The following is a 228577-nucleotide window of genomic DNA, read 5'->3' as shown; positions in this document are numbered from 1 at the left end:
AGCGGCCTTCTGTCTTCCGGTCAACTCTTTAGCGCCGCGAGCCATACGATTCACTCCTTAATCTTCTGCTAGCCAGGTACGAAGCAGCACAACGAATTCATCCGGCTTGCTGCGCGCCAATTTTTCCAGCTGCTTCCTGACTACGACCTGATCGCCATCCTCTTGATAGATCAGATCAGGGATTTCCGAAGGTTGTACCTGCGAGAGCAACTCTGTTTCTTCCAGCTGCTGTTTCGCCTGGTTGCGTCTGCGCAGTACGAGGAAGGCAACTGCTGCGAGTGCCAAAACTGCAATGCCGCCGACTGTCCAAAGAACGGCTGGGCTAAGCGAACTGGAGTCTTCAGCCGCCACTTTACCAGAGAACGTACGCGGCAGTACCGAAATATGCTTGTCCAGTTCCTCCTGCGTCAGTTCGACTCCCTGGTTGCTCAAAGTCACGCGAACGACGTTGCGCAACACTTGCTTGATGCTTTCGACTGTCGCTTCGTCCAAAGTGCCGCCAGTTGGAGGTTCTACCCCGACGTTGATGGTCATATCCTCGATCTTGTACGGGCTGAGCGTCACATTTCTGGTAATGCGGTTCACTTCACGGTTGATCGTATCGTTCAGTTCTTCGTAGTTGCTGTTGCTTCCCTGGGGATTGCTCCCTGGATAGCTCGGGACGCTGCTGTCAGCGGTTCCGGCGATGCCACCAGGAGGAGAACCTTGTCCAGTGTATGTTTTTGACAACTTTTGAGATGAAATAATAAGTCCTTCGTTATTTTCTTTGTCCGGTGCTTCCACGAGATTTTCTACGCGGTTTTCCTTGTCAAAGTTCATTTTGATAAACGTATGGACGATTACCTTGTCTCTGCCCATGATCGTACCGAGCAGGTTGTACAGGTTTTGCTGTATACTTTTTTCAACTTCGGCCTTAATCTGCTCTTGTTGCTTGAAACTGCTCAGTGACCCTTCGTCCTCATTCGTATCGGAGCGCTCCAACGGATTGGAGTATTGGTCCGTAATGGTGATCGCATCCATCGGCAGCTTCGGAACACTGCGCGAAACGAGCAGATACAAGGAATTGATCTGTTTCTGGTCCAATGTCGTGCCAGGTTCTACGTCGACAATCACAGAAGCCGTCGCCGTATCTGGTGTTTCGGTTACCCAGTGGCTTTCCTCCGGCAGCGTGATCATGACCTGCGCGTTGCGTACGCCTTTCACTTTCTCCAAAAGCTTCCGCAGTTCTTGCTGCAAGGCTTCTTTCTTCATGACGTCAAACTGGCGGTCTGTCACGCCAAGCGTATTGGAAAAAATCTCAGAGTTGAACCCCGCTTCGCTCGGAATCCCCTTTGCTGCCAAGTCTACGATGACATCCTGCGCCATTTTTTCGGGGACTTCGATGCTTGTCCCGTTGCCCGTAATCCTGTAGGGGATTTTTTGGCTTTCCAGCTCTTGTTTGATTGTTCCGATTTCTTGCTCACTCAGCCTTTGATTGTATAACGGTGTGTACACTGGCTGGGCCGCGATGTATATGTATAAACCAAGCGAGATGAGCAGAAACAAGGTAATTCCTGCAATCATCCATTTCTGATTTTTGGAAAACTGGTTCCATTTTGACGTAAGCCTTTCTCTGATTACTGCTACACGCTCGTTCATGATTCACCTCTCACAGGATACCAACAACAAATCATATCGACATTCGCATGATTTCTTGATAGGACTCGATCACCTTGTTTCGTACCTGTAAGGTCATCTGCAACATATTCGTAGCTTTCAAATTTGCGACCATTACCTGGTCGATGCTGTCAATTTGCCCTGCTGCGAACTTGTCTCCCAGAATCGCCGACTCCACCTGCGCCTGATTGACTTCGTTCAACGCATCCGACAGATACGCTCCGAAGTCTTTCGTTACTTGCGCCGGTGTCGGTGCCTTACTCACCCCTGTCGTCTGAATGGGGCTAAACTGTGAAAGTGATTGAACATCCATCGATTATCGCCTCCCCTTTTATTTGATTTCCAAGGCTTTCATCATCATGCTTTTCGTTGCATTCAAAACAGTCACGTTCGCCTCGTAAGATCGGGAAGCGGAAATCATGTCCACCATTTCCTTCATCACGTCCACATTGGGCATCAGCACATATCCGTCCTTGTCTGCATCCGGATGGCTCGGATCGTATACCCGTTTGAACGGAGTCTCGTCTTCCTTGATGGCCGTTACACGCACCCCTTGGCCTCCGCTCTTGCCGGTAATGTTTCCTACTGCTGCTTGCAACAGATTGTCAAACGATTCGCCGGATTGGGGAGATAATTCTACCATTTTCCGCTTGTATGGTTGCCAGACTCCATTTACGAAGTTAGCTCTGGTCGTTTCTGCGTTTGCAATGTTGGAAGCGATTGTATCCAGACGCAGCCGATTGGCTGTGAGCGCTGAGGCACTCGTGTTGATCCCCTGAAAGAGACTCATACTCTATTTCCCTCCACCGTCAATAGCGCTACGGATTTTTTGGTAAGCTCCTGCCGTCAATTGCGTCAAGCCACTGTACCAAATCTGGTTTTTCGCGAGCTCGGTTTCTTCTGCCTCCAGATCGACATCGTTCCCGTTATTTTGCACATAGTTGTTCGGATTGGAGACGATCTGCGGCATTGCGATACTGCCGGAATTTGCAAACGGAATGTGCTTTGGATTGGTGCGATAGGCTTCCAGTTGCTGATTTCCTAGTACACCATTTAATTCCTGCTGCAAATATTGTTCAAAAACCACTTGCTGGCTCTTGAAATGTGGGGTATCTATGTTGGCCAAGTTGTTCGCAATCGTCCTGTGTCTAAGGTTTGCAGCGGCCATTGATCTCTCAAGGACCTGCATATGGTAGCTTCCCAGCATCTTCGTTCACCCCGTCATTTTTTTCCAAATACTTTCGCAAAGCACGATATTTCTTCCAGATTCGACATCTATGATACGTCCATCATAGCAAAACTGACATATCGAAAAAAGCCCCTTTTCATGATGATTTTCAAAATGATTCAATGGGACTAAATGGCTGGTCTTTCCTGTTTTTTTACTTGTTTTAACAATTTTTTATGGGAAAATGACATAAATTAGAAAGAATACAAGTCAATAATCATGCAGTGTATTTGACCATAGTGCGGAAAGCATCCCAAAAATTAGGCATTTAGTCCTACAACAAAAGGCGCAGCACTTAATCGTGCTACGCCTTTTGTTTAGCAATCTGCCCTTTTTTGCCGCGCAAGTTTAGGAGGTTTTCAATTTATCCAATTCTGGCAACAATTTTTCGTTCAATATTTTGATGAAGGTTCCTTTCATACCGAGTGAACGGGACTCGATAACCCCGGCACTTTCCAGTTTGCGCAGCGCGTTTACGATTACAGAGCGGGTAATCCCTACGCGGTCAGCAATTTTCGACGCGACAAGCAAACCTTCTTTGCCTTCGAGCTCTTCAAAGATGTGCTCCACTGCTTCCAACTCGCTGTACGACAGGGAGCCGATCGCCATCTGGACGACTGCCTTGCTGCGGGCTTCTTCTTCGATCGCTTCCGAACGCTCGCGCAAGATTTCCATGCCTACTACTGTCGCCCCTACCTCTGCCAGGATCAGATCGTCATCGACAAATTGGTTGTTGATGCGGCCCAGAATCAGCGTACCCAGGCGATCTCCGCCGCCCATGATCGGAACGAGCGTCGTCCAGCCAGTGCGGAATACTTCCTTCATTTCTACAGGGAAGATCGTATAAGGGCTGTCTACATCCAGGTTAGCCGAGGTTTCTTCCACTTTCAGCAGGCCTTGGCTGTATTCTTCCGGAAAACGGCGCTCTTCCAGCATTTTGCGGATGCGCTCATTGTCCATCTCCTGGTAAATGGCAAAGCCGAGCAGCTTGCCTTTGCGGCTGACTACGAATGTGTTCGCCTCAATCACGTCACTCAGCACTTGCGCCATTTCATTGAAATTGACGGCATGCCCTGCAGATTTTTGCAACATGCGGTTAATTCTTCTAGTTTTTGACAGTAGATCCATCTCGATTTCCTCCCAATGTATGCGTGATGCGATACGGTTCTTTACAAAATATATCGACTCAAATCTTTGTTACCCGCGATCGTCCCCAGTTTTTGCTGAACGTATTCGGGGGTGATTTGCACGACTTCCAGGTGGATATCCGGCGCCTCAAAGGACAAATCCTCCAGCAGCTTCTCCAAAATCGTGTGCAGACGTCGCGCACCGATATTGTCTGTGCTTTGGTTGACCTCTGCTGCCAGGCGGGCGATCTCCTGGATGGCATCCGGCGTAAATTCTACCCGGATTCCTTCCGTTTCCAAAAGCGCGATATACTGCTTCAGCAGAGCATTTTTCGGCTCTGTTAAAATGCGCACGAAATCTTCTACAAGAAGGCTGGTCAGTTCGACCCGGATCGGAAAGCGTCCCTGCAATTCCGGAATCAGATCGGACGGCTTCGCCATGTGAAAGGCACCGGCTGCTATAAACAGGACGTAATCCGTTTTCACTGGCCCGTACTTGGTCATTACCGTAGACCCTTCCACGATCGGCAAAATATCGCGTTGCACGCCTTCGCGGGACACATCCGGGCCGCGGCCATCCTTTCCGGCAATCTTGTCAATCTCGTCAATAAAGATAATGCCGTGATTCTCGGCGCGACGGATTGACTCCTGTGTCACTTCGTCCATATCCACCAGTTTTTGCGCTTCTTGCTGAGTTAATACCTTTCGCGCTTCTTTTATTCGCAATTTTCGCTTCTTCGTCCGCTTTGGCAACAGGCTGCCGAGCATATCCTGCATTTGCATCCCCATTTGTTCTGTACCCGGAACCTGGAACATGTCAAACATCGTCGGTGACTGATCTTCCACATCAATCTCGATCATCTGTTCTTCCAGCTGCCCGTTTGCCAGCTGCCATGCAACCTGCCTGCGCTTTTGCTCAATAGAGGCGTCTTCCGGATCGTTGGATGAGGAGTTCTGCTGCTGTCCGCCAAAGAGCATCTCCAGCGGGTTTTTGAACGAACTTTGCTGTTTCCGGCCTGGGACAAGCACGTTGACGATCGCTTCGTTGGCGAGCGTCTCTGCCTTTTCCTTGACCGCTTCCATCTTCTCCTGCTTGACGGTACGAATCGAAGCCTCGACCAGATCCCGAACCATGGACTCTACGTCCCTGCCTACGTAGCCCACTTCCGTAAATTTCGTAGCTTCTACCTTGATGAACGGCGCACCTGTCAGCTTCGCGATCCGACGGGCAATTTCCGTCTTGCCGACACCAGTAGGTCCAATCATCAATATATTTTTCGGTACGACTTCTTCGATCATGTGTTCCGGCAAACGGCTGCGGCGATAACGGTTGCGCAGGGCAACGGCGATGGCTTTCTTGGCTTGCGCTTGCCCGACGATGTATTTGTCCAGATGCTCTACAATCTTACGCGGGGTTAATTGCTCAAGATTCAACACGGAAACGTCCTCCCTTATGCTCAATTCAGTTCATCGACAACCAGGTTGGTGTTCGTGAATACGCATATTTCCGCAGCCGTAAGAAGAGATGCTTCGGCAATTTCTCGCGCGCTCAGATGCGGGGCATATTTTTTCAGCGCCCGTCCGGCAGCCAGCGCAAAACTGCCACCGGAACCGATGGCCAGTATCCCGTCATCCGGTTCGATAATTTCGCCGTTGCCAGATATAAGGAGCAGGTGGTCTTTGTTAAGCACAATCATCATCGCTTCGAGGCGACGTAAAACTTTATCCATGCGCCATTCTTTTGCCAGCTCGACAGCAGCCCTTTGCAAGTTGCCGTGATACTCCTCCAGCTTGCCCTCGAACTTCTCAAACAGCGTAATGGCATCCGCTACGGACCCGGCGAAGCCTGCCAGGACTTCTCCGCGATACAGCCGCCTTACTTTTTTTGCACCATGCTTCATGACCATGCTGTTGCCAAAGGTGACCTGACCATCACCTGCCATCGCTACAGCCCCGTTATGTTGTATGGCAAAGATCGTTGTGGCATGAAACTGTTCCATGACTGATTCCTCCCGTTTTACGTCCGATTGGTGGAACCGGTATCACGCGTGTGGGCACGCGGATGTGCGGTGTCGTATACATGGCGGAGCCTCTCCTTGGTCACGTGCGTGTACACTTGCGTCGTCGATATATTTACATGCCCGAGCAGTTCCTGGACGGTGCGCAGATCGGCCCCACCATTGAGCATATGGGTAGCAAATGTATGACGAAACGTGTGCGGCGACACGTGAAGGTGGAGAGCGTATGTCTCTACGTATTTGTCGATCACGCGGCGAACACTGCGATCGGTTAACGGTTCACCACGGTAATTGACTACTAGATATCCATGTTCTTCGTTACCAGCGAGCAGTTTGGGTCTGGCATACTCCAGGTATTGCTGAAGAACCTCGCATGCATAACTTCCTACGGGCACATAACGCTCCTTTGCCCCTTTTCCGAAAACGAGCGCGACACCCATACTCGGATTGACTGCATCTTTCGTGAGCGTGACCAACTCCGAGACACGAATGCCGCTTGCGTACAACAGTTCAAAAATCAGCCGATCCCTGATTCCAAGCGGAGTGGAGAGATCCGGCAGATCAAAAAATGATTGAACCTCTTGTGGATACAAAAAAGTAGGAAGTTTCTTCTCCATTTTTGGAGTCGAAACGAGTTGGAATGGATTTTGTTCTAGTCGGCCTTCGCGCATCAAAAAGCGGTACAGGCTGCGCAAGCTGGAGAGCTTGCGGGCGATGCTTCGCCTGGAGAGTCCTTTTTTCGCCAGTTGTGCGAGGAAGGAACGGCCATGCAAATAAGAAACAGCAGCAAATACGGTGATTTGGTGCTGTTCCATAAAAGCGACAAATTCGCGGATATCTGCCACATACTGCTTCACCGTGTGAGGAGAGGCGTTCTTTTCGACTTGCAAATATCGGGTAAACATCGCAATTTCCGCAGAGTTCTGTTGCGAAATGTCCATGTGGGATGCACTCTCCTCGAAGCATCTATATAGTACCACAGTAGAAATTCGGATTACAACGTTAATTGTGTCTTTCTTGTGTAAAATTCTGAATTGTATCTAGCGCTCGTTCAGCGAGTTTTTCGTTCTTCTCCCGCTTGTTGCGAATCCTCACAGGCAACTCCGGAACAAGTCCGAAGTTCGCATTCATCGGCTGAAAATGCTTCGGATCTGCTGTCGTAATATAGTTTGCCATACTTCCCATGACTGTCTCCGGAGGGAGGATCAGCAAATCTTCTCCTTTGACCAGCCGGGCTGCATTCAGACCCGCAAGCAATCCCGAGGCGGCCGACTCGACGTAGCCTTCGACACCGGTCATCTGTCCAGCAAAGAACAACGTCTCGCGTTCTTTATACTGATACGTCGGTTTCAGCAGTTTGGGCGAGTTGATAAACGTATTTCGGTGCATGACGCCGTATCGCACAATCTCGCAGTTTTCCAATCCAGGGATCAGGGAAAACACGCGTTTTTGCTCCGGCCATTTCAAATGAGTCTGAAAACCTACGATGTTGTACAAGGTTGCGGCACCATTGTCCTGGCGAAGCTGCACCACAGCATAAGGCTTTTTGCCTGTTCGCGGATCAATCAGACCTACCGGCTTCAATGGGCCAAACAACATGGTCTGGCGTCCCCGCTTGGCCATCACTTCAATCGGCATGCAGCCTTCAAAGAACACTTCTTTCTCAAATTCCTTGAGCGGGGCGGCTTCCGCTGCGATCAGCTCTTCGTAGAAGCGGTTGAATTCTTCTTCGGACATCGGGCAGTTCAGGTACGCCGCCTCTCCTTTGTCGTAACGCGACGCGACGAACACTTTCTCCATGTCGATGGAGTCCTTTTCCACGATGGGGGCAGCCGCGTCGTAAAAGTACAGGTACTCTTCTCCCGTCAGCTCCCGCAGTTTTTCAGACAGGGCCGGCGAAGTGAGAGGGCCAGTCGCGATGACAACGACCCCTTCCGGAATTTCCGTGATTTCTTCCGTGACGACTTCGACCAACGGATGGTTGCGCACCGCTTCTGTGACGTACTCCGAAAATTCGTGGCGATCCACCGCCAGCGCACCGCCCGCAGGAACGGCACAACGGTCAGCTGCACGGATGATGACCGAGTTCAACCGACGCATTTCCTCTTTTAATACTCCCACGGCGTTCGTCAGCGAATTGGCGCGCAATGAATTGCTGCACACCAGCTCGGCGAACTTGTCTGTATGGTGAGCCGGTGTCTGTGTTTTGGGGCGCATTTCGTATAGCTTCACGGGAACACCGGCCTGGGCGATTTGCCAGGCGGCTTCACTTCCTGCCAGCCCGGCGCCCACAACGGTGATCGTCTGTTGTGTCATGATGGTAGTCCTCCAAGCTTTGAAATCTGATCATGAATCTGCTTCTTCCTGGTAGTCGCATTTGGTACAAACGACACTCACGCCTTGCTTCTTGCGTTTCTTTTCTACCAGCATGCTGGAGCATTTCGGGCAAGGTCTGGCAATCGGTTTGTCCCACGAAACAAAATCGCACTCCGGATATCGGTTGCAACCGTAAAAAATACGGCTCTTCTTAGATTTACGTTCGATAATCTTTCCAGTTTCACATTGCGGGCATTCTACTCCCGTTTCTTTGACAATTGGCTTGGTATTGCGGCACTCGGGGAATCCGGAGCAGGCGAGAAACTTGCCGAAACGGCCAAGCTTGTAGACCATGACGCGGCCGCACAGCTCACAATTCTCGTCCGATTCCTCATCCTTCAGCTCGACCTCTTTCATTTCTTCTTCGGCGAAGGCTACCCGCTTGGCAAAGTCGGCGTAAAACGCATCCAGAACTTCTACCCAATTGGCGACACCTTCTTCGATACTGTCGAGGTCGCTTTCCATGTGGGCGGTAAATTCCACATCCAGAATCTCCGGAAAAAATTCTTCCATCAGCGTGATGACGATTTCACCCAGCTCGGTTGGCACGAAGCGTTTCTCTTCGAGTGCGACGTATCCGCGCTTCTGGACGGTTTCCAGTGTAGGTGCGTATGTAGAGGGCCGACCGATGCCCAGCTCTTCCAGCGTCTTCACCAGTCGCGCCTCGGAGTACCGCGGCGGCGGCTGCGTGAAATGCTGGGTCGGCTCGATCGCTTGCTGTTCCAAAACCTGCCCTTCCTCGATCGGGGGCAGGAAGCTCTCCTCTTCGGTTCCGTCATCGCTCCCTTCGATGTACACCTTCATAAATCCGGGGAACTTGACCTTGGAACCGGTCGCACGGAAGGTCGCCTCGCCCGCAGCAATGTCGACACTCATTGTATCGAGCACGGCGGAAGACATCTGGCTGGCGAGGAAACGCTCCCAAATCAGCCGGTAGAGACGCAGCTGGTCCCGAGACAAAAACTCTTTGATTTCATCCGGTGTACGCATGACCGCTGTCGGCCGGATTGCTTCGTGGGCGTCCTGCGCATTTTCATTTTTCGCTTGTGCGCGCGGCTCGGACAAGATGTACTCCTCGCCAAATTTTTCCCGTATGTATTCTTTGGCTTCCTCCTGAGCTGTCGCGGAAATGCGGGTCGAGTCGGTGCGCATGTATGTAATCAAACCGACCGCACCTTCCTTGCCGCCTACGTCAATCCCCTCATACAGCTCCTGGGCGATGCGCATAGTCTTGGCGGTGCGGAAGTTCAGCTTGCGAGCGGCTTCCTGCTGCAGCGAGCTGGTGGTGAACGGCGGCGCAGGATTGCGCTTTCGCTCGCGCTTGGTCACCTTTTGCACGACGTACGGCTGACCTGCCATCCGCTTGTATACTTCCTGAACGTCCGCCTCGGACTTCAGCTCCGCCTTCTCTTCCCCATAGCCGTAAAACTTCGCTTCAAATACTTTTCCGTTGCTGATCAGCTTACTTGAGATCGTCCAGTATTCTTCCGGAATGAACTGCTGAATTTCCCGTTCGCGGTCCATGATGAGCTTGACCGTGACCGATTGCACGCGGCCGGCACTCAATCCTTTGCGCACTTTTTTCCACAGGATCGGGCTGATGTTGTACCCTACCAATCGGTCCAGAATACGGCGCGCCTGCTGGGCGTTCACCAGATCCATGTTGATATGGCGCGGATGTTTGAAGGCTTCCTTGATGGCATCCTTCGTAATTTCATTAAAGACGACGCGCAGCGGCTGGTTCAAATCCAGCCCCAGGTACTGCGCCAGATGCCAGGCGATTGCTTCCCCTTCGCGATCCGGGTCGGCCGCCAGATAGACTTTCTTCACTTTTTTGGCGGCATCCTTCAGCGACTTCAGAATATCGCCCTTGCCGCGAATCGTTATGTATTTGGGTTCAAAGCCGCGTGAAACGTCTACACCCGTTTGGCTTTTCGGGAGATCGCGCACATGACCCATCGATGCTTTGACAATGTATTTGCTGCCCAGATATTTTCCGATGGTTTTCGCTTTCGCAGGGGATTCTACGATAACGAGCGTGTCAGCCATTTTTTTCCTCCCCTTCTCGTAATGAATCTTCCCTATTATTAAATATGCTTATCCGATTTGTCAAACACTCACAAGGAGTTAGGGAGAAGGAAGTAGCCTTACCGCTTTGCAAAATACCCACCAGGCAGGCAGACAATCTTTCCTTTTGCTTCCAGCTGCAAAAGACTTCGATGCAACATTGGCCTTGCCTCCGGAGAGAGTCGAACCGTCAATTCGTCCTGATGAGTACCCTCGGGAGTCACGGCTTCCAGAACGGCCCTTTCCCACTCATCGAGCGTTTCCTCCGCCACGTCAGCACGCGTGCATGCCGCTTCCCGGATCGGCAGCAGATGGCTCCATTCCTCAAGCACATCAGCACTTGATGTTACTAGCTTTGCACCTTGTTTGATCAAGTTATGCGGGCCTGCGCTCACAGATGAAAAAATCGAGCCAGGAACCGCAAAAACATCTCTCCCTTGCTCGAGGGCACAATCGGCCGTCACTAACGACCCGCTCTTTTCCGCTCCCTCCACCACTACGATCCCCAGACAAAGCCCGCTGATAATCCGGTTACGCTCCGGAAACAGCCCCGGCAAAGGCGGTGTGCCTGGCGGATATTCGGAAACAAGTAGGCCCAAAGACTCTATTTTCCGGTACAATGCGCGGTGACCCGCAGGATAGACTTGATCGATCCCGCATCCAAGGACCCCCACGGTCTTGCCTCCCGCCTGCAAAGCGCTCTGATGCGCTTCGCCGTCGATCCCTTGCGCCAGCCCGGATACGATCACTAGCCCGTGCTGCGCCAGTTCCTTGACCAGATGGGCACAGCATGCTCTACCGTACGGAGTAGGCTTGCGTGAGCCTACAACGCCGATGGAGGGTTGATGCAGCAAGGCAGTATCCCCCTTGCAGAAGAGGACGAGCGGAAAATCGGGGATGTGACGCAACTGGTCCGGGTAGTCGCTGTCAAAAAAGCAAAGATATTGGCAGCTGTTTTTCTCCCTTTGTTCGACAAGAATTCGCGCTTTTTCTTCCTTTATATGTTGGCAAATTTGCTCGGATACCTTCGCCGGAAGCTTCCACGCTCTTTCCAGCGACGGCCAGTCCTTTACAGCGTCCGCAAAAGATCCGTACCTTTCGTACAAGCTGCGAATCCGTTTCCTTCCCAATCCGGGGACCAGGCTCAACACGTACAGCCAGTCTCTTTCCTGCATGTCTTCCATCGCCTTCCTTTGCCGCCCATACACAGGCAGTTTCGAGAGCTATTGTAGCGAAAGACAGCAGGGCGTTCAAAAAGAAAAGGCAGACAAGTCGCAGCTTGTCCGCCTTTTCGTTCCAATCAGGCTTATTTGCTCATCACTTTGTCGAGCATGCCGCGTTCTTTCAGCACCTCAACGAGTGTTTCGCCAATCACAGCAGGTGTTTTCGCTACGCGCACACCGCATGCTTCGAGCTTCGCGATTTTTTCAGCAGCAGTACCTTTACCGCCGGAGATGATCGCACCAGCATGGCCCATGCGTTTTCCTGGAGGCGCAGTTTGTCCGCCGATGAAGCCTACTACCGGTTTTTTCATGTTTGCAGCGATCCATTCAGCTGCTTCTTCTTCAGCCGTACCGCCGATTTCACCGATCATGATAACAGCTTCGGTATCCGGGTCTTCGTTGAACATTTTCAGGACGTCGATGAATTCCATCCCTTTTACAGGGTCTCCACCGATACCGACAGCAGTGGATTGGCCAATGCCGCGAGTGGAAGTTTGGTGTACCGCTTCATAAGTCAAGGTACCGGAGCGGGATACGATACCCACTTTACCCGGGGTATGGATGTAGCCAGGCATGATACCGATTTTGCACTCGCCCGGAGTGATGACGCCAGGGCAGTTTGGACCGATCAGCTTGGTTTTCTTGCCTTCCATGTAGCGTTTTACTTTGACCATGTCCAGAACCGGGATACCTTCGGTGATGCAGATTACCAGATCCAGTTCAGCGTCTACCGCTTCCATGATCGCGTCAGCTGCGAAAGGAGGAGCTACGTAGATAACGGACGCATTCGCGCCAGTTTTTTCGACTGCTTCTGCTACCGTATTGAAAATCGGAATACCGTCAACTTCGGTGCCGCCTTTACCAGGTGTTACACCGCCCACCATTTGTGTACCGTATTCAACGGCTCCGCGAGTGTGGAACAGACCAGTTGCACCCGTAATCCCTTGTGTAATGACTTTTGTATTTTTATTAACGAGAATACTCATCGCGTATTTTTCCCACCTTTTTTTACGTATCTGACTGCCAGACTTACTTCACCAAAGATACGATTTTTTCAGCGCCGTCTGCCATGGATTCAGCAGCTACGATGTTCAAACCGGACTCGTTGAGGATTTTCTTGCCAAGGTCTACGTTCGTACCTTCGAGGCGAACGACCAGCGGTTTGTCCAGTTTGATTTGTTTTGCAGCGTTTACCACACCGTTTGCAATGACGTCACACTTCATGATGCCGCCGAAGATGTTGACGAAAATGCCTTTTACTTTTTCATCGCGCAGGATGATCTTGAACGCTTCGGTTACTTTCTCTTCGGTAGCACCGCCGCCAACATCGAGGAAGTTTGCCGGATCTCCGCCGTAGAATTTCACGATGTCCATCGTAGCCATCGCCAGACCAGCACCGTTTACCATGCAACCGATGTTGCCATCGAGTGCGATGTAGGACAGGTCGTATTTGGACGCTTCGATTTCTTTTTCGTCTTCTTCATCCAGGTCGCGCAGCGCCACGATCTCAGGGTGACGGTACAGCGCGTTGCTGTCGAAGTTCAGTTTGGCGTCGAGAGCCATGACTTCACCGTCGCCGCTTACAACCAGTGGGTTAATTTCCGCGATGGAGCAATCTTTTTCTACAAAAGCTTGGTACAAGCTCATCATGAACTTGGCTGCTTTGTTGATCAGCTCTTTTGGAATGTTGATCGCATATGCCAGGCGGCGAGCTTGGAAAGCGTTCAGGCCTGTCACAGGATCAATGACTTCCTTGAAGATTTTTTCCGGAGTTTTTGCTGCTACTTCTTCGATCTCCGTACCGCCCTCTTCGGACGCCATCATGACTACGCTTCCAGTTGCACGGTCTACAACCACGCCTACGTAGTATTCTTTTTTAATGTCGCAGCCTTGTTCAATCAGAAGGCGTTTTACTTCTTTGCCTTCTGGACCGGTCTGATGAGTAACCAGTACCTTGCCGAGAATTTCCTGGGCATATGTACGAACTTCATCCAGATTTTTTGCCACTTTCACGCCACCCGCTTTACCGCGGCCGCCAGCGTGAATTTGCGCTTTTACTACAACGACTTGTGTGCCAAGTTCTTTTGCCGCCTCTACAGCTTCATCCACTGTGAAAGCTACGCGACCTTCGGGAACTTTCACACCGTACTGCTTAAGTATCTCTTTACCTTGATACTCATGAATGTTCATTCTCCATCCTCCTATGGCAGATAAAGATCGGCAGGAATCATGACTGATTCATAAACAAATGACTGTTCCAGTCAACACCGCCACTTTCAGTGCAACAGTAACTATTCTACGACAAAATTTGCAAAAGTGGTAGTCATATTGTTCTCTTTATCGTGACCATAATGGATCAAGTTCATGAGACATTCCTTACTTTTGTGCAGAGGCAATCCATTTCCAAATCGTTTTTTGTAATTGATTATGGCTGTACCACTGATCATCGATTTGAAAATACAGAGAGTAGAAAGTGACCGTCCGCTCTTCTCCGCTTACCCGAAAATGCAGCTTGTACTGCACGAGCCCGCTCTGCTGCGGCGGTTGCGGGAGCGGTACGCCTGTCTTCAGCAGCCTGACAGTCTGATGGGCAAGCCCCTGCTCGACTGTGCTCTGGGTGACATCAAGATCAATATTGTCAACTGGCATCTGCCCGCTCGCATCGACGCGGATATTCGTTGCCTTGAAAAGTTTTTCGATCGGATCGCTTGTCATTTCGCGGGGGACCAAATATTCGGTCAAGCGAGAGAACAACGTGCCATCGACCTGAAAGTAATGCGTATCCCGGCCAAAGGGAACCGAAATGAGCGTGGGCGTGAGCACCGTCACCTCCATCGGTCTTTCGCCAGAGTTGATCCGCAGTCGATAGTGAGGATAGAGCGGCTGCTGGTCTTCATTCTTGTCGCTCTCCGGCACTGCTTCCCTAAGCACTTTCTGGATGTAGCCTGCCTCCTCCAGCGACAGTGTCCGCGATTCGGACAAGTCGTCGGCATTCAGCAAGATGCTGTCCTCCTGCAAGGCCATCAGCCCTTTGCCGGTCAGACGGTGAATCCATTGATAGAAGGTAATAGCTCCCGGTCCGCGATACGTGCTTTCGCCGAACTGACTGGCTTTCTCGCCTACCGAAACCACGAGCGGAGCAAGTTGCTTGCGATACAGGACAAGGGTGAATTTCACATCCTCTTGCTTCAGCGGCTCGTCGGACAACTGCAAGTCTTTTCCTTGCCCGTGAAGCTCGCTGAGAAACAAGCGCAAGTCCAGTGACACTTCCTGCCCATCTGTCGACATGACGCTGACCCGTTCCACCGTATCCAGCTCGGTTTCGATACGGTTCTTCATGTCTGCTTCCGTAATTTTGGTATTTTGCGCGCAACCAGTCACTACCATGCATGCCACCACGATGGTCAGCAGGCAGGCACGTAAAGACGATTTCATGCAGCAATCCTCCCTCATTGCGTGGAATCTGTCTGATGATGCTACAGAAGTCCCAATCGACGGCTGATTTCACTGCCAAGTTTTCGTTTCACGTATATTTCGCCGATTTGATGCGGGTCCTTGACGATAACAGAGCGATTGTTCGTGCGGATGACGACGTATTTTTCTCCATTCTTGTCCAAACCGCAAATCAGTTCGGATGCGACTTCCACGAAGATGGCGACGACGTATTGATCCCCTACTTTTTTCAGGGAGATCTTCGGGAATGGCGAGAGCAGCGGCGAAGTCTTGTCCTGAATGTACTGAGTGATCGCCAGAATGTATTTGTCCGGGTCGCCGTACTGTTCGATCTCGTGGTTGATTCCCGTGATGACCCCTTCATCCGTAATGCCTAGAAACAGATTTCCGTTGTTTGAATTGGCAAACGCCACAATCGTCTTGATAATCCCGCTTTTCGACAACAAAAAGTCGCGTTTGAATTCAATCATGTCATTTTCGCCCAACTGGGTAGCCACGACCGGATCATCGACTCGCCCCAAGTAACGGAATCGGCTGATCGCACCCAGCCGATAGACGTATTCTTCAAAGGTGTCGGCGGGCAGCGAAAGTTCTTCCAAAACGGCGTCTGTGTTCTGCCACAATTTATACGTCTGCGGGGCGAAACACATGTCAAACAAAACGGAACTCCCCAGTGAACGAATGTTCATCCCGATGGAAGCAGGCTGCACCTGGGCGGAGATATACGGTGGATCGCATTCTATCTCCATCACCCCCGAATGAAGTAAATAGTCAAAGTAGTGCCGAGGCAGAACCGCCTGGTGCTTGAGCAAATCCCGGTCGGCCTTCTCGCATCTCGTCTCCTGGTAAAAGTCAAAAACGACGGCTTGTTCTGTCCAATGTGTGACGACCGCTACTAATGAATATTGTTGGCGCATGTTTTCCCTCGTTCTTTTGATTTGGCAAACCGTAGTTCGTTGGTCATATTTTACAGGAATCCTTCACGTATTGCCTAGCTATTTCTGCAATGCACAGGTATTCAGTAACGTCTGCAACTGCGCACGTCTGCCTCTATTTTTTTACTGGAAGAAATAAGAAAAGCCGGAGTATCCGGCTCACTTCAATCTAACCGCTGTCCCTGTCGCAATGACCATCATCATGCCTTCGCGCAACGTCTCAAAATCGAGGTCCACGCCAACGACTGCGTTTGCACCGAGCGCTCTCGCCTTTTCTTTCATTTCACGCAGGGCGAGCTCGCGGCCTTCTGCCAGCTTGTTCTCGTACGCACCGCTTCTGCCCCCGATAATATCTGTAATACCAGCGAGAAAATCGCGGACCACGTTCGCTCCCATAATGACTTCGCCGCTCACGATGTCCAAATATGCCTCAATTTCTTTTCCTTGCAATGTATTGGTCGTTGTAACAATCATAGGGAAAGCCTCCTGTTTGTTAAATTCAATGCATAGCCTCTCTAGGTATTACGATTGAAGCGCTGACAAGTTCCGCCTTTTTTTCGAGGACAGTCAATTCTCATCAAACAGTTTATGCCGGGATGCACATAGCTATGCCAACGGCCCGTCCGCCACCGTATCCGTGCGCCTCGCTCGAGGAAGACTAACGCATTTTGGCTGAAGTGGACAACAGGCTGGCCTGGGCAATCAACTCCCGCAGGGGCTGCGCAAAGAAATTCGGCTCCCGGTAACCGTCAAGATGTCCAACGGCCGCTGATATTTGAACCTGGCCAATTTCCGCAGGCTTTTCCATCACATCCACGTACTGGCGCACCCGTTCATCACCAGCCGTCGTCAGCACGATGAATTCGTCGCCCGCATAGCGGCAGAGCTGGTCCGTCTGATCCTGGATCATGTTGGTGAGGACTCGGGCATACCAGCGGATGACATCGTCGCCGAACGGATGCCCGTATGTCTTGTTGATCTTGCCAAAATCGTTTATATCGATGAACAGCAAGTGAAAGGGCTGTTGCTCCTTGAGCCATTTTTCGCCGACGTATTCGATAAACGGCGCCCGGTACAGGCCCGTCAACGGGTCCATATATTCTGCAATCTTCAGTTGTACCGCGTCTCTGGACACGATGCCGACGAGCTCTTGTTCATTCATGACGAGCAGCACCTCATCGTCATGTTCGTGGAAAATGGAGTGCGCCTCCCAGACGTTCTGATCCGGACGAATGCGCCCCGGTTGCCCTTTCATGGCATCTGCCACAATGCGATTGGGATGTGCGGCCATAATCTGTCGAGATGTGACGACTCCCATCAGCTTCCCGTGGTCTACCACAATCAACCAATCTGTGCCACACTCGTGCATTCTATTCGCAGCATTGGAGACGCTTTTGTCCGAACTGATCGTACAGACCTGACCCGTCATCATACCGGAGACTTCCATAGCAAGTCGACCTCCCGCTGTACCGACATTACTATTTTCAATTCGGAGCGCAGAACCATCGACTCGCTGATCATTCGCTCCGCTTCTTCCATAATGATCGTCATCAGCAATTTTTCATCGATGATTTGCAGCAACGAGGTGCGCAGAAGCACCGCTTCGATTTTGGGATGATCCAGTTTGATGAGGGTGAACTGCTCTGGGGACAAGGCTTCCGCCATCCTCCGCACAGCTTCCGGCCCGATCGGTGCTTTCCTCCCAACGATGAGCAGATCCTGCATTGGCGGCACTTCAAATTCAGAAATTTTCAGGGATAAAGTGGCTTTTCGAGTCGCCACATTACTCTCACCAATCATATGTACTCCTCCATTCCATCCGGGCAGTTCTTACTCGCCCGTTAAACCTCCGGGCTTTCCGAACAAATACCCTTGCCCGATCGCAACCCCAAGGGAAGCAGCACAGGCAAAGTCTTCTTCACCCTCAATCCCTTCAAGAATCAACAGCGAGTCGTCCTGGCAAAACTCCACGAACAGTCTCACAACTTTTTGCTTCTTGCGAGATTCGGACAAGTTTTTGGAAAAAAATCGGTCCATTTTTATGTAATCCGGGGCAACCTCCAGTATTTTCCGAAAGGTCGTCGTTCCGTCGCCTACATCATCCAAGGCAATCATAAAGCCAAGTTCCCGCAAAAACTGTATTCTCTGAAGAAAGAGCGGCTCGTTCCATATTTCTCCTTCCATGACGGACTCGTTGATTTCCAGGACTATCTGCGACAACCGTTCAGCAAATTCGCGGGCAAGTTGCTCCATAAAGGTAGGAAACGCAGCCTCGACAATCGTCGAAGGGAAAATATTGACAAATAACAGTTCGCTCGCGGGCCGATCCGGTGATGAGAAAAACGCCAACAGAGCGTTATGCAAGGAATGTATATCCAGTATCGTCAATTCGCCTTTTTCCTGGGCCTGCCTGAACAAGGCTTCCGGATTCACATTCGCGCTGCTGCGAAGGAGGGCCTCATAACCAATTCGTGTTTTCTCCGGCAGCCTGCAAATCGGCTGAAATGCGTGATAATACTGCTTCTCTTCAAAAAGCTTCGCAATGCTTTCCATCAATTTTCCTTTCCCTCTCCCGCTTATGCCAAAGGTGCACACAACGAAAAAGCTACTCCCGCAAAAGAAGAGTAACGTCGGTTGGCTGCCCTTTTGAAAGTTGCGGGAAGTGATCAATATATGAAAAACCTGATTGCTGCGATTTCGTTATATTCGGCCTAAACGCCCTTGCTGTCTGTTTCCCGCCCAATTGATTAAGAAGAATTGAGCAGAAATCTTTTGTTTATCATTCGACATTTTATGTCTTTATCCCTATTCATTCGCCAAAATCAGGCAAATCCCTTTTTTTCACTCATTCTAAATACCCACAAAAATTGAGACTGCCCTGTTTTTTTTTCACGAATTTGTAAATTTGATGAAAATGAAAGATGTTCACCATCACGAAATAGCACCTATTGGCTGGCGGAACATAAACTGGGAGGGAAAGTAAAGCGATGCGAAAGGATGAAGCTTTTGTGGCAGACTCGACCACCCGTAGCATGCGTGTAACCTCCGGGCAGACGTTCACGCTCACAATGGACGCCAACCCGACTACCGGATACCAATGGTTTTTATCGAATCCGTTGGACGGACGGTTCTTGAAGCTGATCAGCAACGATTATCTTCCACCTGCGGCACCGCGGGCTGGTCAGGGTGGACATCAGGTGCTCACCTTCCACGCCCTACAACCAGGAATGACGTCTATTGCCTTGAAATATTGCCGTCCATGGGAAAATGCCGACTGCGTACATTTCCTATTTGCCATCGTCACCATCGAATAGCTGCGCTCCCGCTACAAAGAGACGCCCCTGTCCAACGTCCGATAGCGGATCGCTTCCGCAACATGAGTGGACCTGATCTGCTCGGAGCCTGCCAAATCCGCGATCGTTCTCGCTACCTTGACGATCCGGTCGTATGCCCTCGCGCTCAAGCCCAGCGTTTCAAAAGCCAGCTGGAGCAGCTCCTGGCTTTCCTTGTCCAACGCAGCAAAGCGGCGCAGCTCACTCCCGTTCATGGTGCTGTTGAAAGGACTTCCCTGCCGTTGCACATACCTGCTCTCCTGGATGGCTCTCGCTTGCTCCACCCTGCTGCGAATGTCGGCAGACGATTCTTCCGCCGCTCGCTGATTCAACAGCCGGACAGGCACCCGCGGCACCTCCAGATGCAGATCGATCCGATCGAGAAGCGGCCCGGACAGTTTGGAGCGGTATTTCATGATCTGCTGCTGCGTGCACGTGCATGACTGCTGCTCTCCGACACCGAAAAATCCGCACGGACACGGATTGCATGCAGCGATAAGCAAAAAGCGTGCGGGAAACGTAAATACCCGCTTCGCCCTGCCGATCGTCACCACTCCCGCCTCCAATGGCTGACGCAGCACTTCCAGGACATGCCGCGAAAACTCTGGCAACTCGTCAAGAAACAGAATGCCTCCATGGGAGAGGCTGCACTCTCCCGGGCGCGGGACTTGCGCTCCGCCGCCGATCAGGGCGGTCGCCGTAATCGTATGGTGGGGAGAGCGAAACGGCCTCTCCTGAATGAGCCCGCTCCTTTGCGTCAGCTGTCCCGCGATGCTGTATATCTTGGTCACCTCATATGACTCTTCCGTCGTCATCTTCGGCATGATGCCTGGCAGACAGGTCGCAAGCAACGTCTTTCCGGAGCCAGGAGGGCCGACGAGAAGGACGTTGTGAAAACCGGCGGCCGCGATCTCCAGGCCGCGTTTGACGAATTGCTGTCCGTATACATTGGCGAAGTCAGGTGTATTCTGGGATTGTTTCTTGGGTGGCAAAACGGCAGCAGCTGGCGGCTCGGAAATCTGCGGCGCTTCCAGGCCCTTTTGCCAGATGTGGACGGCAGCAGCCAAACTCACTGCCGGTAAGACGATCATATCGACAAGCCGCGCTTCTGCGGCATTTTGGGCTGGCAGGATTACGTGCGTGAACCCTGCTTTTTTGGCCTCCAGCAAGATCGGCAACACACCTGTAACGGGACGCAGGGAGCCGTCCAGCGCGAGCTCGCCCATGATGAGGATTCGCTCTGCACGCGGAGTAATCTGCCTCGAGGCGAGCAAGATGCCAAACGCGATCGCCAGGTCAAAGCCCGAGCCTTCCTTGCGCAAATCAGCAGGCGCCAGATTGACGGTAATCCTCTGCATCGGATAATCAAACCCGGCATTGCGCAGCGCGGCACGCACCCGGTCTCGCGCTTCCTTTACGGCGGAGCCGCCAAGGCCCACCAGATCAAACTGGGGCAGGCCGTTGGCAATATCCGTCTCCACCGAAACGACCATGCCGTCAATGCCAAAAACGGTACCGGAATAACTGCAAGCGTACATAGTGAAGTCCCCCCTCTGTCAGTAGCGTAGAAAAAGACAGCGGAGGGACGCAAATTTTTCGCCTCAGGCCATAAACGCTGGATTTGGGAGCTGTTCCCTGTCCAGATGCTCTTATTTTTCAAACAATTGCAGTCCAAGGAGAACAAGACCGACAGCGATTACAATCAGAATGATATTAGAGCCGACTGACAGCTCCGCGCTCGTCTGGATCAGACAGACCGCGCCGGCAGCTACGGACAGCATTCCCAGAGCTCTTCTCCACGTCATGGAACGTCCCTCCCCCTTTTCCTCTGTCCTTTTCATAAATGTATGGGGGAATTCGTGATTTAGACGTTGTCGCCGTCAGGGAACCATTCTGTTATTCCGCCTGCCCCATTTCTGTACGGCAAAGGAAATGAGCACATGGAGCAGCAACAGCACGATCCCCGCGTTGATCGCGTGGTCCGCCAGATTGAGGATGCCCTTTCCAGAGCGAGACACCAGAAAGTCCGTCACCTTTCCGAACAGGATGCGGTCGAGCGCATTCCCCGACGCCCCTCCTGCCAAAAACCCCAGGGCCACATTGACCAGTATGCTTTTGGGCGCTTCGTGCTTACGGTAGTAGAGAACGCCCGCCACAAACAAAATAGCCGCCACTGCAAACAGGCGGGCATACCCCTGGAACAGGCTGAACGCCATGCCGGCATTCTCATAATGGGTAAGCTGAAGTTTGTCCAGATAGACGGTCTCTCCGACCGCAAGCGAGGAGCGTACGATGTACTTCGTCAGCTGGTCAGCCAGCAACGTGAAGAGCGCGGGTATATAAAAGAACATGTCATCCCCCTCTTTCCTATGTCGAACCGATACAAATAACCCTCCCGGATCGCGCGATGAGAGGGTCTAATCAAAGAAAGCCCACGAATCTGGCAGTGCAGACTCTGATGGGCTTTCACAAATGTGCTGATCTATGATTTGACTGTCACTTTAATTTTCACGGATTCACCCTTGTACTCGGCGGTAATGGTTGCCGTTCCCTTCTTCTTGGCAGTCACGACCCCGTCCTTCACCGTAGCCACAGAAGAATCCGATGTTCTCCATGTCGCTTTGCTGCCTTTTACATCCTTGTCGTCGTAGAACAGTTCAATCGTTGCCGTCTTGCCTTTTTTGATGGTAATCGAAGTGTCGTCTGCTTCCAGCAGGTTGGAATCTTTGACGGTTACCTCGATCTCGACTGTCTCGCCTTTGTACTTGGCTTTGATGACCGCAGTGCCTTTCGCTTTTGCTGTCACCGTTCCGTTGCTGACCGTCGCGACGGACGATTTTGAGGTCGACCAGTCCGCGCTGGAGCCTGTCACACTCTTGCCGTCATACTTCAGTTTAATCGTTTCCTTTTCGCCTTTGCGCAGCGAAATTTCGTCATCGCTCGCTTCCAGCTTGCCGGAGCTTCCGCCTACCTTGACTTCGATTTCTACCTTATCGCCCTTGTATTCGGCGGTAATGGTAGCCGTCCCGGTTCCTTTCGCCGTTACCTCGCCGTCATCGACCGTTGCGACGGAAGATTTGGAAGTGGTCCAGGTCGCTTTTGAACCGGAAAGGGTCTTGTCATCGTACTTGAGTTTGATCGTTTTTTTGTCGCCCTTGTCCATTTTGATCGTCGTTTCGCTCGCTTCCAGCTTGCCGGACACATTTGAATCTACTGTCACATCGATGAGAACAAACAGTTCTTTATACGTCGCGGCGATTACGGCCGTCCCCTTCCCTTTGGCGGTAATGACGCCTTTGCTGACCGTGGCCACCGAGTCATTCGTGGAAGCCCAGTTCGCTTTCCTGGCATCCAACGTTTTGCCGTTGAAATAGAGAGAGATCGTCTGCTGATCTCCTTTGCTCAGGGTCGTTTTGTATACGTCGGCGGTAAGCGTATCCGGATCGTTAATGGTAAAACGGACCTTCACCGATTCTCCGTTGTAACTCGCCGTGATGATGACGGTTCCTGACCCTTTTGCGGTTACAACCCCTTTGCTCACTGTCGCTTTATCCGGATTGGACGTGGTCCAGGCAGCGCGGGAGGCATCGAGACTTTGACCGTTATATGTCAAGGTAACCGTTGCCGTTTTCCCTTTCGTTATGCTCGACGAGCTCGCGTTCGCCACCAGGCCGGATGTATTTGCCGCCTGTGCATTCACCGTCTGGGCAGCGTATGTACTTGCCGCCTGTGCATTCACCGTCTGGGCAGCGTATGTACTTGCCGCCTGTGCATTCACCGTCTGGGCAGCGTATGTACTTGCCGGCAGTCCCAGGTGTACCGCACACACCGTCGCCAAGGCTACCGCCAAGGTTTGAAAAAACTTGCTTCTCATTTGCTTCATCTATGTACCTCCTAGTTCTGTTCCTCTACCTTGATTGACGTACGATATGGAAAAATGTCACATAAAATCCCGCATTTTTTTTGAAAAACATTTGTAGGCATTGCCGTCGGGGAAATAACCGCTGCCGCAAGCCGGACGGCGGCCGCAATCTCCAGGCTAACGAGCAGCTTCGGACTGACGCGGTTTTTGTGAGCAAAAAAAATGCTCCCCGGCTGCATTGCCGGAGGGCTATGTTGATGCTTGGAGGAGTTTCATCGCGTCGAGTACAGTACCATAGTACGCTGGCTGGCAGGCGAATGATGTAGACATATCCCCAATCGTTCGGCATTTTGGAGCCCGTTTTTTTCATCGCGCGCTTCCAGCCGCCGTTGGTACGAGCGTCGGATTAAAAAGCATGCTCGATATGTTCGATGCTCGCATGTCTGCCTGACTCGTGCGACCGGCTGACATGAATGGCGATGACGTCGAAGCGAAAGGCAGGCACATAGCGGGACAGACCCTGCAAATATTCCATGGCAAGCTCCCGCAGCTTCTGCCGTTTCCGCCAGCTGACCGATTCGGCGGCGGTACCAAAGGCCAGGCTGGAGCGCGTCCGCACCTCAACAAAAACGAGCGAACCGCGATCAACAGCGATCAAGTCGATCTCTCCCCGCCGCGTGCGCACATTGCGCCCGACGATTTCGTATCCCTTTTGTATGAGATATGTCTCTGCCAGTTGCTCTCCCTGCTGCCCCAAAGCACGCCGCCGTTCGCTCATCCTCTGCCTGCCCCTCCTTTGTCCAGCCGGTAGACAAATGCGAGAATTTCCGCCACCACCTGGTACAGCTCCGGCGGGATTTGCTGGTTGAGATCCAGCTTGCCTAGCACCTCCACCAGCGAAGGGTCTTCCTGGACAGGAATGTCGTGCTCTTTCGCCGTCTTCAGGATGTTTTCCGCAACGTAGCCTTTTCCTTTCGCCACCACTTTCGGCGCTTCCATCGTCCCTGCCTGATATTTCAGAGCCACTGCCTGCTTTCGCTTGCTGTCGGATGGACTCATCTCGCTCATATCCGCAGATCCACTCCTTTGTAATCGGCGAAAATGGCGCCTTTGGCTCCTGGGGCGACAGAGTTCTTCGTCCGCTGCTCGGGAATGGATCGAACGCGCACAGCAGACAGATGGTAGCCGACCTCCTGCAACTGTCCGGCGAACCCTTCCTTCATCCCTTGGACGAGTCCTTCCACCCAGGGAGTGTTCGTAAAAATTTGCAAATTGATGATGCGATTGACAATGCTGACATCGATCATCGTCGTCCCCATTTTTTGCAGCTCAAGGTGGAAAAACAAGCGGCAATTTTCTGCGTCCACTTGTCCGCCGTCCTTTTTCTTCGACTCAATCTGCACATAGGCTGTTTCCTCGCCGCTGCCTGCGCGGATGGGAATCTGCATGACGACCTGCGAAAATACCTGGTTCGCCTGCGGCATCAGCATCAGCTGTTGGCCGGTGACGTGCTGCAAGAGCTGGTCAGCCGCCTCCCGCAATGCTGCGGGAAGATGCTGCGACTGCGATTGCGTAATCTGCAGCAGCAGCGACTTGACAGATTCCATCTGCTTGTGCAAGCCAGCCTCAGGTGCGCCCCCTGACAACGCCTGTCCCATCAGCTCCCGCTCGTGTGCGATTCCGAGCTGGCGAAGCAGTGTCTGGATGGGATGGCTGCCCGGGTTCGTGGCGGACTGCGTAGGGAAATTTGCCGGCGGAGCGGCCTGCGGTGCCTCCTCTGTGCCGTGCCGGAGCGTACCGGCGCTGGCTGGGGTCATAGCATCAGTCGTCTCGGCGCGTACTGGCGGCATGTCTGCCAGATGCTGACCGGACTTGCCTGCTCCAGCAGGGGTGGCCGACTGTTGCGGCATACCACCCTCTGCGCGCGCAACATCGGCAAATCCCGCTGTCCCCTGATTCGTCCCCGGGTTCGGCGTTGAAGCACTGCCTGCGGGCATGGGAGCGCTGTCTGCAATTCCTTTGCCTGCCGGAAGCTGCTGCTGATTCTGCTGCGTCACGGCGGAACCGACTGGTTGCCCTTCCACGCCCCCTGCAGGCGGCTTCCCGGCTGGCAATCCCGGCGCTGTCGGAACAGACGCACCTGAAGGCAGCTGACTTCCTGCGGGCGCATTCGCAACGTTCCCCCCGCGTGCCTCGACCTGCCCGTCTGCTGCTGCGACTGTTCGGCTCCCGTCTGCCTGATTGGCCGCCACAAGGGCTGCGGTCTGCCCGGCTTCTGCGGATGGCGCGAAGGTCAGCGGCAGAGCAGCCACTTTTTCCTGCAAGGCGGAAACAAGCTGGCGCAGTGCTCCGCCCGCTTGCCCCGGCTGACTTGTCACCACCGCTCCGTTCGCCTGTCCTGGTTGGTTGGTCGCCGCTCCTGCTCCGCTCGCCTGTGCTGGCTGGCTTGTCGCCGCTCCTGCTCCGCCCGCCTGTCCTGGCTGGCTTGTCACCACCGTAGCCCTTGCCTGGCCCTCCCCTTCCGCGTCCTGCGCCAAAAATTGCGCGGCTTGCTGCACAAAGTTTTGAATCGCCTGACTGATCGGCTTCTCGCCAAGAAACGCTTTGAGACCCGCAACCGTATCCGGTGTTAACGGCAAATTCCGCTTGACAGCCATCATGAATGCCTCCACCGTCGCGTCGTCCACACCGAGACGAGCGGCGACTGCCGCGAATGCTTGCACCGTCTCTTTGTTAATCGGCAAATTGGCATTCATCAAGGCACTGACAATGACTTTGCTCTCTTTCGTCTCTGCGAGCCCCAGCGAGCGGATCAGCCCTTCCAGGGAAGCCTCTTTTCCCGGCCCCTCCACCGGAGTATCCAGCACCTTCAGCGTCACGACGTCAGTTTGGGGCTGTACTTGCAGCCATGCTTTCTGTCCTTGTTCGAGCTTGGCCTCAAGCTTTGCCTGCACCTGCAATCCGCCAATCTGGACGAGAGCCATGTTATCCGGGAGTTGCTTGACGACTGTCCCTTTGAAAACTTGCCCTGGCGTCAGCTCTACCGGCTTCTGTGCTGGAACAGGCGCGCGCTGCACCAGCGATTGAATCAACTGTGACGGAGAAAACATGGTACCTTCACCTCCCGCAGTTCCATTTACTGTTAAAGCGATTACGCTTGTTCCTTCACTCCTGTAAACGTCTTCCGGTGAATCGGCGTCACACCGAAGCGGGCGATCGCAGCCAAATGCTCCGCAGTCCCGTAACCGGCATGTTTTTCAAAACCGTACTGCGGATATTCGCGCGCGTAATCGGCCATCAGCCGGTCCCTTGTCACTTTGGCGACGATCGATGCAGCCGCGATGGAAACGCTCTTCCCGTCACCGCCGATGATCGGCACTTGCTCGCAGGCAAGCCCTGTTAGCTGCACCGCATCAATCAGGCACACATCCGGCGCTGTTCCGGCATTATGGAGCGCCAGGAGCATGGCTTCCTTCGTGGCGTTCAAAATATTGATGGCGTCAATGCGGGCGGCATCCACGATCCCGATCCCGACGGCCAACGCATCGCGCATGATGACCTCGTAATAAGCCTCACGTGTGGCAACAGGTACTTTCTTGGAGTCGTTCAATCCCGGCAAGTAAAAGTCGGCAGCCAGGCAGACAGCAGCTGCCACCACCGGTCCTGCCAACGGTCCGCGCCCTACCTCGTCCACACCGAAAATGAACTGCCGTCCCTTTTCCCGCAGGCTGCGCTCGTACTGCGTCATGTCCGCCCACTGCTGCGCGAGCTTTTCCTGGCGGGCCAGCGCCGCTTCCTGCTTGCGAACGATCTGCTGCACGCCTGCTCGCTTGTCATTCTTTAACAATTGTAAAAAATCTTTGGGTATTTCCTCCAATTTTTCGAGCCAGTCCCGTATTTCCTTTATCGACATTTCCTCGACATTCATTGATGCATTTCTCCTTGTGTACGGAATAAAAAAACCGTCTACCGCAGTCGATAGACAGGTTTTCCGTTGCCTTTCGCGATCATTCGGCCAAGGAAAGCGGCTTGCCGATCGGCTCGTCCATTTCCCAGTCGATCGGACGTTCCAGCGATACCTGGCCCAGCTTGGCTGAACGCAGCTCCCGCAAAAACAGCTCTGCTGCCTTGTCGTAGTCGATGTTGCCGCCAGACACCAGACAGCCGCGCTTCTTCCCGATTTCCTCGAGCATTGTCACCCGGTCTGCAGGCAGCTCCTTCAGCTTGAACCGTTCCAATAGCCGCTCCGGATAGTAGTGCATCATGTAGCTGATGGCGTACAAGGCGACTTCCGTAAAATCGAGCAGTTCGTCTTTGATAGCGCCGCTCGCGGCGAGCCGCAAACCGACCATCTGATCTTCAAACTTCGGCCACAAAATCCCCGGCGTATCCAAAAGCTCCAGCGTGTCTCCCATTTTTACCCACTGCTGCGCTTTCGTCACGGCAGGTCGGTCTCCCGTCTGCGCCACTGAGCGTTTGGACAGGCGATTGATCAGGGAAGACTTGCCCACGTTTGGAATGCCGAGAATCATGATGCGGATCGCCCGCGCCTGCATCCCCCGCTCGGCTCTCTTGGCCAGCATGTCGCCAGCGAGTTCCTTGCACAGCTCGGGCAGCTTGCTCACGCCTTTGCCGCTAAGGGCGTCAATCGGAAGAGTCCGAATCCCCAGATTGCGGAAATAGGCAATCCATTGCTCGGTTACTTTTTCATCTGCCAGATCGGCTTTGTTCAGCAAGATCAGCCGCGGCTTCTCGCTGACAATTTCATCAATCATCGGGTTTCGGCTGGAGAGAGGAAGTCTCGCATCCAGCAATTCAATGACCACATCAATCTGTTTGAGCTTCTCCGTCACTTGACGGCGCGCTTTTGCCATGTGGCCCGGAAACCATTGGATTGTCATTTCTTCTCACCTACCTTGATGCGGTTCCTGCTTGTCTGCCATTTCTTTATCGCGCCATGCGGACATCTGCGAGCGGCCAGAACGTAAATTCGGCCCGCCCCACGACCGTGCTGACAGCGACCGGCCCGATCGCCCTGCTGTCGTGGCTGTTCAGCCGATTGTCTCCCATGACAAAAATGTGGTCCGCCGGTATTTTGACAGGGGGAAAGTCGTTCGTGAAAAAAGGTTCGCCCTGCCGTCTCGCTTCCGCCTTATGCTGCGCCAGATAAGGCTCTTCTACCAGCTTGCCGTTTACGTAGAGCTGGTCGTTTTTGACTTCTACCGTGTCTCCCGCAACGGCGATGACCCGCTTGATATAATCGCGCGTCTTCTCCGCATGGAAGACGATGATCTCGCCTGGCTTTGGCTCCCGCAAATAATAGACAGCCTTGTTGACGACCAGTTTCTCGTTGTTATGTAAGGTGGTTTCCATGGACTCGCCCTCTACGATAAAGGGGGCGAACAGAAAGGTCCGGATGAGAAACGCCAGGATAATGGCAATAACCAGCGCCCGGGTCCATTCCCACAACTCGTTCTTTTTGGCGCGGGTGGAGGTAACTTCTTCGCTCATGATCGAATCCTCCCATGTTAGCTCGTCCATCCTATTGTTGCCTTGACGATGCCCGAACACACGCAATATGTGCCGAAATGGAAAAAAGAGGCCTGGCTAGCAGACCAGTCCTCTTTCCTATGCGTTAGCAAACGCTTATCGACGGATTTCTTTGATACGAGCTGCTTTACCCACGCGGTCACGCAGATAGTACAGTTTCGCACGACGCACTTTACCATGGCGCACGATTTCGATCTTGTCGATCTTCGGCGTGTGCAATGGGAAGGTACGCTCAACACCTACGCCGTAAGAGATCTTACGAACGGTGAATGTTTCGCTGATACCAGTACCACGACGGCGAATGCAAACGCCTTCGAAGAGCTGAATACGCTCACGCTGACCCTCGATAACTTTTACGTGTACACGTACGGTGTCACCAGGTCGGAACGCAGGAATGTCCTGTTTCAATTGCTCTTTTTCCAATTCACGGATAACTTGGTTCATTTGAATTCCCTCCTTCCGATCAGACGTTCTTACTCGTCTACCAAATCGTTGGCCCAGCGCATTTGCCTGAGATACGAGTAGCGGACCGCCTTAGTCAGCGGGCAAAATTGCCACAAGAAGTATATTAACACATCAGGCGTCCGACTACAAGGGAGTTTCTACGGTTTGTCCCCCATTTTTTTCTCCGTTTCCAGTTCGGCCATCAGCTTTTTCATCTCCGGTGTCCATTCCAGCTTTTCCAAAAGGTCGGGCCTGCGCTCCTTCGTGCGGCGCAGCGACTCCTTCAGCCGCCATTTGACGATGTTGGCGTGGTGGCCGGACAAGAGGACATCCGGAACCTTCCAGCCGCGAAATTCGGCCGGTCTCGTGTAGTGCGGGTACTCCAGCAAGCCTGTGGAAAAGGAGTCCTCGACTGCTGATGTCTGGTTGCCGAGCGCCCCTGGCTGCAGGCGGACGACGCTGTCAATGACGACCATCGCAGCCAGCTCTCCGCCCGTGAGCACGTAGTCGCCAATGGAAATCTCGTCTGTGACCAGATGTTCGCGGATGCGCTCGTCGTACCCTTCGTAATGGCCGCAAATAAAGACGAGCTGCTCCTCCTGCGCCAGCTCCTCTGCGAGCTTTTGGTTGTACGGCACTCCCTGGGGACACATAAGAATGACGCGGGGCTTCTTGTCGCCCGCCAGCGATTCCACCGCACGGAACAGCGGCTCCGGCTTCAGCACCATCCCGCCGCCGCCGCCATACGGCGTATCATCTACCGTGCCGTGCTTGCTTTCCGAGAAATCGCGAAAATTCGTCACGTGAAATTCTACGAGTCCCTTTTCGCTCGCCTTTCCCAGGATGCTGCTGGACAAGACGCCTGCAAACATCTCGGGAAACAGGGTCAAAATGTCAATGCGCATGCGCCGAGCCCTCCTACAGCAAGCCTTCCATCAGATGGCAGACCACGCGTTTGTTTGCGACGTCCACGTGCTTGATGCAATCATCGATGTACGGCAGCAAAATCTCTCCGCGCCCGCCTTTGACGACCCAGACATCGTTGGCTCCAGGCTGCAGCACGTCGACGATTTTTCCCAGCTCCTCTCCTTCGTCCGTGACCACCTCGCAGCCGATCAGCTGGTGGATGTAAAACTCGTCCTCTTCCAGCTCCATCAAGGCCTCTTCCGGAATTTTCAGCTCGCCGCCCTTGTACTTTTCGATGTCGTTAATATTCGTATAGCCTTGAAAGCTCAATATTTCAAACCCTTTGTGCGAACGGCGGGTCGCGATTTTCAATTTCAACGGCTCCGGGAGAGTCGGGTGAAACAGAAACAGCTCACTCCCTTTGCGGAAACGTTGATCGGGAAAATCCGTGGTGGAAATGACCCGCACTTCCCCGCGCAAACCGTGGGTATTCACCAGCTTGCCCACTCCGTAATAACGCTTTTCCAATCCGTTCACTCCTCCTAAACTCACACCTGAGGTCCTTTTGTTCGTTGCCGAATCTCATGCACCTGACCATCTTTTATCAGGATTTCCGTTCCGGTCATGATTTCATCCCACACATCGCCGATTTGGACCGTCACGGGGCTTTGCACGGTCTGATAGTCCATTTCGCTGCCCACCGGCAACTGCTCCGCCAGCTGCAGCTGAAATTGGAGCATTTCCAGCTTTTCCTTGCGCTTCTGATCTTCCCGGGCAATTTTCTCCTGGACCAGTGCATATGTATCTGCTGACTTCTTTTTGGCGTCCGCAAGTAATTTTTTCGACTGAAATTGCCATTGCTCCCAAGCCTCGCGATGCTGGCGAATTTGTCCGGCATACTGCTCGACAAGCGCCGCGCGGGAGGCTTCTGTCATAATGATTTTGACCTGTACCGAACGAATCACCGTGAGCACTTCCAGCCACTCCCTTCGACGGCCGATCAGAACAGCCGTCCAGTATCGCTCATGCAAACTATCTGCCGAGGTTTGTCCATGGAAGAGCGCAAGCGTATTGCGGGCAAGTTTTCGCGCCTTCCGAAAACGTTAAGAAAAAAGACTGGGAATGCTCCCAGCCTTTTCACTCAAACAATTTCAACCGTGACGCGCTTGTCCGCTTCCACGGAGGCAGCCATCACGACCGTGCGCAGTGCTTTCGCGATTCGTCCCTGTTTGCCGATGATTTTGCCCATATCATCAGGATGCACCGACAATTCAAAGACGAGTGTGCGCTCTTTGTCCACTGCGTTGACACGAACCTCATTCGGATGATCGACGAGAGCCTTTGCGATCGTTTCGACCAGCGCTTTCATCATCAGACCTCCAGATGAACGGCTTATTTGCCGTATTTGGTTTCGTGTACTTTCGCGAGAACGCCTTCTTTGGACAGAAGGTTGCGAACGGTATCAGTTGGAGCTGCACCGTTCAGAATCCATTGTACCGCTTTTTCGGTATCAATTTTTACCACTGCCGGTTGAGCAACCGGATTGTAGTAACCGATTTCTTCGATGAAACGGCCATCACGTGGGGAACGGGAGTCAGCTACTACTACACGGTAGAAAGGAGCTTTCTTGGAACCCATGCGTTTCAGACGGATTTTAACTGCCATGTTGTGTCACCTCCTGTATGGATCAACGCGGTAAAGACATCGCGTTGCTGCTACTATATCTGAACCATCGCGACAGCTGAACGGGTCAGCCGCGCGAAGAGATCATGCAAACTCATTTGAACGGCGGTTTGAAGTTGAACGGGAAGTTCATGCCCCCCTGGTTTTTGCCGCCCTTGCCCATGAACGGGAGTCCGAGTCCGCCCCTTTTCTTGGACTTCTTCATCATCTTGTCTGCGGCGCCGGAGAACTGCTTCATCATCTTTTTCATTTCTTCAAACTGCTTGATGAACCGGTTCACTTCCTGAATGCTGGTCCCGCTCCCGCTCGCAATGCGCTTGCGGCGGCTTGCGTTGAGCAGTTCAGGATTGGCTCTTTCCGCTTTCGTCATGGACTTGACGATCGCCTCTACGCGGGCAATCTGCTTCTCATCGACGTTCATCTTGCCCTTCAACTTGTTCATTCCTGGCAGCATGCCGAGAATGTCTTCAAAAGGCCCCAGATTACGAAGCTGCTGCATGGAATCGAGGAACATGTCGAAGGTAAATTCCCCTTGACGCATCTGGCGTTCCATGTCGCGCGCCTTTTCTTCGTCAACGCTGGCCTGCGCCTTTTCAATCAGGCTGAGCACGTCCCCCATACCAAGGATACGGGATGCCATGCGATCCGGATGAAACGGCTCCAGTGCGTCCAGCTTTTCACCCGTCGCCGCGAACTTGATCGGCTTGCCGGTGACTGCCTTGACGGATAGTGCCGCGCCGCCGCGGGTATCGCCGTCGAGCTTGGTGAGAACCACACCGGTCAGCTCCAGCTGACTGTTGAAGCTCTCTGCCACGTTCACAGCGTCTTGTCCAGTCATCGCATCGACGACGAGCAGAATTTCATCGGGTTTCACTACCTCGCGAATCTGCTTCAGCTCATCCATCAGCGCTTCGTCGATGTGCAGGCGGCCTGCCGTATCGAGCAAAACGACATCGAAATGGTTCGCCTTGGCATGCTCAATGGCTTGCCGTGCGATTTCAACAGGACTGACCTGATCTCCGAGAGTGAAGACGGGAGCTCCCAGCTGCTCTCCCAAAACCTGCAGCTGCTTGATCGCAGCAGGACGGTATACGTCCGCCGCCACCAACAGCGGCTTGCGATTTTGCTTTTGCAAATACTTCGCCAGCTTGCCTGTCGTGGTCGTTTTCCCTGCCCCCTGCAAACCTGCCATCATGATGACAGTCGGCGGGCGGTGAGCCATCGTCAGTTGAGCGACACTGCCGCCCATCAGATCAATCAGCTCTTCGTGCACGATCTTGATGACCATCTGGCCCGGCGTCAGGCTTTTCATGACGTCCTGACCGACTGCGCGCTCCTTGACGCGCGCGACGAAGTCTTTTACTACTTTGAAGTTCACATCTGCTTCCAGCAGAGCGAGTCGTACTTCCCGCATCGCTTCATTGACCACGGTCTCGTCGATCTTGCCTCTGCCCCGCAGTTTGTCAAACGCGTTCTGCAGCCGATTGGCCAAGCTCTCAAACGCCATGCGAGCCCTCCTAATCCATCTCTGACAGTTGGTGCAGCAAAGTGTTCAGCTCGTCTCTCGCTTCGCTGTCAGCCAGCTCGCTCACAAGCTCTCTCATCTGGTTCAGCACATTCAGCCGCTTTTCATGACGTTCTGCCAGGCGGAGCTTCTGTTCATACTCGAACAGCTGCTTTTCCGCTCGCTTGATGTGGTCATACACGGCCTGACGGCTAACCTCATGCATTTCGGCAATTTCTGAAAGAGACAAGTCATCGAGATAGTACAGCTCCAGATATTCACGCTGCTTGCCTTTGAGAAGCGGAGCGTAAAAATCAAACAAGAGGTTCACCTGATTGGTTTTTTCCAGCATGGGAACCAATCCTTTGCTATGAGGTACTCGGTGCAAACTGTAAAGACATTTTCTTTACAGCACGTAGATTATAGTACCCAATTCCACACCCGGTGTCAAGGTTTTTTATTGACATCATTTTTCTTTGTTTGGTGAGGCGTGTTTACGCTTCCTTTTGCTCTTCGTCATGCACTTCCTGCTCGATGAGTCCCGCAAACAGGGCGTGCACAAACTGCTCTGGATCGAAGCGCTGCAGATCGTCCATCTTTTCGCCCAGGCCGACGTATTTCACCGGGATGTTCAGCTCGCTTCTGATCGCAATGACGATGCCGCCCTTTGCCGTGCCGTCGAGCTTGGTCAGCACGAGGCCGGTCACGCCCGCAGACTGGCCGAACGTCTTGGCCTGCGAAAGCGCGTTTTGCCCTGTCGTCGCGTCGAGCACGAGCAGCACTTCATGCGGCGCGCCCGGAAGCTCCCGCTGCAGGACGCGGTGCACCTTCGCCAGCTCTTCCATCAGATTGACCTTGTTTTGCAGACGGCCTGCAGTATCGCACAGCAGGACATCGACCTGACGGGATTTTGCCGCCTGGACTGCATCGTAGATGACTGCAGCCGGATCGGAGCCTTGCTGCTGCTTGATGACTTCAACGCCTACGCGCTCTCCCCACACTTCGAGCTGTTCGATCGCGGCAGCGCGGAACGTGTCGCCTGCGGCCAGCAACACTTTTTTCCCTTGTTGCTTGAACATGTGGGCCATTTTGCCGATCGTCGTCGTCTTGCCTACGCCGTTCACGCCCACGAACAAAATCACATTGACGCGTCCGTCCTGCACGTTGAGCGCAGTGTCGGAGGCTTCGTCGTTTTTCAGCAGGGCGACCAGTTTTTCCGAGAGGATCGGCTGCAATTCCATGGCGTTCTCGATCTTTTGCTTGCGGACTTCCGTGCGCAAATCGTCGATCAGCTCCATGACCGTGCTGACTCCCACGTCGGAGGTAATCAAAATCTCTTCCAGTTCATCGAAGAAATCGTCGTCGATCTTTTTGTAGCGGCGGACGAGATCCTCCACTTTTTCCACGAGCAGATCGCGCGTTTTGGCCAGTCCGTCCGTAAACTTGCGGGTAACTTCCTCTGATTTTTGTACAATCGCGTCCCGAAGGCGCTTGAAAAAGCTCATGTTCATCTTCCTTTGCGGATAGTAATGAAATCGGCCGCTGACGTCAGGAGGCAGATTCGATAAATTTGTCGCTGTCCTCCAGCTTCACCGATACCAGCTTGGAGACGCCGCCTTCCTGCATCGTAATTCCGTAGAGGACGTCTGCGCTCTCCATCGTTCCTTTGCGGTGCGTGACGCAAATAAACTGGGTCTGGCCGCTGAAGTGGCGCATGTATTCGGCAAACCGGTTGACGTTCGCCTCGTCCAGCGCCGCCTCGACCTCGTCCAGCACGCAGAACGGCACCGGCTTGACGCGCAAAATGGCAAATAGCAGAGCCATCGCCGTCAAGGCCCGCTCCCCGCCGGAGAGCAGCGCCAGGTTTTGCAGCTTTTTCCCCGGCGGCTGGGCGACGATGTCGATCCCCGTCTCCAGCAGATTGTCCGGATTGGAGAGCAACAGGTCGGCACGTCCTCCGCCGAACAGCTTTACGAACACGTCGCGGAACTGCTCGGAGATGGCATCGAACGTCTCCTTGAACCTGCGGGACATCTCGCTGTCCATCTCGGAAATGACCTGGTAGAGCATGGCTTTCGCTTCGTTCAGGTCGGCTTCCTGGGCGCTCAAAAACTGCTGGCGCTCCGACAGTCGTTCGTATTCCTCGATCGCTCCCAAATTCACAGTGCCCAGCGCCGCGATCTGTTTCTTCAGCTGTCCCACGATATGCACTTCTTCAGCTATTTCACCACGAGCCGGGTATTTTTGCTTCGCCAGATCGTAGCTCATTTCGTATTCTTCGGAGAGTTTGTTCAACAGGTGATCCAGTTCGACTTCGCTTCGGTTCACCTTGACTTCCTCCTGATGCAGCTTGTCTTCCTTCGCTTTGAGTTCTCTGCGCATTTCCTTGACTTGTTGCTCCACCTGCTCCTGCTTGTAGAACAGGGTGGCCCGCTCGCTGCGGCGCTCCTGGATCAGTCCTGCGACCCGATCCTTGTCCTGGCGCAGCTCTGCAATCTTTTCATCCAGGGCAGAGCCGGATGTTTCGTTTGTCCGCTCCAGCTCGTCGAGGGAGGCGAGCGCTGCATTTTGCTCTTCCCACTCTTTTTGCAGGGTGGCTTTTTGCTCGATCAGGCGCTCTGTCTGCTCGATGCGCGACTGATACTCCTGCATAACCTGCGCATTCAACACCTTTAGGCTGGTGATCTTCCTGTTCATCTCTTCCCTGGATTCGAGCTGCTCCTGCCGCTTGGCTTCGGCTTCCGCCACATGCGAGGCCAGCTCCTTTTCCTGTGCGTCCAGCGCGGCGAGAGACGATTGCAGCTCCTGCAGTCTGTGCTCGGCGTCTTCCATTTCCCGGCGATACGCGGCGATGTCCTGTTCGACAAGCCGGGCGCGCTCTTCCAGCGAGCGTCCTTCCGCTTCTGTCTGCTGAAGCAGGCCTTTGACTTCCTGTTCCTTCAAACGCAGCGTCTCGCCTTGGCTGCGCAACGACTCCTGTTCCTGCTCCATGCTCCGCAGTTCGCCGGTCAGTTGATCCATGCGCGTAGTATACCCAGAAATTTCCTGTTCGATTTCGCCCATTTGGCTTTCCAGTTCTTCCGCCTGGCGATTGCGGCCAAGCAGGTTGGTGCTGTTCTTTTTGAGCGCACCCCCGGTCATGGAGCCGCCAGCGTTGACGATGTCGCCTTCCAGGGTGACGACGCGGTAGCGATACTGCAACGCCCGCGCCACCTTGTTGGCTTGCTCCAGCGTCTGGGTCACGATCACGTTGCCGAGCAGCGATTCGAGAATCGGCCGGTACTTTTCCTCAAACGAGACCAGTTCGCTGGCGATGCCAACGACTCCCGCTACTTTGGCGAGAATACGCTTGTCCTCTGCCTGCAAATGGCGCGGCCGAATGACATCGAGCGGCAAAAAGGTCGCACGGCCGGCATTGTGCTTTTTCAAGTGGGCGATGGCGGCACGACCCGCCGCTTCGTTGTCTACGACCACGTTTTGCAGCGCTCCGCCAAGCGCGACCTCCAAAGCCGTCTCGTACTGCTGGGGCACGACGACCAGCTCGGCTACCGCGCCGTGAATACCGGCAAAGCCGCGTTCGCGGGCCTTCAAGATTTCCTTGACCCCTTGCTGGAAGCCCGTAAATTCCGACTGCATTTCCTTGAGCAAATCAAGGCGGGACTTGGCAGCCTCTTTCTTCTGCTCCAGCTGCCGCAATTCGCGGCGGGCTGTCTCCAATCGGGCCTGCCCTTCGCGGATGCGTTCCATCAGTTCTCTGTAGCCGTTGACGGTCTGCTGAATCTGCTCATCGATCGTCTCCAGCTGCTCCCGCAATTCTTCCAGCTTGGCCTGCCGCTTTTGCTCCTCGGAATCGAGCTGCTCCTTGCCGGATAGCTGGCGGTCCAGGCGCGCCTGGCTCGTCTGCAGCAGCTGCTGCTGGTGGCGCATCTCGTTGCGGAGATTGGCCATCTCATTGAGCTTCTCGAAATAATCCCCTTTCAGCCGCTCCACATCGTCTGTCAGCGACTGCACCATGGAGAAAAACTGCCCTTCCGCTTCCTGCAAGGATGAACTGGCCTCTGCCATCCGGCGCTTGGCCTCCTGCGCCCGCTCCTGCTCCTCGGCCAGCTCGGCCTCCAGCGCATGCTGCTTCTCGGTAATCCGGTGCATCTGTTCCATGGTTTGCTGGCGGTTCGCATTCAGGTTGCGCATGCGCTCGCGCAGCACTTCCCGTTGCCCCTCCACCTTTTCCGCCTCTTCGCTGACCGCCAGAAGCACCTGCTGCAGTTCCTCGATGGACTGGTCGATTTGGGTGACGTGAAAACGCGCCTGCTCCAGGTCTGCTTCCTGCCTCGCTGCCTCCGTCGACTGGGCGACCAACTGCTCCTTCAGCTCCTGGACGAGCTGTGTCGCCGCTTCCCACTTCGCATGTGCCGCTTCGATCTGCTGCACGTACAAGGCTACTTCGTGCTCGACCAGCCTGCGGTGCAGCTCCTTGTACGTCCGCGCTGTCTCGGCCTGCTCCTGCAAGGGACCGATCTGCTCGGTAATCTCGCTGACAATGTCGTGAATACGGACGAGATTTTGCTCGGTTTCATCGAGCTTCTTTTCCGCCTCGCGCTTCCGCGTCTTGTACTTGACGATCCCGGCGGCTTCTTCAAAAATGCCGCGCCTATCTTCGGACTTGGTGCTGAGGATCTCCTCGATCTTGCCCTGCCCGATGATCGAATACGCTTCTTTTCCCAATCCGGTATCCATGAACAACTCCATGATGTCTTTCAGGCGGCAGGCTCTGTTGTTGATGTAATACTCACTGTCGCCGGAGCGATACACCCTGCGCGTAATCGAGACCTCCGAATACTCGACGTCGAGCGATCGGTCCGAGTTGTCCAAGGTAAGGGTCACTTCCGCAAAATTGACCGGCTTGCGCGTGTCGCTGCCGGCAAAAATGATATCCTCCATCTTGGCTCCGCGCAGCGATTTGGCGCTCTGTTCCCCGAGCACCCAGCGGATCGAATCGGACACATTGCTCTTCCCGCTTCCGTTTGGTCCCACGACCGCTGTCACTCCCGGCACAAACTCCAGCTCTGTCCGGTCGGCAAAGGATTTGAATCCTGCCAGTTCCAGGCGCTTTAAATACATACTGACGGCCCTCCTTAACAGCCTCTGTCGACAACAATCCGGCAACCTTTCCCGGACTTCGGATGTCACTCGAAAAGAAGCCAGAAAGCCGCACCCCTATCGAGCAGGTGCAGCCTTTCTTTCCAGAACGTTTATTTTTCGCCCAGCTTGACCAGTGCCCGCGCAGCTGCCTGCTGTTCCGCTTCTTTCTTGGAGCGGCCTGAGCCGACGCCCAGCGAACGATTGTTTAGCAGCACTTCTGACACAAACTCCCGATTATGCGCTGGTCCTTTTTCTTCTACGATGCGATACTGGATGTCTCCCAGATTGTCTTGTTGAACAAATTCCTGCAGCTGGCTCTTGAAGTCGGTTACCTGGGCAAACTCTCCTTTATCTATCCGAGGATAGACGTATTTCTCCATAAAGGAAAAAACTGCATCCAAGCCTTGATCCAAATAAAGGGCGCCTACAAATGCTTCAAACACGTCTGCCAGCAAGGCCGGCCGCTGGCGTCCACCTGTCAGCTCTTCCCCTTTTCCAAGCAAAACGAGATCGCCGAAATTCAGCAGTTCAGCAAACTTCACCAGAGACGGTTCACAAACAATGGCTGCGCGCAGCTTCGTCATTTCCCCTTCGCTCATCTTGGGGAACGTCTTGTACAAAAACTGGGAAACGGTCAATTCGAGGACCGCATCTCCCAAAAATTCAAGCCGTTCATTGTCTTGAATCCGTTTCCCCCGTTGCTCGTTCACGTAGGAAGAATGGGTGAATGCCTGCCGCAGCACACTTTCGTCGTGAAAGCGCACACCTATTCTCTCTTGCAGCTGTGCGAAACTCATCACCTTCACCACCATTCCAGGAGACTTCCTACCTATTCTTTCCGTAGGACTCATTTATGCCTCGTATCGTTTCAAAATGACCGACGCGTTGTGTCCGCCGAATCCGAATGTGTTGGAAACAGCGACATTCACCTTCGCCTTGCGCGCTACGTTCGGCACGTAGTCGAGGTCGCATTCCGGGTCCGGATTTTCCAGATTGATGGTCGGCGGCAAAATTTGATCGCGCAGCGCGAATGTCGTGGCGATCACTTCTACCCCGCCTGTCGCACCGAGCAAGTGACCGGTCATCGACTTGGTCGAGCTGACAGCGAGCTTGTATGCGTGCTCGCCGAAAACGGATTTGATCGCTTGCGTCTCGGCAATGTCGCCTTGATCGGTGGAAGTGCCGTGCGCATTGATGTAATCGACCTCTGTCGGGTCGATGCCAGCGTCCTTGAGCGCATTGGCCATGCAACGGGCAGCCCCTTCTCCCCCCGGAGACGGAGCCGTAATGTGGTGGGCATCCGCGCTCATGCCATATCCGATCACTTCAGCAAGGATGGTGGCCCCGCGTCTTTTTGCATGCTCCAGCTCTTCCAAAATGACGACTCCCGCGCCTTCGCCCATGACGAAACCGTCGCGGCCGATGTCAAACGGACGGCTCGCTTTTTGCGGTTCGTCATTGCGCGTGGACATGGCCTTGGCAGAGCAAAATCCGGCAAAGGCCATCGGACGGATCGTAGCTTCCGCGCCGCCCGCGATCATGACATCTGCATGATCAAACTGAATCAGGCGCAGCGCATCCCCGATCGCATTCGTGCCTGTCGCGCATGCCGTGATCGCGCTGGAGGTCGGGCCTTTTGCTCCATACTGGATGGAGACAGCGCCAGATGCCATGTTAGCGATCATCATCGGGATAAAGAACGGACTGACGCGGCGCGGGCCTTTCTCCAGCAAGACGCTGTGCTGTTCCTCCCACGTGGTCAAACCGCCGATCCCGGACCCGATGTATACACCCACTCGTTCCGCGTTTTCAGCTGTAATTTCCAGCTTGGCATCTTCAATCGCCATTTTGGCTGCAGCTAAACCGAACTGAACGAATCGGTCTGTACGTCGAACTTCCTTTTTATCCATGTACAGTTCCGGGTTGAAATCTTTCACTTCCCCTGCGATCTGTGTTGGATAGTCCGAAACGTCAAAGGAAGTCACGCGATCAATGCCTGATTTTCCTTCCAGCAAGCTGTTCCAGAAAGTCTGTGCATCATTTCCCACCGGGGAGATGACTCCGACGCCGGTAATCACCACTCTTCGTTTCATTACGATCACCTCTATATGAAAATCAGCAATCCGCTTCTTTTTTACTCCATGTGAAAAGCTCGGTTCCTATGTACACTCGGGAATGAAGGAGAAGTCCCGTACGTTACGGGACTTCAAACTGATCGATCTACTTGTGAGATTCTATGTATTTGACAACCTCACCTACAGAAGTGATCTTTTCAGCATCTTCGTCAGAAATCTCCAAATCAAACTCATCCTCGAGTTCCATTACGAGTTCTACTACATCCAGGGAGTCGGCGCCCAGGTCTTCTTTGAAAGAAGCTTCCAAAGTAATCTTGGACTCATCTACACCCAGACGATCGACGATGATTTTCTTCACGCGCTCCAATGTATCTGCCATCTTGCTTCACCCCCTCTCCCGTATTATAGTGGATGGACTTCCAAAAAACCAGTTCAGAGATAACCCGCAAATTACATGTACATTCCGCCATCGACATGCAAGGTCTGGCCGGTCATGTAGTTGGCTGCGTCCGACGCCAGGAACAGCACCACTGAAGCGATGTCATCCGTCTGTCCGAGGCGGCCCAGTGGAATTTGCCCCAGCATGCCTGCCTTCACATCTTCAGGGAGGACGGCGGTCATCTCGGTGTCAATAAAGCCTGGCGCGACAGCGTTCACGGTGATTCCGCGGGATGCCAGCTCGCGCGCTGCCGTTTTGGTCAAGCCGATGACACCCGCTTTGGCTGCCACGTAGTTGGCCTGGCCCGGATTGCCAAGGACCCCGACGACGGAGGTGATGTTGATAATTTTGCCTGAGCGCTGCTTCATCATCGGACGAGTAGCGGCTTTCAGGCAGTTGAAGACGCCTTTGAGGTTGGTCGCGATTACATCGTCCCATTCCTCTTCCTTCATGCGCATCAGCAGATTGTCGCGAGTGATGCCCGCATTGTTCACGAGAATGTCAATCGCCCCGAAATGGTCAAGGGCAGCTTTGAACATTTCCCCTACTTCTTCAGACTGGGACACATTCGCGCGCACCAAGATGGCGTCGCGGCCCATTTCCTTGATTTGCGCCACCGTCTCTGCGGCAGCCGCCTCGCTGCCCGCGTAGTTGACCACGACGTTGGCCCCTGCTTCCGCCAGCTTCAGGGCGATCGCGCGGCCGATCCCGCGAGAGGCGCCTGTCACCAAAGCTGTTTTTCCTGCTAGCATAATAACCCTCCGTTCAAAAGCTCAGTCAGCGATTCCATGTCTTGTACCGAGATGATGGTCGTATCCGCTGGCGCGATTTTTTTCACCAAACCGGCCAGCACTTTGCCCGGGCCGATCTCCACGAAGGTCGTCACGCCTTGCTCGACCATCCACTGGACCGAATCTTCCCACAGAACGGGGGCGGATACTTGCTGCACGAGACTGTCCACAATCGGCTGCGCTGCGGACACTGGACGCGCCGTCACGTTGGCGACGACCGGAATGCTGGCATCGCGCACGGTGACGCCCGCCAGAACCGCGTGCAGCTTGTCTGCTGCCGGCTGCATCAGGCTGGAGTGGAACGGGCCGCTGACGTTGAGCGGGAGCACGCGTTTCGCCCCTGCGGCTTTGGCCTTTTCGCCTGCCAGCTTCACGCCTTCCGCAGACCCGGAGATGACGATCTGTCCCGGACAGTTCAGGTTAGCCAGCTGCACGGGATGCCCGGATGCCGTCACTTCTTCGCAAACGGTCTGCAAAACGGTGCGGTCCAGATTCAGGACAGCCGACATGGCCCCCTGCCCGGCAGGAACAGCCTCCTCCATGAACTGTCCCCGTGCGCGCACGGTCTTGACGGCATCCGCGAAGTCGAGCGCCCCCGCTGCGACCAGTGCGGAATATTCGCCCAGGCTGTGACCGGCTACGAAGTCCGGCTGAAAATCAGGCCGTTTTTCCCGCAAAGCAGCCAAAACGGCCACACTCGCCGTCAAAATCGCCGGCTGTGTATTGGCTGTCAGGCGCAGCTCTTCCTCCGGGCCTTGAAAGCACAGGGCCGACAAGGAAAAACCGAGCGCTTCGTCTGCCTGCTCAAAAACGTTGCGCGCCGCTTCCGATTGCTCGGAAAGCGTCTGGCCCATCCCGACAAACTGCGAGCCCTGGCCAGGAAAGACAAATGCTACTTTACCCATTATTGCTTGCTCCCTTCTGCAGGAGTTGTCGACCATTTCAGGAGTGTCGCCCCCCAGGTCAGGCCGCCGCCGAAGCCGACGAGTACGAGGTTGTCGCCTTCCTTGACACGGCCAGCCTCTACAGCCTCATCCAGCGCGACCGGAATGGACGCGGAGGACATGTTGCCGTAGCGGTCCAGGTTGACCACCACTTTTTCTTCGCTCAAGCCGAAGCGCTGCACGGCCGAGTCGATGATGCGCTTGTTCGCCTGATGCGGAACGAGCAGATCGATGTCGTCCTTGGTCAGGCCCGCCTTCGTCAGGACGGTCTCCGTCGCGGAATTCATCACGCGCACGGCGAATTTGAATACTTCTCCCCCCGCCATGGTCAGGTAGTGCAGGTTGTTTGCCACCGTCTCGCTGGTTGCCGGGGTGCGGGAGCCGCCAGCAGGCAAGCAAAGCAGCGGACCACCCGAACCGTCCGCTCCCAGCTCGAACGACTGGAATCCGTACCCTTCCTTGACTTCTCCGATGACAGCCGCTCCGGCACCGTCACCAAACAGCACGCACGTGTTGCGGTCCTGGTAGTTCGTAATTTTGGACAGGCTCTCTACGCCCACGACCAAAATGTATTTGAACAGCCCGTTGGCAATGTACTGGGTTGCCGTTGTAATGCCGTACAGAAAGCCTGTGCAAGCGGCGGACAAGTCCATCGCCGCTGCGCGTGTCGCTCCCAGCTTATCTTGCAGGATGCAGGCAGTGGATGGGAACATGGTGTCCGGCGTCACCGTCGCCACGATAATCATGTCCAGCTGCTCCGGGCTCAGCTTCGCTTTTGCCAAAGCCTTCTTCGCTGCCTCGTAAGCGAGGTCGGAGGAAGCCTGTTCAGGAGAGCTGATGCGGCGCTCGCGAATCCCTGTGCGCGTGACGATCCATTCATCGGACGTATCCACCATTTTTTCCAGATCAAAGTTGGTCAACACCCGCTCAGGGGTGTAAGAACCGGTTGCCAAAATGCCTACTGAACGTTTGTCATTCATCTGCCTCACTCGCTTTCTCCCGTACTGTTTTTCTGCAGCGCCTGCTGGATAATTTGATTGACATCCTGTTGCACAAAAGTAGCAGCGCTGGAAATCGCGTTCTTGATCGCCTTCTCATCAGATGAACCGTGCGCCTTGATGACAGGGCTTCTCAAACCGAGCAGCGGTGCCCCGCCGTATTCCGCGTAATCCATCCGTCTGCGGAAACGCATCAGCCCCGGTTTCAAAATGGCCGCTCCTACCTTATTAATCAGACTGGAAGTAAACTCCTGCCTCAGCTGCGAAAAGATTGTAGATGCTGCCCCTTCGACAGCTTTCAGCAAAACATTCCCGACAAATCCGTCACAGACGAGCACGTCGCACGCCCCCTGAAGGACGTCGCGTGCCTCTACATTCCCGACAAAATTCAGATCGGCTCCCGCCAGCAGCGGATAAACGACTTTGGTCAGCTCGTTGCCTTTTCCTTCTTCTGTCCCGACGTTGAGCAAACCGACGGAAGGCCGTTCAAAGCCCAGCACACGCTCCGCGTACAGGCTGCCCATGACAGCGTACTGCAGCAAGTGATGGGGCTTCGCGTCCATGTTGGCTCCGACGTCCAATAGCAGCGTGACCCGCCCTTTTACATTTGGAATAAATGCCGCCAATGCTGGACGTTCGATCCCGTCCATCCTTCCAGCAAGCAAAAGGCCGGCTGTCATGAGCGCGCCCGTATTTCCTGCCGAAATGGCGGCATCCACCAAATTTTCGCGTGCCATCTGAACGGCCACGACAAGGGAAGAGTTTTTCTTCCTGCGCACAGCCTTCACCGGCTCGTCATCCGGATCGATGACTTCAGATGTAGGTACAATCTCAATGTTTGCCGGAATTTCACCTGGAAGGTGGTTCCGAATGCCTTGTTCATCTCCCACCAGAACGACTGTAAGTGATGGGTTTTCCTTGACGGCAGCCAATGCTCCCTGTACCGTACTGCGCGGTGCGTTATCGCCGCCCATCGCATCCAATGCAATTCGCAACCGTGTCTCCTCCTTAGTTCTCAACCATGACGTTATGTGACAGACGGCATGCCGACGACGCGGAATGTTGCGGTAAAGACCAATTCTCCCTGAACCTTCGTCTCCACACGCACCTTGCACTCATCGCCGTTACGGCTCCGCACAATCGCTTTCGCTACCAGTTTCTCACCCAGTCGCACAGGCCGGACAAAGCGAATTCTCGCCGTAGCTGTCAGCGCCACATCAGCATTCATGACTGCCACGGCCAATGAGTTGGCCTGGGCAAATATGTAGTGTCCCCGAGCGATTTGCGTTCGGGTAAAGACGTGCTCTTCCTTGATTTCCAGCACGGAAATGGCCTGGGAATCAAGCTGCAGATCGATGATCTCGCCGATGACTTCGTCGATCCCGAGCGATTTGACCGGGTCCAGACTTTTTTCCGCCACCGATTTGATGCGTTCGCGCAGCTCGGGAATGCCCAGCTCCAAACGATCTAGGCGTATTGTTTGAATACTGACCTGAAATAACTCGGCCAGATCCTCGTCAGTCGCAAATGGATTTTCCTGCAATGACTGAACTAATCTGGTCTGGCGATCTTTTTTCGGCAAACGGGCGATGCTCAACACCCCCCAGCAAGTTTCACAATCACTTTTCTGTATTGCGATCAGTTTTTAATACCTGGTACCAAACAAAGTATAAGGGAGGTTGCCGGGAATTACAAGCAAACTTGCGGAAAATAGCCCGATAGTCTCGTCAATACAGGCGCTTGATGACTTCCTCGATCTCCGGTTCCTTCATGCGGATGTCGAGCGGCTCTCCCCATTTCCCCAGCTCCGCGAGCAGCTTCGGCGATGCGGTCTTGCCTTTGTCGTAGTAGAGGGTAAGCTCGCTTCCGCATACCTCCACCCGCTCCACGCCTTCGATCTCAGGCGGCAGCTTTGGCGCGGTGCGGTATTCGACCTGAATCACGCTGGAGAAGCCGATCTGGCTGCGCAGCCCCTCTACCGTCGTATCCAGCATCTTCGTGCCGTGGTTGATGAGAATGATCCTGCCGCACAGTTGTTCAATGTCATCCATATCGTGGGTGGTCAAGAGGATCGTCTTTTTCGCGGACTGGTTCACCTCGCGCAAAAAGGCGCGAATCCGCGTCTTGGCCAAAACGTCGAGGCCGATCGTCGGTTCGTCCAGAAACAGGACAGGCGGGTCGTGCAGCAGGGCCGCCGCCAGATCGGCCCGCATCCGTTGGCCCAGCGAAAGCTTGCGCACCGGCATGTCGATAAATTCGTGCAGGCCCAGCAGCTCATTGTACAGCTCCATCGCCCGCCGATACGCTGAACCGTCGATCTTGTACATCGCCTGCAAAATTTCAAAGGAATCCCGCACAGGCAAATCCCACCACAGCTGTGTCCGTTGCCCGAAGACAACGCCGATCCGGGCCGCTACCCTCTGGCGTTCCTTTTGCGGACTTACGCCCCCGACGCGAATTTCTCCCCGCGTCGGGTGAAGAATACCCGTGAGCATTTTGATCGTCGTCGACTTCCCTGCTCCATTCGGCCCAATGTAGCCGACAAATTCGCCTTCCCGGATCGTAAACGAAATGTCGTCTACTGCCCGGATTTCTTTCTGCTCACGGGAAAACAGCGTCCGCAGGGAAGCGAATGCCCCCTGCTTTGTCTGGGACTGATAAAACGACTTGCCGATATGTACCGCTTCGATCATGCATATCCTCCTCTCTAGCTTCCCGTACTGTGATAGCGGCGAATCCCCCGCCGCCAGATGCAGACTGCTGCAAACAGCGCCGCTCCCGCAACGAATGGCGCAAGCAACGGATCGTACCAGCTTCCTCCCTTCCCGAGCAGGGCGAGCATCGGCACGTAGTTGATGTACGCGATCGGGATGACGGAAAAGAACAGCCACTTCAGCCAGCCTGGATACAGCCCGACCGGGTAGTTGGATGCATTCGCCGGCGCGTACAGCGTGAACGTCTGCAAATCTTTGACCTGGTGCAGCCAAAAGGACGCAGCAGCAGTCGCGAGCCCGATGGAAAAGTAGACGACGCTGCCCGAAATAATCGCGACGGGAATGAACATCAGCAGCAGCCAGATACTCTCGCCCTGCAGGAACATGCCGGAGAGCGAAATCGCCAGGATGGCAAGCCCCTGCACCACGCCCCCAATGCGCGTCAGGTCGAGGTTGCGGGTGAGCAGCAGCACAAGGGGCGAAACGGGGCGAATCAGCAGCTGGTCCAGCTCTCCCTGGATGACGTACCGATCAAAGTCGTGAATTTCCGGCGCGAAAAGGCGGTAGAGAGAGACTGCGGCCGATGAAATGCCGTACAGGATGCCGACCTCGTACAAATTCCAGCCGGCAATATCGTGAAACCGGTAGAGGATGGCTGACAGGACGGCGAAATCGAGCACCATGATCAGGCCGCTCGTCACCGCGCTGGAGAGGAAGTTCAGCTTGTACTGCATCTGCGCGCGAATGCTGGACGCGATCAGTTTTCGATAAAGCGTAAACATGGTCAGCCCCCCTGAATTTCCAGCTTGCGCCTGGCGCATCTCGTCAAAAACAGGGCCGAGCCGGTCAGAGCGAGCGCCCAGGCTGCCTGTGTCCATATTTCGGACGTCGGCGCGAGCTCCAAATAAATCGTCACCGGGCGGGAAATGACGGCTGCAAACGGCAGACAGGAGGCGATCATGCCCATTACGCCAGGCATCAGATCAACCGGGATCATCTGTCCGCCAAGGCCGAACAGGAGGGTAATCAGGATGTAGTGGACCCAGCGAATTTCCGTCGTCCAAAAGGAGGAGATTCCCGCGTGGTAAAACAGCAGCAGGCCGATGTACGCCCCGAGCAACAATGACAAGGCCGCCCAGCCGTACGTCAACAGGCTCGCAGGATGGAAAAAGCCGACCGCAAGCCCAAGGATCAGGGCGACCGGCACACTGCGGTAGCATGCGTTGTAAGCGATTCGGCCCGCTTCCTGGCTGAGGACGTACCAAAGATAGTGGACGGGCTTCAGCAGGTCGAGGCTTACCGCGCCGCTTCTCACCCCCACCTGCACATTCAGGCCCGGAGACAGGAACGCCGTGATCCACAGCACGCTTTGGACCGCAGCGATGTAATGTGCCATCGTCTGGGCATCGTACGGCCCCGGCGCCTGCTTGCCTTTGAGCACACCCTCCCAGATGGCGATGAACACGAGTCCGAAGATCGAACTCGCCAGATTGTTTACAAAATGAGACAGACGATACTGAAGATTGCGACGATAGCTCTTGCAAATAATCCGCCAGTAGACCATGGCACCCTCCTTTTCTGAGCAGCGAGAATTATGATTATACAAGAATCTGGAAGAAGCAGCAAGATTGAAAAAAAACGGCTGCGCCAAGCTTTTGCAGCCATATAAGGCTGTGACATGTGCGGGCTGGCTAATTCGCTGGAGAGGAGTCTTTTTACTCTCGATCTGGACAAAAGATCTGGACAAAAAAGAAAGCCCTTCCGCAGAAGGACCTTCCTTGATAAATCCGCTTGCTGTCACGCTCCCGATCCCAATCACGCCAGCCAAGCGAAGTTTATCCGCTTATTCATGCTCCTCGTCCGCCACCAGCAGTTCCACCTCATGCGCCCGCAGAGCTTCACGCATCTCGGCTGGCGGTTGCTGGTCCGTCACGATCAGGTCCAGCTGCTCAAGCCCTGCCACCCGGTACAGCATCGACTTTCCGAATTTGGAGTGATCGGCCAGCACGATGACTTGATCGGCCCGCTTGATCATTTCCTTGATCAAATGGCCGGATTCCTCCGCTGGAGAGAACAGCCCGTTCGGCGTGAGGCCGCAAGCGCCGATGAACAGCTTGTCGACATGGTAGTCAGAAAGATTTTCAATCGTGCGCGATCCGTACGCATACTGGTCTTCGGGATGGACGTCACCGCCGAGCAGCTTCACCTGAAAGCCTTTTTTGCCTGCCAGGCTGGACGATGCCGCAAGCGAGCTGGTAATGACCACGTGGCCCGTCGTCTCCAGCGATTCCATCGCGAGCTGGACGGTCGTCGACGCATCGATCAGCAGGTAGTCGCCGCCTTTGACCAGACTGGCAGCGACGGCCGCGATCCGGCGCTTGCCTGCCAAGTCGAGCTGCATGCGCTCCCGGTAGGGGTAGCTCTGCTTGGAAAGCGTCGGCAAAATCGCCCCGCCCCGCGTCCGAACAATCTGCCCCTGCTCCTCCAGCTTCACCATATCCCGTCTGGCCGTGTCGCGGGAAACGCCGAATTGCTCGATCACATCCTGAACGGTAATCCGCTTATGATGCTGCAAAAACTGCAAGATCGCAGCGAGCCTTTCTTCTTGAAACATCCTGCTTCACTCCATCGAAGGCAACGAGATCTTTTTTCTCAAAATCATTGTAAGTCATTTGCGGATTTCAAGCAAGTTATTTCAAGCATTCACAAGTAATCACAAGCATTTTGCGTGCCTACCCAGAGGGCTTGCCTGATTGCCCGCGTCCGCTGCCATCCGCTTTCGGTGTTATCGAAAGAGCTGCGCCCGGCAACAGGCGCAGGTTTTGCGGGCGGTATGCAGGCCAGCAGAGGGCTCCATTCCCGATCGGCAAAACGGCATAAAAAAACAAGGTGATTTCTCACCTTGTTTTTTTGAGCAGCGAAGCTTACTTCGCTACTTTCACACCTTTGTAGTGACCGCAGCTTGGGCAAACGCGATGCGCAAGCTTGTATTCGCCGCAATTATCGCATTTGATCATGCCTGGAATCTCTAATTTGAAGTGCGTACGACGCATTCTTTTACGGGTTTTGGAAGTTCTCCGTTGAGGTACTGCCATCTTCCTTACACCTCCTTCAACTGACAAATGCTAAGATGCTCTATTTGGGTGGATAGTATAGGCGAAATGCTTATGCCATCCTTCAAAAATGAGACGTTCCAACCGGAAAGTCGGCGTCCCATCTTGAAAACAGTAGGAACGACTACTTGCTGCTGTCCTTGAACAGATCAGCCAACCCGGCCAGACGCGGGTCGATCCGCTCGTTCGTGCAGCTGCAAGCCTCTTCGTTGCGGTTGACACCGCAAGTGGGGCACAGGCCCTTGCAATCTTCCTCGCACAACGGGAAAGTCGGCATGGCGAGCAGAAAATCTTCCTGAAGCAACGAGTCCAGCTCGATCTCGTCACCCTCCAGCGGAAGAATGTCACTGTCCTCATCCTCTTGAAGAATCGGATCTTTTTCATGTGCAAAGGTTTCGGAAAACGGAACGGTCGCATGATGCGTAAAAGGTTTGAGACAGCGGGCACAGACAAAATTCACGTCCGCTTCCAACCGGCCTTTTACATAGTAGAGATTGCCCAACTGTACGGCCTCGCCTTCCGCTTCAACCGGAGTAATGCCCCTGATCTCGTCGTGGCGATTTTTCAGCTCGGACGCATCGAGCGTCAGCTGAAACGGCAACGGCTCTCCCTTTCGATGCTCTAACTCTGTCAACTTGATATTCATAGCGTTCACCTCATGCACAACAAGGATGATTATAGACCTTGCCCAAAACTTTGTCAACCATTTTCCCTTGACACCTTTGTTCGTCAGGACGGTTTCTTCGGTTGTTCATTCAGATAGGCAATCGCGTCCTTTACGTTTTTGACCGGGACGACGCGCATTTTGGTGCCGATGCGCTTGGCGGTAGCCAAAGCCTCCTCGTAGTTGGAGTCAGCCCCTGGCGTGTCCTGCGGCGCGAAGAAAATATCCGCCCCTGCCTTGTCCGCAGCCACGACCTTGTGGCTGATGCCGCCGATTCGCCCGACAGTTCCGTCCAGTGAGATCGTCCCCGTTCCGGCAATTTTGTAGCCCTTCGTCAAGTCGGTGTCCGTTTTTAACTGGTCGTAGATTTCCAGGGTCATCATCAACCCAGCCGACGGTCCGCCGATTCCCTGGGAGGCGATATTGACCTTTTTCGGGATCACGATATTTTGCTTGTCATCCGGGCGAACGCCGATTCCGACTGATTTGGATTCAGGCAGTGGTACCAAGGTTAACACCGTTTTGGCTTCTTGTCCATCTCGCAAATACGTAAGCGAGACCGTATCTCCCGCTTTTTTCGTGGAGAGCAGTTGCAAGAGATCCTTCGTTTCCGGCGTGGGCACCCCGTCCACCGAGGTGATGACGTCTCCGATTTTCAATTCTTTTTTGGCCGGGAATCCGTCAATGGTGCCCATCACCCATACGCCCTGCTTTTCCACCTTCACGTCGTAGCCGGCGAGCCTGAAGGCCACTGCTTCCGCAAGTTTTTGCGAATTGTCCATGACGGCTTGCTCGCGGCGCACGAAGTCTTCGTTGCTCTCGCCTTGGCTGACTACCAGCTCTTTTTCCATCAGCTCGGCATCCGGCGACACTTTGGCGTACACGTACCACGCCAGATTTGCCTCTCCCATGCGCACAGTGGTCAACATGAAGGAACCGGTTTCGTCCTTTTTCCCGCCTTCCACTTCAATCATCGGCGCCAGCTCGATTGCGGAGCCCGGTCTGGTGATGTAGTAATTCGTCGGTACAAAAAAGGAGAGGCCCAGCGCAACGGATGCCAGAGCAAGCACCCAGCTTGCGCCTTTGGCACTTCTCGCTTTTCTCTGCCTGGAGTTTAGCCGATCCTCACTCATTCTACTGCCTCCCAATTTTCGATCAATTCCTGGATACGCTGCGCGTGCTCCCTCCCGGCCTTCTCGCCCAGCTCGATGATTTCCTCGACGCCCGTGTATGCAATACTGCTATAATGTCCAACATCCGGCCGAATTACGTGATCGGCAGCCAGCATCCTGTGCCGCAAAATTTCCCGCTCCATGACATCAATCGTCTGTGCGATGACATCGAATATCGTCGCTACCTTCATCGGCGTGTCCACCTGCGCGACATCGACCGCGATCACGATATCCGCTCCCATCTCACGGACGACGGTCACCGGCACACGGTCGATCACTCCCCCGTCGACTAACAGGCGTCCGTCCACTTTCTCCGGGACGAAAATGCCGGGGATGGAAATGCTCGCCCGCACTGCCTGGTCGATCGGCCCGTCGCGAAAGACGACCCTCTCCCCCGTTTCGATGTCAGTCGCCACAATCGCGAGCGGCTTGCTCAATTGTTCGATCCGCTTGCCATGCGTGAGCAGCCGGATCAGTTGTTTGATCTTTTCCCCTGCCACGAAGCCAAGGCCGGGGACGGTCAAATCCAGCCAGTGCTTGCGTTTCAGGTTTTGTGCGAGCTTGCCCATCATCTGGGGCTCGATTCCGTTTGCATAGACGGCGGCAATGAGGCTGCCCATGCTGCTGCCTGCGAGCATATCCACTTCGATCCCGTGGGCCTCCAATGCTTTGAGGACGCCGATGTGCGCGAACCCTCTGGCTCCTCCCGAGCCAAGGGCAACTCCTACCACCGGCCTGCGTTTCGCTGCCATCATCACATTCCCCCTGTACCTTAGCGTATGTGGGGACTCGTCGATCCTTTCACATCTGGAGACAGATGTCCGAGCATAGTTTGTCGGCACGTGACGTAGACATGTACTATTCTTGTATTCCGCTCAGGAGGAATCCATGTCACGCCACTCTCCGACGCTTACCCTGTTGTTCGCCTTGTCGACTATCGCCCTCGTCCTTACGTTGGTCGCCCATTCGCAAATGTCTTTCGAAGCCGCCGTCCGCGGATTGAAAATTTGGTGGGAAGTGGTGTTTCCCTCTACCTTGCCATTTATCGTCCTCTCGGAAATTTTGATGGGCCTTGGCGTTGTCCACTTCGTCGGCGTTTTGCTGGAGCCGTTGATGCGTCCCCTGTTCAATGTGCCTGGCACCGGCGGCTTTATCCTCGCCATGGGGTTTTCATCCGGTTATCCCGTCGCTGCCAAATTGACGACCCGGCTGCGCGAGCAAGGCAGTGTGACACAAGCAGAAGGCGAGCGTCTCGTATCGTTTACGACCACGGGCGACCCGCTGTTCGTGATGGGAGCCGTAGCGATCGGTTTTTTCCACAGTGAGCAGATGGGGCTGATCCTCGCGCTGACCCATTACTGCTCCGCGCTCATCATCGGCTTCCTCTACCGCTTTCACGCGCCTTTCGCAACCGTCAGCAAGCCGCTGGAGAGGACCCGCCTGCCTCTGCCGCTGCGCGCGCTGCAAGCGATGCATCGGGCTCGCCTGCAGGATGCCCGGCCGTTCGGCAAGCTGATGGGCGACTCCGTCCAATCCGCGCTGAACACCCTGTTCATGATCGGCGGATTCATCATTGTGTTTTCCGTGTTCATTCAACTCTTTTCCGCCATCCAGCTCACGCACATCTTCAGCACGCTGCTGTCCATCTTTCTCGTTCCCTTCGGCTTTCCGCCCGCATTTTCCCAGGCGATCGTCGCCGGATTGTTCGAGGTGACCCTGGGCGCCCAAGCGGCCAGCGTCGTGCCAGATGGCGTATCGATGGTCTGGAAGGCCGCGATCGCGAGCGCTGTCCTGTCCTGGGGCGGACTTAGCGTCCACGCACAGGTCGCCAGCATTTTGAGCGAGACGGATATCCGCGTCGCGCCCTATTTGCTCGCTCGCGCCGCCCACGCCTTGCTCGCCGCCGTCCTGACCTTTATCGTCTGGGAGCCGCTTCGCACATCGGCATGGTTCTCGGGAAAAAGTCTCCCGGTCTTTCTGCCCTCCAGCTTGGGCATCCCCGTATTCGGGTGGTGGGAAGCGTTCTGGCACTCCAGCCTGCTCGCGCTGGGAGTCGCTGCCTTCTTGCTTCTGGCAAGCGGACTTGTCAACCGGCTGCGCAGAGGGCGTACCCGCTAGCCTTCGCCGTGCAGCTTGGCCATCAGCGCCTGCTCGACGACCAAAGGAACGAGGTCTTTCACGCTGGCCTTGTAGCTGGCCACTTCCTTCACGATGCTGGAACTCAAGTACGAATACTGATTGCTGGTCATCATGAAAAACGTTTCCACGTTCTCGTTCAGCTTTTTGTTAATCGACGCGACCTGCATCTCGTATTCAAAATCGGAAACGGCGCGCAGCCCCCGGATGATTACCTGGGCGTTGCGCTTTTTCATGTAATCGATGAGCAGGCCGTCGAACGAATCCACTTCCACGTTGTCCATTCCGGCTGTCACCTGCCGCAAAAGCTCCACGCGCTCTTCCACACTGAACAACGATTTCTTTTTGGCATTGATCAAGACGGCGACGATTACCTTGTCGAATACTTTCGCACCACGCGAAATAATATCGAGATGGCCGTATGTAACAGGGTCAAAACTTCCAGAACATACCGCAATGGTCATGTCACTTCATCCTTCCTCGGGCAGCGACCCTGCGTTTTCTTGCTCGAAATAATACAGGGATACTGCGGTATCTCCATATTTGGCAAAACGGTCTTTCACGCACCGGCCGATCTCTTCCGGCAGCTCGACCTCGGCATCGTGCTCCGCGACGATCCACGCGCCGTCCGCAAGCAGTCCCAACTCTTGAAACAACCGGATTTCTTCGGCAATTTTCTGATGAGCGTACGGCGGGTCGAGAAATACCAGATCAAACGCTTGCTTGCGCGCCGCAAGCGACCTGATCGCCCGGTCCGCCTCCATGCGCAGCAACTCCGCACTGCTCTCCAGCCTGCACAGGGAGACGTTTTGCCGGACGACGGCAAACGCCTTGGGGTCGCGCTCCACAAAAACGGCCCGCTCTGCCCCCCTGCTCAACGCCTCGATTCCCAGGCCACCCGTGCCGGCGTAAAGATCCAATGCCCATCCTCCGTCGAAATACGGTCCGATCATGTTAAAGATCGATTCCTTCACTTTGTCTGTCGTAGGCCGCGTCCCTTTTCCGGGTACAGCCGTAAGCCTACGCCCTTTGTGTTCACCTGCGATGACCCGCATTCTGATTCACCTGTCAATGATTGATGTACTCGTATGCAGAGAATGATTTCATACTATCACAACTGCCAAAGGGCGTAAAATTGCAAGTGGTAAAATTATGCTGGCAGGGATGTATAAGTGGCAAACAAATGGGAAATGACTATGGATAGCGACGCAACGGTGTCGCTGACAACCGCGGAGAAGACTTACGTTTCCCCATAAGCTCTTCCTCCGGTTTCTCCTCTCCCATAATTGAAAGGCGTTCACTTTGGCGCACGGCGTGTCTGATAGGAGCATTCCGTGCCATCTCTCCCCACGCGGGAGGAGTTGAACGGCTGCCTCGTCGCCCTTGGGCGATGGGGTATTTTTTTTGTCTTCGGGCAAAATAGGACACAGGGCTGCCGTGCAACTTGGCAGCCAGCCTGCAAGTGAACCTTCGCCCGAAAAGGAGTGTGCTGATCTTGGCCGAAAAGCAGCCGTCCAAACAGAAGCTGGAAGCATCGAAAGCCCAATCCATCGCAGACCGCACCGGTGAGGGCGCAGATCGAGCAAGGCAAATGCAGTCTGCCGCCGACCAGTCGGACATCGTCAAGCACGGACAGTAATCGCACCGAGCCAGCCTGCAACTGCGGCTGGCTGCACGCATTCCCATTCACAAGCTGGCGGATGCCTGCAATTCCCTTCCCTCTCCCGCGTCTTGCAGGCGAATACTACTTTCAGGAGACGCAGACGGGAGGTTTGAGATGCAAACGGTTTGGAAAGGCTCGATCAGCTTCGGACTGGTCAATATCCCTGTACGCATGTTCACGGCGACACAGGAGCGCGACATTCGGTTTCGTCAGCTGCACAAAGACTGTCATACCCCGATCAAATACGCCAAGATGTGTCCCCATTGCAACCGCGAAATCGATGCCAGCGAGATCGTCCGCGGGTACGAATACGAGAAAGGCCGCTTCGTCATCATCGACGACAGCGATCTGGAGGAGATCACGCCAGATACCCGGCGCGCCATCGAAATCCTCGAATTCGTCGACTTGAAAGATATTGACCCGATTTATTTTGACAAAAGCTATTTCCTCTCTCCGCACGAGACTGGCGACAAAGCGTACGCCCTGCTGCGCTCGGCCATGGAGCAAACAGGCAAAATCGCAGTGGCCAAGGTCACGATGCGCAACCGCCAGAGCCTGGCTGTCGTGCGCCTGTACGAGCATTGTATCATGCTGGAAACGATTTACTATCCGGATGAAGTCCGTCCGGTAAGCCAGGTGCCTGCCCTTCCCGAAGCGAATATCGCGCTCGCGGAAAATGAGCTAAAAATGGCGACCGAGCTGATCAACAACATGACAGTGCCTTTTGATCCGGGCAAATACACGGACGAGTACCGGTCCGAGCTGCAGGCATTGATCGAGAAAAAGCTGGAAGGACAGGAGATCGCCACATCGCCAGCAGCACCCAGGGCGAACGTGATCGACCTGATGCAGGCCTTGAAGGAAAGCCTCGCCGCAACGGCAGGCAGCAGCACGGGGCCAGTCAAGCTGGAAGCCGAGCCGACGCCAAAGCCAGAGCCAGCCAGGAAAAAGCCGGCCCGCAAACGATCAGTTGCGCCCGACAGCGCGAAAGAAACGGTCCCTGCAAGGCAGGAGGCAGGCGGCTCTGGCCACGGGACCACGACCAAGGCGCTGCGCCGCAAAAAAACGACAGGCTAAGCCAGGAAAGGCTGCCACTCGGGCGAGATGCATTGGAAATGCCTGCTTTCCCATACTGCGACAGAAAAAACCTGTCCATGCCCCGGACAGGTTTTTTGTTATCGCTGTATCGCTTTCTTGATCGGCTCAATGTGAATATGCACCGTATTGATTTTGTGTACCCTTTTCATCCGCTCTTCGATTTTCTCGGTGATGGTGTGGCTCTCGACGACGTTCAGCTCCGGATCGACGTGGATGACGACATCCACGAGCACGCTGCTGCCGTGGTAGCGGGCCTTGATGTCGCTGATTTCTTCCACCCCGGCGATCCCGGAGATGGTGCCGCGCAGCTGCTGCAGCAGGTCCTGGTCAAAGCCGTCCGTCAGCCGATGCGTCGACTCCCGGAATATATCCCAGGCGGTCTTCAGGATCATCAGCCCGACGACGAATGCCGCCAGCGGGTCCAGCCAATGCAATTGAAACTGTGCGCCCGCCACCCCGGCGAATGTCCCGATGCTGACCAACGCGTCCGAGCGATTGTCTGCCGCTGCCGCCATCAGCGCCTGGCTGTTCGTCTTCTTTGCCAGCGACCTGTTGTAGAGGTAGACGCCGTACATGAGAGCAGACGTAAAGAGCGCCGTCCACCCCGCCAGCATGTCCACAGCCGCATGAACCGGATGAAAGAGAGACGGAACCGCATCCGTCACCACCTGTATCCCCACGAACAGCATGATAAAAGACGCGATAAGCGCAGAGATCGTCTCTGCCCGAAAATGACCGTACGGGTGGTCCTTGTCCGGCGGCTTTCGGGAAATGCGCAACCCGATCAAGACGGCGACAGAGGCGATGACATCCGTCGAGTTGTTCAAACCGTCTGCCATCAACGCTTCGGAGCCAGCCAGGACGGCGATTCCTATTTTCAACGCCGAGCAGAATACATAGGCAATAATACTGACCCATGCTCCACGTTCCCCTTGCTTCATATTCGCGTACACATCCACAAGCCATCACCTCAAAAATCCCAGTTGTCGAACATTCGCAGATAGAAAAAAGAACGCTTCCTGTTGTCTGCCATATCCGACCCTCATCGTAACAGACGATGTTCGAGTGGGTCTACAGAAACAGTTTTAGCCCGGTTCACGACTATAGGAAGGGGGAAAATGTGTTGCACGCCTACAATCTTTCTGTCAAACTTTTGCTTGAAAAAGGAAATGGAAATCGGTATGCTGTTGCTGTCAAGCAAAATGAAAATGAGCACGGGAGCTTGGGAAAACCAGGCTGAGAGGACGGCTGTTCTGCTGTCGACCGTTGAACCTGAACTGGGTAATGCCAGCGGAGGAATTGTCATATACGGCAGGATCAATACTGCGTATTCTTTAGGGTACCCGTATTCGTCCTTCTCTCGCGTCTGGCGTCGCATGCTCCCATGCGGCGCTTTTTCGTAGCGCGAGGATTCTTTCGCCTCCCCGCAAGGTTCACGCACTGTGCAACCATGACAAGGAGGTTTTCTTATGTCCAAAACCAGCAACTCCCCACTCACTCTTTCACCCGTCGAGCCGTTCCCCGGCAGCCGCAAAGTTTATTTGCCGGGGAGCACGCCTGACATCCAGGTGCCGATGAGAGAAATTGCTCTGCATCCGTCGAAAGGTACGCACGGCGAAGTTCCGAATCCGCCGCTGCGCGTCTACGACACCAGCGGCCCGTACACAGATCCACATTTTGTCCCCGACCTGCAAAAAGGGCTCCCGTCGCTGCGCGCGCCATGGATTGCAGCGCGGCAGGATACGGAAGCGTACGAGGGACGTCCCGTGCAGCCATTGGACGACGGGCTCAAAGGCGGGGCTGCCGCCCGACAGTACCCTGTATTTCCCAAGGCGGGACAACGACCGCTGCGCGCCAGGGAAGGCCGGGCCGTAACTCAGCTGCACTACGCGAGACGTGGGATCGTAACCCCGGAAATGGAATTCGTCGCGCTGCGGGAAGGGGTCTCCCCCGAATTCGTGCGGGAAGAAGTCGCACAGGGCCGCGCCATTATTCCGGCCAACATCAACCATCCGGAAAGTGAGCCGATGATTATCGGCCGCTCCTTCCACGTCAAGGTCAATGCCAACATCGGGACATCTGCCGTCTCCTCCTCCATCGGAGAGGAAGTGGAAAAAATGATCCGGGCTGCCCGCTGGGGTGCCGATACGATCATGGATTTGTCCACGGGGCCGCACATTCATACGACGCGCGAATGGATCTTGCGCAACAGCCCCGTCCCCATCGGGACTGTCCCGATCTATCAGGCGCTGGAAAAGGTGAACGGAAAGGCAGAGGATCTGACCTGGGAAATCTACCGGGACACCCTGATCGAGCAAGCGGAGCAAGGGGTGGATTACTTCACCATCCATGCCGGCGTGCTGCTGCGATACATCCCGCTCACGGCAAGGCGCGTGACTGGCATCGTCTCCCGGGGCGGTTCCATCATGGCCGCCTGGTGCCTCGCCCATCACGAGGAAAACTTTTTGTACACGCACTTTGAAGAAATTTGCGAAATCTTGCAGCAGTATGACATCGCCGTCTCGTTGGGAGATGGCTTGCGGCCGGGGTCGATCGCTGACGCGAATGACGAAGCGCAGTTTGCCGAGCTGACGACGCTGGGCGAGCTGACAAAAATCGCCTGGAGCTACGATGTTCAGGTCATGATCGAAGGACCAGGTCACGTTCCGATGCACCAGATCAGAGAGAACATGGATAAGCAGCTGACCATCTGCCACGAAGCGCCTTTCTATACGCTGGGGCCGCTGACGACAGACATCGCGCCCGGCTACGACCACATCACGTCAGCCATCGGAGCCGCCATGATCGGCTGGTTCGGCACCGCCATGCTTTGCTATGTGACGCCCAAGGAGCATCTCGGCCTGCCGAACAAGGAGGATGTCCGGAATGGACTGATCGCCTATAAAATCGCAGCCCACGCCGCTGACCTGGCAAAAGGCCACCCGCGCGCAAGAGAGCGCGACGATGCCTTGTCCAAGGCACGTTTTGAATTTCGCTGGACCGACCAGTTCAACCTCTCCCTCGATCCGGAGCGCGCCCGCGAGTACCACGATGAGACACTGCCGTCAGAAGGAGCGAAGTCGGCGCATTTTTGCTCCATGTGCGGACCGAAGTTTTGCAGCATGAAAATCACCCAGGATATCCGGGCATACGCGCAAGAGAAGCAACTGACCGACGCGGAAGCACTCAAGGAAGGCATGAAGGAAAAAGCCGAACAGTTTCGTTCGGAGGGAAACCGCCTGTATTTGTAACATCCCACTTTTCGGCAAAGGGAGGAGTGCCGCATGGAGGAAGCAATCCGGCTGCGCGAGGAAATTTTGCGCCTGCAAAAGGCCATTTTGGAGCATCAGCGCCAGCTGCTCCTGCTGCAGCAAAACTGCGCGCATTCGTTCCGCGAGGGCCTGCTCGCCCGCACCTGTGAGAAATGCTTGCTTACGGAAAGTTTGTACTACTAGCCGGTGACAAGAGCGGATAACGCGAAAAAGGGACGTCTTACAAGTCGACTTTTGCCTTGAAGACGCCCCTTTTTTGCTCATTTTTTATTCGTTCATGAACCGCACGCTGCCTTTGCCCAGATCGCCAAGCCGCCAGAGGGCAATCTTGCGGTAGCCTTCTTCCCGGACGAGATTTGCCCATGTCTGGAGCGTCGTATCATCTGCGTACCAAACTGTGTGCTTGCGGTTGTCTGCATCGAGGTACTGAAAGTGCAGGCTCCCGCTCGCGTTGTCCCTTCTGGGCATCTCCAGGCTCGAGTTCGCCAGCTCTGACGCCTGTTTCTCCGTCAGGGCGGCGACCTCCCCCCCGCCCGCTTCCGGCCAGTCAAACCCGCCTGCTGACAGGGCAATGACTTTTTCTCCCGGCACCTTTTTCATCCGCTTCGCCAACTCTGTGATAAAAGCCCGATCCGCCTTCGGTCCAGGACCGGCTTGCGGGCCGTGCAAGTTGTACGCCATCATCACGTAGACCGGCCCTTCCGGCAGCGAGATATTCTCAATCGGCGTGCGCGGCTCGAGAACTACCCTGAGCGTCTTGTCCTGTTCGTGCAGACGCTGGTACAGCTCCCTGTAAAAGGCGAGCACGCGGGGCCAGTCCTGGTCGGCAATCTGCTCGTAGTCGATCTCGACACCATGAAAATCATAGGTGGTCACGGCCGCCATGATTTGATCGATGTGCTTTTTGCGGCTCTCCGGCGTCGCCAGCAGCCGCGAGACGACAGCCGGGTCTTTTTGCTGGGTCGAACCGTCGCGGCGCAGCTGGTCGTTGACAATCGTCAGATCGACATGCACCAGACTGCTTTTGCGGGAGATCTCCTGCACGATGGGCAGCCCTTGCTGAAACCGTTCCGTAAACAACAGGTTGTCCGACTCGTCGAAATAGGCCGCGAACATCTGGACGCTCGTCAGACCGCTTGTCATTCCCTGCAGATCGTCGGCTCCTGCCCGCCATTGCCAATCGACTACCCAGGCGGTTTTCTCCAGAGGCTGTTCGGCTGCCGCCACGGTTTTTATCGTATCCGGCGCATGGTCTGTGCCACATCCTGCCGCCAACAAGCACAGCACCGCCATGGACACGGCCAGCGGCATCCATTTCCTTCGCGTACCGTTCTTTTCTGTCACCTGTCTCGTACCCCTTTTCCCTCTGCTCAAAATGTATCCATCACCCAGTCAATGATCGCGGATGGCACTTGCTTGATCTCGTTCCACACTTTTTCAAGGCCGGTGTACGTATTATGAAACAGCACGCCGCCCTCGCCCGCAGCATCTTTTGCCAGCGCTGTGACACTCACGTCTGTAAATACGCCATCGTAAATGTTGTCCTTCTTGTTTTTTTCGCTGCTGGATGCTTCCAGTGCGACGCCGCCGCTTGCGATGGCGCTGTCGACAGTTTGCCCGTTTACGATGACTTTCTCATCCACAGAAACCGTCAGCTTGTCACCCTGCAGCATCATGTCCAGCTTCCGGGTATTCTGGATGCTTTCAGGATAGCCTGCGTCCTCGATCGGGCCGCCTGCCACCGCCTCTGCTTTGGAGTAGACAGTCGCTCGGTCGTAAATCAACTCATCCGGATTCCACTTCACTTCATTCAACGGGGCGGAATACAGCTGCTCCACGCGCGGGTTTCCCGGCTTTTTCTGTTCGACGGCCAGCACATTGTCGCGCAAGACTACCCGGACAAAAGAGCCCTGTTTCCGGTCATACCGCAAGTAGATCGCCTGCTCCCCGACGACATTGCCCTCCAGCTTGGTCGACACCTGCAAATCCCGGCTGTCGGAAGAATTGTTCAAATACAGCAACCCGTTGTCTCCGGGCGGCGAAGTGAGCACGATCTGGTTGCCTGCAAATTCTCCTGCGCCGCCGAGCAGTTGCCACTGCGCTGCCTGCTGCTCGGCTCCCTGAACGAACTTCATCTTCTGTTGTGTATCCTCCTGAAGCTTCATCAGCAGATGGTTCGTGTGCCAGTATGGTTCCGGCTGCACCCTCGTCAAGTCGTAGAGGTTGTCCTTGCGCGTATTGTAGGCAAAGCCTTCGCGGTTGAAATGCATGGCAAACAGCTGGTGAATATTCGCATCGTTGACATCGGCGACCAGTCGGTTCATCCCCTTGTACAACGTATTGGCGTGCATGATCATGTACAGGCGCGGGACGAAGCCGAGACTGCTGGTGTAAATCTCCTTCATCTGGTTGTAGTCCGCTGTAATGCGCGCTTCCATCTGCGCCCGATCCTCGACAGGGATCATGTTGCTGTCCCGGATGAAGTCCATCAGGTAGTGGTTGTAGGTCGCGATGTTCCCCTTGGAAGGCAGCTGATCTTCATCTCGTACCCCCCAAAAATTGCCGGCGCGATCAAACACGTTGATATAGGTCAGCCGATAGCCATTTGTGCCGAGTTCCCAGTAGCCGGTCTCCTGCATGTTCAGCAAATCTTTGGGCTGCAACAGCTTGTTGTCGTAGCTGCTCATCTTGTTGGCATAGGTCAGAGCCGTCGCCTTGTAATTGTACTTTTCCAGCAGCGGCTGGACGAACAGGTGCGTGTCGGCGTGGCCGTCCTCGAAAGCCAATAGCAGCGCCTTGTCCGGGAGCGGCTTGCCCTTTAGGTAAAAATCCAAAATATCTTGCTGGGAAATCGTCTCGTACCCCTGCTGCCTCAAGGCACGAAGCTGCTCGTCCAGACGGTCCTTGGCGATGAGCCTCGACGTCCCCTCTCTTCCGACGCCGAAATAGGAAATGGCAATAAACCCTTTGTCGTTGCGCCACTCCGCCGAGTTCGCTGCCGCGTAATGTTTCGTATCAAAAACAGCGTGGTACAGCAACCCTCCGACCATCAGCAAAATGGCGAACTGCAAAATCGTCCGTCTGACTTTCCTGCGGTTTTTCCTTTTCACATCCAGGGCGAGGTTTCGTTTTCCCCTCATATTCGCTGCCCCCCACATTCCATGAATCTCGCTGCGCGAAGGCTAAAATGGCAGCCTGAAGCCTCTCTTGCCCTTTTGCTTGCGGGCTTCTTTGCGTTGTCGTGCCTCGATATCTTGCGGTGTCTCCCGCGTCCCCCAGGTCGATTTCCAGAAAGTGAACCAGGCAATCGGCATCTGCCACAACAGGACAAACTCATAAAAGACGCAAAAGACCACCCCGAAGACCCACAGCTTGCTCTTGCGATACAGCAGATGAGCCAAACTCATGAGCAGAGCCATCAAAAACAATCCCAGCAAAAACGTAGCGGGAAAAACGTGATGAACGACCGGCACGTACATCAGATTGTACAACACGATTACCGGAGCGGCGATGGGGACGATCACTCCGATGTAAAAGAACAGCGCCATGAACGGCTCCTTTTTCCAGATGAACGCGCTCGCCCGCAGCGATTCGCGCAGCCACGAACGCTTCCAGCGCATCTGCTGCTTCAGGAAAACGCCCATGTCGGAAGGCACGATAGTGGAGCAGATTGCCGAATCCTGATACGACGTGCGGTGCGTTTTCAAAATAAAGTTGGTCATGCTCCGGTCGTCGCCGAACGTCGCGGGCTGTCCAAGGAACGTTTGCGTCAGCCATGCCTCGGCATGCTGGACAATCAGCTCCTTGCGATAACAGGAGAGCGGCCCGGACAAGCATGTCACGCTGTCAAACCACGCTTCGGCGGCTTTCATGATGCGAAAGGCAATGTAGTAGCGCACCGTCTGCAGTTTTGTAATCGAATTCGTAAACTTGTTCTCGACATCGGTTCGCCCGGCGACGCCGCCCATTTTCGGGTCCTGGAAGGGCTGTACCAGATGGCGGATGGCGTTTGGCTCCAGAAAGCTGTCCGAGTCCACGAATACGACCAGATCGTGTCTGGCCATCTCCACGCCTTTGACGAGCGCCACCCGTTTCCCGCCGTTCTGTTCGAGGACGTGCATTCGCACGCGTTCCCTCGTCTTGTATCGCTCGGCCTCTTTGTGGATCAAGGAGATGATTTTTTCGATCTGTTCGACGGATTTGTCCGTGGAGCGGTCGTCCACCACAATGACTTCCAGCTTGTCGATCGGATAGTTCTGATTTACACAGCTGACAATCGTTCGGTGAATCCACTTCTCTTCATTGAAGCACGGGATGATGATCGACACCCCCGGTGTGAAATCCGGATTGATCGGCACATCCCGATAGAGAGCTCCGAACAGATAGCGCGTCAGCAGGAACGCTGCCGAGGTCAGGCTGTACAGGTATAGCAGGGCATTGTATTTGAAGTACACGATGCTCTCGGCCCGCATCAGCATAATGAGAAGAGACGCCACCAGAAGCAGCGTGCTCGATGTATAGACGGCATAGCCCCACCGTTTCTTTTGAAAATACACGGTCAACGGTCTCGCAAATTCAAAGGCGACCATCAGCTTCTCCTGTTCGCCTTCTACTTTGGTGAACGAACGGACTACGGTCGCGTCGATGTTGACGGACAGTTCAAACCCTTCCGGCATCGTACCCGGCGGGATTTCACAGTGAATGCGGAGCATTTTTCCGATCGCGACATGCTCCGCGACCGCAGGGCCGAATTCCACCAGGATTCCCGTCGAAGAAATGTCGACTGCGCGCCCCTTCCATCCGCCCTTGTTCTTCTGCCGCCGGGGATAGATCACGACCTCAAAGTCTGCCGTATATCGCAGGCTTAGCATGCGCAGCTTGTCCAAGTATTCCGGATCGGCCAGATTGCCGCGCCTTACCTGATCTTCCCTGACGCCTCTGCGATCCGCCTTGGTCCGGATATTTTCGGGATCGGGCACGTTGGACAGCAGCCTGCGGTCACTACGGGAGACAGTGAGGACTTCTTCCCCCGGGACACTTTTCTTCTTTTTCTTCAGAATCACGGTCGCCCACTCCCATCGAACTTACAAGCTCCAGTAATGATAGCCGCTGCGCTCGAAACTGTCACGAGAGTAGACTCCTTTTATGTCGAACATGACTTTTTTCGGGCGGTTCCCGAAAATGGCCGCATAGTCATCGACGGTCATGCGCGCAAACAGCGTGTGGGGAACAGCGACGACAACGACGTCCAAGTCTCGCAGAGCGTCAATGGCGGACAGTTCGATACCGTATTCCTCATACGCCTGCTGCGGATTGACCAGCGGGTCTACGACAAGCGGGGAGATCCCGTACTCTTGCAGCTCGTTGATGATGTCCGTCACTTTCGTGTTGCGGATGTCGGCACAGTTCTCCTTGTAGGCAAGCCCCAGTATGCCCATTTTCACATGCTCCACATCGAGCTTGAGGCGAACGACGGTCTTGATGATCTGTTCCGCCACGAACTTGCCCATGCCGTCGTTGATATGGCGTCCGGCGAGGATGATTTTCGAGCGGTAGCCGCTGTCCTCCGCCTTGTACGTCAAATAGTACGGATCGATCCCGATGCAATGCCCGCCAACCAGTCCAGGGGAGAACTTGAGAAAGTTCCACTTCGTGCCGGCTGCCTGCAAAACGTCCCTGGTGTTGATCCCCATCTGATGAAAGAGCATGGCGAGCTCGTTCATAAACGCAATGTTGATATCGCGCTGCGCATTTTCGACCACCTTCGCCGCTTCGGCCACCTTGATGCTCTCTGCGCGGTACACACCGGCCTGCACAGCCAGTCCGTATACGCGCGCGACAATGTCCAGCGTCTCCTCATCCATTCCCGAGACAATTTTCACAATGTTTTCAAAGAGGTGAACCGGATCGCCCGGATTAATGCGTTCCGGCGAGTAGCCGACTTTGAAATCACGGCCGCACTTCATGCCGGATTCGCTCTCCAGAATGGGCACGCAAATTTCTTCCGTCACGCCCGGATAGACCGTCGATTCAAAGACGACGACAGAACCTTTTGGCATTTGCCTCGCCACCATCCCTGTCGCCTCCTGCACGTAGCGCAAGTCAGGAACATTGCCGCTTTTGACCGGAGTCGGGACGGCTACAATGAAGAAACGCGCTTCGCTGAGCCTCGCCGGATCATCGGTAAACTCGATGGCAGTTGCCCGCAGGCGCTCCTCCTCGACGCTCCCGTCCGTGCAAATTCCGCGGCGGAAATCCCGCACTTTCTGACGATTTACGTCAAAGCCGAGCACCTCCGCTTTTTCCGCAAGCGCAACAGCTACCGGAAGCCCCACGTAGCCAAGTCCGACGACCGCGATTTTTGCCTGACGATTGACAATTGCTTCATACAGGTTCATGTCCTCCTCGTCTCCCCTCACCAGTTGTGCAAATACAGGCTGAACCCGAACACTGTCTCTCCCCGTTTTGGGCCGCGGCCTGCCTGATTTCGGAGCAGATTTGGCCGTACGGGACATGGACAGTTTGAGCCGACTCAATAGGTTGTTCTCGACCTTCTGTCTCCGGGACGCAATCTCGCTGGCCAGCGCGAGTTCCGTGCTGTCCGTGACAGACGATCCTGTTTGTTCTATCGCATCTTCATTTTATAGGAATTAAGTCCTTAATGCATGAGTTTTATTCTTATTTTTTAGTAATATCGTACCAAAAAAATATCCGAACAATAAAATATAATAGGTAATTATACCCATTCCTCTTAGCCATTCGACATCGCGCAATCGGGATGAAATGTTGTGAGGTAAGCAAAAAAAGCCGAGCCCCGTGGGGAGACTCGACCTCTTTTCACTCGCGGATGGACTTCGCCGTAAGCGGCAGCCCTTCTTTGTAGTAAAGGGAAGGAGACAGCAAGATAAAGAAAATATGGGTATTCCCGTAGCCGTACGGACTGATAATGTCGTGAATCGCACGGGCAATCGCATCGTGCTTCCTCTGCTCTCTCTCGAACATGAGTATCTCCAGCGAGAGCGGGCTATTCGTGATCGGTTCGGCATGCAGCAGCTCGATCTTTACTTTTTCCTCCGCAACTTCCGCTAGTTGGGCAAATTCTTTCACAATGACGGGAGAAACCGTTTGCAGCCACTCTTTCTCAAAGCCCTTAAATCGAAGAAACGGCAAGACAATTCCTTCTTTCCCTGTACATGATCGCAATCATGACGAAAAATACGATACTACAGCCATTATAAGCATCAAAAGAATTGTATATCAATTAAATTTGTATTAATAATAGTGAAAATAAAAATAGAATGGCTATACCAGCGAATCTGTCCAGCTCGTGAATGCAGCTTTTGGCAGAGGAAAGAGAGTCGCATGCTTTTCAAAAAACATGGCATATTACGTCCATAAGAACTGTCGAGAGCAGCGTAATTCCTTTGCGCCGAGGTGAACCATGAAGCCCCTTATTCCTATGGAACCAATCAACTGCGAGTCCATCCCGCAAGGACCGGACTGGATCGCCCAGGTAAAATGGGATGGCGTGCGAGTGCTTGCCTACTATGACGGACAACAGACACGCCTCTACAATCGCAGGCTGCATGAACGAACCTATCATTATCCCGAAATGACCGACATGCGCGAATACGGCCGGGTACGCTCTGTCATTTTCGATGGAGAAGTCATCGCGCTGGGAGCAGACGGGAAGCCGTCGTTTCGCGAAGTAATGCGGCGCGACGGCATCAGGCGTCTGGAAAAGGTGCGCCAGGTGCAGCAGGCTGTCCCTGTTACCTACATGATTTTTGACGTGCTCTTCGTGGATGAAGCATGGATAACGGATTACCCGTTCGAGGAGCGCTTCCGCATCCTCTCCGAGATCGTTGTTCCCAATGACCGCATTCAGTTGGTGTCTTGCCAGCCGAACGGACATGCCCTGTTCGATGTCATCCGGCAGCATGGTCTGGAAGGCATCGTCATGAAAAATGTGCACAGCAAATACGTCATCGGCGGAAAAGAGAAAGCGTGGCAAAAGAAAAAAAACTACCAGGACACCATCGCTGTTGTCGGCGGCGTTACGATCCGGGATAACGTGGTCAACTCTCTCCTTCTCGGCCACTACCGCGCAGACGGGGCCCTTCACTACATCGGTCATGCAGGTGCCGGTACATTGACGCGGCAGGATTGGCTGGCCCTGACAGAGCGGATCATCCCGTTAGTCCGGCAGGAGATGCCCTTTCTCCATAAACCAGCGAGGGCAAAAGAGGCCATTTGGCTTTTGCCACAGCTCGCCGTGAAAGTGAATTTTGCAGAGTGGACCGAAAGCGGGACATTGCGCCAGCCCAGCATACAGGCATTCGTTGACCTCCCGCCGGATCAGTGCGTGCGTGAACCCGGCACAGAACCCCATTCTATATAGGAAATGCCCGCCTGAATGCCGGCGACAACCGGCGCAATTCCTCTACTGCCGGAAAGACCCAGGTTTCTTTTTCCTGCTCAGCTTTTGTTTTCCGTGATTCAATGCCTGCATCTCGGCGTAGCTGGCCAAAAGAGCCAAAAAGAAGAAAACGACATAGCAAATCGCCGTGATGATTCCACCCATTTTGGACTTGTTCAATAGCAGGCTGCCGATGATGATCGTAAGAACGCTGGCGGTCATTGCGATCCTCCCCAGCCAGACGCAATACCTGTAAAATCGGTACAGTTTCGTTCCTTCCTGGATGCATGCTTGCTCCGACTCTTTCCGGGACATCCGCGATTTGATATACAAAACAAGCAACAGGGGGATCTGCAGGATGAGGACGATCGGCGGGAGGCTGTAACTAAGAAACTCATCCAGATCGGGGATGCACCGGAACGCGAACAGGGAAGCAGCGATGATGAACCAGCCTGCCGGGAAGTTGAACACGGTATAGTTCGCCTGTCCGCCAAACGATCCGAGGCCCACGAGAAACGCCAGGTACGTGACGATGACCTTGATCGCGAACGCAGGAAACCAGATGCTGAACAACACAATCTCGACCCGGTCCAAAAAGTCGGTGAAGTGGATTTGCTGGATGAGAATGAACAGCGGAAAGTTGAGCCGACTGGCGATCGTGTACCCCATCACGCCCAGCAGGATGGACAACAGGATGGTGGCAACGAAACCGACGATGAGAATGCCGTGCTTCAATGCGGCAAAAAACAGCCTCGATTGGGTCGACGCATGCAGAAAAGCGCCGAACAGCAAAATGTCTCCATATATACCGACCGTCATGAAATTACTGATGAAAATTCGCGTCAGGCTGGTGTTCAGGATCGGTTCGAGGCGCTCAATGCTGTACTCGTTGGAGAGCATCACATACATCGCCATCGCCAGCAGGAAAAAGACAGGGAAGTACATCTCATTGACCCTCGCCGCTACCTCCAGACTCGTCTTTCCGTAGTACATGATCATGAGCACAAGAACGAGCAGCGTGATCTCCACAGGCGTTTGCGGAAGCAGAGTGGCGTGGAAAAACTTGGTTGCCCCTTTGATTTCGAGGGTGAGGATGATCCAGAAGTAGAGGAGCAGCACGAAATTGACGACTCCGCCTGCCCATTTTCCGAACACGATGAAAATAATTTCGAACATGTTCTTCCCGGGATAGGCACGCGTCATCTCCGCCAGGACGTAGGCGACCAGCATCGCATAACCGACAGGCAACACCTGCGAAAACCAGGCATCCATTTTGGCGATCTCCGTGACAGAGCGAAAAAAAGAGATGAGCATTCCTGTCAGCAGCACGCTTCCGACCATCCAGGCGATCTGCCGGTGATTGACTACTTGCTTGTGGATCATTCGGTTCCCTCCTCTACTGCAGCTGATCCACCCACATTTTGACCTGTGGAGACAAGCCATTCAGGAAATGACTAACAGGGAGCAACTCGGCATGCTGGAATTGCAGTGCCGCAAAAACAAAGATCGTCAATACGTACAACGTGCACATGACCACTTGCTGCTTGCCGGGCATTCGTTTTCGGTGCCGCACAAAGGCGATCACCCTGACGAGAAAGGCGATGCAATAAATCAGCAGAAACAGTCGATTCATCGAGGATCTTCCTTTGTAATATCCGTTGTCGTCTGGCCCACGGTCGTGATCTGGACTTTACTCTTGATCGTGCAGGTAACCCGTGGGAATTCTTCATCCCAACGATCCCGGTAGTTGCCTTGCCACGCATTCGGAAAATGGCGGGCCAGCGCGATGCCAAGCCCGATCGTATCGGAGCGCAGTTTTTTCGATCGATCGAAAATCTTCTGGATGCTGTTCGTGATGTCCATTGCCAGCTTGCTCTCGATCATTTCATTGACGTTGAGATTCGCCAAATCGTAGTTACTCAAATTTTCCACAATCGTCGCCGATGCGGACACCCGGATGTTAAAATGTACCTTTCCTTTCGTAATGACCGGCTCAATATCTGCTTTTCCATTCTGGTAGAAAACGCTGAGCCGCTGTCCGTCCCCCAGATTCAGCAATGTGGAAAAAGGGGTAAACGCACGTTGAAACCAGTGAAGTCCTTTTGCTTCCTCCGAAGAATACGTACCGACGAGCTTGTCTCCCCGAAAAACGCCAATTCCCTGGGCTTCGATTTCTTTGGATTTTCCCTTCGGATGGGTGTCTACCGCTTCAAAAATCGGCAAATAGGCATCTGTCCCAGGTGTATTCAGCATTTGGGAAATATCCTTGATGGTGACGGGGATCGTCTCCGCCTTCACGAGTTCACGGATCGCCTCCCCGGAAAAGCGTTCAAACTGCGGCTTCGCCTGCAGGAGGCTGACTGCCCGCCCCTTCGTCATCACGATGTAGGCAGTCAACCGGTTCTCCGGAAAGCGGGAAATAATGTCCAGAGACTTACTGAAGCCTTCCTTTGCCAGTTGCTCGCCGATTATGACAATCCGGTGGTGGGCGTAGTACAGATGTCGGGACATGCGGGACTGAATCCTGTTGTTTGCTTCGCGGATGGTAACGCCGACATCCGAATCGACGTAGTACGCCTTGTCGCCGCTCGTTCCGCCCACTCCGCCGGACGGGCCGCCGAGACTGCTGACGAGGGGGACCTGGACAGCCAGGCGATACTTGCCATCTGGTTCCTTGTCAATGCCCAAAGCAACGACAATCGCCATGTCATTCACTTCGCGGCGATCCCAGCAGCCGGCGACGGCCAGCATACCAAGTGCAATCGTGCATACCAGTGCCAGGCGCTTCACGAGTTTCCCTCCCCGTTTGAATCACTGTTCCCATTAACCCCCTCCTCCCCTCCGCCCTGTTGAAGCCCCTTGGCAAAGCCAGCATCCATTCGGCGCGCATCTGGGGTCCCTACAAAGCTCGGGCGTTTTTCCATCTCTGTCCAGGGCGAGCGGATCAAGACATCCTTCAGATCCGATACCGACAAAGGAGCGATCGGCGAGAGGTACGGCACGCCGAACGAGCGAAGATTCGCCATATGCCCCACGATGATGAGAAGCATAATCAATATACCGTAGATTCCCAGAATCGAAGCGGCGATCATGATTGGAAAACGGAGCATCCGAAGCGAGATCGCAGCATTAAAATGCGGAATCGTAAAGGAGGCGATCCCTGTGACGGAAACAACGATGACCATCGGCGCAGAGACAATCCCCGCCTGAACCGCCGCCTGACCGACGACCAGTGCGCCGAGAATACTGACGGCCTGGCCGACCGTCTTGGGCAGGCGTATCCCCGCTTCCCGCAGCGCTTCAAACGCAACCTCCATGAGGAGAGCCTCCACAATCGCCGGAAAAGGGATCGTTTCGCGGGCTGCCGCCACGGTAAGCAGCAGCGTGGTCGGGAGCATCTGCTGGTGAAAGGTGGTGATGGCGACGTAAACGGCTGGCGTCAACAAAGAGATGAACACGAACAAATAGCGCAGCCAACGCACGAGCGTCGACATCTCGAAGCGTTCGTAGTAGTCTTCACTCGCTTGCAGCAGCATCCAGAACGTGACCGGCACCATCAGGACCATCGGGGTTCCGTCGACAAAAATGGCGACTCGCCCATCCAGCAGCCAGGCGGCCACTGTGTCTGGCCGCTCGGTATATTTGACCTGCGGAAATGGCGAGTACACGCTATCCTGGATTAATTCCTCAATATACCCGCTCTCCAGTATCCCATCGATGTCGATGTTGCTGATTCTTCTGGTCACTTCCTCGACGACCTGCGGGTCAGCGATCCCTTCCAGAAATGCCACGACGATGTTCGTATTCGTCTCCCTGCCGACCACCAGCGATTTCAGTTTCAGACGGGGGGTCTTCAGCTTGCGTCGGAGCATCGATGTATTCGTGCGGATGTTTTCGATAAAGCCTTCCCGGGGACCGCGCACGACGACCTCCCCTTCCGGCTCATTGACGGAGCGCTTCTCCGCACCGCGAAGCCCGAGCGTGAGCGCCTTGGTATTTCCATCCACGAGGATGCCGGTGTCCCCGCCAAGCACCGACAGCAGCAGCTTTTTGTAATCGTCGACTTTGGCGATCTGCGAAACCGGGAGCAACGCCTCCTCGATGACCTTGATGTCCGCCGCCCCTTCTTCCATCACCATCAGCGTCTTCAACGCATCGTTTACTTCTTCTGTGTTGATCAGTCCGTCCACAAACACGGCGACGGCACACACGCTGTTTTTCTGCTTGAATTCGCGGATGACGAAGTCGGAGCAATCCGAGAACAAGTTGTTCAAAAAAGCGATGTTGTCATGCAGATCAGGGAATAAAGGAATTCCCTCGAGCTCAGTCAGACTGCAGACGCCGGTGCTTTCTATCAGCTCTTGTAACCGGTTTTTTTCTTTTTTCGGAAATTTCATCTCTTCACCAGCCATCGACAATATATCCGTATTATGGTTAAGACGGCCAGATTGTATGTATACAGGGAGACTTTTCCGCGGATAGCGATGCGTTCTGCGAAAAATAGTAGGGGCAACGTCTGACTGGAAGGAAGGTGCCCGACTTGCCTGCAGGATTGACAGAGTATGAACTGACCTTAGATGGCCAGACCATGGCAATTACCAATCCGGACAAGCCGTTGTGGCCCGACGCCCGGGTGACGAAGCTGGACTACATTCGTTATTTATTGCTAGTCTCCGCGCCTCTTCTCGCCTATGCAAAAGACCGGCTGCTGACCGTCATTCGCTATCCGCACGGGCTCGGCGGCAAGCACTTTTTTCAAAAAAACGTTCCCGTGTACGCTCCGCCCTGGATTCGGACGAGCCTGTGGGAAAATACGCGCTACGTCATGTGCAACGATCAGGCGACGCTCATCTGGATGGCGAATCAGGCGGCGCTGGAGTGGCATGTCTCCTTCCACCGCGCCTGCGATGAGATCCCGACCGAGCTGGTCTTTGACCTCGACCCTTCTACAGACGATTTTTCCGTCGTGACCGAAGCGGCTTTGCTGCTGAAGGAATTGCTCGATGAGCTGAACCTCCCCTCCTTCGTGAAAACATCTGGTGCCAGCGGCCTGCAAATCTACGTGCCGATCGAGCTGCGCTACACCTTTGAACAAACCCGTGAAGTCGGCCATTTCATCGCTTCCTACCTGGTCAGCAAGCATCCGCAGCTGCTCACGATCGAGCGGCTGATCAAAAACCGCGGAACGAAGCTGTACATCGACTACCTGCAGCATTGGCGCGGCAAGACGCTGCCTGCGCCCTACTCGACGCGGGCGCGTGCTCACGCGACAGTTTCCACTCCGCTGGCCTGGGAAGAAGTGCCGCATATTCACCCGACCGATTTCACCGTTTACAGCGTGCCTGGCCGGCTCCGGGCCAAAGGTGACCTGTTTGCCGCCGTATCCGCTCCACGCAGGCGTTCCTCTCTCGACGCCATCCTCTCCTTTTTGCAGCGGAGAAGATCGTGAATTTTGAATCCTTGCTCCTGTTTGTGCTATACTGTGCAGAGACCTTTTGAGGCAAGGAGGAACATTCATGATTGATCCGATAGCGATTGCAATCGGGCCCTTAAAGATTCACTGGTACGGCATCATTATGGGACTGGCTTTTTTTCTGGGGACTTATCTCGCCCGGTACAATTCCAGACGTTCAGGCATCGATGCCGATCACATCCTGAACATGGTCGTACTGATTATTCCAGCCGCAATCATTTGCGCCCGCCTCTACTATGTGACATTTGAATGGGATCAATACAAGACCAACCCGATGGACATCATCGCGGTATGGAAAGGCGGTCTCGCCATTCACGGCGGGCTGATCGGCGGTGTGCTCGCCGGTACCTGGTACATCCGCAAGCACAGCCTGCCGTTCCTGAAGCTGGCAGACGTGATGATGCCGAGTGTCATTCTCGGTCAGGCGATCGGGCGCTGGGGCAACTTCATCAACCAGGAAGCGCATGGCGGTCCGGCCACTGCGGAGTTCATGGAAAAGTTTCCCGCGTTTATCCGAGACCAGATGTACATCGGCGGTCAATACTACCATCCGACGTTTCTGTATGAATCGATGTGGAATCTCGTTGTGTTCGCGGTTTTGATGATCATGCTCTATCGCTTCAAAAAGTTCGACGGACAAATTTTGTTCAGCTACATGATTCTGTACTCCATCGGGCGATTCTTCATTGAAGGCATGCGCACCGACAGCCTGCTCATCGCTGACACCTTGCGTGTGGCACAGCTCGTGAGTCTGACGCTGGTTGCGCTCGGGCTGATCCTGATGCTCATCTTTGCCCGCAAAAGCAAACAGTCCCGCAATGAGTCGCACAATACGATGGAATAATGCAGTGATTGCACGCAGCGTCCCTTTACAAAAAAGGGGCGCATTTTTTTCGCCCTTCTCGTCTGAATTGTCGCAAAGCTGGGTAAACTGGTGAAAACGGCTGCGGATAAAGCAAAGGAGAGAAGATTATGGACGAAGATATTTTGGAAGAGTATTTGGACCGCCCGGTGCGCATCCACTTCGCTCCGGGCATGATCGGCGCCGGTCTCGCTCCCTGTCTGGACGGGAAGCTGTACGATTTCGGCCCGAGCGGTATATTGCTCGAGGAAGCGGATGGCTCGCTGGATTACATCCCCCTCTCCGCCATTCGGCTCGTGCAAATACGCCCGAAGCCAGGCTTGTGGGCGCGCTTGACTGGTTCCGCTTAAGTCCGGCATAGCGGATAAGAAAAGACACCTTTCACGGCTTGTCCCGCGTCAGGTGTCTTCGTCATGTAACAAAAGCGTGAATGAATTTTTTACAGAAAGACGTCGTAAACGACATAACAGGAAGCTGCAAGCAGTGCGGTCACGGGCAAGGTAATCACCCATGTCACAACGATCCGGCCAGCCAACCCCCATTTCACTGCGTTCAGCTTTTGGGACGCCCCTACCCCGAGAATGGAGGAGGTGATGACATGCGTCGTACTGACGGGCAGTTTGAGCGCTGTAAAAATGGTGATGATGAGGGCGGAAGACAGGTCTGCGGAGAACCCGCTGATCGGCTTGATTTTCATAATCTTGCCGCCCATCGTTTTGATGATGCGCCAGCCGCCGATCGACGTTCCCAGCGCCATGGCGATGGCAGCGGACAGCTTGACCCAGATCGGAATGGTGAACTCTCCCGGAGCTTGATGCAGGAAACCGCCGGAGAGCAGCGCCAGTGTAATGACCCCCATCGTTTTCTGGGCGTCGTTCGCACCGTGGCTGAAGGATTGCCAGGAGGCAGAGAGAACTTGCAAAGCCCGGAAGCTGCGGTTCGTCCGGTGATACGCCATGCTCGCGACCAGCAAGGAGACGAGCTTGATGACGATAAAGCCAACGACGAAAGCAACAATCGGAGAAATGATCAGCGCTTCCACAATATCGAGGAAGCCTTCCAAATTGATCGCGTCAAATCCTGCAGCACCTACCGCAGCACCGGCTACACCGCCGATAATCGCATGAGAAGAAGAACTCGGAATACCAAACCACCACGTGATGAGATTCCACAGGATGGCGGCGGTAAGTGCCGCAAGAACGACAACGAGGCCGTTTTCCAGCTTGAACGGATCGGTAATTTTTCCCCCGATCGTCTTGGCCACGCCGGTATACGTCAGCGCCCCGATCAGATTGAATGCAGAAGCAAGAATGATGGCTGTGCGCGGACTCAATGCGCGGGTGGAGACGGACGTTGCGATCGCGTTCGCGGTATCATGAAAGCCGTTGATGAAGTCAAACCCAAGCGCCATGATGACGACAAGAACGAGAATAATCACCTCTGGCGAAAGATCAGGCATTCTTTAACACGATCCCTTCTACCAGATTGGATACATCCTCGGCAAAGTCCGCACAGTCCTCCAGCTTGTCGTAAATTTCTTTGAGCTTGATCGCTTCAATCGGATTCGCATCCGGAGCATTCAGCAGATCGGAAACCATCTTGCGGTAGTTGGAGTCGGATTCGTGCTCCAGGTCTTTGATCTCCGTTGCGATCTTGGCAACCACCTTGTGATCCAGCTTGCGCAAGGTGCGGATCAGTTCAATCAGCTTGGCCGAGCATTTTACGAGAATGTTGGCTTGGGCGAGAACGCGCGGGTCGGGCTGACGGACCTGGTAGAGGTACATGCGGTCTGCCACTCCATCGATGTAGTCGATCATCGAATCCATCGTGTGTGCCAACAGATGGATGTCTTCGCGTTCGAGCGGAGTGATAAATGTGGAGTTCAGTTCGTTCATAATCTGACGAACGATTGCATCCCCTTCTTTCTCAACAGCTTTGATCGCCTTTACTTTCTCTTCCAGATCCTGATAGTTGCCTATCATCTCGTAGAACAGATGTGTTCCTTTGTGAACATTGGCAATTTGCTGTTCAAACAGATCGAAGAAGATATACTTGTTTGATTTAAACATACGTCCTCTAGTCACTCCTTTGGAAAAATCACACCTAGACGATTATATCGAACATTAATGTGAACGTAAATTTGAAAACAAGCGAAAGTATATGTATTTTTCATTAAATAAATATTAAGTTTTTGTAAAGCAGTCCTGTCCCAACAAAAAACACCCGTTTCCCTGTTCTGGCACGAGTGTTCGCGCAGCTGCCCGTTCTGTTCTCTAATTTTGTGCGACGAGCATGCAGTCTTTCTTTTTCTTTGCTTCATACATCAGGCTGTCCGCTTTCTCTGTCAGCTGTAACGCGTCTGCAGCGTGCAGCGGGAATGACGCCACGCCGATGCTGACGGTCACGCCGGAGAGCTGCTGACGAGTCTGGTTCTGGATTCGCTCCCCGATTGCCACTCCTTTGTTCGTATCCGTATGCGGCAGCAGCACGACGAACTCCTCTCCGCCCCAGCGGCCGACGGCGTCCTGTTTGCGCACGCACGACTTCAGCATTCCCGCGAACTCCTGCAGGAGCTTGTCGCCCTCCAGATGACCGTAGCGATCATTGTATTTTTTAAAATTGTCCAAATCGATAAACAACAAAGTGACTGGGTATTTGGTTCTACAAGCCAGCTCCACCTCTTGATTCAACCTCGCCACAAATCGGCGGTTGACGAGCACCCCGGTCAGCGAATCGTGATCGGCCATATGCCGCAACCAGTCGATATACTGGCCGACGCGATACCCGATTGCCAGCTGCAGGAAAGCCGCGCCTGACACGAAAACGGCACTGGTCTGACTTACCCGCATTCCAAACGCAAACAGCCAGACTCCAATCATCAGACAGGATACTCCCAATCCGACCCAGCGTGAATCCAAAGAAATCCCCCTCCGGTCCATGTAAACAACATCGCACCTCTGAGCACAAGACTCATTATCACAGCTTAATATATAGGTCTAGAATCATGCATTAAGGGATATTTTACCTATGTTTTCTCTTGAGATCAAGTTTTAATATGCTCTGGTCAGACCAATTTGCGTTCTCCTGAACTGGCTGTGGCTTGTACAATAAACTGACTATTCACATTAACCCCAACCCTCTTTCTTTTTATATGACTGTCATCTATACTTACAAAAATATCTTTTATCGATAAGGGGGAATTAGCTGAATGATATGGCTGCACAACCTTGTCGCCCGTTATGACAGAGCGATCTGGGTCCGCGTCATCGGTACCATTCTGACTACGTTTGCCGGCTTCATGCTCCGGCCGTTTCTCGCCTTTTACTTGTACGACAGGTTGGACAACAACCTGCTGCTGGCGGCAATGGTGACGAGCCTGCAGCCGCTGACGAGCATCATCGCCGGCTACTTTGCCGGCAGCCTCTCTGACCGGTATGGGCGAAAACCGCTGATGGTCGCTGCGCTGCTGATTGAAGCCGTTTCCATGGCGGGCTACATCTGGGCGGAGTCGCTCGTTGCCTTTGCGTTGCTGACGATCGTCAACGGAGTGGGCTCTTCGCTGTTCTGGCCGGCTGCCAGCGCGCAAGTGACGGATATCGTGCCCGAGGAGAAGCGCAGCGAAGTGTTTGCGCTGCTTCATACGGCCTTGAACCTGGGAGCCGCTGCCGGTCCTCTGATCGGAGTCTCCTTGTACAAGATCAATCCCGGCATCGCTTTCGGCATCTGTGCGCTGATGCTCTTCGTTTACTGTTTCCTGATCCTCTGGCAGATCCCCGAGACACTGCCTGCCGAGCAGCGCAGACGGGCAGCCAGGGAACCCGGAAGCAAGCCTGCTCCCCGGCTGAAATGGTCGGAGCATCAGACTTTGATCTGGATGACGTTGGCCGCCGTGCCCGTCTCGCTGCTTTATTCGCAGGTGGAGATCATCTTGCCGCAGCATTTGCGCACCAAGTTCGATGATTTTCTGACCGTCTTTGCGACCTTGATCACCATCAACGGCATTCTCGTCGTTTGTTGTCAGATCGTCATCGCCAAGCTCGCCGAGCGCTTCCCCCCGCATCGGGTCATCCTCATCGCCTACGGCTTCCTCGCTTGTGTCGGCTTCGGCTACGGCTGGGCACCCGGCCTGCTCGCCCTCATCATCGCCGAGACAATGTTTACCATCGGCGAGATGCTGTACGGTCCGCAAATTCAGAAAGCCATCTCGGTCATGGCTCCCGAAGAACACAGAGGACGTTACTTCGCTGTTTTCGGTGCGAACTGGAGCATTACCGGCACCTTTGGCCCGTCTGTCGGAGCCGTTGCCTTTCGCGGCATGGGCGGAGCTTTCTGGTTTTCGTTGCTTGGCGTCTTGTTGCTCGCCGGCGGGCTATGCCAAAGCCGCTTCGTCCGAAAAGCGGTGAACGCTGCTTCTTCCAAGCCTGCAGCCGAAGAACCACATACGGTGTCCATCACCTAAGCTGTTTCTGTTTTCTTTTGGGTAAGCCTGCAACTATGAGAAACATGAATTGGAACGAAATGGAAGGGACAAACTAAGACATACTTACCAATTGACGGGAGTGTGGAAGGAATGTCCCGTATTGAAGCCGTCGCCACCGCTGTCCCTCCCCATGAAGTCTCCCAGGAGGAATCGATGCGGCTGGCCCGCCGTTTGTTTCAGGTTGCCTATCCGGACATTGACCGGCTGCTTGGCGTATTCGGAAACAGCCAGATTCGCAAGCGTCATTTTTGCATGCCGCTGGACTGGTATGAGAAAGAGCGCCCCTTTGCCGAAAAAAATCGGTTATATGTAGAAAACGCTGTTGAGCTGGCCGCCGAAGCCGCGCAAAAATGCATGGGGAAAGCCGGTCTGGCACCAGAGGACATCGACTGCCTCATGTTCGTATCCAGCACAGGTATTGCCACCCCGAGCCTGGATTCCCGGCTGGTCAACCGCTTGCGGCTGCGCCCTGACGTCACGCGCGTACCGCTCTGGGGGCTGGGATGCGCCGGGGGTGCCATGGGACTGTCCCGCGCCTGCGAGTACACGCAGGCCTATCCGGATCGCCGCGTGCTGCTGTTGAGCGTGGAACTGTGCGGCCTGACCTTTATCCGGCAGGACATGTCCAAAAGCAATCTGGTCGCCACATGCCTGTTTGGCGACGGAGCTGCCGCTGTACTCGTGGAAGGTGATGATGTCCGCTCTAGTGCTAGTCGTCCGACCCGCCTGCGTTTTCGTGCGGCGCGGACCACGACCTGGCCGGATACGCTGGACGTCATGGGCTGGGAGCTGACCGAGCCGGGATTGAAGGTCGTCTTTTCCCGCGACATTCCCACTCTCATTTTGCAGTCGATGAAAGACAACGTCGACCGCTTTCTCTCTCCGCACCAGACGTCTGTGGACCGCCTGCGCCATTTCCTTTTCCATCCCGGTGGGGCCAAGGTGCTCACGGCCTATCAGCGGTCGTTGGGACTGTCCGCGGACGCGACTCGCCTGTCTGCGGAAGTTCTGCACAGCTTCGGCAACATGTCATCGCCAACCGTTCTCTTCGTACTGGAAAAGAGCATGGAGCAGGACTGGGAGGCCGGAGATTTGGGACTGCTCGCCGCACTGGGACCCGGGTTCAGCTCGGAAATGCTGCTGCTGGAAGCGAGGTGAAGCCGATGCTATTGTTTTGGATTGTCCTCGCTTCGCTTCTGTTGCAGCGCATTTTCGAGCTGCTTTTGGCAGCGCGGAATGCCCGCATTATCCGCTCGCTGGGAGGCTATGAAATCGGTGCCGGACATTACATCTATCTGGTCCTCCTGCATGTGCTGTTCTTCGCCTGCCTGATCGGGGAAGTGACGACAGCCCCGTCTCCCGGCTCGCTACCTTCCGGGTGGCAGGTGTATTTTTCCGCCTTTTTGCTTGCCCAGCTGCTGCGGTACTGGTGCATCTGGAGCCTTGGCAACCGCTGGAACACGCGTATCATGGTTCTGCCCGGCTCCCCACCTGTCCGACGCGGTCCGTACCGGTTCATGCGCCATCCCAATTACCTGGTCGTCGCCATCGAGCTGTTCGCTCTGCCGATGACGTTTGGCGCTGCTCTCACGGCGTTTTCCTTTTCGCTGCTCAACGCCTGGCTTCTCCTGCGCGTACGCATCCCGATCGAGGAACAGGCCGTCTATGCGCCAAAAAAGTAGTGCCCAACGCAAAAAGTCCTGGCCATCCTGCGATAGCCAAGACTTTTTTCATTTTCAGGTTTACGTCTGTCCCAAGAAAGGAAGAGGATAAGATAGAATACTCTACTTTTACCAGTGAGGTGACATCCATGCAACGAACATCTATTGCCGCACCGATGGAGACCAGGCGCGTGATCATCCGGGACTTTTTCGAGCTCATCGATACCATCCCCAACCTGGACGACCCGGGAGCCATTCAGAAGCTGCACCGCTACCTGCAAAGCTTGTTGCGGATCAAACAGGTCGTGCCGCCCGTCGTGGAAATCATGACGGTCGTCAAGGAACACAAGCCAGTCCTGTTTCATGCCGCCAGACGCAGCCTCATGACTACCAGCAACCTGCATATGCTGTTTCAGGTCGACATGGACGTCGAACTGGCAAGAGAACGTTTGAAGCAATACGCCGAGTAGACGGGGGCCGTTACCCTTTCAGCTGCTCCGGATTGAGACATTCCAGCTCCGGAATGACGAAGAGTCCGTCCTTGCGAATCAGCACGCCGTCAAACCAGATCTCTCCTCCGCCCCATTCCGGACGCTGGATGGACACCATGTCCCAGTGCACGGAGGATTTGTTGCCATTGTAGGCTTCATCGTAGCATTGGCCAGGGGTGAAATGGAAGCTGCCGTCGATCTTTTCGTCAAACAGGATGTCTTTCATCGGGTTGCGGATATACGGGTTCACGCCAATGGCAAATTCGCCGATGTAGCGCGCGCCTTCGTCCGTATCGAGAATTTCGTTGATTCGCTTCGTGTCATTGGCAGTGGCCTTGACGATTTTTCCGTTCTCGAAGGTCAATTGGACATTTTCAAAGACGAAGCCGTGGTAAGGCGTCGGCGCATTGTGCGTGATCGTTCCGTTCACCGAGTCTCTCACAGGCGCGGTGTACACTTCTCCGTCCGGGATATTGCGCAGTCCGGCGCACTTGACAGCCGGAATGTCCTTGATGGAGAAAGTCAGGTCTGTGCCCGGCCCGACGATCCGCACCTGGTCCGTGCGATTCATCAGTTCGACGAGGCTGTCCATCGCTTTGTCCATCTTCGCATAATCCAGATTGCACACCTGGAAGTAAAACTCTTCAAACGCTGCCGTGGACATGTTGGCGAGTTGGGCCATCGACGGGTTCGGATAGCGCAGCACGACCCATTTGGTGTGCGGGACGCGGACGTTCATCACCGGCAGCTCATACAGGCGGGAGTACATCCCCAGCTTTTCGCCGGGCACATCTGCCATTTCGTTGATGTTGCTGCCTGCGCGAATGCCTATGTATCCATCCATTTTCTCCATCAGCTTCACTTCGTGCTCGGCCATGACGGCGAGCTGCTCCTCGTTGCATTGCATCGCCAATTCACGGCTGATCGCAGGGTTGACCAGCTGCACAAATGGATTGCCTTTTGCTTTGTAGATTTCCCGAACGAGCGCGGCTACCAGGTCAGGCGTCTCTCCTTTGACATTAATCAGGATGTTTTCGCCAGGCTGTACGCAAACGGAATAATTCACGAGATTATACGCCAATTGTTCTAAACGAGGGTCTTTCATCCATCTCACGCCCTTTGCTCATTTTCAGATTCCCACTTTATTTTTAACGATAAACAGATACAAGTCAATAAAATATATTTTATTAAATGAGTACGAGAGACCAGCCTGCTTCTCCGCAAGGCTGGCTCTCGCTATTCACCGGAATCTCTCCCTATCTCGTGCTTCCGCGTTCCTCGATGGTTCCCGCCTTGTACATATCGCTGATCTGTTCCTGCGTCGTCGCCAGTCCATCCATGCTGTCGAGAGAGCCGTTCGTCTCGTCTGCCGCTGCTGCGGTCGGATGGAGTGCGCCCGTTTCCTCACGCTGGCGTTGTTCCATCAGGTACCGCCCTCCTTTTTGTATGATACCGGCTTAGTGTATACCAGAATCTCCCAGATTACCCGTCTGCGAACAAAGCTTTTCTTGATCGTTTCGCGTTGTCAGGTTCAGGCGTTAAATCGCGACAGCCTCGCTGCCCCCTGCCCGGCAGCACACTTCCCAGCTTTTTCCGTGAATCTTCTTCCGCTTTCAATCGTAATGAATGTATAATGAAAGGGCAGGTTGGACTTTTTGGACAGGCACCCTCCCGAAAACCACATACATAGGAGATCAGATCGATGGAACAAACGAATAGCGCGACGAAATGGAAAGTCGAATTGTTTGACTGGTTGAAATCGTTCTTGCTGATTGGCGGTTTGACCGTATTTATTTACGTATTTGTCATGGCACCTTACGTCGTCCAGGGTCGCTCCATGGAAAGCACCTTGCATGACCGCGAACGTGTCATTGTCAACAAAGCCATCTACTATGTCAAAAAACCGCAGCCAGGCGACATCGTCATCATCCACCCGGATGCGAGCGGGGACAACTGGATCAAGCGCGTCGTTGCTGTCGCCGGCGACACTGTGGAAGCCAAGGATGACCAGCTATACGTCAACGGACAGCCGCTGAAGGAAGATTACCTCGCCAGCAACAAACAAAAGGCAGCCGCTGCGGGCGTCACCTTGACGGAAGATTTCGGCCCGGTGACCGTACCGGCAGACAGCGTGTTTGTCATGGGAGACAACCGCAACAACAGCATGGATAGCCGCGTCATCGGCCCGGTAAAGCTGGATCATGTGGTAGGACGGGCTGAAGTGGTCTACTGGCCGCTCTCCGGCATTCGCCTCCCGCACTAACAGACTCCAGCCGCAACAAGTCAGGCAACCTGGCTGCGCCAATAGGCCAGGTCAGCCTTCGGACACAGGCGATGCCGCGCTTTCTCAACGGATACAATTCTTCATCATGCACAACAAAAGCCGCCCACGAAGAGCGGCTTTTGTTGTGCAGTCGGTTCGCTTGCCTTGCTATTGCTTTTGCGCAGACGCCGCATCCTGAAAGTAATCTTCCAGGGTAATGCCGCGGCTCATGATCTCTTCTGCGACGTCCTTGCCTACGTAGCGCAAATGCCACGGCTCGTAAGCATAGCCGGTCACGTCTTCCTTCCCCTTGATATAGCGGATGATAAACCCGAACTTCGCGCAGTTGGCCGCAATCCATCTTCCCTCCGGCGTGGCCGCGAAGGATTCTTCCAGTCTCGTCTCGGCGTCCGCCCCCGAAACGTCCATCGCCAGTCCCGTCTGATGCTCGCTCTTTCCGGGCACCGCGCTGTACATGGCTGCGTGCTCCGCTCCCTGGGTCTTCACGTACGTATCAAACAGCGACTTTTGCGTGCGATACGAGCGGTAGCCCGAGACGGCATACAGCTCGATCCCCTCCGCCTTGGCTGCGGCGAACAGCTTCTCGAGCGCCCCGGCAGCCTCTGCCCGCATCTGGCGTTTCTCGGCCTTTTCGTCGAAAGGAAACGGCACGTTCGGCTCTACGAGGTCGGGCGGGATGTAGTCTGCCGGCAGCGCCCGCTCCTTGTTTACTACCACGGTCAGTTCCGTCGGGTTGGTAACGGTCGGGACGCCGTCCACCATCTGTATGGTCTCCCCCAAGGAAGGCTGCTTCTTTTTCACGGCGGAGGCCTCAACGCCTCCCTGCGGTTGTTGCCCGCTGGCCTCTGCTTGCCCGGCTGCCGTTTCCCCTGCAGGGGCTGCGGAAGCCTCCGACTTGCTTGGCGACAGCAAACTTGTTAGCGAAGGTGCTTCACATCCGCCCAGAAGTGCTGCTGACAATAGTGCGACGATAGTCAGACCGGTAGTGCGATTATGATTCATGACCTGCCCTCCTGATTTCACAGACACATACGTTCTGCTCTACCTTACCATGGAGCCAGGCAGAATAAAAGGACAGATTGTCACGCTTTCCTGTTACGGCATGATAATCAGGTTGCTGACAACCGGGCGTTCCTTGCCGCCCGAAGGCTTGTTCAACAGCTTCCCGTTGTAATAAAACGCGCTGGAACCGCCGCCGTCCAGGTTGTACGCATCGACCACGTGGAACTCTTGCAGCTTTCTCTGCGCTTCTTCCAGCGTGACGCCGTTGCTCCAGCCCTGGCGTCGACCGTCGATGACGATCAAGAGCAGATCGCCGTTGTCGAAGTGGCCGATCAGCGTCCGCGGCTGGCGGGCGTTGGCCCACTCCCGGGGAATTGCCAGCCGCTTGCCGTCCTGCAGCAGCCGCGGCAGGAAGCTGGCGCCTTGCAGGATGCCTTGCTGCGAAATTTGCTGCTGCGTCGTGATCTTCGTCCCGACGAGATGGCCCTTGCTGTTGAAGCCGACGAAGCTAAGTTTCGAGTTGCTGGAGAACGTGCGGATTTTACCGTCCACGACCGTGATCCCGAGCGGAGTGACGTACCCGCTTTTGTCCGTCATGAAACCGCCCGCGTTAATCGCCAGGACGGCGCCCTTGCGCCTGCCCGCATGGCTCGTCGTCTCGCCCTTGCTTCTCACCGAATCGTTCGCCAGCACCATTTTCAACGCTTTCGGATCATTCAGGCGAACCTTTGCCATGTAGCCGCGATACCCGGCTTCCTCCAGCGAGTAGACCTTGACGGTGGAATTTTTCCCGAACGATTGGCCGATCGGATTCCCCAGCATGTTGGAGAGGATCGTGTCCAGCACGTCTGCCGATTTCTGCGTCTGCGATTTACTCGCCGCCAGCAGGTTGCCGATATGCTCGTTTTGCTTCTCGAACTCCTGCTTTTCCTTTTCCGACTTGTCGCGGATGTCGGCAATCAGCTCTTGCGCATCGCTGATTTTCTCTTTCGTCTCATCCAGTTTATCGCGCAGCGCATTCGCCTGCGCGCGGGTCTCCTGAACCGGAAGCTGCAATGCCTCCAACTGGAGCTTGTCCATGGGATCGGCGGAAGATACAGCCACCAAAAAGCCGAGCGCCGGCGCGAGGAGAAATGCAAAAAACCGGTTCACGTTACCAAGCACGAGCTGCGTCCTCCAGTTTTTTCAACGAAGCCTTCAGATCGACGAGCTGCTTGTTCAACTGGTCAATCCGATTCTGAAGGGCCTCCTTCGTCTTGTTGGTTCCGCCGATCGACTCTCCAGTCAATTGCAAATCTTCTTCCAAATTCGCCAAGCCGTCTTGTACGGTCTTCATTTCCTCATGTACTTGTGTCAGCTGTTCACCCAGGGCGAGCATTTGCTTCCGGTTTTCTTCCTGCACCTGTTCAAAGCGCTGATTGACGTATTGCTGCTGCTTGTCCAGCGTATGGACAGCAAAGACGTATCCCGCGTAGGCGAGTCCTGCCCAGACGACGGTCGTCAAGATCAGCGGCCACGGGGATTTTTTGCCTTCCGACCGGGCAGGTGCGAATGCCCGGAACAATCCGCGAAACAACCCGCTGCGCTTGCGCCTTCCCCCTTGCCCTCCCTTTGCGGGGAGCTGCAGCGTGGACGATGGGGTCGATTGAGCGGGAAAATATTTGTCGCTCATCGGCTAGCCCCCTCCTTTCTGTGACAAAGAGTGAGTTTTTATTATATCATAGAACATTTTTCGACTGGTCTTTTGCGAAATGTTGTGAAAAATTGCCAACAAATGAAAAACTCCCTGCGGTTAACCCGAGGAAGTTCGACGATTGGATATGGCTTCAACGGCTGGCGAGTCGCTGCAACTTCTCATCCAGCGTGCGAAACGCTTGCTGCAGGGCGGCTTTCGGGATTTTGCCGTAATTGTCGCCGACGCTCACTTCATAGTAGCTGCTCTGTTCATCAACGGCGCGGATGGCATGCGTGAGGCCGACACCCGTCTCCTCGTAAACGGACGTAAATACGGGCTCCAGCTGTTCTTTCGGGAAGGCGAGATGAACGTGAAACATGTTCGACACAGGCACGGCGGGTCGGGTTTTCACCCCGCTGCAGCCGTTATAGAGGCTCGCCAGCCCCCTCGCCTGTTCAAAATAGACCGGGAACCGATCCTTCCTGCGCTCGAAGTAGTAATCCGCACTGAGAATGTACGGGTACAGGCTGATCAGGTCGCCGCCGTGCCTGCGCTTCCACACGGTCGCTTCCTTCGCGAAATCTTCGTCTCCTGCGAGGATCGCGCCTGCCAGTCCCCCGATTCCTTTGTAGAAGGAGACGTATACGCTGTCAAACAGCGCGCACACCTCTGCGGCTGACTTCTGGTAGTACGGCAGCACCTCGAACAGGCGGGCACCGTCGAGCTGCAGCTTGACCCCCCTCTCCCGGCAGTAACGGGAGATCGCAACCAGCTCGTCAAATTCTGGCAGTTCGCCGCCGATCTCCCGCTGCGGCAGCTCCAGCAGCAGGCAGGCGACTTCGGTATCCATGCGCTGCACGTCCTCCAGCCGGATCAACCGGGTCTTGTCCGCGAGCAGGATCGGCTCGATCTGGTGCAGCACTTTCAACCCGTCCTCCTCGTGAATCTCCAGGTGGCAAAGCGGGTGGTACGCTACCTTTTTCAACGACTTGCGGTCACACCAGATGCGCAGGGCAATCTGCTGGGCCATCGTGCCGCTCGGAAAGAAGACGGCCTTTTCTTTTCCCAAATAGGCCGCCAGCTTGTTCTCGAAATCTTCGATGACGGCTCCCTTCCCGTACAAGTCGCTCTCCACGGTCCCTTCCAGCTCTGCCAGCGCTTGCTGCAAAACCTGAATCTGGCGCGGGCCGTGCCCGGGTACTTGATAGCTGCTCTTTTTGTAGGCTTCTGCCAGAAGCTGTGCTGCGTTCATCGTTTTTCCCCTTCCTGTCTTTCGCCGTTTTATGCGGCGGTTTTTATGCGGCTACCCTCCTTCCGCTGCTGCGGAGAGCGGCCCGTACACCCCTTCCCTTATGACTATACACCTTTCGGACAATTCGCACCTGTACAAAAGCGCAATTTGCGGGCGATTAGTCGCGCTGCTGTTTGCGGGAATTTTCGTTCAATAGCTGCGAAAAGCAGGCGATCTTGCCCCTTTTTTCCGGGCGGGGTATTTGTCCATAACCGCCACCCCTGCATTGAATATAATAAACCATGTCTTATGGGAGGTGTCTGCTTATGAGAAAGTCGAAGGCGGCCAGAAAAAAAGCGCGTCTATCCGCTGCCAAGGCAAGGCGGCGGACTGTCAGTCGTGCGAAAGGAGGCACGCATACGAAGGCGGCCAGGAGTGCGCGCGCTCCTCTGCGCGTCCATGTGCGCGCCCCGAAAGTCCACGTCACGACGCCGACGCCGCAGGTCACGGTTACGTCGCCTGCAGTCCAGGTCGAAGCCCCGGCAGTTAACGTTCAGGCCCCCGAGCCCATCGTCATCCCGGCTCCCATCGTGCAGGTCGAGGTCGAAGCGGAGGAAGGAGCAAATGAGATCAGCATGAAGGGACTGCGCCGGGAGCTTGGCAAATGCATGCGGGAAAACCAGACCGTCGAGCTGCTGCTCGCAGCGGAAGGGGGGGGAGAGGGCAGCAGGCGTTTCCGCACCGGCAGCGTCGTGCGCGTCGAGGAAGGAATCGTCGAGCTCAAAGGTTGTCCTGCTCAAGGTCAGGAAGCGTTTCGCATCCTCATCCCGCTCAATCAGATCGTTGCTCTGATCCGAAGCGTTCAGCCCGCTGCAAAGACAGCTTTGGGCGATGCCCAGCGGCAGGAGACCATCTCTTTGCATTGGGGCGGAGAAGCCGAAGAATCGGACGCCAAGCAGCTTGCGTCCGGTTAATCCTCTCTTGGCGTGGGGAGCGGGCAGCATCTGCTGGCATGCCGCCCCCTGCCAGGAACGACCGGCAGCCGTACGCATCGTGGACAAGCCCTCCCACGGCTGCTTGTCCGTTTTTGTCCCGAAAAGAAAATGCCTCGCTGCGTGGAGCCAGACAAGACATGAAGCATCTGCCCGCTTTTGCGGGCTATCGTCTCTGTACAGTTAAAGTTGGGGCGCGCGATTGTTCCATACGTCCAGGACTTCCCGCGCCACCCGTTCCCACGTAAACCTCTCCTCGGCGAGCTTCCGTCCTGCGCTGCCCATCCGCCTCTGGAGATCTTTGCTGGCGAGCAGCTTGCCCAGCTGGGTGGCAAAACACTGCGGATTTTCCGGTTCTTCCACGAGAAGGCCGTTGTCCCCGATGATAACCTCCGCATTGCCTCCCCGTTTGGTCGTCACAAAAGGAAGGCCTGCTGCCATTGCCTCGTAGTGCACTCTGGCCAAAGGCTCCTCCCATTGCGACGGACAGACGAAAATGTCTCCCGCACAAAACCATTGATGGATCTGCTCTGCGTTCACAAAGCCCGTCGTAATGACAGGAATGGGCGAACGATCGGCCAAGGCACGGACGTATGCTACATAGTCACTGATTTTATCGACGCCGTACCACGAGCCGCCTACGAGCACCAGCGCGATGTTGGAATACCGCTCATGCAGGTCGTTCATCGCCCTGACCAGAATGTCCGCGCCTTTCTTGGGGGTCAGCCTGCCGACGAACAGGATGACCTGCCTGTTGCCCAGATTATACATGGATCTAAGCTCCTGCCGGGCTTGTTGTGCTCTTTGCGACATCTCCCACGGGACGAATTTCTGCAGGTCGACGCCCGAGTAGATCGTCCGCAGCTTCCCTGCCGCTTCGGGATAGAGAGACTGAATCACCTGCCCCACGTAGTTGCTGATCGTAATGATCCGCTCCGTCTCGGCGATCGTTTTGACGGCAACCTCGGGACTGATTTTCCCCTGGTCAAACATATCGTTGTGCATGCTCAAGATGATGCGCGCATTCGGCAGCACCTCGCGGATGAGCGGCACCAATCTCGGACGGTTGAATACATGGACGACATCGTACGATTGAGTGCGCAGAAACTGCACGACTTGTTCGGCGTACGTCTCAAACACACCTTGTCCGTCCACTCTCACATAGCGCACATTGCGGACCCTTTCATCCATCGGGAGGGAAGGGTCTGTCGTTCCCAGCACAGTCAGATCGTGATGCTGACCGAGAAAATCGACGATGCCTGCAATATAGGTTTGAATGGCGCCGCCGCGGACGGGAGGGACGGGCAATTTTTCCGTACAGATCATGACTACCTTCATCCGAATTCTCCTTTCCTCGTACGGCTCAACGCACTTCCTTGGTCTTTACCCCTTTTTTCACCTTCAGTTTGCTGCCAGCCTGTTTGTTCATTTTTTTGCCAGGTGCTGGCACTTTCGTGTAGGAATGACTTTTTTTCGACTGAGCCGCGTTTTTCGTTTTATTGGCTGAAGCAGAAGCCCGGTTGGCGGAGTTTGCCGTCTTTTTTGCCGTTTTGACTGTATTTTCTTTTGCTTTGGCTTTTGGTTTCGCTCCAGCCTTCGCCTTGCCCGACGTTGCGGCATTCTTTTTCTTCAGCTCCTGCCCTTTCGGCTTCGCAGACACAACCGTTTTCTTCTTGCCTCTGTTGGCACCGACGCTTGCCTTTTTCTTCACGCGGATTCTTCTGCTGCGCTGGCCGGATTTGACGCCGCCAGAGCCATTCGGAATCAGTTCGATGATATTCGAGGTATATACCCTGCCTGGCGCAGCCTGTTTTGCTGCGGACGAAGAATCTTTGGCATCGACCGTTTCGGCAGGAATATTTTGGCGCGGCTGATCGCTGGACGGCGCTGCTTTGCTGCCGGATTTTGCTTTGGACTCGGATTTTGCTTTCGTGTCGCTTGCAGCTTCCTTTTTGGCGGTCTGTTTCGTCTTCTTCGCGACCTTGAAGGAGGCCGTTTTTTCGACCGGAGCAGGATCGGCGACGGCTTCTGCCAGCTGCTGCGGCTGCGGCTGCTGCTGCTGCGGCTGCAGTGCCCAGCTCCTTTGATCCCAGGTATTCGGCTCGGAGGGAACGCGCTGCGGAGCTGTAGCAGCGATCGGCTGCTCGTAATTGCCTGCCTTGTACTTGCCTTTCTCAGCAGCCAGCTCTGCCAATGCCTGCGCTTTGGTCTGATCCGCCGCTACGACGCGCTGCAGGATCGCCTCTGCTTCCGCATTCAGGAACGTGAGCGGATCGAAGAACATTTCCTTCAAATGCTTGTAAAATTCGTTCGGTACCGCCATGTCAATCAGCAGGACCTCATAAGATTCGGCATCCAGCGGGTTGGCCTGATGGTAGGCGTCGATCATCCCGCGCATCCACTGCAAATCCCACACGCCCATGTCGTCCATGGTGCTGGTAATCAGCTTGCGCAAATCGCGGAACGGCAGGTCATACGAAACACCGTCAAGGTCGATGACCCACAATCCGCCCGGGCCATTTTGCCCGTTCGACCAGCCGTAGTCCTGGTGGGCCAGCCCCCAGTACGGTTCCCCCATCGCTGCCATGCGCGGATAGGCGGACGCTTTCAACCGCTCCAGCGCCTCCATCGCTTGCCGTTCATACTGGTCGACCACAGCCAGTATCGCCGGACTGGCGACCGTATCTCGATAGGCTTTGGCCATTTCTCTCATCCAACCGATCTTTTTGGCAACCTTTTGGTAATAATTCGGCCAGCGATACAAGCGAGACGAGTTTTTGGCGCCAATGGGGGGAACATACCCCTTCGTATGCCTGTGGAATTCACCCAGTCCGTAACACAATTCCTGGGCGCCGGTCAAATCCACCTTGGTCGCCGGCGTGAGGGAGATCCAGTCCGTGACGATCCACAGCTTGCCGCCCATCTCCACAAAAAGCTTGCCGTCCTTTGCCGGAATCAACGCCGGAACGCGGGCACCTTGCCGCACCACATAATCTTGCAACCCCACGCTGAACAAGCTGCGTTCGGGATTGCGATGCAACAGTTTCAAGCTGCGCGGCCCCTTGTTGGTCTCGATTCGCCAGATGGCGCCGCCTTTGTCTGGCTTGGAAGTAATCAGGGTACGGGAAGTCACTGTCATGTCGTACTGCTTCATGACCTGTTCCGCGATCATGTCTACCTCAGGAGGCACTGTCAAATCCCAGTCCACAGGAACCGGCTCAGAACCAGTCCGGGTATCCCACGGTGTAATCAGATACTGTTCCATTCCATCCCCCCGCAGTACATATGGTGATTTCGTACGACTTCTTAAATAAACTATTCGGCCATTTTGGAACACGAAACGGACAAATATCCATGGCTGACTGCCAAATAAAAGCCTTCTGTCCCCGGACAGGGGTGGAAAAAGAAAAAAGATGCGTCCACGGACGCACCTGTTCGAGCCAGTCAAGCGCAGCGCCTGTTACTGGTCTTCTTCCTCTTCATCCTCATCCTCTGCTTCGTCTTCCCCGTCTTCCAAAACGGGCTCATTGTCCCCGACGAAAATCCACTTTTTCTTGGTTCCGTCCCTGTACTCAAGCTTGACTTCCACTTCTTCGATCCCTTCATCATCGCCGACCGTATCGCGCAAATACTTCAGCCATTTTCCTCCCATGCCACGCACCTCCCCGGTAGAATGGTATCACTAGCAGGTCGTCAGCGATTTTACCGTTGACTTCCCAATACTATATGACAGGAGGCGAATGGCGGTATGTGCATTTGTCTCACCTGTTCCACTTTTTACACCCATCTTTCGCCCTTCGCCGGGGCGGGAACCGTTACATAAATGGCAGGAGACTGGACAAACTTTCATCGAAGCCTGTCACCTTTCACCATCGGGAAGGAAGTGAAGTTTGCTCATGCACCAGCTGGTTGCAAGGCTGCCCGCGCGTTTCTCCCTGTGGAAGCTGCTGGGGATCAGCCTCCTGTTGCTGCTAACATCTCCCCTTATTGCTGCAGACGCTGTCTCCGACCATCCGTATCACTTCGGCTTCAAAAAAAGCAAGAATGGACAGCTCCCCTCCATCAACGAGGAAGGCTTCAAAAACATTGTTGAGCGCCACGGGGCAGTCTTTTTGGGCGACACGACGAAAAAAGAGCTGTATCTGACTTTCGACAACGGGTACGAAAACGGCTACACGGCTGCCATTCTCGACACGCTCCGTGCGCGCAAAGTGCCGGCGATTTTCTTCGTCACCGGACATTATGTAAAGGATCAGCCTGAACTGCTGAAACGAATGGTCAGTGAAGGGCACCTCATCGGAAATCACTCCTGGAGCCATCCCGACATGACCGCCATCCCCAATGAAAAAGTGAAGGAAGAGCTGACGAAAGTACAGGCGGCCGTGGCCGAGATTACGGGTCAAAAGGAAATGCGCTACTTGCGCCCGCCGCGCGGCATTTTCAGCGACCGGACGCTGGCGGTATCCAAAGAGCTGGGCTACACCAACGTGTTCTGGTCACTCGCCTACAAGGACTGGGACACGAAGGTGCAGCGCGGCTGGAAATACGCCTACGACAACGTCATGGGGCAATTGCACCCGGGTGCCGTCATCCTGCTTCATTCTGTCTCCAGGGACAACGCCGATGCCCTTGGCGCAATCATCGACGACGCGCGCAAGCAAGGCTATGAATTCAAGTCGCTGGACCAGCTCCCGCCGCGTTGATCCAAAGAAAAACTCCCGCCGTGCACGCGTTAACGCAGCGGGAGTTTTTCGCAAGGGCCCTTTACTCGCGGTCGAGCAAGGATGCCCCAGCGATGCCAGGGTGAGTCATTTCAAACGGATCGAGAATCAGGTCCAGTTCTTCTTCGGTGAGCACATTGTATTGCAGGCACAGCTCGCGTACGGATTTGCCGGTCAAAATCGCTTCGCGGGCAATCCGTGCCGCTGTTTCATAGCCCAGATGCGGGTTTACCGCTGTGATGACGCCGACGCTTTTCTCGACGTACTCTTTCATGCGCTCGCGGTTCGCTTCGATGCCGGACAGGCAATACTGGGTAAAGGCGCGGAACGCATTGTCCATGATGCTGATCGATTGCAGCAGGTTGAACACGAGCACAGGCTCCATCACGTTCAGCTCCAGCTGTCCGGCTTCGGAAGCGAGGCAGATCGTGTGGTCGTTGCCGATGACCTGGAAGGCCACCTGGTTGATGACCTCTGCCATGACCGGATTGACTTTCCCCGGCATGATCGAGGAACCAGGCTGGCGGGCAGGCAAGGAAATTTCCCCAAGCCCTGCGCGCGGACCGGATGCCATCAGACGCAGGTCGTTGGCGATTTTGGACATGTTCATCATGCACACTTTCAATGCGGCGGATACTTCGGTGTACGCATCCGTATTTTGCGTCGCATCGACGAGGTGGTCCGCTCCAACCAGCGGGAAGCCCGTGATCTCTGCCAGCTGCTTCACGACCGCCGTGATGTAGCGCGGATCGGCGTTCAGGCCGGTACCGACGGCCGTCGCCCCCATGTTCACTTCGTACAGGTGCTGGCGGGATTGCTTGATCCGCTTGATGTCGCGCTCCAGCACGCGGCGGTAGGCTTCAAACTCTTGTCCGAGGCGGATCGGAACCGCATCCTGCAGATGGGTCCGCCCCATTTTGATGACATCGTCAAATTCCTGCGCTTTTTGCCCGAAGACATCGTGCATGTTCTCCATCGTCTTCAGCAGTTTTTCCAGCAAATCCAGCGTCGCGATGTGGATCGCAGTCGGGAACGCGTCATTGGTAGACTGGGACATATTTACATGGGTGTTGGGGCTGAGGTGGAAGTAGTCTCCCTTTTTCTCGCCCAAAATTTCCAACCCGCGATTGGCAATCACTTCATTGGCATTCATGTTAATCGACGTGCCCGCCCCGCCCTGGATCGGGTCAACGATGAACTGATCATGCCATTTTCCGTCGATGATCTCTTGTGCTGCTGCAACGATGGCGTTGCCCAGGCGCGGATTGAGCCGGGATACTTCCATGTTGGCAATTGCCGCTGCCTTTTTCACCATCGCCATCGCGACGATCAAAGACGAGTGGAGGCGGTAACCGGTGATCGGAAAGTTTTCCATGGCACGCATAGTTTGGACGCCGTAGTAGGCGTTTGCAGGAATTTCCTTTTCACCGAGAAAATCCTTCTCAATTCGATATGTTTGTTCTCCCATTCCTTTTCGACCAGCTTTCTGCAATTAGTAGGTAATGCTCCTTCACATTCTATCACAGATTTGCCTGCGTGAACGCTTTCATTAGGAACACTCTCGTCGTTTTCACGTCCTACTTATGTGAGAACGTTTCCTGCAACCACGACAGAAAAGAGGGATTTCATGAAAAAAGCCTGTTTTCTCCTGCTGACTGTTTTCCTGCTCCAAGGCTGCACGGGCAGCGGGCAAGGCAATCCCGCCGTGCCGGCAAATCAGGAAAAGCCGCCCGCCTCCGCCCCGGAAAATCCGCAGCCACCCTCGTCCCGGCAGCCGCCGATCGCCGCAGAGCCTTCCGCTCCGCCCGAACAGCAGCCTACGGCCGAAAAGGCTCCGCCGGAATACGCCAACGACATTTTTCAAAAGGTGACCGTGCGCAAAACCGGTCCGGATACATTTGAGGTCAAGGGGCAGGCACGAGTGTTTGAGGCCGTTGTAAGCTACGTCGTCGAGGACGGGCACAACGAGCTCGCTCGCGGCTCCATTCAGGCTTCTGCGGGAGCGCCCGCCTGGGGTGACTTCTCCCGGACGATTCAGGTGAAAAAAGCGCAGCAAAACAGCACGCTCACGCTGATCCTGTTCGAGACCAGCCCCAAGGACGGGAGCAGGCGCATGGAGCTGATCATACCGCTGCCCGAGCATTGAATGTTTGCGGTGGTCTTCTTCCCTTGGCGTCAACAAGCGGATCAGCGGCGGTTTTCCATCCCGATTTTGTGCGGTTACAACGCCCCGCCGCGAAGCTGCGCCGTCGTGCACGCGAGAAAGCGGCGGGCTGCCGGTGACATGTGCTCCATGGAAGGAACAGCGATGCCGAGTGTCCGGTAGTGCCCGCCCTCAAGCGGAATGGTGCGGATATTCGCAGGCAGGCGGAACAGGACCATTTCCGGCAAAATGCTGACGCCAAGACCGCTTTGCACCATGGCGATAATGGCGTGGTCGTCTCCTACTTCGTACTTGACGCGAGGGGTAATCCGGTATTGCCTGAAAATGCGCTGGATGTCGTTGTCGCACCCGGGCTTTGGAATGATAAACGTCTCCTGCTGCAAGTCGCTTACGCTGACCGCCTGCTGCCTGCACAGCGGATGCTCCTGCGGAACGATCAGCAGCATGCGATCCTGATGCAGCGGCACGACCTCCAGCGCCTCTGCTGTCGGCAGGGAGACGAAGCCCAAATCGACGGCTCCAGTGGCAATCCAGTTTTCGATGTCGTCGTAGTAGCCTTCCATCAGCTTGACCTCGATGGCTGGATACTGGTCCTGAAACTGCTTGAGGATGCCCGGAAGCCACTGCGTGGACACGCTGGTGAATGTCCCGATGCGCACGGTTCCCACTTCGATCCCGTTGATTGCCGACACCTCCTGCATCATTTGATCCCGCCAGCGCAGCATCTCCCGCATGTATTTGAGCAGACGCTCCCCGTTGCTCGTCAGACTGACTCCGGAACGGCCCCTGGTCAAGATGGAAAAGCCGTATTCCCGCTCCAGACTGGCGATCGCATGGCTGATCGCGGATTGCGTCAGCCCGAGCACTTCTCCCGCTCTCGTCAGGCTGCCCGTCTCGATGGCAGTAATGACCACTTCAAATTTGCTGAGGCTCATCGGCCAGTCCCCTTTCCATCAATCCCGTTCATGCAAACAATGATAAACATTCATTTTTCTTATTTATAAGATACGCTTATACTTTACTCGACACAATATCCGGATCAGACCATCCTGCCCGGCGCTAGGGGGAAGTATGACCATGAAGCCTCAACTCAAAGCCGATCTCGCCATGCTGCTCGTCACTCTTTTCTGGGGGTCGTCCTATCTGTTCATGCAGATGGGGCTCACCGACCTTTCGACCTTCAATCTGATCGGGCTGCGCTTCGGGATCGCCTTCGTCATCGCGGCTTGTATCTTTTATCGGCGGCTCCTGCAGACGACGCGCAAAACACTCGGGCACGCCCTGATCCTGGGCGCGATCCTGTTCGTCGTCTTTGCCACCGTCACGGAAGGCGTAAAAACGACGACCGCCTCGCAGGCAGGCTTTCTCGTCAGTCTCACGGTGATCTTCGTGCCGCTGCTGTCCATCCTGCTGAAGCACAAGCCGCAGACGCGCGTGTTTTTCGGTGCGGGGCTCGCTGTCGTCGGAATCGCCTTGCTTACGCTCAACGAAAGCTTGCGGATCAGCATGGGCGACGCTCTCTGCATCGCCACCGCCCTGTTCTACGCGACGCACATCATCGTCACGGGGAGGCTGGCACCGCAGTCGGACGCCATCGCGCTCGGCGTCTGTCAGCTCGGCTTTGCGGCTGCCTTTGGCTTTGTCTCTTCCCTTTTCTTCGAGTCGCCCCGGCTGCCCCATACGCCAAAGGCATGGCTGGCCGTCCTCGTACTCAGCGTCCTGTGCAGCGCGATCGGCTTCGTCGTACAGACCGTGGCACAGAAGTACACATCGCCAACGCACACCGGCCTGATTTTTTCCCTGGAGCCTGTGTTTGCCGCCCTGTTTGCCTTTTTGCTAAGCGGCGAGACGCTCAGTATCCGCGGCTATATCGGCGCCGCCCTTGTGCTGCTTAGCGTGCTCATCGCCGAAATTGACTTCGCCCGGTGGTTCCGCGGCAAAAAGCAGCAAGCCTCCCCGCTCCCGGAAAGGAACATGCCTCTGTAGACCAAAGCGCTCCCTCTCTTTCATGGCCGCGCTTAGAAACACGAAAAGAGAGCAGCCCGCCTGGCGCTCTCTTTTCCTTGTTTTCCTCACCTGTTTAACGGGAATAGACGACTTCTCCGCCGATGACGGTCATGACCGTCTTGGTCGACAGCAGCTCGTCCGGCTCGATTGTGAACAGATCGCAGGAGTAGACGGTCAGATCCGCGAATTTTCCCCGGGTCAATGTGCCTTTCAGATGGTCTTCCCCCGTGACTGTCGCACCCCCGAGCGTGAACAGGCGAATGGCTTCCTGCATCGTCAGTTTTTCGTGCGGGAGGTAGCCGCCGTGCGTCTCGCCCGGCGCTTTTCGCGTGACGGCCGCGTGCATGCCAAGAAGCGGATCGATCGGCTCGACCGGTGTGTCCGACCCGGCTGCGCAGATGATCCCCCGCTCCAGCATCGTCTTCCAGATGTACGAATACTTTATGCGTTCCTCCCCTACCCGCTCGATCACCCACGGAAAGTCTCCTGCCAAAAAGCGCGGCTGAATATCGGCGATGCGGTGCGGATGCGCCAGGCGGTCCAGCAGGTCCGGACGCAAAATCTGGGTGTGGATGAGACGGTCGCGATACGCGGCTGGGGCAAACTGGTCCAGGCTGTCCAGCACCATCTCCAGCGCCTTGTCCCCGATCGTGTGCGCGGCGATTGGCATTTGCAGTTCGCGCGCCTGCCGCACCAGCTCCGTCAACGCCTCCTGCTCATGCACCGGATAGCCGCTCGTCGCGGGGTCATCCGCATACGGGACAGACAAGTACGCCGTCCGCCGCCCCAGCGCTCCGTCCGCGAAAATTTTCACCGCCCCGATGTTTACATGATGATTCCCGTACCCGGCATACATCTGCAAATCGCGCAGCTCGTGCATGTGCGGATAGTACACCAGCAGGTTGCAGCGCAGCCCCAGCTGCTCGCCATTGATCAGCTCGTCGTAGAGCCGGTACGTCTGGGCAAGCCCGTTCAGTTCGCGGCAGTCCTCCGTATGCGCACCGGTCAGGCCGTGGGAGAGCGCGTACCGGATGGAGCTGCGCAGCGCCTTTTTCAACGCTTCGTACCCCGGCTTGGGAATGTGCGGCTTGATCAGCGCGGATGCGTTCTCCAGCAGCATGCCTGTCGGTTTGCCCGTCGCCGGATCGCGCACAATCACGCCGCCAGCCGGAACCGCCATGTCGGGACGGTAGCCCGCCAGCTCGAGCGCCCGGCTGTTGACCAGGTTCGCATGGCCGCAAATGCGGGAGAGCATGAGCGGGCAATGCGGGGCCACCTGATCCAGCTCCTCGATGGTCGGTATCCCGCCGCCTTCCGCAAACAGGTTTTCGTCCCAGCCGAAGCCCTCGATCCATTCATCCGGGGCGGTCTGCTGTGCCCTTTGCCTGATCAGGGAGAGCATCTCGTCCTTGGAAGCGGCCTTTGTCAGATCCAGCTGCAAAAACGCCAGGCCCAGCCAGCCAAGGTGAAGATGACTGTCTATCAGGCCCGGCGTAGCGGTCCTGCCCTCCAGGTCGACGATCCGCGCATCTTTGCCCCAGTGAAGGAGCATGTCGTCCGCAGCGCCGAGATCGTGCACCCGTCCGTCCCTTGCGACGACTGCCTGCACAAAGGGCTTCTGCGGATCGCCAGTGTAAATCCGCCCGTTGGTAAAAATGGTAGTGGTCATGTCACCGCTCCTTTGTTTTGCTGTACTCCTCTCCCTTTATTTGGGTAACGGACAACCCGATTCCTTCTGCCCCTCCATGATTTTTCTGATAGCCGCAAAACAGTCGCGCGGAAAATCGTGACTGCCAGTCTATTCCCTGTCCCAAACGGGCACGTTATGTACGGGGCCGCTCACAAATTCCACGGGAGGGGGCAGACATATGCACCAAAAGACGAAATCCGGGTTCCCCGCCATCCTGAAAACGTTCAGAGAGACCCTTCCTGCCGAGCATCGCATCGCGGGAAAGCAGCCGGCCCGCAGAAAGGGAGAGCTCGACAGCCAGGCCCGGCTGCTGCTCATCGTCAACGTCCTGTTTATCACGGCGGGCGCCTTGTCAGGGACGTTCGTCAACGTTTATTTATGGAAGGTCAAAAGCCAGTTCGCCCCGATCGCCTGGTTTACCTTGGCGAATCATCTGGCGGGCGCGCTCACGTTTTGGCTGGCTGGCGCCTGGGTCAAGCGCTACAACAAAATGAACGCGCTGCGCTCGGGCATGGCGGTCTCCGCCCTCTTTTACCTGCTCGTGCTCATCCTTGGGAGCAAGGTCGTCATGTACGCAGCTCTGCTCGGGGTGGTGCAAGGGATGGCCGCCGGCTTTTTCTGGCTCGCCTTTAACGTCGTTTACTTTGAAATTACGGAGCCGGACAACCGGGATCTGTTCAACGGCTGGGCAGGGCTGCTCACATCCGGGGGCGGCATGCTCGCCCCGTGGGTCTCCGGCCAGCTCATCTCGCGGCTGACCGATGCCAAAGGCTATCCCCTGATCTTTACGCTCTCCCTCGCCTTGTTCGTCATCGGCGTCGTCGTCAGCTTTTTCCTGAAAAAGCGGCAGTCCGAAGGGGTCTACTCGTGGACGTTCGCTGCGCGCGCCTTGCGCGAGGATACCGATTGGCGCTGGGCGTTCGCCGCTCTGGCGGGCCAGGGGCTGCGGGAAGGAGTGTTCGGCTTCATCATCGGGCTGCTCGTCTACATCGCCACGAAGAGCGAGATGACGCTCGGCAACTACTGGCTGATTACTTCCGCAGTCGGTCTCGTCAGCTCTTACCTCGTGGGAAAATGGCTCAAACCCCGCTACCGCAAGTGGGGCATGCTTCTCGGAGCATTGGCCATCATCGCCGCCATCATTCCTTTCTTTTGGCAAGTGAGCTATATTACGCTCCTCGTGTTCGGCGTAGCAGTCGGCCTGTTTTACCCGCTCTATTCTTTCCCGATCATCTCGACCGTCTTCGATCTCATCGGGTCCAGTGAGGAGGGCGCCCGCAACCGGGTCGAGTACGTCGTGCTGCGGGAATTCGGTCTCGACGCAGGGCGCATGCTGGGCATTCTCATCTTCCTCGCAGTGACGTCGTTCGGCACCTCTGTCGCCACCTTGAACTGGCTCATTCTCGCCATCGGCATGGGGCCGCTGGTCGCGTGGTTCTGCATGCGGCGACTGTTTTCCCGGGTGGTGCCGGCCGGGGCCAAAAACGAGTGACGCTTCCCCCGTTCGCGGCAGACAACCGCGGCGCATGTTCGTGGCGCGCGAACCAGGCAGCGGATTACCCGGACGGGAAGCGCGTCGATAGCGGCGTCAACTGATTCGCCGCAAAAGCAAGCCCGCCTCGGCACCCGGCGCCTGGCGGGCATTTTTTCTGACTGGCTGGACGCGGCTTGGCTGGAAACATCGTCCCGCAGCCCCGGTTTGACAGGTAGTGCGGCTCGCTTTTGCGAAAGGCCAGCCGATCTTTGCACTTTCCATATAGTCAACATATTGACTAACTCCCCGCCTCCCTTTACTATAGTCCGTATCTTCATCCCAGCAAAAAAGGAGATCAGCCCTCGTGGATGGTAAAGTACGCATCATCTTGAACCTGCTGCGTCTGTCCGCCCAGTTGCACCGGCTGGGGCTGCAACTTGTGGAAGGGACCGGCCTGTCCAGCGTCCAGCAGTGGCAGCTGCTCGGCATCATTGATCGGAATGAAGGCATAACCTTGCGCGAGTTGAGCGAGGAAACGCTCGTCACCAAGCAAAACATGACCGGTCTCATCGAGCGCATGCGAAAGGGCGGATGGATTACGACGTGGAATGATGTGCAAGACAGGCGCGTGACACGGGTGCGCATTACCCAGCAAGGAAAAGACACGCTCAAACGGATGCAGCCGCGGACGGCGGCGAGCAACGCCCGAACCTTTCAAGACTTTCAGGAGGAGGAGCTTGCCATGCTGGACGAGATGCTCGACAGGCTGTCCCGTACCGTGCGCGTACAAGTAATGGAACAGATCGAAAGGAGCAAAAAACAAAAATGACTGCCTATCAGCGAAAAATTACAGTGGCGCTGATGATCGCTACGTTTTTGTCGGCCATTGAAGCGACGATTGTCAGTACCGCCATGCCGACGATTGTAAACAAACTCGGAGGGCTGGAGCTCATCAGCTGGGTATACGCCGTCTATCTGCTGACTTCCGCAGTGACGACTCCCATTTTCGGGAAAATCGCCGACCTGTTCGGGCGAAAGAACGTATTTTTATGGGGATGCGCCCTCTTTCTGGTCGGTTCCATGCTCTGCGGCCTGTCCCAAAGCATGGAGCAGTTGATCTTGTTCCGCGCCATCCAAGGAATCGGGGCGGGAGCTGTCGTTCCGATCACCTTCACGATCATCGGAGATATTTTCACTTTTGAGGAACGGGCGCGCGTGCAGGGTCTGTTCGCCTCCATCTGGGGAATCGCAGGTATTTTCGGCCCGCTTGTGGGCGGCTTCTTCGTCGATTACGTAAGCTGGCACTGGATCTTTTTCATTAATGTGCCGTTCGGCCTGCTCTCCGTCTGGCTGATCGTGAAAAACTTGCACGAAAAGCTGGAAAAGCGGGAGCGTAAAATCGACTACGGCGGGGCGGTCACCTTTACAATCGGGACGACAGCCTTGCTCTACGCCCTCTTGACAGGCGGCAATGAGTACGCCTGGAATTCGCCCGTGATCTACTCGCTGCTGATCGTGACCGTCGTCTTCCTCGTGGTGTTTTTCGCCATTCAGAGGCGCCATCCGGAGCCGATGCTGCCGATCCAGTTGTTCCACATTCGCGAGGTGTCTGTGCCGAACCTGATCTCCTTTCTGGCGAGCGCCATCCTCATCGGAATCACCGCCTATCTCCCGTTGTGGATTCAGGGCGTCCTGCAAAAAGGCGCGATCTACTCGGGGCTGATCCTGATGCCCATGTCCATTGGCTGGCCGATCGGTGCCACGCTGGGAGGACGACTGCTCGTACGTTACGGTGCCAGACCCATTTCGCTGCTCGGCATTCTCTTTCTCGTGCTCGGCACCTTTTGCCTGTCCCTGATCACGATGACGACACCGCCCTGGCTCATTTTCGGCATCGTCTTCGTGCTCGGGCTCGGCTTCGGTTTGTCGATCACCATTTTTACGATCGTGGTCCAATCTGCGGTCGACTGGAACCTGCGCGGGGTCGCAACCTCGTCCAACACGTTTGTGCGGACGCTCGGGCAGACGTTGGGGGTCTCCGTGATGGGAACGTTTCTAAACCAGCACATCGGCAGCCACGCAGACTCGGGAGCGCAAGTCCCTCCTGCCACGCTCGCAGCCGGGATTCATCAAAACTTCCTGATTGTCGCGGCTCTCGCGCTCGTCTGCCTTATCATCGCCTTCTGGCTTCCGAAGAAAAATCCGCAACCCGATCACGGTAAGGCTTGATGCCTGCACAGGACAAAACGGCTCTTTCGCCACATCGGCTTCTTTCCTGTCCGGTCGTACCGCCGATTATTTGTCCTGTGCCTCGCTTTTTTCGTCGTTCACTTCTTCTGCCCGTCCCCCTGTCGCGTCCTCTTCCGGCTCACTTAGCCACGGAAACAGCGTCCCTTTCTGCAGCGCCTCTGCCAGCGTGAACTGGTTGATGTACGGATCGGGCGGACACGGTTTTACCGGCGCGATCGGGGGCGTCTGCTTCCTTTGGGCTGTCCGCCGCTGCGGGGGCCAAGCTCCCCAGCCGTACCGCCCCCAGCCACCCTGCATCCAGTAAAGGGGCGGATGGTACGGCATCCCTCCATGATAGCCGAATGGCATGGACTGGCAGGGCAGAGGGGGGCGGGTCAGCTTGCCGGGCAGCACGTGCCGCTGCTGCTCTCCCGGCTGGTGCGGTGACCACCTGTTCACACGTCGTCCTCCTTCATCGCCTTTCTCTGTCGCTGTTCTTCTTCCATGATAAACAGTGCCTCGCGGAATCGCTGGGAGTGGACAATCTCTCTGCCGCGCAAATATTTCAACACCTGGCTCACGTCCGGATCATCGGTGAGGTTGATCAGCCATTGATACGTCGCCCGCGCCTTTTCCTCCGCCGCGATGTTGTCGGCGAGGTCTGCGATCGGGTCGCCCTTGGCCTGAATGTAAGCGGCCGTCCACGGCACGCCATTCGCATCGGTGTAGAACAAGGCCCGGTCATGATCCGCGTAATGCGCCCCTAGCCCGGCCTCTCTCATCTGCGCGGGAGTGGCGTCCTTCACCAGCTTGTATACCAGCGTCGCGATGACCTCCATATGCCCCAGCTCCTCCGTCCCGATGTCGGTCAACAGCGCCTTGACCCGTTTGTTCGGCATCGTGTAGCGCTGGTTCAGATAGCGCAGCGCGGAGGATAGCTCTCCGTCCGGTCCGCCGTACTGCGTGATGAGAAATTTCGCCAGCTGCAGATCGGGCTTGCTCACCCGTACCGGGATTTCCAATGCTTTTTCGTAAATCCACATGCCTGATGCCACCTATCCTCAATACTCGATTTCCCAGGGCCACGGCGTTTGATGCCATGTCCAGCGATCGGGGGACGCGGAGTTTCCGTACTGCAGCAACGGTCCGCGTCCCTTTTCGTATGCCTGCCGCAGCTCTGCCAGCTGGGCGGACAACGCTTTGTACTGCCATGCGGCACGCTGATCGTCCGGATTCATGTCCAAATACAGCTGCAGCTCCACGAGCGCAAACTGGACCTCCTGCAATCGCCGCAGCGTTCGGCCATCTCCCATCGGCTGTCGCCTCCTTCTGGTTGCTTGCCTTTACCTGTCCGGGCGCATGCACCGCCACACTGACAATGCCCTGCTATCACCGTATGCACATAGGCATACGGCGGTCCCAGGTTTCAAGGCAACTGCGGAAAAAGCGCTGCCCCGACGCAACGCGCCGCCTGGCTCCCTTTCCGGACAGAGCCGGAAATACCGCGTCTTCGCCTCGCCTTGCTGCCATGCGGGCAAACAAAAAAGCCTCCCCTGTCAGGAAGCAATGTCTTCCTGCCGGAAAGGCTGTGCTCGTTTCTCGTTTCGTTTACGGGGCCGTTACCTTTTCTTTCGGCTTGGTAACGATGTGATGACCGAGCGGCAAGCCGCGTTGCTCCAGCTCGGCTGCAGTCACGATATGGAGGGTCTCGCTCTTGCAGGGCATTGGCATCAGACCGCCGAACGGGCTCATCACCCTGCCAATGGTATCTGTCTCGATGAGTACGTACAGGCCTTTTTCCTCCAGTTGTTGAATAAAGTCACCCCAGCTCTTGGAAGTAATCTGATCCGCATGCTTTGTGAACATGACTCCCATTTCTCTTGCTAACATTTCCAGTCCCCTTTGTCCTATCCCACATATATCTGCTTCAAAAAGATATCCTAACAATACAGGGAAACCTTTCGTTCTGGCAAAATCCAGGGAAGCCAAAAAAACGCGAAAAACGGTTGTTTTTGACCGCTTTTCGTTTCCGCAAACGCGCCTCATCGCCATGCGTGCCATTTGATCATGCAGACGCGCTTTTTTGCCGCTTGCGCATTGGCAAGAGGCCCAAGTTTGTCGATTTTTTGAATGATCTGCTCAAAAGCCCGTCGGCAACTCTGCCTGCAGCAAGCGCGCAAACGCAATCCAGTGGATCTCGCCGTCCGTGCGCAGCTTGATCCGCCGCTTCTCCTGATCGATGTGGACGACGTGGGCAGACAGGCGGCGCGGCTCGTGGCCGTCGTAGTAGGTCAGCGTCAGGCCGCTGCCCGTCTGGTACGCCTGCCACACCCGCTCGCTCAACTCTCCCAGCTGATCCAAATCCAGCTGGGGCGGCACGTAGCGGCGCTCCTCCTCCTTGATCCGCGCGTACCACTCCCGGTGCTCGGGAAGTACGAACCGGCTGGAAGCAAACAGGTTATCCTTCTTCGACACACGCGTCTCTCTCATGATATCCTCTCTCCTCGCTGATGTTGTGCGACCCACTTGCCGACCAGCTCCTGACACTCGGCCCGCAAGATTTCGATGGAGTAACACGCCTCGCGCAAATACCCGCGCTGCCGGTATTGCACGACGTAGACATGCCCCTGCCGCCGGTAGCTGACCACCACGCATCCCCGCTGGCGCAGCAGGCGACGCAGCTGATGATGCTGCCGCTCCGCCCAGCGGGACAGCTCCAGCAGCACCCAGTCAAACACAGCCTGGTAGGACAGCTTGAGCGGCACGTTTCGGACCTTCCCCCAGTCGACCATGACCACGCGAAACAGGATGCCAAACAGGACGTACAGACGCATCAGCTCCTGCTCCCCTTCGCCCGTCCACTCCTGCTGCCCGCTCACTTGTAGTGCCCCCCGATCTTGCGGGCACGCTCTTTCGCCTGGCCTGACTGCTGCAGGGAGGCGGCCCGCAGGATCGCGTCCTGACCGTAGCGGTTGCGGATGTCATCCATGGCACGGGCGAGCGAGCGGCGCTTGTGCTGGTCGGCGAACAGGCTAAGCTGCAGGACATTGTCCGGCACGAGCTGACCCAGCGTGACGCCGATGCTGCGCACGGGCGTCTGCTGCCAATGCCGGTCGAACAGACAGCAAGCCGCTTCGTACAGCGTCATCGCGTCGTTGGTCTGCTCCGCCAGCTTCATTTGCCTGCCAAAGCCAGTCGCCGCATCCAGATCCGCTCCCCGGCAGCCGACAGACAGCACCGAGCCCATCAGTTCCTTGCTCCGCGCCCGGCGGCATACCTCTTCGCACAGCTCCAGCAGCACGACCTTGACCTCCGCCGCCGTATGATAGTCCCGCGGCAGCGTCATATGGTGGCCGATCCCTTTTTGCGTATCGTACGCCTGGAGCGAGACGGGCGAATCGTCTATTCCGCGTGCGGTACGCCACAGCACCTCGCCGTTCACTCCGAAACGGCGGGCGAGCACGGCTGGTTCCATTTCCGCCAGCTGCCGGATCTGGTACACCCCCATGCGGTGAAAGTGGCGCTTCATCCGCGAGCCCACCCCGAACAGCTTCTCGATCGGCAGCTTCCAGAGCGTGTCGGCCAGCTCTTCCCGTTTGAGCCAGAAATAGCCCTCCGGCCGCTTCTTGGCGAAGTTGTCGCAGGCCATTTTGGCCAAAACCTTGTTCTCCCCGATCCCAACCCGGCAGTTGATCCCGGTCTCCAGCCAGACGCGCCGCCGGATCTGCTCCGCCATCTGCAGCACGTCGCCAAACAGGTGCACGCTCCCGGTCACGTCGAGAAACTGTTCGTCGATCGAGTACGGCTCGACTTTGTCTGTAAACGATTCAAAAATGCGGGTGATTTGCATCGAGATGCGAATGTACATCTCCATCCGCGGGCGGACCACCACGAGGCTGCGGCACTTTTGCTGCGCCTGCCACAAGGCTTCTGCCGTGACCACGCCGTACGATTTGGCAATCGGACATGCTGCCAGGACCACCCCGCTGCGCCGCTGCGGATCTCCCGCCACGACGATCGGCTGATTCCGCAGCTGCGGATTGGCCGCCTTCTCGATGCTGGCATAAAAGCTCTGCATATCGACCAAAAAAACGATCCGTTTGTTCGCATTGGCCATATCGACATCCCCTAAATAAGAACTGGTGTTCTCATATGAACTTCATTTCTAGTATAGCAAACAAACGTTCGCTTTTATACCTTCTCCCGCGAAATTTTTCCGGTAACTCTTTCCAAATTCCGTCTCCCGCATCAAGGCGCCAGCTCCCGCTTTGGCTTCTCCTGCATGCGCAAAGCGCCGCTGGCGATAAAAGCGGCCAGCGCAGCGACAAAGCAGACAGCCGTAAAGACGGCCACAGCGAAAAAACCGCGAAACGCCGCGTAAAGCAGACCGGCGATCCACGATCCGAGAGTCGTGGCAGCGTACATGACGGAATTGGCCAGGCTCGAAATCGTGCCGCGTATCGCCGGGTTCAACGAAGTCAACAGCCCCATCATGAGCGGAAAAAGGATTCCCAGCAAGGTGAAGATAAGAAAATACGCGCCTGCCACCACGGAAACAGACGGCAGGTACGGAAGGACGACAAAGCAACACGCCAGAAAAACCAGGCCCGCGAGCATCGCACGAAAACGGCTGATGGCAGAAAGCACATAAGCGCTGGTCATGCTTCCCAGCAAGTTTCCCAGTCCGAGAAACATCATCACGTACCCTACCTGCCCAATCGACAGGTGAAAGCGGTCCGTCATCCACTTTCCGATAAAAGCGAAGGCTGCAAAATTCCCCAGTTGAAACAGGAAGTACGCCAGGAAAGCTCCCCGCGCCACGCAATTCGTCCACAGCGGGAGGTACCGCTTCCAGAGAGGGCCCATCTCGCCATGACCGGGATTCGGCCGCATGTCAGGCATGGCAAAAAAGATCGCAATCGCCAGCAGCAGCGAGCATGCGCCGATGACAAAAAACGGATACGACCAGTGGACGGACGCCAGCAGGCTTCCGATTGGCACACCAAAAGCCTGGGAGACGGCCAGGCCGGCTGCCGCGATGCCCATTGCCTTGGCAATTTTGGGGACCGGAAACAGCGCGGGAATGGTCGCCCAGACCTGCGGCGAGACAAAAGCTGCGCAGATGCCGGCCAAAAAGCGGTACAGAAACATCGACCAAAAGCCTGTGGCAGTGCCGCACAAAATCGTCGCGACGGAAAAGCCCAGCATGCCGAAGAGCATCACTGTCTTTCTGTTCCAGCCATCGGAAAGCGGTCCCGCAATCAGCGCAAAGACGGCATAGCCCAGCGCATAGGCGCCCACCATCCAGCCAGAGAGTTCAGTAGAAATATGAAACAAGCCTTGCAGTGCAGGGAGCAGCGGCGCAATCAAAAAGGTATCCGTGCCGATGACGAACATGATCGAAAAAAACAGGGCAAGGAAGGCATTCATCTGAATCACTTCTCCAATCGTCGTTAGTTTTGTTGTTCAACAATTATTGAACTATAGAACAAAAAAAAGATTTCTTTCTACAGCGTATCCAGAAATCCGGGCAAATACGTATCGAAGGTCTCCAAATTGAGCTTCATATACTTCGTCTGGGCTTCTTTCCGTACTTGAATCAGCTTCGCCTCGCGCAACGTGCGGAAGTGGTAGGACGTATTCGACTTCGAGATCTCGCAAAGCTGTCCAACCTCCCCGCAGTTCATCTCCTTTCCGTTGGCATACAGCGTTCGGATGATCTCTAGTCTGGTTTCATCCGCCAGCGCTTTAAAAATTTTTATCCGTTGTTCCGTATCCAATGCTTTTTGTGTAGTCATAAAACCATTGTACTAAACAATCGCTGAAAAGCAAGCGACGAGAAAACTTCCACGCGAATTCCATGCAGGGAAAGTGCCGCCCCCTAACATTTCGCCCCGAGCACAGAGCCTGCAATCCGCGCATGGCAACAAAAAGACCTTCTCCACATCCGGAGGAGGCCTTTTGCCATTTTACCTGTCCGCCTGCTTGCCAGCCAGAAGCCCTAATCAAACACGATGCCGTCCAGCACGCCCTCGCGCTGCAAATAATCGCGCAGGGGGCGGTACTCGGCCTCCCGCCAGAAGGCCTCCTCCGCCACGAGCCGGGCCGTCTCCTGGCGCGCCACCTCCAGCGCCTTGTAGTCGCTCACCAGGTCCGCCACCTTGAACTCGGGGAGGCCGCTCTGCTTGGTGCCGAAAAAATCGCCTGGTCCGCGCAGTTCCAGATCGCGCTGGGACAGCTCAAAGCCGTCCGTCGTCTCGCACATGACGCGCATCCGCTCCTTGCCGACCTCCGACTTGGGATCGGCGATCAGCACGCAGTACGACTGCTCGGAGCCGCGCCCGACACGTCCGCGCAGCTGGTGCAGCTGGGCGAGGCCGAAGCGCTCTGCATCGTACACGACCATGCAGGTGGCATTCGGAACGTTTACCCCGACCTCGACCACAGTCGTCGAGACGAGCACTGCGTATTCCCCGGCGAGAAAAGCCTGCATGACCGCATCCTTTTCCTTCGCCGGCAAGCGCCCGTGCATCAGGCCCACGCCAAACTCGGGAAAGACGTGCGTGAGCTGGGCGTGGACGTCGATCGCGTTTTGCACGTCCAGCTTTTCCGACTCTTCGATCAGCGGGCAGATGACGTATGCCTGCCGCCCGCGGCGCAGCTCGGCCCGCATCTGCTCCAGCACAGCCGGAAACTGGTCGTGCTTTTTCCACGTCGTCAGGATCGGCTTGCGCCCTGCCGGCATCTGGTCAATCGTGGAGACGTCCATATCGCCGAAAGCGGTGATCGCCAGCGTCCGCGGGATCGGAGTCGCGGTCATGAACAGGACGTCAGGAAAAAGCCCCTTGCTGCGCAGGATGCGCCGCTGCTCGACGCCGAAGCGGTGCTGCTCGTCCGTGATGACCAGACCCAGCCGGGAGAAAAACACGTCCTCCTGGATCAGGGCATGCGTCCCGACGACGACATCGACGAGGCCCATCTGCAGGGAACTGATGACTTCCCGCCGACGCTTGGCACTGAGCGAGCCGGACAGGAGCGCCACCTCGACGCCATACGGCGAAAGCAGGCTCGTCAACGACTGGACATGCTGCTCCGCCAAAATTTCCGTCGGCACCATCAGCGCTCCCTGAAAACCAGCCTTGACTGCGGCGATCAGCGCGATGGCGGCGACCACGGTCTTCCCGGAGCCGACGTCCCCCTGCAGCAGCCGGTTCATCGCGTGCGGCGAGCGCATGTCGTCCAAAATTTCTTTGACCACCCGCTTCTGCGCATCCGTGAGCGGAAACGGCAGCGAGGAAATGAACCGGCGCACCTCGTCCAGCGGAATGGAAAAGGCCATGCCTTCGGTCTGCTGCCGGTTCACCCGGCGCAGCGCCTGGATTTTCAGCTGGAACAAAAACAGCTCCTCGAACATGATCCGGCGCCGCGCCTGCCGCCCCACTTCCGCATTGGGCGGAAAGTGAATGGCGTGAATCGCCTCCGCGCGCGGCATCAGCCGATAGCGCTCGACGATGTACCCGGGCAAAATTTCCGGGATCTGCTGGCCATACTGCCGGAGCGCCTGCTGGATCGTCTTGCGCAGCAGATTGTGCGTGACATCCCCGCGGAGCGGATAGACCGGGGCCAGCTCTCCCCGCTTGGCGGCGCGGTCTGAATCCGCTTCAGTCATCTCGCTGACCGTAACCTGCAGCTTGTGCTTGTCCCATTTGCCCGTGATGAGAATTTCTTTGCCCGGCGACAGCCTGCTTTTCACGAATGTCTGATTGAACCAGACGGCCGTGACGACCACCCGGTCCATGACTACCTTGACGGAAATGCGCGACTTGCCTTTGCCATAAAAGCGAACAGAGGGTTCGCCGTACACCGTGCCTGCCAGCGTGACCCTCTCTCCGTCTTTTACTTCTGTCAAATCGCGCACGCGGTAGTCTTCATAGCGGGAAGGGAAATACTCCAGCAGATCGGCTACGCTGTGAATCCCCAACCCGGCAAATGCTTTTGCCCGCTCTTCCCCTACCCCGTGAAGCTGGGAGACGGGAACACGATAAGACGCTGTCATTCCTTTTCCATCCGTACGCCGAAAATCTTGGCTTCGATCTGGCGCCCTGTCTGGGTCGCGGCCAGTCCGCCCTGGGCCGTCTCCTTGAGCGTCGTCGGCATCGCACAGCCGATCCGGTACATCGCTTCGATGACTTCGTCTGTCGGGATGACGCTCTTGATGCCGGCCATCGCCATGTCAGCCGCTACCGTCGCGATGGCAGCTCCCATCGCATTGCGCTTGACACAAGGCACCTCCACCAGTCCGGCTACGGGGTCACAAACCAGACCGAGCATGTTCTTTAAGGCAATCGCAACAGCCTGCGCCGACTCCTCCGGGGTGCCGCCGGCCATTTCCACGATCGCCGCCGCCGCCATCGCCGTCGCCGACCCGACCTCCGCCTGACAACCGCCTGCCGCGCCGGAGATAAACGCATTGTTGGCGATACAGTAGCCGATCGCCCCTGCGGTAAACAGGTAATTGACCATCTCTTCGCGCGTCGGCTTCAGCTTGTCCGATACCGCAAACAGCGTGCCCGGCACGATCCCGCAAGCCCCGGCCGTCGGCGTCGCCACGATCGTGCCCATCGCGGCGTTGACTTCGTTCACCGCCACCGACATCGAGACGGCATTGAGCAGCGTCGGCCCCGACAGAAACGGCTTGTTCTTCATATATTCCTGCAGCTTTTTCGCGTCGCCGCCCGTAAGTCCGCTATGGGAGAGAATATCCTCCGTCAGGCCCCGGCGCACTGCTTTTTCCATCACATCCAGATTGGCGTACATCTCTTCCATGATGGCATCCCGGCTGCGTTGGGACACCTCCATCTCCGCCTCGATCATCACCTGGGAAATCTTTTTCCCTTGGGAATCCGCCAATTCTACCAACTCAGCCACATTGCGAAACATCTCGATCCATCACTCCTCTACTCCTGCGGTCGCCAAATATCCCTAGTTCAACGACAGCAGGGAAACGTCAAATACATACGGAATCTGCCGGATTTCTTCCAGCACCTGTGCAGATACAGGAGCGTCCGTCTCGATTGCCATCAAGGCTCGCGATCCGCGCTCGTGCCGGGATACCTCCATGAGGCCAACGTTGATCCGATGCTGCGTCAGCACTTTGGCAACGGCAGCGATCATCCCGAAGCGGTCCTCATGCAGCACCAGCAGCGTCGGACTGTCGAAGCCCAGCTGCAGATGGAAGCCGTTGATCTCCAGGACCTCGATTTTGCCCCCGCCGATGGAAACGCCGACGCACACGATTGCATCCTGGTCGTCGGACAGCTTGATGCGTGCGGTATTGGGATGCTCCGTCAAGGCTTCGGACGTCGTCAGGTTCACTTCCATCCCCGCTTTTTCCGCAATGAGCAAGGAATTTTTCAAACGCAGGTCTGACGTGTCGAAATCGAGGATGCCAGCGACCGTTGCCACGTCGGAGCCATGGCCTTTGTACGTCTTGGCAAACGAGCCATAGAACGTGATGTCCGCCCGCTTCGGCTCTTTGCCGAACAGCTTGCGGGCCACCCTGCCGATGCGCGCGGCACCTGCTGTATGGGAACTGGACGGCCCGACCATGATCGGACCGATGATATCAAATACGCTTTTGTACTTCAACCGGTTCTCCTCCTAAAAGTGGCAAGGGGTTCAACAAGATTCACTCCCATTGTATCGTACAGGGTGTGAAAGCGCTACAAATTTCCCGGCCAAAATGTCTATGTCGGGGAGACAGCTAACAAAAACATCCATTCGCATCAAGGTCATCGGCTTTGGAATCAGGTAGAATCATGGAAAAACGCCAATATGTAAAAATTCACCTTATCCACATCAGGCGGATACCGTCCGCGGCGGCAGCAGTGGGAGCTGCGCAGGCAACCGTTTCCAGGCAGCTGCATGGTGCTGAGGACATCCGTGAAAGCAAGCTCGACACCGCCTTCGCAGGGCGGCTGCTCGCCGCGCCATTTCCGCACCGGGCTCCCCGTGCAACCGTTTGGCCGGATGGGCAAGAAAAAAGACACTCCCGATTCGCTCGAGAATGTCTTCCACTGTCAGGCCCTCACCATCATAATGCCCAAAAGACCGGGGCCGGCATGTGTTCCGATGACGGGACCGATTTGTTCCAGGTGGGAATCCGCCACCTGAAATTCCTGCTTGATGCGCTCCAATATTTCCGCAGCCTGATCCGGTATTGCGCTGTGCAGGACACAGACTTTCACCGGCTTTCCCTGCGCGTACTCCTGGAACGTTTCCAGCACGCGGTTCAGCGCTTTTTTCGTCCCTCTCACCTTGTCGAAGGCGGCGACGTATCCCGCAGGGTCCAGCGTCAATATCGGCTTGATGTTGAGCAGGGAACCGATCACGGCGGCAGCTCGTCCGATTCGCCCGCCTTTTTGCAAAAACTCCAGCGTATCGACGATGAAGTAGATCTGTACCTCGTCAAGATAGCGGTCGATCATATCGAGAATCTGCTGCTTGCTCTTGCCTTCCCGTGCTGCCTTGGCCGTCTCCACGCAGATCATCCCGTGCACGTAGGAGGCTTTGCGGGAATCGATCACCGTGATGTCGAGGCTCTTCTCCAGCATGGACTTGGCGATCATCGCGGACTGGTACGTGCCCGACAAGGCAGACGAGAGCATGATCGCGATAATTTGCACGTCGCTGCCATGCTGCTCGCGGATCGCCTTGTACGCTTCCGCAAACTCCAGCGGCGAAGGCTGCGAGGTCGTCGGCAGCACGCTCGAGCGGCTCAGTTTGTCAAAAAACTCGGTTGAGGAAATCGTGACGCCGTCCAGATAAGTCTCCGCTCCGAACATCACCTTCAACGGCACGACCACAATTCCCAGCGACTCCCGTACAGAGGCGTCAATATCCGATGCGCTGTCAGTCAAAATCACAATAGGCATTCGCGAGGACTCCTCTCCCAATTACTCCACAGAAAAAATGAACGGATACAGAGGCTGACCGCCGTCCTGGATCTCCACTTCGACGTCCGGATACGCGTCTGCCAGTGCCGCCTCCAGGGCTTTAGCCTGTTCCCTGGTCGCTCCTTCTCCGATGAAAACCGTGGCGATCCCGGCATCCTCGTCGATCAGCTCCTTGAGCAGGGCAATGGCGCTTTGCAGCAGATCGGGACCGGCTGTGACGATTTCCTTTTCGGCAATCCCGATGAAATCGCCCTCTTTGATCTCGACGTCGCCCATGCGCGTATCGCGAACAGCGTGGGTGACCATCCCGGTCTTCACACCCGCGATCGCTTTTTTCATCGCCGCTTCATTGGATTCCGCCCCGGCCTCGCCGTTAAAAGCGACCAGCGCCGCCATGCCCTCTGGAATGCTCCTGGTGGGAATGACGGTCACGGAAGCGTCGGACAGCTCCGCCGCCTGCTGCGCGGCCATGACGATGTTGCTGTTGTTCGGCAAAATGATGATGTGCTCCGCGTGCAGACCCTGGATTGCGCTCAGGAAGTCCTCCGTGCTCGGATTCATCGTCTGTCCGCCTTCCACGACCACGTGCACGCCCATGCTGCGCAAAATTTTGGCCATCCCGTCCCCTGCGGCAACAGCGATCAGCCCGTAAGTAAGCGTTTCAATTTTGTGCGATGCAGAAACCGCCAGCGGTGCAGCAGCCTCAGGCGCCGCCTTGGCCTCCTCCGCCTTGAGAATATTGGCGTGCTGCTCCCGCATGTTTTCGATCTTGATCCGATGCAGGCTGCCGTACTGCTGCGCATACTGCAGCACCTGCCCCGGCTGCTCGGCGTGAATATGTACCTTGACGACCTCATCGTCGGCTACGACCAGCAGGGAGTCGCCCATCTGTTCCAGCTGGCTGCGGAACAGCCCCTCTGCGAACGGCTTTTTGTTCGGCTCCGTGCTGCGGGCGATGTGCACCATAAACTCGGTGCAATAGCCAAAGGCGATGTCTTCCGTTTTCATGTGAATTTGCGCATGCTCCAGCTCTGCTTCGCTGACCGCCGCCTGCGGCTTTTTCCCATCGTCGTCGGCTGCCTCGCCGCGCAGCGCACGCAAAAATCCTTCGTATATATACAACAGCCCTTGTCCGCCTGAATCGACGACGCCGACCTCTTTGAGCACAGGCAGCATTTCAGGCGTGCGCAACAGTGTGGACTGCGCCTGTTCATACGTTTTTTCCATGACGGTCACGAGATCGTCCGACGTGCGGGCTGCCCGGACCGCCATTTCCGCCGCCTCGCGGGCAACGGTCAGGATCGTTCCCTCGACCGGCTTCATGACTGCCTGATAGGCTACGTCCACTCCCGCCTTTAACGCCTCGGCAAACTGGCGAGAGTTGATGAGCTCTTTCCCGTTCACTGCCTTGCTGAAGCCGCGAAACAGTTGGGATAAGATCACGCCGGAGTTGCCGCGCGCTCCCATCAGCAGGCCCTTGGCGAGTGCGGACGCCGCTTCCGCAATGCGGGGAGACTCTTTGCGGCGCAGTTCCTCCGCACCAGAGGCAAGCGTCAAATTCATGTTCGTCCCGGTATCACCGTCGGGTACGGGAAAAACGTTCAGCCCATCCACCACTTTGACATTTTTCGTCAGAAGACTTGCCCCCAGGTAAACCATCCGGCTAAACAGCACGCCATCAAGATGCGTATGTGACAACTGATGTTCCCCCTTACCTATGCGTCCCTGTCTGTACGTACACCCTGCACGAAAATATTGACGGCAGCGACGTCGATTCCTACGGTTTGCTCCAGGGTGTAACGGACGCGGCGCTGCACACTGCCGGCCACCTCGGAAATTTTCACGCCATAGCTGACGATGATATGCATGTCCAAAGTCACTTCGCCGTTCTGGTTGTGAACGACAACCCCTTTGCTCAGGTTATCGCGCCCCAGCAGCTCCGCAATTCCGTCCTTCAACGCTTTCCGCGGCGACATGCCCACGAGCCCGAAAACTTCCATAGCGGCTCCTCCCGCAATCCGTGCGATCACTTCCTCGGTAACATCTATTTTTCCCAGAGATGTGCTCATTTCCACTGTCATGAAAGGACTCCTCCTCTTTGCAACAGCTTGATCGCTTTGGCAAGCGTAAACATGTTTCATACAATTCTACACTAACAAAATGAAGAAATGAAGCGCTTTGGGTCCAACCGGGAGAGCGTTAAGGAAGGCAGGGCTTTTCCTCATGTCAAGTATTGCAATTGACAGCATTCGTATGCTACTATGGTTGAGTATTTGTATTTCCCAACTTGGGGAATTCCGTTTAGATGCAACAAGGAGGTGGATCGTAATGGCACGTCGTTGCTTTGTAACTGGTAAATCTGCTAAAGCTGGAAACGCTCGCTCCCACTCCATGCGCGCAACTCGCCGCACCTGGGGTGTTAACGTACAAAAAGTGCGCATTCTCGTGAATGGTAAACCGAAGCGCGTTTATGTAAGTACACGAGCACTGAAATCCGGACTGGTAACTCGCGTGTAGTTTTCTGCACAACGCGAAAAAAAGCACCCTTGAGGTGCTTTTTTGCTTTTCACAGGCGCACGCTTATTCCCTCGGATGCCGAGGTCCCTCGGGAGGCCGAGGCGACGCCGTTATTTTTTCTTGTTGAATGCCTCTATGATGCCGCGGATCATGCCACCCAGGAACTTCGGCAACTTGATGGTGTAAAACCTCATGCTACCCCTCCTCACCGAAATTACTTCACATGATACAAATACCAGCCCGCCCCCACGAGAGCCAACGATAAAAGGCTATACCAAACCCACGGAGGTGCCATGTACAGGAAAATGGTGATACCTCCGACAGCCAACGCAACCCCGAGAACACGTCGCAAGGCGCCCCCCTGTCGCAGGCGATAGGAGCGCAATCCCATTTATACTGCACCTCCTTCAGGTGTTCTCCCACACGTGCATATTACATCATATTCTGCTGTCGGATAAACATGTATCCTGTCAGGCGAAAAAGTAAAAACGCGCGACACGGCAGCCTGCACACGTCACAGATACGAGGAAAATGGCAGACAGCCCGCTGCCTGTCAGATTGCGTAAAAAAATCAGGCAACAGATTTGCTGCCTGATTACCTTATGCACAACGTCCCGACAAAATGCGTGTCCCTTTTACGCGAAACGATCCCGGGACGGAAACAGCAGCGAGGACGCACTGGTCATCACAACTGTCAGCACAACCCCGGCAATGATCAACTCGGGGAGCAAATACGTGATGTTGTAAACGAAGGAATACAGGGCGACAGGAGTCCCCTCCGGCGCGTATTCCCCAAACCAGACGATCCCGGAGACAAAGTGGCAGACGAACCGCACCAGGACTCCTGCCAAAAGCCCGCCCCACAGCGCCAGGATGCGTTTTCCTCTCCCTTCAACAATCCAGTGGCGCGCCAGTCCGGCCAAGCCCAATGCTCCGAAGGCGAGAGGGTAATCCAGCAGCAATTGCACAGGATGCACAACCGTGCTGCCAAAAAACAGCTGCAGCACCCCTACAGCCACTCCCGTGATGATCCCTGCCCACAGGCCGCGCCGCACTGCGATCAGCGCAATCGGAACCATCACCAGCGAGACCGATCCCCCTTGCGGCATGTCGAACAGCTTGATCATGCTGAAGACGACGGCCAAGGCAGCCATCATTGCCATTTCCAGCCAGGTTACAAGTCGTACTCGTTCCATACTCGTTCATCCTTCCCTAAAAAGCCTGTCATGATTGCCAATGCCCATTCGGCTGTTACTGATTCTAGCCAAAGCCGCACATCCTGTCAAAAGGAAAAGCCGCGACCACTACCTGGCCGCGGCATCTTCGGTTTAGCGCACTTTTTCCAGAAACTGTTTGGCCCGCTCGCTCTTTGGCTGCCGGAAAAACTCCTGCGGGACCGCCTCCTCGATCAATTGGCCGTGATCGATAAACAGGATTCGGTCAGAGACTTCCTCTGCGAATCGCATCTCATGCGTCACGATCGCCATCGTCATGCCGGTATGGGCGAGACCTTTCATGACCTCCAGCACTTCCTTGACCATCTCGGGGTCGAGTGCGGAGGTAGGCTCGTCGAACAGCATGATCTGCGGCTCCATGACGAGGGAGCGGGCGATGGCGACACGCTGCTTCTGCCCGCCGGACAGACGGGACGGATAGACGTCGGCTTTGTCTGCCAGGCCGACGCGCTGCAGAAGCTCTATTGCCTTGCTCTCGGCCTCTGCCTTGGACAGACCTTTGACCTTGACCGGTGCGTACGTCAGGTTGCCAAGGACCGTCATGTGCGGGAACAGATGAAAGTGCTGAAACACCATCCCGATATTTTGGCGAATCTTCATGACGTCGGCATTCGGCGCCGTGATGTCCTGCCCGTCGATGATGATGCGGCCGGTCGTCGGCACCTCCAGCAGGTTCATGCAGCGCAGCAAGGTCGATTTCCCCGAGCCGGACGGTCCGATGATGGCGACAACCTCGCCCTTGGTGATCTCGGTAGAAATTCCTTTCAGCACCTGCAGCTGTCCGAACGATTTGGTAATGTTGTCAATCTTAATCACTGCGTCTCATCCTCCTCTCCAGCACGCGCGCAAACCAGGTCAGGATCATGACCATGACGTAGTAGAGAGCACCGGCGATGATGTACGGCTCAAAGTACCGGAAGATCGCCCCTTTCACGACGTTGGCGTTTTGCAAAATGTCCGCGAGACCGATCGTGGAGACGAGCGCAGACTCTTTCAAAAGCGCAATCGTTTCATTGACCAGCGCAGGCAAAATGTTTTTGATTCCCTGCGGCAAAATGATGTCCAGCATCATCCGGCGATACGGTACGCCGAGTGACTTCGCCGCCTCCCACTGCCCTTTGTCCACAGCGAGAATCCCGCCGCGAATCGTCTCGGAGATGTACGCGCCGGAGTTCAGTGTAAACGTCAGGACAGCCGCTTCCAGCTGCGAAATGTTGTAGCCCGTCAGCTGCGGCGTCGCGAAGTAGACGAAGGTCAGCTGCAAAATCAGCGGCGTCCCGCGAAAGACGGACGTATAGGCGACTGCCAGCCAGTTCAATGGACCGAATTTGGAAATTTTGATGAGTGCCAGAATCGAACCCCAAATGAACCCTAGAACAACCGAAAGCAAGGTGACGAGTAATGTGACCTTTATCCCCTGAAAAATAAAAGGGATATAGGGCACAATCTGTCCAAAATCCAAATTCATGCCCAATCCCATCCTTTGCTACGAAACATGAACATGCATGGCGATTATTGACCGAACCATTTTTTGATCAGCTTGTCCATCTCGCCATTTTCCTTCATTTTTTTGATGACCTTGTTAAATTCGTCGACGTGCGCGGAGCCTTTCGGGAACGCGATTGCCGAGCCGTTCGCCTCTTCAGACTCGATCGTGGTATACTGCAGGCCCGGGTTGCTCTCCACGAAGCCTTTCGCTACCGTGTCTTCGATAATCGCCGCGTCGACGCGACCGGTTTTCACTTCTTCAATGATTTCCCCAACCTTGTTCAAGGAAGTGATTTGCAGGCCTGTCGCTGTTTTGGCCAGTTCTTTGGCAGCGGACTCCTGGATCGAGCCGAGCTGTACCGCTACTTTTTTGCCCGCCAGCTGTTCAGGCTTCGTCAGGTTGCTGTCTTTTTTGGAGACGATCGTATTTTTCGCATCGTAGTAGATGTCCGAGAAATCGACGTTCTTTTGGCGTTCCGGAGTCGGGGTCATGCCGGCCATGACGAAATCGGCGCGGTTGGTTTGCAGAGCCGGGATGAGTCCGTCGAAGTTCATGTCGGTAATTTGCACTTCGTAGCCAAGCTCTTGGCCGATGTATTTGGCGATGTCCACGTCAAAGCCGGCAATCTCGTCCTTGCCGCTGGTCAGATCGTGGAATTCATACGGCTTGTAGTCCGCAGATGTAGCCATGGTCAGCGTCTTTTTCTCCCCGCTCGGCTGGGCTTGCTCCTGGCCTGCCGGCTGCTGTGCAGGGGCTTGTCCTGCTCCGGATTGATTGCCCGTGCCGCATCCTGCCATTACGGCTACAGCAAGGAGTGACGTTAAGGCCATGGAAAAGATCGACATCTGTTTCTTCATGAAGGTACCTCCATCAGGATTGTAGTTGGTCCAAGATCGACAATACAGGTGCCGAGCATGCAAATGAAATAGATGACTCGACAACTTATATTTATACACAACAATGACTATTTTAATCATTTAGCGAACAAATTCAATCAAATTTTTAGCCTCCTTTTAAATACCCAATTTACAGAATTTTATTTATAAATGACCCCCCCTCGCTCGCCACATTTGTAGGATGTCCTTTTTTTCTCCTGCGCTTCCATCGAAAATGTGCGGAAGGCTGGCAAAAATGCAGCCAATCCATTATTCTGCATATGAACGACGACTTTTAGGAGGAAGGAAGGATGGCCATGCAATGGACTGCCCACTTTGAAAAGCAGCTCGCCGCAATCCTCGAAGAACTGCGCACCTACGTCGAAATGGAGACGCCGACACACGACAAAGCTGCAGTCGACCGGCTTGGCGCATTCATCGCAGAACGCTTCCGCTCGCTCGGCTGCAAGGTCGAAGTCATTCCCCAGGAGAAATACGGGGATCAGCTGCGGATTGAGTACGGGATGGGCACGGAGCAGGTTATGGTGCTCGGCCATTTTGACACAGTGAAGGAAGTGGGAACACTCGCGCGGGAGCCGTGGAAGATCGAGGACGGACGGGTATACGGGCCCGGTACATACGACATGAAGGCCGGAATCGTCTTCTGCTACTTCGCGCTCAAGGAGATCATCGAGCAGAACATCCCTTTGCAAAGCAAGCTCGTCTTTTTCTGGAATACCGATGAGGAAATCGGCAGTGAATCGTCCGAGGCATGGATTCGGCAGGAAGCCAAGCGGAGCAAATGTGCGCTGGTCATTGAGCCTGCTGCTGGCGACGGTTCGCTGAAGACGAGCCGAAAAGGCGGCGGGGAGTTTTTCCTGAAAGTAACCGGCCGGGCAGCCCATGCCGGAAACGATCATGCCCTTGGCGTCAATGCGATCGAGGAAATCGCTCACCAGATCATCGCCATCCAGGGATTCACCGACTACGAAGCAGGCACGACGCTCTCCGTCGGGACAATTCGGGGAGGCACCGTCTCCAACGTCGTGCCGGACTTTGCCGAAGCTGACATCGATGTCCGCGTCAGCACGCGTGAAGAAGCGTCGCGGATCACGGCTCTCATGCAGCAGCTCTCCCCCGTCCTGCCCGGGGCAAGGCTCGTCGTGGAAGGGGGCATCTGCAAACCGCCGATGGTCCGCACCCCAGACACAGAGAAGCTGTTCCTGCTGGCACAAGAGCAGGCCAGGCTCGAAGGCTTCGCCTTGACAGAACGCGGGGTGGGTGGGACGAGCGACGGCAATTTCGCCGCTGACGAAGGCATCCCGACTCTCGACGGACTGGGGCCGGTCGGCGACGGGGCCCACGCCTCGCACGAACATGTCGTCATCGATGCGATCCCGGGACGCATCGCGGTTCTTTTGCGCCTGTTCACCGCCCTGTAGCCGCCGCTGCTCGATGCCCGGACAAGCGACGGCGTTTTCTTTTGCTCTACTTTTCGCTCGCCGGTCATATACATTCCCTATCAAACGGGAAGGAGCGATTGAATCGTGGAGTATGCAAAACCGGTACCGAGCAATCCGGTCGGATTTTGGCGACGTCTGGGGGCCAACTTGCTGGACGGCCTGATTATCGGCATCCCCCTCGCCCTCATTTCCTATCTCGTCACAGGTGAGACAAAAGGAAACTGGTTTACCAATCTGGTGTCGATACTCTACAGCTTGCTGCTTCCGATATTCTGGTACGGCTACACGGTCGGAAAACGCATCGCGGGCGTGCGCATCGTCAAGGTAAACGGTGAACCTCCGGGATTCGGAACCATGCTGCTGCGAGTCGTCGTGGGCAGCTGGCTCGTCTACACCGTGACGCTCGGGATCGGCGCCATCATTAGCGCGATCATGGCAGGGGTCCGCGAAGACAAGCGCGCGATCCACGATCTGATCGCAGGAACGTACGTCACTTCCGATCCGCCGGGGCCGGCAGCAGGCAGCCGCTCCTGAAAAATGAAAGGGGCTGCCCAAAAAGGGCAAACATGCGACCAGCACCGAATTGAAAACCTTTGATTTTTCAACGTTCCTGAACGGCAAAAGGGGCGTCTCCAAGTCGAAAAATCGACTTTTGAGACAGCCCCTTATTGTCTTACCTGTTTGTCTTGCCAGTTTGTCTTGCCCGATCAAAGCGCTTTCCTTACCCGCGAATGGAGGCAATCGCCTGGGCGCGGTCCGATTGGTTGAACACGGCGCTGCCGGCAACGAGGACTGTCGCACCGGCCTCCTCGCACAAACGCGCTGTCTGGGCGTTCACGCCGCCGTCGATCTCGATCTCGACGTGACCGAGGCCGCGCGCGTCCAGCATGTCGCGCAGCTCCTTGATCTTCGGCACGACGCTGTGAATAAATTTTTGCCCGCCAAAGCCGGGATTGACCGTCATCAAAAGGACCATGTCCAGGTCAGGCAGCACCGGCTCGATGGTCACCAGCGGCGTGGCCGGATTCAGCACGACGCCTGCCTTGACTCCTTGCTCCTTGATCAGGTACAGCGTGCGGTGCAAATGGCGGCACGCTTCCTGGTGAACGGTAATCCAGTCCGCCCCGCTTTTGGCGAACTGCGGAATGTAGCGGTCCGGTTCCTCGATCATCAGGTGGACGTCAAGCGGCAGCTTGGTCACCGGACGGATCGCCTCCACGATCAACGGACCGATGGTGATGTTCGGCACGAAATGCCCGTCCATGACGTCGACGTGAATCCAGTCGGCTCCTCCCCGTTCGACATCCTGTATCTCTTCCCCCAATCTGGCAAAGTCGGCAGACAGAATGGAAGGCGCAATTTTTACCATGGTTTATTCCTCCGTTGATATTCTTTCAGCTCGTCGCGGAACTGCAAGTAATGGTCGTACCGCTCCCGGCTCACTTCGCCCGCTGCCACCGCCTCCTGCACGGCGCAGGACGGCTCGCTTACGTGCAGGCAGCCGCGGAATTTGCAGTCAGGCGAACGCTGGGCGAAATCGCGGAACGCTTCAGCGAGGTCCAGCTCATCCATGTCCGCGAACTCCAGCGAGCTAAATCCCGGCGTATCCGCCACGTAGCCGCCGCCCGCAAGCGGGATCAGCTCGACATGGCGCGTCGTATGCTTGCCCCGTCCGAGCTTTTCGCTGACATCGCCTGTCTGCAAGCTGATGCCCGGGAACAGCGCATTGATCAGGGACGACTTCCCCACCCCGGACTGCCCGGCAAACACAGAGATTCGGTCGTGCAAGATGTCCCGGACTTCGTCCAGTCCGCGCGGCTGCTTCGTCGATGTCGGGATGACCCGATAGCCGATCGCCTCGTACTTGGCCACGATGGCGGCGATTTCTTCCTCCGGCACCTGATCGGCCTTGGACAGGATAATGACGGAATCGATCCCGGCATGCTCGGTATGCACGAGAAACTTGTCCAACAACAGGGAGCTGAAGGCAGGCTTGAACATGGAAAAGACGAGCACTGCCTGATCCACATTGGAAATGGGCGGGCGAACCAGCTCGCTCGTCCGCTCACCCACCTCCATCACGTACCCTTCTTCTTCGTTGATTGCATCGTAGACGACCCAGTCCCCTACGAGCGGGTTCACCTTGGCTCCCTTTTTCTTGAAAAGCCCGCGCGCCCGGCAGCTGTATATGCGCTCTCCATCGGCTACGTAGTAAAATCCGCTCAACGCTTTCACAATCCGTCCTTCTGGCATTCATGTCCCTCCATATGATTATGGCAAGCTACTGTACGAAATCGAACTGGTTTGGTATTCCACGTATTCGTTTTTCGCCGGATCTTTCTTGAACACCTTGATGACGGCATCCTTTTGCGGAGACAGGACGAGCGGAACGTCGTACTCCTTGCTCGTGGTGATCGTCTCCTTGAACAGGACTTGCCCGTCGCCGCGCGCGTCGCTGACTTCGATCTTGATGTCCGCCGTCTCGCCTGGCACTACTTCGACATAGACCGGCGCGTTGGCCAGCTTCGCTTCCTGCGGATATTGGCCGTTGCTCACGGTCAGCGGCACCGCTAGGCCTTTTTGCACCTGCATGCCCGGATCGTACGGATGCGTGGAGAGGACGATGCCCGCCTTGTCGGTGGTGAAAGTCGGCTCCTCCTTGATCTCTCCAATGGCCAGACCGTATTTGAACAGCTCGACGCGAGCCTGCTCCATCGTTTTGCCCGTGACGTCCGGCATTTTCACGAACGCTTTGCCTTTGCTGACCGTAACGCGCACTTCGTCCTTGGTCGGGTACACCTTCGCGTTTGCATCCGGCGATTGGCCGATGACGATACCCGCTTCTGCCTTATCGTCCTCGACTTCCTCAAAGGTAATCAGCTCCGGCTTGAAGCCCATTCGCTTGAGCGTATCTTCCGCAACCGAACGGGACAACGAGACGAGGTTCGGCATGTCGACGGCCTCTTGTCCTTTGCTCACGTAAAGCGTCACGACGGCATTTTCCTTCAGCCGCATGGGCGGTGCCGGGTCCTGCCGGATGACCATGCCTTTCTCGATGGTGTCGTTGGCCTCCTCGACGATGTTGGCGACGAGCTTGGCCTCCTCGATCTTCTTCTGCGCCAGAGACACTTCGATGCCTTCAACATACGGGACCGCCGCCTCCGGTACAGACGGGAACACGTTCAGCAAGAAATTGAACCCGAAAAATGCCAGCACCAGGAACAAGCCGATGCCCGCCACCCACCATAGCGTCTTCACCCACCATTTTTTCTGCGGCTTCTCATCTTCCTCGTCATCGCGCGGCTGTTCGTACCGGCTGCGCTGACCGGCGCCAGTCCGTCCGTTCCCGTGATTGTCGAGCATCTCCTGTGTAATGACCGGGACGACACGCGTCATTTCTTCATCGACAGGGAACGTCAGCTTTGGCTCATTCAAGCGCTCGGGCAAAAGGCACGTCTCCAAATCTTCGAGCATTTCGCGCGCCGAGGCGTAGCGCAGAAACGGATCTTTGACCAATGCCTTGAGGATGACGTTCTCGACGCTTTGCGGGATGGCCGGATTCACCTGACGCGGCTCCGGCAAAGGCTCCTGCAGATGCTTGAGCGCGACCGAAATCGGCGAATCCCCGGAAAACGGCAGCTCTCCAGTCACCATCTCATACAGCACGATGCCGAGAGAATAGATGTCGGACTTTTCCCCCGTAATTCCGCCCCTCGCCTGTTCCGGCGAGAAATAGTGCACGGAGCCGAGCATCGCATTCGTATGGGTAATGGTCGTGGAAGTGACTGCACGGGCGATCCCGAAGTCCGTCACCTTCACCCGGCCGTTTTTGCCGATCATGATGTTGTGCGGCTTGATGTCTCTGTGAATGATCCGGTTTTGATGGGCATGGTCGAGGGCATCGCAAATTTGCTGCGCGATCCGCACCGCTTCTTCCACCGGCAGTGCCCCTCGCTGGACGATCAGCTCTTTCAGCGTGTAGCCTTCTATGTATTCCATCACCATGTAATGGGTGTCGCCTTCTTGCCCGACATCGTAAACGCCGACCACATTGGGGTGAGACAGGCTCGCAACCGCCTGCGCTTCCCTCCTGAACCGGTTCACGAAATCTTCATCCGTGCCAAACTGTGAACGCAGCACTTTCACGGCAACCGGACGATTCAAAATCAAATCCCTGGCTTTGTACACGATAGCCATGCCGCCCCCGCCGACACGGCATTCCAACTGGTACCGTCCTCCAAGCCGTTGACTTTCCATCTCTCTCACCCCTCTTTCTCACTGGCAACGGGCGTATTGCGGATTGCAACCAGCGTAATATTGTCTTGCCCGCCAGCAGCCAATGCTTCTTGCACCAGGCCATCCACTTTCTCCTGAAGTGATGTCTGTTTGCGCATCCATTCTTCCATGACGGAAGCCGGTACTTTGTCGCTCAGCCCGTCGGAGCAGATCAGGACGACATCGCCAGGCTCCCATTCAAACTGGTCCAGGTCGATCAGCACGTCCGGTTCTGTGCCCAAAGAGCGCATGATGACGTTCCGGTGCGGATGGACAGCGGCTTCTTCCGCCGTAATCTGCCCGCTTTTGACCAGCTCGTTCACAAGCGAGTGATCCTCCGTCTTCATCACCAGGCCGTCGGCGCCGAACTTGTACAGACGGCTGTCGCCGATGTGCGCCGTAGTGACCGTGGTCGGTCCGAGCACGGCAGCAATCGTCGTCGTTCCCATCCCGCTGCATTCCGGATGCTCCTGTGCGTACTCATACACTTCCTTGTTGGCGAGCAGGACGGAATTCATCAATTGCTCGCGCACGTCCTCTCCGTCCAGGTCGCCATCGATGTGACGCAGTTCTTTTACTATTCGCTCAACTGCGAGGCGGCTCGCAATCTCGCCTGCCTCATGCCCGCCCATTCCGTCAGCAAGAACGGCGAGGGCGCGTCCGTTCGCGTCAGCCTCGCAGGCGAAGTAGTCCTCATTCACGGAACGGACGTGTCCTACATGGGATTTCGTTGCAATTTCCATGGTATCACCCCACGGTTTCTTTGGCATGTTGTGCCCTCAACTGGCCGCACGCGGCTGCAATATCGCTGCCGTGCTCTCGCCGGATGGTCACGTTGATTCCTTTGTCCTCCAGGATGCGTTTGAACTGGAAAATCTCGTTGCGCGGCGTGCGCACGTAGTCCCGCTCCGGCACGTAGTTCACCGGGATCAAGTTGACGTGGCACAGCATATCCCCGATCAGGCTCGCCAGCTCTTCTGCGTGATGCGGCTGGTCGTTCTTGCCGCCGAACAGGCCGTACTCGAAGCTGATCCGGCGCCCCGTCTTGTTGATGTAATGACGGCATGCTTCCATCAGCGTCGGCAGCGGGAAGCCCCGGTTGATCGGCATCAGCTGCGACCGCAGCTCCGAGTTGGGAGCATGCAGGGAAATGGCCAGGTTCACCTGTCCGCCGCGCTCTGCGAACTCGTAAATTTTCGGCACGATGCCGCTGGTGGAGACAGTAATATGGCGGGCGCCGATGTTCAGGCCGCGATTGTCGTTGATGATGGAGAGAAACGCCATCAGACTCTCGAAGTTCTCAAACGGCTCCCCGATGCCCATCACCACGACATGGCTCACGCGCTCGCCTTCCGCATCGAGCTTGCGCTGCGCCATCAATACCTGGGATACGATCTCGCCCGCATCGAGGTTACGCTTGAGCCCGCCGAGCGTGGACGCACAGAACGTACAGCCGATCCGGCATCCCACCTGCGTCGTCACGCAAATGCTGTTTCCGTAGTTGTGGCGCATGATGACCGTCTCGATCGCATGCCCATCCACCAGTTGAAACAGAAACTTGATCGTCCCGTCCTGCGATTGCTGGTGGGTGATCTCTGTGAGCGGATCGATGCGAAACGTGTCCGTCAGCTTTTGACGCAGCTCCTTGGACAGGTTGGTCATCTCTTCAAAAGAGGTCACGCGCTTCACGTACAGCCAGTCAAAAATCTGCTGCGCGCGAAACGCTTTGTCTCCCGCTTCCTGCAGCCATTGCTTCAATTCGTCTTGCGTCAAACTGTATATGAGCGGCTTTGCGCTCGTAAATGTCGTCATCGGCATTGCTGTCTCACATCCTCAAATTCGTCGCTTGCATGTTTCAGTCATCTTATCATTGTACCTTGCATTGCGCCACGCTTCAAACGGTTTTGCCATCGAATCCGGAAATGCGTCGCTTTTCCTAGTGTAAACCAATCCGCAAAGCCGCAAACAACGGCAAAGGAGTGGCATCGTCCCGCAAGGCGCGCCACTCCTCTCATCAGCCTTTTCTTCGCAGACGGGCGATAAAGAACCCGTCGCTTTCAAAATGATGCGGTAAAATTTGCACGAAGGCCCCGGACTCGTCCATTTTGTCCCGCACGGCCACGGGCAGGTCGCCTTGCAGCGTCGCATCCAGGACAAACTCCGGATGCTTGTCTGCAAATCGCCGCACGACTTCCTCATTTTCCTTCGGCTCGATCGTGCATGTGCTGTACACCAGCGTGCCGCCTGGAGCGACCATCCCGGACAGACTGACCAAAAGCTGGTACTGGAGCTGCGAAATGGCGCGGACATCCGCCTGGGACTTGTTCCATTTCAAATCCGGTTTGCGGCGGATCACGCCGAATCCTGTGCACGGGGCATCGAGCAGGACCCGGTCAAAGGTGCCGAGTCCTCTCTCCGGCAGATCCAGCGCATCGCCGACGATCGGCTCGATGATGGTGATGCCCAGCCGCTTCGCCGAGGCGGCAATCAACTCGCGCTTGTGCGGATGGACATCGTTGGCGATGATCTCGCCGCGGTTGCCCATCACCTCTGCCAGATGCGTCGTCTTGCCGCCCGGTGCCGCACACGCGTCGAGCACGCGCATGCCCGGCTGCGGCGCGACTGCAGAGGCGACCAGCATGGAGCTTTCGTCCTGCAAGGTGTAATAGCCTTCCTTGAACAGGCGCGTTCCTGCCGCATGCCCGCCGTCCAGCAGAATGCCCTGCTCGCACAGCGCGGAGGGGCGTACCTCGCTGCCTTCTTCCCGAAGCTTCGCCATCAGCTCGTCCTTCGATATTTTCAACGGGTTGACGCGAATGGACGTATGCGGCGGCCGGTTGTTCGCTTCGCAGATGGCGCGGGTCGCTTCCTCCCCGTACTGCTGCAGCCATTGGCGCACCAGCCATTCCGGATGCGAATGGGTGACGGCGATTTGCGCGGCCACATCTCCCTTGGGCAGCCGCTCCCATACGTCCGGCTGGCGCAGCACGTTGCGCAGCACGCCGTTGACCATGGACGCGATCCCTTGATGCCCGCGCCGCTTGGCGATTTCAACCGCCTCGTGCACGGCTGCGCGCTCGGGGATTCGATCCAGGAAACGGATCTGGTACAGGCTGATCAGCAGCAGATTGCGGACCCAGGTCTGTACCTTTTTCCCGCCCACAAACTGGGACAGGACAAAATCAAGCGTAAGTCTTCGCTGGATGGTGCCGTACACCAGCTCGGTCACCAGTGCGGAGTCGGCCGCGCTCAATTCCGCGCGGTCCAGGACGTTGCGAAGCTCAAGATTGCTGTAGGATTTATGTTCTTCGACCCGATTCAGTACATCGAGAGCAATTTCACGGGCGCCTTTTTTTGCCACGGGCTATTCTCCTACCTTTGTGCCGATTTCAATGCCGCTGCCCGCTCCGCGCAAAAAGTCGAGCGCGCTCATCTTCTTCTTGCCCTCTGGCTGCAGCTCCGTGATTTTCACGGCGCCGCTGCCGCAAGCTACGACCAGGCCATCCTCTTCCCGGGCGACGATCGTGCCCGGTTCCTTGCCCTCATCGTTTGCAGCGAGCTTTTCTACCCACCATATTTTCCACACTTTTCCACCACATGTCGTAAAGGCGACCGGCCACGGATTCAGCCCGCGCACCTGGTTGTAGATTTGCTCGGCTGTGCGCGACCAGTCGATGCGCTCGTCCGCGCGCTTGATGTTCGGCGCGAAAGTCGCGGCAGCGTGATCCTGCGGCTCCGCAGTGATTTCTCCAGCCAACAGACGCGGCACGGTGTCAACCAACAAAGCTGCGCCTGCCGCCGCCAGCTTGTCGTGCAGGCTGCCGACCGAATCCCGCTCCTCGATGGGAACGACGACCTTGGAGAGCATGTCCCCTGCGTCCAGCGCCTCCACCATGTACATGATCGTGACGCCGGATTCCTTTTCTCCCTCCACAATCGATTTGTGGATAGGCGCGCCGCCTCGGTATTTCGGCAGCAGGGAGGCATGGACGTTGATGCAGCCAAAACGCGGTGCCTCGAGCAGCCGCTTGGGCAAAATCTGCCCGTACGCAGCGGTCACGATCAGGTCGGGCTCTGTCGCGAGCACTTCTTTTAGCGCTGCTTCCTCTTTGATTTTTTCCGGCTGCAGGACGGCAAGCCCATGACGCAAAGCCGCCTCCTTGACAGGCGGCGGCGTCAGCACCTGCTTGCGTCCCACGGGGCGGTCGGGCTGGGTGACGACTCCGACCACATTGTACCCTGCCTCGAGCAGCGCCTCCAGGCTGGAGACGGCGAAGTCAGGCGTACCCATGAACAAAACGCGTGCATCTTTCAAAATGGTTTATTCCCCTTCCTCATCCTTGCTGATCGGATACACTTTGTCGGCGACATCGATGAACAGCACGCCGTTCAAGTGGTCGATCTCGTGCTGTGCGCAGCGGGAGAGCAGCTCTTCCGCCTCCATCTCGATCGGATTGCCGAAGCGATCCTGTCCGCGCAGCTTGATCCAGGCGTGACGGCGCACGTCCCCGCGCAGGCCCGGAATGCTCAGGCAGCCCTCCGGATAGTCGAACTGCTCGCCTTTGAAGTCGACGATTTCCGGGTTGACGACCTCGATCAGTCCATCGCCGCAATCCATGACGATGACGCGCTTGGAGACGCCGACCTGCGGTGCCGCGAGACCGACACCGTCCGCATCGTACATGGTATCTGCCATATCATCCAGCAGCTTGTGCAGGTTGGCATTGAACTTGGTGACCACAATTGCTTTTTCCCGCAGGATCGGGTCCGGATGTTTTACGATTGTGCGAATAGCCATTTGGTTGTTATCCTCCCTAAAGCAGTACGTACGGATCAACGTCGATTGTCATGAGTACCTTCTGCTGTTTGTTCCATTCCTCAAACGCAGCACTCGCCCCGGCAAGCAGGGCAGGCAACTGCGGCTCATCCCGATATTTTAGCATGATCTGAAAGCGAAATCTATCCTTCACCCGCGCAATCGGCGAAGCGACAGGCCCGAGCAGGATCGTCGTCTCGGCCAGACGCTGCCGCAAATAGTCCGCCATCATATGGGCGCTGCGGATGACCACGGGCACATCCTCGTGCGAAAAGGTAATGAGCACCAGCCGGAAGTACGGCGGATATCCGGTGCGCCTGCGCTGCAGCATTTCGTCGCGGTAAAACGCCGGGTAGTCGTGGCGCGTCGCATGCACGATGCTGTAGTGCTCCGGCGTGTACGTCTGGATGACGACATCGCCTTCGAGCTCGTGCCGACCTGCCCGGCCGCCTACCTGCGTGAGCAGCTGGAACGTCTTCTCGGCTGCGCGAAAGTCCGGCAAGTGCAGCGAAGTGTCCGCCGCGATAATCCCGGCGAGCGTCACCCGGGGAAAGTCCAGCCCTTTGGCGATCATTTGTGTTCCGAGCAGGACGTCTCCCTGGCCATTGCGAAACTTGTTCAGAAGTTCTTCATGCGCCCCTTTGCGCGAGGTCGTGTCCACGTCCATGCGAATGACGCGGATGCCCGGGAACAGTTTGGCCAGCTCCGCCTCGACCTTTTGCGTGCCTGTACCAAAAAAACGGATATGCTCGCTCTGGCACTCCGGGCAATGCGCAGGCTGGGCGATGGTATACCCGCAGTAATGGCAGCGCGCCGTGTGGTTGGTCTTGTGGTACGTCAGCGAAATGTCGCAATGGATGCAGCGCATCGTATATCCGCAGGAGCGGCACATGACAAACGTCGAGAAGCCCCGGCGATTGAGAAAAATCACCATTTGCTCCTGCTTGGCCAGCCGGTCGGCGATCATCTCGTGCAGCTTGCGGCTGAACATCGAGCGGTTCTCGGCTTGCAGTTCCTCGCGCATATCCACGATGTGGACGGTCGGCATGGGACGATTGCCTACCCGCTCCGGCATTTCGAGCAAGGTGTAGCGTCCCCGCGTCGCCAGCGCATACGTCTCCAGCGCCGGCGTCGCGCTCCCCATCAAGAGCACCGCCTGGTTGTGCTTCGCCCGCCAGAGCGCGACCTCGCGGGCATGGTAGCGGGGCGTTTCCTCCTGCTTGTACGAGCTTTCGTGCTCTTCGTCGATCACGATCAGCCCGACGTTTTGAAACGGGGCGAAAATGGCCGAGCGCGCCCCGACGACTACCTTTACTTGCTTGCGAATGATTTTCCGCCATTCATCGAACTTTTCGCCGGAGGACAGGGCGCTGTGCAAAACGGCTACGTCTGCGCCAAAGCGCGCCTTGAAGCGCTCGACCATCTGCGGCGTCAGGGAAATCTCCGGAACGAGAAAGATCGCTTCCCGCCCTTCTGCCAGCGTCTGTTCGATCGCTTCGAGGTACACCTCCGTCTTGCCGCTCCCCGTCACACCATGCAGCAAATACGCGGCGTACTGACGGTCCCGGATGGACGTAAGGATCGGTGTCAGCGCCTGCTTTTGCGTCCGCGTAAATTCCGGTCTCGCCTTCTGGGCAAACCGCCTGTTCGCGTACGGATCGCGGTATACCTCCACCTGCTCGATCACGAGCCAGCCTTTTGCCTCCAGACTTTTTAGGGGAGAGCGCGGAATGCCCCATTCGTCGCGGAGCATCTGGATGGAAAACGACTGACCTTCGTGCGCGGCGAACAACTCCAGCACACGGCGCATCTGCCCGGCACGAGGCGGGAGCGAAGCGAGCGCCTCGCTCAGCTGCTCTCCTTCGAGCAAACAGCGCACGAACGACTGTTGCTTGCGCGTGATGCGGTCCTTTACCTGATATTCGGTCGCCAAAAGCCCGCTGGAAATCCAGCCGGGCACGAGCAGAAACTCATCAGGAAACTGCTTCTCCACCTCCGCGAGCGGCAAGTGGCGCTTGCGATACAGCTCCCAGAGCAAACCGGATTGTCCGCACATGTCTTCCTCCAGCTCGTCTGTGGCCGTCAGCCATTTTTCCGCCCTGCCTTTGAGCACAGCCGGCAGCATCGCCTGTACCGCCGTGACCCACGGACACAAATACTGCTTCGACATCCACTCGCTCATATCGAGCAGCTCGCTCGTCAGCGGCGGCGTGTCGTCCAGCACCTGTTCGACATCCTTCAGCCGCGCCGGATCTGCGATCTCAGCTCCTGATTCCGCGATGCCGACGACGTAGCCCTGCAGCTTGCGCGGGCCAAACGGAACGACGACGCGGCTGCCGACCTGGATGAGAGGGGCGAGCCAGTCCGGGACGCGGTAATCGAACGGCCGGTTCGTCCGATTGACCGGCACGTCCACGATGACCTGCGCGATCATGACAGCTCCGACAGCGGACGGCCGGACAGCTTCAACAAAACGGCGTCAAACAGCTTATCCGCCACCTCGCGTTTGTCCATTTTCTCCAGCGCTGCCTGCTCTCCGGCCCGCGTGAGCAGCGTGACGATATTGGTGTCGCTTCCCATGCCCGCGCCTTCCGTCAGCACGTTGTTGGCGACGATCATGTCGAGATTCTTCTTCTCCAGCTTCGCCTGCGCATGCTGCAGCACGTCTTGCGTCTCTGCGGCGAATCCGACGACGAACTGCCCTTCTGCCTTTCGCTCCCCAATCGTCCGGAGAATGTCCGGCGCCTTTTCCAGCTCCAGCACCAGCGGACCGTCGCCTTTTTTCATCTTATGCTCGTGCACGGTTTTCGGGCGATAGTCGGATACGGCGGCCGACTTGACCACGATATCGCTTTTTGGCAAATGCTGCATGACAGCGTCGAACATTTCCTGCACGGACTCGACGGCGACGAATGTCACGCCGGCCGGTTTCGCCAGGGCAGTCGGACCGCTGACCAGCACGACATCGGCCCCGCGGTCTCTTGCCGCTTCCGCGATGGCGTAGCCCATTTTGCCGGACGCATGGTTCGTGATGTAGCGCACCGGATCGATCTTTTCCCGCGTCGGGCCAGCCGTGACCAGCACCCGTTTCCCTGCCAGATCGCGCGGACGAGCCTGCGCTTTTTCCTGCTCGGCAAAAAACGCGCCGACTGCCGCCAGAATTTCCTCCGGTTCTGCCAGCCTGCCTTTGCCGACCCAGCCGCAAGCGAGCAGGCCCACACCCGGCTCCACAAAGCGATAGCCAAAGTCCGCCAGCCGCTGCATATTCGCCTGCACTGCCGGATGCTCGTACATGTTGACGTTCATCGCGGGGGCGACCATGACCGGGGCCTTCGTCGCCAGCACCGTCGTCGTCAGCATGTCATCGGCGATTCCGTTTGCCATCTTGCCGATGATGTTCGCCGTAGCAGGTGCGATCACGACGAGGTCAGCCTTGTCCGCCAGGTCGATATGGCTGATGACATGGGGATTCGGCTCCTGGAATGTATCAATATGTACAGGTTGATGCGATAAAGCCTGAAAAGTCACGGGCTGGACAAACTGCAGCGCGTTTTGCGTCAACATGACGTGCACCTGCGCCCCGGCCTGCGTCAGCTTGCTCGTGAGCGCCGCCGCCTTGTAAGCCGCAATGCCCCCTGACACGCCGAGCACGATTCTTTTTCCTGCGAGCGAATGCATCCGCTTCCTCTCCTCTCTTCCCCATCCGAAAAAAACAACCTGCAGGAGGTTGTTTTTCGTGGGTCAGCCTTATTTACGTCCGTCCAGAAATTCGTGGACCAGCTCATCGGAGATAAACTCCTCGAGCGCTTGCCCGACGAACTTTTTGGATTTCGGTTTCACGACTTGCAGCTCGCTGTTTTCCCGCAGCTGGCGTGCGCGCTTGGACGCCACCGTCACGAGAATGTATTTGCTGTCTGCCTTTTTGGTCAGCTCATCGATGGATGGATACAGCATAAATTATTCAGCCTCCTTCAACCATTTGCGATACTTGTGAACCTGGCGATCCTTCTTCAGATGTTCCGCCGTGATAATCGCCGCAATCCGCTCGCACGCCGACTCGATGACGTCATTGACGACCACGTAATCGTAGTGGTCCATCAATTCGATCTCCGCGCGGGCTACTTCCATCCGCTTGCGAATGACGTCTTCGGTCTCGGTGCCGCGGCCGACGATCCGGTTTTCCAGTTCATTCAGGTCAGGGGGTGCCAGGAACAGGAACGTCCCCTGCGGGAAGCGTTTCTTGACCTGCAGCGCCCCTTGCACTTCAATCTCCAGAATAACATCTTTTCCCGCAGAAAGCATTTCATCCACGAACTGTCTCGGGGTGCCGTAATAATTCCCTACGTATTCCGCCCATTCCAGCAGTTCGTCCTGCTCGATCATCCGGCGAAATTCTTCCCTGGACTTAAAAAAGTAATTGACTCCTTCCACTTCTCCCGGACGCGGCGCACGAGTGGTGGCAGATACGGAGTATACCAGCTCGGGCATTCTCTCCCGCAAAGCTTTGCACACCGTTCCTTTTCCCACTCCTGCCGGCCCGGACAGAATCAAAAGAAGACCGCGATCCATCATGGTCATGATTCCACTCCTACTTTATTCATCCGATTCGTCATCTTTGGTCGTCAGCCGCTGGGCTACTGTCTCCGGCTGGACGGCCGACAAGATGACGTGATCGCTGTCCGTAATGATTACCGCGCGCGTCCGTCTGCCGTACGTCGCGTCCACGAGCATGTTGCGATCGCGCGCTTCCTGAATAATCCGCTTGATCGGCGCAGATTCCGGACTCACAATAGAAATAATACGGTTCGCATTGACAATGTTACCAAATCCAATATTGATCAGCTTGATCGCCATAACGGCCCAGCCCATCCTTTCATCCTACTCAACATTCTGCACTTGCTCTCTCATCTTTTCCAACTCGGTCTTGATCTCGACCGCCAGATGCTGGATGCGCAAATGATTGGCTTTGGACGCGATCGTGTTCGCCTCCCGGTTCATCTCCTGCAGCAGAAAGTCCAGCTTGCGCCCCACCGCTTCCTCTTTCTCCAACTGCTGGCGAAATTGCTGGCAATGGCTCGTAAGCCGGGTGATTTCTTCGCTGATGTCGCTTTTCTCAGCGAAAAAAACGACCTCTTGCGCCAATCGCTGCGGGTCCAGGTCAAACGGAGCTTGCGCGGCCCATTCGCTTAGCCGCTGATGAAGGCGGCTGTGGTATTCCTCGGCGCACGCAGGGGCGAGGAGACGGATTTCCTCCAGCCATTTGCCGACTGCATGCAGCCGCTGCGACAGATCGGCCAAAAGCCCGTCGCCTTCCATCTGTTTCATAGAGAGCAAGTCTGCAGCAGCAGCACGGACATTGGCAAGCAGCCATTCGGCCACTTCCCCGTCGTCTGCTTCTTCGGTCTTGCTGGTATGTATCACGCCAGGCAAAAGCAGCAAATCCTTGGCGCAAAGCGGCGTCTCCAGTGAAAAGCGCTGATCCAGCTCGCGCGACAGCTGCACGAATTGTTCGGCTACGCTCCAATCAATGGACACCGTGGAGGGAGTCGCGGCGCTTCCTTCCAAAGAAACCGTCACTTCCACACGGCCTCGCCTCACGTACTGCGCGACGAGCTTGCGAACCTGATCCTCGAGCATACTCCAGTTTCGCGGCAGCCGCACGAGAATCTCCTGAAAGCGGTGGTTGACGGCACGCAGCTCCACAGTCAATCGCAAGGAACCTCGCATGTCGTCTGCTCGCCCATACCCTGTCATGCTACGAATCATCGTTTTCACTTCCACAGACGTAAAATCAATTAATTCATTATAGGAGAGAACTCTTGGCAGTGTCAACCGAGCCAAGACCGGACAACCAAGTTCCTCCCCGCATGCCTTTGTGCTACACTGTGACTGGCAGCATCATCGTGCCAACGGACTTTTCCGATGCATTTTCTTCGATACGAGGTGAGCAATTGTGGCTTTTGACGGCGTAGTTACCCGTGCTGTCGTGCGGGAATTACATAGACTCGCGGGCGGGCGGATCTCCAAGATCCATCAGCCCCACCATACCGATATTGTCATGCAAGTGCGGACCCAGGGGGAGAACGTCAGACTCCTTCTCTCCGCCAACCCGACCTACCCGCGCATTCACATTACGACAGAGGAGTTTACCAATCCGCTGGAAGCCCCGATGTTTTGCATGCTGCTGCGCAAGCATTGCGAAGGCGGCACGATCGAGTCGGTCCGGCAGATCGGCATGGAGCGGATCATCCACATCGACGTCCGCACCCGGGATGAACTCGGAGATACCGTGACCCGGCGCATCATCATGGAAATCATGGGCAAGCACAGCAACATCATCCTCGTGGAGCCTTCGTCCGGCATGATTCTCGACAGCGCCCTGCACGTGACCATGGCAATCAGCCAGTATCGCCAGGTCGTGCCGGGCAAAACCTACGTCGCACCGCCCAGCCAGAACAAGCTCGATCCGCTCGCGGTCACGGAGCAGGCGTTTCTTGCCTCCATCGACTGGAACAGCGGCCGGCTGGACAAACAAATCGTCGAGGCTTACACGGGGATCAGCCCGCTGCTCGCCAAGGAGATCGTCTTTCGGGCCGGACTTGCCAACCGCGAATCGCTGTGGCAATCCTTTTCCGGCATCATGGAACAAATCCGGCAGCATCAGTACGCTCCCGCCATCGTGGAGACCCGGGACAAGGCGAATTTTCACGTCGTCGAGCTGACGCACCTTGCCGAAGCCGGCACCGCCACTTCGTACCCTTCCGTACAGGAATGCCTGCAAGCATTCTACGCGGGCAAAGCCTTGCGCGATACAGTCAAGCAGCGTGCCCACGACCTCATCCGCTTCGTCAGCGGGGAAAAGAGCAAGAACGAGAAAAAAATCGAGAAGCTCGAAGCGACCCTGCAGGAGGCCAAGGAAGCAGAGCTGTTCCGGCTGTACGGCGAGCTGATCACCGTAAGCATGCACCAGATGAAGCGCGGAGACACCGAGCTGGTCACAGTCAACTGGTACGATGAGACCGGGGCGACGGTCACCATTCCGCTCGATCCGCTCAAGACTCCATCGGAAAATTTGCAGTCCTACTACAAACGGTACAACAAGGCGAAAAACAGCCTGCAGGTCGTCAGCGAGCAAATCGCGCAAGCCCGGGAAGAAATTGCTTACCTGGACGGGCTGCTCGTCCAGCTCGCCCACGCCACCTTGCAGGACGCCGAAGAAATACGCGAGGAGTTGGTGGAGCAAGGCTACGTCCGCGACCGCAAAAAGCGAGGCCCGCGCAAGAAAAAGGATGTCCGCCCCGAGCTGGAGGTCTACAGATCGACAGACGGCACGGAAATTTTGGTCGGGAAAAACAACAAGCAAAACGAATATTTGACCAACAAGCTGGCAGGGCCTTACGAAACATGGCTGCATACCAAGGACATCCCCGGCTCGCACGTCGTCATCCGCGCGCGCTCCTTCTCCGACCAGACACTGCTGGAAGCCGCGCAGTTGGCTGCCTACTTCAGCCGCGCCCAGCAAGGCAGCCAGGTGCCGGTCGATTACACGCTGATCAAGCATGTGAAAAAACCGAGCGGCTCCAAACCCGGCTATGTCATCTACGAGCAGCAGCGCACCCTGTACGTCACGCCCGACCCGGCGCTCATTCGCCAGTTAAAAACGAACGCCGCCAGTGCGCATAGCGAAAGTAGGTAAGCTCATACTAAGAGCGTGAAAGGGGTCACCCCTGCCGGTTGCCGGAGATTTTTGCCCACTGCCTTCGTGATTGCCGTAGCAAAGTATTTTTTCCACGCTTCCTTGCAGCATTGCGGCATCCATCATTCCAGACATCCGGGCGAAGCTGAATTATGACCATTTGAAAGGGGGATCGGGATGAACGTTATCGGCATCATCCAGACGGATCTAAACGAATTCAGCGTCTTGTTTGAACCGCAGCAACAGGACGGTGGGCAAGGCGGTCACCAGTCCAGCGGCAAAGATCAGGGACATGGCCAGCATGAGCAGCAAGAGGATTCGCTGTTTTTGAGCTTTCTGGACGAACAGCAAAGCAGCCAGGAACAAAATGGGGGCGGCGGCAACGGCGGCCAGCAACAGCAGCAGAGCGGTCCGCAGGAGATGACCGTCCGGATCAAAGGCATCCCCGAGGGGCAAAAGGCAAACTTCCTGCAAATGTACCAGATCTTGCAGGACGCCAAAGATCCGCAGTCGCTCGAGCAATCACTGACGATCGTAAGCCAGGGCGATCAACAGGACGGCCAGGGTCAAGGGCAGCGCCATGGCAACGGCGGACAAGACCAAAGCCGCAATTCGGGCAGTCAGAACAGGACGATGCATTAAACGCTGTCCCCCTTTTCTCGGCATTCCTTCACGACGAAAAACCACCTGGAACGTGATGTCCAAGTGGTTTTTTGTCTGCTTCGCATTCTATGGATAGCCCCAGAGCTTGTTCACAAACAGGACAAGTCCCCGCTCTGCCGTTGACCTCATGTTTCTATAACCTGCGCTCACACAGGTGGGTGACCCTTCCGCACTTCTGCCTTCCCATGCATCCCGAACCAGGAGGTGGGCCTGACTTCCATCACGAAATTCTGCCTCCCTAAAAAAACGTATAAGGTTAGAAACATTTACGGCCTTACGTACATCGCAGGATCTTGATACGTTTACTCTACCACAGTTTCCTTTGTCGCTCAACGGATATTCTTTCCGACGGCAGACGGCACATGGCCGCGAACCCGAGCGAAACGCCTATTTGACAAAACGAATGGTGAGCGGATAACGGAACTCGCTGCCTTCGTTCGCCTTGACTGCCCCCAAGATCAGGAAAACCATCCAGAACACGAACAGCGCGAACAGCAGCAGCGCACCGATAAAGACGATGAGCAAAAGATAGGAGACCGCGGCGTAGATCGTGATCGTGATGCCGAAATTGAGCGCTTCTTTGCCGTGCCTGTCGACAAACGGACTGGTCTCTTTTTTGAACAGCCAGATAATCAGCGGCCCCAGGACGTTTCCCAGTGGAATCATAAACCCGATCAGCGCAGACAGGTGGGCGATCATGGCCCACATCCGTTCCTCTTTTTCATACAGATGATTCATCATGACCCTCCTGTTTTCGGATAGTTTAGTCTACGATGGAATCTGCGCAAACTTGCGAAAAAACGGAAAACGAAAAAGCGCCCGAGGGCGCCCTTCGTTCATGATTAGTATTTGCCGCCGTGACCATAACCCGAAGAGGAACCGTAGCCGTCGAACCCGTAGCTGCCACCATAGTGATGACCACAGCCTCCGTGGCTCATTTTGCACTCCATTCTGTAAACAGGCTTATAGTAGCAGTGCTTTTTGTAGTATTTTCTCTTGCAGCATTTCCGTACATGACAGCTGCAGCGAGACCTTCTGCATCCGCAACCCATTACCCTCACCCCCTCTTGATCGGTACATCAACAAGGTATGTAGGTAGGGAGGCGTTGGCATGGACACTTGCCCCAGTCCATCCGCAAAATGAGCGATTGTCCTGCTCCGACCCAAGCGGCAGCCCGGCTCTACAGCCCTTCGGCAGCATGCCGGGAAGCAGGACTCCTCCGCTCGGCCCAGACGACGCCTGCCAACACGAGGACTCCTCCCGTAACCGTGCGCCAGCTCATGCCCTCGTTCAAGAAAAGAATGGACGTCAGCACGTTGAACAGCGGGATTGCGTTCAAGTAGATGCCGGCCTTTGCCGCCGCGATCGTCTCCAGCGACTTGTTCCACAGCAAATACGCCAGTATGGTGCAGCAGAAGACCAGAAACAGAAAACTCAAGAGCGACCTTGTGGAGACGGCGGGCAATCCGTGGTGCCACGTCTCCCATGCCGCAAACGGCAGGAGCATCAGACTCCCCAGCAGAAAGGACAGCGCGGTGAACAGCTCTCTGGAAAGCTTTTCCTCGCCCTGTGGCCGCTTCAGCTGGACAACATACACGGTCCAAATCAACTGGGAGGCGAGCACCAGAATATCGCCCCACAGCGAATGCCGCCCCCCTGCTTGCGGCTGGACTGTGATCAGCAAAACGCCGCAGATTCCGACCAAGAGCCCCATCCATTGCACGGGGCGAATCTGCTCACGCAAGTACAGCGCCGCAAGCAGCAGCGTAAACAGCGGCAACGTCGCAGAAATCATGCTGGCGTTGACGCCGCTGGTGAGAGAAACTCCATATGTATTGAGCCAAAAATAGCCGGCAACTCCTGTAAACGAGAGCATCGCAATCCGCTTCCACGGGATCGGTGCCGACGACTCAGGCGACTGTCGACGCCCTCTCCAGGCGAAAGGCAGCATGAGCAGGCTGGCGAGCAGCAGTCGCAAAAACATCAAGGTAAACGGCTGAACCGTGTCCAACGTCCACTTCATGGGCACGACAGTCAGCCCCCACAAAAAAACAGACCCAATCAGCATCAGGTATGCTCGATTCAATGTCATCGTTCTCCTCAAGAACAGGGTAAATAACAGACAGATAAAGACCCAACCTACTGGGTGACGATCTTGCGCAACTCATTGATGCCGTGGTGATCGGGTATTTCCTGATACTCCTTTACCTTGGGCAGCGTCAGCAGATTCGGCCGCATCATGTACCCTGGCTTGGAAATATAGACAACATCACAGCTGGCGATCAGTTCAAATACATCCGGATGATTGGCCTCGATCGTCCGCAGATCCAGATGGGTAATCCCTGCATTGTACAAATCGTTCATCATCCCTGCGGCTCCGCGGATGGTGGCACAAATCAGGCCGACCTTGGTATGGCGCGGATACGCCTCCATCGCCGGGATAACCGTCGTCGGGTCCGGGATAAAGTCGAGACTGACGAGCGGCGGCGATTCCTTCGGGAGCGACTGCTTCATCGTCCGCAGATTGACGGAAGGGTGTGTCACAATCGCCTTGTACTGTTGCAAAAAGCTCGCATCCTGCTCCAGCCTGCTGGTGAAGTCCTCGAAGGTGCGTCCTTCCACCATGGCGCTGGGCAAATGATACTGGACAAGCCGCAAATATTCGGCCAGCTCCAGCTCTGTGAAGCGCAAAAACAGGACCGGAAACTGGTTGATCTCCTGCATGACCGAGGAAAGGACTCGCGTGAACTCGTCCATCGAATACCCCATCGCCTTGACTTTGTGCAAGGTCTCCTTGGCCAGGAGCGCCAAATGAGCAGGATTCCGGGTCAGGAGCGGATCATTGACCAGACTGCTCACAATCGTCCCCCGGCCCTGCCGCGAGTCGACCATGCCCTCCTGCTGTAGCCGCAGGTAGACGCTGCGCACAGTGTTGTAATTGATCTTCAGGTGGGCAGCCAGTTCTCTTACCGTCGGGAGCTGCTCGTTCGGGGGGAGTTCTCCGCTCCTGATCAAGGCCGCAATCTGCTGGTACAATTGTTCGTGATAGGAAACATTGGAATCCTTCTGAAGCGTCAATTTGAACATGGCTTCACCTCTCCTTAGCTACTGGAATAATCGTATATGAATTCAGAATGTAACGTCAATAGAGCGGGCTGGATGAAGGTCCTTGCGGCGGAAATACTAAACCTGTTCTCACTTATCTCCGACGAAAGAGGGTGACCGCATGGGAGAGCACAGCCGTTTTCGCGAAGGTGAAAAATCGCCCAAAAACGCAGTCTACATGGAAGTAGGCGAAACCGGGGCGAGTGTCCAGGACCCGATGATCATCGAACTGCGCCGTGGGGAAAAGTTCCCGGCGACCCGCAACAAAAATCGGGTATGGACGCAAAAGTAAGAAGCACGCCCCTCGAAAAAACTGGCAGCACGCAATCTGGATGATCTTCTTCCTTCCAGCCTTCATGAAAAAGAACCAACCCTCCCAGCCGGAAAGGTTGGTTCTCCCGTTTCCCTATTCGTCATCGTCCTCGTCGTCTTCATCCAGCTCGTCTTCCTCGCCGGTCACGTAAACAATCGACACACCCAGACTTTGAAGCAGCTGCAGCACTTCCCTGTTCAACTCCGGGTCCATCAAGAGGCCCAGGCTCTCCACCAGTTCCAGTTCCTCCAACTCTCCTGCTTTCGCGTCGTCGATCAGTTCGATAATATCAGTCAGTTTCTTTTTTTCCAGGACCGCCATCAATTCTTCCGTGGTCATGATGTGTTCGCACCTCGTTTTCTACTTGCTTTCTTATATAATAGTACATAACGAAACCGTTGAAAACCAAGCAGCGAGGTGGTTCTCTCATGTACCCGCAACCCTTTTTGGAGTATCTGGTGCAATTTCACGTAGAACGCGACTATTTTGAATGTCATGAAATACTGGAAGAATATTGGAAAAGCGCCCCCGCCGCAGAACGCCAGCCTGTCTGGGTCGGGCTCATCCAAATAGCCGTCGGTCTATACCACCAGCGCAGGGGAAATTTGCGAGGCGCCGAAAAAATGCTCCAAAGCGCCTTGAACATCGTTCGTCGGCACCAGCAGGACATCCGGCAGCTTGGCCTGGACAGCGCCGCCTTGTCGCAGCTGCTTGAAGATCGGCTAAAGGAAGTAACCGCCGGAGCACCGTACCGCAGCCTGACCCTCCCCATCCAGGATGAAGCGCTGCGCCGCGCTTACGAGCAGGCATGCGCACTGCGCCATGCGCCCGTCCACTGCGACAGCGACATGAACGATCATTACCTGCTGAACAAGCACATGCTGCGCGACCGCAGCGAAGTATTCGCAGAAAGGCAGCGCCAGCTGGAGCTGCGTGAACAGGAGCGCAGCAAGTTGGAGGGATAAGCAGTCAATACTCTTGCAAAAAAGCCGGGGCGATGGCCTCGGCAAAGTAGTACGGGCACGGCAGCACTTCGGATGTGCAGAGCCGGTAAAAGCGCACGCCTGCCGCATGTGCCTGCCCGGCCTTGACGACGAGCAGCGAAAGCGTGTCGAGCGGCTCTCCGATTGCGGTCGGTGAGGCCGCCAGCTGGACGTATTCACTGGCGATGGGAAGCAGCCCTGCTGTCAGAGCCTGCCCGACCAGCTTGCGGTGCGTCCCGTAATAGAGCAGCTCGGGAGGTTCCTCCTCCGCCAGCCTGCCTTTCGCTATCGTCGGCGAAAAGCCGTGTGTCGCCCGGATCAATTCTCCGCCATCCCACTCGAACAGCCTGCCAGGATCGTGCTCCACGACCTGCCATAGATGGGCCCTCGTGACGAACTCCCCGCCTTTTAGCGTGCGTATATATGCGAGCAAAGGTTCCACCGGTGTATAGCCGTATGTATCGTAATAGAGTCGGACGTACTCGCTGTTTTGCCGCAAAACGGACAAGAGCCGTTTGCGCAGTCTCGCTTCTTCGTGGCTCGCAAGCATTGGTCTCCCTCCTGCACCTTTTTCTCAATAAATCCACCAGATCACAGAAATGACGAGTCCCAAATCGGCCAGCATATGACTGAACCAGGTCGGATAGACCGACGGAAAGCGCTCCTTCATCCTCCCCCAGACACTGCCGACCGCAAAGACGATCAAGGTGATGCAGCATCCCCACCCAAAACCGAACAGCACCGTCGACACGACAAGATGGTAGAGCGAGTAAAAGAAGCTCGTCAGCAGGATGGCGACGAACCTGCTCATGCCCAGCACCAGACGCTGCAGGACGAAGCCGCGCCAGAACAGCTCTTCCAGCAGCGAATTGACGATGGTCAGGTAGAGGAAAAAAGACCAGATCCACGGCTCCGTAAGTCCCCATGCTTCCAGGATGCCGCGTATTTGCTCCGCTCGCCCGTCGGCCCGAAGCAGCAGCCAGATGCCGCCTGTTCCGCCGAGCAGCAGCAGAACGCCGAAGGCCAGACCGCAAACCGCCCCTTTGCTCTCGAACCGCCCCCAGGCCAACTGCCAGCTTTTTTGCAGACTCCCTTCCCACCAGCCGTGAACGACGGGGATGCCCAGGCAAACGAGCAGGTGAAAGCAGACGAAGGTGACAAACAGACTTTGCTTTTCCACGAGCCCGTAAAAAATGGACAGGGTGGCTGCAAAACCGTATCCGATCAAGAGAAGCAGCGACCTTTTTTGCTTCATACGGACAAGCTCCTCCCCAAAAGAAAACGATTGCCGATTTGATCGTACGCTGTCTCCACAATCAGTTTAGTTTTTGCCTTTCCCCGCCGCCTGTATACAGGGCCGCAACCAATATACAAACGATTCTGCAAATGGTATACTATGGCTTGCGCTTTTTGAAAAAATTTTTTTGATAAGGAGGACCCCTATTTGTGGCGAAACCGAACGTTCCTACTCTTAATGACCGGTGAGGTAATCGCAGGAGCAGGGATGTGGATCTCCATCATCGCCAACCTGCAGTTCATGCAAAGCCTGATCCCGTCCGATACGGTCAAGGCGCTTGTCTTGATGAGCGGCCTCGTCGTCAGTATCCTCCTTTCCCCGAAAGCGGGGGTGATCATTGACATGTACGACAAAGGAAAAATCATGCTGATCGCCAGCCTGATCCGCTGCTTGAATCCCGTTTTCATGTTTCCGGCTCTCTCTCAAGCATCCTTGGCCTGGATGGTCGTTTCCCTCATCGTCATGCAATGCTCCGCCGCCTTTTACTTCCCGACCGTGCAGGCTTCCTTGCCCGCCATCTTGTCCAGGGATGAGCTGCTGAAAGCGAACAGCGTGTATCTGAACATCTCCACGCTGTCCCGCATCGGAGGTACCGCAATCGGCGGGGTGCTGGTCGTCTCGATGGACCTGTCCATGCTCTATATTTGCTCGATCATCGCCTATGCCATCCTGACTGTCGTCACCTTGTTTTTGCGCATTCCGGCCATCACGACCCGCAGCATGAAAGAAAAGGTGGAGTTCCGGGAAGTGCTCGGCATCGCCCGAAAAGATCCTGCCCTTTTGGTCGGCTTGATTAACAACGGGCTCATCACGCTCTTTCTCGGCGGTATCAACCTGATGATCCTCAACTTTAGCGAAGTTCAACACGAGCCGCGGCTTATGGGCTGGATCTACATGGCGGAAGGACTGAGCATCTTCGCCGGGGGCCTGCTTGCGAAGCGCTGGGTCGGCGGCAAAAACCTGATGGCCTCCTCTACGCTGATGCTCGTATTTTTCGGCATCTCGCAATACGGCATGTCCTTTGCCACCCATAGAGTGACAGTGCTCGCGTCCTTTGCGATGTTTGGCTTTGTCGTGGCGTTCTTTTTCCCCGTCACCGCCACCATCTTCCAAAAGCGCCTCCCCGAGCACCAGCAGGGCCGGTTCTTTTCCTTCAAGAGCATGCTCGACCGCAGCTTTTTCCTGCTCGCGCTCGGCGTCACCGGCGTCTGTCTGGACCTGATGGGCATCACGGGCTACTTGCTGTGCATCGGCACGTTGACCGCAGCCTGCGGAGTCGGCACCTATCTGTACAGCCAAAAACGCAAGCTGGACATCCGCGCAACAGACGAAGCAGCCGCCTGAAAAATGGGGGAAACATTGCCAGATCCTTTACCTTCCTTCCGACAATCGTGTATGATATGAGTATCCACTGCTAATATGTTGGAGGGATTCTTCCATGCAAATACTGTCTTCAACGGCACTGGGCATCCTGGTGCCGCTCATTATGGCAACGTTGGTCATTTTCGTGCGGATGCGCCGGCAAAAAAAGCCTGTCTCGGCCAAAAGCATCATTCTGCCGCCGTTTTTCATGGCGACCGGCTTTGCGATGTTCTTCCTGCCAGAGGCGGCCACGCCCCCGATGTACGACTTTACGGCTTTTCTCGTGGGGATGGTGTTTTCGATCCCGCTGATTTTGACCTCCCGCTTTGAAATCGTGGGGCAGGATGTGTACTTGAAGCGCTCCAAAGCCTTTTTTGTCATCCTCATGGGGCTGTTGGTGATTCGCCTGGTCATCAAGCTGATGATCAACGACTCGTTCACACCAATCCAAACCGGCGGCCTGTTCTTCCTGCTCGCCTTCGGAATGCTGGTGCCCTGGCGGATCGCGATGCTGTACATGTACCGTCAACTGACGAAGAAAACATTCGGCACGTAACGGATTGAAACAAAGACAAGAGACTTCTGCCACACTGGGATGATCCCCTCATGGTAGACAGTAAAAAGGAGTTCATGCGATCATGGACTCGTTACTGTTGACCGGAGGGGATTTTTTCGTGCCGCCAAACAAGGGGCAAACCTGCACTCGCTTTCATTGGCAAACTTTTTGGCAATCCGCCAGTGAACAACTGCGCTTTCTGCCATCTCGTTTGCCCGAGCCGGACAGGAATTTGCAGGGAACTATTTACAATACATCGATTCGTTTTTTTTTAGAGAAGGAAGTCGATGCAAGTGAAAACTTTGTAACCAGAGGAAGGTATTTCAAATGATGAAAAACCAGCAAGCGCAGTGATGATGGCATCGCTGCTGGCGGCGGGTGTTTCCGTTTCGGCGGTTGCCCCGGCTTTTTACGTACAAGCAGCGGAAGGAAAACAGGTCGCCAGTGTTTCCGACTATCAGAATCATGCGTATAAAGACGACATCGATTACGTGCTGGAAAAACGAGTGATGTGGAAATACGCAGACGGGACGTTCCGGCCAAACGCCCAAATCACGCAAGGACAGCTGCTGACGAGTTTGGTTGCTGTCATGCAGTTGAAAGAGAAGGCTCCCGTGGCACAGCTCCCAGTCGGGCATTGGGCGAAAGACATTTATGAAAAATCCAATAAAGCAGGAATCCTTGCAGGTGTTCCGATTGATCCGAACCGCCTTCTTACCAAGGAGGAAGCGTCTCTGATTGTGAACAACGCGTGGAAGCCATATCATGGAGGAATTTGGCCAGGTACTACCAACTACCAGCACCTGATAGCAAGGCGTATCCTTCCGAAAGTTTGGGGACAGACACCTGAAAGTCCATTTACCCGTGCGGAAGCGGCAAAGGTTTTCAAGTTCCTGCACATCGAGTACAACGGCATTGTTGTAGGGCGTAAAGTAGCGGATCAGTTTCACAATAGTCTGAAGGTGACAAATGGGGTGCTGGTTGGGAATGGTCCGTCTCCAAAAGGACTGACTATCAAGGGAACGATCCTTAAGAAAGACGGCAGCACGATCTACTTGAAAAATGGAATGGCAATCAAGGTGAAGGCTACAGATGTTCAGCGCATGGTGATTATGGTGTTCATCCCTGGAAAGCCAGAAGATGTGGCAACGTATAGTTATAATGAGCTTCCGAAATTGACAAGGGTAAACGAGATGATCAAGAAATATGATTAAACTCTTCATGTTGGCGGGAGCTTGAATGAAAAGAAAGCTTAAGAAGTTTAATATACCAGCTTTATTGTTAAGCATTTGTATCTTGATAACGGGGGGAGTTTATTATCCTCCCGTTTCTGCCGCAGACTTTATGGTGATAAAAGCGGGTTTACAGTAGGATGACTTGAACTTCACCGCACTGATAAACCAGTTGATGGGCCAAATGATGACGTGACTTTTTTCTGGCCCATCTCTTCACGAAAAAAACATGTCTACAACCTTGATTGACTTGTAAATCCTTGCCAAAGAATTTTTATTGCACAAAACTGCTTTAGAGAATGCAGTCTAGCTTCCCCGACATCCTTTGTTGGCAGCCACAGGGCTTCTGCTCTCTCCCGACCTCACTCTGCTCTCCTCGCCTACCTCATCCGGACGTAATAGCCGCCGTACACCTGATCCAGCCCTTCCTTGGCTGCTCCCGCGATCCGCACCGCGAACGGCCGCTCTCCTCTGCTGTCCAATGCCTCCTGGGCAATGCCAGCCCGGACCGGCTCGCAGAGCACGACGTCGCCGCCAGACAGGGAAAATTTGCGGCAGCGTGCTCCGAGCAGATCGTCCAGATACACGTCGCCGCTCTGCCAGTCAAACCAGTGCTGCCAGCGGCTCGCCGCTTCGTCCAGATCCGTCGTCGCATAGACGATAGAGTCGACAGCGGCAGCACCGTTCGGATGTGCCGCGATGACACCCCGCTGTGTCAGGTCGTGCTTGCGTTCCGCGTCATCTGCTTCCCATTCGATGAGGAACGGCGGCACCAGCCCACTGTCCGGATCGCGCAAAAAAAGCATGCGCCAGCGGATGACCGTACCGTCGTCACGCTTGCGGCTGCCAGCTACCGGCCCCGTCACCTGCAAGCCTTTGCCTGCAAAATGCTCCGCCCACTGATCCATCTCCCGTGTGCGCAGCGCGATCTGCCCGAGACCTTCTCCACGATTCTGTTCCCCGACGAGCTGGCGAATCAGCGGATTATCGGAGTTTGCAGCAATCTCCGGAAGCTCTACAGACAAAAATTCTACATACGACAGCCCAAAGTAACTCAAGCTGTTCCATGTCCCCCACGTCACATGTCTTCCTCCGGCAACCGCATGATATCCATGTTGACGGAATTGTTCGACTGGCTCTGCCGGAGAACGGTGCAAGAAATGAACGATATGATCCAATGCCAGCTGCATAGGCTCCCCTCCACGCTCGGGCGCGCGGCCCGTCATTTGCCAAAACTTTTGTTCATTGTACTTCTTCTCCTGTGAAAAGGAAAGGTGACGAAACGGGCGCCCGTCTGGCAGAAACGCATCCAGCCCTACCGGCATCGGCCTCATCCGCCCGAATGGCCGCTGCTCGTGAACGGTTCTGGCGCTCCTATTCTGAAGCGTGCAGCAAAGGAAAACACCGCACCTGCAGACCGAAGTCGGAGCGAAGCAAATCTGTGTGTTCCTCGTGCAGCCCGGACGTAATCAGTCCGGCGCGCAGGACGCCGCCCAGATCGAACTGGACCTTGAGCTTGTGTACCTCGACGCCGCTGGCACGCAAAAACTGCAGGACGCGATCCGGAGTTGCAGCCGGCCCCGCCCCTTCCACGTAGCAGAGCGACTGTTCCCGTCCCCCTGACAGCTCTTTTGCGGCTCCCTCTCTTTCTTTCCAGACGGGGTGCGGTGTGAACGGCTGGGTCAACAGGTACGCCAAATCTTCCACGACCGCACTCGCTGTCGGCATTTCCCCGGCTCCCCTGCCCGTAAACAGCAAGTCGCCCACAATGTTCCCCGACAGTTGGACTGCGTTGTAGGAATCCTGGATTTGCGCCAGCGGATGGTCCAAAGGCAGCGCGGTTGGTTCGACCGACAGATGGATTCCGTCCCCCGTCTGGTTCGCCTGGGCGATCAGCTTGATCCGGTACCCCAGTTCGCTGGCGATCCGGATCTGCCCGCAAGTCAGGTCCGCGATCCCTTTCCGGCTTACCTCCGCGAGCGGCAGCGATTCCCCGTACACGAGCTGGGCGAGGATATACAGTTTGTACATGGCATCGAAGCCCTCCACATCGGAGCGCGGGTCTGCCTCGGCGTAGCCCAGCTCCTGCGCCTCCCGCAGCACCTCCTGATACGAAAGCTGCTCGGCCTCCATCTTGGTCAGGATGAAGTTGGTCGTCCCGTTGAGTATCCCGCGAATGCCAGTAATGTCATTCGTCCTGAGAAACTGGCGCAGGACGCCGAGAATGGGAATTCCCCCGGCCACGCTCGCCTCATAGGCCAGGTGTACCTGGTGCCGGTTCGCCAGTTCCACGAGCTCTGCGCCCCGTTTGGCCAGCAGCTCCTTGTTCGCCGTGACGACATGACAGCCCTTTTCGATTGAGGCCCGCACGTAATCGTAAGCAGGCTCGACTCCGCCCATGACCTCGACGACGATATCCACGCCGCTATGCAGCACCTCGTCAAAGTCGGTGGTCAGCACGGTGCGGCCCATTTGTACGGCCCTCTCCTTTTCCGCGTCCCGCACCAGCGCCTTGACGATCTCGATCCGTTTCCCCAGACGCGCCGCGAGCTTCTCCTGCTGGGAGTGAATCGTCTTGATCACGCCTCCTCCGACTGTACCCAGCCCCAGCAATCCTACTTTGACTACCTCTACACTCATTCCAGTCACCCCATCGGTAAATTATTGTGCAACAAAAAAACCTTCTTCGAGAAGAAGAAGGCTGATGTTCATCGGGCATCCCCTTCTTATCTCTCAGGATGAGCTTCTCCTGCAGGAATTGGCACCTTGTCACATGCATCGTGACGGTTGCCGGGCTTCATCGGGCCAGTCCCTCCACCTCTCTGGATAAGAAAAAAATTGCTATGAAGTTTCTAAACCATCCGCTTGTAAAACAGAAAAACCTTCTTCGAGAAGAAGAAGGTTCGTAAGTCTGTACGAATAGCCCGCTTCTTATCTCTCGAGACCGCAGTCCCGCAGGAATTGGCACCTTGTCACATACATCGTGACGGTTGCCGGGCTTCATCGGGCCAGACCCTCCACCTCTCTGGATAAGAACGTTGTATGCTGTTGAAGTATATTCTAAGAAATTCCTCTCCATCCGTCAACCACATTCTGACGATTTGCCCAGATAGAAGTCTTGCTGTGAGCCTCAATCCGTTCAGACGCCGTATCGCTCGGCGAGAACCCGCAGGTGGTGACGCTCGTGACCGGCAATGATGTACGCGAGCGCACGTGCAGTAATCTCGCTGTCATTGGCGATCCCTGATCTGGACCAGGCATGATCGGGCACACCTTTGAGCAGCGCGACCGTGGACAGCCGCACAGCCCTGAACTCTTCGACCATGTCCTTCATCGGTCTTGTGGCAAAGGCACCTGCTGCCACGTACGCTTCATCGTCGTACCCGGCGAGCGGCGTCTGGTCTCCGCGCGCAATGCGGAGCAGTCGGTAGCTCATGATCCGCTCCGTGTCGATGATGTGGCCGAGCACTTCCTTGACCGTATACTTTCCTGGCGCGTAGCGACGGTCTTGCTGCTCCTCGGTCAGGGAAGAAAATTTCGCTGTCGTCTCCTCCAGCTGCTCCAGCAGCAATGGCAGCAGTACCCCCTCCGGCACGAGATCAACATAACTGGTGTAATAGACGTTGTACTCGCCTTTCGCTGGACGTTCGAGCATGTCGCATCCCCCTTTTTCATTTTGCACATTCTCCCTCAGACTGGCCAAACGGTTTCTCCTACGAGACAGTCACACCGTCAAACAGCAAGACTCTGGCAGGCGCGGCATCCGTGCCGACGAGCTTGAGCGGTGCGGCCACCATGAAGTATGCCCCATCCGGCACTTCCCGCAGCCGCAGTCCTTCGATGATAATGACACCGCCGGCGAACAGCGCCTTGTGGGTGGGATGGCCTTCCTGGCTGCGCTCGATCCCGAGTGCGTCTGTACCTACTCCGCGCACACCAAGGTCCGCCAAATACTCCGCCCCATCCTTTGCCAAAAAGACAAAATCAAAGGAAAACGCCTCGTCCTGCGAGTTTTTCGTCTTGAACAACAGAAATTCGCCCGGCTGAATGTCAAAAGGCTCCAGATCCGCGCGGCAGATCCGGTCCTCCACATGCGTCAGATCGAGCACCCTGCAGCTGCCCACCAGCTTCTCCAGCGCGATCGATTCAAACGTTTCGCCATCTGTCACCATGTGCAAGGGAGCATCCACGTGCGTCCCGGTATGTACGTCCAGCTCGATGCGGGATTCGGTCACGTACCCGTTCGTGACTGGCTTGATTCTCGGCTGCTTCTCCGGCTTGTTTTTGTACACGGTCATTCCTTCAAAGATCGCTCCGGTTACATCGTACATGATCATCGCGTTTTCCCTCCGTCTGTTCCTTCCACCGCACGGGGCTGCGGGCAAGCTCCATTTTTTTGCATGTATCCATTACAAATTCAGGACTGCGCCCCGCTCTCCTGCTGGTTGGTGCATTCAATCAGTCAAGCCCGATCTATGTTGTCAACGGATGCAAGAACCTGTTTGCTGGCTGGAAGAAGCAAACACAGCTATTCTTGCGGCAAATCGGCGGGAAATACGACGCCGATCTGTCTTCTCGCTTCGTCCATCACTTCCATGGCCAACCTCGAGGCTGTATGCGAATTCGTCGCCGACTCTCTGGCACCCGCAGCGGCCAGGCGGATGAACTCCCTGATTTCATACTGCATGGTTTTCGATGCCTGAGGCCTGGTCACATCCTCTACCCTGCCGTCGCGGTAACGAATCTCGACGCGCGTGAGGTGATTGATTTTATCAATGACCATCGTTGCGTCCTCGCCCTGGATTTCCGCGGGCTGATAGGAGGTCGTAATCTTGGAAAAGCTGAGGACGGCATCCATCTCATCGTACTTCAAGAGAATACTGCCTTCTCCGTCTACCCCTGACGCGAGCAAAATTCCTTCTGCCTTGACCTGCTTTGGCTTGCCAAACAGAACAATCGCCGGATAGAGGCAGTAGATTCCAAGATCCATCAACGCCCCGTTCGAGTAGGCAGGGTCAAAGGCACGCAGCACTTCCCCCGCACGGTACGCATCGTAGCGGGAGGAATACTGGCAATAGCTGGCGGTAAAACGGCGAATTTTTCCCAGCTTGGGCAAATGGTCGGAAATCGCGAAAAAGTTCGGCACCAAAGTGGACTTCACAGCCTCCATGAGCAAGACATCGTATTTTTTCGCCGCCGCCAGCATCGCCTCGACCTCGCGCACATTCGAGGCGAGCGGCTTTTCGCACAACACGTGCAGCCCCATGCTCATGCACAGGATCGCCTGCTCGGCATGAAAGCAATTGGGGCTGGCAATGTAGACGGCGTCGATCTGTCCGCTCGCCACCATCTCTGCGATGTCCGTGAAAACATAAGGAGCTGCGAATTTGTCGGCAAATTCTTTGGCGCGCTCGCTCGTCCGCGAATAAACAGCTTGCAGCGAAAAGCCCTCTACCGTAAGACCTGCCTGGATGAACTCTTCGGTAATCCAGTTTGTGCCGATCACGCCAAAACGCATAAATCGCATCCCCCTCGTTTTTTCATTGCTTCGCCGCTGCTGCCCGGACACCTTTTGGCCGCTCGTCATGACGAATAGGTTCTCAGGCTGCGGGAAGCGAACCTGCACTTGCGTCAGCTTGCGCCTTTCCGGCTTTACGGATGCGCCGCCGCAAGCTCCCGTTCTTCTATCTCATCCAGCCACCAGGAAAAGCCTTCTTCCCGGAGCAGGTCACGTGCTGCCTCTGGCCCGTGCGAACCAGCCTCATACGATGCAAGCGGCACGAGATTTTGTTCAAAAGCAGCCAGGATCGGCTCCACCCATTCCCAGGCCAGCCGCACTTCGTTCCAATGCGCAAAGTAGGTGGAATCCCCGCGCAACGCATCGAACAGCAGCCGCTCGTAAGCCTCGGGCACGTCCTTGTGGCCCGAGCTGAAATCAACCGTCACTGGCTCAATTTTGCCGCTGTTGGCCGGATTTTTGCTATTCAACTGCAAGGCGATTCCTTCATCGGGGTGTACATTGACAATCAGCAGATTGGGAGCGGTCTTTTCCTGCTGCTCCCGGTACAGCTGCTCCAACGGGTTCTTGAATTCGATGACAATGCGGGTCGCTTTTTCCTTCAGGCGCTTTCCGGTACGAATGTAAAAAGGTACCCCGCTCCAGAACGGGTCATCAATCCAGACGCGTGCGGCGATGTACGTCTCCGTCATGGAAGCAGGCGATACGCCAGGCTCCTCCCGGTAGCCGACAACCGGAGCCTCACCGATTTTCCCTGCGCGATACTGGGCGCGCACGATGTTTTTCGCCACATCTTTGACTGCCAGCTGCCGCACTGCCTCCATCACCTTGCGCTTTTGCGCCCGAATGTCTGTGGCCGTAATCCGCTTGGGAATATGCATGGCGACCATCATCAAGATTTGCAGCATGTGGTTTTGCACCATGTCGCGCAGCGCCCCGGTCTTCTCGTAAAAGCCTGCCCTCTCCTCGACGCCTACCGTTTCGCTGGCCGTGATCTGCACGTTTGCGATGTACCGGTTATTCCACAACGCGGCAAAAACGGGGTTGGCAAACTCCAGCGCCTCCAGATTTTGCACCATGGCCTTGCCCAGATAGTGGTCAATCCGGTAAATCTCGTCTTCGTCAAAGGCAGCACCAAGCTTCTCATTCAGTTCGCAGGCGGACGCAAGGTCGTGTCCGAACGGCTTCTCGATAATCAGCCGCTTCCAGCCCTTCCCGTCTCCCAAACCGCTCGCTCGAATGTTCGCGGCGATCCGGTCGAAAAACTCCGGAGCCACGGACAGGTAAAACATCCGGTTTTCCGGAATGGACAAGTCCGCTTCCCGCTGCTTCACAAGCTCGAGCAGCGGGACAAAGGCCCGGGGGTCAGTCACATCGACGGCACAATAGCGGAACGACTGCAAAAAGGCGTCGAGCCGCTCCGCTCCCCCCTGGCTGCGCCGCGAAAAGGTGCGCACCGCCTGGGCGACACTCTCCTGAAACTGTTCATCCGTCCATTCCCGTCTGCCAACACCGACGACGGAAAAAACAGGGGGCATTTTTTGATCGAGATACAAATTGTACAAGGCAGGGTAAATTTTACGCTTTGCCAAGTCTCCTGTAGCACCAAACAACACAAAGGTCATCGAATCCATGAGCGATCCCGACCCCTTCCTCTCTTTATCCCAGATGCGATTCATGTTCACATCGTTATTATAGAGAAAACAGGCACGTAATCAAGCCCTCCGCAAAACAAAATGACTCGAAACCTATTGCGCTGCTGTCATAGAAAAAACGTTCGCGCGACAGCCTGGTACGAACGTTTTATGTCTTTGCGCCGGTTGTTGCAACCGCTCTCCCTACTTAGGCGGCAGCCTACAAGGTGCGCAGGACGGCTCGCACCGGACTGCCGTCGGCTTCTGCCAATGGCAGGGGCAGCGCGATCAGCTCGTAATCGCCCGGCTCCACGTGGTCGAGCAGCAACCCCTCCAAAATATGGATGTCGTGGCGGTGCAGCCCGTGGTGCGCCGGCAGCTCCTTGCTCGCGAGCGGATCGACGGACGGCACATCGACGCCGATCAGGCGAACGCCCAGTTCTGCCAAATACGGGGCCAGATCCGCCCGCAGGTAGCAGATTTCGCCTGGAAAGCGGGAGGGATCGTCCCAGGAGCCTGTCCGCAGCAGCAGCCGGGTGACCCCCCGAAGGTCGTATTCCCGCAAATCATCTGCCCCGATGCTCGGCTTCCCCGTCACGTCGATGAGCCTCGCGGGTCCTACGTACAGCTCGAGGTCCAGCTCCAGCATCTTTCGTCCCTCGTCGTCAAAATGAAACGGGGCGTCTACATGGGTACCCGTGTGGATGCTCATGGTCAGCTTCCCCACATTGACGGAGCCGCTCTCTGACTTGGGCCAGTTGACGACGTAGGAGAAGGGTGTGTCTCCTGGCCATGTCGGCGTGTCCGCAGCCAGTGGTCTTGAAATATCGTACAGCTTCATTTGCTTTGCCCCTTCCAAAAGCCATTTTCCCAAGCGTAACCGAATTGCCGAAAAAGCGTCAATCTTCTTTATACGCGCTGGTGCTGGGACAAAAACTGCTCGACACCGTCGTACAGCCCTTCGTCATTGGCGTATTTCACCAGATTCTTTGCCATTCGCAGCCACTCGATCGTCGTGGGCCGGGTCGCTGCAATCGCCTCGCGCAAGTCGCTCATCCGGATGGGGCGTTCGATGCCTTTGGTCACAATGTCGCGAAGCACTTGCTCCGCCGCCAGCTCCACGACGTACTCAATATCGGCCCCGGAATAAAGCTCTGTCCACTCCGCCAGCTGCCTGTAGTCGAGCGGCTCGGCAGGTCTTCCCTGCATTTTGAGCCGAAATATGGCTTCCCGCGCCTCGTGATTCGGCGGTCCGACAAACACCATTTTCTCGAAGCGTCCCGGACGATGAAAGGCCGGGTCGACATCCCACGGCATGTTCGTCGCCCCGAGCACCAGGAGCTGGTCTGCGCGCCCGGCTGCCCTGTCCATTTCCGCCAGCAGTTGGTCGCGAATGCCTCTCATCCAGGTCGAGGAAGACTTGCCGCGATGGAACCCGAGCGCATCCATCTCGTCCAGAAACAGCACCGCCGGCTTGTTGGTGAGAGCGGATGCGAAAAGGGAGCGGATGTTGCGCTCGCTGACCCCGATATGCGGATCGAGCACGTCCGCCGCCTGCACATGGTACAGCCGCGCATTGCACTCCCTTGCCGCAGCTTTTGCCAAAAACGACTTCCCGCAGCCCGGCGGCCCGTACAGGAGCAAGCCGCCGCCTGTCTTTTTTCCGAACCGCTCGTACAAAACTGGCGCCAAAGAAGGCTGCAGCATCTTCATCCGGATCGTCTCTTTCACCTCGTGCAGCCCCCCCACTTGCGCGAAGCTGACGTTCTCTTCCGGCTTTGTCCACTGCAGCGCGCTTCGCTTGCTCTTCCCGCCTTCAATTACGCGCATCCGTGTGTTCCTTTTCCCAACCGTTCGCCCGCTCTCCTGCTCGAGTGGCTGTCCCCCCTGGCGGCGCGGCATCTGGCTGTTCAGTTTGTTCAGTTCTTGCACGATCCGGCTTTTCAATTCTTCGTCTCCACAGGCCAGCGCCTGGGTAAACGCGAGCAGCGCCTCCCCGCTGTTCCCCCGCTCGCTGTATTCCAATCCGAGCAAGAACCACGCCGACGCATTTCCTGGCTCATTGGTTACCCATTTTTTCAATAATTCGATCTTCGTCATGTACGTCATCCTCTGCGATCCTTTTTGCACATCCATTTGTACAGGAAGGGAATGAGCCAGATGTAGCCGCAAACGAGAAGCGAGAGCAGGACGGTTCCCCCGATAAACGCATGGCATTGCAGCTTCACCAGAACGAGCAGGAGCAGCATGAGCAGCCCCCACCAGACAGCTGCCCCTCCTGTCCGCAGAATCAAACGCTCCGGCCAGGAGAACGGATGGATGAGCTGATCCAGACGCTCGAGCACCTGCACCAATGCTTCGTTCATCGGGTCGAGCTGGTACGCCCGGGAAAAGTAGTGCCTGGCCGCGCTGTACGAATGCCGGTCCAGAGCCAGCAGACCGAGCTTCACCAGCTTGTCCGCCTGATTGCCGCCCGCCGTCAAGCAGGTGCGAATTGTCTCCTCCTGCTCGTCTGTCTGCTCGTACGCACGCTGAAAAAAGTACAGGTAATGCAAGACTGTCTCGTCGTCATGCCCCAGTCGCTGGGCCTCTGCCATCAGTCGCTTCGCTTTTTCTTCGTAGCCGGTCTGGAGCATCAGATAGGCGTACTGGGCGAGCAGCCCTGCGTTGTTCGGGTTCTCGCTCAAGGCAGCAAGCAGCCACTCCTCCGCTTCGACGTACGCTTTCTGCTCGATACAGATCGCCCCGAGCAAGGCATAGCTCATTTCCTTGTCTGCTCCATGCAGGACGGCTTCCCGCGCCAATCGCTCAGCCTCATCGACCTGTGCCAGATGAAAGGAGCAAGAGGCCACATAGTACATGGCCATACCATCCGACGGCATGCGCGCCAGGATGCCCCGGAATTTTTCCTTTGCCTGGACGAACTTGCCGAGCTCGTAGTAGTAGACGGCTTCCTGCCACCTGCATCGCTCTTTATCCGGCCAATGTTCCATGGTGGCATACCTCCCCCGCATGAATCAGCAGCAGTTCCGGGGGAAAGGCCAGCAAAACCAGCAAGACGGCCGGCTTTGTCAGCGGCTGGTACACCCCCTGCACAACCGCATGAAGGCGAAATCTTTTTTTCAGAACGAGGCGATAAACGAAAGCATACCCGACGGCAATCACGCGGGAAAACAGCAGCGCATCGTACCCTGATCCCGAAAGCCATGTATAAAAGAACGCCGTGGCCCACAGTAACAGACCGGCCAGCAGCATCCGTACCGTCTCTTTCTTTTTCGCGCGCAGCCACAGGCAGTTGATCGTGCCCAGGACAAGAACGGGAAGCAAACCGCCAAAGAAACCTGCGTAGAGAAAATTACCGATGCGATAGGATCTGGTCTCCTTGACTCCCCCATTTCGCAGGGAGGGCTGCAGCCACTGTTCGATCAATGCTTGTTCCCCTTTCCACTTTGTACAATTTCAACCATTTTATTATAAATCATTCCATCAGCAAGAAAAATATGGAAAACAGATAACTTTCATTATTATTCGCAATAAATTTGCATACGCCCAAAACCTTCCTTGTTTTCACCATTCACCAAAGCGTTGCGATTTTTGGCGGAGTGCGAAAAAAAAGAAGCGGCGTATACGTTGGCGTATACCCGCTTCATTCGAGTTTCCACTGTCTCTTCATCTCTTGCCTGTCAGCTGTCCATACGGCTCGCTCAGGCGGCGAAGGTGCGCAAATATTCGCGTCAGACCGGCTTTCGTTCAAGCGGTCTTCCCCAATTTTCGTGAGGTTCTCCTACATAAAAAAAGGAGAGAGAACGACATGCCAGCCGTCCTCATCTCCTTTCCCATCTGCAATCGAAATGGAAGATTTATTCAAAAAACGTACGCGGAGATTTGCGCCACTCGCCCAACATTTTCTCCTGCTCGCCTGTGATGACGCCGCGTTCGCTGGCCGCCTCGAGCAGAGCAGTATAGTGGGAAAGGGTCGTGCAAGGGATGCCCGCTTCGGCAAAGAGCGCTTCTGCATCCGGGAACTGGTAGCTGAAAATCGCGACGACCCCGAGCACTTCCCCGCCTTCTGCCTGCACGGCCTGGGCGGCTTTCAGGGAGCTTCCGCCCGTGGAGATCAAGTCTTCGATGACGACCACTTTTTGGCCGGCAGCGAGGGCACCTTCGATCTGGTTTTGGCGGCCGTGTCCCTTCGCCTTGTCGCGCACGTAAATCATCGGCAGGTCCAATAGCTCCGCCACCCATGCCGCGTGCGGAATGCCTGCGGTCGCGGTTCCTGCCACGACCTGCGCCTCCGGGAACTGCGTGCGGATCGTCTCTGCGAAGCTGCGGGCGATCAGGCGGCGCACCTGCGGATGAGACATCGTAATCCGGTTGTCGCAGTAAATCGGCGACTTGATCCCGGACGTCCATGTAAACGGCTGCTCCGGGCGCAGGTGAACCGCGCCGATCTCCAGCAGGCTGGCTGCTATTTCTTTGGCAGTTGTCATCGTCATGATAGAAAATTCCCTCCAGATACGTAGATTAAAGGCGGCCTGTTTCTACAGCAGAAACAATGCTCTCCCAGATAGCTGCCGGATCTTTCGCCGCTGTGATGGCGCGGCCGATCACGAGGTAGTCGCTTCCCAGCCGGAACGCTTCCTCGGGTGTCGTGATGCGGGTCTGGTCGCCTTTATCCGATCCGAGCGGACGTATCCCCGGCGTCACGGTCAGGAACGACTCTCCTGCCGCCTGCTTGATCTTGGGAACTTCGAGCGGAGAGGCGACCACACCGTCGAGACCTGCCTGCTTTGTCATCCGGGCGTAGTGGACGACCACGTCTTCGACCGAGCCGGGGATGGCCAGCTGTTCGTTCATCGTTTGCCGGCTCGTCGAGGTGAGCATGGTGACCCCGATCAGAATCGGGCGGGGAGAGCCTGCCGCTGTCCCCTGCTCCAGTCCTTCACGGGCTGCCTCCATCATCGCCACTCCGCCTGCCGCGTGGACGTTGACCATGTCAGCGCCAAGTCTGGCCAGGCTCTTCATCGCGCCCTTGGCCGTATTCGGAATATCGTGCACTTTCAGGTCCAGGAATACTTTCAGCCCCCGCTCCTTCAAATCGTGGACGATCGCTGGCCCTTCTGCATAAAACAGCTCCATTCCAACCTTCACGTAGCGGATGCGGCCTTCCAGCGACTCCAGGCATTGCCTGATTTCTTCCCGTGTGGAAAAGTCGAGCGCAACGATCATGCGCTCTCTCACATCAATGGTTGTTGGTTGCACAGCTTCTCTCCTCTTTCTGTCCGTTCTCTTGCGCTCTCTAGCGGGGTTATACCGTGACAGCCACTTTCGCTCCGCTGCGCTGCTCCGGCATCGCTTCAGTCGAGAAGGTGATCGTCTCCAGCACGTGCAGCAGGGCGGATGCCGTATCGAGCGAGGTCAGGCAAACGGCGCCGTTCTCGACTGCCTCGCGGCGGATACGGAAGCCGTCACGCTGCGGCGTTTTGCCCTTGGTGAGCGTGTTGAGCACGATGTTCGCTTCGCCTCTGTGGATCATGTCCAGCAGGTTTGGCGTGCCCTCGGACAGCTTGTTGACCCACGTCACCGGCAAGCCTGCCTGTTCCAGATAGTTCGCTGTTCCGGCGGTTGCCAGGAGCTTGAATCCAAGGTGGCGGAAGCGTTTGACGATTCCCAGCGCTTCTTCTTTGTCTTTGTCTGCTACGGTGACGAGCAACGCACCTTTCGTCGGGATGTTCATGCCAGCCGCGACCAGTCCTTTGTACAGGGCCTTCGCCAGCGTTCGCTCGCGTCCCATGACTTCCCCGGTCGATTTCATTTCCGGTCCGAGCGTGATGTCCACACGGCGCAGCTTGGCGAAGGAGAACACCGGCACTTTTACGGATACCATCTGTTCTTCCAGGTGGTAGCCAGGCGTGAAGCCCTGGTCGACAATGGAATGTCCGAGAATGGCCTTGGTCGCGATGTTCGCCATCGGAATGCCGGTCACTTTGGAGAGGAACGGCACCGTGCGGGACGAACGCGGGTTGACCTCGATCACGTACGGGCGGTCATTGTAGATGACGAACTGGATGTTGAGCAGCCCTTTGATCTGCAGCGCACGCGCCAGTTTCGTCGTCATCTCGATCAGCTCGTCCTTGATGGCCTGCGAGAGCGATTGCGGCGGGTAGACCGCAATCGAGTCGCCGGAGTGAACCCCAGCGCGTTCGATGTGCTCCATAATGCCCGGAATCAGTACGTTTTCGCCGTCGCAGATCGCGTCGACCTCTGCCTCGACACCGACCATGTAACGGTCGACGAGCACAGGGTGATCCGGGTTCACCTTCACAGCCTTTTCCATGTACTCCAGCAGTTCAGGCTGGTTGTAGACAATTTCCATCGCGCGGCCACCCAGCACGTACGACGGGCGGACCAGAACCGGGAAGCCCAGTGTTTCTGCCGCTACGACCGCTTCTTCTACGGATGTCACTGTCTTGCCCGGAGGCTGGGCGATGTCCAGGCTGCGCAGCAGGGCTTCAAACTTCTCGCGGTTCTCGGCCGCATCGATGTTTTCCAGGCTGGTGCCAAGGATTTTAACCCCGCGCGCCGCCAGTTTGTCCGCAAGGTTGATCGCGGTCTGGCCGCCGAACTGGACGATCACGCCCTCCGGTTTCTCGGCGTCGAGGATGTTCATGACGTCTTCGATGTACAGCGGCTCGAAGTACAGGCGGTCTGAGGTGTTGAAGTCGGTCGATACCGTCTCCGGGTTGTTGTTGATGATGATCGCTTCGTACCCGGCTTCTTTCAGTGCCCATACCGCGTGCACTGTCGCGTAGTCAAATTCGATCCCTTGCCCGATGCGGATCGGTCCGGAACCGAGTACGACCACGCGCTTTTTGCCAGTCTCCATGCGCTCGTCCTCGGTCTCGTAGCTGGAGTAGTAGTACGGCGTCTGTGCCTCGAATTCGGCTGCGCATGTGTCAACCATTTTGTATACCGGTACGAAACCGTGTTGTTTGCGCAGCTCGCGCACTTCGTCTTCCGTCTTGCCGCACAGCTCGGCGATCTTTCTGTCCGTAAAGCCCATGCGCTTGGCTGCGTACAACTTTTCTGCCGTGAGGCCCTGCGCCAACTCGGCTTCATAGGAAACGATTTTCCGGAATTTGTGCAGGAAGAACAGGTCGATCTTCGTCAGCTCGTGCAGCTGCTCGATGGTCCAGCCGCGGCGCAGCGCCTCTGCCAACAGGAACAGCCGCTCGTCGTCTGCCTCCACCAGGCGTGCTTTCAGCTCGTCGGCCCCGATCTGGTCTGCGCCCTTGATTTCCAGATGGTACGTGCCGATCTCCAGGGAGCGGATCGCTTTCATGATCGATTCCTCGAAGGTGCGGCCGATCGCCATTACTTCGCCGGTCGCTTTCATCTGCGTACCCAGCTTGCGGTTCGCGGACTGGAACTTGTCAAACGGCCAGCGCGGGATTTTGCTCACCACGTAGTCGAGAGTAGGCTCGAAGCAGGCATAGGTCTGGCCGGTAACCGGGTTTTTCAGTTCGTCGAGCGTGTAGCCGATGGCGATTTTCGCTGCCATTTTCGCAATCGGGTAGCCGGTCGCTTTGGACGCAAGCGCGGAGGAACGGCTCACGCGCGGGTTTACTTCGATGACGTAGTATTGGAAGCTGTGCGGGTCGAGCGCGTACTGCACGTTGCAGCCGCCTTCGATGCCCAGCGCGCGGATGATGTTCAGAGCCGAGGAGCGCAGCATCTGGTACTCGCGGTCCGACAGCGTCTGGCTCGGCGCCACGACGATGGAGTCCCCTGTGTGTACGCCGACCGGGTCGATGTTTTCCATGTTGCACACCACGATGCAGTTGTCATTGGCATCGCGCATCACTTCGTACTCGATTTCCTTCATGCCTGCGATGCTCTTCTCGATCAGGCACTGGGTGATCGGCGAGTATTTCAGACCGCTCGCCACGATCTCGCGCAGGCTTTCTTCGTCTTCGCAAATGCCGCCGCCCGTTCCGCCGAGCGTGTAGGCCGGCCGCACGATGATCGGGTAGCCGATCTCATTGGCAAAGTCTACGGCTTCTTCGACCGTGCTGACGATGACGGATTCCGGAACCGGCTCGCCCAGCTCGTTCATCAGGGCGCGGAACAGCTCGCGGTCTTCCGCCTGCTTGATCGACTCCAGCTTCGTCCCGAGCAGCTTCACGTTTTCTTGCTCCAGCACGCCTTGCTCGGCCAGTGCGACGGCCATGTTCAGTCCAGTCTGTCCGCCCAGTGTCGGGAGCAGGCCGTCCGGTTTTTCCTGGCGGATGACGCGTGCTACGAATTCAGGCGTGATCGGCTCGATGTATACTTTGTCCGCCATGTTCGTATCGGTCATGATCGTCGCCGGGTTGGAGTTGATCAGGACGACCTCCATGCCCTCTTCCTTCAATGCTTCGCAAGCCTGGGTGCCGGCGTAGTCGAACTCTGCGGCTTGCCCGATCACGATCGGACCGGAACCGATCACGAGGATTTTTTTCAGGTTAGCGTGCTTTGGCATAGGTTTTCTCCTCCTTGGCGGTTTCGAGCATTTGCAGGAACTGGTCAAACAGGTAACCGGAGTCGTACGGGCCAGGAGCCGCTTCCGGGTGGTACTGCACGGAGAAGGCGCGCTTCGCCGTGTTGCGCAGCCCTTCGATAGTTCCGTCATTTAAGGCGATATGGGTTACTTCCAGCTCCGTTCCCTGGAGCGATTCTTCTTTGACCGCGTAGCTGTGGTTTTGCGAAGTGATATAGGTGCGACCGGTCGGCAACTCTTTTACGGGATGGTTGCCACCGCGGTGGCCAAACTTCATCTTCATCGTGTCTGCACCGGAGGCCAGCGCGAACAGCTGGTGGCCGAGGCAAATGCCGAACAGCGGGTACTCGCCCAGAATGGCTTTGATCATCTCGATGGCCTGCGGCACGTCTTTCGGATCGCCGGGGCCGTTGGACAGCAGGATGCCGTCGGGCTGGATGCGGCGAATCTCTTCTGCGGTCACGTTGTACGGCACCACGACCACGTCGCAATTGCGCTTGGTCAGCTCGCGCAGGATTCCGTGCTTGGAGCCGAAGTCAACCAGCACGACGCGATGTCCGGTACCTGGGCAACTGAACACGCTCTTGGTGGAAACCCGCGATACTTGATCGGTCATGAGAGCCGTAGACTGCAGCATGGCCACCAGTTCTGCCAGCGGAGCTTCACTCGTGGTAATCATTCCCTTCATCGTGCCGTGGTAGCGGATTTTTCTCGTCAGCATCCGCGTGTCCACGCCGCTGATTCCGGGGATGTCGTACGTTTTCAGCAGTTCATCGAGCGTGTTGGTGTTGCGCCAGTTGCTCGGCATGTCGCAGTCTTCGCGGACGACAAAGCCGTGGATGTATGGCCTAACCGCTTCAAAATCGTCGCGGTTGATGCCGTAGTTCCCGATCAGCGGGTATGTCATGGTCACGATCTGCCCGCAGTAGGACGGGTCAGACAGCACCTCCTGATAGCCGGTCAATCCCGTATTGAACACCACTTCGCCGAACGATTCCTTCTCCCTGCCAAACGCCTCTCCGTTAAACTCTGTTCCGTCTTCCAAGATCAGTCTTGCTCGCATCTGTCGTTCCTCCTTCATAATCGCGCACGCTCCCTTCACAGCCGGTTCACAGTCCGGCTGATGCTTCGGCTGCTGCTACTGCTCCTGATATACGATCTTGCCCTCTACCAAAGTCAGGATCGGCCATCCTTTGCATACCCATCCGGCAAACGGGGTATTGGTTCCTTTGCTGACAAAGCTTGCCGGGTCGATTTTTTTCTCCGTTTCCAGGTCAATCACTGTCAGGTCTGCTGTCGCGCCTACCTCCAGGCGTCCGTATGACAGCCCGAACGCTGCAGCGGGCTTTATGGTCATCAGATCAACCAGTTCCTTCAAGGTCAGTTCGCCGGTCTGTACGAAGTGCGTGTACAAAAGCGGGAAAGCTGTCTCGGAGCCTACGATGCCGAACGGCGCGCGGTTGATGCCGTTCGCTTTTTCTTCTGCCGTATGCGGCGCGTGGTCGGTGGCGATCATGTCGATCGTGCCGTCCTTTAGTCCCGCGATCAGCGCCGCGCGATCTTCACGGGAGCGCAGCGGCGGGTTCATTTTCCAGTTTGTATCCAGGTTTTCCGGAATGTCTTCGTCGCACAGGAGCAGGTGGTGCGGCGTCACTTCGCATGTCACGTTGACTCCCGCCCGCTTGCCGTCGCGCACCAGTCGCACCGATTCCTTGGCGCTGATGTGGCAGACGTGGTAGTGCACGCCCGTTTGTTCAGCGAGCAAAATGTCGCGTCCGACGTGGATGGACTCGGACTCCGACGGGATGCCGGGCAGTCCGTGGCGCTTGGCTACTTCGCCGTCATGCAGGGCCGCGCCCGGAATCAAAAGGTCGTCGTCTTCGCAGTGCGCGACGATGGAGATGCCCAACTCTTGCGCTGCCTGCATCGCCTTTTTCATCATCGCAGTCGATTGCACGCCCACACCGTCATCGGTCAGGGCGAAAATACCGGCTTCCTTCAATCGTGCGAAGTCCGTCAGCTCCTTGCCCAGCTGTCTTACGGTAATCGCACCGTATGGAATGACGCGTGCCTTGCCAGCTTCGCGCGCTTTGTCCAAAATATAAGTCACCGTCTCGGCGCTGTCGATGGACGGGCGCGTGTTCGGCATGCAGCAGATGGTCGTAAATCCGCCGCGCGCTGCCGCTGCCGCTCCAGTCGCGATCGTTTCTTTATGTTCAAAGCCTGGCTCGCGCAAATGGACGTGCACGTCGATGAGTCCGGCGCTGATCAGCCCGCCTTTGCAATCGATCCATTCATGGCCATCCTGCGGGATCGCTTCTCCGATGGCTGCGATTCGTCCGTCCTCCACCAACACTTCCGCCGGGATCAGGTCACCTGCCTGATTTAGTAGTTTGCCGTTACCAAGGATGGTTCCCATTTCAAATCGCTCCCTTTCAGCAAAGTTTCTAGTACCGCCATTCTTGCTGCGACGCCGTTCGTCACCTGTTTTTGGATCAAGGAGTTCTCGCATTCCACCAGGTCTGTATGGATTTCCACTCCCCGATTGACGGGAGCCGGGTGCATGATGACGGCCCCTTGCTTCATCGCCTTTGCTCTTTCCAGTGTCAAACCGTGCGCCTGATGATATTCTTCTTTGGAAATGTACAGCGATTCGGTATGCCGCTCCAGCTGGACGCGCAGCATCATAACCACGTCTGACGTCTCGATGGCTTCGTCCATTCCGACGACTTTGACCCCATCCGGGATTTGCGCCGGCTGCGGCATCATGCTCGCCGGTCCGGACAATTGCAGCTTCATGCCCAGCTTCGGCATCGCGTGCAGATGAGAACCAAGCACCCGGCTGTGGCGCAGGTCGCCGATGATCGAGACGGTCAGCCCTTCCAGCCGCCCGAACTGCTGCTTCATCGTCAGCAGGTCGAGCAGACATTGTGTCGGGTGCTCGTTCGTCCCATCGCCGGCGTTGACCAGGTGCAGGTCCACGCTGCTTGCAAGCTCCTGCAGGAGGCCTTCCTTTTTCGTACGAATGACGGCGGCTTCCACGCCCATCGCTTCCAGCGTGCGAATCGTGTCGTAGACCGTCTCTCCCTTTACAGTCGAGGAGGTTTCCGGGATGAAGTTTAACACGTGGGCCCCCAGACGCTTCTGCGCTACCTCAAAGGAAAAGCGCGTCCGTGTACTCGCCTCGAAGAAAAGATTGGCGACGAAGCGCCCGCGCAGGACGTCTGTCTGTTCGCCGGGGCGATCTGCCCAGTAGGCCGCCCGCTCCAGCAGCCACACAATCTGCTCCTTGGTCATGTCTTTTATACCAATCAGGTGACCCGTGTTATTCATCGTGAATCCCTCCGTTTATCATTTGAAAAGTGAGGAAAGAAAAAGCTTCTTGCCTTCGCATGGCCGTCGCGGCTGGCGAGACAAGAAGCTGAGTCAGTCTTCTCCCCTTTTGCTTTGCGGGCAGGGGAAACAGCGTTCTATGCCTTGTCAGCCTCTCTGGACTGGATTAAAGGAATGAAGAACGTTCTTCGTCACTTATTGCGATTGTTCGTTTGGCGCAACCTCGCCCATCGCTGCTTCCTTGTCAGGCAGGATCACGTGCAGAATGATGCCAAGGAAGGTGGCGAATGCGATGTTGTCGATGGTCAAATCGTTCAGGAACGGGATGCCGGTTCCTGCGAAGCTGATTTTGTAGCCGCCAATCCCGGTGACCAGGATGGCTGCCGTTACGATCATGTTGCGCTTGTTGGCGAAATCTACCTTGTTTTCGACATACATCCGCAAGCCCTGTGCCGCGATAATCCCGAACAGGATGATGGAGACACCGCCCAATACCGGGGTCGGGATGCTCATGAGCAGCGTGCTGACCTTGCCGATGAAGGCGAACAGGATGGCCAGCACAGCAGCCAGACCGATGACGAATCTGCTGAAGACGCGCGTGATGGCGAGGACACCGATGTTTTCGCCGTACGTGGTCGCAGGCGGTCCGCCGATGATGGCCGCAAGCGAAGTGGCGATCCCGTCGCCCAGCAAGCTGCGGTGCAGACCTGGATCTTTCATCAGATCGCGGTCCATAACCTTGCTCGTTACCAGCAGGTGGCCCAGATGCTCGGCCAGCGTGACAAAAGCGACCGGCGCGATGACCAGCGCCGCCACCCATGCCGAAGGATTTCCGATCACAGACGCTACTTCAGTGAATTTGAAGTGTGCCGTAAACATGTCGCCGAGACCGATTACCCATGGCGCATCCGCCACTTTTTGAAAATCGATCAACTCCGGGTGGCGCAGCAGCGTATACAGATAACCGGCGATAATTCCGATCAGGATCGGGATGAGACCCAGGAATCCGCGCAGCAGTACGGCTGCCAGAATCGTGACGAGCATAGTGACCAGCGAGATTTCGATGGAGGTCAACGACAGTTGCGACTGTCCGTCTACCGTGACTTTCGTTGCCATGTCCACCGCGACACCAGCCAGACTCAACCCGATGACAACGATGACCGAGGCGATTACGACTGGCGGCAGCACTTTGTCAATCCATTTGACGCCGGCTTTCCGGACGATCGCCGCTACGATGATGTATACAAGACCGGAGAGGAAGCAGCCGAGCAAAGCCGTCCCGACCCCGTGCGACCCTGTGACCGCGATAATCGGTCCGATAAAGGCGAAGGAAGAACCCAGGTAGTTCGGAATCTTTCCTTTCGTGATCCAGAGGAACAAGAGCGTGCCAATCCCGCTCGTGAACAGCGCGGTGGCGGGGTCAAGCCCCGTCAGGATCGGTACGAGCACCGTCGCGCCGAACATGGCGAACAAGTGCTGAATGGATAGGGGCAGCAATTTTTTCAGTTCTGGTGTTTCATGCACATCAATGTAATTTTTCCGGCTCATATCGATAGGTTCCCCCTGTACTTCTTTTTCTTCCCTGTGTTTCTCGCTTTTTACGGCGAAACAAAAAGCCTCTTTGCGCGGGCACAAAGAGGCTAGCTTCACCATGGCATGGGAAGGATTGTTGCCTCTTGTCGACCTCACGGGATCGCAGTTAAAGAGGAAGTATTTGCTTGTTACAACAGCTGACGGATGGAGACAATGTCCATCATGTCCACTTCCGACAGCTGCACATCGACGATCTCTGTGCGCGCCGTCGGGACGTTCTTGCCTACAAAGTCCGGACGAATCGGCAGCTCGCGATGACCGCGGTCGACCAGCACCGCCAGCTGGATCATACGCGGCCGACCGCTGTCGATCAAAGCGTCCAGCGCTGCGCGTACCGTGCGACCGGTGTAGAGCACGTCGTCAACGAGAATGACGGTCTTGCCGGTGATTTGATCCGGCAGCTGCGAGCCTTGCAGGACCGCATCTTCTGACTTGTGCTGCAGATCGTCCCGATAGAACGTAATATCCAGTTCGCCGACCGGCACCTTGACATTCTCGATCATTTCGATTCGCTCAACCAGGCGCTGCGCAAGGTAAATCCCTCTCGTCTTGATGCCGACGATGATGCAATCTTCTACACCTTTGTTGCGCTCGATGATTTCGTGAGCGATGCGAGTGAGTGCGCGGCGAATGGCCGCTTCGTCCATGATGACACTTTTGTTGATCATCTGCTTACCCCCTCTGACGGGAACTGTGTGGACTCAAGAAAAAAGACTCCTTGTCAGGTGACAAGAAGCCAGAGGACGCGACAGCAGAAAGGCCATTGGCCCCTCATGCAGTCATGTCGATCCCGTGCCCTTGCCAGCCTCACTGGACTGGATTTAAAGGTTCCATTCGTCAAGTAGGATTATGTCACGAATCGGGACGACTGTCAACGGAAAATACGGTTTTTCATTTTACTAGCACTAAAAAAACGTGCATGCAATTTCATCAGTCTTTTGCAATCCCGCCATTGCCGCTGCTGCTTTTCCCTGCTTCCGTTCCCCCTGTCCAGTACACGCTCACCCACGGAGGAAGATAGCTGGCGTAGTAGCCGATATCGCCGGTCACATGGCGCAATACCTCGGTCTCCTTGCCTTCCGCAGACAAGTACAGGCTTCCGTGCACCGCGCGGTCGAGCCGGGCAAACAGCAGTTGGCTCCCGTCCGGCGAAGGGGACGGGAAATAGTCTGCCGTCTGCACATTTCCCTGGGTGACTTGCAGCGCCATGGCGTCCGCCGGCTGCTTCCAGATGCGCTGGCCGGGCACCATCACTTTATTCGGCTCGTAGTGGTACTCTGTCCCCGTACCCCGCGTGAAAAACAGGGAATACGGCGCTGCCTCCGTCCACGTCGGCATCCCGTCCACACTGTCCGGCGTGCCGTCCGCTGCGACCTTGCCGCTCGTATCCGCCAGCTTCAAATGCTTGCCGGAAGTCGCCATCCGGTCAGTCCCCTCGATAAAGGCAAGCTGCTTGCCGTCCGGCGACCAGCGCAGCCACTGCGGATGAATCAGCCCTGTGCCCAGATCGAGCGGCTTTCGCGCAGGCTGCCCAAGGTCAAAGAGCTGAATCGGGACCCCATCGGCCGACAGCGATGCCGAGTTGTACTGCAGGAAGTAGGCGACGTGCCTGCCATCTGCCGAAACAGCCATCGCCCTCGCCGCCCACGCATAGATGCCTTCCTCCACGTTGGGCGGATCGGCAATCGGGTAGGTCGCTGCGGTTTTTCCCGCGAGATCCTGCACGCGCAGCGTCATGGCGCGGTCTTTTGCCGCTGCCGTCGACACCAGCACCTGCTTGCCGTCCGGCATCCACGAAAAATCGACGAAGTCGGCTTCCTTCGCGCTTTGCACGACTGCCGCCTCGTTTCCTTTCATTTCCTTGATGACGAACAAAGGCTTCGGCGACTCCGTGCTCCCCCCATTCACGAGGTAAGCAAAGCGGGGAGCGTCCGGCGCCCACTTCGGCTGCTCCATGACGGGCCGCTCGTCTACCTGAAACGTGCTGCCCCCGTCCGCTCGCACTGCCCACAAATAGCCCGGTGTCCCGGTCGTGTCACTGCCTTTGTATTGCAAAAACAGCAGCCATTCGCCGTCCGCAGACCAGCCGACGATCTCGGCGGTGCCGTCCTTCGTGATTTGTCTGGGCTTGGCTCCGGCAACACGGCCGTCGAGCAGCCAGAGATGTTGATTATTCGTACAAGCGATCTTTGCTGGCAAAGCTGCCTGGTTTACCCGCGCAGGCTGCTCCGTCACCTCCTGCGCACAGGCAGTCTCGGCGCCCGCCGTCAGCATAGCCGCGATGCAAAGGCCGCTCACCCATGCCCGCCATTTTTTCCGCATGCGAATCTCCTCCTCATATTGCGTAGTATAAAAAAACGCCACGGATGATCGACTACTTTCTTCCCTAGCGTTTTCCATTCTCCTGCCGTTTATGTAGCACCTAAAAGGATACCGGCTGAAGCAGCAAATATTGATTTCCGTAGAGGTCGCAAAAGATGGCTTCCGTGCCGTACATCACCTCGTGCGGCTCGCTGAGAAACGTGACGCCATTGCGCTTGAGTGTCTCGTACGTTTCCGCAAAGTCGTCCGTCTCCCACACCCACATCGGATTCTTCCCGACCTGCGCCAGCATTTGCCCGGCGACTTCCTCGCCGTGCCAATGAACAGGATCGTGCAGGACGATCTCCACCTCTTGACCCGGCAGTCCGATCGTCAACCAGCGCGCGCCGTTGTCCATGCGCGAGTCCATCCGCTTCTCAAATCCGAGTTTTTCCGTATAAAAACGCAGCGCTTCCTCGCAGTCACGCACATACAGCGTCACATGCGCCAGCCTTTTCAGCATCCAGATCCCGCCCTTACGCTTGTTTGAGGAATTGAATGACGTCCGTCAAATCCTGCGGCAGCGGCGCCTCAAATTCCAGGCGCTCTCCTGTCCGCGGATGCGTGAAGCCGAGCGTCTTGGCGTGCAGTGCCTGTCCGTTCAGCTCCAGCGTATTTTTCGGACCGTATTTCGGGTCTCCTGCGAGCGGATACCCGATGTACTTCATATGGACGCGAATCTGGTGCGTCCGCCCCGTCTCCAGCTTCAGCTCGACCAGCGTAAACTCCTTGAAGCGCTCGAGCACGATGAAATGGGTGACGGCAGGTTTGCTGTTCTCGAAAACGACCGCCATCTGCTGGCGATTTTTCGGGTCCCGTCCGATCGGCGCATCAACGGTTCCCATCTCGTGGGGAATCACGCCGTGCACGATCGCTACATACTTCCGGTTGACGGTGTGCTCCTTGAGCTGCTCGGCCAGTGACAGATGCGCCCGGTCGTTTTTGGCGACCATCAGCAGGCCGGAGGTATCTTTGTCAATCCGGTGCACGATCCCTGGCCGAAGCACTCCGTTGATCCCCGACAAATCCTTGCAGTGGGCGAGCAGGCCGTTTACCAGCGTACCGCTGTAGTGGCCGGGAGCAGGATGCACGACGAGACCGCGCGGCTTGTTCACGACCACGACATCCGCGTCCTCGTAGACGATGTCCAGCGGCATGGCTTCCGGCTTGATTGCCATTTCCTTCAGCGGCGGCACGCGCAAGGTGATTTCATCATCTGCCTGCAGCTTGTAATTGCTTTTGACCGCGTCGCCGTTTACCGTGACGCGGCCTTCCTTGATCCACGCCTGCACCTGCGAACGGGACCAGTCTTCGTTTTGCAAGGTGATAAACTTGTCGATCCGTTCGCTGTTGTCAGCCGGATCTGCCGTCCAATCGTAACGTTCAAACAATTGCGTGTCGTTCATGTATGTCTCCTCATCAAAGTTACTGTCGAAGCTGCTTCTAGTTTCATCTTACCGCCCGTTCCTTTTCCCTTCGAGCAGCACATCCAGCAGCAAAACGACGACACCGATCGTAATGGCCATGTCCGCCACGTTGAAAATCGGGAAGTTGATTAGCGTAAAATCGAGAAAATCCACGACTTGTCCCGTCGTCGCGCGATCGATGAAGTTGCCCACTGCCCCGCCGAGCACCAGCGACAGCGCAAGCGATACGCGCGGCTGCTTTTTGCCGATCCGGATCAGCGAGTACACGATCCCGATGACGACGGCAAGCGTAATGACGATAAACAGCCAGCGCTGATTTTGCAAAATGCCGAAAGCCGCTCCCATATTGCGGTGGGAGGTGAGGTGAAACACGTCGGCGATGAGGGGAATCGACTCTCCCCGTTCCATATGAGTCAAAACCAGATGCTTGGTCCACTGATCAAGCGCGATAATGATAACAGCAATCAGGTAGTACAACAATGGGAATCCTCCTTCGTCTGGCTCGACCAGCATGGCAACACAATGTCAAATGTACATTTTACTACAGCGCCATCACCGAAACAAGCGGCTTGCTTTTTTGTACAGCCGGTATCCTTTGCGGACGGCATCCAGTACCCACAGCGGGAACTTCCACCCGCGATCTTTCAGGAACGGGAGATAGATGCGGTAGTACGCCTTGCGCAAATCTTTCCACTTGCTGTCCGGGATGTTTTTGTAATAATCCGAGACGTCAATCAGGTAGCCGCGTCCCTGGTCCATCAGCACATTTTTCCCGTGGACGTCATGGGGAAACAGCCCCTTCCTCCTGGCCTCCGCCAACGCTTCTTCCACGTCCTCGATGACCTGGGGCGGGATCGGAATCCCGAAGCGCACGCAGTCGAACAGGGTAATGCCGTTGATCCGCTTCAGCACCAGGTAGCCCTCGCCATACTGATAGCAAACAGGAAAAGAGCGGGTCTCGCCCAGCTTGCGATACACTTCCACTTCCTGCTCCCAACCAGGACGGCCAGGCGCATAGCGTTTGAGCACCAGGCTCGGATAATCGGGATGGGCGAACACGGCGGCGTAATTGCCGGTGCCTACCAACTCCCACGGATAAGGGGTATGCAGGACGACGACCGGATCGTCCGGGGACTGGCTTTCCAGCTTGACCTCCTGCAAAAACGTTTGCAACACCTGTTGATCGATACGCATAGGCCCTCTTCTCTTTGTCAGCTGCTTCTCCCCTTTGATTCTAGCAAAAGGCAATTATGAAAAAAAGGAAGAACCGCGCAATTTCTGCGGGTTCTTCTCGCCTCTTTACACATTGATCTCCAGAAACCAGTCGCGGATGGACTCTTTCAGCCTTTCCAGGGCCAGCGCGCTCGTCGCTTCGCAGTAGATCCGAACGAGCGGCTCCGTCCCCGACGGGCGGATCAGCACCCAGTTGCCTTCCGCAAGCAGCAGCTTGATTCCGTCCAGCCGGTTGATTTCTTTGACCGCAAACGGCCCGACCTGTGTCGGCGGCTCCGTAACCATCTCGCGAATCCAGCGTTCTTTTTCCGGCAGCTGAATGTCCAGCCGGGTGTGGAACAGCTCGCCAAACAGATCGTGCACATCCTGCAAAATCTGGTCGATCCCTTTTTGCTCGACGGCGCACATCTCCGCAAGCAACAGGTTGATCAGGACGCCATCTTTTTCCGGAATGTGCCCAAGGATGCTCGCTCCCCCGCTCTCCTCGCCGCCGATCAGGACATCCCCTTTCAGCATCTCCTCGCCGATGTACTTGAAGCCTACCGGCGTCTCGACCAGTTCGAGTCCGTACGCTTCCGCCATCCGGTCGAGCAGATGGGTCGTCGCCACGGTGCGGACGATGCGGCCGGTCAGCTTGCGGTTTTTGATGAGGTGGTAGGCAAGCAGCACGAGCACGTCGTTCGGCGGGATGTACTGGCCGAACCGGTCGACGGCACCGAAGCGGTCGGCATCCCCGTCATTGGCCAGCCCGAGCGATGCCTTGCGGAAGACGACCTCATCCTTCAGCAGGCGAAGATGCTTGTCATTCGGCTCAGGCAGGTCGCCCCCGAATGCCGCGTCCGGCGTCTCGCGGATGCCGATGTTGCGGACGCCGGCTTCCGTCAGCAGTCCGGTCACATAGCCCATGCCGGCACCGTGCATCGCGTCTACGACGACCTCCAGCGAAGATCGTCCCAGCGCCTCCATGTCCACCAGCCTGCGCAGATGCGCTTCGTAGTGGGGGCGAAGCACGATGATTTGCAGCAACTTCCGATCTTTCGCCTCTTCCAGGGAGAGGGTGCGCACCTCGCCGGACTGCTGGATTTGCAAAATCCACTCCTCCAGCCGCTTTGTAATGTCGGGCGTAGCTGGCCCTGCGTAATGCGGAATGTACTTCATCCCGTTATATTCCGGCGGATTGTGGCTCGCGGTGATCATCACGGCGCCGCTCGCCGCGAAATGCTTGACGCCAAAGGCAACCGCCGGGGTTGGCGAAGCCTCGTTGACCAGATAGGTGCGGATCTGGTTCGCCGTCAGGACACGGACGACTTCCTCCGCGAATCGGCGGCCCAGAAACCGCGTGTCGTGCCCGACGATGATGCCTTGCTCCTGCCTCCCGCTCTCTTTCGTATAGCTGGCAATGGCCTGCGCCACGATTCGCACGTTCTCCATCGTAAATTCGTCAGCCACAATGGCCCGCCAGCCGTCAGTACCAAAACGGATCGCTTTCATTATCGTCTCTCCTCTCTCGTGACCGTCAGCTCGCTTGCTTTCTCCAAATAATTCATAACCGTTGCAACAAATGTCGCGTGAGACCAGGTCAATGGAGCCACGGACACGGGTGCACCCGTATACGGGTCCAGCTGTTCGGGAAGCACCCCGCTTTGCAAGGCGTGCTTCACCACCCAGGAGAGCCATTTTTTCGCTTCCTGCAACTCTTCCATGGTGCGCGCCCTGGCGATTTCCCAATCCGCGACCCACAGCGTGCAAATAATCCACGGATTGCCCGGCACCTTTGCTGTATCGTGCGATTTTTTGAAATAATGATCCCCCTGGTACCGCGCAAACCCGCCGACTTCCGTATCGACACGCAAGCTGCGTTTCACCGCTTCCATCGTGCCAGTCACCCGCGGATCATCGACGGGGAGTACCCCGAGCGCGTAGACGGAAAACAGACTGCTCTCCACCGTAAAATCTTTCTCGATCCGCCCGTCCGGACGCACGTAGAGCCCCCGCAAAAAGCGGCCGATATCCGGGTCGTACAAATGCCGCAGCATCGCTTCGCGGACTCGCTCCGCGCCCTCGTCGTAGCGCCGGTAGCGATCGTCGTCGCCGAACAACTGGGCGAAGCGGGCCGCTGCCTTCAGACCGGCAAACACCGTGGCGCACGTAAAGGTAAAGATCCCTCTGCGCTCCTCCCACAAGTCGTAGCTCGGCTTGGGAAGCTGGAGGGCAGGCTCGATGTACTGGAGCAAAAAGCGGGCAGCCGGACGGACGAGCGTCGGATACAGCGCCTGGCAATCCTCGAGCTGTTTGCCGTGCTTGTACTGCTCCCACAGGGCGTGGAGCACGAGCGCCGTCTCATCCTCCTGGATCGGCAGCTGCACTTCGCCGTCCACGATGTACGGGTGCCAGCTGGAGCCGACAGAGCCGTCGGGATTGTACTTGTGCAGCAGATAGCCTTCTTCTTTCAGCGCGTTCGCGCAAAAGCGGAAGAACGGGGCCACTGTCCCGGTGTAGCCCGCTTTGGCCATCGCGCAGGCGATCAGCGCTCCGTCGCGCGGCCAGACGTAGCTGTAGTGATCGCGGTTGAACTGGAGAATGTCCGAATCGTTGGCCGCCACGATCGCACCGTTCTGGTCGATCTGCGTACGGACCAGCAGCAGACTGGTTTTGTACAGGTCGACAACCGGCTGGGGCAGGTCGGCAAAATCCCGTTCCTCCTTGTTCACCCAGCGCTGCCAGTAGACGGCTACCCGGTTGAGCAGCCGCTCCGGATCGCTTTCCAGCACATACTGATTCAGCGCTTTGACGGCGTCGTAGGAGTCGCCTACGCACATCCAGTAATCGAGCGACTTTTCCCCCTGCGGCTCCAGCATCAGCCGGAACGAGACGGTACTGTCGACAGAGCCTTGGGCAATCGGATTGCCGGAGAGGATGCCGTCCTCTGCGTCGCGCCAGGTCCCTTCCGCGTAGTTGAAGCGCTTGATGCCGACGCTGAACTGCTCGATTCCGCCCTCTGGCGTCCTGCCGTTGACCATGATGTAAACATTGCGTTTATAGTGATAGACGGTGCGCAGGACGGGGTCGTAGACAGCGGTATCGCCTACCTCTGTTTCATTGATGCTGAAATCGTGGTTGAAAAACAGCCGTACTTCCCGCGCCTCGCCCGTCAGATTGCGCACCCGGATTTTTTTCAGGTAAATGGGGTCCCGCTGATGCACTCCGTCCGAAATCCGCAGGGACACCCCCAGATGATCGTTCTGGGCGTGGACGTCCGTCACGAGAGACTCCTTGCCGTAGCCGAGCGTGCGCTTCCACCCGTCGTCGTCCAGCCAGGAAAAACGTCCCTGCACCCACACGCCCAGTTTGCTGAAGTGTCCCCCTACATGATTCAGTTGGCCCACATAGGGATAGTAGAGATCGCGCATGTGAAGCCTGTCGTCAAAGTTGATCAGCAGTCTCCCGTTACCGACCACGAGCGGTCTCGGCATGCCTTCACGTCCTTTATTGGTATTCCGCGATGCGTCTCGCGTAGGAAGAAGCGAGCGTCGCAGCTGTCTCTGCCGTTGTGCCTTGCGAAATCACTTTCACATGCGAGTCTTCCGTGTCCGGCAGGATCAACACCCAGCCGTTTGCGTCGTACACCTTGATCCCGTCCACCAGCTCCAGCGGCTTGCCTTTGTTTTCCTCCAGCATTTTCCGCATTACCTTGCCTTTGGAAGCCCACGGGCAGAACACGATCTTTTTCTCCATGTGGCAAGCAGGCAGCAGCTCGAGCAGCACGCTGAGCGGCTTTTCTTCCTTCGACAGGTAGGACAGGATTCGCAGCAGGCTGTAGACGGCGTCGAACATCGGGTGGAACCGCTCTTCCGGCGCTACCTCCATCATCGCCCGCGGCGCCACCTTGGTCCGGACGACCTTAAGCTGCAAAAGCTGCGCGAGATGCTCCAGCTCCATCGGGGCGCTGACCGGCAGGCCGATCTTGCTGTGGGCGCCGCTGCACGCAAGCAGCTGCAGCGCGATGAGCTGCTCGGCTGTCAGCTTCTCGCCGCGCTCCGTGAACAGGTCGATCTGCTCCCCGTTTTTGTCAATGCGAACACCCAGATCTGCTCCGTGTTTGCTGACACCCTCCTGGATCTGGCCGTACCGTACCGTGACGCCCAGGGTTTGGAAGAGGGGCGCCAAAAAAGAAGGCATGAACCGCGCCTCGCACTCCACCAGCAGCTTAAAGCGCTGACGCTGGATGCTGGCGACATCGACCCGCTCTGCGAGGGCGCGCAGGTAAGCTTCCTGTATCTGATGCTCCACATGCAGCTCGCCCAGATGGTGCAGCGTGCGGACGTACGTCTCCTGCCAGTAGGCGTTTTCGATCTTCCGCTCCATGTCACGGGAGACAGGCAGCCCGTTTTGGTCGACAAACTGGATGACGATTTCCTTGTTTTCCGCAGGCTCAGCCATGAAAACATGGATTCCCCCTGCGCATTGCAGGCCGCGCACCCCGTAGCGCAAGAGCGGCGCATTGCCGACGCCCAAGTCGACGGTGTCGATCCCCGACGAGCAGAGGCTGGTCATGATGCTGTGCTTGAGCAGCTGGGCAAACGGATGCGGGCACGCTGACAGCGCAATCCGGCTGCCTGCCTGCAGCAAATAGGCGTAGGAGGCCGCGAGCCGGGTGACGAATTCAGGCGTGATCTCCACATTGCCGATGCCTTTGATGCCGTGTGTGCCAAACAGGTTTTTGTTCTGCTTCGCGCCGTAGATGAGCGACTTGCTGACAGTGGCACTCTCGCCTACTTCTTTGTCCGGCCAGATTTTCACGCCTGCCTTGACGACAGACTTGGCGCCCAGATCGCAGTTGTCTCCGATGACGGCCCCCTCTCCCACCAGCACAGACTCGGACGTCTGCACATTGCGGCAGAGCGTGGCCCCCGTCATTTCCGACTTTTTGCCGACCAGCGTGTTTTCCCAAATGATCGCGCGGGACAGATTCGCGCCGCTGGCGACAACTGTATTGCTCCCGAGCACGGAGTAAGCGCCGATCGAGGCTCCCGCCTGCAAATGCACATTTTCGCCGATGTAGACCGGGCCTTCCAGGCGGACGAACGAGTCGATCCGCACTTGATTTTCCAAAAAGATGCGGGGGGCGATCTCCTTTGCCTTGATGTCGACCTTGACTTTTCCTTCCAGCATGTCAAACTGCGCCTGACGATAGACGGCAAGCGAGCCGATGTCGGACCAGTAGCCGTCTGCTGCGTACCCGTACATCGGTTTGCCTTCGCGCAGGAAGAGCGGGAACACTTCCTTGCTGAAATCGACTTCCCGATTGTCCTCGATATAAGAGAGCACTTCCGGCTCGCAGACGTAGATGCCGGTGTTTACCGTATCGCTGAACACCTCGGCCCAGGTCGGCTTCTCCAGGAAGCGGATGATGCGGCCGTCCTCGTCGGTCATGACGACGCCGAATTCCAGCGGCGTCTCGACTTGCGTGAGGACGAGCGTCGCCAGCGCCTGTTTCTGCTCGTGAAAAGCAACAGCTGCCGTCAGATCGATGTCGGTCAACGTATCGCCGCTGATGACGATAAAACGCTCGTCGAGGAAGTCGGCGCAGTTTTTCACGCTGCCTGCCGTCCCGAGCGGCGTCGTCTCTTCAAAATAGACGAGCGACACGCCGTACCGGGAGCCGTCTCCAAACTCGTTGCGGATCGCATCGGGCAAAAATTGCAGCGTTACGGCAATTTCAGTGATTCCGTGCTTTTTCAGCAAATCGATGGTGTACTCCATGCACGGACGATTCAGCAAGGGCACCATTGGTTTTGGAGTGTGGGATGTTAACGGACGCAGGCGGGTTCCTTTGCCGCCAGCCATGATCACTGCCTTCATCAATACTTCCTCCTTCTTGGTTGCTGACACCTTCGTTGCTTCTCTGCCATCAAAAGCTCACCCGGGTGCCCTCTTGGTTCTTTTATCTCATAGCCGACATGAGTACGGGTTCCAGCTGGCGGTACTGTTCCACCGTCTGTCTGGCCAGCTGCTCCCAGTCGTAGCGGCTCTGCACTTCCTTTAACGCCCGCTCTGCCAGCTGGCGGCGCTGGTCCGGATCTTTCAGCAGCCAGCGCAGCTGATCGACGAGCGAATCGACATTTCCTGCGTACATCATCGCGCCATTTTCCCCGTGTCTTACAATCTCGCGCAGTCCTCCCGTGTCGGCGACGAGAAGCGGCGTGCCGTGGGCCATCGCCTCCAGCGCGACGATGCCGAACGGCTCATACAAGCTCGGGAAGACCGCGACATCCGCCAGGCGGAACAACTGATTTCTCCGCTCGTCGTCGATGAAGCCGAGAAAGCGCACCTTTTCCCCGATCCACAGGTGATTCGCCAGGTTTCGCAGCTCATCCAGGTACGGCCCTTTGCCGGCGACGACCAGACGCGCATCCGGAAACTCCGTACCAAGCCGGGCCATGGCTTCCAACAGCAGATGCACCCCTTTTTCCCGCACCAGGCGGCCGACGAAGAACAGCACGGGGCCATCCCCGAGTGACAGCTCCTGCCGCAAGTCTGGTTCAGGATTCACGGGGTTCGCCGGGACTGCTTCTACACCGTTGAAAATGACGCTCATTTTTTCATGGGGGACTCCAAACAGCCTTTTGACTTCTTCTCCCATGTAATGGCTGCAGACGATTACTCTGTCAGATGCCGCCGTCAGCATGCGCTCGCACTCGTGGATGCGCTGCTGCAACGGCGTGTGGATGCCCTGGTTGCGCCCGTGCTCCAAAGCGTGAATGGTCGTGATCAGCCGAATCGACAGGCGTTGCTTCAACTCCATGGCCGCCCAACCTGCCAGCCAGTCATGGGCGTGTATGAGATCGACGCGCAGGCCGCCCTGCAGCAGCTGTTCAGCATAATCGACCATCGCCAGATTCAGCTGGAACACCCACTGCAAAAAGTCTGTCTGCTCTCCCGGCACGTCGCTTTGCAGGCGGTGGACGTGAATGCCGTCGACCATTTCCTGGCCGGCTTTTGCACCTGCCGCCGTGGTGAGCACGTGCACCTTTGTGCCTTGGCGAACCAGCTGGCGTGCCAGCTCGTAGACGGCCCGCCCCAGCCCGCCGACGACGTGCGGGGGAAACTCCCAGGTGAGCATCAGCACTTTGCGCTCCGGCGGCTGGGAGGAGCTCGCCGCAATCATTTGATGCGATACGTTCACTCTATGCGAACGAACTGGCAAATAGTACGACTCATCCATCGCCGGAAAGATCGGGTAGGCCGCCTCCATCTCGGCTAACCTCTCTTCTGCTGGCTGCCCCGACCTAAGCATCGCGAGCAGCTCGCGGAAGCGCGTCAAATGGTCGTGAAACCTGCGGACGGCGTACTGGACGACGGTCTGCCCATCCAGTATGAAGGCCCAATCGCTGCTCTGCGCCAGCATCAGCTCACGCGCCGCCTGCTTCAGGCAGCGGCTCGCCCAGGCTGCGCCGCTTTCGCCTTGTCCTTTTTCCAGTTCGTGCCTATGTACAGCCTCGATCAGCTCTCGCTCTGCCTGATGCAAATGCCGGTACATCCAGCCGTTGTTTTCGTTCAGCCACACCTCCCCGTAGCCGTTGCGTCCCCACGTGGACATCGGCAGACGGGCTCGGTCCTGCTGCGGATATTCGTCCAAATATTCCGACGGCGTAATCAGTTGTACCGTTTTGGAATCGCACGCAGTCTTGCGCAGCAGGTAGTCGAGAAACTGCGGGCCTTCGTACCACCAATGCCCAAACAGCTCGGCATCGTATGTAGCGACCACCAGCGGCTTGCGGTCCAGCCACGCTTCTGCCTCGGCGATCTGCTGCTCGCGATGGTACAGGAAGTGTCCGGCATGCGAGGCGGCCTTTTCCCGAGCCCAGTCCGGCTCGTACCAGTCCTTCTCGCCCGTCTTGCCAGTGATACGGTAATACTTCAGGCCGGTATTGACGCGTATCCCTTCCGGATGGATATAGGGCGCGATGTATTCCATTTCCCGGTCAAACCCGATATCGCGGTAATACTCTCGATAGTCGTAATCGCCCGGATAGCCGTCAAAGGAGCTCCAGACCTGCCGCGATGCCTGATCGTCCCGGGCAAACGCCGCGACGTCGTGGGGCGTGAACAGCGGGGCGTACAGACCGCGCATCGGAGTCGGTGTAGCATGCTGAATCGTGTGCGTGTCCACGAAAAAGTAGTCGATCCCCACTCTTTTCAGCAGGCGATCCAGACCCGGCGTATAGCCGCACTCCGGCAGCCAGATGCCGCGCGGCCGCATGCCAAGGATGCGCTCATGCGTGTCGATGCCGACCTGCAGTTGGGCCATGATGGCCTCTTCCGTTTCCACGAACGGCAGGAAGGCATGCGTCGCTGCGCAAGTAATCAGCTCCAGGCAACCGCTTCTCGCAATCCGCTTGAGTGCCGAAATGAGCTGAAAGTCGTGCTTGCGGCAGTAAGTCGCGATGTCCCGGAAGCGCTCCAGGTACATTTTGGCGACTTTGTGCTCGCGCGGCTCGTGAACTGTACGTTTCACTTCTTTTCCAGCCAGCTCCACCGTCTTGGCCAGATGGGCCTGAAAACGGGATTGAATGAGTTCATCTTCCAGCATCGATAACAGCGTAGGAGAAACAGCGAGGGTTATGCGAAAAGCGATGCCGTCTGACAAAAGCTTGTCGAAGACCATGAGCAGCGGAAGATAAGATTCCAGCATGGCTTCGTACACCCAGCGCTCTTCCAGGCAATCGTCCCGGTCCCCGTGCCGAACATAAGGCAAATGCGCATGTAACACGAGGGAGAGATAACCGTTATTCACCGATGACACCTCACTCACTTAATTGTTGGATTTCATGTAGAGGGAATAGGAGGAAAAATTCTCGAACCACGATGGAGATGTCGTTTCCTTGGCTGGCTCGATCAGCGGCTCCCCCCATACAGCTTTTGTATTGCGCGGCGTTTCCACCGGTTCGGAGCGCAGAATCGGGCAAAACCGCCCTTGTTCGTACAAGCCAAAATCAACGAGGTATGTCCTGCCGGGCGCAACATCACGCACATACCAGGAGTGCGCGTCTTCGTGGACGAGCACGTCTCGGACCCCGTGCGCATTTTGTCCGTTAAAGATCCGGTCGGTGACGTCGTAGATGCGCAGCCCTTTCTGGATTTGGCGATAATCGGCTTGCAAATAGGAAGCCACCATTCTCATGCGAGGCCACGTGATTTCCCAGTACACGAACAAAACGGTAGGGCCCTGGGCCATGACCTTGACGAGATCCCGTCCGTAGAAGTCCGGCAATCGCCACTCGTCGTCCTGCCGCTTCTGGACCTTCGCGGGCGTAGAGGAGGTGAGATCACGGGCTTCTGCAGCCTTTGCTCTTTCCTTTTGCAACTGGTATTTGACCTGTCCGACAGTTAATCCGCATTCTTTTGCAATTTGGGCAATCGATTTGGATTGTGACCGTAGCTCTCGTATTTTCTCCAGCATTGCTCAACACTCCCTTCCGCAATTTTCGATCTACCGCTGGTTATGCATGTTTGTATCAGCACACAGTCATTCTAGCCAATGCCTCTAACAAAGACTGTCGAACGCTGGACGCACATCCCTTCTTCTTTTGTCGATCAACGATTATATTTTCGTCACCAAATAGCAATACTCGGGGGCTTTTGCACAGTAACCGTTTTCACGCGTCGAACAACCGCCTATTTTCAGCTTACAAAGGGGCTGTTGTATTCATTCATTCCTTTATGAAATACACGAAGGCCATTTTCAAAACGCACATGAATGCAAGCGCTCTCACAAAATCGGCCCAAGAGACGTTCCATACAAAAGCCGTTGCGCAAATTCCCCGCATCTGTTTCGCTTTGCGCGGCATGCTGTTTCAACGTCCGCGCTGCCCTGTCAAGCCTTTGACGAACAAGCGCGATGCACGCGCCGCCGCTGCCTGGCTCAGAGCATAAAAAAAGACACGGCAGGCGGGAAATCCGCCTATGTCGTGTCTTTTGCTTGCTCCTTGGCGAGCGCTATCTGCGTTTTGTAATGCGGCCGAATCCGCCCGTTTTCGTCCGCGGGGGCGAATTGCTCTTCGGCGAAGAAAAGATCGAGGAACGTTTCGGCGTGACGTAGTTGCCGGAACCCGACGAGCTGCTGCCGGAGCTGCGGATGATTTTCCCCGAACTCCCTTTGGACGGCTCCACCTGCTTTTTGAAAATGTTCCCGTCCGAGCCTACGGAGCCGTCGCTGTTTTTGGACGTACTCCCCCGCTTGATGATGCTGCCTTTGCCCCCCGTCGTAATGGGCGGAGCGGCCTTTTTCTCCTCGGCCGTCGGCGCATGGTACGTTCCCGACGGCTTGTAGACGTCACGGCTCGAATAGCCGCGATAGCCGCCCGTATAGCTCTTCCTGTGTCCGTCGAACAGATCGTCGAGCACACTTGCCAAAATATAGCCCTGCAAAAATGAGGAATCGTAGTTGTTGCGCACGTATTCTTTCGAGTCTACCTCGATTAGCGTGTCTGACGGCTTTGCAGTATCTTGCTGGACGTGGTAGACCTCATCCGGATAAATGAGAAACATGTGCTGGTTATCTTCTTTGGAGATCTCATCCGGCTCTCTCTGATCTGCCAGCTCCCTGGCGACGACTGGCACCGTCTTGTTGGCTGCGCGGTACACCCGCGACGTCTGCTGCCCCTTGGTCGACACCGATTCCAGCGGATACGTATCGCCTACGGACGGACTCCCGCAGCCGGACAGCGCAAGCAGGAACAGGGTGGGTATAAGCAGCAGCTTGATTGATTGGAACCATCGTTGTGGCATTCCCTCTCCTCCTTACGTCCCGCGTAAAACTTGCACGTCCGCCGGAAGAACGGTCTCTCCCTCGTACAGCATAAACCTGCCATCCTGCCATTCAATCCGCAGCAGCTGGCGCTGATCAGATTGGAAATGCCAGACGTACTGCTCGCCCGACGACTGGAACGGCGTCTTGCCCAGCACCTGGACGCGCCCCGAATACTGCTCCTCCAGATGGTAGGTGACGTCGTCCATCTCGATCGTGCTCGGCACTTCCTCCACCGATTCCAGGCGGCCGTCGATGGCGCTGAACAGCTGGTACACCAGCCGCTCCCGCTCCTCGATGTACAGGTAGCGGATCGTGTTTCCGTCCTGCAAAGTCAGCATCGCGGCTTTTCTGCTGTGGTTCATCGCCTTGCCCGTAATCTGGTAGGTCACGAGCGACACTTCGACAACGTCTCCCGGCCCGACCGTCAAGATGCTTTTTTCCGGCGCTGGCGGTTCAGGTTTGGCAAATATGTTTTTCACTCTTTTGAACAAGCTCATGGTCGTACTCCCTCCTGCCAGAAACTACAGACATGCAGCCAGGATCATCGCCCCGACAATATGGAAAGATCCTGCCAGCAGTGCATGCGCGACTTTTCCTTGCTTGACGCCTGCTTCGAGATCGAGACCAGCAAACGCGCGAAAGGCGATTTCCACGGTGCGCTCCAACATGAACAAAATAATGAATGATACCACAGATACCAGCAAGGCGGTCCACAATTCATTGGAATTGAGAATCGATTGGGACAGGATGTATCCTTGCGCGAACAGCTTCATCACAAAACGGGTCGTCACGGCTATGTTCCCGTTTTTCATTTCTGTCATATCCTTGTATCTCGTAAACAGCGAGTCGACCCACATCAGCACGAACAGCAGAATCCCGCCCGCGCCCGTCCATACGAGCATGGCTGCTACTTCTACCCAAGTCACCGTCACATTCCCCCAGTCTTCAGGATCGTTCTACTCTTTCTTTTGCGGAAAAAAAGGGGAACCGCTCCAGGCGGTTTACCCCTCGTATTTTTTCATCAGCGCGGCAAGTTCGTCCTCGATCTGCCGGTCTTTCGTCAATTTGGCGATTTCCTCATCCAGCGACTTTTCCTTCTTGTATACTTCGCCGCTTGCTTCCGCTTCGGCCTCGAGCTGGAGTGCCTTGTCTTCCATCCGCTTCAGGCCCGCCATCGCGGAGTTGGAGTCGAAACCGGCCATCGTCTGGTTGATCGTCTTTTGCGCTTTTGCTGCATTCACGCGGGCAACCAGCGTCTCGCGTCTGTTTTTCAGCTCCGTCACCTGTTTTTTCATCTCTGCCAGCTTGTCGCGCAAGCCTTCTGCAGCCGCTTTGTTTTTCTCGTAAGCGTCCTTGTATTCATTCATCTTTTGCTCGGCTGCTTTCTTTTCTTCCAGCGCGCGGCGGGCAAGGTCGATGTTCTTCGCCTGAGCCGCTACGTGCGCCTGCTCTTCCCGCTTCTTCACGAGCGCTTCCTGCTCTTCGTACAGCACCTTGAATTTCTTTTCCAGCGCGATTTGCGCGGCTACCGCTTTTTCCGCTTCTTCCAGATCTTCCTGCATGTCGCGCAAATACTGGTCAGTCATCTTGATCGGGTCTTCTGCCTTCTCGATGAGGGCGTACAGATTGGACATGGTCAAATCGCGCAGTCGTTTGAAAATAGACATGGAATTTCCTCCTTGAATTCGTCTGATAATCGTGCGGCTGCTTCTGTCAGCCGGACTTCTCTATACATGTATTTACGTTGGTTAATCAAGTAAGTTTCAAAGTTGTGCTTGCGATTTTTCACATGAATTTGGACTGCCCGGCCGCTTCAAGTTATGTGCGAGACCGCTGCCACTCCCCGGTGATACGGGAATTTACTCGAACGTCAGCTCACCCGACTCGATGTTTTTTATCATGAGCCGGCCTTGAACTTGCGACCCGTCTTTCAGGACAAGCTTCATTTTCCCGGTTTTCCCTTTTTCAATGAGTGCTTTGACTTGGGCATCCGTCAGCATGCGACCGTAGTTTTCTTTCCAGATCACGAATGTACAGCCCATGTTGTAGTTGGAGCAGCCGTAACCTTTTCGTCCCATAAAGATCGAACCGCCGCAGCCTGGGCGTGGGCACCTGGCGATGATGCTTGAAGCAGCAGCAGTCCGTGGTTCTTTCCCCTTTTTCACTGCGGGCGTTGACTTTGCAGCGACGCTTCGGCTGCGTGATGAACTTGTTTTGCCCTCGCTGCCGGCACGTCCTCGTCTTTTGGAAGCTCCACTGGTACTCTCGCCCTCAAACAAAGTCTTCGCAGCACGAGATTGGACACGAACCTTCTCTACGATCATGGTAGCGAATTTCTTCACATTTTCCATGAATTGCTCATCAGAGGCCGCTCCTTTCGAGATCTGGTTCAACCGGCGCTCCCATTGTCCTGTCATCTCCGGAGAAGTCAATAATTCGATCCCCGCGTCCCTGATCAGTTCGATCGCGGTACGGCCTTTTTGTGTAAGCTGTATTTGCTTCCCTTTCATTTCCACGTAACCGACTTTTTTCAGACGCTCGATGGTCGCGGCACGGGTCGCCGGTGTTCCGAGACCTGATTCTTTCATCGCTTCGCGCAGTTCCTCATCCTCGATCTGCTTGCCCGCGCTTTCCATGGCTTTCAGCAGTGTCCCTTCCGTATAATGCTTTGGCGGCTGTGTCTCTTTTTCCTTGACCAAGGCATCCGAACACCTCACACCATCCTTGGGTGAGAGGGTGAAAGGCTCGTTGACTTCCATTTCTTCCTTTTCGTCCGCATCTTTGCCCTTGCCTTTTGCCCCTTTGGGCTTTTCCTTGTTCTTTTGATCAGGATAGATCACTTTCCATCCGAGACTGACCAGCTCTTTCACCGTCGTTTTAAAGTTTTCGTTTTCGACGCTGGTCATGACAGCGTGCACCTTGTATTCGGCGGCGGGATAAAATTGCGAAAGGAAGCGGCGAACGATCATGTCGTACAACTTCTGCTCGTCCGGCGAAAGCCGCGTTGCTTTGCGATTGGTCGGCAGAATCGCATGGTGGTCCTCTACTTTGGCAGGGTTGCAAATAAATTTGTTGCCTTTATGTACCAGCTGGCGGTTTGCGCCCTTCACCAGGTCATCGTATTCCGTGCCTTGCAAGGATGACAGTGTCTTGTGCATGTCCGGAATGTTTTGCTCCGTCACATAGTTGGAATTCGTCCGGGGGTAAGAAATCAATTTATGCTTCTCGTAGAGAGACTGTGCGATATCGAGTGTTTTCTTCGCTGAAAAACCGTACTTGCCGTTTGCCTCACGCTGCAGCAAGGTCAAATCATACAGCTTGAACGGATATTCTTTGGTATCTTTCACTTCGTAGGAAGCGATGCGGCCAGGTTTGCCCTTTACTTTTCGGGCCAACGCTTCTGCCTTGGCTGGATCGGTGATGCGATCTCCTTGCCATATCCCTTTGTAAGCTACGTCGCCTTGGGAAAAGTGTCCTTCCAGGTCAAAATATTTTACGGATGTAAACGCTTCAATCTGCTTCTGCCGATCATAAATGAGAGCAAGCACGGGCGTCTGCACTCTTCCCACGGAAAGCAGCACATTATGTTTGGTCGTAAAAGCACGGGAGCCATTCATACCGATCAGCCAGTCCGCTTCACTGCGGGCTTTGGCTGCGCGGGTCAGGTTTTCATACGCTGCGGCATCCTTTAGCTCCGCAAATCCTTTTCGGATCGTTTCAGGAGTCAGGTCTGAGATCCAGAGTCTTTTTACGGGATGCTTTAGCTTTAGATGCCGCTGAATGAGGGAAAAAATGTGCTGTCCTTCCCTCCCGGCATCGCATGCATTCACCAGCAAATTACTGCGCTTGGCCAACTGGGCGATGGTTTTCAGCTGGTCAATTGTCTTCCGATTGGGAACGAGTTTGAATTGATCCGGAATGATTGGCAGGTCATTGATGTTCCATTTTTTGTATTTCTCATCGTATGCCTCTGGTTCCGCCAGCTCGATCAAATGACCGATTGCCCACGTAACAATATATTTCTCCCCCTCCAAATACGAGCGGAAGTTTTTCGCTTTCGGCTCTATTGCGGCAGCGATATTTCGTCCCATATCCGGTTTTTCCGCAATAATTAATGTCTTCAAGATGGTAATCGCTCCTTCAAAAAACTCTCTCAACAAATGTATCGAATAAATTCTTCTTTGAAAACAAGTCTACTCCATTTCTTTTCGGAGTGGTTCCCACACTTGTTGACATTTTGCGCTATTAAAAAGACAGCCCCGATCAGGCTGCCAACTCTATCTTCACAAACAATATCCCATTCAGCCGTTCACCCGCCAAAAATTTTTCCCTTGGCGATGACGGCCAGCTCCACCTTCTCCAATGTGCGGCAATAGGCTTCCCCCATGTCGAAGGAGGACGGCAACTCTGTCGGGGACAGGAGAGCGAGGGCACTGCGATCACGGTACCAGTCTTGCGGATCGGGTGGTGTATGTTCCACCCGTTCCCAGGCGTGGCGCAAGGGCGGGGAGTAAAGACGCGGCTGCCCGCTCCTGAGCCGACAGCCTTCCATCCGCTTCTGGTGCGGCTTGCCGGGAACGCTCTCCCGGATGTCGTGAAACAGATGCGGCCAAAAGTCTTTACGCGAGCCGGTGTGCGTCTGGCTCGACGCCCATGGATAGACATCCGCTAGCTGAGCCGGATCGCGGAACAGCAGGGCGTACAGCCTTTTTCCCAGCGCAATGCGTTCAAGGAGCGAGGCGAAGTGGGAGACGTTCTGCCCGATCAGGCGCAAGGGCTGCTCCCCGTGGCATGGAAACAGGATCTGGTTGAGCGCGAGCATCTCCTGCGCGGCGAACGGCAGCGTATCCAGCACCGTACTCCGGTAGCTTTGCTCCTGCATCAGATGCACTTCCAGATGCTGCTGCTCGTTCATGATCAGCCCGACCGTCAGCAGCTCGCTGTCCCCCTTGTTCCAGTACTCGTTCCAGAGGGCAGAGACAAACACCGACGTGTGAAAATAGGGCAGCAGGTGAAAAAGGTTGGTCTGTCTGCGCACGCTTTCCTCATACAGTAGCAATTGAGGGTAGGCGTCTCGAAAAATGAGCCAGTTGCCTCGCTCCAGAAACAGAAAGAAATTCCGCTGCTCCTTCGCAGAAAGCAGACGGGGCAGCAGCTCTCCACGTAAATCTGTCATGTTCCAGCCCGCGTTTCGGGAAACCAGGTGAGCGAGCAAGGCCCAATGTATGTCCGTATGCTTCTGGTAAAAATCCAGATAGGCGCGGGTGCGCTCGACATTGTCGCGATTTCGCTCGTCGGTCCGCTCCCGAATCTCCTCTAAGAGTTTCCGCTCATCCACAGGCAACGATCTCGTATCGGGGGTCCCCTGTTCCTTTGCCGCTCTCTGTGCCCGCTTCAGTTGTACAGAAAGGGACTTCAGCGACGATGCTCGCATCCAAGACAATCCCGGCACAGTTCCTCCTTTCCTGACGTCCCTAAGCCTTTTGGAGGTGAATGGGTTGCTAGACGTACATGCTGAAATCAGCCGCATGCAAGCCGTCCTCGTGCAGAAGCAGACGATGGACGGCTCCTGGCGCTTTTGCCTGGAATGCGGAACGGTGACGGACGCTTACATGATCATCCTACTCCGCTCGCTCCAGATTGATGATGAGGATTTGATCCTCGGGCTGGCAAACAGCATCGCGAACAAGCAGCAACCCAACGGGGCATGGAAGATCTACGCCGACGAGCCCAACGGCAATCTGTCGGCGACGATCGACTCTTACTACGCCCTGCTGTTCTCGGGATACTTGAAAAAGTCTGATCCACGCATGGTGGCCGCACGAAGGTTCATCCGCGAAAATGGCGGGCTGACGCAAGCCAACCTGCTGACCAAGATCGTCACGGCCTTGACCGGCCAATATGAATGGCCGCGGCATTTTCTCGTCCCGGTAGAAATCGCCCTGCTCCCGCCGTTTTCTCCCCTCAGCTTTTATGATTTCGTCGGGTACGCCCGCGTCCATCTTGCCCCCATGATGATCTTTGCCGACCGCAAATACGTCCTGCGCACGCCTCGGACGCCAGACCTGTCTGATCTGTACGTGGAAGCTCCTATTTCCGGTGGAGTGTTCCCGCATCGCCAAATCGAACAATTTACCCGAGGCGCTCAAGGCTTCCTCGCCGCGATTGACGACTATGTGCGCAGTCTGCCCTTTCTCCCCGCACAGCTTCGTGAGGTGGCCCTGCGCCGGTTGGAGAAATACATGCTCGAGCGGATCGAGCCGGACGGAACGCTGTACACATATGCCACCTCGACCTTTTTCATGATCTACGCCTTGCTCGCCCGGGGCTACTCGCCGCAGCATCCCCGCATCACGGGAGCCATCTCGGGCTTGCGGGCCGCAATCTGCCCGACGGATGACGGGCCACATCTGCAGTTGGCAACTTCCGCCGTCTGGGATTCGGCCCTGCTCACTTACGCCCTGCAAGAGTCTGGCATGGACCCCGCCCGTCCCGTCATCCACCGTGCGATCCACTATTTGCTCGGCAAGCAGCAAACCAAACCCGGCGATTGGAAAATCCGCAATCAACAGGCGCGCCCGGGCGGCTGGGGTTTCTCCGATCAAAATACAATGAACCCCGATATCGACGACACGACAGCTGCCTTGCGCGCCATTTTCGCCTATAGCAAAACAGACAGGAGCGCCGCCAACGCGTGGAAACGCGGTCTGGACTGGCTCCTGTCCATGCAAAACGACGACGGTGGGTGGCCCGCCTTTGAAAAAAATACAGACTCTCCCCTCATCCGCAGACTGCCCATCGAAGGCTCCGACACCGTCAGCACAGACCCGTCCTCTGCGGATCTGACGGGAAGAACGTTGGAGTTTCTCGGAAATTATGCGGGATTGCGTCAGGCAAATCCCCAAGTCCAGAAAGCTGTTCGCTGGCTGATCCGCCATCAACGTGCAGACGGCTCCTGGTACGGTCGCTGGGGTATTGCTTTTCTCTACGGCACCTGGGCGGCCCTCACCGGAATGATGGCGGTAGGTGTAGCTGCCGACCATCCTGCCGTGCAAAAAGCGGTCAACTGGCTGCTCCAGCGCCAAAATGCCGACGGCGGATGGGGCGAGTCTTGCGCGAGCGATGAGAAACAGACGTACGTCTCCCTCGGCGCGAGCACCCCCTCCCAGACTGCCTGGGCAGTCGACGCGCTCATCTCCGTCTTTCCCGAGCCTATTCCGGCCGTCGAGCGCGGGATTCGCTGCTTGCTCCGCTCCGCACAGGCAAACGACTGGACGACCGCGTATCCGACAGGCGGCGGACGACCCGGCGGGATCTATTTTGCTTACCACAGCTACCGCTGGATCTGGCCGCTGCTCGCCTTGAGCCACTACCGCAGCAAGTACGGGCAAAGTCAGCCTTAGCCGCGCTTTCTGCGAATGGGCACTTCCTTGCTGATGACAAGCGAGTCTGCCGGCGTATCGAAAACCGACGAGCAGACAATCTCCTCCGCATCGCCGATCAATATAAGGGAGGACTGGGAAACATCGTTGCTCTGGATTTCCCCGACCTCCAGCTTTTTGTTGTTCACGGTCATTTTCAGTTCCATCCTCCGCCATACCTCTTTTCCTTCAAATGAAAGCGATCAGCCTGGGCTGATGGTTCATCGTATGCCGCCGCCCGCGCATGTGGCATCCAAAACCGGTATGAACACCCACCGGAAGCAGGCATACAATACAAAAAGGATTTCTCCGAAAAGGGTGAAGATGCGATGCCAGCAATCGTCGGGGTCATCAATATCAACAGCATCAGCGGCGTCTTCAACGTCGGGGATGTCCGTAAAATCTCGCCGGTGAACTACACCAAAACATTTGCGGGCGGGGGGTCCTTTAACTCGGGTACGACGCTGAACGTAAAAGTTCCGCGCAGCGTCGTCTATATCCATGAAAGCAAAGGCGAGGATTGGCCTGTATTCGTCGAAGAAATCCGTGAACCTGCGAGCAAGGGACGGGATCGCTCATGAATTTTTTCATCCATCAAAATATCGTCATTCACAGCCTGAAAATTGATGGCCTGAACAACTCGTCCGTCTTGCAAATCGGCAGCGCCGGAATGATCAAACCGCTGTCCCAGTTATACAATACAGGCGGATTCACAGAACCGGCACCGCCTGCACAACCGCTCCCGGAAGAGATTGGCCGAAGCGACCAATTCGTCCCCCTCGTTCCGTTGGTAGAGCCGCGCTAAATTCAGCATTGCGCTTTTGTTGAGAAGCGAAGTAAGGATGATCGGTATGTACATGGGTCCTGAAATGATGCAGTATTTTCAACAGCTGCATAAATATTTGCACGCCCAAAGCAAAAATATGGAAACATTGAAAAAGCTGATCGAAAAACTGAATAACGATATGGCGGAACTGAAGGAGAAGCAGGCTCCGCCGCCAGTGATCAAAAACGAATACAAATTCGACCTGTTGAAGGTGGAGCGGCTCGAAGGCACCTTGAACATCGGCCTGAACCCGAACGGTACGGACGGCAGCGTGGGCGAGTATTCCATCAATCAAGCCTCGGGACAGCGGCCAGCCCAGGACAGCGATTCTCCGGCCTTTGCCCGCGTGCAAAAGGAGATCTACGACTATTTGAACCACGATGCCTACAGCATGCTCGAGAGGATCGAGCAAGAATTCGGGCACGCGCTGGATGACAACTATCGGACCTTTATCGTGGACGATATCAAAAAGCAGATCGATTCACGTATCCGCTACTATTTGAATCAGGCACAAGCGGAAGGCTGGGAACCGGAACAGATCGACGCACTATGCGATCGGACGATTCAGAAGGTGAAGCGCGACATCGAGCGCACCTGCGAAACATTCGTCCGCAATTTGCCGCGCGGGGGGATTGAAAACGGTCATGATCTATAAGGTGATCAATGGTGAATTGCACGTCGGCTCTGTCAACATTGTCAATTTGACTTCCGCCGCCTCCCTGTTTATCGGCGACTGTCGCTCGGTCATTCTCACCTCCATCGACGAGACGCCGCCCGAGACGTACATCGTAGGCGTCGAACAAACTGCAAAGACACCTGAAGCGACACCGTAAAGGAGGCTGGCTATGCACAGCAGAACCAGTCACGTCCATTCGTTTAGCAATATTGCGCTGGACACCTCATCCGTCATCGAGATTGGCGATTCCGAAAAAATCGACGCTGTCTCCAACATTCTCGCCGTTCAACGTGATAAAGCTATTTTTCATGAAAATGAATTTTTGTACCAAGACTATACCGCCTTTTCCGTGCCGCTCCCTCTCCCCTGCGACGAGGAGCCTCTCACGATCACTACGTTCCACGAAAGCAATGCGATTCGGGTCGACAAGGTAACGGTCTCCTTTGCAGCCGCTTCATCCGTCATTCACATCGGCTCGAGCGAGTGTATGGAACTGGAAACCCGGGTCAAAAATATCCGGCACCTCGTCCGCGACGAACGCTAGTACGACATGCCGGATGTGAAGGGAGGAGATATCGTTGCCTTCAATCATAGGAGCAGTCAACATCAACAGCAACTCCGGAACGGTCAATTTTGGAGACACCCTCAACATATCTCCAAAATCCGCTTCCAAGACATTCTCCGGATCAGGCGGCGGCAACACCGGCAACCTCGTCAACACCGTCAACGGTGCCAGCGCCACAAACACGCTCGATCCGAGTGTGGTGGATCAGCCGCTCGTCGGTAATGTGTAAAGGCAGTGTTAATGGATATTCATTAACGCTGTTTTTATTTTTGGCAGGACCGGCCCGTCGGGGAACAGACAAGGCGAACAGACAAAAGGAGAAGGCCGCTGCGCCTCCTCCCTACAAATTGGCACGAAATGTTGTCTTTCTCTCGCGCGGCGAACCGTCTCTTGGCAAATACAGCTCCAGCAGCCCATCCTGGTACTGCGCCTTCATCCCTTTCGCACTAACCGACACCGGCAGCTCGATTTGCCTGCTGAACGTCCCGAATGCGCGCTCCTGCCGGATACAGGATGCGGCATACGGGTGCTTTTTGATCGCGCCCTTGATCTCCAGCGTGCGCTGCTCTGTCAACGTAACTTCCAGGCTGTCTCGGGCAAAGCCCGGCAGCTCGCAGCAAACGATGAGCAAATGCTCCGTTTGGTAAATGTCCGTAACAGGGAACGCTTCAGGACTGGACCGGGGCATGACGATCGGCCTGACTTTCTCCTTTTTTTGCTTCTTGGGCATCGCCGCTACGGCCTCACTGGCTTGTGCCGTTGCCTGCGAGGCTGTCTGTCCCGTCAGTTTCACCAGGCTCTCCCAGAAATTCGCGTCCAGAATCTGATTCATCTGGCTGAGTGCCTGCCACGGATGCTCCTGGTTGAAGTTCAGCTTTGCCAGGCTCTCTGACGTTTTTTGCAGCTCTCTCATGGTCTCCTGCAGGTTTTTCACGACGGCTTCTTCCTCCTTCCCCCTGTTTCGGTCAGGAATCCGGTGAAGCGATGGTTTTCCCTGCAGTATATGTACGACTGCCTAGCAGATGTGCGCCCGGCTAGGCACCGCTTTGCACAGTCTCGCCATTCTCGACAGGCGCGGGCGGAGCCAAAATGTCTGGCGGCGGCATGTCCGGAGAATACGGCTGCTCCTCCTGGCCATCTGACCCGTTGTCCGGATTGGCCGTTTCCGGCGGTTTCGTCTCATTGTCAGGATTCTGCGGCTTCGCTGGCGTCTGATTCGACTTGTCTGACGCCGCCGGCTTTTGAGGTTGGCTGCTCTTTTGCGGCTGCCTTACGGGAGTGCTCGCCACCGGCTTTGTCTGTGTTTTCATGTCCGCCTTAGCTACCTCGTAGATGGCCGCATCACTGAGCTCCCCGGAGCTTTTCGTCCCCTCTGCGCCCATTTCCGCCTGCAGGCTCGTCCGTATCGCCTCCATCTTTTCCCGGGGCCAGAGCGAATAGGGCGAGCTCCACACGGCTCCGTTGTCGAGCGAGACCATATTTTCCGAGGAAATCGTGCCGAAATCCATCGCCAGCCCGGTAATCTGATCCTTGGACAGATCGGTGCGGATATGCTTGCCAACCGTTTCCAGCACGTCTGTCAGACTGGCGATCCCGTCTATGGAAGCGACCTTGTCCGCTACCGCCTTGATCACCTGCTGCTGGCGCCGGTTGCGGTCGAAGTCGCTGGAATTGTAGGCGGCGCCCCGCTTGTCCAGACGATGGCGGACAAAGCCAAGCGCCTGCTCTCCGTTTAACACCTGCGTCCCTTTTTTCAAGCTGCGGTAGACTCCTCCCTGCGGCAGCTCGTAAACAAGGTCTTTGTCCACGTCCACCTTCACGCCCCCGAGCTTGTCGATCACGGCCGTAAAGCCTTCAAAATCAAGCTGGACGTAGTGGCCGACCGATACCCCCAGCATGTGCTCCAACGTTTTCTTCAGCAAGGTCATTCCGTTTTCCGTCACGGTCTCTCCCTTGCTCTCCGCCCGTTTCCTGATTTCCTCCCCGAGGGCGAACACTTCATTGATTTTGTGATAGCCCGGATAGCCGGGTATTTCCACCCGCGTGTCCCTTGGCAGGGAGAGCATCGTCAGCTTTTGCGTCACCGGATTCGCCACGGCCACCACCAGGACGTCCGTGTTGAGCATGCCGATATTTTTTCGCGTATCCAAACCCACGATGACAAAAGAAAGCGATTTCTTTTTCTCATACGGCTGTTCGACTTTTGGTTGATCGGGGAGCTTGTACGGGTCTTCCGTCACGATATCCAGCGTCTGGTTCAGCTGGCTAAGTGCGTAACCGGCACCGGCAGCCAACAGGCAGAAAAACAGACAACTGGCCAGAAGCACATACAGTTTTTTGCTGCCCCTGCCGCGCCGCTTCTTTTTGCTCGCCTGGCTTGCAGGAGTTTGCGGTTTTCCCATTCTTGCAGGCACGTACATCCACTCCTTTTTCTCATGAGATTGGCAAGCTGCCGCGATAAGATTCCTAACATTTTGAAAATCATGTCCCATTTTACCACAATCTGCCGAATAATTGTAGAACAGAGGGGCATCAGCCCGTTCGGTTGTGGTACATCCTTGCACTCTGCATACGAAACAGGTAGTCTAAAACTGGGTGTTGTACAGGAAAGTTAACGAGAATCGGGGGGGACTGGGAGTGGAACACGTACAGGTGCTGATCGCCGGTGGCGGCATCGGCGGACTGTCCGCGGCTATTTGGTGCCAACGATTGGGATTATCTTGTCTGCTTGTGGAAAAGACAGAACAACTCGGTGGGCAGCTGCTGCAAATCCGCAATGAAATCGTGGACTTTCCTCCCCGCGTCTATTCCAATGGGGCTGATTTGTTGGGGGAATTGGTGCTTCATCCGGCAATCCGCGACTTGCAGCCAAGGCTGGGAGAAGCGGTTGTCTCCATCGATTCTCACGCGCAAATCGTAACGACCACGAAAGCCGCCTACCATGCGCAATTTTTGATTGTAGCGACCGGGGTAAGCCCGAACGTCATTCCCTCGCTGCAAGGGTGCCCGCGCGTCTTGACTGCCGAGTTTTCCACCACTGCACACGCGTCCTCCGTAGCAGGCCAGGACATCGCCATCGTCGGAGGTGGTGACCGCGCATTGGAAAGCGCTTTTAATCTTGGCCGATTTGCGAACCGCGTCGATCTTCTCATCCGCAGCGATCATCTGCGTGCCCGCCCGGAGTGGACCCGGCGTCTGGAGGAGTTTCCCCATTTGCGCGTCTTTTGGGAGACGGAAATCGAGACGTACGAGCCAAGGAACGGCAAAATCGCCCTCAAGCTGCGCTCCCGTCATGCTGCACAGCCTGCGGAAATCGTCGTCGACTGGATTTTGCCGCGCATCGGCGTCCATGGCAACAGCGCCGATTTTCCGATGCTGACGACATTTGGAGACGCCTATCTCAAGACCGATGAATGCCAGCGTACCTGCTGCGACTGGGTCTACGCCCTGGGTGACGTCAGCAACGGCGCTTCCTACGCCAGCCTGTCGCTCGCTGCCGGGCAAGCGATGAAAGCCGTGAAGCACATCTCGCTGCAAATCCAGCAAGACGAATCGAGCTAGCAAAGGAGAGCAGGTCATGCACGTTTTTTACGATAACTCTGGCTTGCTCGTCGAGTTGACTTTTGATCCGCACACGTATTGTCAACACGAGGCGCGCCATGTCCTGATTTTTCCGTTTTGGCAGGGCAAGCTGCTGTTTACCCGCCATCGTACCCGTGGCATCGAATTGCCGGGGGGAAAAGTCGAAGCCGGCGAGAGCAGCCTGGCCGCCGCTGTCCGCGAGGCGTACGAAGAGACGGGGGCCATCCTCGAAGGCATCGAGCGCATCGGCCAATATACAATTGACCAAACCATGCACAAAGATATTTACGTAGCCCGCGTCCGCACATATGCCAAGACTCCTGTGGGCAGCGACGTGGTAGAGACTGTTCCTTTTGCAGACTATCCCGATCATGTAAAAGGAAATCCGCTGTTTTCCAGTTTGCTCTACGACGACGTCTATCCGCTGGCGCTCGCCCGGGCCAAGGCACATCCATTCGCCTGTCCGTAGCACGACAGCAAACAGGCATCTCCTAAAGTCCGCCCGCCCCTTTTCCAGGGGGCCTGGGGCAGACAGGGCGATGCCTGTTAATTTTTTTCCTTCTCTTTTCGTCCGGACAGGATTCGCTTGATGAGTTCGTTCGGATCGAAGCCGAACTTCCTTACCGCAGCTTCTCTGCGCTTTTCTTCCGGCGTCTGGGGCTCGATTCCCAGCAGCTCCGACACCTGCCTCCACGCCTTTCTCTCCTTCGCCTGCGCGTCCGCCTCTCCCGCTCCCTGAACCTGCTGCTGTGCCTGCTTCGGCTTCAGGAAAAAGATCGCGAGCACGCCAAAGACAAGGGACAAGCCTGCGATGGAGGTAAACATCACCGTCCGCGAAATGCCGAGCAGCCAGGTGAAGATCGGGGGACCGACAGCTACGCCAATAAAGCGGACGCCGCTGTACAGCGAAGTAATCATCCCGCGCTCTGCCTTCTCCACCGCTCCGACGATCATGCTGTTTAAGCACGGCAAGATCATCCCGGTCCCGATGCTGCCGAGCACGAGAATTCCGATGAGCACGTACGCCCCCTTCACGAAGCTGGCGAGTACATAGGATGCCGACAGCATGAACATCCCGACGATGACGAACCAGCGCATGAGACCGAGCTTCTTTTTGATAATCAGGCCGGTCAGGTAGGCGGCAATGCTCATGACCAGAAGCGGGATCGCCAGAAATCCCCCTTTGATGACGCCGTCAATTTTATACTTCTCCTCCAGCAGATCAGACAGGTAGAACAGTACGCCAAACAGCGTAAACAGGCAGATGCTCCCGATAAAGAACGCCGGAACGAGCCACTTCCCGTGCTGTTTGAACACCTGACCGATGGCGTGCAAATACTGCTTGACCGGCATCGGCTGTCTCTCCTGCTGGTTTTCCTTCGTCAGGAACAAAAACAGCAGCAGAACAACGCCGCAAATGACTGGAAACGCCAAAAACACCATGTACCACGAGATCAAAGCCAGCAAGGAACCAAAAATCGGGCTAAGCACTTTTCCCAGACCGTTCGACGTCTCCATCAGCCCCAATGCCTTGCTCTCCGATGCACCTTGAAACAAATCCCCCGCCAAAGCCATGGCGATCGGCGCGGTTCCCGCTGCGCCGATCCCTTGCAGGACACGACCGATCATAATAATGGAATACGGCTTGTCCCACCACAAGGCTGCCAAACCTGCCAACAGTCCCCCCAGCCCGTAGACGATGAGCGAGAGAAGAATGATGATTTTCCGTCCGAACCGGTCCGACAAATATCCGGCGAGCGGAATGACGAGACCTGCCGCAATCGAAAAAGCCGTAATGAGCAGGCTGGTCTGGAGCGAAGTGAGGTCCATTTTGGCTTTCATCGTCGGCAAGACGGGAATCAGCATGGAGTTGCCCAGCACCATGACGAGCGGAATACCTGTCAAGCCAATCAAGTTTTTTGTATGTTGCGCCATATGACACTCCTTCTTTCATGCGTACACACTGCCATCCCAGCGCATCGCGTGAATCAGCTCCCAGTCCGGCTCGATCCCGATCCCCGCTCCTTCCGGGATCGTGACCGCTCCGTTCACGGGCTGCAACGGAAACAGCTGTGAGAAAGGGTTTTCCATCACATCCCACTCTACCGGCTCGATCGGGTCGGCATCCATTTTGGACCATGCCGGCAGACAAGCCTGCGCAAACAGGGTGTACAACCGGGACAGCCCGCCGTCAAAGGAATGAGGGGAGATGCGGTAACCGAATTGACGAGCCATTTGCAGATGGGTCCGGTACGAGTCGATACCGTGTGTGTGCTGCAAATCAGGCTGGGCGATGTCGAGGGCCCCCGCCTGGTACAGAGGCAAAAACTGTGCGCAGCTCACCAGATTTTCTCCGCCAGCGAGCGGCACCGACAGCGCCGCCCTAAGCTTGACGTACTCTTGTGTGCGCTCGAGCGGCATCGGCTCCTCCAGCCACATCCAGTTCGTGTAGCGCCAGAAGATCCGCTCCCAAAGTCGGGCATGCGCCAGGTCGTAGCTCTGATTGGCGTCGAGGGCGACCAGTACGTCGGGCGGCAGCGATTGCATCAGCCGGTCGATGTGCGCCTGATCCTCTGCGATGGAGCGGCCGCCGATTTTTACTTTTACCCGCTTGTGTCCGGCGCGGATTTGCTCGGTTACAAACCGGATGGAGCTTTCTGCCCAGTCACCCTGTTCCCGGTACGATTGAAAGGAAGCGTATACCGGAATCTGCCGGTGGAACTTCCCGCCCCACAGCTCACATACAGACAACCCTGCGCGCTTGGCGACGATTTCTGTCAGCGCGATGCTCACTCCCGCTGCCGACCGCTGATGCCACTTGCTGATGACGTCCGTGATGGTCAGCCTGTCTGTCGCCAGCTTCCCGAGCAAGAACGGAATGATTCGCTCCTGAAAGCCGCGATGCAGCGTCGGCAGCCAATCGATAATTTCCCCCCAGCCATCGATTCCCGACCGCGTGATCAGGCGAATCAGATAGGAGGTGCGGTAGCGCTTGTAGCCATTTGCATCGCCGTATGCTTGCGGGAGGCGGTACAACAGCGGGTATGTTTCCACACGTTCGATTTGCATAGTCGGCTGATCCCCCCGCTACATCAGATCGTCGCGCCCTTCCCGACCCGCCCGTTCTTTTTAGTAGTCATCGTAGTTGAGATAGTAGCCTTTTCCTTCGCCCTTGCGCATGTATTCCTCGTAAGTACCGCTGCGCATGAAGTGGACGCTGTCCCGGCCGTGATACCCGTCGATGCCGGTGTAGCCGATTTCTTCCACTTCCTCGATAAAGCCGTCTGGCTCGTCACTTTCCACATACATTTCCTTGTAGTCGGTCTTGTCATTGTCCGCGTAGGAAAAAGGCGTGCTGGAGGTGCCCCACGCCTCGACAATCTGCCAGGCGTCCTCGCCGTCGAATCCGTTTTGCCCTTCTTTCTCGTCCAGCGATGTTCGCCCGAACGGAGGCTGCATAAATTCTTCCTCAATCGGGCGCGACTCGTTGACGTGCGGCGCCGGGGCGTGCTCCTTGCAGGTCTGGGCTTGCGGCAAAGCCTCCAGACGTTCCACGGGAATCTCCTTCCCGCAGACGGTACAGACTCCGTATGTGCCCTCGTCCATCCGCTTCAACGCCTGGTCGATTTCCTTCAGCGTCTCCCGGTCCAGGCTGTCCAGCGCCAAATCTTTCTCCCGTTCAAACAGCTCACTGCCAATGTCAGCGGGATGGTTGTCGTACATGGCAAACTCCTGCAAGGAAGCCGTCATCGCCTCTCGCATGCCGTAATGGTCCTGGACGCGATCTTCGAGCTCCTTCTTCTGCTCCAGCAGCCTTGCGCGAAACCTTGCCAGCAAGTCTTGGTCCACGGCAGACACCACCTTTGTTTGGTTTCCTCACCTGGTAGTATGTCTTCGCTTGTGCCGAAATAACCTGCCCCCATAAGTTGACTGCGTATCGCTCATGTTCGTAAACCTGGCTGCGCCTGGCCATTGCAGCCAGTCCCGCTTTCTTCCTTTGTCCGTGTCTGCCCTGCTCTTGCCAATCCTGTACAAAAAAACCTGCCAGCCCCGGATGGGAATGACAGGTTTTCGATTGACGTTCGTTTTTCGGTTGTGGTTTGCTTACTCGACCAGATGGGCGTAATGCTTCTCGACGATATCCGCGCAGCGTCCGCAAATGGTCGGCAAGGCCGGGCGCACGCCTACGTCGCGTTTGACCACACGGCAACGCTCGCACTTGACGCCCTCTGCAGCAGTGACCACTGCAGCGATTCCTTCGAGCTGGACAGCTTCCGCCGGTGCCGCAGTCCCTTGTGGATGTACTTCGACCTCTGCCACGATGAAAAGATCCGCCAGATCGTCCATAGCCGCGAGCGTCTTCGCCACTACCTCTGTTTGCGGATAGAGCGTCAGCTTCGCATCAACGGAGTTTCCGAACACTTTGTTGCGGCGCGCTTCTTCCATTGCTTTCAGCACTTCGTCTCGCACGGTGAGGAACGCATCCCATTTGTCCGCTTCTTCGGCAGAGAAGCCGAGATGCTGCTCGTCTGCTTCAGGCATGTCGGTCAGCTGAACGCTCTTCTCGGTCACGCCCGGGATAAAGCCCCACACTTCATCTGCCGTATGCGGCAAGAGCGGTGCCACCAGCTTCACGAGATTGAGCAGGCAATCGTACATGACGGTTTGAGCTGCCCGGCGCTTGAGGCTGTCAGGCGCTTCGACGTACAGGCGGTCCTTGCAGATGTCCAGATAGAACGCGGACAGGTCGATGACGCAGAAGTTGCGGACAGCGTGGAATACCGTATGGAACTGGTAGTCATCGTACGCCTTGCGCACGCGTTTGACCATCTTCGCTGCTCTCGCCAGCACGTAACGGTCCAGCTCACCCAGCTGTTCGTAGGTAACGCGGTGTTTCGCCGGATCGAAGCCGTCCAGGTTTCCGAGCAGGAAGCGGAACGTATTGCGGATTTTCCGGTACACTTCCGCGATCTGGCTCAGGATGGCATCCGAAATCCGTTGGTCTGCCTGGTAGTCAACGGAAGCGACCCACAGACGCAGGATGTCTGCCCCAAGGCTATTGATAACCTCTTGCGGCACGATCACATTCCCCAGCGATTTGGACATTTTCCGTCCTTCGCCGTCGAGCGTGAAGCCGTGGCTGAGCACGCCTTTGTACGGCGCCGTGCCAAACACGGCAACGCTGGTGGACAGCGAGGAGTTGAACCATCCGCGATATTGGTCGGAGCCTTCCAGATACAAATCTGCCGGCCAGCTGACTCCCCGTTCCTTCAAGACAGCGACGTGGCTGGAACCGGAATCGAACCAGACGTCCATGATGTCCGTTTCTTTGCGGAACTCGGTGCAGCCACATTTCGAGCAGGACAGACCTTCCGGCACCAGCTCGCTTGCTTCGCGGGCAAACCAGACAGAGGAGCCTTCTTTGCGGAACAGCTCCGCGATGTGGTTGATCGTCGTGTCGTTGATGACCGGCTCATTGCAGGATTTGCAGTAGAAGATCGGGATCGGTACACCCCATACGCGCTGACGGGAAATGCACCAGTCGCCGCGGTCCGCGATCATGTTGGCGAGGCGGGTTTCGCCCCAGTGCGGAATCCATTTCACCTGTTTGATCGCTTCCAGCATTTGCTCGCGGAAACCGTCGATAGACGCAAACCACTGTTCTGTCGCGCGGTAGATCACCGGCTTTTTCGTCCGCCAGTCATGCGGATAGGAGTGGGTGAAGAAGCTGAGCTTGAGCAATGCGCCTTTTTCTTGCAGCTTTTCCGTCACTACTTTGTTGGCATCCTCGTAGAACAGACCTTCAAAGCCAGGCGCTTCACTGGTCATTTTTCCTTCGTGGTCGACCGGGCAAAGCACGCCCAGATTGTATTTTTGTCCCACAGCAAAGTCGTCTTCCCCATGTCCGGGAGCCGTGTGGACGCAGCCGGTACCGGCATCCAGTGTCACGTGCTCGCCAAGGATGATGGGAGAAGTGCGGTCATAGAATGGATGCTGCGTCACGACGCCTTCCAGATCTGCGCCCTTGTGCGTGGAGAGCACTTCTACGCTCTCCCAGCCGATTTCCTTGCTTGCGCCTTCCACCAGTCCGCTCGCGACGAGGAACTTGCGGCCATCCGCTTTCACGACACTGTACTCCAGCTCCGGATGCAGCGAGATTGCCAGGTTCGCCGGAATCGTCCACGGGGTAGTCGTCCAGATGACGACGCCTGTTTCATTGTCCAGATGTCCTTTGCCGTCCACCACCTGGAAGCTGACGTAAATGGAAGGGGAGCGTTTGTCCTTGTACTCGATTTCCGCATCAGCCAGAGCCGTCTCGGAAGAAGGAGACCAGTACACACAGCGCAGCCCTTTGTAGATGTAGCCTTTTTTCGCCATTTCCCCGAACACGCGGATCTGGTTCGCTTCGTATTCCGGACGCAGCGTCACGTAAGGGTTTTCCCAGTCGCCGCGAATGCCCAGACGTTTGAACTGGTCGCGCTGTTTGTTGATGTAAGACCAGGCATAGTCTTCGCAGCGCTTGCGGAAATCATTGACTTCAATGCTGCGGCGATCCAGCCCTTGCGCATTGACGATTGCCTGTTCGATCGGAAGGCCGTGCGTATCCCAACCCGGAATGTACGGAGCGCAGAAGCCCGCCATCGATTTGTAGCGCACAATAAAGTCTTTGAGGATTTTGTTCAGCGCATGGCCGATGTGAATATCCCCGTTCGCATACGGCGGGCCGTCATGCAGGACAAAGGACGGGCGCCCCGCTGTACGCTCCTGAACGAGCTTGTAAATGTCCATCTCGTCCCACGCAGCCTGCACGAGAGGCTCGCGATTCGGCAGGTTGCCGCGCATAGGAAAATCCGTTTTTGGCAGCGATAACGTTTTGCTGAAATCCATAGCTACATTCACTCCTAAATGAATATAAAAAAGCCTTCACTCATCCCGATTGGGACGAGAGAAGGCTCCCGTGGTACCACCCAGATTGAACGACCGCCTATGCGAAAAGGGCATAAGCCGACCATCGTTCCACTTGTCTCATTCGTAACGGGAATGACGCGCTCACTTACTCCCTCGCCACCAGCTGTCGGCAAGATTTCGGCTATTGAACTCCCGGGTGATTTTCTGCGGATGCAGCTGACCGGGCTCTCACCTACCCCCGGCTCTCTTGACAGCGCGATTCTCACGTACTCTTCCCGATCATCGTCGACTTATGTTGTTGTCAGAACAAAAGTTGATTTTCATTATAGTACCATCATCAACCGAACGTCAATGCTTTATTCAACAACGACAGCAGAATCTGCCTGCTCGATGTCATCCCACGCACCGTTTTCCAGCATTTCCAGCTGGGCTTCCAGCAGTGTGCGGAAGCGCATGCGGTAGACGGAGGCGCGTTTTTTCAATTCTTCGATTTCGATGGCGATCTTGCGGGACTTGGCCAGCGCTTCGTTGACGATCCGGTCCGCATTTTTCTCGGCTTCCTTCAAAATCAGCTGCGCTTCCTTGCGCGCATTCGACTTGACATCTTCCGCCGTCTCTTGCGCCACCAGAATGGACTTGCTCAAATTTTCTTCCAGGCTCTTATAATGATCCACACGCTCATTGAGAATGGCGATGCGCTCTTCCAATTCCTTTTTTTCTTTAATCAGGAGTTCAAAATCTTTAATGACCTGATCCAGAAACTCGTTTACTTCGTCAATGTTGTATCCGCGAAATCCGGTACTGAATTCCTTATTGTGTATATCCAACGGCGTTAAAGGCACATGAACCCCCCACTTTTCCCGATAATCATTGCCTTACCTTTCGACAAGTTCAGCTGTATATCCTGCCGTATTTTGCAAATTTTTCAGATCAGCTCTATCTTATGTAACAAGCCCGACATTCATGCGCAGCCTGCCGCTGCGGGTCGGTCCCATGATTTCCAGCACTTTGAAGCGCCCAAAACCTGCCAGGGAGACCATATCCCCTGCCTGCAGCGCATGCGCAGGGTCCTCCACAATCTTCCAGTTCACTTTCACTTTCCCGGCACGGATCGGCACGACGGCCTTGGCCCTCGATAAATGGTGCACTTCCCCGATGACGGCATCCAGCCGAGGAGACGGCACCGTAATCGTTTTCTCCGCAAAGCGCGGTGCCGGCGGGGAAAACGCCTCCCATGCCACCCGTTCAAACTGGACAGAAGTGCGGTGAATCTGCGTCACCTGCATACAGATGTAATCCGCCACTTCCTCCGCGACGACGGCATAGCTGCCCTCTGCATCTGTCAGCATGTCCCCGAATTTTTCCCGCTTCATCCCTGCATTCAGAAGCGCCCCCATCACATCCCGGTGCTCGAATACGTGAAAGCGCTGGTCGGCGTGAATACGCAGCAAGGCCAGCCGGTAGTCTTCCGGGTCAACGGTCATGTACTCGGGGTGGAGAATCGCCCGCACACGCTCAGCCCCGTCATAGCCGCCGTGTGCCGAAATGCACACATCGTGCACCTGGGAGGACAGACTGCGAAAGATGAAGAGCTGCCGCGGGTCCAGAAAATCAGTAAGGCGCATGGCCTGCTTCCGCTCTACTTGCGTCAGCATTTCCAGCGCCCGTTCGACAAAGGGACGTTCTTCTTTTCCAAAGTGATCAAATAGACTCATCGTGCTCACTCGCCTAAGCAATTTTCGTCAAAATGGAAAAAAGTCCGTAATAGGCAAAACGTAATGCGATCAAAGCGACAACCGGAGAAATGTCAATGAATCCGAGCGGCGGGATAAAGCGGCGAAACGGCGCCAAATACGGCTCGACCAGCCGTTCCAGAAGCTGCCCGATTCCGGTCTCGCGCATTTGCGGCACCCACGACATCAAGATGTAGGCAATAATCATGTATTGATAAACCGTAAATGCAAAATCCAATACAGTCAGAAGGTAACCCATTCCCTCACCCTTTTTTCATCGTATAATCCCTATTCTTCCATCACACTGGAGATTGTACCCTGGATGTCCACGTGATCCGGGGTGCACACAAAGATGGTGTCGCCCACTTTTTGAATATCTCCGTTCAGCGCATAGACCGTTCCGCTCAAGAAGTCGATAATCCGCTTCGCCTGGTCCTTTTCCACGCGGTGCAGATTCACCACGACCGGCCTGCGATGGCGCAGGTTGTCTGCGATATCTTGCGCATCACTGTAATGACGGGGTTCACAGAGAATCAGACGGATGCCCTCCTTTTCCCTGGCTTGAAAAGGGACCACGTTGTTCGCACGGCTCGCTTGCGGCCGTCTGTGCATAGTCTCTTGCTCCTCGTGATCGTCTTCTTCAATCGTTTCTTCGATGTATTCTTCGTTTTCCAGACCCAGGAACCCCATCAGTTTGTTCATAACTCCCATTCTCTTATCCTCCTTTCCTTACTCTGTACCGTCGACAGGACCGAACCTTGGTTCATGGCTTCACCAACACAGAGCCCAGTCGAATATATGTAGCTCCTTCTTCAATCGCCACTTCAAAATCGCTGGACATACCCATGGACAGCTCCTCGATTTGCACGTGAGGGAATGTCCATTCGTTTATTCGCTCTTTCCATTCGCGCAAACCGCGAAATACCGGCCGCGCCTCCTCCGCATTTTCGACAACAGGCGCCATGGTCATCAATCCCATGATCTTTATATGTTTCATATTACTGGTTTCCTGCAAAAAAGCCAATACATCATTGGGACTAAGCCCAAATTTTGTCTCTTCACCGGAAATATTTAGCTGCAAAAAGCAATGGACAACCTGATTTAGCGCCTGTCCCCTTTTGTTCAGCTCCTCGGCCAGAGACAGTCGATCCAGCGAATGGATGTACGGAAATCGTCCTACGACTTCTTTCGCTTTGTTCGTCTGCAAGTGGCCGATGAAATGCCACGTGCCCCGATCCCCGTACTGCTCGTACTTGGGCACGCCATCCTGCACGCGGTTTTCCCCGATATGCTCGATTCCGGCATCAAGCAGGTCGCGGATCGCTTCGGCATCGACGTATTTGGTTACGGCAATAATCTTTACGTCTTCCCGCTTTCGCCCGGCTCGCGCGCATGCCGCCTGAATTCTTTCCTCGATTGCTTGCATCCGTTGCTTCAACAGTTCCATGTCCATACTCATGACGAACTACTTGCTCCCTTCCTGGTTTTCCAACCGATAAACGAAGCCATCCGCCCCGTAGTTCCCGCTGCTCCCGCTTCCTTGCGATGGGAAAAAAACAAGTCGGTACGGCAGCTCGTACACCAGTCTGTAGATTCGATATGGTCCGGCGAAATGCCCGCTTCCAGCAAAATGAGCGTATTGAGCTTGCGCAAGTCGAGCATATACCGTCCGTTCCCGGATGGAGCTACACATTGCTCCCAGTCCCTGGCGCTCGTTTGCACCTGCTCCATGATTCGTTCATCCACCTCGTAGCAGCAGCCGCCGATCGAAGGCCCGATGGCTGCCAACAGCTGTTCGCGCTTCGCTTTGGATTGCTGCTCCAACGCTTTCACCATTTCCTCGGCAATACGCGCAACGGTCCCTTTCCAGCCCGCGTGCGCCAGTCCGATCGCCCCGGAGGCCGGATCGAGGAAAAACAGCGGCACACAGTCAGCATAAAAGGAAGCGAGCAAAATTCCCTCTTTTTCCGTAAACAGACCGTCGGTAGCCGCAATGACATCCCCAAGGCTCTCTCTGCCAGCGCCTCCCGCCGTCACCTGGCATACGCGGTTGCCGTGCACCTGATCCGCGCACGTCCACGCCTCAAACGGAAACTGAAGATGCTGGGCGAGCATCCGTCGATTGACCACCACATGCGCCGGGTCGTCGCCTACGTGCAACCCCATATTGAAAGACTCGTACGGTTGTTCACTTACTCCTCCCGTGCGAATCGTAAACCCAGCTACCAGACCGGGAAACCGATGTTCCCAATCCTGCAAATGCAAAAACGGTCGATCCTGCGCCATGACAAACGGTTCTCTCATGTTGTCACCTTCCTCATATGGCTTATCATACCATAGCTGAACAGAAAAAAAAGGCGATTCCCCGCCTTTCTTTCCCTACCCTCTGTAATCTTCACCGGAGGTTCTCGCCTCTACCCGCAGCGTCTCTTCTATGCGTACAAGCACGACATCCTTGCCAATCTTGACAATATTGCGCCAGGGAATAACAAAATCGTTGCCGGATGAAAAAAAGCCCAGAAACTTGCCAGGTCCAGGCACAACAATCGCCTCTACGCGTCCGTGACGCAAATCAATTTCCAGATCGGAAATATGCCCAAGCCGCTTCCCGTCCAGAATATTCACTACTTCTTTCGTCTGGAAGTCAGAGATTTTCACCATTCTTTCTCACCCACTTTTCTCCGTTACTTGTAGTATATGAGTCGCGTGCGGAATATGTCCCGTCTGAAGAAAAAAGCTCGGGGCGGCGTCTCCTTCTTCCAGACAACCATACAAAAAACCCGAACGGACCGAATGCCGCCGGGTTTCCTATGTAAGATACCGTTACGATTGTACGTGCTTTTGCATATGGGCGATCGCCGCTTTTTCCAGCCGTGACACCTGAGCTTGCGAGATACCGATTTCCTCCGCTACCTCCATCTGGGTCTTCCCCTCGTAAAAGCGCATGGATAAAATCATTTTTTCCCTTTCACCCAGACGCTGCATGCCTTCCCGCAAGGCGATTTCTTCCACCCACGTCACGTCCTTGTTTTTTTCATCGCTGATTTGATCCATGACGTAGATCGGGTCTCCGCCATCCTGATAGATCGGCTCGAACAGGGAAACGGGGTCCTGAATCGCATCGAGAGCGAATACGACATCTTCCTTGGCTACGTTCAATTCCTGAGAGATCTCTGTGATGGTGGGCTCGCGCGAATGTTTGTTAGTCAGGTTGTCGCGCACCTGCAAGGCCTTGTACGCGATGTCGCGCAACGATCTGGAGACACGTATCGGATTGTTGTCCCGCAAATACCGCCGAATCTCGCCGATGATCATCGGCACCGCATAGGTGGAGAATTTGACGTTTTGCCCGAGATCAAAGTTGTCGATCGCTTTCATCAATCCGATGCAACCCACCTGAAACAGATCGTCCACGAACTCTCCGCGGTTGTTGAACCGCTGGATGACGCTGAGCACCAGCCGCAGATTGCCGTTGACCAGCTTTTCGCGTGCAGCCAGTTCGCCGCCCTGGAGCCGTTCAAACAGCTCTCTCATCTCTTTGTTCGTCAGCACAGGAAGCTTGGAGGTATCTACCCCGCATATCTCTACCTTGTTGCGCGTCACGTCTTTCCCTCCTCGAAGCAAGAAAAAAGTCCCTATCCCGGTTGTCTTGAAAGGCCGCGTACTGACGCGTAGCCGACGTGAAAGTGGAAAAAGCCACTCTCGGTCTCGGTTTAGGAACAGTATCCCCCTCGAATGGGAAAATATGCGTTAGACCATTTTGTTGAACTCTTTTCGCAACCGTTTTATAATTCGTTTTTCCAGACGGGAAATGTACGATTGGGAGATGCCCAAAAGGTCCGCGACATCCTTTTGCGTTTTTTCCTCTTCCCCTGCCAGGCCGAAGCGCAGCTCCATGATGATGCGCTCCCGCTCGGACAGTTTATCCAGCGCTTTTTTCAGCAGCTTGCGATCGACCTGGTCTTCGATGTTTTTGTAGATCGTATCATTTTCCGTCCCCAGCACATCCGAGAGCAGCAGTTCATTGCCATCCCAGTCAATGTTCAGCGGTTCGTCAAACGATACTTCGGAGCGAATTTTGTTGTTGCGGCGCAGGTACATCAAAATTTCGTTCTCGATACAACGCGAGGCGTATGTCGCCAGCTTGATGTTTTTGTCCGGGTCAAACGTGTTCACCGCCTTGATCAGGCCAATCGTCCCGATGCTGACCAGATCCTCGATATGGATGCCCGTATTCTCGAATTTGCGGGCGATGTACACGACCAGCCGCAGATTGCGCTCAATCAGCACTCCCCGAACTGCCGGGTCTCCGGAAGGAAGCCGTCCCAGCAGAATCTCCTCCTCTTCCCTGGTCAGCGGTGGAGGCAGGGCTTCACTCCCGCCAATGTAATAGACTTCTTCCGCGCGTGCACCAATCCACAGCAAGATACGGTACCAGATCAATTGGAGTTTCAGGCGAAGTTTTACGTACATGATTAGCCCTCCTGTTCGAGAATAAAGGTCGATTCTTGAGAATTGGTCTCCATCATTGCGGGATGCACGATGGCCTGATAACGCCCGTCAGCGGCCAACGGAATCGGGTTGAGGCCGATCAGCACCTTTTGCGTCTCATAGCGGGTACTGCCTTGCACGACAAGGACGTGGTCCGGTTTGACTGCGAGCAAAAAATCCATTCCTCGCGACACGCTCCGGTACGGAATCAACCGGACAAGCGGCTGCCACTCTGCCGGCAGGTCTCCCCAGGAGCCGTCCAGCTTCTCCCACACTCCACCGTTTTCATCGGCTTGTCGGAGAAGCGGCGGCGGAAGCAAATGTGCCAACATGCGCGTTTCCATAATCATGACCGGAATGCGGGTAATCGGCTCATGCAGCTGGTTGCCCGTATCCACGAGTCCCCGGCAAATCACCTTCTCCCCTGCCAGCGTCACAGCGACATCGACGAGAAAAGCGTCCAGCTTGCGCGGCTCCTGAATGGCGCGGTAGCTTTTCCGGTTAATGACGTACACCATGGCAAACCCGCAGATCACGATGAGCAGCGTCGGCTTGAACCCGACACCGAAGCCGTCGTTGTGCGTGACGACCAGCCCGTGAACGATTTCGCTCCTCGGGGCGAGAAAATATTGGAGACCAAAGACGCCCCCGCCAAACACGAACGCGACAAAGTAAAAAATGATCAGGTTTTGGGTAAAGGCGAGCAGTCTTTTGTTGCCGAAAGCGATCCACAGCATGAGGATGGAAAAGAGCAGCTTGATCGACCACTGATACATCGAGGAAAACGCCGGGAAGAAGAAAAAGGCAAGATACGTACAGCCAGACAGGGCAGCAACAATCAGCCTCCACCAGACCACGCGCTCTTTGCGAAAATAGGCGGTAAACCAGAGCAACAAGGTATCAATCGCCATGTTCAGGAGTAGAATGATATCAAGGTACACTACCACTTTCTCGTCACCTCCCGCCTCATCCCTCCCTTGCCAGCCAACCAGGCAGTCAGCGTGCTTTGACGAGAGTGATTGCCGCATGCGGCCGATTTCCTGACGGCTTACATGCAGTATATATCAATGTGTATGTAAAATCTGTCAATTCTTGACGATGTAATTTTGGATTTTTTGTAGATGGAAGCCTATCACGGCGGCGCAGCCGTTCCCCTTCAAGAATCCGCAGATGAAGACCGATGCATAAAAAAGACCTTGCTCCTTCGCGTAGGAACAAGGTCTTGCTTTTGCACGTATGGCTATTTTTTATTCCGGCGACGGTTGCGCAGGAATGCGGGAATATCGAGATTGTCCAGATTGCTCATGGAGAAAAAGGACTTGTCGTCTTCCTCATCCTTTTGACGGTTCATATTCGGATTGGACACCTGCGTCGGTCTGCTGCCAACCGAATTGATTTGCGGCTGCGGACGGCGTGCCGCTTCCTGGCGCTGAGACTGTTCAAAGCCTGTGGCAATGACTGTCACGACCAGCTCATTTTTCAGATCTTCGTTGATGACGGCACCGAAGATCATGTTGACGTCCGGATCTGCCGCAGAAGACACGATGTCTGCCGCTTCGTTCACTTCGTACAAGCTCAGGTTGGTACCGCCTGTAATGTTCATCAGAACACCGCGTGCCCCGTCGATCGAGGTCTCCAAGAGCGGGCTGGAGATCGCACGGCGGGCAGCTTCGGCCGCTCTGTTTTCACCGCTGCCCACACCAATTCCCATCAGGGCGGAGCCGCGCTCGGTCATGATCGTTTTGACGTCCGCAAAGTCGAGGTTGATCAATCCCGGTACGGCGATGAGGTCGGAAATCCCTTGCACCCCCTGGCGCAGGATGTTGTCCGCCTCACGGAACGCTTCCAGCATCGGCGTGTTTTTGTCGACGATCTCCAGCAGACGGTCGTTCGGGATGACGATCAGCGTGTCCACTTTTTCTTTCAGGGCAGCAATCCCTGCTTCCCCGTGCTGGGAACGTTTGCGGCCTTCAAAGGAAAACGGACGGGTCACGACCCCTACCGTCAAGGCGCCCAGTTCCTTGGCAATTTCCGCTACGACAGGGGCCGCACCGGTTCCGGTACCACCGCCCATACCTGCCGTGACGAATACCATGTCCGCTCCCCGCAAGGCATTTTCAATCATGTCGCGGCTTTCTTCAGCAGCCTTCTTCCCGATTTCCGGATTGGCACCCGCTCCGAGACCCCGTGTCAATTTTTCTCCGATTTGCAGCTTGATGTCCGCGCTGGACAACTGGAGTGCCTGTGCATCGGTGTTCAAGGTAATGAATTCTACCCCTTTCACACCGCCTGCGATCATGCGGTTCACGGCGTTGCTTCCGCCGCCCCCGCAGCCAATGACCTTAATTCGCGCAAAGGATTCCAAATCCATATCAAATTCCAGCATGTTGCTAGTCCTCCCCAATTCAACATAAAGAAGCTCCGTGTCTGCGTGAAGCCTTCAGTCAAACAAAGTAACATTTCGTTGAAACCTTTCCACCTTTTGCAGAAAACGAAACATTCCAATATTCGCCATCGTCATCTTCTATAGCCAAAGGCCACAAGATGTTAAATAAACTCACTGAACCAGTTTTTCACTTTTTCCATCAAACCGGGGCCATCCTTCGGCTTTGACACGGTTTGCTTCGGTGTGCCTTTGAATGAGGGGGTCGAGCGAATGCTGCGGCGCTCCATCAACTGCAAGGCATATTGAATCAAACCTACCCCAGTGGTGTAGGCAGGGTCCCGCACTCCGATATAATCCGGAATCGCGATGCGCACAGGTGCTCCCAACTCTTCCTTGGCCAACTCGAGCATGCCAGGCATCGCTACCGTACCTCCCGTGAGCACATACCCTCCCGCGATTTCGTCACGGAAGCCCAATTTGTAGACTGCCTCCTCGACTAATTGGAAAATTTCCGCAGCTCGCGGCTCGATAATATTGGCCAGGTCGACCTGCGTAAACTGCTTCTCAACATCGCTGCCGATCCGGTTGACCTTGAATTTCACGTCTTCGGACGCCTCGTCGATCAAGGCGCAGCCATTCTTTACTTTCACCCTGTCGGCCACATCCGTATGCGTGCGCAATCCGAGCGAAATGTCGCTGGTAATGTGGTCGCCACCGATGCCGATTACGGTGGTAGCTGCCAGTTTTCCCTGTTCAAATACACCGATCGTGGTAGAACCCGCACCGATGTCGACCAGAACAACACCCATGTTTTTGTCATCCTTGGAAAGGGCTACGGTACTGGCTGCAAGCGGCTGCAGGAAAATTCCGGCAACCCGCAAATTGGTCCTTTGGGCGCAACGAACAATGTTATGTACAACCGTTTTCAAACCGGTCACAATGGTTCCTTCCATTTCCAGTCGGACACCGATCATTCCGCGCGGGTCTTTTATACTACCCTGACCATCTACAATATACTCATTTGGAACGACCTCGATAATTTCTCTATCCGGCGGGATGGCAACAACCTTTGCTGCCTGAATTACGCGTTGGATGTCTTCCTCCCGTATCTCACGGTCTTCGCTGGATACAGCGACAACCCCTTGTGTCTCATGCAGCTCGATATGATTCCCAGTGATACCGACATACACTTCTTCGATCGAAACGCCAACCATGCGCTCTGCATGGTCAACCGCTTCCCGGATGGCATGCACGGTTTGGTCGATGTCGACAATCACGCCCTTTTTAATTCCTTCCGAGTGTGCTTGGCCGACGCCGATGATGTTGATGGAACCGTTGTTGATTTCGCCGATCATGACGCGAACTTTTGATGTTCCAATATCTAGGCTGACGATGAGTTCATTACTTACCAAACCTGTGACACCTCCTCTGCTACGTCTTTTATTTTGCAAAAGCGAGAACACCTGCATAAATTATTCCACACAGGACACCCATTCCCTTTTTTTCAGCTTTATTTTTTGTAAAAATATGACCTTTTTCCCACTACCTGCACTAGTCTTGCTGGTTGATCCAGCGAGATAGCACAATTCTCCTAATTACGGCCAGATTATTGAACAATCGTACGCCAAAAGCAACGATCGCTGCCAAGTAGAGATCAATCCCCAAAAACCCGCCAATAAAAGCGAGGCCGGCCGCGAAGAGCGTATTGAAAAAGAATCCGGACAAGAAAATCCGAACATTGAAAGTACGCTCCAGAAACGAACGAATCCCCCCAAAGATTGTATCCAATCCGGCCAGCAAGGCAATGGAAAGATAACTGCTATATTCCTGGGGCACACGCCAATCCAGCAAGAAGCCGACAACGAGACCGACGATCAGTCCGATAAGCGGGAGCCACATGTTACGAATCTCCTTTTTCTTTTACAGGTTTCATATATTGGATGGAACGAGGCTCGGTATTGGCAGAGATCACCAGCTTGTCCCGTTTTTCCGCGAGCACTTTCTTGTTCGCCAGCTGAAAATTCTCCTCTACCCCTTCCAGCTTCAGCGCAGACAAAAGCACGTCCGGGTCTCCCAAGGCTTTCAGTTCGTAAGGCGGCTTGATCGTGTGCGTATCGATCTGGATCGTGTCACCTACGTTGCGAATGGCAGTAGTTGAAATCAGCCGATGGCCATTGATCGACACCGCTTGTGCTCCATTCGCGAACAATATGTTAACGAGCCACCGCAAATCTTCGTCATCAATGGTGTAATCCGTGACAGGTGCCGTCATGTGACCGTCCAGGACGTTATCATCGGGAATTTTGGCGTCCACCACTTCCAGAACGACGCCCTCTCCTTCCACTTCAACCAATCCGGCCATCCTGCGGTTGCGGGCCAGCTCCTCTTTCATGACGGAGATACTCTCGTCTTCGCTGAGTGAGGTCTCGTACTGGTAGTACAGCTGGTTGTACTTGGAGATGTCCGCCAGCAGGTTTTTATGTTTTTCCAGTTCCTTTTGCAACGTCGTCCGCAGCTCAGCGATACTGCGAGACTCTTTGTGCACGGGGTTCAGATTGCTCCTGACCTGTACGGCCAACATCACACCTATGATAGCACTAATGATGGCAAGAATAAATGTGATTTTTCGGCTTTTTTGTAACATCGGTAAACGCATCCTTCAACTAGGAGTGTTTGGTTTTGACGTCACCCACAAATGCTGGCAACTGAACGCGGTCTTTTTTGGCTACGTCGATCTGCACAAAGTCCTGCAAGGAATGCAGCACGCCGCCCGGCAAGTTCAAGGCGCTCTCCATCGTGGCCGGATCTCCGATGGCCGTGACGACGAAAGGGGCAGCGGACTTGATGCCATTGACAATGATCGTCGGCCCAATACAGCGGATAGACGAATTGCTGACCAGGCGCTGGCCGTTAATGCTGATCGCTTCCGCTCCGGCTGCGCGCAGCTCGTTGACGACCAGCCGGACATCCTGCTCATGCACGATGTAATTGGCAATATCCGCGCTGCTGGCGGCATTCTGGCTATCCTGCATGGTGACGACGATACCCGGTCCTTCTACGGCGACCACACCGGCCAGCATCCGCGCCGCTTCCAGCTGGGCAAACGTTTCCGCCGCCTCTGATTTGCGCTCGGCCATCGCCTCCTCGACTTTGCCTACCTGGCGCTGCAGGTCGAGCAGCTGCTTTTCCAGATGCTGATTCTGCTCCTTTTCCGACACGATCCGGTCGTTGAGCTGGGTCTCCTGCTGGAACAGCTGATCGTTGTATCGCTCCTTGCGCGTCAGCTTCGTGGTCTCGATCGAAGTCGCCACCAAAAATCCGGTACAACACGTCACGATCGTTAAATAGAAATGAAATTTGCGCCGTCGACTCATGTTCTACTTTCCCCTTTATTCATTCCTGCTGCTTTTGGGACTGTTCCTCCGCCGTTTGCAGCGGCACGGCTTCGCTCGCTGCTTCATACGGCACGAACCAGGGCTGTTCAAATAGAGAGAGTACGCCTTTTTTGCCAGGAGGCAGTTCTTTTGCAATAGCAGGATACCAGTTCAGCATTTTGTCCAGCTTGTAAATGACGCTTCGCACTTCGTTTCCGTCCCGCATGAACAACGTCACCCGCTGCTTGTCATACACAGTCGGGGTGAGTGTAATGTCCGAGATTTCCTCCAATACGGCAGGACTTAGCTTTGCCAGCGATTTTGCGAGATTGGGCAGCAACTCCGGAGACGACCACGAGCTGATCAAGGGCCTGTCCACTACGCGATCGGCGAAATTGACCTGTTTGAGCACAAGCCCGTTTTCCAGCAGCGGATAGCGCGTCCCGTCCTGCCCGTTCCAGAAGGCCACCCGCTTTTGCTCGGTGACATGCAGCGAAATGACTCCCGGGAAAGAGCGGCTGACAGTGACTTCCTTGATCCCCGCCAAGGATGCCAGATTTTTTTGCACGTCGCTTTCCCATACGTTAAGAAACTGCATGTCCTTCGTCAAGCCAGATTGACTCACAATCTGCTCCGCAGAATAGATGTCGTTGCCGAACACCTGAATTTCCTGCACTTTGCTGTATGGTGAGCGAATGAATACGATAATAAGTACGGTAAGAAAAAACAGCACAAGCAAAGTAACCAGTTTGCGGTTTCCCCTTCTTCGAGGGCGTTGCTGTCTGACTTGCGGAATGCGTTCCTCGTATACCGCCATGACCTTTTCCTTTCTCCATCCATCCTGGGCTTGTCCCGTGTGCGCGTTGATCGATTCGCAATAGAAAAAAATGGATCGGATTGGAATATTTGTAATGGAACAAAACAGGGAAAGCGGCATAGCACTATGCCGCTTAGCTCTCCCTCGGTTATACCGACACCCGCGATATGTTGGCTCCCAGTTGCTGAAGCTGCAGTTCAAGCCGCTCATATCCCCTGTCGATATGATGAATCTGGCTTACAGTCGTCGTTCCTTCGGCAGCGAGGCCGGCGAGCACCAGAGCTGCACCTGCCCGAAGATCCGTCGCTTCCACACTCGCCGCTGTCAGCTTGTTGACACCGCGAATAATAGCTGATCCCAGATCCACGTATATGGAGGCGCCCATTCGCGCCAGTTCATTCACATGTTTGAATCTTGCCTCGAATATCGTTTCTTTGATAACACTCGTTCCCCTGGCCTGTGACAAAAACACCATCAGCTGCGCCTGCAAATCGGTCGGAAATCCCGGAAACGGGGAGGTAATAATCCGGTCGTAAGCGCGTGGACGTGATGTACTTTTGATTTCCATTATATCATGGCGGGTCTTGATTTCAACACCACAGCTACGTGCCACTTCAATCAATGCAGTGAGGTGCTCGGGCAAAGTATTGGTCAGTTCGATATGCCCTTGGGCCACCCCTGCGGCTAAAAGGAACGTACCTGTCACAATCCGGTCCGGAATGATGCGGTAGCTGACGGAACGCAGTTTGTGGACCCCGGTAATCTCGATCGTATCGGTACCCGCTCCGCGGATTCGTGCCCCCATCGCATTCAAAAAGTTTTGCAAATCAACGATCTCTGGTTCCCTCGCCGCGTTGCAAATGCGAGTCGTACCTTTTGCCAAAACGGCCGCCATCATGATATTTTCTGTCGCGCCCACACTGGGGAAGGAAAGAAAGATATTGGTCCCGCGTAATTGTTTCGCCCGAAATGTAATGTAACCTTCTGATTCTTCCACTTTGGCACCAAGCGCCGTCAACCCGGATAAATGCAAATCGATTCTGCGCTCTCCAATGTCGCAGCCGCCTGGCCTGGAAATGGTGACCTCGCCCAATCTCGCCAGGAGCGGGCCAGCCAGGAAAATAGAAGATCGCATCTGGCTCATTAAGTTGTCCGGGATCTGCGGGACGGAGACAGACGCAGTATCCAGATCGACACATCCATCCTGATGCCTCGTTTTCGCCCCCAGCGAATCCAGAATTTCCAGCATCACTTTGATATCTTTCAGGTGGGGGACATCGTAGATATAGAATTGCCCTTCCGCCAGCAAAGCGGCAGCAAGTATGGGAAGAGCAGCGTTCTTGGCACCTTGGATACGAAGCGAACCGGACAGAGGTCTTCCGCCTTCGATCGCAAAAGTCTCCAAACTTTCACCTCCGTGTTACCCCTCGCCCACCACCAGGACTTCCGGATGCAGCTCAATCCCGTATTTGCTCTGGATCGTGCTCCGGACATAGTCGATCAAGGTGAGGACGTCGGTAGCCGTGGCCCCTCCACAGTTCACAATGAAATTCGAGTGTTTTTCCGAAACTTGAGCGCCTCCGATTTGGTAGCCTTTCAGCCCGGCCGCCTCGATCAGGCGACCTGCGTGATCCCCAGGCGGATTGCGAAACACGCTTCCGGCACACGGCATTTGCAAAGGCTGCGTGAGACGGCGCCGCTCCTTGTAGGCAGCGAGCGCAGCCGCTATTTCCCCGCGATCGCCCTTGCGCAGTTGAAACCGCGCTTCCAGCACAATCCCCTTTTTCTTTTGCAAGAGTGAGGTCCGATAGCTGAAGCCCAATTCCTCGTTGTTCAACACTTTCCTTTCACCGTCTTCAAAGAGGATCTCGGCATCAAGTAGAATACGTGAAAGATCAGATCCATGCGCCCCTGCATTCATATAGACTGCTCCGCCTACCGTACCAGGAATTCCTCCTGCAAACTCCATCCCTGTCAATCCCATCTTCCCTGTTTCCATCGCCAGGCGGATCATGGAATATCCGGCACCCACACACACCTCTTCGCCCCTGAATTCACAGTGACTCAGCCCTTCAGTCACCTTGAGCACAGCCCCCCGAATCCCTCTGTCCCTCACCAGAAGGTTGGAACCGCGCCCGATTACACTCCAGGGAATTTCATGACGATGGATTATTTGCAAGGCAGCCTGCAAGGATTCCTTATCCTTGGGCTGGATCAACAAGTCAGCAGGACCCCCGATCCGCCAAGTCGTATGATTGGCGAGAGGTTCATCGGTCCACACTTTTTCGATTCCTGCCTGCCTCAACTCATCTGCAATTTGCTTCATCTGTGAACCTCCTGATACACATGCTAGGTCGGACCTAATTCTTATCACGTGTTTGCTCCATACTATGCGATCGCCCAAATCAGCGTGACAATCGCCTACCTGTTCATTTGCGGCAGAGCGCACGAAGCTGTGCCACGATATCAGTCGCTGCCTTTGGCATGCCGAGCGTCAGAGAATTTTCACGCATCTGTTCCCACCGCTTCTCGTCACTTAGCAGTCCGGTCAGCGTTTGCAACAGCGTTTCCCCTGTCAACTCTCGTTCGACAATCACCACGGCTGCTCCTGCCCGCTCCAGTCCGCGCGCATTCTTTTCCTGGTGGTTGTTGGTCACGTACGGCGACGGGATCAATATGGAAGGCACGCCCAAAGCGGTCACTTCCGCCAATGTCGACGCGCCTGCACGCCCTACCAGAATATGGGTCGCCGCCAATACGTCCGGCATATTGTGGACGAACGGCAGAACGGAAAGGTTGCCGGGGATATTTCCCAGCTCCCGCAGCGAAGCCGAGATCTTTTCGTAGTGCACATCACCGGTGACGTATACAAAATGCGTATCGGCAAGGCCGGACAATCTGCCTACGATGGACAGCACAGCTTCGTTGATCGCCCGCGCGCCGCGGCTGCCGCCGAAGATCAGGACGATTTTCTTGTTTTTGTCCACACCCAAAAACGCGCGGCCCGCCTCCGCGTTTCCGTGCATGACCTCCGTCGCGCGGGGATTTCCTGTCAGAACCGTTTTGGCGGATGGGAAAAAGGCCAGCGACTCGGAGAATGAAACGGCGACTTTGCTGACCGAACGGGACAAAAACTTGTTGGTCAACCCTGGCACGACATTTTGTTCGTGGATGAGCGTTGGAATGCCCAGTCTGGCTGCCGCATACACGACCGGCCCGCAGACGTAGCCGCCGGTTCCGATCACCACGTCCGGCGCAAACTCGCGAAGCATCCGTTTCGAGTCGGACACCGCCCGGATAAACTTCCAGACGGTTTTTACGTTGTCGAAGCTCAGCTTGCGCTTCAGCCCGCTGATCTCGACCGATTGGAACGGAATGTCCGTGCGTGGAACGAGCTGGGCTTCCAGTCCGTGTTTACTGCCAATATACAAAAAGGCAGCCTGCGAATCCTGGCGAGCAACTTCTCTCGCCACCGCAAGCGCCGGATAAATATGTCCACCTGTGCCACCGCCTGTCAAGACGACGCGCATACAATCACATCCTTATCTGGAAAAACGGGAGATATTCAACAGCACCCCTATGCCTGTCAGCATCAGGGTGAGCGAGGAACCTCCGTAGCTTAAAAACGGCAGCGTGATCCCGGTGACGGGAAACATCCCGGTCACGACGCCAATATTGATGACGACTTGAATGGCAATCATGCCGATGATGCCCAGCGCGAGCAGACTGCCGAACAAATCCGGCGCCGTAATCGCCGTCCGCATTCCCCGCCACAGCAGCAGGAGGAACAGCAACAGAATCAAGGTCCCTCCGATGAAACCAAGCTCCTCGGCGACGATCGAGAAGATGAAGTCGTTGTACGGCTCCGGCAAGTACAGGTGCTTTTGCCGGCTCTGCCCGAGTCCCAGCCCCAGCAGGCCGCCCGGTCCGATCGCATACAGTGACTGGATGATCTGGTAGCCCGTATTCAGCGGGTCAGACCACGGATCGAGGAAAGACGTAATCCGCTTGATCCGGTAGGGGGCCGACAAAACCAGCCCGACAAACCCGGCAATCCCCACCAGCCCCAGTCCTGCAAAATGGCTGATCCGCGCTCCAGAAGCGAAAATCATCACGACTGCCGTTCCCATCAGAACCGTTCCTGTACCCAAATCCGGTTGCAGCATGATCAGCGCAAAGCAGAGAGCCGGAATAGCCAGCGCCGGCATGAGCCCTTTGCGGAACAGCACGATCTGCTTCTGGTTGTCGGAGAGCCAGCGTGCCAGAAAAGCGACGACGCCCAACTTGGCGAATTCACCGGGCTGAATCCCGAACGCCCCGAAGCCCAGCCAGCTCTTGGAGCCGTTGACCTCGATCCCGACGATCAGCACCAGGATCAACAGGCCGATGCTTGCAAGATACCCCGGCTTGGCCCACTGCTTCCATACCCAGTAGTCGACATTCATCGTGATGTACATCGCCGTGATGCCGAGCAGGGCAAAAATCAGCTGCCGCTTGGCAAAAAAGTACGGGTCGTTGAACGGAGCCTTCTGCGCGACGATCGCGCTCGCACTGTACACCATCACAATGCCAATTCCTAATAAAAAAAGTGTTGCAAAAATAATTACGAAGTCGGGAGCTGAGCGAACCTTGCTCATATTGCCAGGTCATCCTTTCTCACGCGTCCCGCTCATCGCTGTTTTCCAATTATGCTGGTGGGACGTTATGCTAGGCTTGTTTACAGTCTATGCACGCCGTCCTTAAACATGCTCCCCCGCACTTCAAACGACGGAAACATGTCCCAGCTCGCACACGCCGGGCTCAGCAACACCACGTCACCTGACTCTGCCAGCCGGGAAGCAGCAAGAACGGCTTTTTCCACAGTATCGACATGGATGCGCTCCTTAATCCCTGCTTCACTTGCCCGCGCAAGCAAAATCGGTGCGGTCTGGCCGAGAGCGACTACCGCTTTCACCCGGCCCTCGATGACGGGGACAAGCTCACGAAAGTCAATGCCCCGGTCCAAACCGCCGCAAATCCAGATAATCGGCTCCTTGCACGCCAGAAGCGCCCTTTTGGCTGCCTCCGGATTCGTCGCTTTGGAGTCGTTAAAATATTTGACCCCGTTCTTGACCGCGACAAACTCCATCCGATGCTCGACACCCGGGAAGGTGGTGAGTACCTGGGCGATGGCTTGCTTGTCCGCCCCTGCCAGTCTGGTGACGATAACGGCTGCCAGAGCATTGTCCAGATGGGGTACGGTAATATCCTTGACCGCGACGATTTCTTCGCGGCTGCCTTCTCCGTCCGTAAATACGATCATGCCGGCGTCCACATACGCTCCGCGCGGCACCGGCTGCGACTGGCTAAAGTAGTACGTGCTCGACGCGAGCTGCCCGCATTTTTCCCGCACCTGTGGCTGGTCGAACGGCAGAACTGCCGCATCGTCCGCCGTCTGGTTCGCAAGCAGCTTGCACTTCGCCGCGAGGTACTCGTCCATGGTGTGATGGTAGTCCAGATGCGCCGGGTAGAGATTGAGCAGCACCCCGATGTGCGGGCGAAACTCTCTCGTCCCCATCAGTTGAAAGCTGCTCAGCTCGGCCACCAGCCATTGGTCCGGGCGGGCAACTTCAGCCAGTCCGCACAGAACCGTTCCGATGTTTCCTCCCACCATGGCATCAATCCCCGCTTCCTGCAGGATCAGCCCTACCAATGTCGTCGTGGTCGTCTTTCCGTTGGAGCCGGTGATCCCGATGATCGGCGCCTTGGCGATTTGGCCGGCCAGCTCGACCTCTGTCACGACGGGAATGCCCAGCCGGAGCGCCTGCGCAATGGGCGGCGCCTCATAGGGAATCCCCGGGTTTTTCACAACGAGCGACACGCCCGGATGAACCAGATCGTCCGGGTGATAGCCGCAGATGACGGAGATGCCGAGCGCCTCCAGCTCTTCAGCGCCCTGCGCCTCTTCCCGCGGCTTTTTGTCGTTCACGACGACATTCGCACCAAAGCGGTGGAGCAGTTTTGCCACTGCCACACCGCTTTTCGCCATTCCTATTACAACAACGTGCTGATTTTCATAGCGGTTCATCGGATTGTCACCACCTCGAGGTATACGCCGAGTCCGGCAAAGACCATGCCGACCAGCCAGAACGTCACGACGACGCGCCACTCCGACCAGCCTGTCAGTTCAAAGTGGTGATGGAGCGGGCTCATGCGGAAAATGCGTTTGCCCCGGGTCTTGAAGGACACGACCTGCATGATGACAGAGAGCGTCTCCACCACAAATACGCCGCCAATGATGGCGAGCAAAAGCTCCGTTTTCGTCATGATGGCAATTCCCGCCAAAGCGCCTCCAAGGCCGAGCGAACCGGTATCGCCCATGAAGACGCGCGCCGGATGGGCATTGAAAACGAGGAACCCGAGCACAGCCCCGACGACAGCAGCACTGAAAATGGCCGTGTCGTAGTCTTGACCGAACCAGGCAATGATCGCGTAAGCCCCGAAGGCAATCGCTCCCGTTCCGGCCAAGAGTCCGTCCAGCCCGTCTGTCAGGTTCACGGCGTTCGTCGTCCCGACGAGCAGGAACAGCAGGAACGGGAAGTAGAAATAGCCGAGCTCCAGCTTCCACGGAGTGCCGGGCAGGTGCAGGGAAGTATCGTGCCCCATGAGGATGAGCAGGATGTATGCCCCTACAGCGAGCAGGATTTGACCGGCAAACTTTTGCCTTGCCGTCAGACCCAGATTTCGTTTCTTCCTGATTTTGATGAAGTCGTCCAAAAAACCGATCAATCCGTAACCAAGTGTCACCAGTAACAGGAAGTAAATTTCCATTTTCGCAGCGGCGAACTTAAGCACGGTAAAAATGAGTGCCAAAAGAATGATGGTTCCGCCCATCGTTGGGGTACCAGCCTTCTTTTGATGGGAATCTGGCCCCTCTTCCCGGATTGCCTGCCCGAATTTGAGGCGGCGAAGTACCGGGATAAACAGCGGACCGATGAGTACGGCGATGAGAAACGCGGCGACGATCGTGACGATGAGTACGTTGTCAGCGAACATGCCCGAACCTCCTTTCTCTGATGTGTCCATTCCACATCTGTCTCTATTTCTGGTTGTACATGGCGATTGCTTCCCGCGCTACTTCACGGTCATCAAACGGCAGTACCTGGTCTTTGATGATTTGATATGTCTCGTGGCCTTTTCCGGCGATCAGGATGACATCGCCCGGCTTCGCGAGTGCGACGGCGTAACGGATCGCCTCTCGCCTGTCGACGATCGAGGTATAGCGCTCCCCTTCGACTCCGTCCAGCCCTGCGCGCATCTCGTCGAGGATCGCCTGCGGGTCCTCCGAGCGCGGGTTATCAGAAGTCAAGACGGTGTGATCCGCATATTTTGTTGCAATCCTGGCCATAATCGGGCGTTTGGTCCGATCGCGGTCGCCTCCGCAGCCGACAATGCAGAAAACGCGGTCCTTGGCGAATTCCTTTACTGTGACCAGCGCGTTCTCCAGGCTGTCTGGCGTATGCGAATAGTCTACCAGCACGGCAAACGGCTGCCCTGCATCCACCGCTTCAAAGCGCCCGTTGACGCCCGCCACCTTCTCCAGGCTGTCCCGGATGTCCTCCAGCGAGACGCCCTCCGCCAAGGCGACGGCGGTAGCTGCCAGGGCGTTGTACACGTTGAATTTGCCCATCAGCTTGAGGTTCATCCGCACACTGCCGGCAAACGACTGAACCGTAAACGATGTTCCTTTGCCTGTGATCTCGATGTCCGTCGCGCGCACGTCAGCCGCGTGGTCGATCCCGTATGTAAGCACGCGGGCAGGCGTCACTGCAGCGTAGAGCCGGGACGATTCGTCGTCTGCATTCAAAACGGCCGTTTTCAGCCGATCAGGGTCATAACGATTGCCCAATTGGGAAAACAGCAAGGATTTGGCATGGCGATAGTTCTCCATCGTCTTGTGATAGTCCAGATGGTCCTGCGTCAGGTTGGTAAAGACGGCGGTATGCACGTCGCAGCCCCGGACACGCCCCATTTCCAGCGCGTGCGAAGACACCTCGATGATGGCGTACTCCGTATTCACATCGCACATGCGGCTGAAGGCTTTTTGCAAATCAATCGCATCCGGCGTCGTATTTTTAACCTCTTCCGTGACGTCTCCGATCCGCATGTGAATCGTCCCGATCAAACCCGTCTGTTTGCTTCGATCGCGCAAAATCCGGTCGATCAAATGTGTGGTCGTCGTCTTGCCATTGGTCCCGGTCACACCGATCAGCTTGAGCTTGCGCGTAGGGGAGCCGTAAAAACGGTCAGCCAGCATGGCCATTGCCCGCCGGGTATCCGACACTTTGACAACGGTCGCTGGCACGTCCAGATCTTTTTCGGATAGTACGGCAACTGCTCCTTTTTGAACCGCTTGCGCCGCATACGAATGTCCATCCACGGTATATCCAGTCAGACAAACAAACAGGCTGCCGGGCTGTACCTGGCGCGAGTCCGCTGTCAAACCTGTAATCTCCATGCTGTCATCCCCTGTGATCGTGACCGGCAACAGAGGCATGAGCAGATCCCGTAGAAACATGAAACAGGCACCCCATTCTCCAACTATAGTATAGACAAACATTTGGCGATTTGTACAAAGGCGGAAGTGGAGCGCCCGTAGAAAAGCCTCCCCCCCCCTCCGCCTCCGAAATCTCATTTTATAGCTAATTGTTCGATTTGTCACCAAGGTAGATACGAATTTTTCCGCCGTCATCGATTTTCACGCCAGGTGCCGGAGACTGCTTGATGACGTACTTTCCTTTGCCTGAGACGACGAGCGGGAGCGTCTCGTAGGTGTCGACGACGTCCTTCAAGGTCTGGCCGACCATGTCCGGAACTTCGATCGGGCTCTTCTCGCCGAGTGCCGCGTTGATTTCCTTGGCAATCCCGTCTTTTCGCTTGGGCACGCCCAAATGCTGCAGGGAAGATTCGATGATGTTTTTCACGCTTGGTGCCGCGATCAAGCCCCCGAACGCCAATGCTTTCGGATTGTCGACCGCGAAATAGACGACGATCTGCGGATCATCGGCCGGGGCGAATCCGATGAAGGATACGATATACTCCCCGTCGACGTAGCGTCCGTCCTTGACCTTTTGCGCTGTCCCTGTCTTGCCGCCGACCCTGTAGCCCTCGATGTACGCCTTGTTTCCCGTTCCTTTCGCGACGACGCTCTCCAGCGCATACCTGACCTTCGCGGAAGTCTCCGGCGTAATCACCTGCCGGACTTCGGTCGGTACGGTCCTGCCGATTACGTCATGGGTCACGCTGTCCCGCCACTCTTTGGCCACGTACGGCTTCATCAGCTTGCCGCCGTTGATCGCCGCAGACACGGCTGCCATTTGCTGGATCGGGGTGACCGAAACCCCCTGGCCGAACGAGGTCGTCCCCAGCTCTACCGGCCCTACCCGATTCAGGTTAAACAACAGGCCGTTTTCTTCACCGATCAGGTCGATTCCCGTCTTTTGCCCAAAGCCAAACTTCTTGATGTAGTCAAACAGCCTTTCCTTTTGCAGCCGTTGGCCCATCGTCACGAAACCTGGGTTGCAGGAGTTCTCCACGACTTCGAGCATCGTTTCCTGGCCGTGCCCCTGGCGTTTCCAGCAGCGCAGCCGCTTGCCGGCAACCGTGATGTAGCCTGGGTCGTAGAATCCTTCGTTCAAATTGACGACCCCTTCGTTGAGCGCCGCTGCCAGCGTGACGATCTTGAAGGTCGAACCGGGCTCGTACGTTTTCCAGATAGGCAGGTTGCGGTTGTACACTTCCGAAGGGTAGTCCTGGTACTGGTCCGGCTGGAAGGTTGGCCGACTGCCCATGCCTAGTATTTCCCCGGTCTTTGGATTCATCGCTATCGCGAGAACGTCGTCAGGCTGATAGGCGACCATTGCCTGATCCAGCTCGCGTTCGATGTACGACTGGATGCTGCTGTCCAGGGTCAGATACATGTCCATTCCGTTTACCGGCGGCACGTATTCTTCCGCCCCGCCCGGCATGACGCGGCCTTTTGCATCCGAAGGGAAGGAGATGTGACCGTCCGTCCCCTTCAGGAACGGATCGTAAATGCGCTCCAGCCCCGTCAGCCCCTGATTGTCGATCCCCGTAAAACCGAGAATGTGTGCGGCCATGCTGCCGTTCGGATAAAAGCGTTTGGTGTCACCCGCCAAATAAATGCCCGGCAGGTTCAACTCCTGGATTTGTTTCGCTTTTTCAGCCGAGATTTTTTTGCCCCCGGGTATCTGGTCGTTGCTCATCGCTTTTTTCGTGATCGCCTTGAAAACCTCTGCTTCCGGCTGCCCCAGAATGACGGCGAGCTTTTTCGCCACCTCCTGCGGGTCTTTGATCTGCGCTGGTACAGCCACAACCGTCGGAACACTGATGTTGGTCACGAGCTCATTGCCGTTCCGATCGAGAATTCTCCCCCGATTGGGCTTGAACTTGATTTCCCGATCCAGCAAATTGTCTGCCATCTGTGCCAGCTTCGGACCTTCTATCAATTGCACATACCCCAGACGGGTGATAAGGGCACAATACAACACGATGCCGATGACCAGTGCCACAAAAATGCGACGGCGTACAGTAGCATTGGATACCCGCAAAGCGAGTCCCCCCTCGAATAGGTTGTCTCTTTTACCCTATTCGTCGGGGGGACGGCGTAGAACTATGGAGTTGTACCGGCCTCTGCCTGTCCAGAGGGTGGCGTGCCGCTATTCGCAGGATTGGTAGACTGCGGCAGCGGATTGGCAGTTGTTCCTCCCGTTGCTTCGTTAGCACTGCCTCCCGCAGGCGGCGGTACAACTGTCCCTGACACCGGCGGCGTACCTGTCTGGCCTGCCGTGCCACCCGTCTGCGCCTGATTCGCAAGCGCGGCAGGCGGCTCTGACTCCGGCCGCAACGTGACCTGCAGCTTCTCCGAGCCGGTCAAGACCGTTCCCGGCGGAATGCTCTGCGAGGCGACGAAGCCGGAACCGCTCGCTTGCACCGCAATGCCTGCGAGCGAGCTGAACTCCATCACATCCCGCAGCGACTTTCCTTTGAAATCGGGCATCTTGGAACCTTTGACGCGGTCGGTGACGAGGACGACCTGGCTGCCTGCCGCGACCTTTTCATAAGGAGCGGGATACTGCTCCACGATTTTCGTGCCCGTGCCGATGACCGAAACCGTCAGATTTTCCTGCTTGGCGCGAAGCTGCGCCGCTGTATTGGACATGCCCACGAGCTTCGGCACCGTGACTTCCGGCAGTGCTGGAGGCTGGATCTGCGCCCCTGCGGCTACCTTGCCGCTTTTGGCTACAGCCGCTTGCGTCGCCTGGATGTCCGGCTGCTGCTGCAAATATTGCAGACTGCGCTCCATGATCGATTTGAAGATCGGCGAGATAATCGTCTTTCCCCATGTCCCGTACCATTCATCTGTCGTCGGGTCATCTACGACAACGTACACGAGCAGTTTCGGGTTGTCCTTCGGCGCAAAGCCGATGAAGGAAGCGATGTAGTGCCCTTCCATGATCTTGCCTGTATTCGGATCGTACTTTTGGGCCGTACCGGTTTTCCCTGCTACGTGATAGCCCTCGATCCGATAAGCCGACCCGGTACCCGCCTCCCCTTCCACGACGGTTTCCAAAATGTCGCGCGTCTGCTTCGCGGTAGCCTCGCTGACCACGCGCCGCACCACTTCCCGCTGCGTCCGCTTCACGACAGCTCCCGTATGAGGGTCGCGCAGTTCTTTCACGATATGCGGCTTGAGCAGTTCGCCGCCGTTGGCGATGGCTCCTACCGCCGCCACCTGCTGGATTGCCGTGACCGTCACCCCTTGTCCAAAGGTCGTAACCGCCCAGTCACGGGGAGATCGCGGTTTCTCAAGGTTGATCAGGTTTCCTTTTTTCTCGTAAGGCAGCTCGATCCCGGTAAGCGAACCAATGCCGAATCTCGAGAAGTATTCCTTCAGCTTTTCCAGCTTCAATTTCTCATAACCGAGAATGACAAACATGACGTTACTGGAGCGCTGCACGCCTTCCAGGTAGCTGATGCGGCCCCAGCCCTGCCCGTTGTTGTGGTCACGGAT

Annotated in this window: 232 protein-coding genes, 1 other RNA gene, 3 riboswitches and 1 other annotated feature (2 of these 237 running past the window's edge); of the genes, 42 read left to right on the top strand and 191 right to left on the bottom strand. The window is 55.9% G+C overall.

Features of this window, described 5'->3' with window-relative positions:
* The 20 genes from fliG to ACFSO0_RS15230 all read right to left on the bottom strand — a co-directional run.
* Positions 1–45: the 5' portion of a flagellar motor switch protein FliG gene (gene fliG / locus ACFSO0_RS15325; RefSeq protein ID WP_376881672.1), read on the bottom strand. Its footprint begins 969 nt before the window's first position; only the first 45 of its 1014 coding nucleotides appear in the window; it begins with the start codon at positions 43–45; its stop codon lies beyond the left edge, outside the window.
* A 12-nt stretch (positions 46–57) separates the two neighbouring features.
* Entirely contained in the window at positions 58–1638 is a 1581-nt protein-coding gene (gene fliF / locus ACFSO0_RS15320; RefSeq protein WP_376881671.1) for a flagellar basal-body MS-ring/collar protein FliF, read from the bottom strand.
* Positions 1639–1669: 31 nt separating this feature from the next.
* Positions 1670–1969, bottom strand: coding sequence for a flagellar hook-basal body complex protein FliE (gene fliE, locus ACFSO0_RS15315; RefSeq protein ID WP_376881669.1), 300 nt, complete (start codon positions 1967–1969; stop codon positions 1670–1672).
* An 18-nt stretch (positions 1970–1987) separates the two neighbouring features.
* Complete coding sequence (gene flgC, locus ACFSO0_RS15310; RefSeq protein ID WP_376881667.1) at positions 1988–2446, bottom strand: flagellar basal body rod protein FlgC; 459 nt, start codon at positions 2444–2446, stop codon at positions 1988–1990.
* Positions 2447–2449: 3 nt separating this feature from the next.
* On the bottom strand, positions 2450–2863 hold the full coding sequence (gene flgB, locus ACFSO0_RS15305) for a flagellar basal body rod protein FlgB (RefSeq protein WP_376881665.1): 414 nt from the start codon (positions 2861–2863) through the stop codon (positions 2450–2452).
* A gap of 369 nt (positions 2864–3232) precedes the next feature.
* Complete coding sequence (gene codY, locus ACFSO0_RS15300) at positions 3233–4012, bottom strand: GTP-sensing pleiotropic transcriptional regulator CodY (RefSeq protein WP_376881664.1); 780 nt, start codon at positions 4010–4012, stop codon at positions 3233–3235.
* Between the two features lie 41 nt (positions 4013–4053).
* Entirely contained in the window at positions 4054–5448 is a 1395-nt protein-coding gene (gene hslU, locus ACFSO0_RS15295; protein WP_376881663.1) for an ATP-dependent protease ATPase subunit HslU, read from the bottom strand.
* A 20-nt stretch (positions 5449–5468) separates the two neighbouring features.
* The gene (gene hslV, locus ACFSO0_RS15290; RefSeq protein ID WP_376881661.1) at positions 5469–6011 is read right to left on the bottom strand and encodes an ATP-dependent protease subunit HslV; all 543 of its coding nucleotides are present in this window, start codon (positions 6009–6011) and stop codon (positions 5469–5471) included.
* A 17-nt stretch (positions 6012–6028) separates the two neighbouring features.
* Positions 6029–6970, bottom strand: a complete 942-nt coding sequence (gene xerC / locus ACFSO0_RS15285; protein ID WP_376881660.1) for a tyrosine recombinase XerC — start codon at positions 6968–6970, stop codon at positions 6029–6031.
* A gap of 61 nt (positions 6971–7031) precedes the next feature.
* Positions 7032–8345 (bottom strand): FADH(2)-oxidizing methylenetetrahydrofolate--tRNA-(uracil(54)-C(5))-methyltransferase TrmFO, encoded by a 1314-nt coding sequence (gene trmFO, locus ACFSO0_RS15280; protein WP_376881659.1) that lies wholly within the window; start codon positions 8343–8345, stop codon positions 7032–7034.
* Between the two features lie 30 nt (positions 8346–8375).
* Positions 8376–10454, bottom strand: a complete 2079-nt coding sequence (gene topA / locus ACFSO0_RS15275; RefSeq protein WP_376881658.1) for a type I DNA topoisomerase — start codon at positions 10452–10454, stop codon at positions 8376–8378.
* A 98-nt stretch (positions 10455–10552) separates the two neighbouring features.
* A complete protein-coding gene (dprA, locus tag ACFSO0_RS15270) occupies positions 10553–11647 on the bottom strand; it encodes a DNA-processing protein DprA (protein ID WP_376881656.1) in 1095 nt (364 codons plus the stop codon).
* A gap of 131 nt (positions 11648–11778) precedes the next feature.
* Entirely contained in the window at positions 11779–12681 is a 903-nt protein-coding gene (gene sucD / locus ACFSO0_RS15265) for a succinate--CoA ligase subunit alpha (protein WP_376881655.1), read from the bottom strand.
* A gap of 43 nt (positions 12682–12724) precedes the next feature.
* Positions 12725–13885, bottom strand: coding sequence for an ADP-forming succinate--CoA ligase subunit beta (gene sucC / locus ACFSO0_RS15260; RefSeq protein WP_376881653.1), 1161 nt, complete (start codon positions 13883–13885; stop codon positions 12725–12727).
* A 186-nt stretch (positions 13886–14071) separates the two neighbouring features.
* Entirely contained in the window at positions 14072–15130 is a 1059-nt protein-coding gene (locus ACFSO0_RS15255) for a hypothetical protein (RefSeq protein ID WP_376881652.1), read from the bottom strand.
* A gap of 41 nt (positions 15131–15171) precedes the next feature.
* A complete protein-coding gene (locus ACFSO0_RS15250; RefSeq protein WP_376881650.1) occupies positions 15172–16065 on the bottom strand; it encodes an AlbA family DNA-binding domain-containing protein in 894 nt (297 codons plus the stop codon).
* Between the two features lie 177 nt (positions 16066–16242).
* Positions 16243–16557: a YbjQ family protein gene (locus ACFSO0_RS15245; RefSeq protein ID WP_376881649.1), complete on the bottom strand. Its 315-nt coding sequence runs from the start codon at positions 16555–16557 to the stop codon at positions 16243–16245.
* A gap of 184 nt (positions 16558–16741) precedes the next feature.
* Complete coding sequence (locus ACFSO0_RS15240; protein ID WP_376881648.1) at positions 16742–17530, bottom strand: diguanylate cyclase domain-containing protein; 789 nt, start codon at positions 17528–17530, stop codon at positions 16742–16744.
* Positions 17512–17883: a hypothetical protein gene (locus ACFSO0_RS15235; RefSeq protein ID WP_376881647.1), complete on the bottom strand. Its 372-nt coding sequence runs from the start codon at positions 17881–17883 to the stop codon at positions 17512–17514. The genes ACFSO0_RS15240 and ACFSO0_RS15235 overlap by 19 nt, the downstream gene beginning before the upstream one ends.
* Positions 17884–17913: 30 nt before the next feature.
* Positions 17914–18636, bottom strand: a complete 723-nt coding sequence (locus ACFSO0_RS15230; RefSeq protein WP_376883209.1) for an EAL domain-containing protein — start codon at positions 18634–18636, stop codon at positions 17914–17916.
* Between the two features lie 434 nt (positions 18637–19070).
* Here ACFSO0_RS15230 and ACFSO0_RS15225 point away from each other — a divergent pair, with 434 nt between their 5' ends.
* The gene (locus tag ACFSO0_RS15225) at positions 19071–19397 is read left to right on the top strand and encodes a protease inhibitor I42 family protein (protein ID WP_376881646.1); all 327 of its coding nucleotides are present in this window, start codon (positions 19071–19073) and stop codon (positions 19395–19397) included.
* 11 nt (positions 19398–19408) lie between these two features.
* On the opposite strand, the gene ACFSO0_RS15220 is transcribed toward ACFSO0_RS15225, so the two are convergent.
* The 36 genes from ACFSO0_RS15220 to ACFSO0_RS15045 all read right to left on the bottom strand — a co-directional run bounded on the left by ACFSO0_RS15220 (position 19409) and on the right by ACFSO0_RS15045 (position 52168).
* Positions 19409–20953, bottom strand: a complete 1545-nt coding sequence (locus ACFSO0_RS15220) for a YifB family Mg chelatase-like AAA ATPase (protein WP_376881644.1) — start codon at positions 20951–20953, stop codon at positions 19409–19411.
* A 111-nt stretch (positions 20954–21064) separates the two neighbouring features.
* A complete protein-coding gene (locus ACFSO0_RS15215; RefSeq protein ID WP_376881642.1) occupies positions 21065–21220 on the bottom strand; it encodes a hypothetical protein in 156 nt (51 codons plus the stop codon).
* A gap of 75 nt (positions 21221–21295) precedes the next feature.
* Positions 21296–21766 (bottom strand): signal peptidase II, encoded by a 471-nt coding sequence (gene lspA / locus ACFSO0_RS15210; RefSeq protein ID WP_376881641.1) that lies wholly within the window; start codon positions 21764–21766, stop codon positions 21296–21298.
* 131 nt (positions 21767–21897) lie between these two features.
* On the bottom strand, positions 21898–23298 hold the full coding sequence (locus tag ACFSO0_RS15205) for an Ig-like domain-containing protein (protein ID WP_376881640.1): 1401 nt from the start codon (positions 23296–23298) through the stop codon (positions 21898–21900).
* Positions 23299–23683: 385 nt separating this feature from the next.
* The gene (locus ACFSO0_RS15200) at positions 23684–24055 is read right to left on the bottom strand and encodes a YraN family protein (RefSeq protein WP_376881638.1); all 372 of its coding nucleotides are present in this window, start codon (positions 24053–24055) and stop codon (positions 23684–23686) included.
* Positions 24052–24345 carry an EscU/YscU/HrcU family type III secretion system export apparatus switch protein gene (locus ACFSO0_RS15195; protein ID WP_376881636.1) on the bottom strand — a complete coding sequence of 98 codons (294 nt, stop codon included), beginning with the start codon at positions 24343–24345 and terminating at the stop codon, positions 24052–24054. The genes ACFSO0_RS15200 and ACFSO0_RS15195 overlap by 4 nt, the downstream gene beginning before the upstream one ends.
* Positions 24342–26387: a hypothetical protein gene (locus ACFSO0_RS15190; RefSeq protein WP_376881635.1), complete on the bottom strand. Its 2046-nt coding sequence runs from the start codon at positions 26385–26387 to the stop codon at positions 24342–24344. The genes ACFSO0_RS15195 and ACFSO0_RS15190 overlap by 4 nt, the downstream gene beginning before the upstream one ends.
* 41 nt (positions 26388–26428) lie before the next feature.
* Positions 26429–27205: a ribonuclease HII gene (locus ACFSO0_RS15185; protein WP_376881634.1), complete on the bottom strand. Its 777-nt coding sequence runs from the start codon at positions 27203–27205 to the stop codon at positions 26429–26431.
* Between the two features lie 79 nt (positions 27206–27284).
* Positions 27285–28178 carry a ribosome biogenesis GTPase YlqF gene (gene ylqF / locus ACFSO0_RS15180; protein WP_376881633.1) on the bottom strand — a complete coding sequence of 298 codons (894 nt, stop codon included), beginning with the start codon at positions 28176–28178 and terminating at the stop codon, positions 27285–27287.
* 46 nt (positions 28179–28224) lie between these two features.
* Complete coding sequence (gene lepB / locus ACFSO0_RS15175; protein ID WP_376881632.1) at positions 28225–28788, bottom strand: signal peptidase I; 564 nt, start codon at positions 28786–28788, stop codon at positions 28225–28227.
* Between the two features lie 135 nt (positions 28789–28923).
* The gene (gene rplS, locus ACFSO0_RS15170; RefSeq protein ID WP_376881630.1) at positions 28924–29271 is read right to left on the bottom strand and encodes a 50S ribosomal protein L19; all 348 of its coding nucleotides are present in this window, start codon (positions 29269–29271) and stop codon (positions 28924–28926) included.
* A 158-nt stretch (positions 29272–29429) separates the two neighbouring features.
* Complete coding sequence (gene trmD, locus ACFSO0_RS15165) at positions 29430–30176, bottom strand: tRNA (guanosine(37)-N1)-methyltransferase TrmD (RefSeq protein ID WP_376881629.1); 747 nt, start codon at positions 30174–30176, stop codon at positions 29430–29432.
* A 13-nt stretch (positions 30177–30189) separates the two neighbouring features.
* Positions 30190–30705 carry a ribosome maturation factor RimM gene (rimM, locus tag ACFSO0_RS15160; protein ID WP_376881627.1) on the bottom strand — a complete coding sequence of 172 codons (516 nt, stop codon included), beginning with the start codon at positions 30703–30705 and terminating at the stop codon, positions 30190–30192.
* 20 nt (positions 30706–30725) lie between these two features.
* The gene (locus tag ACFSO0_RS15155; RefSeq protein WP_376881626.1) at positions 30726–31142 is read right to left on the bottom strand and encodes a YlqD family protein; all 417 of its coding nucleotides are present in this window, start codon (positions 31140–31142) and stop codon (positions 30726–30728) included.
* Between the two features lie 176 nt (positions 31143–31318).
* The gene (locus ACFSO0_RS15150; protein ID WP_376881624.1) at positions 31319–31546 is read right to left on the bottom strand and encodes a KH domain-containing protein; all 228 of its coding nucleotides are present in this window, start codon (positions 31544–31546) and stop codon (positions 31319–31321) included.
* Between the two features lie 23 nt (positions 31547–31569).
* The gene (rpsP, locus tag ACFSO0_RS15145; protein WP_005834322.1) at positions 31570–31842 is read right to left on the bottom strand and encodes a 30S ribosomal protein S16; all 273 of its coding nucleotides are present in this window, start codon (positions 31840–31842) and stop codon (positions 31570–31572) included.
* A gap of 112 nt (positions 31843–31954) precedes the next feature.
* Entirely contained in the window at positions 31955–33367 is a 1413-nt protein-coding gene (gene ffh / locus ACFSO0_RS15140) for a signal recognition particle protein (RefSeq protein WP_376881623.1), read from the bottom strand.
* Between the two features lie 10 nt (positions 33368–33377).
* Entirely contained in the window at positions 33378–33716 is a 339-nt protein-coding gene (locus ACFSO0_RS15135) for a putative DNA-binding protein (RefSeq protein ID WP_376881621.1), read from the bottom strand.
* Between the two features lie 142 nt (positions 33717–33858).
* Entirely contained in the window at positions 33859–34869 is a 1011-nt protein-coding gene (ftsY, locus tag ACFSO0_RS15130; RefSeq protein WP_376881619.1) for a signal recognition particle-docking protein FtsY, read from the bottom strand.
* A gap of 43 nt (positions 34870–34912) precedes the next feature.
* On the bottom strand, positions 34913–38485 hold the full coding sequence (gene smc, locus ACFSO0_RS15125; RefSeq protein WP_376881617.1) for a chromosome segregation protein SMC: 3573 nt from the start codon (positions 38483–38485) through the stop codon (positions 34913–34915).
* A 131-nt stretch (positions 38486–38616) separates the two neighbouring features.
* Entirely contained in the window at positions 38617–39303 is a 687-nt protein-coding gene (gene rnc / locus ACFSO0_RS15120) for a ribonuclease III (protein ID WP_376881615.1), read from the bottom strand.
* Between the two features lie 54 nt (positions 39304–39357).
* Complete coding sequence (gene fabF / locus ACFSO0_RS15115) at positions 39358–40599, bottom strand: beta-ketoacyl-ACP synthase II (RefSeq protein ID WP_376881614.1); 1242 nt, start codon at positions 40597–40599, stop codon at positions 39358–39360.
* Between the two features lie 127 nt (positions 40600–40726).
* Positions 40727–40960 carry an acyl carrier protein gene (acpP, locus tag ACFSO0_RS15110; RefSeq protein WP_005834336.1) on the bottom strand — a complete coding sequence of 78 codons (234 nt, stop codon included), beginning with the start codon at positions 40958–40960 and terminating at the stop codon, positions 40727–40729.
* A gap of 71 nt (positions 40961–41031) precedes the next feature.
* Entirely contained in the window at positions 41032–41772 is a 741-nt protein-coding gene (gene fabG / locus ACFSO0_RS15105) for a 3-oxoacyl-[acyl-carrier-protein] reductase (protein WP_376881612.1), read from the bottom strand.
* Positions 41766–42716 carry an ACP S-malonyltransferase gene (gene fabD, locus ACFSO0_RS15100; RefSeq protein WP_376881610.1) on the bottom strand — a complete coding sequence of 317 codons (951 nt, stop codon included), beginning with the start codon at positions 42714–42716 and terminating at the stop codon, positions 41766–41768. The genes fabG and fabD overlap by 7 nt, the downstream gene beginning before the upstream one ends.
* Entirely contained in the window at positions 42716–43735 is a 1020-nt protein-coding gene (locus ACFSO0_RS15095; RefSeq protein ID WP_376883207.1) for a beta-ketoacyl-ACP synthase III, read from the bottom strand. Before ACFSO0_RS15095 ends, fabD begins: the two co-directional genes overlap by 1 nt.
* A gap of 5 nt (positions 43736–43740) precedes the next feature.
* Entirely contained in the window at positions 43741–44748 is a 1008-nt protein-coding gene (plsX, locus tag ACFSO0_RS15090; protein ID WP_376881608.1) for a phosphate acyltransferase PlsX, read from the bottom strand.
* A 32-nt stretch (positions 44749–44780) separates the two neighbouring features.
* Positions 44781–45353, bottom strand: a complete 573-nt coding sequence (fapR, locus tag ACFSO0_RS15085; protein ID WP_376881607.1) for a transcription factor FapR — start codon at positions 45351–45353, stop codon at positions 44781–44783.
* 127 nt (positions 45354–45480) lie between these two features.
* Positions 45481–46446 (bottom strand): ABC transporter ATP-binding protein, encoded by a 966-nt coding sequence (locus tag ACFSO0_RS15080; RefSeq protein ID WP_376881605.1) that lies wholly within the window; start codon positions 46444–46446, stop codon positions 45481–45483.
* 14 nt (positions 46447–46460) lie between these two features.
* The gene (locus ACFSO0_RS15075) at positions 46461–47249 is read right to left on the bottom strand and encodes an ABC transporter permease (protein WP_376881604.1); all 789 of its coding nucleotides are present in this window, start codon (positions 47247–47249) and stop codon (positions 46461–46463) included.
* 2 nt (positions 47250–47251) lie between these two features.
* Positions 47252–48031 (bottom strand): ABC transporter permease, encoded by a 780-nt coding sequence (locus ACFSO0_RS15070; RefSeq protein WP_376881602.1) that lies wholly within the window; start codon positions 48029–48031, stop codon positions 47252–47254.
* Between the two features lie 279 nt (positions 48032–48310).
* Positions 48311–49081, bottom strand: coding sequence for a DeoR/GlpR family DNA-binding transcription regulator (locus tag ACFSO0_RS15065; protein ID WP_376881600.1), 771 nt, complete (start codon positions 49079–49081; stop codon positions 48311–48313).
* 310 nt (positions 49082–49391) lie between these two features.
* Complete coding sequence (gene rpmF, locus ACFSO0_RS15060) at positions 49392–49562, bottom strand: 50S ribosomal protein L32 (protein ID WP_081656575.1); 171 nt, start codon at positions 49560–49562, stop codon at positions 49392–49394.
* 142 nt (positions 49563–49704) lie between these two features.
* The gene (locus tag ACFSO0_RS15055; protein WP_376881599.1) at positions 49705–50226 is read right to left on the bottom strand and encodes a YceD family protein; all 522 of its coding nucleotides are present in this window, start codon (positions 50224–50226) and stop codon (positions 49705–49707) included.
* 83 nt (positions 50227–50309) lie between these two features.
* On the bottom strand, positions 50310–51377 hold the full coding sequence (locus tag ACFSO0_RS15050) for a SepM family pheromone-processing serine protease (RefSeq protein ID WP_376881598.1): 1068 nt from the start codon (positions 51375–51377) through the stop codon (positions 50310–50312).
* Positions 51374–52168, bottom strand: a complete 795-nt coding sequence (locus tag ACFSO0_RS15045) for a patatin-like phospholipase family protein (protein ID WP_376881596.1) — start codon at positions 52166–52168, stop codon at positions 51374–51376. Before ACFSO0_RS15045 ends, ACFSO0_RS15050 begins: the two co-directional genes overlap by 4 nt.
* Positions 52169–52304: 136 nt before the next feature.
* On the opposite strand from ACFSO0_RS15045, the gene ylbJ reads away from it, so the two are divergent.
* Positions 52305–53534: a sporulation integral membrane protein YlbJ gene (gene ylbJ / locus ACFSO0_RS15040; RefSeq protein ID WP_376881595.1), complete on the top strand. Its 1230-nt coding sequence runs from the start codon at positions 52305–52307 to the stop codon at positions 53532–53534.
* On the opposite strand, the gene coaD is transcribed toward ylbJ, so the two are convergent.
* A complete protein-coding gene (gene coaD / locus ACFSO0_RS15035) occupies positions 53531–54016 on the bottom strand; it encodes a pantetheine-phosphate adenylyltransferase (RefSeq protein WP_376881594.1) in 486 nt (161 codons plus the stop codon). The genes ylbJ and coaD overlap by 4 nt on opposite strands.
* Positions 54017–54022: 6 nt before the next feature.
* The gene (gene rsmD / locus ACFSO0_RS15030) at positions 54023–54607 is read right to left on the bottom strand and encodes a 16S rRNA (guanine(966)-N(2))-methyltransferase RsmD (protein ID WP_376881593.1); all 585 of its coding nucleotides are present in this window, start codon (positions 54605–54607) and stop codon (positions 54023–54025) included.
* A gap of 440 nt (positions 54608–55047) precedes the next feature.
* On the opposite strand from rsmD, the gene ACFSO0_RS15025 reads away from it, so the two are divergent.
* A complete protein-coding gene (locus ACFSO0_RS15025) occupies positions 55048–55191 on the top strand; it encodes a hypothetical protein (protein ID WP_376881592.1) in 144 nt (47 codons plus the stop codon).
* Positions 55192–55329: 138 nt separating this feature from the next.
* Complete coding sequence (ku, locus tag ACFSO0_RS15020) at positions 55330–56292, top strand: non-homologous end joining protein Ku (protein ID WP_376881591.1); 963 nt, start codon at positions 55330–55332, stop codon at positions 56290–56292.
* 98 nt (positions 56293–56390) lie between these two features.
* Here the strand turns inward: ku and ACFSO0_RS15015 are convergent, their stop codons facing one another.
* The gene (locus ACFSO0_RS15015) at positions 56391–57272 is read right to left on the bottom strand and encodes a cation diffusion facilitator family transporter (RefSeq protein WP_376881590.1); all 882 of its coding nucleotides are present in this window, start codon (positions 57270–57272) and stop codon (positions 56391–56393) included.
* Between the two features lie 245 nt (positions 57273–57517).
* Positions 57518–57630, top strand: a riboswitch (TPP riboswitch).
* A 152-nt stretch (positions 57631–57782) separates the two neighbouring features.
* On the opposite strand from ACFSO0_RS15015, the gene thiC reads away from it, so the two are divergent.
* Both thiC and ACFSO0_RS15005 read left to right on the top strand, forming a co-directional pair.
* The gene (gene thiC / locus ACFSO0_RS15010; RefSeq protein ID WP_376881589.1) at positions 57783–59564 is read left to right on the top strand and encodes a phosphomethylpyrimidine synthase ThiC; all 1782 of its coding nucleotides are present in this window, start codon (positions 57783–57785) and stop codon (positions 59562–59564) included.
* 33 nt (positions 59565–59597) lie between these two features.
* Positions 59598–59768, top strand: a complete 171-nt coding sequence (locus ACFSO0_RS15005; RefSeq protein WP_376881587.1) for a hypothetical protein — start codon at positions 59598–59600, stop codon at positions 59766–59768.
* An 84-nt stretch (positions 59769–59852) separates the two neighbouring features.
* Here ACFSO0_RS15005 and ACFSO0_RS15000 read toward each other — a convergent pair whose 3' ends face one another.
* The 5 genes from ACFSO0_RS15000 to ACFSO0_RS14980 form a co-directional block, all read right to left on the bottom strand.
* Positions 59853–60929, bottom strand: coding sequence for a glycosyl hydrolase family 18 protein (locus ACFSO0_RS15000; RefSeq protein WP_376881586.1), 1077 nt, complete (start codon positions 60927–60929; stop codon positions 59853–59855).
* Positions 60930–60955: 26 nt separating this feature from the next.
* Positions 60956–62725 carry a polysaccharide deacetylase family protein gene (locus ACFSO0_RS14995; RefSeq protein ID WP_376881585.1) on the bottom strand — a complete coding sequence of 590 codons (1770 nt, stop codon included), beginning with the start codon at positions 62723–62725 and terminating at the stop codon, positions 60956–60958.
* A gap of 42 nt (positions 62726–62767) precedes the next feature.
* A complete protein-coding gene (locus ACFSO0_RS14990) occupies positions 62768–64645 on the bottom strand; it encodes a glycosyltransferase family 2 protein (protein ID WP_376883205.1) in 1878 nt (625 codons plus the stop codon).
* 24 nt (positions 64646–64669) lie between these two features.
* Positions 64670–65983, bottom strand: coding sequence for a nucleotide sugar dehydrogenase (locus ACFSO0_RS14985; RefSeq protein ID WP_376881584.1), 1314 nt, complete (start codon positions 65981–65983; stop codon positions 64670–64672).
* 439 nt (positions 65984–66422) lie between these two features.
* The gene (locus tag ACFSO0_RS14980; RefSeq protein WP_376881583.1) at positions 66423–66755 is read right to left on the bottom strand and encodes a DUF1904 family protein; all 333 of its coding nucleotides are present in this window, start codon (positions 66753–66755) and stop codon (positions 66423–66425) included.
* 271 nt (positions 66756–67026) lie between these two features.
* On the opposite strand from ACFSO0_RS14980, the gene ACFSO0_RS14975 reads away from it, so the two are divergent.
* Positions 67027–67986: an ATP-dependent DNA ligase gene (locus tag ACFSO0_RS14975; protein WP_376881582.1), complete on the top strand. Its 960-nt coding sequence runs from the start codon at positions 67027–67029 to the stop codon at positions 67984–67986.
* Positions 67987–68028: 42 nt separating this feature from the next.
* Here ACFSO0_RS14975 and ACFSO0_RS14970 read toward each other — a convergent pair whose 3' ends face one another.
* Genes ACFSO0_RS14970 through ACFSO0_RS14955 form a run of 4 tightly spaced genes read right to left on the bottom strand, consistent with a single transcriptional unit; the run spans position 68029 to position 72401 of the window.
* Positions 68029–69387, bottom strand: coding sequence for a GerAB/ArcD/ProY family transporter (locus ACFSO0_RS14970; RefSeq protein ID WP_376881580.1), 1359 nt, complete (start codon positions 69385–69387; stop codon positions 68029–68031).
* 13 nt (positions 69388–69400) lie between these two features.
* Positions 69401–69637 carry a hypothetical protein gene (locus ACFSO0_RS14965; RefSeq protein WP_376881578.1) on the bottom strand — a complete coding sequence of 79 codons (237 nt, stop codon included), beginning with the start codon at positions 69635–69637 and terminating at the stop codon, positions 69401–69403.
* Positions 69634–70794 (bottom strand): Ger(x)C family spore germination protein, encoded by a 1161-nt coding sequence (locus tag ACFSO0_RS14960; RefSeq protein WP_376881577.1) that lies wholly within the window; start codon positions 70792–70794, stop codon positions 69634–69636. The genes ACFSO0_RS14965 and ACFSO0_RS14960 overlap by 4 nt, the downstream gene beginning before the upstream one ends.
* Positions 70791–72401 (bottom strand): spore germination protein, encoded by a 1611-nt coding sequence (locus tag ACFSO0_RS14955; RefSeq protein ID WP_376881576.1) that lies wholly within the window; start codon positions 72399–72401, stop codon positions 70791–70793. The genes ACFSO0_RS14960 and ACFSO0_RS14955 overlap by 4 nt, the downstream gene beginning before the upstream one ends.
* A gap of 191 nt (positions 72402–72592) precedes the next feature.
* Here ACFSO0_RS14955 and ligD point away from each other — a divergent pair, with 191 nt between their 5' ends.
* The 3 genes from ligD to ACFSO0_RS14940 all read left to right on the top strand — a co-directional run bounded on the left by ligD (position 72593) and on the right by ACFSO0_RS14940 (position 74689).
* Complete coding sequence (gene ligD / locus ACFSO0_RS14950) at positions 72593–73453, top strand: non-homologous end-joining DNA ligase (protein ID WP_376883203.1); 861 nt, start codon at positions 72593–72595, stop codon at positions 73451–73453.
* 67 nt (positions 73454–73520) lie between these two features.
* Positions 73521–74321 (top strand): prolipoprotein diacylglyceryl transferase, encoded by an 801-nt coding sequence (gene lgt, locus ACFSO0_RS14945; protein WP_376881575.1) that lies wholly within the window; start codon positions 73521–73523, stop codon positions 74319–74321.
* Positions 74322–74449: 128 nt separating this feature from the next.
* On the top strand, positions 74450–74689 hold the full coding sequence (locus ACFSO0_RS14940) for a hypothetical protein (protein WP_376881573.1): 240 nt from the start codon (positions 74450–74452) through the stop codon (positions 74687–74689).
* 89 nt (positions 74690–74778) lie between these two features.
* Here ACFSO0_RS14940 and ACFSO0_RS14935 read toward each other — a convergent pair whose 3' ends face one another.
* The 3 genes from ACFSO0_RS14935 to ACFSO0_RS14925 form a co-directional block, all read right to left on the bottom strand.
* The gene (locus tag ACFSO0_RS14935) at positions 74779–75798 is read right to left on the bottom strand and encodes an inorganic phosphate transporter (RefSeq protein WP_376881572.1); all 1020 of its coding nucleotides are present in this window, start codon (positions 75796–75798) and stop codon (positions 74779–74781) included.
* On the bottom strand, positions 75791–76408 hold the full coding sequence (locus ACFSO0_RS14930) for a DUF47 domain-containing protein (protein WP_376881570.1): 618 nt from the start codon (positions 76406–76408) through the stop codon (positions 75791–75793). The genes ACFSO0_RS14935 and ACFSO0_RS14930 overlap by 8 nt, the downstream gene beginning before the upstream one ends.
* Positions 76409–76612: 204 nt before the next feature.
* Positions 76613–77257: a GGDEF domain-containing protein gene (locus tag ACFSO0_RS14925; protein ID WP_376881569.1), complete on the bottom strand. Its 645-nt coding sequence runs from the start codon at positions 77255–77257 to the stop codon at positions 76613–76615.
* A gap of 290 nt (positions 77258–77547) precedes the next feature.
* On the opposite strand from ACFSO0_RS14925, the gene ACFSO0_RS14920 reads away from it, so the two are divergent.
* The 4 genes from ACFSO0_RS14920 to ACFSO0_RS14905 all read left to right on the top strand — a co-directional run bounded on the left by ACFSO0_RS14920 (position 77548) and on the right by ACFSO0_RS14905 (position 80950).
* On the top strand, positions 77548–78798 hold the full coding sequence (locus tag ACFSO0_RS14920) for an MDR family MFS transporter (RefSeq protein ID WP_376881567.1): 1251 nt from the start codon (positions 77548–77550) through the stop codon (positions 78796–78798).
* Between the two features lie 111 nt (positions 78799–78909).
* On the top strand, positions 78910–79977 hold the full coding sequence (locus ACFSO0_RS14915) for a type III polyketide synthase (protein ID WP_376881566.1): 1068 nt from the start codon (positions 78910–78912) through the stop codon (positions 79975–79977).
* A 5-nt stretch (positions 79978–79982) separates the two neighbouring features.
* Positions 79983–80501 carry an isoprenylcysteine carboxyl methyltransferase family protein gene (locus ACFSO0_RS14910; protein WP_376881565.1) on the top strand — a complete coding sequence of 173 codons (519 nt, stop codon included), beginning with the start codon at positions 79983–79985 and terminating at the stop codon, positions 80499–80501.
* Positions 80502–80629: 128 nt separating this feature from the next.
* Positions 80630–80950: a hypothetical protein gene (locus tag ACFSO0_RS14905; protein ID WP_376881563.1), complete on the top strand. Its 321-nt coding sequence runs from the start codon at positions 80630–80632 to the stop codon at positions 80948–80950.
* Between the two features lie 10 nt (positions 80951–80960).
* Here ACFSO0_RS14905 and ACFSO0_RS14900 read toward each other — a convergent pair whose 3' ends face one another.
* Positions 80961–82076, bottom strand: coding sequence for an aminopeptidase (locus tag ACFSO0_RS14900; RefSeq protein ID WP_376881562.1), 1116 nt, complete (start codon positions 82074–82076; stop codon positions 80961–80963).
* A 151-nt stretch (positions 82077–82227) separates the two neighbouring features.
* Positions 82228–82395 (bottom strand): DUF4025 domain-containing protein, encoded by a 168-nt coding sequence (locus ACFSO0_RS14895; protein WP_376881561.1) that lies wholly within the window; start codon positions 82393–82395, stop codon positions 82228–82230.
* Positions 82396–82673: 278 nt separating this feature from the next.
* On the opposite strand from ACFSO0_RS14895, the gene lepB (ACFSO0_RS14890) reads away from it, so the two are divergent.
* Positions 82674–83234 carry a signal peptidase I gene (gene lepB, locus ACFSO0_RS14890; protein WP_376881560.1) on the top strand — a complete coding sequence of 187 codons (561 nt, stop codon included), beginning with the start codon at positions 82674–82676 and terminating at the stop codon, positions 83232–83234.
* Between the two features lie 168 nt (positions 83235–83402).
* Here the strand turns inward: lepB (ACFSO0_RS14890) and ACFSO0_RS14885 are convergent, their stop codons facing one another.
* The 4 genes from ACFSO0_RS14885 to ACFSO0_RS14870 all read right to left on the bottom strand — a co-directional run bounded on the left by ACFSO0_RS14885 (position 83403) and on the right by ACFSO0_RS14870 (position 87184).
* A complete protein-coding gene (locus tag ACFSO0_RS14885; RefSeq protein ID WP_376881558.1) occupies positions 83403–84257 on the bottom strand; it encodes a M15 family metallopeptidase in 855 nt (284 codons plus the stop codon).
* 93 nt (positions 84258–84350) lie between these two features.
* Entirely contained in the window at positions 84351–85421 is a 1071-nt protein-coding gene (locus tag ACFSO0_RS14880; RefSeq protein WP_376881557.1) for a phosphodiester glycosidase family protein, read from the bottom strand.
* A complete protein-coding gene (locus ACFSO0_RS14875) occupies positions 85411–85929 on the bottom strand; it encodes a hypothetical protein (RefSeq protein WP_376881556.1) in 519 nt (172 codons plus the stop codon). Before ACFSO0_RS14875 ends, ACFSO0_RS14880 begins: the two co-directional genes overlap by 11 nt.
* 154 nt (positions 85930–86083) lie before the next feature.
* A complete protein-coding gene (locus ACFSO0_RS14870; RefSeq protein ID WP_376881554.1) occupies positions 86084–87184 on the bottom strand; it encodes a threonine aldolase family protein in 1101 nt (366 codons plus the stop codon).
* Positions 87185–87489: 305 nt separating this feature from the next.
* Between ACFSO0_RS14870 and ACFSO0_RS14865 the strand changes: the two genes are divergently transcribed.
* Positions 87490–88137, top strand: a complete 648-nt coding sequence (locus tag ACFSO0_RS14865; RefSeq protein WP_376881553.1) for a hypothetical protein — start codon at positions 87490–87492, stop codon at positions 88135–88137.
* A gap of 201 nt (positions 88138–88338) precedes the next feature.
* Here the strand turns inward: ACFSO0_RS14865 and ACFSO0_RS14860 are convergent, their stop codons facing one another.
* The 3 genes from ACFSO0_RS14860 to ACFSO0_RS14850 all read right to left on the bottom strand — a co-directional run bounded on the left by ACFSO0_RS14860 (position 88339) and on the right by ACFSO0_RS14850 (position 91807).
* Positions 88339–89493 (bottom strand): glycosyltransferase family 4 protein, encoded by a 1155-nt coding sequence (locus tag ACFSO0_RS14860; protein ID WP_376881552.1) that lies wholly within the window; start codon positions 89491–89493, stop codon positions 88339–88341.
* A 25-nt stretch (positions 89494–89518) separates the two neighbouring features.
* Positions 89519–91420, bottom strand: a complete 1902-nt coding sequence (locus ACFSO0_RS14855; RefSeq protein WP_376881550.1) for a CotS family spore coat protein — start codon at positions 91418–91420, stop codon at positions 89519–89521.
* A gap of 195 nt (positions 91421–91615) precedes the next feature.
* Positions 91616–91807: a hypothetical protein gene (locus tag ACFSO0_RS14850; protein WP_376881549.1), complete on the bottom strand. Its 192-nt coding sequence runs from the start codon at positions 91805–91807 to the stop codon at positions 91616–91618.
* 244 nt (positions 91808–92051) lie between these two features.
* On the opposite strand from ACFSO0_RS14850, the gene pdaA reads away from it, so the two are divergent.
* Positions 92052–92858 carry a delta-lactam-biosynthetic de-N-acetylase gene (gene pdaA, locus ACFSO0_RS14845; protein WP_376881548.1) on the top strand — a complete coding sequence of 269 codons (807 nt, stop codon included), beginning with the start codon at positions 92052–92054 and terminating at the stop codon, positions 92856–92858.
* A 61-nt stretch (positions 92859–92919) separates the two neighbouring features.
* Here pdaA and aspA read toward each other — a convergent pair whose 3' ends face one another.
* Positions 92920–94344: an aspartate ammonia-lyase gene (gene aspA / locus ACFSO0_RS14840; RefSeq protein ID WP_376881547.1), complete on the bottom strand. Its 1425-nt coding sequence runs from the start codon at positions 94342–94344 to the stop codon at positions 92920–92922.
* Positions 94345–94503: 159 nt separating this feature from the next.
* On the opposite strand from aspA, the gene ACFSO0_RS14835 reads away from it, so the two are divergent.
* Complete coding sequence (locus ACFSO0_RS14835; RefSeq protein WP_376881545.1) at positions 94504–95022, top strand: Gmad2 immunoglobulin-like domain-containing protein; 519 nt, start codon at positions 94504–94506, stop codon at positions 95020–95022.
* 74 nt (positions 95023–95096) lie between these two features.
* Here ACFSO0_RS14835 and ACFSO0_RS14830 read toward each other — a convergent pair whose 3' ends face one another.
* Entirely contained in the window at positions 95097–95975 is an 879-nt protein-coding gene (locus tag ACFSO0_RS14830) for a LysR substrate-binding domain-containing protein (RefSeq protein ID WP_376881543.1), read from the bottom strand.
* Positions 95976–96117: 142 nt separating this feature from the next.
* Here ACFSO0_RS14830 and ACFSO0_RS14825 point away from each other — a divergent pair, with 142 nt between their 5' ends.
* The gene (locus ACFSO0_RS14825; protein WP_376881541.1) at positions 96118–97026 is read left to right on the top strand and encodes a DMT family transporter; all 909 of its coding nucleotides are present in this window, start codon (positions 96118–96120) and stop codon (positions 97024–97026) included.
* Between the two features lie 94 nt (positions 97027–97120).
* Here ACFSO0_RS14825 and ACFSO0_RS14820 read toward each other — a convergent pair whose 3' ends face one another.
* Positions 97121–98716 carry an amidohydrolase gene (locus tag ACFSO0_RS14820; RefSeq protein ID WP_376881540.1) on the bottom strand — a complete coding sequence of 532 codons (1596 nt, stop codon included), beginning with the start codon at positions 98714–98716 and terminating at the stop codon, positions 97121–97123.
* 199 nt (positions 98717–98915) lie between these two features.
* On the opposite strand from ACFSO0_RS14820, the gene ACFSO0_RS14815 reads away from it, so the two are divergent.
* From ACFSO0_RS14815 to ACFSO0_RS14805, 3 genes are all read left to right on the top strand, one after another.
* Positions 98916–100229 (top strand): MFS transporter, encoded by a 1314-nt coding sequence (locus ACFSO0_RS14815; RefSeq protein ID WP_376881538.1) that lies wholly within the window; start codon positions 98916–98918, stop codon positions 100227–100229.
* Between the two features lie 346 nt (positions 100230–100575).
* Complete coding sequence (locus tag ACFSO0_RS14810; protein WP_376881536.1) at positions 100576–101040, top strand: MarR family winged helix-turn-helix transcriptional regulator; 465 nt, start codon at positions 100576–100578, stop codon at positions 101038–101040.
* Positions 101037–102440, top strand: a complete 1404-nt coding sequence (locus ACFSO0_RS14805) for an MDR family MFS transporter (RefSeq protein WP_376881534.1) — start codon at positions 101037–101039, stop codon at positions 102438–102440. The genes ACFSO0_RS14810 and ACFSO0_RS14805 overlap by 4 nt, the downstream gene beginning before the upstream one ends.
* 66 nt (positions 102441–102506) lie before the next feature.
* On the opposite strand, the gene ACFSO0_RS14800 is transcribed toward ACFSO0_RS14805, so the two are convergent.
* The 16 genes from ACFSO0_RS14800 to ACFSO0_RS14725 form a co-directional block, all read right to left on the bottom strand.
* Complete coding sequence (locus ACFSO0_RS14800; protein WP_376881532.1) at positions 102507–102899, bottom strand: spore coat associated protein CotJA; 393 nt, start codon at positions 102897–102899, stop codon at positions 102507–102509.
* Positions 102896–103483 (bottom strand): manganese catalase family protein, encoded by a 588-nt coding sequence (locus ACFSO0_RS14795; protein ID WP_376881531.1) that lies wholly within the window; start codon positions 103481–103483, stop codon positions 102896–102898. The genes ACFSO0_RS14800 and ACFSO0_RS14795 overlap by 4 nt, the downstream gene beginning before the upstream one ends.
* A gap of 18 nt (positions 103484–103501) precedes the next feature.
* Positions 103502–103753 carry a spore coat protein CotJB gene (locus tag ACFSO0_RS14790; RefSeq protein WP_376881529.1) on the bottom strand — a complete coding sequence of 84 codons (252 nt, stop codon included), beginning with the start codon at positions 103751–103753 and terminating at the stop codon, positions 103502–103504.
* A 295-nt stretch (positions 103754–104048) separates the two neighbouring features.
* Entirely contained in the window at positions 104049–104330 is a 282-nt protein-coding gene (locus ACFSO0_RS14785) for a hypothetical protein (RefSeq protein WP_376881528.1), read from the bottom strand.
* Positions 104331–104579: 249 nt separating this feature from the next.
* Positions 104580–104930, bottom strand: a complete 351-nt coding sequence (locus ACFSO0_RS14780; protein ID WP_376881527.1) for a YolD-like family protein — start codon at positions 104928–104930, stop codon at positions 104580–104582.
* Positions 104927–105319 (bottom strand): YhjD family protein, encoded by a 393-nt coding sequence (locus ACFSO0_RS14775; RefSeq protein WP_376881526.1) that lies wholly within the window; start codon positions 105317–105319, stop codon positions 104927–104929. Before ACFSO0_RS14775 ends, ACFSO0_RS14780 begins: the two co-directional genes overlap by 4 nt.
* On the bottom strand, positions 105316–106557 hold the full coding sequence (gene dinB / locus ACFSO0_RS14770; RefSeq protein WP_376881525.1) for a DNA polymerase IV: 1242 nt from the start codon (positions 106555–106557) through the stop codon (positions 105316–105318). The genes ACFSO0_RS14775 and dinB overlap by 4 nt, the downstream gene beginning before the upstream one ends.
* A gap of 131 nt (positions 106558–106688) precedes the next feature.
* Positions 106689–107870, bottom strand: coding sequence for an MFS transporter (locus ACFSO0_RS14765; RefSeq protein WP_376881523.1), 1182 nt, complete (start codon positions 107868–107870; stop codon positions 106689–106691).
* Positions 107871–107947: 77 nt separating this feature from the next.
* The gene (locus tag ACFSO0_RS14760) at positions 107948–108238 is read right to left on the bottom strand and encodes an ArsR/SmtB family transcription factor (protein WP_376881521.1); all 291 of its coding nucleotides are present in this window, start codon (positions 108236–108238) and stop codon (positions 107948–107950) included.
* Between the two features lie 203 nt (positions 108239–108441).
* Positions 108442–110496 (bottom strand): ATP-dependent DNA helicase RecG, encoded by a 2055-nt coding sequence (recG, locus tag ACFSO0_RS14755; RefSeq protein WP_376881520.1) that lies wholly within the window; start codon positions 110494–110496, stop codon positions 108442–108444.
* Positions 110493–111380: an L-serine ammonia-lyase, iron-sulfur-dependent, subunit alpha gene (gene sdaAA, locus ACFSO0_RS14750; RefSeq protein ID WP_376881518.1), complete on the bottom strand. Its 888-nt coding sequence runs from the start codon at positions 111378–111380 to the stop codon at positions 110493–110495. Before sdaAA ends, recG begins: the two co-directional genes overlap by 4 nt.
* Before the next feature lie 42 nt (positions 111381–111422).
* Positions 111423–112088: an L-serine ammonia-lyase, iron-sulfur-dependent subunit beta gene (gene sdaAB / locus ACFSO0_RS14745; protein WP_376881517.1), complete on the bottom strand. Its 666-nt coding sequence runs from the start codon at positions 112086–112088 to the stop codon at positions 111423–111425.
* A 158-nt stretch (positions 112089–112246) separates the two neighbouring features.
* Positions 112247–112441, bottom strand: a complete 195-nt coding sequence (locus ACFSO0_RS14740; protein ID WP_376881516.1) for a hypothetical protein — start codon at positions 112439–112441, stop codon at positions 112247–112249.
* 78 nt (positions 112442–112519) lie between these two features.
* Positions 112520–113374, bottom strand: coding sequence for a DegV family protein (locus tag ACFSO0_RS14735; protein ID WP_376881514.1), 855 nt, complete (start codon positions 113372–113374; stop codon positions 112520–112522).
* A 21-nt stretch (positions 113375–113395) separates the two neighbouring features.
* Entirely contained in the window at positions 113396–115093 is a 1698-nt protein-coding gene (locus ACFSO0_RS14730; RefSeq protein ID WP_376881512.1) for a DAK2 domain-containing protein, read from the bottom strand.
* 17 nt (positions 115094–115110) lie between these two features.
* Complete coding sequence (locus ACFSO0_RS14725; protein WP_376881511.1) at positions 115111–115476, bottom strand: Asp23/Gls24 family envelope stress response protein; 366 nt, start codon at positions 115474–115476, stop codon at positions 115111–115113.
* Between the two features lie 247 nt (positions 115477–115723).
* On the opposite strand from ACFSO0_RS14725, the gene rpmB reads away from it, so the two are divergent.
* A complete protein-coding gene (gene rpmB, locus ACFSO0_RS14720) occupies positions 115724–115912 on the top strand; it encodes a 50S ribosomal protein L28 (protein ID WP_005831020.1) in 189 nt (62 codons plus the stop codon).
* A gap of 110 nt (positions 115913–116022) precedes the next feature.
* On the opposite strand, the gene spoVM is transcribed toward rpmB, so the two are convergent.
* The 5 genes from spoVM to ACFSO0_RS14695 form a co-directional block, all read right to left on the bottom strand.
* Positions 116023–116106: a stage V sporulation protein SpoVM gene (gene spoVM, locus ACFSO0_RS14715; protein ID WP_005831022.1), complete on the bottom strand. Its 84-nt coding sequence runs from the start codon at positions 116104–116106 to the stop codon at positions 116023–116025.
* Positions 116107–116547: 441 nt separating this feature from the next.
* Positions 116548–117108 carry an energy-coupled thiamine transporter ThiT gene (gene thiT / locus ACFSO0_RS14710; RefSeq protein WP_376881509.1) on the bottom strand — a complete coding sequence of 187 codons (561 nt, stop codon included), beginning with the start codon at positions 117106–117108 and terminating at the stop codon, positions 116548–116550.
* Between the two features lie 132 nt (positions 117109–117240).
* Complete coding sequence (locus ACFSO0_RS14705; RefSeq protein WP_376881507.1) at positions 117241–117963, bottom strand: amino acid ABC transporter ATP-binding protein; 723 nt, start codon at positions 117961–117963, stop codon at positions 117241–117243.
* Complete coding sequence (locus tag ACFSO0_RS14700) at positions 117956–118615, bottom strand: amino acid ABC transporter permease (RefSeq protein WP_376881506.1); 660 nt, start codon at positions 118613–118615, stop codon at positions 117956–117958. The genes ACFSO0_RS14705 and ACFSO0_RS14700 overlap by 8 nt, the downstream gene beginning before the upstream one ends.
* Before the next feature lie 44 nt (positions 118616–118659).
* A complete protein-coding gene (locus ACFSO0_RS14695; protein WP_376881505.1) occupies positions 118660–119493 on the bottom strand; it encodes a transporter substrate-binding domain-containing protein in 834 nt (277 codons plus the stop codon).
* Positions 119494–119822: 329 nt separating this feature from the next.
* Here ACFSO0_RS14695 and ACFSO0_RS14690 point away from each other — a divergent pair, with 329 nt between their 5' ends.
* Entirely contained in the window at positions 119823–120953 is a 1131-nt protein-coding gene (locus ACFSO0_RS14690) for a M20 family metallopeptidase (protein WP_376881504.1), read from the top strand.
* Between the two features lie 105 nt (positions 120954–121058).
* The gene (locus ACFSO0_RS14685) at positions 121059–121508 is read left to right on the top strand and encodes an RDD family protein (RefSeq protein WP_376881502.1); all 450 of its coding nucleotides are present in this window, start codon (positions 121059–121061) and stop codon (positions 121506–121508) included.
* A gap of 187 nt (positions 121509–121695) precedes the next feature.
* Here ACFSO0_RS14685 and rpe read toward each other — a convergent pair whose 3' ends face one another.
* The 14 genes from rpe to ACFSO0_RS14615 form a co-directional block, all read right to left on the bottom strand.
* Complete coding sequence (gene rpe, locus ACFSO0_RS14680) at positions 121696–122343, bottom strand: ribulose-phosphate 3-epimerase (protein WP_376881501.1); 648 nt, start codon at positions 122341–122343, stop codon at positions 121696–121698.
* On the bottom strand, positions 122337–123227 hold the full coding sequence (rsgA, locus tag ACFSO0_RS14675) for a ribosome small subunit-dependent GTPase A (RefSeq protein ID WP_376881499.1): 891 nt from the start codon (positions 123225–123227) through the stop codon (positions 122337–122339). Before rsgA ends, rpe begins: the two co-directional genes overlap by 7 nt.
* Positions 123228–123245: 18 nt before the next feature.
* Positions 123246–125231: a Stk1 family PASTA domain-containing Ser/Thr kinase gene (pknB, locus tag ACFSO0_RS14670; RefSeq protein ID WP_376881498.1), complete on the bottom strand. Its 1986-nt coding sequence runs from the start codon at positions 125229–125231 to the stop codon at positions 123246–123248.
* Positions 125232–125236: 5 nt separating this feature from the next.
* A complete protein-coding gene (locus ACFSO0_RS14665; RefSeq protein WP_376881497.1) occupies positions 125237–125992 on the bottom strand; it encodes a Stp1/IreP family PP2C-type Ser/Thr phosphatase in 756 nt (251 codons plus the stop codon).
* 4 nt (positions 125993–125996) lie between these two features.
* Positions 125997–127067 (bottom strand): dual-specificity RNA methyltransferase RlmN, encoded by a 1071-nt coding sequence (gene rlmN / locus ACFSO0_RS14660; RefSeq protein ID WP_376881496.1) that lies wholly within the window; start codon positions 127065–127067, stop codon positions 125997–125999.
* Between the two features lie 196 nt (positions 127068–127263).
* On the bottom strand, positions 127264–128610 hold the full coding sequence (rsmB, locus tag ACFSO0_RS14655; RefSeq protein WP_376881495.1) for a 16S rRNA (cytosine(967)-C(5))-methyltransferase RsmB: 1347 nt from the start codon (positions 128608–128610) through the stop codon (positions 127264–127266).
* Positions 128611–128613: 3 nt separating this feature from the next.
* The gene (fmt, locus tag ACFSO0_RS14650) at positions 128614–129540 is read right to left on the bottom strand and encodes a methionyl-tRNA formyltransferase (RefSeq protein WP_376883201.1); all 927 of its coding nucleotides are present in this window, start codon (positions 129538–129540) and stop codon (positions 128614–128616) included.
* 30 nt (positions 129541–129570) lie between these two features.
* Entirely contained in the window at positions 129571–130047 is a 477-nt protein-coding gene (def, locus tag ACFSO0_RS14645; protein WP_376881494.1) for a peptide deformylase, read from the bottom strand.
* 16 nt (positions 130048–130063) lie between these two features.
* Positions 130064–132499, bottom strand: a complete 2436-nt coding sequence (priA, locus tag ACFSO0_RS14640; RefSeq protein ID WP_376881493.1) for a primosomal protein N' — start codon at positions 132497–132499, stop codon at positions 130064–130066.
* Positions 132496–133743 carry a bifunctional phosphopantothenoylcysteine decarboxylase/phosphopantothenate--cysteine ligase CoaBC gene (coaBC, locus tag ACFSO0_RS14635; RefSeq protein ID WP_376881492.1) on the bottom strand — a complete coding sequence of 416 codons (1248 nt, stop codon included), beginning with the start codon at positions 133741–133743 and terminating at the stop codon, positions 132496–132498. The genes priA and coaBC overlap by 4 nt, the downstream gene beginning before the upstream one ends.
* Before the next feature lie 69 nt (positions 133744–133812).
* The gene (rpoZ, locus tag ACFSO0_RS14630) at positions 133813–134019 is read right to left on the bottom strand and encodes a DNA-directed RNA polymerase subunit omega (RefSeq protein ID WP_376881491.1); all 207 of its coding nucleotides are present in this window, start codon (positions 134017–134019) and stop codon (positions 133813–133815) included.
* Positions 134020–134022: 3 nt separating this feature from the next.
* Entirely contained in the window at positions 134023–134643 is a 621-nt protein-coding gene (gene gmk, locus ACFSO0_RS14625; protein ID WP_376881489.1) for a guanylate kinase, read from the bottom strand.
* Between the two features lie 15 nt (positions 134644–134658).
* On the bottom strand, positions 134659–134919 hold the full coding sequence (gene remA / locus ACFSO0_RS14620; protein WP_015891999.1) for an extracellular matrix/biofilm regulator RemA: 261 nt from the start codon (positions 134917–134919) through the stop codon (positions 134659–134661).
* Between the two features lie 24 nt (positions 134920–134943).
* Positions 134944–135831: a YicC/YloC family endoribonuclease gene (locus ACFSO0_RS14615; protein WP_376881488.1), complete on the bottom strand. Its 888-nt coding sequence runs from the start codon at positions 135829–135831 to the stop codon at positions 134944–134946.
* Between the two features lie 187 nt (positions 135832–136018).
* On the opposite strand from ACFSO0_RS14615, the gene ACFSO0_RS14610 reads away from it, so the two are divergent.
* Both ACFSO0_RS14610 and ACFSO0_RS14605 read left to right on the top strand, forming a co-directional pair.
* A complete protein-coding gene (locus ACFSO0_RS14610; RefSeq protein ID WP_376881487.1) occupies positions 136019–137761 on the top strand; it encodes an Rqc2 family fibronectin-binding protein in 1743 nt (580 codons plus the stop codon).
* Positions 137762–137938: 177 nt separating this feature from the next.
* Positions 137939–138403, top strand: coding sequence for a hypothetical protein (locus ACFSO0_RS14605; protein WP_376881486.1), 465 nt, complete (start codon positions 137939–137941; stop codon positions 138401–138403).
* A gap of 122 nt (positions 138404–138525) precedes the next feature.
* Here ACFSO0_RS14605 and ssrS read toward each other — a convergent pair.
* The 4 genes from ssrS to ACFSO0_RS14585 all read right to left on the bottom strand — a co-directional run bounded on the left by ssrS (position 138526) and on the right by ACFSO0_RS14585 (position 141512).
* A non-coding RNA gene (gene ssrS / locus ACFSO0_RS14600) (6S RNA) lies at positions 138526–138719 on the bottom strand.
* A 92-nt stretch (positions 138720–138811) separates the two neighbouring features.
* Complete coding sequence (locus ACFSO0_RS14595; protein WP_376881485.1) at positions 138812–139162, bottom strand: DUF4870 domain-containing protein; 351 nt, start codon at positions 139160–139162, stop codon at positions 138812–138814.
* Positions 139163–139605: 443 nt separating this feature from the next.
* Positions 139606–140511, bottom strand: coding sequence for a DMT family transporter (locus ACFSO0_RS14590; protein ID WP_376881484.1), 906 nt, complete (start codon positions 140509–140511; stop codon positions 139606–139608).
* Between the two features lie 53 nt (positions 140512–140564).
* Positions 140565–141512 carry a GntR family transcriptional regulator gene (locus ACFSO0_RS14585; protein WP_376881483.1) on the bottom strand — a complete coding sequence of 316 codons (948 nt, stop codon included), beginning with the start codon at positions 141510–141512 and terminating at the stop codon, positions 140565–140567.
* A gap of 139 nt (positions 141513–141651) precedes the next feature.
* Between ACFSO0_RS14585 and ACFSO0_RS14580 the strand changes: the two genes are divergently transcribed.
* On the top strand, positions 141652–141822 hold the full coding sequence (locus tag ACFSO0_RS14580) for a YjzC family protein (protein ID WP_376881481.1): 171 nt from the start codon (positions 141652–141654) through the stop codon (positions 141820–141822).
* A 114-nt stretch (positions 141823–141936) separates the two neighbouring features.
* On the opposite strand, the gene ACFSO0_RS14575 is transcribed toward ACFSO0_RS14580, so the two are convergent.
* The gene (locus ACFSO0_RS14575; protein ID WP_376881480.1) at positions 141937–142182 is read right to left on the bottom strand and encodes a hypothetical protein; all 246 of its coding nucleotides are present in this window, start codon (positions 142180–142182) and stop codon (positions 141937–141939) included.
* A gap of 89 nt (positions 142183–142271) precedes the next feature.
* Between ACFSO0_RS14575 and ACFSO0_RS14570 the strand changes: the two genes are divergently transcribed.
* On the top strand, positions 142272–142808 hold the full coding sequence (locus tag ACFSO0_RS14570; protein WP_376881479.1) for a DUF309 domain-containing protein: 537 nt from the start codon (positions 142272–142274) through the stop codon (positions 142806–142808).
* 4 nt (positions 142809–142812) lie between these two features.
* Here ACFSO0_RS14570 and ACFSO0_RS14565 read toward each other — a convergent pair whose 3' ends face one another.
* The gene (locus tag ACFSO0_RS14565; RefSeq protein ID WP_376881477.1) at positions 142813–143376 is read right to left on the bottom strand and encodes an RNA 2'-phosphotransferase; all 564 of its coding nucleotides are present in this window, start codon (positions 143374–143376) and stop codon (positions 142813–142815) included.
* 24 nt (positions 143377–143400) lie between these two features.
* Positions 143401–144081 (bottom strand): CPBP family intramembrane glutamic endopeptidase, encoded by a 681-nt coding sequence (locus tag ACFSO0_RS14560; RefSeq protein WP_376881475.1) that lies wholly within the window; start codon positions 144079–144081, stop codon positions 143401–143403.
* A gap of 189 nt (positions 144082–144270) precedes the next feature.
* On the opposite strand from ACFSO0_RS14560, the gene ACFSO0_RS14555 reads away from it, so the two are divergent.
* The 4 genes from ACFSO0_RS14555 (at position 144271) to ACFSO0_RS14540 (ending at position 147255) form a co-directional block, all read left to right on the top strand.
* Positions 144271–145467: an MFS transporter gene (locus tag ACFSO0_RS14555; protein ID WP_376881474.1), complete on the top strand. Its 1197-nt coding sequence runs from the start codon at positions 144271–144273 to the stop codon at positions 145465–145467.
* A 94-nt stretch (positions 145468–145561) separates the two neighbouring features.
* Positions 145562–146041, top strand: coding sequence for a CcdC family protein (locus ACFSO0_RS14550; RefSeq protein ID WP_376881473.1), 480 nt, complete (start codon positions 145562–145564; stop codon positions 146039–146041).
* A gap of 82 nt (positions 146042–146123) precedes the next feature.
* A complete protein-coding gene (locus ACFSO0_RS14545; protein ID WP_376881471.1) occupies positions 146124–146372 on the top strand; it encodes a hypothetical protein in 249 nt (82 codons plus the stop codon).
* A 22-nt stretch (positions 146373–146394) separates the two neighbouring features.
* Positions 146395–147255 (top strand): S-layer homology domain-containing protein, encoded by an 861-nt coding sequence (locus tag ACFSO0_RS14540; RefSeq protein WP_376881470.1) that lies wholly within the window; start codon positions 146395–146397, stop codon positions 147253–147255.
* A gap of 398 nt (positions 147256–147653) precedes the next feature.
* On the opposite strand, the gene ACFSO0_RS14535 is transcribed toward ACFSO0_RS14540, so the two are convergent.
* The 34 genes from ACFSO0_RS14535 to ACFSO0_RS14370 all read right to left on the bottom strand — a co-directional run bounded on the left by ACFSO0_RS14535 (position 147654) and on the right by ACFSO0_RS14370 (position 189158).
* On the bottom strand, positions 147654–148463 hold the full coding sequence (locus ACFSO0_RS14535; protein WP_376881469.1) for a VOC family protein: 810 nt from the start codon (positions 148461–148463) through the stop codon (positions 147654–147656).
* Between the two features lie 184 nt (positions 148464–148647).
* The gene (locus ACFSO0_RS14530; protein ID WP_376881467.1) at positions 148648–149913 is read right to left on the bottom strand and encodes a homoserine dehydrogenase; all 1266 of its coding nucleotides are present in this window, start codon (positions 149911–149913) and stop codon (positions 148648–148650) included.
* A gap of 83 nt (positions 149914–149996) precedes the next feature.
* Positions 149997–150106, bottom strand: a riboswitch (SAM riboswitch).
* Positions 150107–150201: 95 nt separating this feature from the next.
* Positions 150202–150309: riboswitch (SAM riboswitch) on the bottom strand.
* A 103-nt stretch (positions 150310–150412) separates the two neighbouring features.
* On the bottom strand, positions 150413–150928 hold the full coding sequence (locus tag ACFSO0_RS14525) for a DinB family protein (RefSeq protein WP_376881466.1): 516 nt from the start codon (positions 150926–150928) through the stop codon (positions 150413–150415).
* Positions 150929–150986: 58 nt separating this feature from the next.
* Positions 150987–151610, bottom strand: a complete 624-nt coding sequence (locus tag ACFSO0_RS14520; protein ID WP_376881464.1) for a cyclase family protein — start codon at positions 151608–151610, stop codon at positions 150987–150989.
* Positions 151611–151801: 191 nt separating this feature from the next.
* Positions 151802–152791, bottom strand: a complete 990-nt coding sequence (locus ACFSO0_RS14515) for a Gfo/Idh/MocA family protein (protein WP_376881463.1) — start codon at positions 152789–152791, stop codon at positions 151802–151804.
* Positions 152792–152925: 134 nt separating this feature from the next.
* Positions 152926–154425, bottom strand: coding sequence for a glucose-6-phosphate dehydrogenase (zwf, locus tag ACFSO0_RS14510; RefSeq protein WP_376881462.1), 1500 nt, complete (start codon positions 154423–154425; stop codon positions 152926–152928).
* Positions 154426–154645: 220 nt separating this feature from the next.
* On the bottom strand, positions 154646–155266 hold the full coding sequence (kynB, locus tag ACFSO0_RS14505) for an arylformamidase (protein WP_376881460.1): 621 nt from the start codon (positions 155264–155266) through the stop codon (positions 154646–154648).
* 68 nt (positions 155267–155334) lie between these two features.
* On the bottom strand, positions 155335–156525 hold the full coding sequence (locus ACFSO0_RS14500) for an AAA family ATPase (protein ID WP_376881459.1): 1191 nt from the start codon (positions 156523–156525) through the stop codon (positions 155335–155337).
* Between the two features lie 5 nt (positions 156526–156530).
* Complete coding sequence (locus tag ACFSO0_RS14495) at positions 156531–157418, bottom strand: tetratricopeptide repeat protein (RefSeq protein WP_376881458.1); 888 nt, start codon at positions 157416–157418, stop codon at positions 156531–156533.
* Positions 157399–157854 (bottom strand): hypothetical protein, encoded by a 456-nt coding sequence (locus tag ACFSO0_RS14490; protein ID WP_376881457.1) that lies wholly within the window; start codon positions 157852–157854, stop codon positions 157399–157401. The genes ACFSO0_RS14495 and ACFSO0_RS14490 overlap by 20 nt, the downstream gene beginning before the upstream one ends.
* A gap of 431 nt (positions 157855–158285) precedes the next feature.
* The gene (pyrE, locus tag ACFSO0_RS14485) at positions 158286–158921 is read right to left on the bottom strand and encodes an orotate phosphoribosyltransferase (RefSeq protein WP_376881455.1); all 636 of its coding nucleotides are present in this window, start codon (positions 158919–158921) and stop codon (positions 158286–158288) included.
* 28 nt (positions 158922–158949) lie between these two features.
* The gene (pyrF, locus tag ACFSO0_RS14480) at positions 158950–159654 is read right to left on the bottom strand and encodes an orotidine-5'-phosphate decarboxylase (RefSeq protein ID WP_376883198.1); all 705 of its coding nucleotides are present in this window, start codon (positions 159652–159654) and stop codon (positions 158950–158952) included.
* Positions 159655–159733: 79 nt separating this feature from the next.
* Positions 159734–162946: a carbamoyl-phosphate synthase large subunit gene (carB, locus tag ACFSO0_RS14475; protein ID WP_376881454.1), complete on the bottom strand. Its 3213-nt coding sequence runs from the start codon at positions 162944–162946 to the stop codon at positions 159734–159736.
* Positions 162930–164027 carry a carbamoyl phosphate synthase small subunit gene (locus ACFSO0_RS14470; protein ID WP_376881452.1) on the bottom strand — a complete coding sequence of 366 codons (1098 nt, stop codon included), beginning with the start codon at positions 164025–164027 and terminating at the stop codon, positions 162930–162932. The genes carB and ACFSO0_RS14470 overlap by 17 nt, the downstream gene beginning before the upstream one ends.
* 75 nt (positions 164028–164102) lie before the next feature.
* The gene (locus ACFSO0_RS14465) at positions 164103–165383 is read right to left on the bottom strand and encodes a dihydroorotase (RefSeq protein ID WP_376881450.1); all 1281 of its coding nucleotides are present in this window, start codon (positions 165381–165383) and stop codon (positions 164103–164105) included.
* Positions 165350–166297 (bottom strand): aspartate carbamoyltransferase catalytic subunit, encoded by a 948-nt coding sequence (locus tag ACFSO0_RS14460; RefSeq protein WP_376881449.1) that lies wholly within the window; start codon positions 166295–166297, stop codon positions 165350–165352. Before ACFSO0_RS14460 ends, ACFSO0_RS14465 begins: the two co-directional genes overlap by 34 nt.
* 195 nt (positions 166298–166492) lie before the next feature.
* Positions 166493–167845, bottom strand: a complete 1353-nt coding sequence (locus ACFSO0_RS14455; protein WP_376881448.1) for a solute carrier family 23 protein — start codon at positions 167843–167845, stop codon at positions 166493–166495.
* A 173-nt stretch (positions 167846–168018) separates the two neighbouring features.
* Entirely contained in the window at positions 168019–168558 is a 540-nt protein-coding gene (pyrR, locus tag ACFSO0_RS14450; protein ID WP_376881446.1) for a bifunctional pyr operon transcriptional regulator/uracil phosphoribosyltransferase PyrR, read from the bottom strand.
* Positions 168559–168820: 262 nt separating this feature from the next.
* Positions 168821–170212 carry a TolB family protein gene (locus tag ACFSO0_RS14445; protein WP_376881444.1) on the bottom strand — a complete coding sequence of 464 codons (1392 nt, stop codon included), beginning with the start codon at positions 170210–170212 and terminating at the stop codon, positions 168821–168823.
* 100 nt (positions 170213–170312) lie between these two features.
* Entirely contained in the window at positions 170313–170714 is a 402-nt protein-coding gene (locus tag ACFSO0_RS14440) for a VOC family protein (protein WP_376881443.1), read from the bottom strand.
* A gap of 13 nt (positions 170715–170727) precedes the next feature.
* Complete coding sequence (locus ACFSO0_RS14435; protein WP_376881442.1) at positions 170728–171657, bottom strand: RluA family pseudouridine synthase; 930 nt, start codon at positions 171655–171657, stop codon at positions 170728–170730.
* Positions 171658–171705: 48 nt separating this feature from the next.
* Positions 171706–172158: a signal peptidase II gene (gene lspA / locus ACFSO0_RS14430; protein WP_376881440.1), complete on the bottom strand. Its 453-nt coding sequence runs from the start codon at positions 172156–172158 to the stop codon at positions 171706–171708.
* A gap of 72 nt (positions 172159–172230) precedes the next feature.
* Positions 172231–172872 (bottom strand): serine/threonine protein kinase, encoded by a 642-nt coding sequence (locus ACFSO0_RS14425; RefSeq protein WP_376881438.1) that lies wholly within the window; start codon positions 172870–172872, stop codon positions 172231–172233.
* 105 nt (positions 172873–172977) lie between these two features.
* The gene (locus ACFSO0_RS14420; RefSeq protein WP_376881437.1) at positions 172978–174402 is read right to left on the bottom strand and encodes a phosphoglucomutase/phosphomannomutase family protein; all 1425 of its coding nucleotides are present in this window, start codon (positions 174400–174402) and stop codon (positions 172978–172980) included.
* Positions 174402–176384, bottom strand: a complete 1983-nt coding sequence (locus ACFSO0_RS14415; RefSeq protein WP_376881435.1) for a glycoside hydrolase family 15 protein — start codon at positions 176382–176384, stop codon at positions 174402–174404. Before ACFSO0_RS14415 ends, ACFSO0_RS14420 begins: the two co-directional genes overlap by 1 nt.
* A gap of 13 nt (positions 176385–176397) precedes the next feature.
* Positions 176398–178773, bottom strand: coding sequence for a sugar phosphate nucleotidyltransferase (locus ACFSO0_RS14410; RefSeq protein ID WP_376881433.1), 2376 nt, complete (start codon positions 178771–178773; stop codon positions 176398–176400).
* Between the two features lie 82 nt (positions 178774–178855).
* Entirely contained in the window at positions 178856–181708 is a 2853-nt protein-coding gene (locus ACFSO0_RS14405; RefSeq protein WP_376881432.1) for a 1,4-alpha-glucan branching protein domain-containing protein, read from the bottom strand.
* Positions 181709–181726: 18 nt separating this feature from the next.
* Positions 181727–182374: a DUF4912 domain-containing protein gene (locus ACFSO0_RS14400; RefSeq protein ID WP_376881430.1), complete on the bottom strand. Its 648-nt coding sequence runs from the start codon at positions 182372–182374 to the stop codon at positions 181727–181729.
* A 536-nt stretch (positions 182375–182910) separates the two neighbouring features.
* Positions 182911–183702, bottom strand: coding sequence for a DUF4247 domain-containing protein (locus ACFSO0_RS14395; protein WP_376881429.1), 792 nt, complete (start codon positions 183700–183702; stop codon positions 182911–182913).
* A 12-nt stretch (positions 183703–183714) separates the two neighbouring features.
* Positions 183715–184221 carry a DUF4178 domain-containing protein gene (locus ACFSO0_RS14390; RefSeq protein WP_376881427.1) on the bottom strand — a complete coding sequence of 169 codons (507 nt, stop codon included), beginning with the start codon at positions 184219–184221 and terminating at the stop codon, positions 183715–183717.
* 24 nt (positions 184222–184245) lie between these two features.
* Positions 184246–184650: a DUF350 domain-containing protein gene (locus ACFSO0_RS14385; RefSeq protein WP_376881426.1), complete on the bottom strand. Its 405-nt coding sequence runs from the start codon at positions 184648–184650 to the stop codon at positions 184246–184248.
* 75 nt (positions 184651–184725) lie between these two features.
* Complete coding sequence (locus ACFSO0_RS14380; RefSeq protein WP_376881424.1) at positions 184726–185391, bottom strand: PspA/IM30 family protein; 666 nt, start codon at positions 185389–185391, stop codon at positions 184726–184728.
* 192 nt (positions 185392–185583) lie between these two features.
* A complete protein-coding gene (locus ACFSO0_RS14375) occupies positions 185584–187848 on the bottom strand; it encodes a type IA DNA topoisomerase (protein ID WP_376881423.1) in 2265 nt (754 codons plus the stop codon).
* Positions 187849–188033: 185 nt separating this feature from the next.
* On the bottom strand, positions 188034–189158 hold the full coding sequence (locus tag ACFSO0_RS14370) for a DUF2515 family protein (protein ID WP_376883196.1): 1125 nt from the start codon (positions 189156–189158) through the stop codon (positions 188034–188036).
* A gap of 64 nt (positions 189159–189222) precedes the next feature.
* On the opposite strand from ACFSO0_RS14370, the gene shc reads away from it, so the two are divergent.
* Complete coding sequence (gene shc / locus ACFSO0_RS14365; protein ID WP_376881421.1) at positions 189223–191127, top strand: squalene--hopene cyclase; 1905 nt, start codon at positions 189223–189225, stop codon at positions 191125–191127.
* On the opposite strand, the gene ACFSO0_RS14360 is transcribed toward shc, so the two are convergent.
* A complete protein-coding gene (locus tag ACFSO0_RS14360; protein WP_376881419.1) occupies positions 191124–191312 on the bottom strand; it encodes a hypothetical protein in 189 nt (62 codons plus the stop codon). The genes shc and ACFSO0_RS14360 overlap by 4 nt on opposite strands.
* Before the next feature lie 162 nt (positions 191313–191474).
* Here ACFSO0_RS14360 and ACFSO0_RS14355 point away from each other — a divergent pair, with 162 nt between their 5' ends.
* From ACFSO0_RS14355 to ACFSO0_RS14330, 6 genes are read left to right on the top strand one after another with little or no spacing between them, the layout of a single operon-like run.
* A complete protein-coding gene (locus ACFSO0_RS14355) occupies positions 191475–191726 on the top strand; it encodes a spore germination protein (RefSeq protein WP_376881418.1) in 252 nt (83 codons plus the stop codon).
* Complete coding sequence (locus ACFSO0_RS14350; RefSeq protein ID WP_376881417.1) at positions 191723–191950, top strand: spore germination protein GerPB; 228 nt, start codon at positions 191723–191725, stop codon at positions 191948–191950. Before ACFSO0_RS14355 ends, ACFSO0_RS14350 begins: the two co-directional genes overlap by 4 nt.
* Positions 191951–191996: 46 nt before the next feature.
* Entirely contained in the window at positions 191997–192626 is a 630-nt protein-coding gene (gerPC, locus tag ACFSO0_RS14345; RefSeq protein ID WP_376881415.1) for a spore germination protein GerPC, read from the top strand.
* Positions 192616–192804: a spore gernimation protein gene (locus tag ACFSO0_RS14340; RefSeq protein ID WP_376881414.1), complete on the top strand. Its 189-nt coding sequence runs from the start codon at positions 192616–192618 to the stop codon at positions 192802–192804. Before gerPC ends, ACFSO0_RS14340 begins: the two co-directional genes overlap by 11 nt.
* 12 nt (positions 192805–192816) lie before the next feature.
* Positions 192817–193191 (top strand): spore germination protein GerPE, encoded by a 375-nt coding sequence (locus ACFSO0_RS14335; protein ID WP_376881413.1) that lies wholly within the window; start codon positions 192817–192819, stop codon positions 193189–193191.
* 34 nt (positions 193192–193225) lie between these two features.
* Positions 193226–193441, top strand: a complete 216-nt coding sequence (locus ACFSO0_RS14330) for a spore germination protein (protein ID WP_376881411.1) — start codon at positions 193226–193228, stop codon at positions 193439–193441.
* 111 nt (positions 193442–193552) lie between these two features.
* Here ACFSO0_RS14330 and ACFSO0_RS14325 read toward each other — a convergent pair whose 3' ends face one another.
* Both ACFSO0_RS14325 and ACFSO0_RS14320 read right to left on the bottom strand, forming a co-directional pair.
* Positions 193553–194146, bottom strand: a complete 594-nt coding sequence (locus ACFSO0_RS14325) for an Hsp20/alpha crystallin family protein (protein ID WP_376881410.1) — start codon at positions 194144–194146, stop codon at positions 193553–193555.
* Between the two features lie 100 nt (positions 194147–194246).
* Positions 194247–195626 carry an LCP family protein gene (locus ACFSO0_RS14320; RefSeq protein WP_376881408.1) on the bottom strand — a complete coding sequence of 460 codons (1380 nt, stop codon included), beginning with the start codon at positions 195624–195626 and terminating at the stop codon, positions 194247–194249.
* A 223-nt stretch (positions 195627–195849) separates the two neighbouring features.
* Between ACFSO0_RS14320 and ACFSO0_RS14315 the strand changes: the two genes are divergently transcribed.
* Positions 195850–196773, top strand: coding sequence for an NAD(P)/FAD-dependent oxidoreductase (locus ACFSO0_RS14315; protein WP_376881407.1), 924 nt, complete (start codon positions 195850–195852; stop codon positions 196771–196773).
* A gap of 16 nt (positions 196774–196789) precedes the next feature.
* Positions 196790–197263 (top strand): NUDIX domain-containing protein, encoded by a 474-nt coding sequence (locus tag ACFSO0_RS14310; protein WP_376881406.1) that lies wholly within the window; start codon positions 196790–196792, stop codon positions 197261–197263.
* A 77-nt stretch (positions 197264–197340) separates the two neighbouring features.
* Here the strand turns inward: ACFSO0_RS14310 and ACFSO0_RS14305 are convergent, their stop codons facing one another.
* The 29 genes from ACFSO0_RS14305 to ACFSO0_RS14165 all read right to left on the bottom strand — a co-directional run.
* Positions 197341–198729, bottom strand: a complete 1389-nt coding sequence (locus tag ACFSO0_RS14305; protein ID WP_376881404.1) for an MFS transporter — start codon at positions 198727–198729, stop codon at positions 197341–197343.
* Positions 198730–198744: 15 nt separating this feature from the next.
* Positions 198745–199863: a mandelate racemase/muconate lactonizing enzyme family protein gene (locus tag ACFSO0_RS14300; protein ID WP_376881402.1), complete on the bottom strand. Its 1119-nt coding sequence runs from the start codon at positions 199861–199863 to the stop codon at positions 198745–198747.
* A 60-nt stretch (positions 199864–199923) separates the two neighbouring features.
* Positions 199924–200643: a TraR/DksA C4-type zinc finger protein gene (locus ACFSO0_RS14295; RefSeq protein WP_376881400.1), complete on the bottom strand. Its 720-nt coding sequence runs from the start codon at positions 200641–200643 to the stop codon at positions 199924–199926.
* Between the two features lie 255 nt (positions 200644–200898).
* Positions 200899–203682: an isoleucine--tRNA ligase gene (gene ileS, locus ACFSO0_RS14290; protein WP_376881399.1), complete on the bottom strand. Its 2784-nt coding sequence runs from the start codon at positions 203680–203682 to the stop codon at positions 200899–200901.
* A gap of 47 nt (positions 203683–203729) precedes the next feature.
* Positions 203730–203995 (bottom strand) — a binding site (T-box leader).
* 64 nt (positions 203996–204059) lie between these two features.
* On the bottom strand, positions 204060–204545 hold the full coding sequence (locus ACFSO0_RS14285; RefSeq protein ID WP_376881397.1) for a DivIVA domain-containing protein: 486 nt from the start codon (positions 204543–204545) through the stop codon (positions 204060–204062).
* Positions 204546–204644: 99 nt separating this feature from the next.
* Positions 204645–205418 (bottom strand): YlmH family RNA-binding protein, encoded by a 774-nt coding sequence (locus ACFSO0_RS14280; protein WP_376881395.1) that lies wholly within the window; start codon positions 205416–205418, stop codon positions 204645–204647.
* A gap of 13 nt (positions 205419–205431) precedes the next feature.
* Positions 205432–205695 (bottom strand): YggT family protein, encoded by a 264-nt coding sequence (locus tag ACFSO0_RS14275; protein WP_376881393.1) that lies wholly within the window; start codon positions 205693–205695, stop codon positions 205432–205434.
* Positions 205696–205724: 29 nt separating this feature from the next.
* Positions 205725–206147: a cell division protein SepF gene (locus ACFSO0_RS14270; protein ID WP_376881391.1), complete on the bottom strand. Its 423-nt coding sequence runs from the start codon at positions 206145–206147 to the stop codon at positions 205725–205727.
* 52 nt (positions 206148–206199) lie between these two features.
* Positions 206200–206895 carry a YggS family pyridoxal phosphate-dependent enzyme gene (locus ACFSO0_RS14265; RefSeq protein ID WP_376881390.1) on the bottom strand — a complete coding sequence of 232 codons (696 nt, stop codon included), beginning with the start codon at positions 206893–206895 and terminating at the stop codon, positions 206200–206202.
* On the bottom strand, positions 206892–207740 hold the full coding sequence (gene pgeF / locus ACFSO0_RS14260; RefSeq protein WP_376881388.1) for a peptidoglycan editing factor PgeF: 849 nt from the start codon (positions 207738–207740) through the stop codon (positions 206892–206894). Before pgeF ends, ACFSO0_RS14265 begins: the two co-directional genes overlap by 4 nt.
* A gap of 75 nt (positions 207741–207815) precedes the next feature.
* On the bottom strand, positions 207816–208097 hold the full coding sequence (locus tag ACFSO0_RS14255) for a YlmC/YmxH family sporulation protein (RefSeq protein ID WP_376881386.1): 282 nt from the start codon (positions 208095–208097) through the stop codon (positions 207816–207818).
* Between the two features lie 162 nt (positions 208098–208259).
* Positions 208260–209039 (bottom strand): RNA polymerase sporulation sigma factor SigG, encoded by a 780-nt coding sequence (gene sigG, locus ACFSO0_RS14250; protein ID WP_376881385.1) that lies wholly within the window; start codon positions 209037–209039, stop codon positions 208260–208262.
* A 147-nt stretch (positions 209040–209186) separates the two neighbouring features.
* The gene (sigE, locus tag ACFSO0_RS14245) at positions 209187–209909 is read right to left on the bottom strand and encodes an RNA polymerase sporulation sigma factor SigE (protein ID WP_376881383.1); all 723 of its coding nucleotides are present in this window, start codon (positions 209907–209909) and stop codon (positions 209187–209189) included.
* A 2-nt stretch (positions 209910–209911) separates the two neighbouring features.
* Positions 209912–210874, bottom strand: coding sequence for a sigma-E processing peptidase SpoIIGA (gene spoIIGA / locus ACFSO0_RS14240; RefSeq protein WP_376883194.1), 963 nt, complete (start codon positions 210872–210874; stop codon positions 209912–209914).
* 293 nt (positions 210875–211167) lie between these two features.
* On the bottom strand, positions 211168–212313 hold the full coding sequence (gene ftsZ / locus ACFSO0_RS14235) for a cell division protein FtsZ (RefSeq protein ID WP_376881381.1): 1146 nt from the start codon (positions 212311–212313) through the stop codon (positions 211168–211170).
* Between the two features lie 161 nt (positions 212314–212474).
* On the bottom strand, positions 212475–213725 hold the full coding sequence (gene ftsA / locus ACFSO0_RS14230) for a cell division protein FtsA (protein WP_376881380.1): 1251 nt from the start codon (positions 213723–213725) through the stop codon (positions 212475–212477).
* A gap of 139 nt (positions 213726–213864) precedes the next feature.
* On the bottom strand, positions 213865–214212 hold the full coding sequence (locus tag ACFSO0_RS14225; protein ID WP_376881378.1) for a small basic family protein: 348 nt from the start codon (positions 214210–214212) through the stop codon (positions 213865–213867).
* Position 214213: 1 nt separating this feature from the next.
* The gene (locus tag ACFSO0_RS14220) at positions 214214–214957 is read right to left on the bottom strand and encodes a DUF881 domain-containing protein (RefSeq protein ID WP_376881376.1); all 744 of its coding nucleotides are present in this window, start codon (positions 214955–214957) and stop codon (positions 214214–214216) included.
* A 19-nt stretch (positions 214958–214976) separates the two neighbouring features.
* Positions 214977–215687 carry a DUF881 domain-containing protein gene (locus ACFSO0_RS14215; protein ID WP_376881374.1) on the bottom strand — a complete coding sequence of 237 codons (711 nt, stop codon included), beginning with the start codon at positions 215685–215687 and terminating at the stop codon, positions 214977–214979.
* A gap of 19 nt (positions 215688–215706) precedes the next feature.
* The gene (locus ACFSO0_RS14210) at positions 215707–216504 is read right to left on the bottom strand and encodes a cell division protein FtsQ/DivIB (RefSeq protein WP_376881372.1); all 798 of its coding nucleotides are present in this window, start codon (positions 216502–216504) and stop codon (positions 215707–215709) included.
* A gap of 148 nt (positions 216505–216652) precedes the next feature.
* Positions 216653–217909: a UDP-N-acetylglucosamine 1-carboxyvinyltransferase gene (murA, locus tag ACFSO0_RS14205; RefSeq protein ID WP_376881370.1), complete on the bottom strand. Its 1257-nt coding sequence runs from the start codon at positions 217907–217909 to the stop codon at positions 216653–216655.
* Between the two features lie 15 nt (positions 217910–217924).
* Entirely contained in the window at positions 217925–218830 is a 906-nt protein-coding gene (gene murB, locus ACFSO0_RS14200) for a UDP-N-acetylmuramate dehydrogenase (RefSeq protein WP_376881369.1), read from the bottom strand.
* A 103-nt stretch (positions 218831–218933) separates the two neighbouring features.
* Positions 218934–220034 carry an undecaprenyldiphospho-muramoylpentapeptide beta-N-acetylglucosaminyltransferase gene (gene murG, locus ACFSO0_RS14195; protein ID WP_376881368.1) on the bottom strand — a complete coding sequence of 367 codons (1101 nt, stop codon included), beginning with the start codon at positions 220032–220034 and terminating at the stop codon, positions 218934–218936.
* A gap of 12 nt (positions 220035–220046) precedes the next feature.
* Positions 220047–221141 (bottom strand): stage V sporulation protein E, encoded by a 1095-nt coding sequence (gene spoVE, locus ACFSO0_RS14190; protein WP_376881366.1) that lies wholly within the window; start codon positions 221139–221141, stop codon positions 220047–220049.
* Positions 221142–221221: 80 nt separating this feature from the next.
* Positions 221222–222571 carry a UDP-N-acetylmuramoyl-L-alanine--D-glutamate ligase gene (gene murD, locus ACFSO0_RS14185; RefSeq protein WP_376881364.1) on the bottom strand — a complete coding sequence of 450 codons (1350 nt, stop codon included), beginning with the start codon at positions 222569–222571 and terminating at the stop codon, positions 221222–221224.
* Positions 222568–223539, bottom strand: coding sequence for a phospho-N-acetylmuramoyl-pentapeptide-transferase (gene mraY / locus ACFSO0_RS14180; protein WP_376881362.1), 972 nt, complete (start codon positions 223537–223539; stop codon positions 222568–222570). The genes murD and mraY overlap by 4 nt, the downstream gene beginning before the upstream one ends.
* Positions 223540–223582: 43 nt before the next feature.
* On the bottom strand, positions 223583–225061 hold the full coding sequence (locus ACFSO0_RS14175; protein ID WP_376881361.1) for a UDP-N-acetylmuramoyl-L-alanyl-D-glutamate--2,6-diaminopimelate ligase: 1479 nt from the start codon (positions 225059–225061) through the stop codon (positions 223583–223585).
* A gap of 124 nt (positions 225062–225185) precedes the next feature.
* Positions 225186–227114 (bottom strand): stage V sporulation protein D, encoded by a 1929-nt coding sequence (locus ACFSO0_RS14170; RefSeq protein WP_376881360.1) that lies wholly within the window; start codon positions 227112–227114, stop codon positions 225186–225188.
* A gap of 62 nt (positions 227115–227176) precedes the next feature.
* A protein-coding gene (locus ACFSO0_RS14165; RefSeq protein WP_376881359.1) for a penicillin-binding protein crosses the window boundary here: on the bottom strand, positions 227177–228577 show its 3' portion. It continues 1044 nt past the right edge of the window; 1401 of the gene's 2445 nt are visible here — the last part of the coding sequence; its start codon lies off the right edge, out of view; it ends in the stop codon at positions 227177–227179.

Origin of the sequence: Brevibacillus sp. GCM10020057 (assembly GCF_042683565.1) — a bacterium.
GTDB lineage: Bacteria > Bacillota > Bacilli > Brevibacillales > Brevibacillaceae > Brevibacillus.
This window is presented reverse-complemented; position numbering and strand designations above follow the sequence as displayed.

Coding starts and splice junctions, on each gene's coding strand:
- ACFSO0_RS15135 (WP_376881621.1), bottom strand. CDS start 33,716: ATGCTGGAAAAAACCAATCAGGTGAACCTCTTGTTTGATTTTTACGCT.
- trmFO (WP_376881659.1), bottom strand. CDS start 8,345: ATGACACAACAGACGATCACCGTTGTGGGCGCCGGGCTGGCAGGAAGT.
- priA (WP_376881493.1), bottom strand. CDS start 132,499: ATGATCGCGCAGGTCATCGTGGACGTGCCGGTCAATCGGACGAACCGG.
- lgt (WP_376881575.1), top strand. CDS start 73,521: ATGATTGATCCGATAGCGATTGCAATCGGGCCCTTAAAGATTCACTGG.
- ACFSO0_RS14875 (WP_376881556.1), bottom strand. CDS start 85,929: ATGAGCGACAAATATTTTCCCGCTCAATCGACCCCATCGTCCACGCTG.
- hslV (WP_376881661.1), bottom strand. CDS start 6,011: ATGGAACAGTTTCATGCCACAACGATCTTTGCCATACAACATAACGGG.
- carB (WP_376881454.1), bottom strand. CDS start 162,946: ATGCCAAAGCACGCTAACCTGAAAAAAATCCTCGTGATCGGTTCCGGT.
- ACFSO0_RS15050 (WP_376881598.1), bottom strand. CDS start 51,377: ATGAGTGAGGATCGGCTAAACTCCAGGCAGAGAAAAGCGAGAAGTGCC.
- ACFSO0_RS14790 (WP_376881529.1), bottom strand. CDS start 103,753: ATGGGAGATGGCCGAACGCTGCGGCGATTGCAGGAGGTCCAGTTTGCG.
- ACFSO0_RS14465 (WP_376881450.1), bottom strand. CDS start 165,383: ATGGGAACCATCCTTGGTAACGGCAAACTACTAAATCAGGCAGGTGAC.
- ACFSO0_RS14985 (WP_376881584.1), bottom strand. CDS start 65,983: ATGAACCTGTATGAAGCAATTGTCAATCGTCAGGCAAAAATCGCGGTC.
- recG (WP_376881520.1), bottom strand. CDS start 110,496: ATGACAGCGTCTTATCGTGTTCCCGTCTCCCAGCTTCACGGGGTAGGG.
- fabD (WP_376881610.1), bottom strand. CDS start 42,716: ATGGGTAAAGTAGCATTTGTCTTTCCTGGCCAGGGCTCGCAGTTTGTC.
- ffh (WP_376881623.1), bottom strand. CDS start 33,367: ATGGCGTTTGAGAGCTTGGCCAATCGGCTGCAGAACGCGTTTGACAAA.
- rpe (WP_376881501.1), bottom strand. CDS start 122,343: ATGGTAAAAATTGCGCCTTCCATTCTGTCTGCCGACTTTGCCAGATTG.
- ACFSO0_RS14470 (WP_376881452.1), bottom strand. CDS start 164,027: ATGCGAGCAAGACTGATCTTGGAAGACGGAACAGAGTTTAACGGAGAG.
- spoVM (WP_005831022.1), bottom strand. CDS start 116,106: ATGAGGTTTTACACCATCAAGTTGCCGAAGTTCCTGGGTGGCATGATC.
- ACFSO0_RS14995 (WP_376881585.1), bottom strand. CDS start 62,725: ATGAGGGGAAAACGAAACCTCGCCCTGGATGTGAAAAGGAAAAACCGC.
- ACFSO0_RS15095 (WP_376883207.1), bottom strand. CDS start 43,735: ATGAATGACAAACGTTCAGTAGGCATTTTGGCAACCGGTTCTTACACC.
- ACFSO0_RS14255 (WP_376881386.1), bottom strand. CDS start 208,097: ATGGTGAAAATCTCTGACTTCCAGACGAAAGAAGTAGTGAATATTCTG.
- ACFSO0_RS14335 (WP_376881413.1), top strand. CDS start 192,817: ATGCACAGCAGAACCAGTCACGTCCATTCGTTTAGCAATATTGCGCTG.
- ACFSO0_RS15230 (WP_376883209.1), bottom strand. CDS start 18,636: ATGGAAAGCATTGCGAAGCTTTTTGAAGAGAAGCAGTATTATCACGCA.
- fabF (WP_376881614.1), bottom strand. CDS start 40,599: ATGAAACGAAGAGTGGTGATTACCGGCGTCGGAGTCATCTCCCCGGTG.
- murG (WP_376881368.1), bottom strand. CDS start 220,034: ATGCGCGTCGTCTTGACAGGCGGTGGCACAGGTGGACATATTTATCCG.
- ACFSO0_RS14210 (WP_376881372.1), bottom strand. CDS start 216,504: ATGGCGGTATACGAGGAACGCATTCCGCAAGTCAGACAGCAACGCCCT.
- ACFSO0_RS15245 (WP_376881649.1), bottom strand. CDS start 16,557: ATGATTGTTACAACGACCAATACATTGCAAGGAAAAGAAATTGAGGCA.
- rplS (WP_376881630.1), bottom strand. CDS start 29,271: ATGAACCAAGTTATCCGTGAATTGGAAAAAGAGCAATTGAAACAGGAC.
- ACFSO0_RS15065 (WP_376881600.1), bottom strand. CDS start 49,081: ATGTTTCAAGAAGAAAGGCTCGCTGCGATCTTGCAGTTTTTGCAGCAT.
- ACFSO0_RS14815 (WP_376881538.1), top strand. CDS start 98,916: ATGCACCAAAAGACGAAATCCGGGTTCCCCGCCATCCTGAAAACGTTC.
- ACFSO0_RS14535 (WP_376881469.1), bottom strand. CDS start 148,463: ATGCAGCTGGCATTGGATCATATCGTTCATTTCTTGCACCGTTCTCCG.
- ACFSO0_RS14300 (WP_376881402.1), bottom strand. CDS start 199,863: ATGCAAATCGAACGTGTGGAAACATACCCGCTGTTGTACCGCCTCCCG.
- mraY (WP_376881362.1), bottom strand. CDS start 223,539: ATGTTCGCTGACAACGTACTCATCGTCACGATCGTCGCCGCGTTTCTC.
- dprA (WP_376881656.1), bottom strand. CDS start 11,647: ATGCAGGAAAGAGACTGGCTGTACGTGTTGAGCCTGGTCCCCGGATTG.
- ACFSO0_RS14215 (WP_376881374.1), bottom strand. CDS start 215,687: ATGAGTCGACGGCGCAAATTTCATTTCTATTTAACGATCGTGACGTGT.
- ACFSO0_RS14225 (WP_376881378.1), bottom strand. CDS start 214,212: ATGTGGCTCCCGCTTATCGGACTGATCGTCGGTCTCGTTGTCGGCTTC.
- ACFSO0_RS14805 (WP_376881534.1), top strand. CDS start 101,037: ATGACTGCCTATCAGCGAAAAATTACAGTGGCGCTGATGATCGCTACG.
- topA (WP_376881658.1), bottom strand. CDS start 10,454: ATGGCTGACACGCTCGTTATCGTAGAATCCCCTGCGAAAGCGAAAACC.
- dinB (WP_376881525.1), bottom strand. CDS start 106,557: ATGGCCAATGCGAACAAACGGATCGTTTTTTTGGTCGATATGCAGAGC.
- ylbJ (WP_376881595.1), top strand. CDS start 52,305: ATGTCACGCCACTCTCCGACGCTTACCCTGTTGTTCGCCTTGTCGACT.
- ACFSO0_RS14870 (WP_376881554.1), bottom strand. CDS start 87,184: ATGAACGCAGCACAGCTTCTGGCAGAAGCCTACAAAAAGAGCAGCTAT.
- ACFSO0_RS14825 (WP_376881541.1), top strand. CDS start 96,118: ATGAAGCCTCAACTCAAAGCCGATCTCGCCATGCTGCTCGTCACTCTT.
- ACFSO0_RS14570 (WP_376881479.1), top strand. CDS start 142,272: ATGTACCCGCAACCCTTTTTGGAGTATCTGGTGCAATTTCACGTAGAA.
- ACFSO0_RS14305 (WP_376881404.1), bottom strand. CDS start 198,729: ATGGCGCAACATACAAAAAACTTGATTGGCTTGACAGGTATTCCGCTC.
- sdaAA (WP_376881518.1), bottom strand. CDS start 111,380: ATGTTTCGCAATGTGGCTGAGTTGGTAGAATTGGCGGATTCCCAAGGG.
- ACFSO0_RS14910 (WP_376881565.1), top strand. CDS start 79,983: ATGCTATTGTTTTGGATTGTCCTCGCTTCGCTTCTGTTGCAGCGCATT.
- ACFSO0_RS14830 (WP_376881543.1), bottom strand. CDS start 95,975: ATGAGCCTCAGCAAATTTGAAGTGGTCATTACTGCCATCGAGACGGGC.
- ACFSO0_RS14495 (WP_376881458.1), bottom strand. CDS start 157,418: ATGGAACATTGGCCGGATAAAGAGCGATGCAGGTGGCAGGAAGCCGTC.
- ACFSO0_RS14435 (WP_376881442.1), bottom strand. CDS start 171,657: ATGAACGACACGCAATTGTTTGAACGTTACGATTGGACGGCAGATCCG.
- flgC (WP_376881667.1), bottom strand. CDS start 2,446: ATGAGTCTCTTTCAGGGGATCAACACGAGTGCCTCAGCGCTCACAGCC.
- ACFSO0_RS14785 (WP_376881528.1), bottom strand. CDS start 104,330: ATGTTAGCAAGAGAAATGGGAGTCATGTTCACAAAGCATGCGGATCAG.
- ACFSO0_RS14380 (WP_376881424.1), bottom strand. CDS start 185,391: ATGTCTATTTTCAAACGACTGCGCGATTTGACCATGTCCAATCTGTAC.
- ACFSO0_RS14520 (WP_376881464.1), bottom strand. CDS start 151,610: ATGATCATGTACGATGTAACCGGAGCGATCTTTGAAGGAATGACCGTG.
- pgeF (WP_376881388.1), bottom strand. CDS start 207,740: ATGAGAGAACCGTTTGTCATGGCGCAGGATCGACCGTTTTTGCATTTG.
- ACFSO0_RS14395 (WP_376881429.1), bottom strand. CDS start 183,702: ATGCCACAACGATGGTTCCAATCAATCAAGCTGCTGCTTATACCCACC.
- flgB (WP_376881665.1), bottom strand. CDS start 2,863: ATGCTGGGAAGCTACCATATGCAGGTCCTTGAGAGATCAATGGCCGCT.
- ACFSO0_RS14930 (WP_376881570.1), bottom strand. CDS start 76,408: ATGTTTAAATCAAACAAGTATATCTTCTTCGATCTGTTTGAACAGCAA.
- ACFSO0_RS14550 (WP_376881473.1), top strand. CDS start 145,562: ATGCAAATACTGTCTTCAACGGCACTGGGCATCCTGGTGCCGCTCATT.
- ACFSO0_RS15205 (WP_376881640.1), bottom strand. CDS start 23,298: ATGAAGCAAATGAGAAGCAAGTTTTTTCAAACCTTGGCGGTAGCCTTG.
- ACFSO0_RS14500 (WP_376881459.1), bottom strand. CDS start 156,525: ATGACGAAGATCGAATTATTGAAAAAATGGGTAACCAATGAGCCAGGA.
- lepB (WP_376881632.1), bottom strand. CDS start 28,788: ATGAGCGAAGAAGTTACCTCCACCCGCGCCAAAAAGAACGAGTTGTGG.
- zwf (WP_376881462.1), bottom strand. CDS start 154,425: ATGGATTCGATGACCTTTGTGTTGTTTGGTGCTACAGGAGACTTGGCA.
- ACFSO0_RS14820 (WP_376881540.1), bottom strand. CDS start 98,716: ATGACCACTACCATTTTTACCAACGGGCGGATTTACACTGGCGATCCG.
- ACFSO0_RS14665 (WP_376881497.1), bottom strand. CDS start 125,992: ATGGAAATTGCAACGAAATCCCATGTAGGACACGTCCGTTCCGTGAAT.
- murB (WP_376881369.1), bottom strand. CDS start 218,830: ATGAAGCAAATTGCAGATGAGTTGAGGCAGGCAGGAATCGAAAAAGTG.
- thiC (WP_376881589.1), top strand. CDS start 57,783: ATGTCCAAAACCAGCAACTCCCCACTCACTCTTTCACCCGTCGAGCCG.
- ACFSO0_RS15075 (WP_376881604.1), bottom strand. CDS start 47,249: ATGTTTACGCTTTATCGAAAACTGATCGCGTCCAGCATTCGCGCGCAG.
- ACFSO0_RS14735 (WP_376881514.1), bottom strand. CDS start 113,374: ATGCCTATTGTGATTTTGACTGACAGCGCATCGGATATTGACGCCTCT.
- ACFSO0_RS14310 (WP_376881406.1), top strand. CDS start 196,790: ATGCACGTTTTTTACGATAACTCTGGCTTGCTCGTCGAGTTGACTTTT.
- ACFSO0_RS14915 (WP_376881566.1), top strand. CDS start 78,910: ATGTCCCGTATTGAAGCCGTCGCCACCGCTGTCCCTCCCCATGAAGTC.
- ACFSO0_RS14725 (WP_376881511.1), bottom strand. CDS start 115,476: ATGACAGTGGAAATGAGCACATCTCTGGGAAAAATAGATGTTACCGAG.
- ACFSO0_RS14885 (WP_376881558.1), bottom strand. CDS start 84,257: ATGAATCATAATCGCACTACCGGTCTGACTATCGTCGCACTATTGTCA.
- ACFSO0_RS14565 (WP_376881477.1), bottom strand. CDS start 143,376: ATGCTTGCGAGCCACGAAGAAGCGAGACTGCGCAAACGGCTCTTGTCC.
- ACFSO0_RS14970 (WP_376881580.1), bottom strand. CDS start 69,387: ATGATCCACAAGCAAGTAGTCAATCACCGGCAGATCGCCTGGATGGTC.
- fabG (WP_376881612.1), bottom strand. CDS start 41,772: ATGCTAGCAGGAAAAACAGCTTTGGTGACAGGCGCCTCTCGCGGGATC.
- rnc (WP_376881615.1), bottom strand. CDS start 39,303: ATGAGTTTCGCACAGCTGCAAGAGAGAATAGGTGTGCGCTTTCACGAC.
- ACFSO0_RS14965 (WP_376881578.1), bottom strand. CDS start 69,637: ATGAATCGACTGTTTCTGCTGATTTATTGCATCGCCTTTCTCGTCAGG.
- ACFSO0_RS14905 (WP_376881563.1), top strand. CDS start 80,630: ATGCAACGAACATCTATTGCCGCACCGATGGAGACCAGGCGCGTGATC.
- xerC (WP_376881660.1), bottom strand. CDS start 6,970: ATGGACATTTCGCAACAGAACTCTGCGGAAATTGCGATGTTTACCCGA.
- ACFSO0_RS14460 (WP_376881449.1), bottom strand. CDS start 166,297: ATGAATAACACGGGTCACCTGATTGGTATAAAAGACATGACCAAGGAG.
- ACFSO0_RS14585 (WP_376881483.1), bottom strand. CDS start 141,512: ATGTTCAAATTGACGCTTCAGAAGGATTCCAATGTTTCCTATCACGAA.
- ACFSO0_RS14420 (WP_376881437.1), bottom strand. CDS start 174,402: ATGAAAGCGATCCGTTTTGGTACTGACGGCTGGCGGGCCATTGTGGCT.
- ACFSO0_RS15005 (WP_376881587.1), top strand. CDS start 59,598: ATGGAGGAAGCAATCCGGCTGCGCGAGGAAATTTTGCGCCTGCAAAAG.
- ACFSO0_RS15200 (WP_376881638.1), bottom strand. CDS start 24,055: ATGAGCGAACGGCGGCGTGCTTTGGGGCAGCAGGGAGAGCAACTGGCA.
- ACFSO0_RS14390 (WP_376881427.1), bottom strand. CDS start 184,221: ATGAGCTTGTTCAAAAGAGTGAAAAACATATTTGCCAAACCTGAACCG.
- ACFSO0_RS15255 (WP_376881652.1), bottom strand. CDS start 15,130: ATGAAATCGTCTTTACGTGCCTGCCTGCTGACCATCGTGGTGGCATGC.
- ACFSO0_RS14340 (WP_376881414.1), top strand. CDS start 192,616: ATGATCTATAAGGTGATCAATGGTGAATTGCACGTCGGCTCTGTCAAC.
- ACFSO0_RS15235 (WP_376881647.1), bottom strand. CDS start 17,883: ATGATTGGTGAGAGTAATGTGGCGACTCGAAAAGCCACTTTATCCCTG.
- ACFSO0_RS15240 (WP_376881648.1), bottom strand. CDS start 17,530: ATGGAAGTCTCCGGTATGATGACGGGTCAGGTCTGTACGATCAGTTCG.
- ACFSO0_RS15250 (WP_376881650.1), bottom strand. CDS start 16,065: ATGCGCCAACAATATTCATTAGTAGCGGTCGTCACACATTGGACAGAA.
- ACFSO0_RS14440 (WP_376881443.1), bottom strand. CDS start 170,714: ATGCTGAAAAGGCTGGCGCATGTGACGCTGTATGTGCGTGACTGCGAG.
- ACFSO0_RS14860 (WP_376881552.1), bottom strand. CDS start 89,493: ATGAAGGTAGTCATGATCTGTACGGAAAAATTGCCCGTCCCTCCCGTC.
- ACFSO0_RS14940 (WP_376881573.1), top strand. CDS start 74,450: ATGGACGAAGATATTTTGGAAGAGTATTTGGACCGCCCGGTGCGCATC.
- ACFSO0_RS14400 (WP_376881430.1), bottom strand. CDS start 182,374: ATGCTGGAGAAAATACGAGAGCTACGGTCACAATCCAAATCGATTGCC.
- rpmB (WP_005831020.1), top strand. CDS start 115,724: ATGGCACGTCGTTGCTTTGTAACTGGTAAATCTGCTAAAGCTGGAAAC.
- ACFSO0_RS14700 (WP_376881506.1), bottom strand. CDS start 118,615: ATGAATTTGGATTTTGGACAGATTGTGCCCTATATCCCTTTTATTTTT.
- pknB (WP_376881498.1), bottom strand. CDS start 125,231: ATGGAAAGTCAACGGCTTGGAGGACGGTACCAGTTGGAATGCCGTGTC.
- ftsZ (WP_376881381.1), bottom strand. CDS start 212,313: ATGCTGGAATTTGATATGGATTTGGAATCCTTTGCGCGAATTAAGGTC.
- ACFSO0_RS14855 (WP_376881550.1), bottom strand. CDS start 91,420: ATGGAACAGTATCTGATTACACCGTGGGATACCCGGACTGGTTCTGAG.
- ACFSO0_RS14795 (WP_376881531.1), bottom strand. CDS start 103,483: ATGTGGATTTACGAAAAAGCATTGGAAATCCCGGTACGGGTGAGCAAG.
- ftsY (WP_376881619.1), bottom strand. CDS start 34,869: ATGAGCTTTTTCAAGCGCCTTCGGGACGCGATTGTACAAAAATCAGAG.
- rpoZ (WP_376881491.1), bottom strand. CDS start 134,019: ATGCTGTATCCATCCATCGATGAGCTGACCAAAAAGGCAGACAGCAAA.
- ACFSO0_RS15150 (WP_376881624.1), bottom strand. CDS start 31,546: ATGAAAGCGCTGGTCGAAACGATCGCAAAGGCTCTCGTCGATCATCCG.
- ACFSO0_RS15185 (WP_376881634.1), bottom strand. CDS start 27,205: ATGAATGTCGAGGAAATGTCGATAAAGGAAATACGGGACTGGCTCGAA.
- aspA (WP_376881547.1), bottom strand. CDS start 94,344: ATGGGAGAACAAACATATCGAATTGAGAAGGATTTTCTCGGTGAAAAG.
- ACFSO0_RS14975 (WP_376881582.1), top strand. CDS start 67,027: ATGAAGCCCCTTATTCCTATGGAACCAATCAACTGCGAGTCCATCCCG.
- ACFSO0_RS14935 (WP_376881572.1), bottom strand. CDS start 75,798: ATGCCTGATCTTTCGCCAGAGGTGATTATTCTCGTTCTTGTCGTCATC.
- ACFSO0_RS14540 (WP_376881470.1), top strand. CDS start 146,395: ATGATGGCATCGCTGCTGGCGGCGGGTGTTTCCGTTTCGGCGGTTGCC.
- spoVE (WP_376881366.1), bottom strand. CDS start 221,141: ATGAGCAAGGTTCGCTCAGCTCCCGACTTCGTAATTATTTTTGCAACA.
- ACFSO0_RS14780 (WP_376881527.1), bottom strand. CDS start 104,930: ATGAGAGAGACGCGTGTGTCGAAGAAGGATAACCTGTTTGCTTCCAGC.
- ACFSO0_RS15055 (WP_376881599.1), bottom strand. CDS start 50,226: ATGAATATCAAGTTGACAGAGTTAGAGCATCGAAAGGGAGAGCCGTTG.
- ACFSO0_RS15070 (WP_376881602.1), bottom strand. CDS start 48,031: ATGGTCTACTGGCGGATTATTTGCAAGAGCTATCGTCGCAATCTTCAG.
- def (WP_376881494.1), bottom strand. CDS start 130,047: ATGGCTATTCGCACAATCGTAAAACATCCGGACCCGATCCTGCGGGAA.
- ACFSO0_RS14580 (WP_376881481.1), top strand. CDS start 141,652: ATGGGAGAGCACAGCCGTTTTCGCGAAGGTGAAAAATCGCCCAAAAAC.
- ACFSO0_RS14220 (WP_376881376.1), bottom strand. CDS start 214,957: ATGTTACAAAAAAGCCGAAAAATCACATTTATTCTTGCCATCATTAGT.
- fliE (WP_376881669.1), bottom strand. CDS start 1,969: ATGGATGTTCAATCACTTTCACAGTTTAGCCCCATTCAGACGACAGGG.
- ACFSO0_RS14370 (WP_376883196.1), bottom strand. CDS start 189,158: ATGCGAGCATCGTCGCTGAAGTCCCTTTCTGTACAACTGAAGCGGGCA.
- trmD (WP_376881629.1), bottom strand. CDS start 30,176: ATGCGCATTGACATTTTGACCCTGTTTCCCGAGATGTTTGCAGGCGTC.
- ACFSO0_RS14920 (WP_376881567.1), top strand. CDS start 77,548: ATGATATGGCTGCACAACCTTGTCGCCCGTTATGACAGAGCGATCTGG.
- rsmD (WP_376881593.1), bottom strand. CDS start 54,607: ATGCGGGTCATCGCAGGTGAACACAAAGGGCGTAGGCTTACGGCTGTA.
- thiT (WP_376881509.1), bottom strand. CDS start 117,108: ATGGAACGAGTACGACTTGTAACCTGGCTGGAAATGGCAATGATGGCT.
- ileS (WP_376881399.1), bottom strand. CDS start 203,682: ATGGATTTCAGCAAAACGTTATCGCTGCCAAAAACGGATTTTCCTATG.
- ACFSO0_RS15045 (WP_376881596.1), bottom strand. CDS start 52,168: ATGGCAGCGAAACGCAGGCCGGTGGTAGGAGTTGCCCTTGGCTCGGGA.
- pyrE (WP_376881455.1), bottom strand. CDS start 158,921: ATGACGATGACAACTGCCAAAGAAATAGCAGCCAGCCTGCTGGAGATC.
- lepB (WP_376881560.1), top strand. CDS start 82,674: ATGGAACAAACGAATAGCGCGACGAAATGGAAAGTCGAATTGTTTGAC.
- ACFSO0_RS15190 (WP_376881635.1), bottom strand. CDS start 26,387: ATGTTTTCTCCGTCACAGTTGATTCAATCGCTGGTGCAGCGCGCGCCT.
- coaD (WP_376881594.1), bottom strand. CDS start 54,016: ATGACCATTGCGGTATGTTCTGGAAGTTTTGACCCTGTTACATACGGC.
- ACFSO0_RS15195 (WP_376881636.1), bottom strand. CDS start 24,345: ATGAGCGAGATGAGTCCATCCGACAGCAAGCGAAAGCAGGCAGTGGCT.
- ACFSO0_RS15220 (WP_376881644.1), bottom strand. CDS start 20,953: ATGTACGCTTGCAGTTATTCCGGTACCGTTTTTGGCATTGACGGCATG.
- kynB (WP_376881460.1), bottom strand. CDS start 155,266: ATGAAGCTGTACGATATTTCAAGACCACTGGCTGCGGACACGCCGACA.
- ACFSO0_RS14425 (WP_376881438.1), bottom strand. CDS start 172,872: ATGCGTATCGATCAACAGGTGTTGCAAACGTTTTTGCAGGAGGTCAAG.
- coaBC (WP_376881492.1), bottom strand. CDS start 133,743: ATGCATTCGCTCGCAGGAAAAAGAATCGTGCTCGGCGTGTCAGGGGGC.
- ylqF (WP_376881633.1), bottom strand. CDS start 28,178: ATGACAATCCAATGGTTTCCGGGCCACATGGCAAAAGCGCGCCGTCAA.
- codY (WP_376881664.1), bottom strand. CDS start 4,012: ATGGATCTACTGTCAAAAACTAGAAGAATTAACCGCATGTTGCAAAAA.
- ACFSO0_RS14530 (WP_376881467.1), bottom strand. CDS start 149,913: ATGAGTGTAGAGGTAGTCAAAGTAGGATTGCTGGGGCTGGGTACAGTC.
- ACFSO0_RS14615 (WP_376881488.1), bottom strand. CDS start 135,831: ATGATTCGTAGCATGACAGGGTATGGGCGAGCAGACGACATGCGAGGT.
- ACFSO0_RS14175 (WP_376881361.1), bottom strand. CDS start 225,061: ATGTTTCTACGGGATCTGCTCATGCCTCTGTTGCCGGTCACGATCACA.
- ACFSO0_RS14265 (WP_376881390.1), bottom strand. CDS start 206,895: ATGAGTATGGACATGGAACTGTTGAAGCAACGGATGCAAGCAATCGAG.
- ACFSO0_RS14415 (WP_376881435.1), bottom strand. CDS start 176,384: ATGCCGAGACCGCTCGTGGTCGGTAACGGGAGACTGCTGATCAACTTT.
- ACFSO0_RS14410 (WP_376881433.1), bottom strand. CDS start 178,773: ATGAAGGCAGTGATCATGGCTGGCGGCAAAGGAACCCGCCTGCGTCCG.
- ACFSO0_RS14595 (WP_376881485.1), bottom strand. CDS start 139,162: ATGAATCATCTGTATGAAAAAGAGGAACGGATGTGGGCCATGATCGCC.
- ligD (WP_376883203.1), top strand. CDS start 72,593: ATGGCAATTACCAATCCGGACAAGCCGTTGTGGCCCGACGCCCGGGTG.
- ACFSO0_RS14865 (WP_376881553.1), top strand. CDS start 87,490: ATGAGAAAGTCGAAGGCGGCCAGAAAAAAAGCGCGTCTATCCGCTGCC.
- ACFSO0_RS14560 (WP_376881475.1), bottom strand. CDS start 144,081: ATGAAGCAAAAAAGGTCGCTGCTTCTCTTGATCGGATACGGTTTTGCA.
- ku (WP_376881591.1), top strand. CDS start 55,330: ATGCAAACGGTTTGGAAAGGCTCGATCAGCTTCGGACTGGTCAATATC.
- pyrF (WP_376883198.1), bottom strand. CDS start 159,654: ATGATCGTTGCGCTCGACTTTTCCACACGGGAAGAAATCAGGCAATGC.
- ACFSO0_RS14455 (WP_376881448.1), bottom strand. CDS start 167,845: ATGAGCCGGAAAAATTACATTGATGTGCATGAAACACCAGAACTGAAA.
- ACFSO0_RS14695 (WP_376881505.1), bottom strand. CDS start 119,493: ATGAAGAAACAGATGTCGATCTTTTCCATGGCCTTAACGTCACTCCTT.
- smc (WP_376881617.1), bottom strand. CDS start 38,485: ATGTATTTAAAGCGCCTGGAACTGGCAGGATTCAAATCCTTTGCCGAC.
- remA (WP_015891999.1), bottom strand. CDS start 134,919: ATGGCGATCAAGCTGATCAATATTGGATTTGGTAACATTGTCAATGCG.
- rsgA (WP_376881499.1), bottom strand. CDS start 123,227: ATGCCAGAAGGACGGATTGTGAAAGCGTTGAGCGGATTTTACTACGTA.
- fliF (WP_376881671.1), bottom strand. CDS start 1,638: ATGAACGAGCGTGTAGCAGTAATCAGAGAAAGGCTTACGTCAAAATGG.
- sucD (WP_376881655.1), bottom strand. CDS start 12,681: ATGAGTATTCTCGTTAATAAAAATACAAAAGTCATTACACAAGGGATT.
- ACFSO0_RS14355 (WP_376881418.1), top strand. CDS start 191,475: ATGCCAGCAATCGTCGGGGTCATCAATATCAACAGCATCAGCGGCGTC.
- ACFSO0_RS14605 (WP_376881486.1), top strand. CDS start 137,939: ATGAACGTTATCGGCATCATCCAGACGGATCTAAACGAATTCAGCGTC.
- ACFSO0_RS14900 (WP_376881562.1), bottom strand. CDS start 82,076: ATGAAAGACCCTCGTTTAGAACAATTGGCGTATAATCTCGTGAATTAT.
- ACFSO0_RS14575 (WP_376881480.1), bottom strand. CDS start 142,182: ATGACCACGGAAGAATTGATGGCGGTCCTGGAAAAAAAGAAACTGACT.
- sigE (WP_376881383.1), bottom strand. CDS start 209,909: ATGTACGTAAAACTTCGCCTGAAACTCCAATTGATCTGGTACCGTATC.
- ACFSO0_RS15225 (WP_376881646.1), top strand. CDS start 19,071: ATGCGAAAGGATGAAGCTTTTGTGGCAGACTCGACCACCCGTAGCATG.
- rpsP (WP_005834322.1), bottom strand. CDS start 31,842: ATGGCAGTTAAAATCCGTCTGAAACGCATGGGTTCCAAGAAAGCTCCT.
- rpmF (WP_081656575.1), bottom strand. CDS start 49,562: ATGGCAGTACCTCAACGGAGAACTTCCAAAACCCGTAAAAGAATGCGT.
- murD (WP_376881364.1), bottom strand. CDS start 222,571: ATGAACCGCTATGAAAATCAGCACGTTGTTGTAATAGGAATGGCGAAA.
- ACFSO0_RS14515 (WP_376881463.1), bottom strand. CDS start 152,791: ATGCGTTTTGGCGTGATCGGCACAAACTGGATTACCGAAGAGTTCATC.
- ACFSO0_RS14445 (WP_376881444.1), bottom strand. CDS start 170,212: ATGCGGAAAAAATGGCGGGCATGGGTGAGCGGCCTTTGCATCGCGGCT.
- ACFSO0_RS14955 (WP_376881576.1), bottom strand. CDS start 72,401: ATGAAATTTCCGAAAAAAGAAAAAAACCGGTTACAAGAGCTGATAGAA.
- ACFSO0_RS14270 (WP_376881391.1), bottom strand. CDS start 206,147: ATGGGAGTTATGAACAAACTGATGGGGTTCCTGGGTCTGGAAAACGAA.
- ACFSO0_RS14690 (WP_376881504.1), top strand. CDS start 119,823: ATGGCCATGCAATGGACTGCCCACTTTGAAAAGCAGCTCGCCGCAATC.
- ACFSO0_RS14280 (WP_376881395.1), bottom strand. CDS start 205,418: ATGAGTCTATTTGATCACTTTGGAAAAGAAGAACGTCCCTTTGTCGAA.
- pdaA (WP_376881548.1), top strand. CDS start 92,052: ATGCACCAGCTGGTTGCAAGGCTGCCCGCGCGTTTCTCCCTGTGGAAG.
- ACFSO0_RS14545 (WP_376881471.1), top strand. CDS start 146,124: ATGGACTCGTTACTGTTGACCGGAGGGGATTTTTTCGTGCCGCCAAAC.
- gmk (WP_376881489.1), bottom strand. CDS start 134,643: ATGACCATGATGGATCGCGGTCTTCTTTTGATTCTGTCCGGGCCGGCA.
- ACFSO0_RS14760 (WP_376881521.1), bottom strand. CDS start 108,238: ATGACTACACAAAAAGCATTGGATACGGAACAACGGATAAAAATTTTT.
- ACFSO0_RS14350 (WP_376881417.1), top strand. CDS start 191,723: ATGAATTTTTTCATCCATCAAAATATCGTCATTCACAGCCTGAAAATT.
- ACFSO0_RS14525 (WP_376881466.1), bottom strand. CDS start 150,928: ATGCTCGAACGTCCAGCGAAAGGCGAGTACAACGTCTATTACACCAGT.
- ACFSO0_RS14765 (WP_376881523.1), bottom strand. CDS start 107,870: ATGAATGCCTTCCTTGCCCTGTTTTTTTCGATCATGTTCGTCATCGGC.
- ACFSO0_RS15215 (WP_376881642.1), bottom strand. CDS start 21,220: ATGACGTGGAGAAGAGCTCTGGGAATGCTGTCCGTAGCTGCCGGCGCG.
- gerPC (WP_376881415.1), top strand. CDS start 191,997: ATGTACATGGGTCCTGAAATGATGCAGTATTTTCAACAGCTGCATAAA.
- rlmN (WP_376881496.1), bottom strand. CDS start 127,067: ATGCCGATGACGACATTTACGAGCGCAAAGCCGCTCATATACAGTTTG.
- fmt (WP_376883201.1), bottom strand. CDS start 129,540: ATGGGTACGCCTGACTTCGCCGTCTCCAGCCTGGAGGCGCTGCTCGAG.
- lspA (WP_376881641.1), bottom strand. CDS start 21,766: ATGTTCTTTTATATACCCGCGCTCTTCACGTTGCTGGCTGACCAGCTG.
- ACFSO0_RS14850 (WP_376881549.1), bottom strand. CDS start 91,807: ATGGGAGGAAAATGGCTGAAGTATTTGCGCGATACGGTCGGCGATGAT.
- ACFSO0_RS15080 (WP_376881605.1), bottom strand. CDS start 46,446: ATGATCGAAGCGGTACATATCGGCAAGTCGTTTTATCAGTCCCAGACA.
- ACFSO0_RS14895 (WP_376881561.1), bottom strand. CDS start 82,395: ATGGAACAACGCCAGCGTGAGGAAACGGGCGCACTCCATCCGACCGCA.
- ACFSO0_RS14360 (WP_376881419.1), bottom strand. CDS start 191,312: ATGGAACTGAAAATGACCGTGAACAACAAAAAGCTGGAGGTCGGGGAA.
- sucC (WP_376881653.1), bottom strand. CDS start 13,885: ATGAACATTCATGAGTATCAAGGTAAAGAGATACTTAAGCAGTACGGT.
- acpP (WP_005834336.1), bottom strand. CDS start 40,960: ATGGCAGATACATTGGAGCGCGTGAAGAAAATCATCGTCGATCGTCTG.
- pyrR (WP_376881446.1), bottom strand. CDS start 168,558: ATGATCAACAAAAGTGTCATCATGGACGAAGCGGCCATTCGCCGCGCA.
- ACFSO0_RS14275 (WP_376881393.1), bottom strand. CDS start 205,695: ATGGGTTACCTTCTGACTGTATTGGATTTTGCATTTACGGTTTATCAA.
- ACFSO0_RS14835 (WP_376881545.1), top strand. CDS start 94,504: ATGAAAAAAGCCTGTTTTCTCCTGCTGACTGTTTTCCTGCTCCAAGGC.